At 59.3% G+C, this 216,792-nt stretch carries 211 protein-coding genes, 11 tRNA genes and 6 pseudogenes (1 of these 228 running past the window's edge); 145 read left to right on the top strand and 83 right to left on the bottom strand.

Annotation, left to right across the window (positions count from 1 at the left end; translation table 11 throughout):
* A protein-coding gene (locus ASC74_RS23230; protein WP_046047754.1) for a nucleobase:cation symporter-2 family protein crosses the window boundary here: on the top strand, positions 1–205 show its 3' portion. 1,313 nt of this gene lie to the left of the window's left edge; 205 of the gene's 1,518 nt are visible here — the last part of the coding sequence; its start codon lies off the left edge, out of view; the stop codon is at positions 203–205.
* A 1,001-nt stretch (positions 206–1,206) separates the two neighbouring features.
* On the opposite strand, the gene ASC74_RS23240 is transcribed toward ASC74_RS23230, so the two are convergent.
* A tRNA-Asn gene (locus ASC74_RS23240) sits at positions 1,207–1,282 on the bottom strand.
* Between the two features lie 227 nt (positions 1,283–1,509).
* Between ASC74_RS23240 and ASC74_RS23245 the strand changes: the two genes are divergently transcribed.
* Positions 1,510–1,740: a hypothetical protein gene (locus ASC74_RS23245; RefSeq protein WP_010456061.1), complete on the top strand. Its 231-nt coding sequence runs from the start codon at positions 1,510–1,512 to the stop codon at positions 1,738–1,740.
* On the opposite strand, the gene ASC74_RS23250 is transcribed toward ASC74_RS23245, so the two are convergent.
* Positions 1,737–1,937 carry a hypothetical protein gene (locus tag ASC74_RS23250; RefSeq protein WP_046047750.1) on the bottom strand — a complete coding sequence of 67 codons (201 nt, stop codon included), beginning with the start codon at positions 1,935–1,937 and terminating at the stop codon, positions 1,737–1,739. The genes ASC74_RS23245 and ASC74_RS23250 overlap by 4 nt on opposite strands.
* A gap of 252 nt (positions 1,938–2,189) precedes the next feature.
* Positions 2,190–3,386, bottom strand: a complete 1,197-nt coding sequence (locus ASC74_RS23255) for an amino acid aminotransferase (RefSeq protein ID WP_056744380.1) — start codon at positions 3,384–3,386, stop codon at positions 2,190–2,192.
* Positions 3,387–3,737: 351 nt separating this feature from the next.
* Between ASC74_RS23255 and uvrB the strand changes: the two genes are divergently transcribed.
* Positions 3,738–5,753, top strand: a complete 2,016-nt coding sequence (gene uvrB / locus ASC74_RS23260; protein ID WP_056744382.1) for an excinuclease ABC subunit UvrB — start codon at positions 3,738–3,740, stop codon at positions 5,751–5,753.
* 104 nt (positions 5,754–5,857) lie between these two features.
* On the opposite strand, the gene ASC74_RS23265 is transcribed toward uvrB, so the two are convergent.
* Both ASC74_RS23265 and ASC74_RS23270 read right to left on the bottom strand, forming a co-directional pair.
* Positions 5,858–7,408 carry an MDR family MFS transporter gene (locus ASC74_RS23265; RefSeq protein WP_033061865.1) on the bottom strand — a complete coding sequence of 517 codons (1,551 nt, stop codon included), beginning with the start codon at positions 7,406–7,408 and terminating at the stop codon, positions 5,858–5,860.
* Positions 7,398–8,447: an HlyD family secretion protein gene (locus ASC74_RS23270; protein WP_056744383.1), complete on the bottom strand. Its 1,050-nt coding sequence runs from the start codon at positions 8,445–8,447 to the stop codon at positions 7,398–7,400. The genes ASC74_RS23265 and ASC74_RS23270 overlap by 11 nt, the downstream gene beginning before the upstream one ends.
* 219 nt (positions 8,448–8,666) lie before the next feature.
* On the opposite strand from ASC74_RS23270, the gene gltX reads away from it, so the two are divergent.
* From gltX to ASC74_RS23315, 9 genes are all read left to right on the top strand, one after another.
* Positions 8,667–10,148: a glutamate--tRNA ligase gene (gene gltX / locus ASC74_RS23275; RefSeq protein ID WP_046047745.1), complete on the top strand. Its 1,482-nt coding sequence runs from the start codon at positions 8,667–8,669 to the stop codon at positions 10,146–10,148.
* 284 nt (positions 10,149–10,432) lie between these two features.
* Positions 10,433–10,508 (top strand) — tRNA-Ala (locus ASC74_RS23280).
* A 79-nt stretch (positions 10,509–10,587) separates the two neighbouring features.
* A tRNA-Glu gene (locus ASC74_RS23285) sits at positions 10,588–10,663 on the top strand.
* A 53-nt stretch (positions 10,664–10,716) separates the two neighbouring features.
* Positions 10,717–10,792: transfer RNA gene (locus ASC74_RS23290), tRNA-Ala, on the top strand.
* Positions 10,793–10,872: 80 nt separating this feature from the next.
* Positions 10,873–10,948, top strand: a tRNA-Glu gene (locus tag ASC74_RS23295).
* 183 nt (positions 10,949–11,131) lie between these two features.
* Positions 11,132–11,671 (top strand): TetR/AcrR family transcriptional regulator, encoded by a 540-nt coding sequence (locus ASC74_RS23300; RefSeq protein WP_008151286.1) that lies wholly within the window; start codon positions 11,132–11,134, stop codon positions 11,669–11,671.
* Between the two features lie 31 nt (positions 11,672–11,702).
* Positions 11,703–12,536 carry an alpha/beta fold hydrolase gene (locus tag ASC74_RS23305; RefSeq protein ID WP_056744386.1) on the top strand — a complete coding sequence of 278 codons (834 nt, stop codon included), beginning with the start codon at positions 11,703–11,705 and terminating at the stop codon, positions 12,534–12,536.
* Between the two features lie 48 nt (positions 12,537–12,584).
* A complete protein-coding gene (locus ASC74_RS23310) occupies positions 12,585–13,034 on the top strand; it encodes an acyl-CoA thioesterase (protein ID WP_056744388.1) in 450 nt (149 codons plus the stop codon).
* A 166-nt stretch (positions 13,035–13,200) separates the two neighbouring features.
* A complete protein-coding gene (locus ASC74_RS23315; protein WP_046054225.1) occupies positions 13,201–14,160 on the top strand; it encodes a tRNA dihydrouridine synthase in 960 nt (319 codons plus the stop codon).
* A 307-nt stretch (positions 14,161–14,467) separates the two neighbouring features.
* Here ASC74_RS23315 and ASC74_RS23320 read toward each other — a convergent pair whose 3' ends face one another.
* Positions 14,468–17,746 (bottom strand): EAL domain-containing protein, encoded by a 3,279-nt coding sequence (locus ASC74_RS23320; RefSeq protein WP_056744390.1) that lies wholly within the window; start codon positions 17,744–17,746, stop codon positions 14,468–14,470.
* 65 nt (positions 17,747–17,811) lie between these two features.
* Positions 17,812–18,702, bottom strand: coding sequence for a LysR family transcriptional regulator (locus ASC74_RS23325; RefSeq protein WP_008151271.1), 891 nt, complete (start codon positions 18,700–18,702; stop codon positions 17,812–17,814).
* Between the two features lie 146 nt (positions 18,703–18,848).
* Here ASC74_RS23325 and leuC point away from each other — a divergent pair, with 146 nt between their 5' ends.
* From leuC to ASC74_RS23500, 35 genes are all read left to right on the top strand, one after another.
* Positions 18,849–20,267, top strand: a complete 1,419-nt coding sequence (gene leuC, locus ASC74_RS23330) for a 3-isopropylmalate dehydratase large subunit (RefSeq protein WP_008151269.1) — start codon at positions 18,849–18,851, stop codon at positions 20,265–20,267.
* A 10-nt stretch (positions 20,268–20,277) separates the two neighbouring features.
* Complete coding sequence (gene leuD / locus ASC74_RS23335) at positions 20,278–20,922, top strand: 3-isopropylmalate dehydratase small subunit (RefSeq protein ID WP_056744392.1); 645 nt, start codon at positions 20,278–20,280, stop codon at positions 20,920–20,922.
* A 153-nt stretch (positions 20,923–21,075) separates the two neighbouring features.
* The gene (locus tag ASC74_RS23340) at positions 21,076–21,843 is read left to right on the top strand and encodes a class I SAM-dependent methyltransferase (RefSeq protein WP_056744395.1); all 768 of its coding nucleotides are present in this window, start codon (positions 21,076–21,078) and stop codon (positions 21,841–21,843) included.
* A 72-nt stretch (positions 21,844–21,915) separates the two neighbouring features.
* Positions 21,916–22,998 (top strand): 3-isopropylmalate dehydrogenase, encoded by a 1,083-nt coding sequence (leuB, locus tag ASC74_RS23345; RefSeq protein WP_056744397.1) that lies wholly within the window; start codon positions 21,916–21,918, stop codon positions 22,996–22,998.
* Positions 22,999–23,067: 69 nt separating this feature from the next.
* A complete protein-coding gene (asd, locus tag ASC74_RS23350; protein WP_033061853.1) occupies positions 23,068–24,180 on the top strand; it encodes an aspartate-semialdehyde dehydrogenase in 1,113 nt (370 codons plus the stop codon).
* 227 nt (positions 24,181–24,407) lie between these two features.
* A complete protein-coding gene (locus ASC74_RS23355) occupies positions 24,408–25,418 on the top strand; it encodes an aspartate-semialdehyde dehydrogenase (protein ID WP_056744399.1) in 1,011 nt (336 codons plus the stop codon).
* 207 nt (positions 25,419–25,625) lie between these two features.
* The gene (locus tag ASC74_RS23360; protein ID WP_056744401.1) at positions 25,626–28,469 is read left to right on the top strand and encodes a FimV/HubP family polar landmark protein; all 2,844 of its coding nucleotides are present in this window, start codon (positions 25,626–25,628) and stop codon (positions 28,467–28,469) included.
* A gap of 314 nt (positions 28,470–28,783) precedes the next feature.
* A complete protein-coding gene (gene truA, locus ASC74_RS23365; RefSeq protein ID WP_046047735.1) occupies positions 28,784–29,608 on the top strand; it encodes a tRNA pseudouridine(38-40) synthase TruA in 825 nt (274 codons plus the stop codon).
* A gap of 63 nt (positions 29,609–29,671) precedes the next feature.
* The gene (locus ASC74_RS23370; RefSeq protein ID WP_056744403.1) at positions 29,672–30,292 is read left to right on the top strand and encodes a phosphoribosylanthranilate isomerase; all 621 of its coding nucleotides are present in this window, start codon (positions 29,672–29,674) and stop codon (positions 30,290–30,292) included.
* Between the two features lie 182 nt (positions 30,293–30,474).
* Entirely contained in the window at positions 30,475–31,395 is a 921-nt protein-coding gene (accD, locus tag ASC74_RS23375; protein WP_056744405.1) for an acetyl-CoA carboxylase, carboxyltransferase subunit beta, read from the top strand.
* Positions 31,392–32,699, top strand: coding sequence for a bifunctional tetrahydrofolate synthase/dihydrofolate synthase (gene folC / locus ASC74_RS23380; protein ID WP_056744407.1), 1,308 nt, complete (start codon positions 31,392–31,394; stop codon positions 32,697–32,699). The genes accD and folC overlap by 4 nt, the downstream gene beginning before the upstream one ends.
* A complete protein-coding gene (locus ASC74_RS23385; RefSeq protein ID WP_056744409.1) occupies positions 32,683–33,342 on the top strand; it encodes an SPOR domain-containing protein in 660 nt (219 codons plus the stop codon). Before folC ends, ASC74_RS23385 begins: the two co-directional genes overlap by 17 nt.
* Before the next feature lie 98 nt (positions 33,343–33,440).
* Positions 33,441–34,001, top strand: coding sequence for a CvpA family protein (locus tag ASC74_RS23390; protein ID WP_046047730.1), 561 nt, complete (start codon positions 33,441–33,443; stop codon positions 33,999–34,001).
* Positions 34,002–34,042: 41 nt separating this feature from the next.
* On the top strand, positions 34,043–35,548 hold the full coding sequence (gene purF / locus ASC74_RS23395) for an amidophosphoribosyltransferase (RefSeq protein WP_010456022.1): 1,506 nt from the start codon (positions 34,043–34,045) through the stop codon (positions 35,546–35,548).
* Positions 35,549–35,612: 64 nt separating this feature from the next.
* The gene (locus ASC74_RS23400; RefSeq protein WP_056744410.1) at positions 35,613–36,824 is read left to right on the top strand and encodes an O-succinylhomoserine sulfhydrylase; all 1,212 of its coding nucleotides are present in this window, start codon (positions 35,613–35,615) and stop codon (positions 36,822–36,824) included.
* The gene (locus ASC74_RS23405) at positions 36,821–37,597 is read left to right on the top strand and encodes an SDR family oxidoreductase (protein WP_056744412.1); all 777 of its coding nucleotides are present in this window, start codon (positions 36,821–36,823) and stop codon (positions 37,595–37,597) included. Before ASC74_RS23400 ends, ASC74_RS23405 begins: the two co-directional genes overlap by 4 nt.
* Before the next feature lie 159 nt (positions 37,598–37,756).
* Positions 37,757–37,832, top strand: a tRNA-Val gene (locus ASC74_RS23410).
* 55 nt (positions 37,833–37,887) lie between these two features.
* A tRNA-Asp gene (locus tag ASC74_RS23415) sits at positions 37,888–37,964 on the top strand.
* Between the two features lie 93 nt (positions 37,965–38,057).
* Positions 38,058–38,134: transfer RNA gene (locus ASC74_RS23420), tRNA-Asp, on the top strand.
* A 394-nt stretch (positions 38,135–38,528) separates the two neighbouring features.
* A complete protein-coding gene (locus ASC74_RS23425) occupies positions 38,529–39,038 on the top strand; it encodes a sigma-70 family RNA polymerase sigma factor (RefSeq protein ID WP_056744414.1) in 510 nt (169 codons plus the stop codon).
* On the top strand, positions 39,035–39,985 hold the full coding sequence (locus ASC74_RS23430) for a FecR domain-containing protein (protein ID WP_056744416.1): 951 nt from the start codon (positions 39,035–39,037) through the stop codon (positions 39,983–39,985). The genes ASC74_RS23425 and ASC74_RS23430 overlap by 4 nt, the downstream gene beginning before the upstream one ends.
* A 67-nt stretch (positions 39,986–40,052) precedes the next feature.
* Positions 40,053–42,476, top strand: a complete 2,424-nt coding sequence (locus ASC74_RS23435) for a TonB-dependent receptor (protein WP_056744418.1) — start codon at positions 40,053–40,055, stop codon at positions 42,474–42,476.
* A gap of 354 nt (positions 42,477–42,830) precedes the next feature.
* Positions 42,831–44,207 (top strand): diaminobutyrate--2-oxoglutarate transaminase, encoded by a 1,377-nt coding sequence (locus ASC74_RS23440; RefSeq protein ID WP_056744688.1) that lies wholly within the window; start codon positions 42,831–42,833, stop codon positions 44,205–44,207.
* Between the two features lie 212 nt (positions 44,208–44,419).
* The gene (locus tag ASC74_RS23445; RefSeq protein ID WP_056744420.1) at positions 44,420–46,204 is read left to right on the top strand and encodes an IucA/IucC family protein; all 1,785 of its coding nucleotides are present in this window, start codon (positions 44,420–44,422) and stop codon (positions 46,202–46,204) included.
* Entirely contained in the window at positions 46,197–47,408 is a 1,212-nt protein-coding gene (locus ASC74_RS23450; protein ID WP_056744422.1) for a type III PLP-dependent enzyme, read from the top strand. Before ASC74_RS23445 ends, ASC74_RS23450 begins: the two co-directional genes overlap by 8 nt.
* A complete protein-coding gene (locus ASC74_RS23455; RefSeq protein WP_056744690.1) occupies positions 47,405–48,832 on the top strand; it encodes a DHA2 family efflux MFS transporter permease subunit in 1,428 nt (475 codons plus the stop codon). The genes ASC74_RS23450 and ASC74_RS23455 overlap by 4 nt, the downstream gene beginning before the upstream one ends.
* Before the next feature lie 19 nt (positions 48,833–48,851).
* On the top strand, positions 48,852–50,723 hold the full coding sequence (locus ASC74_RS23460) for an IucA/IucC family protein (RefSeq protein WP_056744424.1): 1,872 nt from the start codon (positions 48,852–48,854) through the stop codon (positions 50,721–50,723).
* The gene (locus ASC74_RS23465) at positions 50,717–51,490 is read left to right on the top strand and encodes an HpcH/HpaI aldolase family protein (RefSeq protein WP_056744426.1); all 774 of its coding nucleotides are present in this window, start codon (positions 50,717–50,719) and stop codon (positions 51,488–51,490) included. Before ASC74_RS23460 ends, ASC74_RS23465 begins: the two co-directional genes overlap by 7 nt.
* 4 nt (positions 51,491–51,494) lie before the next feature.
* Positions 51,495–53,342 (top strand): IucA/IucC family protein, encoded by a 1,848-nt coding sequence (locus ASC74_RS23470; RefSeq protein WP_056744428.1) that lies wholly within the window; start codon positions 51,495–51,497, stop codon positions 53,340–53,342.
* Positions 53,332–54,255, top strand: coding sequence for an ABC transporter substrate-binding protein (locus ASC74_RS23475; protein WP_056744430.1), 924 nt, complete (start codon positions 53,332–53,334; stop codon positions 54,253–54,255). Before ASC74_RS23470 ends, ASC74_RS23475 begins: the two co-directional genes overlap by 11 nt.
* Positions 54,252–55,241 (top strand): FecCD family ABC transporter permease, encoded by a 990-nt coding sequence (locus ASC74_RS23480; RefSeq protein ID WP_056744432.1) that lies wholly within the window; start codon positions 54,252–54,254, stop codon positions 55,239–55,241. Before ASC74_RS23475 ends, ASC74_RS23480 begins: the two co-directional genes overlap by 4 nt.
* Entirely contained in the window at positions 55,234–56,265 is a 1,032-nt protein-coding gene (locus ASC74_RS23485) for a FecCD family ABC transporter permease (protein ID WP_056744434.1), read from the top strand. The genes ASC74_RS23480 and ASC74_RS23485 overlap by 8 nt, the downstream gene beginning before the upstream one ends.
* A 12-nt stretch (positions 56,266–56,277) precedes the next feature.
* Positions 56,278–57,069: an ABC transporter ATP-binding protein gene (locus ASC74_RS23490; RefSeq protein ID WP_056744436.1), complete on the top strand. Its 792-nt coding sequence runs from the start codon at positions 56,278–56,280 to the stop codon at positions 57,067–57,069.
* Positions 57,066–57,848, top strand: a complete 783-nt coding sequence (locus ASC74_RS23495) for an IucA/IucC family C-terminal-domain containing protein (RefSeq protein ID WP_056744438.1) — start codon at positions 57,066–57,068, stop codon at positions 57,846–57,848. The genes ASC74_RS23490 and ASC74_RS23495 overlap by 4 nt, the downstream gene beginning before the upstream one ends.
* On the top strand, positions 57,845–58,471 hold the full coding sequence (locus ASC74_RS23500; RefSeq protein ID WP_056744440.1) for an RraA family protein: 627 nt from the start codon (positions 57,845–57,847) through the stop codon (positions 58,469–58,471). The genes ASC74_RS23495 and ASC74_RS23500 overlap by 4 nt, the downstream gene beginning before the upstream one ends.
* Before the next feature lie 60 nt (positions 58,472–58,531).
* On the opposite strand, the gene ASC74_RS23505 is transcribed toward ASC74_RS23500, so the two are convergent.
* On the bottom strand, positions 58,532–59,815 hold the full coding sequence (locus tag ASC74_RS23505) for an NAD(P)/FAD-dependent oxidoreductase (RefSeq protein ID WP_056744442.1): 1,284 nt from the start codon (positions 59,813–59,815) through the stop codon (positions 58,532–58,534).
* Positions 59,816–59,998: 183 nt separating this feature from the next.
* Here ASC74_RS23505 and ASC74_RS23510 point away from each other — a divergent pair.
* Positions 59,999–60,075: transfer RNA gene (locus tag ASC74_RS23510), tRNA-Val, on the top strand.
* Positions 60,076–60,173: 98 nt separating this feature from the next.
* Here the strand turns inward: ASC74_RS23510 and ASC74_RS31885 are convergent.
* Both ASC74_RS31885 and ASC74_RS31935 read right to left on the bottom strand, forming a co-directional pair.
* Entirely contained in the window at positions 60,174–60,458 is a 285-nt protein-coding gene (locus ASC74_RS31885; protein ID WP_201784099.1) for a tyrosine-type recombinase/integrase, read from the bottom strand.
* A pseudogene (locus ASC74_RS31935) lies at positions 60,435–60,864 on the bottom strand (DNA cytosine methyltransferase); the annotation flags it as partial. The gene ASC74_RS31885 and the pseudogene ASC74_RS31935, both read right to left, overlap by 24 nt.
* A gap of 84 nt (positions 60,865–60,948) precedes the next feature.
* On the opposite strand from ASC74_RS31935, the gene ASC74_RS23520 reads away from it, so the two are divergent.
* On the top strand, positions 60,949–61,203 hold the full coding sequence (locus ASC74_RS23520; protein WP_056744446.1) for a hypothetical protein: 255 nt from the start codon (positions 60,949–60,951) through the stop codon (positions 61,201–61,203).
* A gap of 32 nt (positions 61,204–61,235) precedes the next feature.
* On the opposite strand, the gene ASC74_RS23525 is transcribed toward ASC74_RS23520, so the two are convergent.
* On the bottom strand, positions 61,236–61,529 hold the full coding sequence (locus ASC74_RS23525) for a hypothetical protein (RefSeq protein ID WP_236713329.1): 294 nt from the start codon (positions 61,527–61,529) through the stop codon (positions 61,236–61,238).
* Between the two features lie 467 nt (positions 61,530–61,996).
* Entirely contained in the window at positions 61,997–62,212 is a 216-nt protein-coding gene (locus tag ASC74_RS23530; protein WP_056744449.1) for a hypothetical protein, read from the bottom strand.
* A gap of 30 nt (positions 62,213–62,242) precedes the next feature.
* Here ASC74_RS23530 and ASC74_RS32750 point away from each other — a divergent pair, with 30 nt between their 5' ends.
* Together ASC74_RS32750 and ASC74_RS23540 are read left to right on the top strand one after the other, a co-directional pair.
* Positions 62,243–62,497 carry a hypothetical protein gene (locus tag ASC74_RS32750; RefSeq protein ID WP_082555878.1) on the top strand — a complete coding sequence of 85 codons (255 nt, stop codon included), beginning with the start codon at positions 62,243–62,245 and terminating at the stop codon, positions 62,495–62,497.
* A 118-nt stretch (positions 62,498–62,615) separates the two neighbouring features.
* Positions 62,616–62,810: a hypothetical protein gene (locus ASC74_RS23540; protein WP_056744453.1), complete on the top strand. Its 195-nt coding sequence runs from the start codon at positions 62,616–62,618 to the stop codon at positions 62,808–62,810.
* A 66-nt stretch (positions 62,811–62,876) separates the two neighbouring features.
* Here ASC74_RS23540 and ASC74_RS23545 read toward each other — a convergent pair whose 3' ends face one another.
* From ASC74_RS23545 to ASC74_RS23555, 3 genes are all read right to left on the bottom strand, one after another.
* Positions 62,877–63,629: a carbonic anhydrase gene (locus tag ASC74_RS23545; protein WP_056744455.1), complete on the bottom strand. Its 753-nt coding sequence runs from the start codon at positions 63,627–63,629 to the stop codon at positions 62,877–62,879.
* A 227-nt stretch (positions 63,630–63,856) separates the two neighbouring features.
* Positions 63,857–64,219, bottom strand: coding sequence for an alpha/beta fold hydrolase (locus ASC74_RS23550; protein ID WP_156400842.1), 363 nt, complete (start codon positions 64,217–64,219; stop codon positions 63,857–63,859).
* A 215-nt stretch (positions 64,220–64,434) separates the two neighbouring features.
* Entirely contained in the window at positions 64,435–64,647 is a 213-nt protein-coding gene (locus ASC74_RS23555; protein ID WP_056744692.1) for a hypothetical protein, read from the bottom strand.
* A 216-nt stretch (positions 64,648–64,863) separates the two neighbouring features.
* On the opposite strand from ASC74_RS23555, the gene ASC74_RS23560 reads away from it, so the two are divergent.
* Complete coding sequence (locus tag ASC74_RS23560; protein WP_046047717.1) at positions 64,864–65,319, top strand: DUF2214 family protein; 456 nt, start codon at positions 64,864–64,866, stop codon at positions 65,317–65,319.
* A gap of 180 nt (positions 65,320–65,499) precedes the next feature.
* Here the strand turns inward: ASC74_RS23560 and csrA are convergent, their stop codons facing one another.
* On the bottom strand, positions 65,500–65,694 hold the full coding sequence (gene csrA, locus ASC74_RS23565) for a carbon storage regulator CsrA (protein WP_007938114.1): 195 nt from the start codon (positions 65,692–65,694) through the stop codon (positions 65,500–65,502).
* Positions 65,695–65,944: 250 nt separating this feature from the next.
* Here csrA and ASC74_RS23570 point away from each other — a divergent pair, with 250 nt between their 5' ends.
* Positions 65,945–66,310: an SPOR domain-containing protein gene (locus tag ASC74_RS23570; RefSeq protein WP_056744459.1), complete on the top strand. Its 366-nt coding sequence runs from the start codon at positions 65,945–65,947 to the stop codon at positions 66,308–66,310.
* A gap of 101 nt (positions 66,311–66,411) precedes the next feature.
* Positions 66,412–67,323 carry a siderophore-interacting protein gene (locus ASC74_RS23575; protein ID WP_056744461.1) on the top strand — a complete coding sequence of 304 codons (912 nt, stop codon included), beginning with the start codon at positions 66,412–66,414 and terminating at the stop codon, positions 67,321–67,323.
* 55 nt (positions 67,324–67,378) lie between these two features.
* Here ASC74_RS23575 and ASC74_RS23580 read toward each other — a convergent pair whose 3' ends face one another.
* From ASC74_RS23580 to ASC74_RS23590, 3 genes are all read right to left on the bottom strand, one after another.
* On the bottom strand, positions 67,379–68,068 hold the full coding sequence (locus ASC74_RS23580; protein WP_056744463.1) for an endonuclease: 690 nt from the start codon (positions 68,066–68,068) through the stop codon (positions 67,379–67,381).
* Positions 68,069–68,072: 4 nt separating this feature from the next.
* On the bottom strand, positions 68,073–68,363 hold the full coding sequence (locus ASC74_RS23585; RefSeq protein WP_056744465.1) for a DUF1654 domain-containing protein: 291 nt from the start codon (positions 68,361–68,363) through the stop codon (positions 68,073–68,075).
* Between the two features lie 170 nt (positions 68,364–68,533).
* The gene (locus ASC74_RS23590; RefSeq protein ID WP_056744467.1) at positions 68,534–69,622 is read right to left on the bottom strand and encodes an asparaginase; all 1,089 of its coding nucleotides are present in this window, start codon (positions 69,620–69,622) and stop codon (positions 68,534–68,536) included.
* 349 nt (positions 69,623–69,971) lie between these two features.
* On the opposite strand from ASC74_RS23590, the gene ASC74_RS23595 reads away from it, so the two are divergent.
* The 8 genes from ASC74_RS23595 to ASC74_RS23630 all read left to right on the top strand — a co-directional run bounded on the left by ASC74_RS23595 (position 69,972) and on the right by ASC74_RS23630 (position 77,636).
* Positions 69,972–70,433 carry a hypothetical protein gene (locus tag ASC74_RS23595; RefSeq protein WP_056744469.1) on the top strand — a complete coding sequence of 154 codons (462 nt, stop codon included), beginning with the start codon at positions 69,972–69,974 and terminating at the stop codon, positions 70,431–70,433.
* Positions 70,434–70,626: 193 nt separating this feature from the next.
* Complete coding sequence (locus ASC74_RS23600) at positions 70,627–71,580, top strand: sugar ABC transporter substrate-binding protein (RefSeq protein ID WP_056744472.1); 954 nt, start codon at positions 70,627–70,629, stop codon at positions 71,578–71,580.
* A gap of 56 nt (positions 71,581–71,636) precedes the next feature.
* Positions 71,637–73,190 carry a sugar ABC transporter ATP-binding protein gene (locus ASC74_RS23605; protein ID WP_056744474.1) on the top strand — a complete coding sequence of 518 codons (1,554 nt, stop codon included), beginning with the start codon at positions 71,637–71,639 and terminating at the stop codon, positions 73,188–73,190.
* On the top strand, positions 73,187–74,164 hold the full coding sequence (locus ASC74_RS23610; RefSeq protein WP_056744476.1) for an ABC transporter permease: 978 nt from the start codon (positions 73,187–73,189) through the stop codon (positions 74,162–74,164). Before ASC74_RS23605 ends, ASC74_RS23610 begins: the two co-directional genes overlap by 4 nt.
* Positions 74,165–74,167: 3 nt before the next feature.
* Positions 74,168–75,187: a LacI family DNA-binding transcriptional regulator gene (locus ASC74_RS23615; RefSeq protein WP_056744478.1), complete on the top strand. Its 1,020-nt coding sequence runs from the start codon at positions 74,168–74,170 to the stop codon at positions 75,185–75,187.
* A gap of 58 nt (positions 75,188–75,245) precedes the next feature.
* Complete coding sequence (rbsK, locus tag ASC74_RS23620) at positions 75,246–76,163, top strand: ribokinase (protein WP_056744480.1); 918 nt, start codon at positions 75,246–75,248, stop codon at positions 76,161–76,163.
* Positions 76,160–76,564 (top strand): D-ribose pyranase, encoded by a 405-nt coding sequence (gene rbsD / locus ASC74_RS23625; RefSeq protein ID WP_056744482.1) that lies wholly within the window; start codon positions 76,160–76,162, stop codon positions 76,562–76,564. The genes rbsK and rbsD overlap by 4 nt, the downstream gene beginning before the upstream one ends.
* A 43-nt stretch (positions 76,565–76,607) precedes the next feature.
* Positions 76,608–77,636 carry a nucleoside hydrolase gene (locus tag ASC74_RS23630; RefSeq protein WP_056744485.1) on the top strand — a complete coding sequence of 343 codons (1,029 nt, stop codon included), beginning with the start codon at positions 76,608–76,610 and terminating at the stop codon, positions 77,634–77,636.
* A 32-nt stretch (positions 77,637–77,668) separates the two neighbouring features.
* Here ASC74_RS23630 and ASC74_RS23635 read toward each other — a convergent pair whose 3' ends face one another.
* Entirely contained in the window at positions 77,669–77,881 is a 213-nt protein-coding gene (locus ASC74_RS23635) for a hypothetical protein (protein ID WP_033061806.1), read from the bottom strand.
* Positions 77,882–78,013: 132 nt separating this feature from the next.
* Here ASC74_RS23635 and ASC74_RS23640 point away from each other — a divergent pair, with 132 nt between their 5' ends.
* A complete protein-coding gene (locus ASC74_RS23640; RefSeq protein WP_056744487.1) occupies positions 78,014–78,319 on the top strand; it encodes a hypothetical protein in 306 nt (101 codons plus the stop codon).
* A gap of 166 nt (positions 78,320–78,485) precedes the next feature.
* The gene (locus ASC74_RS23645; RefSeq protein WP_033061805.1) at positions 78,486–78,806 is read left to right on the top strand and encodes an I78 family peptidase inhibitor; all 321 of its coding nucleotides are present in this window, start codon (positions 78,486–78,488) and stop codon (positions 78,804–78,806) included.
* A 72-nt stretch (positions 78,807–78,878) separates the two neighbouring features.
* Here the strand turns inward: ASC74_RS23645 and ASC74_RS23650 are convergent, their stop codons facing one another.
* Positions 78,879–79,091, bottom strand: a complete 213-nt coding sequence (locus ASC74_RS23650) for a cold-shock protein (RefSeq protein WP_007905882.1) — start codon at positions 79,089–79,091, stop codon at positions 78,879–78,881.
* Between the two features lie 292 nt (positions 79,092–79,383).
* Positions 79,384–79,686, bottom strand: a complete 303-nt coding sequence (locus ASC74_RS23655; RefSeq protein WP_056744489.1) for a hypothetical protein — start codon at positions 79,684–79,686, stop codon at positions 79,384–79,386.
* A 374-nt stretch (positions 79,687–80,060) separates the two neighbouring features.
* Here ASC74_RS23655 and thrS point away from each other — a divergent pair, with 374 nt between their 5' ends.
* From thrS to ASC74_RS23700, 9 genes are all read left to right on the top strand, one after another.
* Positions 80,061–81,983, top strand: coding sequence for a threonine--tRNA ligase (gene thrS, locus ASC74_RS23660; protein ID WP_008145656.1), 1,923 nt, complete (start codon positions 80,061–80,063; stop codon positions 81,981–81,983).
* A complete protein-coding gene (infC, locus tag ASC74_RS23665) occupies positions 81,983–82,534 on the top strand; it encodes a translation initiation factor IF-3 (RefSeq protein WP_169857083.1) in 552 nt (183 codons plus the stop codon). The genes thrS and infC overlap by 1 nt, the downstream gene beginning before the upstream one ends.
* 60 nt (positions 82,535–82,594) lie before the next feature.
* Positions 82,595–82,789, top strand: a complete 195-nt coding sequence (rpmI, locus tag ASC74_RS23670; RefSeq protein WP_008145659.1) for a 50S ribosomal protein L35 — start codon at positions 82,595–82,597, stop codon at positions 82,787–82,789.
* 27 nt (positions 82,790–82,816) lie between these two features.
* Entirely contained in the window at positions 82,817–83,173 is a 357-nt protein-coding gene (gene rplT / locus ASC74_RS23675; protein ID WP_007905879.1) for a 50S ribosomal protein L20, read from the top strand.
* A gap of 109 nt (positions 83,174–83,282) precedes the next feature.
* The gene (pheS, locus tag ASC74_RS23680) at positions 83,283–84,299 is read left to right on the top strand and encodes a phenylalanine--tRNA ligase subunit alpha (RefSeq protein WP_054596661.1); all 1,017 of its coding nucleotides are present in this window, start codon (positions 83,283–83,285) and stop codon (positions 84,297–84,299) included.
* A gap of 26 nt (positions 84,300–84,325) precedes the next feature.
* The gene (gene pheT, locus ASC74_RS23685; protein ID WP_056744491.1) at positions 84,326–86,707 is read left to right on the top strand and encodes a phenylalanine--tRNA ligase subunit beta; all 2,382 of its coding nucleotides are present in this window, start codon (positions 84,326–84,328) and stop codon (positions 86,705–86,707) included.
* A 3-nt stretch (positions 86,708–86,710) separates the two neighbouring features.
* On the top strand, positions 86,711–87,013 hold the full coding sequence (gene ihfA, locus ASC74_RS23690; protein ID WP_002553164.1) for an integration host factor subunit alpha: 303 nt from the start codon (positions 86,711–86,713) through the stop codon (positions 87,011–87,013).
* The gene (locus tag ASC74_RS23695; protein WP_003179985.1) at positions 86,994–87,350 is read left to right on the top strand and encodes a MerR family transcriptional regulator; all 357 of its coding nucleotides are present in this window, start codon (positions 86,994–86,996) and stop codon (positions 87,348–87,350) included. The genes ihfA and ASC74_RS23695 overlap by 20 nt, the downstream gene beginning before the upstream one ends.
* 89 nt (positions 87,351–87,439) lie before the next feature.
* Positions 87,440–87,516 (top strand) — tRNA-Pro (locus tag ASC74_RS23700).
* A gap of 568 nt (positions 87,517–88,084) precedes the next feature.
* Here the strand turns inward: ASC74_RS23700 and ASC74_RS31685 are convergent.
* Entirely contained in the window at positions 88,085–88,351 is a 267-nt protein-coding gene (locus ASC74_RS31685; RefSeq protein ID WP_076030514.1) for a hypothetical protein, read from the bottom strand.
* Positions 88,352–88,872: 521 nt separating this feature from the next.
* Between ASC74_RS31685 and ASC74_RS23705 the strand changes: the two genes are divergently transcribed.
* The gene (locus ASC74_RS23705) at positions 88,873–89,103 is read left to right on the top strand and encodes a hypothetical protein (protein ID WP_045060682.1); all 231 of its coding nucleotides are present in this window, start codon (positions 88,873–88,875) and stop codon (positions 89,101–89,103) included.
* A gap of 540 nt (positions 89,104–89,643) precedes the next feature.
* Here the strand turns inward: ASC74_RS23705 and ASC74_RS23710 are convergent.
* The 3 genes from ASC74_RS23710 to ASC74_RS23720 all read right to left on the bottom strand — a co-directional run bounded on the left by ASC74_RS23710 (position 89,644) and on the right by ASC74_RS23720 (position 93,265).
* A complete protein-coding gene (locus tag ASC74_RS23710) occupies positions 89,644–90,657 on the bottom strand; it encodes an isocitrate dehydrogenase (RefSeq protein ID WP_046047633.1) in 1,014 nt (337 codons plus the stop codon).
* Between the two features lie 343 nt (positions 90,658–91,000).
* Positions 91,001–91,762 (bottom strand): YoaK family protein, encoded by a 762-nt coding sequence (locus ASC74_RS23715; protein ID WP_056744493.1) that lies wholly within the window; start codon positions 91,760–91,762, stop codon positions 91,001–91,003.
* A gap of 258 nt (positions 91,763–92,020) precedes the next feature.
* Positions 92,021–93,265 carry a malic enzyme-like NAD(P)-binding protein gene (locus ASC74_RS23720; RefSeq protein WP_056744495.1) on the bottom strand — a complete coding sequence of 415 codons (1,245 nt, stop codon included), beginning with the start codon at positions 93,263–93,265 and terminating at the stop codon, positions 92,021–92,023.
* A 199-nt stretch (positions 93,266–93,464) separates the two neighbouring features.
* Between ASC74_RS23720 and ASC74_RS23725 the strand changes: the two genes are divergently transcribed.
* Positions 93,465–93,779, top strand: a complete 315-nt coding sequence (locus tag ASC74_RS23725; RefSeq protein WP_056744497.1) for a hypothetical protein — start codon at positions 93,465–93,467, stop codon at positions 93,777–93,779.
* A 210-nt stretch (positions 93,780–93,989) separates the two neighbouring features.
* Here the strand turns inward: ASC74_RS23725 and ASC74_RS23730 are convergent, their stop codons facing one another.
* Positions 93,990–94,220, bottom strand: a complete 231-nt coding sequence (locus tag ASC74_RS23730) for a hypothetical protein (protein ID WP_046047630.1) — start codon at positions 94,218–94,220, stop codon at positions 93,990–93,992.
* A 140-nt stretch (positions 94,221–94,360) separates the two neighbouring features.
* Here ASC74_RS23730 and ASC74_RS23735 point away from each other — a divergent pair, with 140 nt between their 5' ends.
* Entirely contained in the window at positions 94,361–96,016 is a 1,656-nt protein-coding gene (locus ASC74_RS23735) for a SulP family inorganic anion transporter (RefSeq protein WP_056744499.1), read from the top strand.
* A gap of 69 nt (positions 96,017–96,085) precedes the next feature.
* On the opposite strand, the gene ASC74_RS31350 is transcribed toward ASC74_RS23735, so the two are convergent.
* The gene (locus ASC74_RS31350; protein ID WP_082555879.1) at positions 96,086–96,271 is read right to left on the bottom strand and encodes a ribbon-helix-helix protein, CopG family; all 186 of its coding nucleotides are present in this window, start codon (positions 96,269–96,271) and stop codon (positions 96,086–96,088) included.
* 668 nt (positions 96,272–96,939) lie between these two features.
* On the opposite strand from ASC74_RS31350, the gene ASC74_RS23740 reads away from it, so the two are divergent.
* Positions 96,940–97,572, top strand: a complete 633-nt coding sequence (locus tag ASC74_RS23740) for a trimeric intracellular cation channel family protein (protein WP_046047628.1) — start codon at positions 96,940–96,942, stop codon at positions 97,570–97,572.
* Positions 97,573–97,864: 292 nt separating this feature from the next.
* On the opposite strand, the gene ASC74_RS23745 is transcribed toward ASC74_RS23740, so the two are convergent.
* Both ASC74_RS23745 and ASC74_RS23750 read right to left on the bottom strand, forming a co-directional pair.
* Positions 97,865–98,419, bottom strand: a complete 555-nt coding sequence (locus ASC74_RS23745; RefSeq protein ID WP_056744502.1) for a Crp/Fnr family transcriptional regulator — start codon at positions 98,417–98,419, stop codon at positions 97,865–97,867.
* 297 nt (positions 98,420–98,716) lie between these two features.
* The gene (locus ASC74_RS23750) at positions 98,717–99,079 is read right to left on the bottom strand and encodes a winged helix-turn-helix transcriptional regulator (RefSeq protein WP_056744504.1); all 363 of its coding nucleotides are present in this window, start codon (positions 99,077–99,079) and stop codon (positions 98,717–98,719) included.
* Between the two features lie 112 nt (positions 99,080–99,191).
* Here ASC74_RS23750 and ASC74_RS23755 point away from each other — a divergent pair, with 112 nt between their 5' ends.
* Positions 99,192–99,926, top strand: a complete 735-nt coding sequence (locus tag ASC74_RS23755; RefSeq protein ID WP_056744506.1) for an SDR family NAD(P)-dependent oxidoreductase — start codon at positions 99,192–99,194, stop codon at positions 99,924–99,926.
* A 73-nt stretch (positions 99,927–99,999) separates the two neighbouring features.
* A complete protein-coding gene (locus ASC74_RS23760; RefSeq protein WP_056744508.1) occupies positions 100,000–100,599 on the top strand; it encodes an NADPH-dependent F420 reductase in 600 nt (199 codons plus the stop codon).
* A 95-nt stretch (positions 100,600–100,694) separates the two neighbouring features.
* On the opposite strand, the gene ASC74_RS23765 is transcribed toward ASC74_RS23760, so the two are convergent.
* A complete protein-coding gene (locus ASC74_RS23765) occupies positions 100,695–101,147 on the bottom strand; it encodes a winged helix-turn-helix transcriptional regulator (protein WP_056744510.1) in 453 nt (150 codons plus the stop codon).
* A gap of 160 nt (positions 101,148–101,307) precedes the next feature.
* Here ASC74_RS23765 and ASC74_RS23770 point away from each other — a divergent pair, with 160 nt between their 5' ends.
* The 5 genes from ASC74_RS23770 to ASC74_RS31940 all read left to right on the top strand — a co-directional run bounded on the left by ASC74_RS23770 (position 101,308) and on the right by ASC74_RS31940 (position 105,032).
* A complete protein-coding gene (locus ASC74_RS23770) occupies positions 101,308–101,994 on the top strand; it encodes an NADPH-dependent F420 reductase (protein ID WP_056744512.1) in 687 nt (228 codons plus the stop codon).
* 1 nt (position 101,995) lies between these two features.
* On the top strand, positions 101,996–102,964 hold the full coding sequence (locus ASC74_RS23775; RefSeq protein ID WP_056744515.1) for an SDR family oxidoreductase: 969 nt from the start codon (positions 101,996–101,998) through the stop codon (positions 102,962–102,964).
* Between the two features lie 84 nt (positions 102,965–103,048).
* Positions 103,049–103,990: an SDR family oxidoreductase gene (locus ASC74_RS23780; protein ID WP_056744517.1), complete on the top strand. Its 942-nt coding sequence runs from the start codon at positions 103,049–103,051 to the stop codon at positions 103,988–103,990.
* A 113-nt stretch (positions 103,991–104,103) separates the two neighbouring features.
* Positions 104,104–104,724: an NADPH-dependent F420 reductase gene (locus ASC74_RS23785; protein ID WP_056744519.1), complete on the top strand. Its 621-nt coding sequence runs from the start codon at positions 104,104–104,106 to the stop codon at positions 104,722–104,724.
* Between the two features lie 89 nt (positions 104,725–104,813).
* The gene (locus tag ASC74_RS31940) at positions 104,814–105,032 is read left to right on the top strand and encodes a nuclear transport factor 2 family protein (RefSeq protein ID WP_056744521.1); all 219 of its coding nucleotides are present in this window, start codon (positions 104,814–104,816) and stop codon (positions 105,030–105,032) included.
* A gap of 226 nt (positions 105,033–105,258) precedes the next feature.
* On the opposite strand, the pseudogene ASC74_RS31365 reads toward ASC74_RS31940, so the two are convergent.
* A pseudogene (locus ASC74_RS31365) lies at positions 105,259–105,423 on the bottom strand (tyrosine-type recombinase/integrase); the annotation flags it as partial.
* A 276-nt stretch (positions 105,424–105,699) separates the two neighbouring features.
* Between ASC74_RS31365 and ASC74_RS23795 the strand changes: the two are divergent.
* The 3 genes and pseudogenes from ASC74_RS23795 (at position 105,700) to ASC74_RS23800 (ending at position 106,467) form a co-directional block, all read left to right on the top strand.
* A tRNA-Gln gene (locus tag ASC74_RS23795) sits at positions 105,700–105,774 on the top strand.
* Positions 105,775–105,810: 36 nt separating this feature from the next.
* Positions 105,811–105,960: pseudogene (locus ASC74_RS32265) on the top strand (LysR family transcriptional regulator); the annotation flags it as partial.
* Between the two features lie 291 nt (positions 105,961–106,251).
* Positions 106,252–106,467 carry a hypothetical protein gene (locus ASC74_RS23800; protein ID WP_056744523.1) on the top strand — a complete coding sequence of 72 codons (216 nt, stop codon included), beginning with the start codon at positions 106,252–106,254 and terminating at the stop codon, positions 106,465–106,467.
* 214 nt (positions 106,468–106,681) lie between these two features.
* Here the strand turns inward: ASC74_RS23800 and ASC74_RS23805 are convergent, their stop codons facing one another.
* Positions 106,682–106,966, bottom strand: a complete 285-nt coding sequence (locus ASC74_RS23805) for a hypothetical protein (protein WP_056744525.1) — start codon at positions 106,964–106,966, stop codon at positions 106,682–106,684.
* 191 nt (positions 106,967–107,157) lie between these two features.
* Positions 107,158–107,670 (bottom strand): AAA family ATPase, encoded by a 513-nt coding sequence (locus ASC74_RS23810; RefSeq protein WP_056744527.1) that lies wholly within the window; start codon positions 107,668–107,670, stop codon positions 107,158–107,160.
* 120 nt (positions 107,671–107,790) lie between these two features.
* On the opposite strand from ASC74_RS23810, the pseudogene ASC74_RS31690 reads away from it, so the two are divergent.
* A pseudogene (locus ASC74_RS31690) lies at positions 107,791–107,949 on the top strand (aldehyde dehydrogenase family protein); the annotation flags it as partial.
* Between the two features lie 562 nt (positions 107,950–108,511).
* On the opposite strand, the gene ASC74_RS23820 reads toward ASC74_RS31690, so the two are convergent.
* Together ASC74_RS23820 and ASC74_RS32270 are read right to left on the bottom strand one after the other, a co-directional pair.
* Entirely contained in the window at positions 108,512–109,861 is a 1,350-nt protein-coding gene (locus ASC74_RS23820; RefSeq protein ID WP_442965801.1) for an aldehyde dehydrogenase family protein, read from the bottom strand.
* Between the two features lie 33 nt (positions 109,862–109,894).
* Positions 109,895–110,131 (bottom strand): annotated as a pseudogene (locus ASC74_RS32270) (aldehyde dehydrogenase family protein); the annotation flags it as partial.
* A gap of 300 nt (positions 110,132–110,431) precedes the next feature.
* Between ASC74_RS32270 and ASC74_RS23825 the strand changes: the two are divergent.
* The 4 genes from ASC74_RS23825 to ASC74_RS23840 all read left to right on the top strand — a co-directional run bounded on the left by ASC74_RS23825 (position 110,432) and on the right by ASC74_RS23840 (position 114,707).
* Complete coding sequence (locus ASC74_RS23825; RefSeq protein ID WP_056744534.1) at positions 110,432–112,351, top strand: sigma-54-dependent Fis family transcriptional regulator; 1,920 nt, start codon at positions 110,432–110,434, stop codon at positions 112,349–112,351.
* A 100-nt stretch (positions 112,352–112,451) separates the two neighbouring features.
* A complete protein-coding gene (gene mpl / locus ASC74_RS23830; protein WP_056744536.1) occupies positions 112,452–113,801 on the top strand; it encodes a UDP-N-acetylmuramate:L-alanyl-gamma-D-glutamyl-meso-diaminopimelate ligase in 1,350 nt (449 codons plus the stop codon).
* On the top strand, positions 113,798–114,430 hold the full coding sequence (ubiX, locus tag ASC74_RS23835; protein ID WP_056744539.1) for a flavin prenyltransferase UbiX: 633 nt from the start codon (positions 113,798–113,800) through the stop codon (positions 114,428–114,430). Before mpl ends, ubiX begins: the two co-directional genes overlap by 4 nt.
* Complete coding sequence (locus ASC74_RS23840; RefSeq protein WP_056744541.1) at positions 114,423–114,707, top strand: YceK/YidQ family lipoprotein; 285 nt, start codon at positions 114,423–114,425, stop codon at positions 114,705–114,707. Before ubiX ends, ASC74_RS23840 begins: the two co-directional genes overlap by 8 nt.
* 142 nt (positions 114,708–114,849) lie before the next feature.
* On the opposite strand, the gene ASC74_RS23845 is transcribed toward ASC74_RS23840, so the two are convergent.
* The 3 genes from ASC74_RS23845 to ASC74_RS23855 all read right to left on the bottom strand — a co-directional run bounded on the left by ASC74_RS23845 (position 114,850) and on the right by ASC74_RS23855 (position 117,805).
* Positions 114,850–115,491, bottom strand: coding sequence for an oxidoreductase (locus ASC74_RS23845; RefSeq protein WP_056744543.1), 642 nt, complete (start codon positions 115,489–115,491; stop codon positions 114,850–114,852).
* A gap of 27 nt (positions 115,492–115,518) precedes the next feature.
* Entirely contained in the window at positions 115,519–117,237 is a 1,719-nt protein-coding gene (locus ASC74_RS23850; RefSeq protein ID WP_056744545.1) for a C13 family peptidase, read from the bottom strand.
* Positions 117,238–117,349: 112 nt separating this feature from the next.
* Positions 117,350–117,805: a MaoC family dehydratase gene (locus ASC74_RS23855; RefSeq protein WP_008152797.1), complete on the bottom strand. Its 456-nt coding sequence runs from the start codon at positions 117,803–117,805 to the stop codon at positions 117,350–117,352.
* Positions 117,806–118,001: 196 nt separating this feature from the next.
* On the opposite strand from ASC74_RS23855, the gene ASC74_RS23860 reads away from it, so the two are divergent.
* Genes ASC74_RS23860 through ASC74_RS23870 form a run of 3 tightly spaced genes read left to right on the top strand, consistent with a single transcriptional unit; the run spans position 118,002 to position 119,678 of the window.
* Entirely contained in the window at positions 118,002–118,364 is a 363-nt protein-coding gene (locus tag ASC74_RS23860) for a CidA/LrgA family protein (protein ID WP_046048699.1), read from the top strand.
* Entirely contained in the window at positions 118,361–119,077 is a 717-nt protein-coding gene (locus tag ASC74_RS23865) for an LrgB family protein (protein WP_056744547.1), read from the top strand. The genes ASC74_RS23860 and ASC74_RS23865 overlap by 4 nt, the downstream gene beginning before the upstream one ends.
* Positions 119,078–119,087: 10 nt before the next feature.
* Complete coding sequence (locus ASC74_RS23870; RefSeq protein ID WP_056744550.1) at positions 119,088–119,678, top strand: LON peptidase substrate-binding domain-containing protein; 591 nt, start codon at positions 119,088–119,090, stop codon at positions 119,676–119,678.
* On the opposite strand, the gene ASC74_RS23875 is transcribed toward ASC74_RS23870, so the two are convergent.
* Both ASC74_RS23875 and ASC74_RS23880 read right to left on the bottom strand, forming a co-directional pair.
* Positions 119,679–120,995, bottom strand: a complete 1,317-nt coding sequence (locus ASC74_RS23875; RefSeq protein WP_056744552.1) for a bifunctional DedA family/phosphatase PAP2 family protein — start codon at positions 120,993–120,995, stop codon at positions 119,679–119,681.
* Between the two features lie 101 nt (positions 120,996–121,096).
* Positions 121,097–121,795, bottom strand: a complete 699-nt coding sequence (locus tag ASC74_RS23880) for a DNA-3-methyladenine glycosylase (RefSeq protein WP_056744554.1) — start codon at positions 121,793–121,795, stop codon at positions 121,097–121,099.
* A 189-nt stretch (positions 121,796–121,984) separates the two neighbouring features.
* On the opposite strand from ASC74_RS23880, the gene ASC74_RS23885 reads away from it, so the two are divergent.
* The 13 genes from ASC74_RS23885 to ASC74_RS23945 all read left to right on the top strand — a co-directional run bounded on the left by ASC74_RS23885 (position 121,985) and on the right by ASC74_RS23945 (position 134,563).
* Positions 121,985–123,256 carry a glutamate-5-semialdehyde dehydrogenase gene (locus ASC74_RS23885; RefSeq protein WP_056744556.1) on the top strand — a complete coding sequence of 424 codons (1,272 nt, stop codon included), beginning with the start codon at positions 121,985–121,987 and terminating at the stop codon, positions 123,254–123,256.
* A 1-nt stretch (position 123,257) separates the two neighbouring features.
* Positions 123,258–123,947 (top strand): nicotinate-nucleotide adenylyltransferase, encoded by a 690-nt coding sequence (gene nadD / locus ASC74_RS23890; RefSeq protein ID WP_269084630.1) that lies wholly within the window; start codon positions 123,258–123,260, stop codon positions 123,945–123,947.
* A 72-nt stretch (positions 123,948–124,019) separates the two neighbouring features.
* On the top strand, positions 124,020–124,514 hold the full coding sequence (gene rsfS / locus ASC74_RS23895) for a ribosome silencing factor (RefSeq protein WP_033054148.1): 495 nt from the start codon (positions 124,020–124,022) through the stop codon (positions 124,512–124,514).
* Positions 124,515–124,523: 9 nt separating this feature from the next.
* On the top strand, positions 124,524–124,991 hold the full coding sequence (gene rlmH, locus ASC74_RS23900) for a 23S rRNA (pseudouridine(1915)-N(3))-methyltransferase RlmH (RefSeq protein ID WP_007937439.1): 468 nt from the start codon (positions 124,524–124,526) through the stop codon (positions 124,989–124,991).
* Between the two features lie 10 nt (positions 124,992–125,001).
* Positions 125,002–126,897, top strand: a complete 1,896-nt coding sequence (mrdA, locus tag ASC74_RS23905; protein ID WP_056744560.1) for a penicillin-binding protein 2 — start codon at positions 125,002–125,004, stop codon at positions 126,895–126,897.
* Between the two features lie 31 nt (positions 126,898–126,928).
* Entirely contained in the window at positions 126,929–128,032 is a 1,104-nt protein-coding gene (rodA, locus tag ASC74_RS23910) for a rod shape-determining protein RodA (RefSeq protein WP_046048707.1), read from the top strand.
* A 17-nt stretch (positions 128,033–128,049) separates the two neighbouring features.
* Positions 128,050–129,060 carry a lytic murein transglycosylase B gene (gene mltB / locus ASC74_RS23915; protein ID WP_056744562.1) on the top strand — a complete coding sequence of 337 codons (1,011 nt, stop codon included), beginning with the start codon at positions 128,050–128,052 and terminating at the stop codon, positions 129,058–129,060.
* Positions 129,060–130,070, top strand: coding sequence for a septal ring lytic transglycosylase RlpA family protein (locus ASC74_RS23920; RefSeq protein WP_056744564.1), 1,011 nt, complete (start codon positions 129,060–129,062; stop codon positions 130,068–130,070). The genes mltB and ASC74_RS23920 overlap by 1 nt, the downstream gene beginning before the upstream one ends.
* A gap of 183 nt (positions 130,071–130,253) precedes the next feature.
* Complete coding sequence (locus tag ASC74_RS23925; protein ID WP_033054153.1) at positions 130,254–131,411, top strand: D-alanyl-D-alanine carboxypeptidase family protein; 1,158 nt, start codon at positions 130,254–130,256, stop codon at positions 131,409–131,411.
* 80 nt (positions 131,412–131,491) lie between these two features.
* Positions 131,492–131,767 carry a DUF493 domain-containing protein gene (locus tag ASC74_RS23930; RefSeq protein ID WP_008152827.1) on the top strand — a complete coding sequence of 92 codons (276 nt, stop codon included), beginning with the start codon at positions 131,492–131,494 and terminating at the stop codon, positions 131,765–131,767.
* Complete coding sequence (gene lipB, locus ASC74_RS23935; RefSeq protein WP_056744566.1) at positions 131,767–132,414, top strand: lipoyl(octanoyl) transferase LipB; 648 nt, start codon at positions 131,767–131,769, stop codon at positions 132,412–132,414. Before ASC74_RS23930 ends, lipB begins: the two co-directional genes overlap by 1 nt.
* Before the next feature lies 1 nt (position 132,415).
* Entirely contained in the window at positions 132,416–133,438 is a 1,023-nt protein-coding gene (gene lipA / locus ASC74_RS23940; protein WP_008152832.1) for a lipoyl synthase, read from the top strand.
* Positions 133,439–133,612: 174 nt separating this feature from the next.
* The gene (locus tag ASC74_RS23945) at positions 133,613–134,563 is read left to right on the top strand and encodes a S66 peptidase family protein (protein WP_056744568.1); all 951 of its coding nucleotides are present in this window, start codon (positions 133,613–133,615) and stop codon (positions 134,561–134,563) included.
* Positions 134,564–134,698: 135 nt separating this feature from the next.
* Here the strand turns inward: ASC74_RS23945 and ASC74_RS23950 are convergent, their stop codons facing one another.
* The 5 genes from ASC74_RS23950 to leuS all read right to left on the bottom strand — a co-directional run bounded on the left by ASC74_RS23950 (position 134,699) and on the right by leuS (position 140,709).
* Entirely contained in the window at positions 134,699–136,021 is a 1,323-nt protein-coding gene (locus tag ASC74_RS23950; protein WP_056744570.1) for a lytic murein transglycosylase, read from the bottom strand.
* Positions 136,022–136,083: 62 nt separating this feature from the next.
* The gene (gene arfA, locus ASC74_RS23955) at positions 136,084–136,248 is read right to left on the bottom strand and encodes an alternative ribosome rescue factor ArfA (protein WP_056744572.1); all 165 of its coding nucleotides are present in this window, start codon (positions 136,246–136,248) and stop codon (positions 136,084–136,086) included.
* A gap of 83 nt (positions 136,249–136,331) precedes the next feature.
* Complete coding sequence (gene holA / locus ASC74_RS23960; protein WP_056744574.1) at positions 136,332–137,369, bottom strand: DNA polymerase III subunit delta; 1,038 nt, start codon at positions 137,367–137,369, stop codon at positions 136,332–136,334.
* A 39-nt stretch (positions 137,370–137,408) separates the two neighbouring features.
* On the bottom strand, positions 137,409–138,014 hold the full coding sequence (locus tag ASC74_RS23965; protein WP_056744576.1) for an LPS-assembly lipoprotein LptE: 606 nt from the start codon (positions 138,012–138,014) through the stop codon (positions 137,409–137,411).
* Between the two features lie 88 nt (positions 138,015–138,102).
* Positions 138,103–140,709, bottom strand: coding sequence for a leucine--tRNA ligase (gene leuS, locus ASC74_RS23970; protein ID WP_056744578.1), 2,607 nt, complete (start codon positions 140,707–140,709; stop codon positions 138,103–138,105).
* Between the two features lie 279 nt (positions 140,710–140,988).
* On the opposite strand from leuS, the gene ASC74_RS23975 reads away from it, so the two are divergent.
* Both ASC74_RS23975 and ASC74_RS23980 read left to right on the top strand, forming a co-directional pair.
* Positions 140,989–141,309, top strand: a complete 321-nt coding sequence (locus ASC74_RS23975; RefSeq protein ID WP_056744580.1) for a hypothetical protein — start codon at positions 140,989–140,991, stop codon at positions 141,307–141,309.
* A gap of 108 nt (positions 141,310–141,417) precedes the next feature.
* Positions 141,418–142,179 carry a YdcF family protein gene (locus ASC74_RS23980; protein WP_056744582.1) on the top strand — a complete coding sequence of 254 codons (762 nt, stop codon included), beginning with the start codon at positions 141,418–141,420 and terminating at the stop codon, positions 142,177–142,179.
* 113 nt (positions 142,180–142,292) lie between these two features.
* Here ASC74_RS23980 and lnt read toward each other — a convergent pair whose 3' ends face one another.
* The 5 genes from lnt to miaB form a co-directional block, all read right to left on the bottom strand.
* Positions 142,293–143,816, bottom strand: coding sequence for an apolipoprotein N-acyltransferase (gene lnt, locus ASC74_RS23985; RefSeq protein WP_056744584.1), 1,524 nt, complete (start codon positions 143,814–143,816; stop codon positions 142,293–142,295).
* Between the two features lie 8 nt (positions 143,817–143,824).
* Positions 143,825–144,664 (bottom strand): HlyC/CorC family transporter, encoded by an 840-nt coding sequence (locus ASC74_RS23990; RefSeq protein ID WP_008152854.1) that lies wholly within the window; start codon positions 144,662–144,664, stop codon positions 143,825–143,827.
* Between the two features lie 5 nt (positions 144,665–144,669).
* The gene (ybeY, locus tag ASC74_RS23995; protein WP_056744586.1) at positions 144,670–145,164 is read right to left on the bottom strand and encodes an rRNA maturation RNase YbeY; all 495 of its coding nucleotides are present in this window, start codon (positions 145,162–145,164) and stop codon (positions 144,670–144,672) included.
* Positions 145,157–146,173: a PhoH family protein gene (locus ASC74_RS24000; protein ID WP_046048820.1), complete on the bottom strand. Its 1,017-nt coding sequence runs from the start codon at positions 146,171–146,173 to the stop codon at positions 145,157–145,159. The genes ybeY and ASC74_RS24000 overlap by 8 nt, the downstream gene beginning before the upstream one ends.
* Positions 146,174–146,379: 206 nt before the next feature.
* Entirely contained in the window at positions 146,380–147,708 is a 1,329-nt protein-coding gene (miaB, locus tag ASC74_RS24005) for a tRNA (N6-isopentenyl adenosine(37)-C2)-methylthiotransferase MiaB (protein ID WP_046048821.1), read from the bottom strand.
* 134 nt (positions 147,709–147,842) lie between these two features.
* On the opposite strand from miaB, the gene ASC74_RS24010 reads away from it, so the two are divergent.
* Positions 147,843–148,172, top strand: coding sequence for a DUF1820 family protein (locus tag ASC74_RS24010; protein ID WP_007894425.1), 330 nt, complete (start codon positions 147,843–147,845; stop codon positions 148,170–148,172).
* A 127-nt stretch (positions 148,173–148,299) separates the two neighbouring features.
* Here ASC74_RS24010 and ASC74_RS24015 read toward each other — a convergent pair whose 3' ends face one another.
* The 4 genes from ASC74_RS24015 to ASC74_RS24030 form a co-directional block, all read right to left on the bottom strand.
* Positions 148,300–148,854, bottom strand: coding sequence for a tetratricopeptide repeat protein (locus ASC74_RS24015; RefSeq protein ID WP_056744588.1), 555 nt, complete (start codon positions 148,852–148,854; stop codon positions 148,300–148,302).
* Between the two features lie 224 nt (positions 148,855–149,078).
* Positions 149,079–150,362, bottom strand: coding sequence for a glutamate-1-semialdehyde 2,1-aminomutase (gene hemL, locus ASC74_RS24020; RefSeq protein ID WP_056744590.1), 1,284 nt, complete (start codon positions 150,360–150,362; stop codon positions 149,079–149,081).
* Between the two features lie 32 nt (positions 150,363–150,394).
* The gene (gene thiE / locus ASC74_RS24025) at positions 150,395–151,018 is read right to left on the bottom strand and encodes a thiamine phosphate synthase (protein ID WP_056744592.1); all 624 of its coding nucleotides are present in this window, start codon (positions 151,016–151,018) and stop codon (positions 150,395–150,397) included.
* Positions 151,019–151,050: 32 nt separating this feature from the next.
* On the bottom strand, positions 151,051–151,848 hold the full coding sequence (locus ASC74_RS24030; protein ID WP_008152868.1) for a hydroxymethylpyrimidine/phosphomethylpyrimidine kinase: 798 nt from the start codon (positions 151,846–151,848) through the stop codon (positions 151,051–151,053).
* 303 nt (positions 151,849–152,151) lie between these two features.
* Between ASC74_RS24030 and ASC74_RS24035 the strand changes: the two genes are divergently transcribed.
* The 4 genes from ASC74_RS24035 to ASC74_RS24050 all read left to right on the top strand — a co-directional run bounded on the left by ASC74_RS24035 (position 152,152) and on the right by ASC74_RS24050 (position 158,646).
* A complete protein-coding gene (locus tag ASC74_RS24035; RefSeq protein ID WP_056744594.1) occupies positions 152,152–154,536 on the top strand; it encodes a hybrid sensor histidine kinase/response regulator in 2,385 nt (794 codons plus the stop codon).
* Positions 154,537–154,610: 74 nt separating this feature from the next.
* Entirely contained in the window at positions 154,611–156,257 is a 1,647-nt protein-coding gene (locus tag ASC74_RS24040) for an acyl-CoA dehydrogenase family protein (protein ID WP_056744596.1), read from the top strand.
* Between the two features lie 176 nt (positions 156,258–156,433).
* On the top strand, positions 156,434–157,933 hold the full coding sequence (gene amn / locus ASC74_RS24045; protein ID WP_177338874.1) for an AMP nucleosidase: 1,500 nt from the start codon (positions 156,434–156,436) through the stop codon (positions 157,931–157,933).
* A gap of 71 nt (positions 157,934–158,004) precedes the next feature.
* Positions 158,005–158,646 carry a pseudouridine synthase gene (locus ASC74_RS24050; protein ID WP_046048724.1) on the top strand — a complete coding sequence of 214 codons (642 nt, stop codon included), beginning with the start codon at positions 158,005–158,007 and terminating at the stop codon, positions 158,644–158,646.
* On the opposite strand, the gene ASC74_RS24055 is transcribed toward ASC74_RS24050, so the two are convergent.
* Together ASC74_RS24055 and ASC74_RS24060 are read right to left on the bottom strand one after the other, a co-directional pair.
* Complete coding sequence (locus ASC74_RS24055) at positions 158,641–158,850, bottom strand: DUF2788 domain-containing protein (protein WP_007894445.1); 210 nt, start codon at positions 158,848–158,850, stop codon at positions 158,641–158,643. The two genes, ASC74_RS24050 and ASC74_RS24055, sit on opposite strands and share 6 nt — an antisense overlap.
* Positions 158,851–159,088: 238 nt before the next feature.
* Entirely contained in the window at positions 159,089–159,568 is a 480-nt protein-coding gene (locus ASC74_RS24060) for an Lrp/AsnC family transcriptional regulator (RefSeq protein WP_007937367.1), read from the bottom strand.
* 436 nt (positions 159,569–160,004) lie between these two features.
* On the opposite strand from ASC74_RS24060, the gene ASC74_RS24065 reads away from it, so the two are divergent.
* Complete coding sequence (locus ASC74_RS24065) at positions 160,005–161,063, top strand: DUF6515 family protein (protein WP_056744598.1); 1,059 nt, start codon at positions 160,005–160,007, stop codon at positions 161,061–161,063.
* Here the strand turns inward: ASC74_RS24065 and ASC74_RS24070 are convergent.
* Both ASC74_RS24070 and ASC74_RS24075 read right to left on the bottom strand, forming a co-directional pair.
* Positions 161,048–161,953 (bottom strand): cation diffusion facilitator family transporter, encoded by a 906-nt coding sequence (locus ASC74_RS24070; protein WP_056744600.1) that lies wholly within the window; start codon positions 161,951–161,953, stop codon positions 161,048–161,050. The two genes, ASC74_RS24065 and ASC74_RS24070, sit on opposite strands and share 16 nt — an antisense overlap.
* A gap of 29 nt (positions 161,954–161,982) precedes the next feature.
* Entirely contained in the window at positions 161,983–162,402 is a 420-nt protein-coding gene (locus ASC74_RS24075; protein WP_046056587.1) for a hypothetical protein, read from the bottom strand.
* A gap of 110 nt (positions 162,403–162,512) precedes the next feature.
* Here ASC74_RS24075 and hrpB point away from each other — a divergent pair, with 110 nt between their 5' ends.
* Entirely contained in the window at positions 162,513–165,032 is a 2,520-nt protein-coding gene (hrpB, locus tag ASC74_RS24080; protein ID WP_056744602.1) for an ATP-dependent helicase HrpB, read from the top strand.
* Between the two features lie 20 nt (positions 165,033–165,052).
* Here hrpB and ASC74_RS24085 read toward each other — a convergent pair whose 3' ends face one another.
* Positions 165,053–165,967 carry a LysR substrate-binding domain-containing protein gene (locus ASC74_RS24085; RefSeq protein ID WP_046048823.1) on the bottom strand — a complete coding sequence of 305 codons (915 nt, stop codon included), beginning with the start codon at positions 165,965–165,967 and terminating at the stop codon, positions 165,053–165,055.
* A gap of 225 nt (positions 165,968–166,192) precedes the next feature.
* On the opposite strand from ASC74_RS24085, the gene ASC74_RS24090 reads away from it, so the two are divergent.
* From ASC74_RS24090 to ASC74_RS24115, 5 genes are all read left to right on the top strand, one after another.
* Positions 166,193–167,686, top strand: coding sequence for an aldehyde dehydrogenase (locus ASC74_RS24090; protein ID WP_056744694.1), 1,494 nt, complete (start codon positions 166,193–166,195; stop codon positions 167,684–167,686).
* A 31-nt stretch (positions 167,687–167,717) separates the two neighbouring features.
* Positions 167,718–169,088 carry an aspartate aminotransferase family protein gene (locus ASC74_RS24095; RefSeq protein WP_056744604.1) on the top strand — a complete coding sequence of 457 codons (1,371 nt, stop codon included), beginning with the start codon at positions 167,718–167,720 and terminating at the stop codon, positions 169,086–169,088.
* 380 nt (positions 169,089–169,468) lie between these two features.
* A complete protein-coding gene (locus tag ASC74_RS24105) occupies positions 169,469–170,455 on the top strand; it encodes an ABC transporter substrate-binding protein (protein WP_056744608.1) in 987 nt (328 codons plus the stop codon).
* 9 nt (positions 170,456–170,464) lie between these two features.
* Entirely contained in the window at positions 170,465–171,268 is an 804-nt protein-coding gene (locus tag ASC74_RS24110) for an ABC transporter permease (RefSeq protein WP_008149230.1), read from the top strand.
* A complete protein-coding gene (locus ASC74_RS24115) occupies positions 171,256–172,092 on the top strand; it encodes an ABC transporter ATP-binding protein (protein ID WP_056744610.1) in 837 nt (278 codons plus the stop codon). Before ASC74_RS24110 ends, ASC74_RS24115 begins: the two co-directional genes overlap by 13 nt.
* Positions 172,093–172,235: 143 nt before the next feature.
* Here ASC74_RS24115 and ASC74_RS24120 read toward each other — a convergent pair whose 3' ends face one another.
* A complete protein-coding gene (locus ASC74_RS24120) occupies positions 172,236–173,309 on the bottom strand; it encodes an endonuclease/exonuclease/phosphatase family protein (RefSeq protein ID WP_056744612.1) in 1,074 nt (357 codons plus the stop codon).
* Between the two features lie 75 nt (positions 173,310–173,384).
* Positions 173,385–174,059, bottom strand: coding sequence for a YciC family protein (locus ASC74_RS24125; RefSeq protein ID WP_056744697.1), 675 nt, complete (start codon positions 174,057–174,059; stop codon positions 173,385–173,387).
* Between the two features lie 178 nt (positions 174,060–174,237).
* On the opposite strand from ASC74_RS24125, the gene ASC74_RS24130 reads away from it, so the two are divergent.
* The 3 genes from ASC74_RS24130 to ASC74_RS24140 all read left to right on the top strand — a co-directional run bounded on the left by ASC74_RS24130 (position 174,238) and on the right by ASC74_RS24140 (position 176,244).
* Positions 174,238–174,993, top strand: a complete 756-nt coding sequence (locus ASC74_RS24130; RefSeq protein ID WP_056744614.1) for a DUF2076 domain-containing protein — start codon at positions 174,238–174,240, stop codon at positions 174,991–174,993.
* 137 nt (positions 174,994–175,130) lie between these two features.
* Positions 175,131–175,610, top strand: a complete 480-nt coding sequence (locus tag ASC74_RS24135; protein ID WP_046048735.1) for a LabA-like NYN domain-containing protein — start codon at positions 175,131–175,133, stop codon at positions 175,608–175,610.
* Positions 175,611–175,632: 22 nt separating this feature from the next.
* Complete coding sequence (locus ASC74_RS24140; RefSeq protein WP_046048736.1) at positions 175,633–176,244, top strand: 3'-5' exonuclease; 612 nt, start codon at positions 175,633–175,635, stop codon at positions 176,242–176,244.
* 152 nt (positions 176,245–176,396) lie between these two features.
* Here ASC74_RS24140 and ASC74_RS24145 read toward each other — a convergent pair whose 3' ends face one another.
* The gene (locus ASC74_RS24145) at positions 176,397–176,849 is read right to left on the bottom strand and encodes an Lrp/AsnC family transcriptional regulator (RefSeq protein WP_046048737.1); all 453 of its coding nucleotides are present in this window, start codon (positions 176,847–176,849) and stop codon (positions 176,397–176,399) included.
* A 163-nt stretch (positions 176,850–177,012) separates the two neighbouring features.
* Between ASC74_RS24145 and yedA the strand changes: the two genes are divergently transcribed.
* Both yedA and ASC74_RS24155 read left to right on the top strand, forming a co-directional pair.
* Positions 177,013–177,939, top strand: a complete 927-nt coding sequence (gene yedA, locus ASC74_RS24150) for a drug/metabolite exporter YedA (RefSeq protein ID WP_056744616.1) — start codon at positions 177,013–177,015, stop codon at positions 177,937–177,939.
* Between the two features lie 52 nt (positions 177,940–177,991).
* Entirely contained in the window at positions 177,992–179,326 is a 1,335-nt protein-coding gene (locus ASC74_RS24155) for a DEAD/DEAH box helicase (protein WP_056744618.1), read from the top strand.
* Between the two features lie 124 nt (positions 179,327–179,450).
* On the opposite strand, the gene ASC74_RS24160 is transcribed toward ASC74_RS24155, so the two are convergent.
* Both ASC74_RS24160 and ASC74_RS24165 read right to left on the bottom strand, forming a co-directional pair.
* Positions 179,451–180,692 carry a TIGR03862 family flavoprotein gene (locus tag ASC74_RS24160; protein WP_177338875.1) on the bottom strand — a complete coding sequence of 414 codons (1,242 nt, stop codon included), beginning with the start codon at positions 180,690–180,692 and terminating at the stop codon, positions 179,451–179,453.
* Between the two features lie 281 nt (positions 180,693–180,973).
* Positions 180,974–181,894, bottom strand: a complete 921-nt coding sequence (locus tag ASC74_RS24165) for a histone deacetylase family protein (protein WP_056744622.1) — start codon at positions 181,892–181,894, stop codon at positions 180,974–180,976.
* Positions 181,895–181,979: 85 nt separating this feature from the next.
* On the opposite strand from ASC74_RS24165, the gene ASC74_RS24170 reads away from it, so the two are divergent.
* The 3 genes from ASC74_RS24170 (at position 181,980) to ASC74_RS24180 (ending at position 184,112) form a co-directional block, all read left to right on the top strand.
* Positions 181,980–182,549, top strand: a complete 570-nt coding sequence (locus tag ASC74_RS24170) for a GNAT family N-acetyltransferase (protein WP_056744699.1) — start codon at positions 181,980–181,982, stop codon at positions 182,547–182,549.
* Positions 182,550–182,652: 103 nt separating this feature from the next.
* Positions 182,653–183,522, top strand: coding sequence for an acyl-CoA thioesterase II (gene tesB / locus ASC74_RS24175; RefSeq protein ID WP_008149206.1), 870 nt, complete (start codon positions 182,653–182,655; stop codon positions 183,520–183,522).
* Positions 183,519–184,112 carry an HAD family hydrolase gene (locus ASC74_RS24180; protein ID WP_033054223.1) on the top strand — a complete coding sequence of 198 codons (594 nt, stop codon included), beginning with the start codon at positions 183,519–183,521 and terminating at the stop codon, positions 184,110–184,112. Before tesB ends, ASC74_RS24180 begins: the two co-directional genes overlap by 4 nt.
* Before the next feature lie 115 nt (positions 184,113–184,227).
* Here the strand turns inward: ASC74_RS24180 and ASC74_RS24185 are convergent, their stop codons facing one another.
* The 4 genes from ASC74_RS24185 to ASC74_RS24200 all read right to left on the bottom strand — a co-directional run bounded on the left by ASC74_RS24185 (position 184,228) and on the right by ASC74_RS24200 (position 188,862).
* A complete protein-coding gene (locus ASC74_RS24185) occupies positions 184,228–185,187 on the bottom strand; it encodes an alpha/beta fold hydrolase (protein WP_056744624.1) in 960 nt (319 codons plus the stop codon).
* Positions 185,188–186,081 (bottom strand): KPN_02809 family neutral zinc metallopeptidase, encoded by an 894-nt coding sequence (gene ypfJ / locus ASC74_RS24190; protein ID WP_056744626.1) that lies wholly within the window; start codon positions 186,079–186,081, stop codon positions 185,188–185,190.
* A gap of 215 nt (positions 186,082–186,296) precedes the next feature.
* Positions 186,297–187,130, bottom strand: a complete 834-nt coding sequence (locus ASC74_RS24195) for an aldo/keto reductase (protein ID WP_056744628.1) — start codon at positions 187,128–187,130, stop codon at positions 186,297–186,299.
* The gene (locus ASC74_RS24200) at positions 187,114–188,862 is read right to left on the bottom strand and encodes an FAD-dependent oxidoreductase (protein ID WP_056744630.1); all 1,749 of its coding nucleotides are present in this window, start codon (positions 188,860–188,862) and stop codon (positions 187,114–187,116) included. The genes ASC74_RS24195 and ASC74_RS24200 overlap by 17 nt, the downstream gene beginning before the upstream one ends.
* A gap of 178 nt (positions 188,863–189,040) precedes the next feature.
* Here ASC74_RS24200 and ASC74_RS24205 point away from each other — a divergent pair, with 178 nt between their 5' ends.
* The 4 genes from ASC74_RS24205 (at position 189,041) to ASC74_RS24220 (ending at position 192,776) form a co-directional block, all read left to right on the top strand.
* Positions 189,041–189,817 (top strand): IclR family transcriptional regulator, encoded by a 777-nt coding sequence (locus ASC74_RS24205; RefSeq protein ID WP_046048747.1) that lies wholly within the window; start codon positions 189,041–189,043, stop codon positions 189,815–189,817.
* Positions 189,818–189,974: 157 nt separating this feature from the next.
* A complete protein-coding gene (locus tag ASC74_RS24210) occupies positions 189,975–191,030 on the top strand; it encodes a Gfo/Idh/MocA family protein (protein WP_056744632.1) in 1,056 nt (351 codons plus the stop codon).
* A gap of 2 nt (positions 191,031–191,032) precedes the next feature.
* Complete coding sequence (locus ASC74_RS24215; protein WP_056744634.1) at positions 191,033–191,854, top strand: sugar phosphate isomerase/epimerase family protein; 822 nt, start codon at positions 191,033–191,035, stop codon at positions 191,852–191,854.
* A gap of 43 nt (positions 191,855–191,897) precedes the next feature.
* Positions 191,898–192,776, top strand: a complete 879-nt coding sequence (locus ASC74_RS24220) for a DMT family transporter (protein ID WP_056744635.1) — start codon at positions 191,898–191,900, stop codon at positions 192,774–192,776.
* 45 nt (positions 192,777–192,821) lie between these two features.
* On the opposite strand, the gene ASC74_RS24225 is transcribed toward ASC74_RS24220, so the two are convergent.
* Positions 192,822–194,123 (bottom strand): MFS transporter, encoded by a 1,302-nt coding sequence (locus ASC74_RS24225; protein WP_236713333.1) that lies wholly within the window; start codon positions 194,121–194,123, stop codon positions 192,822–192,824.
* Between the two features lie 430 nt (positions 194,124–194,553).
* Here ASC74_RS24225 and quiC point away from each other — a divergent pair, with 430 nt between their 5' ends.
* Positions 194,554–196,455, top strand: a complete 1,902-nt coding sequence (gene quiC, locus ASC74_RS24230; RefSeq protein ID WP_056744638.1) for a 3-dehydroshikimate dehydratase QuiC — start codon at positions 194,554–194,556, stop codon at positions 196,453–196,455.
* 102 nt (positions 196,456–196,557) lie between these two features.
* Entirely contained in the window at positions 196,558–197,235 is a 678-nt protein-coding gene (locus tag ASC74_RS24235) for a TetR/AcrR family transcriptional regulator (protein ID WP_056744640.1), read from the top strand.
* Between the two features lie 36 nt (positions 197,236–197,271).
* On the opposite strand, the gene ASC74_RS24240 is transcribed toward ASC74_RS24235, so the two are convergent.
* The 3 genes from ASC74_RS24240 to ASC74_RS24250 all read right to left on the bottom strand — a co-directional run bounded on the left by ASC74_RS24240 (position 197,272) and on the right by ASC74_RS24250 (position 199,625).
* Entirely contained in the window at positions 197,272–198,126 is an 855-nt protein-coding gene (locus ASC74_RS24240) for a shikimate dehydrogenase (protein WP_056744701.1), read from the bottom strand.
* 5 nt (positions 198,127–198,131) lie between these two features.
* A complete protein-coding gene (gene aroQ / locus ASC74_RS24245; RefSeq protein ID WP_008084592.1) occupies positions 198,132–198,572 on the bottom strand; it encodes a type II 3-dehydroquinate dehydratase in 441 nt (146 codons plus the stop codon).
* A gap of 141 nt (positions 198,573–198,713) precedes the next feature.
* Positions 198,714–199,625, bottom strand: a complete 912-nt coding sequence (locus ASC74_RS24250; protein ID WP_056744642.1) for a LysR family transcriptional regulator — start codon at positions 199,623–199,625, stop codon at positions 198,714–198,716.
* Between the two features lie 276 nt (positions 199,626–199,901).
* Between ASC74_RS24250 and ASC74_RS24255 the strand changes: the two genes are divergently transcribed.
* Positions 199,902–200,330 (top strand): hypothetical protein, encoded by a 429-nt coding sequence (locus tag ASC74_RS24255; RefSeq protein ID WP_056744643.1) that lies wholly within the window; start codon positions 199,902–199,904, stop codon positions 200,328–200,330.
* The gene (locus ASC74_RS24260; RefSeq protein WP_056744646.1) at positions 200,327–200,773 is read left to right on the top strand and encodes a DUF2442 domain-containing protein; all 447 of its coding nucleotides are present in this window, start codon (positions 200,327–200,329) and stop codon (positions 200,771–200,773) included. The genes ASC74_RS24255 and ASC74_RS24260 overlap by 4 nt, the downstream gene beginning before the upstream one ends.
* A gap of 54 nt (positions 200,774–200,827) precedes the next feature.
* On the opposite strand, the gene trmA is transcribed toward ASC74_RS24260, so the two are convergent.
* Both trmA and ASC74_RS24270 read right to left on the bottom strand, forming a co-directional pair.
* Complete coding sequence (trmA, locus tag ASC74_RS24265) at positions 200,828–201,907, bottom strand: tRNA (uridine(54)-C5)-methyltransferase TrmA (RefSeq protein ID WP_056744647.1); 1,080 nt, start codon at positions 201,905–201,907, stop codon at positions 200,828–200,830.
* Entirely contained in the window at positions 201,904–203,199 is a 1,296-nt protein-coding gene (locus ASC74_RS24270; protein ID WP_056744649.1) for an NCS2 family permease, read from the bottom strand. Before ASC74_RS24270 ends, trmA begins: the two co-directional genes overlap by 4 nt.
* Before the next feature lie 214 nt (positions 203,200–203,413).
* Between ASC74_RS24270 and ASC74_RS24275 the strand changes: the two genes are divergently transcribed.
* Both ASC74_RS24275 and ASC74_RS24280 read left to right on the top strand, forming a co-directional pair.
* Complete coding sequence (locus ASC74_RS24275) at positions 203,414–203,869, top strand: DUF4879 domain-containing protein (RefSeq protein WP_056744650.1); 456 nt, start codon at positions 203,414–203,416, stop codon at positions 203,867–203,869.
* 66 nt (positions 203,870–203,935) lie between these two features.
* The gene (locus tag ASC74_RS24280) at positions 203,936–204,487 is read left to right on the top strand and encodes a DJ-1 family glyoxalase III (protein ID WP_056744652.1); all 552 of its coding nucleotides are present in this window, start codon (positions 203,936–203,938) and stop codon (positions 204,485–204,487) included.
* Between the two features lie 6 nt (positions 204,488–204,493).
* Here the strand turns inward: ASC74_RS24280 and ASC74_RS24285 are convergent, their stop codons facing one another.
* From ASC74_RS24285 to ASC74_RS24290, 3 genes are all read right to left on the bottom strand, one after another.
* Positions 204,494–204,781, bottom strand: a complete 288-nt coding sequence (locus ASC74_RS24285; protein WP_056744654.1) for a HigA family addiction module antitoxin — start codon at positions 204,779–204,781, stop codon at positions 204,494–204,496.
* A 13-nt stretch (positions 204,782–204,794) separates the two neighbouring features.
* Positions 204,795–205,073: a type II toxin-antitoxin system RelE/ParE family toxin gene (locus ASC74_RS31380; RefSeq protein WP_082555882.1), complete on the bottom strand. Its 279-nt coding sequence runs from the start codon at positions 205,071–205,073 to the stop codon at positions 204,795–204,797.
* An 84-nt stretch (positions 205,074–205,157) separates the two neighbouring features.
* Positions 205,158–206,396 carry an MFS transporter gene (locus ASC74_RS24290; protein WP_056744656.1) on the bottom strand — a complete coding sequence of 413 codons (1,239 nt, stop codon included), beginning with the start codon at positions 206,394–206,396 and terminating at the stop codon, positions 205,158–205,160.
* Between the two features lie 360 nt (positions 206,397–206,756).
* Here ASC74_RS24290 and ASC74_RS24295 point away from each other — a divergent pair, with 360 nt between their 5' ends.
* Genes ASC74_RS24295 through ASC74_RS31385 form a run of 3 tightly spaced genes read left to right on the top strand, consistent with a single transcriptional unit; the run spans position 206,757 to position 209,435 of the window.
* Complete coding sequence (locus ASC74_RS24295) at positions 206,757–208,196, top strand: cytochrome ubiquinol oxidase subunit I (RefSeq protein WP_056744658.1); 1,440 nt, start codon at positions 206,757–206,759, stop codon at positions 208,194–208,196.
* Positions 208,197–208,199: 3 nt separating this feature from the next.
* Entirely contained in the window at positions 208,200–209,207 is a 1,008-nt protein-coding gene (cydB, locus tag ASC74_RS24300) for a cytochrome d ubiquinol oxidase subunit II (protein WP_056744661.1), read from the top strand.
* 57 nt (positions 209,208–209,264) lie between these two features.
* A complete protein-coding gene (locus tag ASC74_RS31385) occupies positions 209,265–209,435 on the top strand; it encodes a DUF2474 domain-containing protein (protein WP_082555883.1) in 171 nt (56 codons plus the stop codon).
* An 83-nt stretch (positions 209,436–209,518) separates the two neighbouring features.
* Here ASC74_RS31385 and ASC74_RS24305 read toward each other — a convergent pair whose 3' ends face one another.
* Both ASC74_RS24305 and ASC74_RS24310 read right to left on the bottom strand, forming a co-directional pair.
* Entirely contained in the window at positions 209,519–210,643 is a 1,125-nt protein-coding gene (locus ASC74_RS24305) for a methyltransferase (RefSeq protein ID WP_056744663.1), read from the bottom strand.
* A gap of 175 nt (positions 210,644–210,818) precedes the next feature.
* Positions 210,819–211,550, bottom strand: a complete 732-nt coding sequence (locus ASC74_RS24310) for an autoinducer binding domain-containing protein (RefSeq protein ID WP_056744666.1) — start codon at positions 211,548–211,550, stop codon at positions 210,819–210,821.
* Positions 211,551–211,896: 346 nt separating this feature from the next.
* Between ASC74_RS24310 and ASC74_RS24315 the strand changes: the two genes are divergently transcribed.
* On the top strand, positions 211,897–212,673 hold the full coding sequence (locus ASC74_RS24315) for a ferredoxin--NADP reductase (RefSeq protein ID WP_056744667.1): 777 nt from the start codon (positions 211,897–211,899) through the stop codon (positions 212,671–212,673).
* 45 nt (positions 212,674–212,718) lie between these two features.
* Here ASC74_RS24315 and mscL read toward each other — a convergent pair whose 3' ends face one another.
* A complete protein-coding gene (mscL, locus tag ASC74_RS24320) occupies positions 212,719–213,132 on the bottom strand; it encodes a large-conductance mechanosensitive channel protein MscL (protein ID WP_046048765.1) in 414 nt (137 codons plus the stop codon).
* A 631-nt stretch (positions 213,133–213,763) separates the two neighbouring features.
* Here mscL and radA point away from each other — a divergent pair.
* A complete protein-coding gene (radA, locus tag ASC74_RS24325; RefSeq protein ID WP_008149143.1) occupies positions 213,764–215,131 on the top strand; it encodes a DNA repair protein RadA in 1,368 nt (455 codons plus the stop codon).
* Between the two features lie 454 nt (positions 215,132–215,585).
* Here the strand turns inward: radA and ASC74_RS24330 are convergent.
* Positions 215,586–216,472 (bottom strand): IS110 family transposase (locus tag ASC74_RS24330; protein ID WP_156400846.1); only part of this gene is annotated, 887 nt, incomplete at its 5' end.
* 1 nt (position 216,473) lies between these two features.
* A pseudogene (locus ASC74_RS32755) lies at positions 216,474–216,713 on the bottom strand (IS110 family transposase); the annotation flags it as partial.
* Positions 216,714–216,792 lie beyond the last annotated feature (79 nt).

Consider the following 216,792-nt stretch of genomic DNA (forward strand, 5'->3'; position numbering starts at 1 on the left):
CGGTAACTCCGATCAGCAGTCGGTGTTCGCGGCCGGTACTGAACGCGTTCTGCGTTATCAGGATCTGGCAGCGTTGCGCGAAGGGGATTATTTCAGCGAAGGCAAACTGCGTGACTGCGACGGGAATGAGATTCCGGTGGTGGAGGTGGCTCATGCATCAGACGAGCACCACCCCATCCATGCGAAAAGCAGTGAGCATGTCTGACTGCACTCAAGGTTGGATCGAGAGGCAGGTTGACACTCGCTCCAGTCATGATTGAAAATCGGACTCGAGGTCTGCAATTGCGCATCCTTGGGCTTGGCCTCCAGTATTGGCCCCCCATCTTGTTGGCAGCAGAGAAGCTGGCTCCCTCTGAAGTAGTGACGACTGGCATGCCGGTCGGATTCTGAACCCAAGGTCATTCGTGGTCTGGAGCTAAAGAATCGCTGCGACTACTCCTCGAAATATTCAAAAGGCGTCCTTTAGGGCGCCTTTTTTATTGCCTGGAATCTGGTTTGACAATGGTGCCGACCAAGGTGCCTTCAGCGCGTCTCTTGGGATACCAGGTCACGACGTAGTAACCGAAACCACGACGCTCGTTCCTCGGCTCGAGAATGAGTGAGCCAGTGGGGTTTTTGAGTACGGCGACTCTGTGGGCTCCTCGCATTTCCTTGAATTCGCAGTAGATGGGAGCTCCAGGTACGACCATTTTGGCTATGTGAGTCGCGACATCGTCGATGGTGTGACAGCCATACTTTGCCAAGTCAACTTTGTGGGCTTCCCAAACATGCCGGACGCCAAACCCTTTGTTGATTCCTTTGTGTATCCCGACCCTCAGGAAAATCTCGCCTCCCCGTAAATCGAACTTGGGCATGTCGGGGAGAGTGCCAAAGCTCAACGATCCTGAAGGGTGAGGGACAAGGGTGTTCTCCTTGAGTTTGAGTAACTCTGACACGCGAACAATCCAAGGCTATCGGTAGGCGAAAGGCGCTATTCATAACGTACAAAGTTGCTGATTCACAGACTGCATCTGGCCATCACCGAAGTCGTTGCTGGCGCTCTGGGCCAAGGTTTACGGGGGTAAAAGGAAAGTAGAAATCTCGGCTACAGAAAGTTAGGAGATTTTCTACTTTCAAAGGCGGGATGATTTGAAGGGTTGCGTGTTTATGGCGGCCACAAAAAAGCCCCTGAACCTTTCGATTCAGGGGCTTTTCGGTATTGCTGTCTGGCTCCACGACCTGGACTCGAACCAGGGACCCAGTGATTAACAGTCACTTGCTCTACCAACTGAGCTATCGCGGAATGGCGTGTATGTTACTGATTCAAAAAGAGAAGTCAAGCACCTGTTAGCAATTTGGCGGGTTCATGGGGACGGACGGTGGTTTATCGACCGCGGGCGGTTACCAGAATCGCCTTAGAGGTCTACCATGGCTGCCCGGAAGTGGTTACACGCGCTGCCGGCCATTCGCCGAAAAGGTACGCGCCATGAATCACCCAACCACCATACCTCGCCACAACGGGGTGTTCGCATGAGCATCGCTCAGATCAGCCTGCCCAAAGGCGTCGGCCCGCACGCCGAAAAACTGTTCGATGCAATCACTCAGGCCAGCACCGCTGACGATTTGAACCGTGCCGGTGGCAAGGCGGAAGGTTTTGTATTGGGCCTGGAAAGCGCCAAGGCCATCAAAAGCCAGGTCGCCGAATCGCTCTACGTCGCCTATGACGACGCTGCCAGCCAGCGCGCAACCGAACTGGCCTAACCGCCGAAGGTGACGGTGGCGAGCATCAGTTTGGCGTACAACATCGTTGCGGCCAGCTGCACCAGCCACAAGGCTAAACCACCGAGAAACACACCGGCAGCGACTTGCATCACCAGGTTACTGCTGCGTTTGGCCGGGGTGCGAGGCACGAAGTGGTCCAGCTCATCGCGGTCGGCGCGTAGGTCATCGTTTTTCATGTGGGTTCTCGTAAGAATTCGGGGTGTACTCAAAACCTGTGGGAGCGAGCCTGCTCGCGAATGCGGTACAACATTCAACAATGATGTTGGCTGACACGACGCCTTTCGCGAGCAGGTCGGATCGCCGCACCGTCGCTCCCACATTTGAACTGTGTGCAGTCTAGAGCCCTCGGTCGTTGCTTTGAGAATTATCTTTGACAAACAAAAAACGGGAAGCCATTTGGCTTCCCGTTTTTCATATCACCGGACGACTCAGATCACTGCAACGATGGCCTTGGTCACAACGTCGATGTTGCTCTGGTTCAACGCGGCCACGCAGATGCGGCCGGTGTCCAGGGCATAGATACCAAACTCGCTGCGCAGGCGGGTCACTTGCTCAACCGTCAGGCCGGAGTAGGAGAACATGCCGCGCTGACGACCGACGAAGCTGAAGTCACGCTGTGGAGCTTGCTTCGCCAGCTGCTCAACCATCTGAATGCGCATGCCGCGAATCCGCAGACGCATTTCAGCCAGTTCTTCTTCCCACTGAGCGCGCAGTTCCGGGCTGTTCAGTACAGCGGCGACGATGCTTGCACCGTGGGTCGGCGGGTTGGAGTAGTTGGTGCGGATCACGCGTTTGACTTGCGACAGCACGCGCGCGCTTTCGTCTTTCGATTCGCTGACGATCGACAGGGCGCCCACGCGCTCGCCGTACAACGAAAAGGATTTGGAGAACGAGCTGGAGACGAAGAAGGTCAGGCCCGATTCAGCGAACAGGCGTACAGCCGCGGCGTCTTCGTCGATGCCATCGCCAAAGCCCTGGTAGGCCATGTCGAGGAACGGTACGTGACCTTTGGCTTTCACCACGTCCAGGACGTTGTTCCAGTCCGCCGGGCTCAGGTCCACGCCGGTCGGGTTATGGCAGCAAGCGTGCAGGACAACGATGGAGCCGGACGGCAGGGCGTTCAAGTCTTCCAGCAAGCCAGCACGGTTCACGTCGTGGGTCGCGGCGTCGTAGTAGCGATAGTTCTGCACCGGGAAACCGGCTGTTTCGAACAGTGCGCGGTGGTTTTCCCAGCTCGGGTCGCTGATCGCCACGACAGCGTTCGGCAGCAGTTGCTTGAGGAAGTCGGCACCGATTTTCAGCGCGCCAGTACCGCCAACGGCTTGGGTGGTGATGACGCGGCCAGCAGCGATCAGCGGCGAGTCATTGCCAAACAGCAGTTTCTGTACGGCCTGGTCGTAGGCAGCAATGCCGTCGATAGGCAAGTAGCCACGGGAAGCGTGTTGAGCGACGCGAATCGTCTCGGCTTCGACAACGGCGCGCAGGAGTGGAATTCGCCCCTCCTCGTTGCAGTAAACACCGACCCCCAGGTTGACCTTGTTGGTACGGGTGTCGGCGTTGAATGCTTCGTTGAGGCCCAGGATTGGATCACGTGGTGCCATTTCGACAGCGGAGAACAGGCTCATTTTGCGGCGGCTCTGAATGGAAAGTGGAGGGACGTGTCGCGCTCCAGCCGAATGCACTAGAGCGGTGCACAAACGGGGAGCTAGTATAGAGGCCATCTGCGATTGATGGCGACAGACGATTCGGCTTTTACGGTAAGTTTTTCCGATTATTTCTCGACCGTTAGTCGATTGACATCGTCAAAGGTTTTACCCGATGTAGGACGTTTGCCTTGAAAGCGCGGGCAATCGGCTCCACATTGAGCACAATCCAGTTTTTTCCTCGGGCGACATCGGTCGTTTGCGGTCTTTCCCGTTGCTGCCCGGTTCGCCCGGACAGGCGCGACTCCTGCTTCGAAAACCGAGAGGTATTTCATGTCTGAATTCCAGCTAGTCACCCGCTTCGAGCCCGCCGGCGATCAGCCGGAAGCCATCCGCCTGATGGTCGAGGGCATCGAAGCCGGGCTGGCGCACCAGACGTTGCTCGGTGTGACCGGCTCGGGCAAGACCTTCAGCATCGCCAATGTGATCGCCCAGGTTCAACGTCCAACCCTGGTGCTGGCGCCGAACAAGACCCTGGCCGCGCAGTTGTACGGTGAGTTCAAGGCGTTCTTCCCGAACAACGCCGTCGAATACTTCGTTTCGTACTACGACTACTACCAGCCCGAAGCCTACGTGCCGTCATCGGATACGTTCATCGAGAAAGACGCCTCGATCAACGATCACATCGAGCAGATGCGATTGTCGGCGACCAAGGCGCTGCTGGAGCGCAAAGACGCGATCATCGTCACCACGGTGTCGTGCATCTACGGTCTGGGCAGTCCGGAAACCTATTTGAAGATGGTTCTGCATGTGGATCGCGGCGACAAGCTCGATCAGCGTGCGTTGCTGCGTCGCTTGGCAGACCTGCAATACTCCCGCAACGACATGGAGTTTGCCCGGGCGACCTTCCGGGTCCGCGGCGATGTAATTGATATCCACCCGGCGGAATCCGATTTTGAAGCTATCCGCATCGAGCTGTTCGATGACGAAGTCGAGAGCCTGTCCGCTTTCGATCCGCTGACCGGCGAAGTGATCCGCAAGCTGCCGCGGTTCACGTTCTATCCGAAAAGCCACTACGTGACCCCGCGAGAAACCCTGCTGGGTGCCGTCGAAGGGATCAAAGTCGAGTTGCAGGAGCGCCTGGACTACCTGCGCACCAACAATAAACTCGTTGAGGCTCAGCGCCTGGAGCAGCGCACCCGTTTCGACCTGGAGATGATCCTCGAGCTGGGTTACTGCAATGGCATCGAAAACTACTCGCGCTACCTGTCGGGCCGTGAATCCGGCCAGGCGCCGCCAACTTTGTTTGACTACCTGCCGGCTGACGCCTTGCTGGTGATCGACGAATCCCACGTCAGCGTGCCGCAGGTCGGCGCCATGTATAAGGGCGACCGTTCGCGTAAAGAGACGCTGGTGGAATACGGTTTCCGTCTGCCGTCAGCCCTGGATAACCGGCCGATGCGCTTCGACGAGTTCGAAAACATCAGCCCGCAGACGATTTTCGTCTCGGCCACGCCGGGCAATTACGAGGCAGAACACGCCGGTCGCGTGGTCGAGCAACTGGTCCGTCCAACAGGCCTGGTGGACCCGCAAATCGAAATCCGCCCGGCGTTGACCCAGGTCGACGATTTGCTTTCGGAGATAGGCAAGCGCGTGGCGCTGGAAGAGCGGGTGCTGGTTACCACGCTGACCAAGCGCATGTCCGAAGACTTGACCGATTACCTGGCGGACCACGGCGTACGGGTGCGTTATCTGCACTCGGACATCGACACCGTGGAGCGGGTCGAAATCATCCGCGATTTGCGTCTGGGTACCTTCGATGTGCTGGTGGGGATCAACCTGCTGCGTGAAGGCCTGGACATGCCGGAAGTCTCGCTGGTGGCGATCCTCGATGCAGACAAGGAAGGCTTCCTGCGTTCCGAACGCTCGCTGATCCAGACCATCGGCCGGGCGGCGCGAAATCTCAATGGTCGGGCGATTCTCTACGCGGACCGCATCACCGGCTCCATGGAGCGGGCGATCGGCGAGACCGAGCGTCGTCGCGACAAGCAGATCGCCTTTAACCTGGCCAATGGCATCACGCCCAAGGGCGTGTTCAAGGACGTTGCGGACATCATGGAAGGCGCCACCGTGCCGGGTTCGCGCAGCAAGAAGCGCAAAGGCATGGCCAAGGCCGCCGAGGAGAACGCCAAGTACGAAGCGGAATTGCGCTCGCCGGGCGAGATCGCCAAGCGTATCAAGGCGCTGGAAGAGAAAATGTACCAACTCGCCCGCGACCTGGAGTTCGAAGCAGCGGCGCAGATGCGCGACGAGATTGGCAAGTTGCGTGAGCGGTTGATCACTGTCTGATTTGCAGCGCCTGAACTGGCCTCTTCGCGAGCAAGCCCGCTCCCACAAGGTTCACCGTGATCCCTGTGGAAGCGAGCCTGCTCGCGATGGGGGCGCCGCGGTCTTTAATGTGCCTCGCCAGCCTTCAATCCCGCAGGCAATGCCTTGGTCAGCAACACCGCCAGCATGCTGATCCCCAGCGCAATCCCGACAAAGTGAAACGCATCGTTGTAAGCCATGATCGACGCCTGCTGATGTGCAATTTCACTGAGCTTGCCCAACGCTGCCGTCTCACTGCCAAACCGATCCGTCAGCGAGGCCATGCGCTCGGCCACCTGCGGGTTGGTCGGCACAATCGCTTCACGTAAATAATCAAAGTAAGTCTTGGTTCGCGCATCCAGCAACGTGGCGAGGAGGGCGATGCCAATCGCGCCGCCGAGGTTGCGCAGGATGTTGAACAGGCTCGATGCCGACCCCGCGTCCTGCGGCAGAATGTACGCCGTGGCGATCAGCGAGATGGTCACCATGATCAGCGGCTGGCCCAGCGCGCGGATGATCTGGATTTGATTGAACTGCGGCCCGGCGAAGTCCGGGTTCAACACCCCCGATGAAAAACTCGCCAAACCAAACAGCCCGAAACCCAACGTGCACAGCCATTTCGGCGAGACGTATTTCATCAGCTTCGGCACCAGCGGAATCAGAAACAGCTGCGGCACGCCCATCCACATGATCACTTCGCCGATCTGCAAGGCGTTGTAGTTCTGGATCTGCGCCAGGTACAGCGGCAACAGGTAGATCGAGCCGTACAATCCGACACCCATCCCGACACTGGAAATACTCGATAAACCAAAGTTTCGATTGCGCAGGATGCCGAGGTTGATCAGCGGATTGGGCTTGGACGTCTGCACGATCACAAAGGTGATCAGGCTGACGAGCGCAATGCTGCCCAGGGTGACGATCAGGCTCGATTCCAGCCAGTCCTTGCGATGGCCTTCTTCCAAAAACACCTGCAAACAACCGAGGCCGACGCCCAGCGTGAGAATGCCCAGGTAGTCGGTGCTTTTCAGCAGTTCCCAGTGAGCTTCTTTCTTCTCCAGGCCGTACATCAGGCCGGCGATCATGATCAGCCCCGGCGGAATGTTGATGTAGAAGATGTATTCCCAGCCCCAATTCTCGGTCAACCAACCGCCGAGGGTCGGGCCGATGGAGGGCGCGAACGTTGCGGTCATGGCAAACATCGCCATGCCTTTGGCACGGTGGTGTTCGGGGAGTTTGATCAGGGTGAGGGTAAATGCCAGCGGGATCAGCGCGCCGCCGGTGAAGCCCTGCAAGGCACGGAAGACGATCATGCTTTCCAGGCTCCACGCCATGGAGCAGAGCAGGGACGCGGCAAGAAACCCGAGGGACACCCACACCGCCAGCCGCCGCGCCGAGAGCAACTGCACCAGCCACGCCGTCAGCGGAATCATGATGATTTCTGCCACCAGGTACGAGGTGGAAATCCACGAGCCTTCTTCCAAGGTGGCTGACAGCGCGCCTTGAATATCCTTGAGCGACGAGTTGGTGATCTGGATGTCGAGCACCGCCATGAAGGCGCCGAGCATCACGCTCATGACCGCGATCCAGTCCCGCCGGGTCGGCTCGCCGACCGGGCGGATCAGTTGATCACCGGCCATCGTCAGGGGCGTCTTTAATGTTCACTTTGGCGGTGACCGACATGCCCGGACGAATCTTGCCTTGCAGCGGGTTGTTCGCGGCGAAGGTCAGTTTTACCGGAATCCGTTGTACGACTTTGGTGAAGTTGCCGGTGGCATTGTCCGGCGGCAACAGGCTGAACTGTGCGCCCGAGGCGGCGAACAGGCTGTCGACCCGCGCTTCGATGGGCATGTCGCTGTAGGCATCGAATGTCAGTTCGGCTTTTTGGCCGGGCTGCATGCGGCCGATCTGGGTTTCCTTGAAGTTGGCCTGAATCCAGATGTCCTGATCCGGGACGATCGACATCAGGTAAGCACCTGCCTGCACATACTGGCCTTCGCGGGCGGCGCGCTGGCCGATCAGGCCGCTGATGGGCGCGTGGATTTCGCTGCGGGTCAGGTTCAGTTCGGCCTGGGCCAGATCGGTTTTGGCGTTGGCGATCATGGCGTCGAGGCGTTTGATCTCGGCGGCCAGGGAGTTGATTTGTTGGCGCTGACTTTGGGCGTCCGCCTGGGCCTTGGTCACTTGCGAGCGGGCGATGTGGTTGTCGGCGGAGAGGGTGGTCACCCGTTCTTCTGAGACATAGCCGGGTTTGCGCAGGGTTTGCGCGCGAGACAAGTCGATCTGCGAACGACCGAGGCTGGCCTGGCTGGACGCGACTTGCGCGTCGCTGGCGGCAATCAGGCTGGCTTGCTGGGTGAGTTTGCTCTGGGCTTGCAGGCGTTCTGCCTGGCGGGTCGCGAGGGTAGCGTTGGCGCGGTCGACGGCGAGGTGGAAGTCATCGCCTTCGAGCTTGATCAGCAACTGGCCTTTCTCGACGTGCTGGTTGTCCTGTACCAGCACCTGTTCGATGCGCGCGCCCAATTGACTCGACACACGGGTGATCTCGCCCTGGACGTAAGCGTTGTCGGTGCTTTCATAGAATCGCCCCTTGAAGAACCACTGGGCAAAAAAGCCCCCGGCAACCAGCAGGACGATCAATAGGAAAATAAACAGGCGACGCTTGAGTTGGGCAGGCATGGGCAGACTGTAGTCGAGAAATTGTAAGGGAAGTTATCAGCGGTCAAATCTGGCATACAGCGAATGATGGGTAAATGCCATCGGCTGATAATCGGCCATTCACCAAGGCTAGAGCGCGTTGTAGACGCAACCTTGGCTTAAATGCCCTGCTCACTGGAGCCGGGCGGGCAACGCCTGTTACCATTCGCCCTTTGTTTTATCTTCATTTCGAGACTTGCCATGACCACCGTCCGCACTCGCATCGCGCCATCGCCTACCGGGGACCCCCACGTAGGTACCGCTTACATCGCTTTGTTCAACTACTGCTTTGCCAAGCAGCACGGCGGTGAGTTCATCCTGCGGATCGAAGACACCGACCAATTGCGTTCGACCCGCGAGTCCGAACAACAGATTTTCGACGCCCTGCGCTGGTTGGGTATCGACTGGAGCGAAGGCCCGGACGTTGGCGGCCCGCACGGTCCTTACCGTCAGAGCGAGCGTGGCGACATCTATCAGAAGTACTGCCAGCAGTTGGTCGAGATGGGCCACGCTTTCCCGTGCTTCTGCACCGCCGAAGAGCTGGACCAGATGCGCGCCGAGCAAATGGCCCGTGGCGAAACCCCGCGTTATGACGGCCGTGCGCTGTTGCTGTCCAAGGAAGAAGTCGATCGTCGTCTGGCCGCCGGCGAGCCGCACGTGATCCGCATGAAAGTGCCGAGCGAAGGCGTTTGCGTGGTGCCGGACATGCTGCGTGGCGACGTCGAGATCCCGTGGGATCGCATGGACATGCAAGTGCTGATGAAGACCGACGGTCTGCCGACGTACTTCCTGGCCAACGTCGTCGATGACCACCTGATGGGCATCACCCACGTTCTGCGCGGCGAAGAGTGGCTGCCATCGGCGCCGAAACTGATTCTGCTGTACGAGTACTTCGGCTGGGAACAACCCGAGCTGTGCTACATGCCGCTGCTGCGTAACCCTGACAAGAGCAAGCTGTCCAAACGCAAGAACCCGACCTCGGTGACGTTCTACGAGCGCATGGGCTTCATGCCGGAAGCGATGCTCAACTACCTCGGTCGCATGGGCTGGTCGATGCCGGACGAGCGCGAGAAGTTCTCGCTGCAGGAAATGGTCGATAACTTCGACCTGAGCCGCGTCTCCCTCGGCGGGCCGATTTTTGACGTCGAGAAGCTGTCGTGGCTCAACGGCCAATGGCTGCGTGACCTGCCGGTGGAAGAGTTCGCTTCGCGCCTGCAAACATGGGCGCTGAACCCGGAATACATGATGAAGATAGCGCCGCACGTGCAGGGTCGGGTTGAAACCTTCAGCCAGGTCGCACCGCTGGCCGGTTTCTTCTTCGCCGGTGGCGTGAACCCGGACGCCAAGCTGTTTGAGTCCAAAAAACTGTCGGGCGATCAGGTGCGTCAGTTGATGCAGTTAATCCTGTGGAAGCTGGAAAGCCTGCGTCAGTGGGAGAAGGACAGCATCACCGCAACGATTCAAGCGGTGGTCGAATCCCTGGAACTGAAGCTGCGTGACGCCATGCCGCTGATGTTTGCCGCGATCACTGGCCAGGCCAGTTCGGTGTCGGTGCTCGATGCGATGGAAATCCTTGGCCCGGACCTGACCCGTTTCCGTCTGCGCCAGGCGATCGACCTGCTGGGCGGCGTGTCGAAGAAGGAAAACAAGGAGTGGGAAAAACTGTTGGGCAACATCGCCTGATCCACTCCGTTCCCGTGTAGCAGCTGCCGAAGGCTGCGTTGGGCTGCGCAGCGGCCCTTTGTGGCCGCTACACATTCTGTCTGAAAGGGCAGGGTGGCCGAATCGCGAGTGCTGCGCACTCGAACGCAGCCTGCGGCAGCTGCTACAGGGACGGATCTGGCCTCGGATTTACGGGGTTCGGCGGTAAGTGATTGTTATGTCGGCAAAAAACTTTGAAATATTTTAAAAATAAGTTTGACAGCCTTCCGATGCGCCATTAAGATTCGCCCCGTCCTCAGCGATGAGGGGCTATAGCTCAGCTGGGAGAGCGCTTGCATGGCATGCAAGAGGTCGACGGTTCGATCCCGTCTAGCTCCACCAATTTACACTTCAAGGTCTGGCCACACCGGCTTTGAAGCGATCACCACTCAGCGGTGATCTGTTGTATAGAAGGGTTTGCGTCCCCTTCGTCTAGTGGCCTAGGACACCGCCCTTTCACGGCGGTAACAGGGGTTCGAGTCCCCTAGGGGACGCCAGTTTTACAGAAGCGATGTTGCAAGATGTCGCTCCGCCGCGAGGCGAAAAATCCGGGGCTTTAGCTCAGCTGGGAGAGCGCCTGCATGGCATGCAGGAGGTCAGCGGTTCGATCCCGCTAAGCTCCACCAATTTTACAGTTCAAGGTCTGGCCACACCGGCCTTGAATCGATCAGCTCTCAGCACTGATCAGTTGTATAGAAGGTTTTGCGTCCCCTTCGTCTAGTGGCCTAGGACACCGCCCTTTCACGGCGGTAACAGGGGTTCGAGTCCCCTAGGGGACGCCACGATTACCCGCTCTGCGGGATTTTATAAGGGTCATTCAATTATTGAATGGCCCTTTTGTTTGTCTGGCGTTTGGCCAAATCCCCTAATTCTTTCAAACTGTTCTTCAGACCAGCGGTCACATCCACGACTTGCGTAAAATTATTATGAGAATAATATTCTAGTCGTAATATTCGGAGGCAACGATGAACGATAAAAAAGCTCAAACCCGCGAACGCATCCTCAAGGCTGCCAGCGCAGCGCTGATTCAGCGCGGCCCGGCCGAACCGAGCGTGGGCGAAGTGATGGGCGCGGCCGGCCTGACCGTCGGCGGCTTCTACGCGCACTTCGAAAGCAAGGACGCGATGATGCTGGAAGCGTTCAAGCAGCTGCTCGGTCATCGCCGTGGCTTGATCGCCGACATGGATGCCGAATTGACCGGCGAAGAGCGTCGCGCGTTGGTTGCTGCGTTTTATCTGTCACGCAAACACCGTGATTCCTCTGATTCGGCGTGCCCGATTCCGGCTTCGGTCGGTGAGCTGGGTCGCCTGCCGGACGCGTTTCGCGTGGCGTTGAATGAACATGTGGAAATGATGGTCGCGCAGTTGGCGGCCAGCCCGGAAGACACCGACAAAGCCTTGGCCGACATGGCCTTGATGGTCGGTGGTTTGGCTTTGGCTCGCGCGTTGGGGCCAGGAGAATTGTCCGATCGATTGCTGCGCGCCGCCAAGTCTGCGGTGCTTTGACCTAAAAGCATTAGCCTGAGGAGTGAGAGCGATGAGCACGTTGAAGTGGGTTCGTAGCGTTAATGGCACCTTGGGCTGGTTCGCACCGAAACTGGTCGCGAGCAAAATGCGACTGGCATTCATGACGCCGCGGGAACTGCCGCCGCGTGATTGGGAATTGCCGCTGCTGGCGAAGTCCGAGCGAATCACCCTGCGCTTCGGCCTCTCGGCGCTGCGTTGGGGGCAAGGCCCCGCGGTGTTGCTGATGCACGGTTGGGAAGGCCGGCCGACGCAGTTTGCCAGCCTCATCACCGCGTTGGTCGATGCCGGTTACACCGTGGTTGCGCTGGACGGTCCGGCCCACGGTCGTTCGCCGGGCAACGAAGCGAACGTCGTGCTGTTTGCCCGGGCCATGCTTGAAGCCGCTGCCGAGTTGCCGCCGCTGCAAGCCGTCATCGGCCACTCCATGGGCGGCGCCAGTGCCATGCTCGCCGTTCAGTTGGGCTTGCGTACCGAAACCCTGGTCACTATCGCTGCCCCGGCGCGGATTCTCGGCGTGTTGCGCGGTTTCGCACGCTATGTGCGGCTGCCACCGAAAGCCCGCTCGGCGTTCATTCGTCAGGTCGAAAGAGACGTCGGCATGCGCGCTGCGGCGCTGGATGTCGCGCACTATCAACTCGACATGCCCGGCCTGATCGTTCACGCCGAAGATGACTGCTACGTTCCGGTCAAGGAATCGCAGCTGATCAACGAGGCCTGGTTCGACAGCCGTTTACTGCGCCTGGAAACGGGTGGTCATCAACGGGTGCTGGCTGACCCTCGGGTGATCGAAGGCGTTCTCTCGTTGCTGGCCGGTCGCAGTCTGCAATCGCGCCAATCGGCCTGAGCATCCGTTACACTGCCCCGGTGAAAATTTTCTGACCGGGAGTGGGGCATGGGCTGGGATCGGGCAACGCCATTTATCATTGATCTGGAAGTCGGCGCAGAGGATATCGATGGGTTGGGGCACGCGAACAACGCGGTGTACGTGACCTGGCTCGAACGCTGTGCCTGGCGCCACTCCCAGCGGCTTGGCCTGGATCTGGTCGAGTATCGTCGGCTGGATCGGGCGATGGCGGTGGTGCGGCACGAGATCGATTACCTGGCAGCCGCCTATGAAGGCGATGAGTTGCAATTGGCGACCTGGATCGTCGATTGGGACCAGCGTCTGAAAATGACCCGACACTTCCAGTTGAAGCGCCCCAGCGACAACACCACGTTGCTGCGGGCCCAAACCACCTTCGTTTGCATCGAACTGTCGACCGGCAAGCCCAAGCGCATGCCAGCGGAGTTCATCGAGGGCTATGGCCCGGCGTTGCAGATGTTGGATACGACCAAAATCTAAATGTGGGAGCGGGCTTGCTCGCGAAGGCGGCGGCACATCCAACATTGATGTGACTGACACACCGCTTTCGCGAGCAAGCCCGCTCCCACAGTTGATCTGCGATGTTCTGCAGATTTTCCGCACAATCCAGTAAACTGCCGCACGTTTTTCGTTGAGTGTGTTTTTCATGCAAATTGCTTTGGCGCCCATGGAGGGGTTGGTCGACAACATCCTGCGGGACGTGCTGACCCGTGTGGGCGGTATCGATTGGTGCGTGACCGAGTTCATTCGGATCAACGATCAACTGCTTACGCCTGCCTATTACCACAAGTTCGGCCCGGAGCTGCTGACCGGCGCCCGTACCGCATCCGGCGTGCCGCTGCGGGTGCAGCTGCTCGGTTCCGATCCGGTATGCCTGGCGGAAAACGCCGCGTTGGCCTGCGAACTGGGTTCCGAGGTCATCGACCTGAACTTCGGCTGCCCGGCCAAGACTGTGAACAAGTCCCGTGGCGGCGCCGTCCTGCTTAAAGAACCTGAACTGCTGAACCAGATCGTCGAACATGTCCGTCGCGCCGTTCCGGCGCACATTCCGGTGACTGCCAAGATGCGCCTCGGTTTCGACAGCCCCGACGGTGCGCTGGTGTGTGCCACGGCCCTGGCCGAAGGTGGCGCGGCGCATATCGTGGTTCACGCGCGGACCAAAACTGACGGCTACAAGCCGCCAGCCCACTGGGAGTGGATCCCCCGGGTGCAGGATGTGGTCAAGGTGCCGGTGTTCGCCAATGGCGACATCTGGAGCGTCGAAGACTGGCGTCGTTGCCGCGAAATCAGCGGTGTCGAGGACATCATGCTCGGTCGCGGCCTGGTGTCGCGCCCGGACCTGGCACGGCAAATCGCAATGGCGCGGGCCGGTGAGGACGTCGTCGAGATGACCTGGGCCGAGCTGCTGCCATTGATTCAGGACTTCTGGCTGCAAGCCAAGGCGCAAATGACACCACGCCAATCGCCGGGTCGCTTGAAGCAGTGGCTGGCGATGCTGACCCGCAATTATCCCGAAGCGGTCGAGCTGTTCACCGTGCTGCGTCGCGAGACAGAGCTGGATCAGGTCTCGCGTTTACTGGGTCTTCAGGTGTCTGAAGCAGCCTGAAAAAAATCTGTAAATAATCTCTTGAAAAGCGAAGCCGCCCTGAGCAACGGTTTGTTGAGCATCGACCTGTTGCGGGTGAAACAGGTGTAAACCTATTTCAGGACTAGACACCGTCATCTCGAACTTAACGCGCGTTCCGTAGCAGCTGCCGAGCAGCGCGAGGCTGCGTCCGGCTGCGAAGCAGTCGTGGGTTCAGACGACGCGGTGTTTCAGTTAAAACTCGCTTGCAGGTTTTACGACTGCTTCGCAGCCGGACGCAGCCTCGCGCTGCTCGGCAGCTGCTACAAGAGTTTCATGCGCTTCGGCGTTATTTGAGGAGCTTTTGGAAGTCCTCCACCGGCAGCGGCGGACTGTGCAAATACCCCTGATAGAAATGGCAGCCCAGCCCCTGCAAGAATTCCAGCTGCTCCGGAGTCTCTACCCCTTCGGCAATCACTTTCAATTCCAGGCTGCGGGCCATGGCAACGATGGCGCGGATGATCTCGGCGTCGTTGGGGTCGGTGGTGGCGTCGCGGATGAACGATTGGTCGATTTTCAGGGTGTCGACCGGCAGACGCTTGAGGTAGGTCAGCGAGGAATAACCGGTGCCGAAGTCGTCCATGGCAAAACTCATGCCGAGTTTTTTCAGGCTACGCATTTTGTTGATGGTGTCTTCCAGGTTCTGGATCACGATGCCTTCGGTGATTTCCAGTTTCAGCAGCGAGCAGGGCAGGCCGTGGCTGGCGAGGCTGTGTTCGATGCGTTCGACAAAGTCATTCTGACGAAATTGCCGCGGGCTGATGTTCACGCACAGGCTGAAGTCCAGCGGATCGATCAGGCCCTTGGCAATCAGTTGTTTGAAGGCGCTGCAGGCTTCGTCGACGATCCAGGTACCCACTTCCAGAATCAGTCCGCTGTCCTCCAGTACCTTGATGAACTCGGTGGGCGATTGCGCGCCGAGGTCCGGATGGTTCCAGCGCACCAGCGCCTCGGCACCGACGATGCGGTCGTTCCGGGCGTCCACCTGAGGCTGGTAGTGCACGCGGAACTCACCCCGGGAAAGGGCCAGGCGCAGGTCGGTTTCCATGCGCAAGCGTTCGCTTGCCGCCTTCTGCATGGTGTTGTGGTACATCTGCGCGGTGTTGCGGCCCGAATCCTTGGCCCGGTAGAGGGCGATGTCGGCGCGTTTGAGCAGGTCGATCGGGGTCGAGCCGTGATCGGGAATCAGCGCGATGCCGATGCTCGGGGTTACTTGCAGGCGTTGTCCGTCGAGGAACATCGGCTCCGACAGCAGTTCACGCAAGGTGTCCGCCAGTTGCAGGACTTGCTCGCTGACGTCGTTGCGCGAGCCTTCGAGCCCGCTGAGCAGCACCACGAATTCGTCACCGCCCAAACGCGCGACGGTGTCTTCCATGCGCACGCTGGCTTCGAGGCGCGCGGTGATGATTTTCAGCACGGTATCGCCCACCGGATGACCGAGCGAATCATTGATGTGCTTGAAGTGATCAAGGTCGAGAAACATCAGGGCGCCGCGCAGGTTGTGGCGCTTGAGCAGGGCAATCTGCTGACTCAGGCGATCCATCAGCAGGGCGCGGTTGGGCAGGTTGGTCAGCGGGTCGTGGTAGGCCAGGTGACGGATCTGCGCTTCGGCGTTTTTCAGCAGGCTGACGTCCCGCGCGGTCAGCAGCAGGCAGGCGGTTTCGTTGAGGGTGATCGGTTCTACCGAGACTTCGACGGTCAGCAACTCGCCGCGTTTATTGCGCCCGAGCATTTCCTGGTGGTGCACCCGACCCTTGATCTGGAGTTCGGCGAGCAGCGCCGAACGTTGTTTTTCCTCGGCCCAGATGCCGACCTGATACACCGTGCGACCGACCACTTCTTCGGCGCGGTAGCCGGTCAGGCGGCAGAAGCCATCGTTAACCTCCAGATAACGCCCGGTGTCGCGCTCGGTGATGGTGATCGCATCGGGGCTTGAGTGGAACGCCTTGGCGAACTTCTCTTCGCTGGCCTTGAGCGCGGCTTCCGAGCGTTGTTGCTGAGTGATATCGCGCAGGGTGGTGACGATGCATGGCTGCTCGCCGACGCTGATCTGGCGGCTGGAAATCACGCAGGTCAGGGCTTGCCCGTCTTTGTGCTGAACGAGGATCGCCACGTTGTTCAGACCCTGTTCACGGATGACCTGCTCGATGCGTCGCAGGCTTTGCGCCGATGCGTCCCATAGACCGATTTCGTCGGCGCTGCGGCCAATCACGTCGACGGCGCTCCAGCCGAAGGTCTGGGTGAAGCTGGAGTTGATCTCGATAAATTGGCCGGTGTCCTGACGGGTCACGCAAATCGGGTCCGGACTGACCTGGAACAGGGTGGCGAACTTCTCTTCGGACGCTACCAGCAGTTGCTCCCGCTCTACCTGATCGGTGATGTCGAGCAGGGTACCGGCCATGCGCAGCGGGACACCGTTTTCATCGCGATAGAGTCGGGCGCGGCTTTCCAGGAAGCGCGAGCTACCGTCCGGCAGTTGCACGCGGTAGGTCAGTTGATAATTGCCGGCAGGGCCTTCTCGCAGGCTGCGATAGGCGTCGCGCATGGTGTCGCGCTCTTCGCCGGGCACGCCTTCGAAAAAATCGTCGAAGGATTCATGGAAAGGTATGGGGTCCAGCCCATGCAACTGGGCGGCGCGTGCCGAGCCGTACAGCATGCCACTGGGAATGTGCCAGTCCCAGGTGCCGAGTTGCGCTGAATCCAGCGCCAGGTCGAGGCGCTCCTGGCTGTCTTTCAGGGCATGTTCGGCGGCTTTGCGTTCGGTGGTGTCAAGGAACGTACTCAGCAGATAAGGCTGACCTTCGAGCTCGACTTTTTGCGCGCTGAGGATGCCGTCGTGGATCTGGCCGTTGCTGGCACGAAATTGCACCTCCATGCTGACCAGTTCGCCCTTGGCCTTGGTGGCTGTGACGAGTTGCGCCCGTTGCTCCGGATGCACCCAGAGGCCCAGTTCCAGAGTAGTGCGACCAATAGCGTTCTGTACCGGCCAGCCAAACAGGCTTTCGAAATACTGGTTGGCTTCGCTGATCAGGCCGTCTTCCTGGCGAGTCAGCAGCACCATGTTCGGACACAGGTGGAACAGCGTGGCGAAGCGCTTTTCCGAGCTGCTCAACGCCTGTTCGCGCTGGCGCTGGTGGGTGATTTCACGGATGACGCCAATCATGCGTGGTCGGCCGTGTTTGTCCGGCAGCAGGCTGCCGTTGATCTCCAGCCAGTGCAGGCTGCCGTCGGGCCAGCGGATGCGGTGATGCATCGCCTGTTCCAGCGGGGCGCCGGCGATCACCGCGTCGAAGGCGCGAATGGTTTTCGCCCGATCCTCTGGCGGCAGCAAGTCGAGGTATTCCAGATCCTCCGGCAGCGGTTGCCGGGGATCGAAGCCGAACAGCGCCTGGGTACCCCGCGACCAACTGATCTGCCCACGCTCGATGTCCCAATACCAGGCGCCCAAACGTGCACCGTTGAGGGCGGCCAGTAATTGTGGGGCGCTTTCCCAGCTCTGCTCGGACCGTTTTGGGTCAAGCGCCTGTATACGCGGCATCGTCGGAATACGGTCAACAGATTTCGGCATTGGCAAGCCTTGGCTGAGTGGGGTGTCAGGTTCAGTGACTCGAGGCTCTATAGACGTAGCACAGCTTAGCCGAGAGTCCCTGGCAGATCGATTTGTGCATCCAGCAAGGCCATGAAGGCTCGCGCCGCATTCGACAGCGTCCTTTCTGTGTGCAGGATATAGCCTAGCTGGCGAGTGAGTTGTATGCCTGGTAAAGGTATTCGCGCAACCTGATCATCAAGCATAGTGCGCGGCAACACGCTCCAGGCCAGGCCGATCGAGACCATCATCTTGATGGTTTCCAGATAATTCGTGCTCATGGCGATGTTCGGCGTCAGGCCTTGAGCTTCGAACAGACGCCGGACGATGTGGTGAGTAAAGGTGTTGCCACCGGGGAAAACCGCCGGGTGCAGGGCAATGTCCGCCAGGCTGACCGGGCCGTGACTGATCAGTGAGTGCTCCGGCGCGACCACGAAGTCCAGCGGGTCGTCCCACACCGGCGTGGCCTTGACCAGTGCGTGGGGCTCCGGCGCCAGGGTAATGACCGCCAGTTCGGCGCGGCCATGGAGGATTTCTTCGTAGGCCACTTCCGAATCGAGGAACTGAATATCCAGCGCCACTTGCGGGTAACGTCGGGTGAACTCCCTTAATAAGGGGGGTAAGCGGTGCAGGCCGATGTGGTGACTGGTGGCCAGGGTCAGGCGACCGGTCACTTCGCCGGTCAGATTGGTCAGGGCGCGGCGGGTGTCGTCCAGCACATTCAGAATCTGATAGGCCCGCGGCAGCAAGGCGCGTCCGGCCTCGGTCAGGCTGACTTCACGGCCCAGTCGATCGAACAGGCGCACCTTCAATTGCTGCTCCAGTCCGGCAATGCGCTTGCTGATGGCCGGTTGCGTCAGGTGCAGCCGTTCGCCTGCGCCGGAGAAGCTCCCGGTCTCGGCAATCGCGATAAATGCATTGAGGTTGGCGAGGTCCATTGCGGTATTCCAGTTGGTTATCCAAAGCATGAAAAATATGAATTTGAGTTATTTAATGTAACCCCCTAGGATCGACCTCACAAGCCAAGGGGTTATTGAATCTCTCAAGATCCAGGGCATAGAAACACGCTGATGAGGACCGTCTGATGGCCGGCAAAACGCTTTACGACAAGCTTTGGGATTCCCATGAAGTGAAACGGCGCGACGATGGGTCGTCGCTGATCTATATCGACCGCCACATCATCCATGAAGTGACTTCGCCCCAAGCTTTCGAAGGCCTGCGACTGGCCGGGCGCAAGCCTTGGCGCGTCGACTCGATCATCGCCACCCCGGACCACAACGTACCGACCACTCCGGATCGCAAGGGCGGCATCGAAGCGATTACCGACCAGGTCTCGCGTTTGCAGGTTCAGACCCTCGATGACTACTGCGACGAATATGGCATCACCGAATTCAAAATGAATGACGTGCGTCAGGGCATCGTTCACGTGATCGGTCCGGAGCAGGGTGCCACCTTGCCGGGCATGACCGTGGTCTGCGGCGATTCGCACACTTCGACTCACGGCGCGTTTGGCGCATTGGCCCACGGCATCGGGACTTCCGAGGTCGAGCACGTGTTCGCCACGCAGTGCCTGGTGGCGAAGAAAATGAAAAACATGCTGGTGTCGGTCGAGGGCAAGTTGCCGTTCGGCGTGACCGCCAAGGACATCGTGCTCGCCGTCATCGGCAAGATCGGCACCGCCGGCGGTAACGGCCATGCCATCGAGTTCGCCGGCAGCGCCATTCGCGACTTGTCCGTCGAAGGCCGCATGACCATCTGCAACATGTCCATCGAAGCCGGCGCCCGTGTTGGCCTGGTGGCTGCTGACGAAAAAACCGTGGCTTACGTCAAGGGTCGTCCATTTGCTCCGAAAGGCGCGGAATGGGACATGGCGGTCGAAGCCTGGAAAGACCTGGTGTCCGACGCCGATGCGGTGTTCGACACCGTCGTCGAGCTCGACGCCACTCAGATCAAGCCGCAAGTCAGCTGGGGCACTTCGCCCGAGATGGTCCTGGCGGTTGATCAGAACGTGCCGGACCCGGCGAAGGAAATGGACCTGGTCAAACGCGGTTCCATCGAACGCGCCTTGAAATACATGGGTTTGAGCGCCAATCAGGCGATCACCGACATTCAACTGGACCGCGTCTTCATTGGTTCCTGCACCAACTCGCGGATCGAAGACTTGCGCGCTGCGGCGGTGATCGCCAAGGGCCGTAAAGTCGCTTCGACCATCAAGCAAGCCATCGTGGTGCCGGGCTCGGGCCTGGTGAAGGCGCAAGCCGAGGCCGAAGGCCTGGACAAGATTTTCCTCGAGGCCGGTTTCGAGTGGCGTGAACCGGGTTGCTCGATGTGCCTGGCGATGAACCCGGACCGTTTGGAGTCGGGCGAGCATTGCGCCTCGACCTCCAACCGCAACTTCGAAGGGCGTCAGGGCGCCGGTGGCCGTACGCACCTGGTCAGCCCGGCCATGGCCGCGGCGGCTGCCGTCCACGGTCGTTTCATCGACGTTCGCGAACTGATCTGAGGAACCGCACATGAGAGCTTTTACCCAACACACCGGTTTGGTCGCGCCATTGGACCGTGCCAACGTCGACACCGACCAGATCATTCCGAAGCAGTTCTTGAAGTCGATCAAGCGCACCGGTTTTGGTCCGAACCTGTTCGACGAATGGCGTTACCTGGACGTGGGCTACGCCTACCAGGACAACTCCAAGCGTCCGCTGAACAAGGACTTCGTGCTCAACGCCGAGCGTTATCAAGGCGCCAGCGTGCTGCTGGCCCGCGAGAACTTCGGTTGCGGCTCCAGCCGTGAACACGCGCCGTGGGCGCTGGAAGAGTACGGTTTTCGCAGCATCATCGCACCGAGCTACGCCGACATCTTCTACAACAACAGCTTCAAGAACGGCTTGCTGCCGATCATCTTGACCGACGCTGAAGTGGATGAATTGTTCCAGCAGGTCGAGGCGAATCCTGGCTATGAGTTGACGGTTGATCTGCAAGCCCAGACCGTGACCCGGCCTGACGGCAAGGTCTACAACTTTGAACTTGACGAGTTTCGCAAGCATTGCCTGGTCAACGGTCTGGACGACATCGGCCTGACCTTGCAGGACCATGAGGCGATCGCGGCGTTTGAAGCCAAACACCGTGCTAGCCAGCCGTGGTTGTTTCGCGACGTTTGATTGATCCGGCATTTCGGTAGGCAGGGCCGGCCTCTTCGCGAGCAAGCCCGCTCCCACAGGGTCTGTGAACAACGCAAATCCAATGTGGGAGCGAGCCTGCTCGCGAAGGCGGCAGCCCAGACACCACAAGACTCACCCCAAAAAGGAAGTCCCATGACCAGCAACGCCCAGCACAGCCAAGTCGTACAAAAGCAATTCGGTGAACAAGCCTCAGCCTATCTGAGCAGCGCCGTACACGCTCAGGGCACCGAATTTGCGTTGCTACAGGCTGAACTGGCAGGGCAGGGCGATGCCCGTGTGCTGGACCTGGGCTGCGGCGCCGGTCACGTGAGTTTTCACGTGGCCTCACTGGTGAAAGAAGTGGTGGCCTACGACCTGTCGCAGCAGATGCTCGACGTGGTGGCCGGTGCCGCCGTCGATCGCGGTCTGACCAACGTGTCTACCGTGCTGGGCGCCGCCGAGCGCCTGCCGTTTGCCGACGGTGAGTTCGATTTCGTCTTCAGCCGTTATTCGGCGCACCATTGGAGCGATCTTGGCCTGGCCCTGCGAGAGGTTCGCCGGGTGCTGAAGCCGGGCGGCGTGGCGGCGTTCATCGACGTGTTGTCACCGGGCAGTTCGTTGTTCGACACTTACCTGCAAAGCGTCGAAGTGCTGCGCGACACCAGCCATGTGCGCGATTATTCCGCCGGCGAGTGGTTGCGTCAGGTCAGCGAAGCGGGGTTGCATACCCGTAGCACCACCCGTCAACGGCTGCGACTGGAGTACACCTCCTGGGTCGAGCGCATGCGCACGCCAGAGGTGATGCGCGCGGCAATCCTCGAGTTGCAGCAATCGATGGGCAATGAAGTACGCGAATATTTTGAGATTGAGGCTGATGGTTCGTTCAGTACCGACGTGCTGGTGCTGATGGCTGAACGATAAGCGCTGAGCGATAGAATTTTTCCCGGCTAGCCCGTGACCCACGGGCGCACCGACTGATGACATGAGGAAAGCATGAGCAAGCAGATTCTGATTCTCCCAGGCGACGGTATTGGCCCGGAAATCATGGCCGAAGCGGTCAAGGTGCTGGAACTGGCCAACACCAAGTACAGCCTGGGCTTCGAGCTGAGCCATGACGTGATCGGTGGCGCTGCCATCGACAAACACGGCGTGCCGCTGGCTGACGAAACCCTGGACCGTGCACGCGCGGCCGACGCTGTACTGCTCGGCGCCGTGGGCGGCCCGAAATGGGACACCATCGAGCGTGACATTCGCCCTGAGCGCGGCCTGCTGAAAATCCGTGCGCAACTGGGCCTGTTCGGCAACCTGCGTCCGGCGATCCTGTACCCGCAATTGGCCGAGGCTTCGAGCCTGAAGCCTGAAATCGTTGCTGGCCTGGACATCCTGATCGTCCGTGAACTGACCGGCGGTATCTACTTCGGCGCACCACGCGGTACCCGCACCCTGGAAAACGGCGAGCGTCAGGCTTACGACACCCTGCCGTACAGCGAAAGCGAAATCCGCCGTATCGCCCGTGTCGGTTTCGACATGGCCATGGTGCGCGGCAAGAAGCTGTGTTCGGTGGACAAGGCCAACGTACTGGCCTCCAGCCAACTGTGGCGTGAAATCGTCGAACAAGTGGCCAAGGATTACCCTGAAGTCGAACTGAGCCACATGTACGTCGACAACGCCGCCATGCAGCTGGTGCGTGCACCGAAGCAATTCGACGTGATCGTCACCGACAACCTGTTCGGCGACATTCTTTCCGACCAAGCGTCGATGCTCACCGGTTCCATCGGCATGCTGCCGTCGGCGTCGTTGGATACCAACAACAAAGGCATGTACGAGCCGTGCCACGGTTCGGCGCCGGACATCGCTGGCAAAGGCATTGCCAACCCGTTGGCGACCATTTTGTCGGTGTCGATGATGCTGCGTTACAGCTTCAATCTGCAGGATGCGGCCGATGCGATCGAGAAGGCCGTCAGTCTGGTATTGGACCAAGGCCTGCGCACTGGCGACATCTGGTCGGCCGGTTGCACTAAAGTCGGTACGCAGGAAATGGGCGACGCAGTAGTCGCCGCGCTGCGGAATCTGTAATCTCTCGGGCCCGCTGCAACTTTCACTCTTGAAAGCAGCGGCCCACTTTTTAAAGAAGGTGTAGTTGCGATGAAACGTGTAGGTCTGATCGGTTGGCGCGGTATGGTCGGTTCCGTGCTCATGCAGCGGATGCTGGAAGAGCAGGATTTCGATCTTATTGAGCCGGTGTTTTTCACCACTTCCAATGTCGGTGGCCAAGGCCCGTCCGTGGGCAAGGACATTGCTCCGCTCAAGGACGCTTACAGCATTGATGAGCTGAAAACCCTCGACGTGATTCTGACCTGCCAGGGTGGCGACTACACCAGCGAAGTTTTCCCGAAACTGCGCGAAGCCGGCTGGCAGGGTTACTGGATCGACGCTGCTTCCAGTCTGCGCATGCAGGATGACGCGGTGATCGTGCTGGACCCGGTGAACCGCAAGGTCATCGACCAGCAGCTCGACGCGGGCACCAAGAACTACATCGGCGGCAACTGCACCGTCAGCCTGATGCTGATGGGCCTGGGCGGTCTTTTTGAGGCCGGTCTGGTCGAGTGGATGAGCGCCATGACTTATCAGGCGGCCTCCGGTGCCGGTGCGCAGAACATGCGCGAACTGATCAAGCAAATGGGCGCGACCCACGCCGCTGTCGCCGATCAACTGGCCGACCCGGCCAGCGCGATCCTCGACATCGATCGCCGTGTGGCCGAAGCCATGCGCAGCGACGCTTACCCGACCGAAAACTTTGGCGTACCGCTGGCCGGCAGCCTGATCCCGTGGATCGACAAGGAACTGCCGAACGGTCAGAGCCGCGAAGAGTGGAAAGCCCAGGCCGAGACCAACAAGATCCTCGGTCGCTTCAAGAGCCCGATCCCGGTCGATGGCATCTGCGTGCGTATCGGTGCCATGCGCTGCCACAGCCAGGCGCTGACCATCAAACTGAACAAAGATGTGCCGATCGCCGACATCGAAGGGCTGATCAGCCAGCACAACCCTTGGGTCAAACTGGTGCCGAACAGCCGCGAAGCCAGCATTCAGGAACTGAGCCCGACGAAAGTCACCGGCACCCTGAACGTACCGGTTGGCCGTCTGCGCAAGCTGAACATGGGCACGCAGTACGTCGGCGCGTTCACCGTCGGCGACCAACTGCTGTGGGGCGCGGCTGAACCGCTGCGTCGCATGCTGCGGATCCTGCTTGAGCGTTGATCGATTGAAGCAATGAACGAACCCGTGCCTTGAAAGAGGTGCGGGTTTTTTCTTTTGGTATGTTCGTCGCCTGCAAAAAGATCGCAGCCTTCGGCAGCTCCTACATTGGTCGCGTGCAAACCCGATTTTGTAGGAGCTGCCGAAGGCTGCGATCTTTTGCTCTAAATTGCCGAACTGCCAACCACCCGGTAAAGTGCCGCTCCCCCCGTTTCGCCAGAGGTAGAACCATGAGCCAGTCCTTTGATATTGCCGTGATCGGCGCCACCGGTACTGTCGGCGAAACGCTCGTGCAGATTCTCGAAGAACGCGACTTCCCTGTCGGCAATCTGCACCTGCTCGCCAGCAGCGAATCGGCCGGGCATTCGGTGCCGTTTCGCGGCAAGAACGTGCGGGTGCGGGAGGTCGATGAGTTCGACTTCAGTAAAGTCCAGCTGGTGTTCTTCGCGGCCGGCCCGGCGGTAACCCTGAGTTTCGCTTCGCGTGCCACGGCCGCCGGTTGCTCGCTGATCGACTTGTCCGGCGCCTTGTCGGCTGATCAGGCGCCACACGTCGTGCCTGAAGCCAACGCGCAGGTGCTGGTCGGTTTGAAAAAGCCGTTCCAGGTCAGCAGTCCAAGCCCTTCGGCCACCACACTGGCGGTAGTGCTCGCGCCGTTGCTCGGTTTGCTCGACCTGCAACGCATCAATTTGACCGCCAGTCTGGCCGTGTCTGCCCAGGGCCGCGAAGCCGTCACCGAGCTGGCACGGCAAACGGCCGAGCTGCTCAATGTGCGTCCGCTGGAGCCGACCTTCTTCGATCGGCAGATGGCCTTCAACCTGCTGGCGCAAGTGGGCAAGCCTGATGAGCAGGGTCACACGCTGCTGGAAAAACGCCTGGTACGCGAGCTGCGTCAGGTCATGGCGCTGCCTTTATTAAAGATTTCCGTCACTTGCATTCAAGCCCCGGTGTTTTTTGGCGATAGCTTTAACGTGACCTTGCAGTCATCGAGCGACATCGACCTGGCAAAAGTCAACGCCGCCCTGGAAGACGCGCCCGGAATAGAACTGGTGGAAGCCGGCGATTACCCGACACCGGTAGGCGATGCGGTAGGGCAGGACCTGGTCTACGTTGGTCGGGTTCGCAGCGGGATCGACGACCTGTCGGAACTTAATTTGTGGCTGACGTCAGATAACGTACGCAAAGGTGCCGCGCTCAATGCTGTGCAGGTGGCTGAATTGTTGATAAAAGACCTGCTGTAAAAGATACTTGGCAACAATTTGTCGAATGAATCCAGCCGGGCGCTATGCTTGGCCGGACTGCTGAAGGCGGGCTCCCTCCGGGGCTTTGCGTGGCATGAATGAAATGATCGCGCGCGACGACTCTTCGCCGCCGCGCGCAATGCCTTACGGCAGCGACTATCAACACCTTCTCGCTGGCCGAGGAATGTTCAAACAAAGGATGAGGCTATGGTTCAAGTTCGCAAACTGGTGTTAGCAATAGCGGCCGCCTCGGCGCTGTCCTCCGGTATGGCGCATGCCCTCGGGCTTGGGGAATTGACCCTGAAGTCGACGCTGAACCAGCCCTTGGTGGCGGAAATCGAGTTGCTCGACGTCAAGGACCTCACCGCTGCCGAATTGGTGCCGAGCCTGGCTTCGCCCGAAGATTTCGCCAAGGCCGGTGTCGACCGCCAGGCGTTTCTCAATGACCTGACCTTTACTCCGGTGCTCAACGCTAGCGGTAAAAGCATCCTGCGTGTGACATCCAGCAAACCACTCTCCGAACCGATGGTGAAATTCCTGGTCCAGGTGATGTGGCCCAACGGTCGCCTGCTGCGCGATTACAGCGTGCTGCTCGATCCGTCCAAATTCTCGCCGCAAACCGCTGATGCGGCTGCGCAGCCTGCACCGACGCAAACCGTCACCGCACCGGTGACCGGTGGCACCAAACCAACCCAATACACCACCGCGCCGCGCGATACCCTGTGGGAAATCGCTGAGAAGGCGCGCAATGGTGGCTCGGTCCAGCAAACCATGCTGGCCATCCAGGCGTTGAACCCGGATGCCTTTATCGACGGCAACATCAACCGATTGAAAGCCGGTCAGGTGCTGCGTCTGCCGGATCAGGCGCAGAGCACCAGCCTGCCGCAACCGAAAGCCATTGCTGTAGTCTCCGCGCAGAACACCGCGTGGCGTCAGGGTCGTCGTTACGTGGCGAAGCCCGGGGCCGGACAGCAGCAGCTCGATGCCACCAAGCGCGCTCGCGGCGAAGGCCCTTCGTCGCAAACGGCGACAGACAAGCTGAGCCTGGTTTCTGCCGAGTCCGGCAAGGCCGGTGGCAAAGGCGCTGCGGGTGACGCCAAGAACTTGAGCAACAAGCTGGCCGTGACCAAGGAAAGCCTCGACACGAGCCGTCGTGACAACGCTGAACTGAAAAGCCGCGTGACCGATCTGCAAAGTCAGATGGACAAGCTGCAACGCCTGATCGAGCTGAAGAACAATCAACTGGCCAAGTTGCAGGCTGAAGGCGCGGCGGATGCGCCGGCACCCGGTGCGACCGCTCCGGCCATGTCAGCCGAACTGGCGGCTAACCCGGCGGCAACAACGCCTGCGGACGCGGCTCCGGCTGCACCTGAGGCTGCTGCGCCCGAGGCCACTCCAGCTCCGGCCGAGAAGCCAGTTGAGCCGACGCCGGCAGCATCCGACGATCAGCAATTCAGAGAACTGCTGACCAATCCTTGGCTACTGGGTCTGGCAGGTGGCGGGGCAGTAGTGGCGCTGTTCCTGCTGTTGTTGCTGGCGCGTCGCCGCAAAGCCCAGCAAGAAGCCGAGAAGCATTTGCGCATGGCCCGTGACTTGGCCGAGGAGCAGGCGTTCTCCGCTGAACTCGACCTGCCAAAAGGCATCTTCGATGACCTGGAAGTGCCGCCGCCAAGCGTGAAGCTCGCTACCGCGCCAACCCCAACGCCACCGCCTGCACCAGCCCCGGCGCCGGTAATTGCTCCGGTTGTGGTAACGCCGCCGATCGCCGCGCCACTGGTATCGCCTGCTGGCGAGCGCGACGACGACGTACTGAGCAAGGCTCAGTCGCACATCGCTGCCGGTCGTCTGAATCAGGCGGCTGCCTTGCTGGAAGACGGGATCAAGCAAGAGCCGCAACGCAGTGACCTGCGCCTCAAGCTGATGGAAGTCTACGGTCAGCAAGGCGACCGCGATGCATTCGTTGCCCAGGAGCGCCAATTGGTGGCCAACGGTGACAACTTTGCTCAGGTCGAAAAACTCAAGAGCCGCTTCCCAACCATGGTCATTGCCGCAGCCGGTGGTATCGCAGCCGCTGCGATCGCTGCCGAACTGGATGCGCAATACGTCAAGGACCTGCTGCTGGACGAGCCTGAAGCGCCGGCACCGGCAGTGCCCGATGACTTCGAAAGTGCCTTCGATTTGAGCCTGGATGATCTGGAATCTGCCACTCCGGCAGTGGTTGCACCAGAACCAGAAGCAGAGGCAGCGCCCGATGACTTCGACAGTGCCTTTGATTTGAGCCTGGATGATCTGGAAGCTGCCTCTCCGGCGGTGGTTGCACCAGAACCAGAAGCAGAGGCAAAGTCCGATGACCTCGACAGTGCTTTCGATTTAAGCCTGGATGATCTGGAAGCTGCCTCTCCGGCAGTGGTTACACCAGAACCAGTACCAGAAGCAGAGCCAGTGTCTGCGGCTGAGCTGGACGAGTTCCCGCTGGACGACGATCTGAGCTTCGAATCGGTGTTGCAGCAGCAGACCGACATCAGGGAAAACCTCGATGACCTGTCGGACTTCGACCTGGATATGGATCTTGGTGGGGATGTCTCGCCAGCGACCCTGGCCGAAGACGATTTCCTGTTGAGTCTGGATGAAGGCGTCAAGGACCTGGATTTACCTACCGCTGAAGCGCCGGCTGTTCCCGAGGTGGCGCTGGACGATCTGGAGCTGCCAGCCGATTTCGACCTGTCGCTGGCTGACGAAATGGACGCGCCAGACGCTCCGGACGCGTTTGCAGCCGAACTGGATGACGTCAACGCCGAACTGGATCGTCTGTCCCAGAGTCTTGGCGAGCCGAGCTTCACGGCGGAAGACGCCATGGCCTCCGCAGCTGACGAGCCGGAATTCGATTTCCTATCCGGCACTGACGAAGTCGCGACCAAACTCGATCTGGCCCAGGCCTACATCGACATGGGCGACGCCGACGGCGCCCGGGACATCCTCAATGAGGTGGTGACCGAGGGTGATGCAGGTCAGAAGAGCGAAGCCAAGGAAATGCTTTCGCGTCTGGCTTGATTGATCGGTAAGGCGTAAACAAAACGGCAGCCATTGAGGCTGCCGTTTTTGTTTCAGCCGGTAGCGCGTTGGTGTCTGTCGGGCCGTCTTCGCGAGCAGGCTCGCTCCCACATTGAGTCTCTGGTATTCACAAAACCCCTGTGGGAGCGAGCCTGCTCGCGAAGAGGTCGGCACATTCAACATAATTCCCGACCCCGCAGGCCCCAAAAAACACACAGCTCTGGCGTCCCTGCCTGACAGCCTTATAATGCCCGCCTTTGCGTACATCAGCAGGCTGTCACTCCTTGGCAAATATAGATAATCCGGCCGCCGAAATGGTGGCCGACGGCTTTTTCCGGATCGCGTTGGGCGTTGAATACAAAGGCTCACGCTATCGCGGCTGGCAGCGCCAGGCCTCCGGCGTACTCACCGTGCAGGAAACCCTCGAAAAGGCCTTGTCCAAAGTCGCCGACTCACCGGTGTCGCTGCTCTGCGCCGGGCGTACGGATGCGGGCGTGCATGCGTGCGGTCAGGTGGTGCATTTCGATACTCAGGTCGAGCGTTCGATGAAAGCCTGGGTCATGGGCGCCAATATCAATTTGCCTCACGACGTCAGTGTCAGCTGGGCCAAGGTCATGCCGGCGCATTTTCATGCGCGGTTCAAGGCGATTGCCCGGCGCTATCGCTACGTGATCTACAACGATCAGATCCGCCCGGCGCACCTGAACGAAGAAATTACCTGGAACCACCGTCCGCTGGACGTCGAGCGCATGGCCGAGGCGGCGCAGTACCTGGTCGGCACTCACGACTTCAGCGCTTTCCGTGCTGGTCAGTGTCAGGCCAAGTCGCCGATCAAGGAACTGCATCACCTGCGCGTCACGCGCCACGGCAAGATGATCGTGCTGGACATCCGCGCCAGCGCTTTCCTGCACCACATGGTGCGCAACATTGCTGGCGTGCTGATGACCATCGGTGCCGGCGAGCGCCCGGTGGAGTGGATGAAAGAGGTGCTTGAGAGCCGAATTCGCCGTTCCGGCGGGGTGACGGCGCATCCGTACGGCCTGTACCTGGTGCAGGTCGAGTACCGCGACGAGTTCGAATTGCCCGAGCGTTACATCGGGCCGCACTTCCTGACCGGTTTCTCGGAACTTGACGGCTGACGCCCTCGAACGCTTTTGTTACCATCCGGGACTTTCTCGGATTTACCTTGGGGTTCTATCGACATGTCGGCCGTTCGCAGCAAGATTTGTGGGATTACCCGCATAGAAGATGCGTTGGCGGCGGTTGAGGCCGGGGCTGATGCGATCGGATTTGTGTTCTACGCCAAAAGCCCACGGGCCGTGACGTTTCAGCAGGCGCGCTCGATCATCAAGGCGTTGCCGCCGTTCGTGACCACCGTAGGGTTGTTCGTCAACGCCAGCCGCTGCGAGTTGGGAGAAATCCTCGACGCCGTGCCGCTGGACCTGTTGCAGTTCCATGGCGACGAAACCGCAGCCGAGTGCGAAGAATGGAATCGTCCGTACATCAAGGCGCTGCGGGTCAAGGCCGGTGACGATATCGCGGCTGCGTGCGATGCGTTTCCAAGTGCCAGCGGTATCCTGCTCGACGCCTACGTTGAAGGTGTACCCGGTGGAACCGGTGAAGCGTTTGACTGGTCTCTGATACCGCAAGGCTTGAGCAAACCGATCATCCTGGCGGGTGGCTTGACGCCGGACAACGTCGCCGAGGCGATTACAAGGGTTCGGCCTTATGCCGTGGACGTCAGCGGTGGGGTGGAGGCGAGCAAGGGCATCAAGGATCACGCAAAGATTCAGGCATTCATTAAAGCGGTACGCAGTAGCTGATGTGACGGCTGGCACACTGCCGCCGTCCACAGGCATGGCTGAGGGTTTTTGGGGTGTACGCAGGTCACGTTTAGCTGATCCGGCAACCCATCGATCATCGCCACACACATGAATTTAGCTCAAGGGCATACGCGGGGCTGCGAACCAGAGCGTTCGGGCCGCCGGTACTGGAGAAAGAAAGCATGAGCAACTGGTTAGTAGACAAACTGATCCCTTCGATCATGCGTTCCGAGGTCAAGAAGAGCTCGGTGCCTGAAGGTCTGTGGCACAAATGCCCGTCTTGCGAGGCTGTGCTGTATCGTCCGGAGCTGGAAAAGACCCTGGACGTTTGCCCCAAGTGCAACCACCACATGCGTATCGGCGCACGCGCCCGCATCGATATCTTCCTCGACGCTGAAGGCCGTGCCGAACTGGGCGCGGACCTTGAGCCGGTTGACCGTCTGAAGTTCCGCGACGGCAAGAAGTACAAGGATCGCCTGACCGCTGCCCAGAAGCAGACCGGCGAAAAAGACGCACTGATCTCCATGAGCGGCACGTTGCTGGGCATGCCGGTTGTGGTGTCGGCGTTCGAATTCTCCTTCATGGGTGGTTCGATGGGCGCCATCGTTGGTGAGCGTTTTGTTCGCGCTGCCAACTACGCGCTGGAAAACCGTTGCCCGATGATCTGCTTCGCTGCTTCCGGTGGTGCGCGGATGCAGGAAGCCCTGATCTCCCTGATGCAAATGGCCAAGACCTCTGCGGTGCTGGCGCGTCTGCGTGAAGAAGGCATTCCGTTCATCTCCGTCTTGACCGACCCGGTCTACGGTGGTGTTTCCGCCAGTCTGGCGATGCTTGGCGACGTGATCGTCGGTGAGCCGAAAGCCCTGATCGGCTTCGCTGGCCCGCGCGTCATTGAACAAACCGTGCGTGAAAAACTGCCGGAAGGCTTCCAGCGCAGCGAATTCCTGCTGGAACACGGTGCGATCGACATGATCATTCACCGTCAGGAACTGCGTCCGCGTCTGGGCAATCTGCTGGCACAAATGATGGGCCTGCCGACGCCGAAATTCGTCGCCGCGCCAATCGAGCCAATCGTGGTTCCACCGGTGCCCGCCAACATATGATCGAACGTACCCTTGGCGAGTGGCTCGCCTACCTTGAGCAGTTGCACCCTTCGGCCATCGACATGGGCCTGGAGCGCTCGCAACAGGTAGCGTCCCGCATGGGACTGGGCAAGCCGGCGCCTCGGGTGATCACGGTCACCGGCACCAACGGCAAAGGTTCTACCTGCGCATTCGTGGCTTCGTTGCTGCGGGCGCAGGGCCTGAGCGTCGGTGTCTACAATTCTCCGCACCTGCTGCGTTACAACGAGCGGGTGCAGGTCAATGGCGTCGAAGCCACTGACGCCGAGCTGTGCGAAGCCTTTGCAGCGGTCGAGGCGGGCCGTGGCGACACATCCCTGACGTACTTCGAAATGGGCACCCTGGCAGCGTTCTGGCTGTTTCAACACGCCAGTCTCGATGCAGTGGTGCTGGAAGTCGGGCTGGGCGGGCGTCTGGACACGGTCAACGTGGTCGATGCCGATATGGCGCTGGTCACCAGCATCGGTGTCGATCACGCGGATTATCTGGGTGATACCCGTGAATCCGTAGCGTTCGAAAAGGCCGGCATCTTCCGCCAGGGCGCGCCTGCGCTGTGTGGCGACCTGAATCCTCCACAACCTCTGCTGGATAAAGCGCGCGAGCTCAATTGCCCGTTTTTCCTGCGTGGGCGCGATTTCGACCTCGGCATCACCGATCACAACTGGCAATGGCGCGGTCTTGACGCTCAAGGGCGTGTGGTCGAGCTGCACGATCTGCCGTTGCTCGATCTGCCGATGGAAAACGCCGCGCTGGCGTTGCAGGCTTACCTGTTGCTCGGGCTGCCTTGGGTGGATGCACACATTGTTGCTGCGCTGAAAGCCACTCGGGTGGTCGGTCGCCTCGATCGCCGCCAGTTCGACTGGCAGGGCAAGCGCCTGAATCTGTTGCTGGACGTGGGGCATAACCCGCATGCGGCCGAGTATCTGGCTCGCCGCCTGGCCAGCCGACCGCCGGTTGGCAAGCGTCTGGCGGTGTTCGGACTGTTGGCGGACAAGGATCTGGATGGTGTTGTCGGTGAATTGAATGCTAGTGTCCAGCAATGGGCTGTCGCGCCGCTGGATTCACCGCGAGCGCGTCCGGTTGCCGATTTGCACGCAGCATTGCAGAACCTTGGCGCCTCGGTAACATCCTATGACAGCGTGGCCGCCGCCCTGGATGGGCAGTGCGCGCTGGCGACGAGCGATGACGAGATTCTGTTGTTCGGATCATTTTATTGTGTCGCCGAGGCCCTCGAATGGCTGGCCCGGCGCTCCACGGAGGAAGCGGCAAATGGCATTGCTGGATAAGGCATACAAACAGCGCATGGTTGGCGCCCTGGTTCTGGTGGCGCTGGCGGTGATTTTCCTGCCGATGCTGTTTTCCCGTCAGGATGAACAGCGTCAAGTGACGGTTGAAGCCCCGGCTGCGCCGCAAGCGCCTGCGGTGCCGCAAGTTCAGGTTGAACCGGTGGCAGTACCTGAGCCGCAAGCCCTGCCTCAGGAACCTGTGCCGAGTGATGATGAAATCGCTCAGCAAGAAGCACCGTCGACAGCGATTGCCCCGAGTGTGCCGGTGGCGCCTGCGCCTGCCGCCAAACCGGTCGCACCAGCTCCGGCGCCGGTCAACAAACCAACGGTTGCACCTAGCCAGCCCATCACGGCTGCGCCGGGCAAGCCGGACACGACTCAAAGCCGCGTCGATGCCAATGGCCTGTCGGTCAGTTGGTCGGTGCAACTGGCCAGCCTGTCGAGCCGTGCAAGTGCAGAAAGCCTGCAGAAATCCCTGCGCAGCCAAGGCTACAACGCCTACATTCGTACTGCCGACGGCAAGAATCGGGTGTTTGTCGGACCGCTGATCGAGCGTGCAGAAGCCGATCGTCTGCGTGACTTGTTGGGTCGCCAGCAGAACCTCAAGGGTTTTGTGGTGCGTTTCCAGCCTGAGCGTGGTTAAAACTATCGCCCCGATTTGAAATGCACTGACAATCGCAGCTTACCGATAGCCATGCGCTCTGCTAAAATGCGCCGCCTTATCCGTCTGTAGGCTGCACTGTGCCATTTACCTGGGTTGACTGGGCGATCGTTGCAATCGTCGCCATCTCCGCATTGATCAGTCTGAGCCGCGGCTTCGTCAAAGAAGCACTGTCGCTGGTGACCTGGATCATCGCAGGAGTCGTCGCCTGGATGTTCGGTGGTTCATTGTCCGAGTACCTCGCCGGATACATCCAGACGCCGTCGGCCCGTGTGATCACGGGCTGTGCCATCATGTTTGTCGCCACGTTAATCGTAGGCGCAATGATCAATTATCTTATCGGCGAATTGGTTCGCGTCACCGGGCTGTCCGGGACCGATCGATTCCTCGGCATGGCCTTCGGCGCCGCGCGTGGCGTGTTGCTGGTGGTCGTGGCGGTCGGGCTGTTGAGCCTGGGGCCGGTACAGCAGGACGGGTGGTGGCAAGAGTCACAGCTCGTGCCAAAATTTCTATTGGTTGCAGACTGGTCCAAAAACCTGATTCTCGGGTGGAGCAGTCAGTGGCTTGCCAGCGGTATCAGCGTACCCGCTGATATACCGTTCAAGGAGCACCTCTTGCCGATGGCCAAAATGCCTCAGTGAGTTGTGTTCAGTTCAGATCCATTAAGTAGGGGTTGCGTCGCATGTGTGGCATCGTCGGTATCGTCGGTAAGTCGAACGTCAATCAGGCGCTGTATGACGCGCTAACCGTCCTCCAGCACCGCGGCCAGGACGCTGCCGGTATCGTGACCAGCCATGATGGCCGGTTATTCCTGCGCAAGGACAATGGCCTGGTACGTGACGTGTTTCATCAGCGTCACATGCAGCGCCTGGTCGGCCACATGGGTATTGGCCATGTGCGTTACCCGACCGCGGGCAGTTCGACTTCGGCCGAAGCCCAACCGTTTTACGTCAACTCGCCTTACGGCATCACCCTGGCGCACAACGGTAACCTGACCAACGTTGAACAGTTGGCCAAGGAGATTTACGAATCTGACCTGCGCCACGTCAACACCAACTCCGATTCGGAAGTGCTGCTTAACGTGTTCGCTCACGAACTGGCCCAGCGCGGCAAGTTGCAGCCAACCGAAGAAGACGTGTTCGCGGCCGTTACTGACGTGCACAACCGTTGCGTCGGTGGTTACGCGGTCGTGGCGATGGTGACCGGTTACGGCATCGTCGGTTTCCGCGACCCACACGGCATCCGTCCGATCGTCTTCGGTCAGCGTCACACCGACGAAGGCGTCGAGTACATGATCGCCTCCGAAAGCGTTTCCCTGGACGTGCTCGGTTTCACCCTGATTCGCGATTTGGCACCGGGCGAAGCGGTCTACATCACTGAAGACGGCAAGCTGCACACCCGTCAGTGTGCGACCAACCCGTCCCTGACCCCGTGCATCTTCGAACACGTCTACCTGGCGCGTCCGGACTCGATCATCGATGGCGTGTCGGTTTATAAGGCACGCCTGCGCATGGGCGAGAAACTCGCCGAGAAGATCCTGCGCGAGCGTCCAGAGCACGACATCGACGTGGTCATCCCGATTCCGGACACCAGCCGCACCGCGGCCCTGGAATTGGCGAACCACTTGGGCGTCAAGTTCCGCGAAGGTTTTGTGAAGAACCGCTACATCGGCCGGACCTTCATCATGCCGGGCCAGGCTGCACGGAAAAAATCCGTACGCCAGAAGCTCAACGCCATCGAGCTGGAGTTCCGCGGCAAAAACGTGATGCTGGTGGACGACTCCATCGTTCGCGGCACCACCTGTAAGCAGATCATTCAGATGGCCCGCGAAGCCGGCGCCAAAAACGTCTACTTCTGCTCCGCGGCACCGGCCGTTCGCTACCCGAACGTCTACGGTATCGACATGCCGAGCGCTCACGAGTTGATCGCGCACAATCGTTCGACCCAGGACGTGGCTGATCTGATCGGCGCTGACTGGTTGATCTATCAGGACTTGCCTGACTTGATCGAAGCGGTCGGTGGCGGCAAGATCAAGATCGAGAAGTTCGATTGCGCGGTGTTCGACGGCCAGTACGTCACCGGCGACGTCGACGAGGCTTACCTGAACAAGATCGAGCAGGCACGTAACGATGCCTCCAAGGTCAAGACGCAAGCAGTCAGTGCGATCATTGATCTGTATAACAACTGAGTAACTACCGGCCCTGAGGGGCCGGTTTTGTATCTACTAAAAGAGCAAGGCAAGGAGTGACAGCATGAGTCAGGATTGGGATGCCGGTCGGCTGGACAGCGACCTCGAAGGCGTAGCGTTCGACACCCTGGCCGTACGCGCCGGTCAGCACCGAACGCCGGAAGGCGAACACGGTGATCCGATGTTCTTCACTTCCAGCTACGTATTCCGTACCGCTGCCGATGCGGCGGCACGCTTTGCCGGTGAAGTGCCGGGCAACGTTTACTCGCGCTACACCAACCCGACCGTGCGCGCGTTCGAAGAGCGCATTGCCGCGCTGGAAAGCGCCGAACAAGCCGTGGCCACGGCCACCGGCATGGCCGCGATCATGGCGGTGGTGATGAGCCTGTGCAGCGCCGGCGATCACGTGCTGGTATCGCGCAGCGTATTCGGTTCGACCATCAGTCTGTTCGAGAAGTACTTCAAGCGCTTCGGCATTGAAGTCGATTACGTTCCTCTGGCGGACTTGTCCGGTTGGGATGCGGCGATCAAGGCCAACACCAAACTGCTCTTCGTCGAATCGCCATCTAATCCTCTGGCCGAGCTGGTGGACATCGCCGAGTTGTCGAAAATCGCTCACGCCAAAGGCGCGATGCTGGTGGTCGACAACTGCTTCTGCACCCCGGCGTTGCAGCAGCCGCTGAAGATGGGCGCGGACATCGTCGTGCACTCGGCGACCAAGTTCATCGACGGCCAGGGCCGTTGCATGGGCGGTGTTGTGGCCGGTCGCAGCGAACAGATGAAAGAAGTCGTCGGTTTCCTGCGGACTGCCGGGCCGACCCTGAGCCCGTTCAATGCCTGGATCTTCCTCAAAGGCCTGGAAACCCTGAGCCTGCGCATGAAGGCGCACTGTGCCAATGCCCAGCAACTGGCCGAATGGCTGGAGCAGCAGGAAGGCATCGAGAAAGTCCATTACGCCGGTCTCAAAAGCCATCCGCAGCACGCGTTGGCCCTGCGTCAGCAGAAAGGCTTTGGTGCGGTCGTGAGTTTCGAGGTCAAGGGCGGCAAAGAGGGCGCCTGGCGCTTTATCGATGCGACCCGTCTGATTTCCATCACCGCCAACCTCGGTGACAGCAAGACCACCATTACGCACCCAAGCACCACCTCTCACGGCCGTCTGGCGCCGCAAGAGCGTGAGGCCGCGGGCATTCGTGACAGCCTGATCCGCATCGCGGTCGGTCTGGAAGACGTGGCCGACCTGCAAGCCGATCTGGCGCGCGGGTTGGCTGCCTTGTGATCGAGTTGTCCACGCCGACCACTGGCACCAATGGCCGCGTCGCACTGGTCACGGGTGCTGCGCGGGGCATTGGTCTGGGGATCTCGGCCTGGCTGATCAGTGAAGGCTGGCAGGTGGTGCTGACTGATCTTGATCGGGTGCGCGGTTCGAAAGTGGCGAAGGTGCTCGGCGACAACGCCTGGTTCATCGCCATGGACGTCTCGAACGAAGGGCAGGTGGCGTTGGGCGTCGCCGAGGTGCTGGGGCAGTTCGGGCGTCTGGATGCGCTGGTGTGCAACGCGGCGGTTGCCGATCCGCACAACATCACCCTTGAAAGCCTTGATCTGGCGTACTGGAATCGGGTGCTGGCGGTGAATCTCAGTGGGCCGATGCTGTTGGCCAAGCACTGTGCGCCGTACCTGCGCGCTCACAGCGGAGCAATCGTCAACCTGGCCTCGACCCGCGCCGGGCAGTCAGAACCCGACACCGAGGCTTATGCGGCGAGCAAGGGCGGCCTGTTGGCCCTGACTCATGCCTTGGCGATCAGCCTCGGGCCGGAAATCCGCGTCAATGCGGTCAGCCCGGGCTGGATCGATGCGCGGGATCCCTCCGCACGTCGTGCCGAACCGCTGACCGATGCCGACCATGCCCAGCATCCGGCGGGCAGGGTAGGGACGGTCGAGGACGTGGCGGCGATGGTCGCCTGGCTGTTGTCGAAGAACGCCGGTTTTGTCACGGGCCAGGAGTTCGTGGTCGATGGCGGCATGACCAAGAAGATGATTTACAGCGAGTAATTCGAGCAGGGGCCGCGACAGCGGCGGCTTGAGGTTGCAGACGGCCGTTGGCAACGCTGCGGGAAATGACATGATTTTGTCTTTTTCAGAAAAACTTCAAGCGGGGTATTGACTTAGCATCGGTACCTGCGTAAATTTCGCGGCCTCGGAGATGCAAACGGGTGATTAGCTCAGCTGGGAGAGCGTCTGCCTTACAAGCAGAATGTCGGCGGTTCGATCCCGTCATCACCCACCACTTCCGAGAGTCTTGCGAAAGCAAGATGGAAGCTTTTAAAAGCCTCCACCGACGCGCAGCGGTAGTTCAGTCGGTTAGAATACCGGCCTGTCACGCCGGGGGTCGCGGGTTCGAGTCCCGTCCGCTGCGCCATATTTTCCGAGTCAGAGTTTATTCTGGTTCGAGATTGAAAGCCTCGAAGCTTTCAGTCAGACGAGTTACTTGGACGCAAGTCCAAAGCGATACGCAGCGGTAGTTCAGTCGGTTAGAATACCGGCCTGTCACGCCGGGGGTCGCGGGTTCGAGTCCCGTCCGCTGCGCCATATCTGCCTCAAGGCCCGCTGAACGCCTTGGAGCTACGAAGAAAGCCGCTGGTAAAGCCAGTGTCTACTTCGAGTCGATAGCAAAGACCCTGGTCGAAAGACCGGGGTTTTTTGTGTCTGCGATTTGGCTTTTCTCTTCTGCTCCCCGCAACCATGGGTATTCGCATCTGCCAGCCAAATGCGGCCGTGTGTCGAATTGTTACTCCTATCGACGATTTCCCTCAATAACGCTCAGCCCTGATCAGCCGGTGGCTGCGTGGCAAAAACACCTGTCTTTCATTCGCGTATTCAAATTTTTCCTGGGGGCAAAACGTATAAAGCGCTTGGTTTGAAGTATCAACACTAATTAGAATGAGTCGCATTTAAAATATTTCTTCGCGCAGGGTTCCTTAAGATGAGTGATGCAGCGATGCCGGCGGCGCAAACCTTCCACGACCTGTACCGCGACCATCGTGGCTGGCTCGAAAGCTGGTTGAGGCGGCGGATGAGCAATGGCCATGATGCGGCGGACTTGAGCCAGGATACGTTCGTGCGTTTACTCGCCAGCTCCCAGCACATCGCTGACCTGCAAGAACCCCGCGCCTATCTGGCGACAGTCGGCAAGCGACTGCTCACCAACTTCTATAAGCGCCGCAGCCTGGAGCAGGCCTACCTCAGTGCGCTGGCGCTGCTGCCTGAAGACTGCCTGCCGTCGCCCGAGCAACGGTGGTTGCTCCTGGAAACCCTGCAAGCCTTGGACGAATTGCTCGACGGATTGCCGACCGCGGTGCGACGGGCGTTTCTCTGGAGCCAGTTGGAGGGTTTGGGTTATCACGAGATTGCTGAGCGCCTGCAAGTCTCGGAGCGGACGATCAAGCGCTACATGGCGCAAGCCTACGAACATTGCCTGTTGGTGGAATTGTGATCGGTTCGACACCTTCGGCCGAAGCCCGGCAAGTCGTGCGGGCTGCCGCTCAATGGCTGGCACTCATGGAATCAGGCGCCGCCAATGAGCGCGATCGAGCCAATCTGCAGCACTGGCGTGACAGCCATCCCAGTCATGAACAGGCCTGGCAGAAAGCCCAACTCTTGCGCCAACGCTTTTCCGACCTGCCGTCGGCACTGGCCATGGCCAGCCTGGATCGGCCGCAGACGAGTCGGCGCACGGTACTCAAACGCGCCGTCGGGGCGGTGGCGTTGGTGCCCACCGCCTGGCTGATCAGCCGGCAGCTACCGCTGGACGTCTGGCGCGCTGATCTGCGAACCGCGACCGGGGAGGGCAAAAAAGTCCAGTTGGCCGATGGCAGCTCGCTGCAATTGAACACCGCAAGTGCCGTCGATATCGACCTGAAGAACCGCCGGCTGAGACTCGTGGAAGGCGAAATAGCGCTGAATGTGCCCGGCACCTCGCCGCTGACGATCCAGACGCACTTCGGGCAAGTGGTCGTCAGTCAGGGCGAAGTGTGCGTTCGTCAGGGGCAGACGGGGTGCAAGGTGTCAGTGCTTAAAGGCGCGGTGCAGTTGCAGCCTTTGCGTGGGCCGGTCTTTTCATTGCGCGCAGGCCAGCAAGTCAGCCTTCAGGCGATGGGTGCCGGACGCGTCGAACCTTTCGATGTGCTTGCCCCAGGCTGGCGCGACGGCGTGTTGATGGCACAGAACCAGCCCCTGGGCGATTTTCTGCGTGAACTCAGCACCTATCGCCCGGGACTGTTGCGCTGGGAACCGGAACTCGAATCCCTGCGCGTCACCGGCAGTTTCCGTCTGGAAGACACCGATCGCATCCTGACGTTGCTGGCGGCCAGCTTGCCGCTGGAGGTGCATAGGCGAACCCGCTACTGGGTCACGTTGCTGCCGCGCAAAAATAGTGTTTGAGGTATGTCCCCTTTTTTCGCGTCGCTTGTCATTCAAGGCAAGTGAAACGAAATCAGAGAGATTCTCAATGCCCGTTGTGATGCCCTGCAGTACGCGTCTGGGTTCTTCCAGGCTGCGCCCGTTGTTGCATTTGAGTCTGTTGTTGAGCCTGAGTGCCTGTCCGTTGTTCATCACTGCCGGTTGGGCCGAAGACGCGCCTCGACGCAGTTACCAGGTGCCGGCAGGAAGCCTCAGCGCAGCGCTGACCCGTTTCGCCGGGCTGGCCGGGGTCAACCTGTCAGTGGACCCGGCACTGGTGGGCAGTCGCACCAGCCCTGGACTTTCCGGCGAATACGCGGTCGAGGAGGGCTTTGCCCGACTGTTGCAGGGTTCCGGTCTGCAACTGCAGCCGGTGGGCGAAGAGGCGTACATCCTGACCCCGGTGCCAGAAGGCAGCAGCCTGCAACTGGGCGCCACCTCGATTGTCGGTGCCACTGACTCGGAGCACGGCGATCCGTATGTCGGCGGCCAGGTCGCGCGTCGCGGGTCGCAAGGCTTGCTGGGCTCGAAAGACTTTATGGAAACGCCGTTCAGCATGACCACCTACACCAGTGAGGTGGTCAAAAATCAGCAGGCGCGTACCTTGGGCGACCTGATCGCCAACGATCCTTCGGTTCGCGCCACCAACCCGGCGGGTGGGCGCTATGAGCAGTTCACCATTCGAGGGTTGAGCCTGTTCAACAGTGATGTTTCTTACAACGGCCTCTACGGCGTCCTGCCGACCTACACGATCGACATGGAGATGGCCGACCGCGTCGACGTCCTCAAAGGCCCTAGTCAGCTCATCAACGGCATCTCGCCGCGGGGCAGCGTGGGTGGCGGGATCAACGTGGTACCCAAGCGCGCGACCGACAAGCCCATCACTTCATTCACCGGTAGTTACGCTTCCGACAGCCAGGTCGGCGGTGCCGTGGATGTCGGCCGGCGCTTTGGTGAAGACAACAAGTTCGGTCTTCGTTTCAACGGCGTAAAACAGTCCGGCGACACCGAATGGGATCACCAGAATGTCGACCGCGAGATGGCCGTGCTGGGCCTGGATTTCCGCGGTGAACGCCTGCGACTCTCGACGGACATCGGGCGCACCGAACGTGATACCGACGCTCCGCAGGAGCGCGTACAGGTTGGCCCTAACGCGCAGGTTCCGCATGCCAGCGATGTGCGACGCAACTATGCGCAGCCCTGGAGCAAGGCGAGTACCAACGACACGTTCGGCACGGTGAACGCTGAATACGATGTCAACGATTCCGTCATGTTGTACGGCGGTGTGGGCGCGCGTAAAAGTAACCATGACTTCCTTCGACATGCTGTTTCGGTCACCAACGACGCCGGTAATTTCAGCGTTCAACCGCGTGACTTCACTCGTGACGAAAATGTCCGGACGGCCACAGCGGGTGTGCGCAACTGGTTCCATACCGGCCCGGTAAGCCATGAAGTCAACCTGGCCGCCAGCTATTACTACATGGACTTTGAAAACGGCGGCGCCCGGTATGCCTCGGCCAACAGCAACATCTATAACCCTGTGGTAACACCAACGCCGGTCAGGCCCACGCGACAGGATTCGGAGGTCTATACCGAGAACCGTTCCACCGGTGTGGCGTTGTCCGACACCCTGGGTTTCTTCGATGACCGGCTGCTGCTGACCCTCGGCGCCCGCTGGCAGCGCGTGAAGGTTGACGACTGGACCGATAACGTCAGAGGCGACACCGGCTACGACGAGGAAAAGGTCTCGCCATCGGGCGGCATCCTGTTCAAGGCCACCGATAAGCTGTCGCTGTATGCCAACTACATGGAAGGCCTGAGCCAGGGCAAGATCGCACCGTCGACTTCGGTGAACGAGGACGAGATCTTCCCGCCGTTCATCAGCCGCCAGGTCGAGGTCGGTGCCAAGTATGACGCCGGTGCGTTCGCCGTCACCGCCGCCGTGTTCCGGATCAAGCAGCCGGCTTACGAGACCAATGCCACGACGCGCGTCTTCGGCCCGAACGGCAAGCGTGAGAACACCGGTGTGGAACTGAGTGTGTTCGGTGAACCGCTCGATGGTTTCCGTCTGCTCGGCGGTGTCATGTACATCGACAGCGAGTTGAAGGACACCACCAATGGCACCTTCGACGGCAACCGGGCGCCGGCCACGCCGAAATACAACGTCAACCTGGGCGCCGAGTGGGACGTGCCGACTGTACAGGGCCTGACCCTGACCAGCCGCGGCATTTACTCCAGTTCGCAGTACCTGGACCAGTCCAACAACAAGGAAATCGACTCCTGGGAGCGTTTCGACGTGGGCGCACGCTACGCGTTCAAGGTCGACGAAACGAACGTCACTGTGCGTGCCAATGTCGAGAACGTGGCGGACAAGCGCTACTGGAGTTCGGCCGGGGCCTCGGATGACAGCGAGCCTGGCTTGACGCTGTCGACCCCACGCACTTACCTCCTTTCGGCGACCGTCGACTTCTGATTCACCCGTGTCATGCGCCCCAAGGACCGGGGCGCCATCGTTGGACCATGACCTGATTCATATAGAGGAAGGACATATGCACACCATCAGTTAATGAATATTCAAGACACTTGCGTATAAGTCGCTATCTGTCGGTAGCCTATATCTAAGTTGTCAGTTGCATTAAAGATCATGGCTAGATCATGGCACTTCCGGAATATATACCAGGTTTATTAACTTGGTTTTTTGCGTGTCTGATTGTTTTTAAAGTAGTTCAAATCGCTCTATGTAAATTTCGAAATAGGTTGTAAGAATTAGTTGCAACAACTTGGTAATGAGAATAAGTTGCATATCGAATTTAACGAGGGTGAAGCGATGTTGAATGATGGCGTATTGCACTCTAATCCTTTGCAAAAAACCAATGCCGACTATTTGGCTCGACAAAGCAAGTTCGAATCTAATGTACGCAGTTATCCACGCAAGTTGCCGCTGGCCATCGCCAAGGCGCACGGGCTCTGGGTGACCGATGTCGAGGGCACTACTTACCTCGACTGTCTGGCTGGCGCCGGTACTTTGGCCCTGGGGCACAATCATCCGGCCGTCATGGCCAGCCTCGACAGCTTCCTCGCCTCAGGCCTGCCGATGCACACCCTGGACCTGACCACCGCGGTCAAGGACGCTTTCAGCGAAACCTTGCTCAGCCTGTTGCCGAACCAGGGCCGTGATTACTGCCTGCAATTTTGCGGGCCGTCCGGGGCGGATGCAGTGGAGGCCGCGCTGAAACTGGCCAAGACCTACACCGGGCGCAACAACATCATCAGTTTCTCAGGGGCCTACCATGGCATGACCCACGGCGCCCTGGCCCTGACCGGCAACACCGCGCCGAAAAATGCCATCGCCAGCCTGATGCCCGGGGTGCAGTTCATGCCGTACCCTCACGAATACCGTTGCCCGCTGGGCATTGGCGGCGAGGCGGGGGTCGAGGCCTTGACCCACTATTTCACCCAGTTCATCGAAGACGTCGAAAGCGGTGTGTCACTGCCGGCGGCGGTGATCCTTGAAGCGGTGCAGGGTGAGGGCGGGGTCAACTGTGCCCCGGCGAGCTGGCTGCGGGCGATCCGCGAGGTGACGCGCAAGCACGGCATCCTGCTGATTCTCGACGAAGTGCAGACCGGTTTCGGTCGCACCGGCAAGATGTTTGCCTTCGAACACGCCGACATCGAGCCGGACCTGATCGTCATGTCCAAAGCGGTCGGTGGCGGTTTGCCCATGGCGGTGCTGGGCATCCGTCGTGAATTCGACGCCTGGGAGCCAGGCAATCACGCCGGGACTTTCCGCGGCAACCAGATGGCCATGGCCGCCGGGCTGGCTACGCTGCAGGTACTGCAACAGCAAAACCTCGCCGCCCAGGCCGAGCGTCGTGGCCAGTGGCTCAAGGACCGACTGGTCGAGTTGCAGGCGCATTATCCGGCCCTTGGCCAGGTGCGCGGTCGCGGTCTGATGCTGGGCATCGAGGTCGTCGACGAACGCGAACCGGCGGATCGCCACGGTCATTTCCCGATGGACCCGGCGCTGGCCGTGGCCATCCAGCAACAGTGCTTCAAACAAGGCCTGTTGCTGGAACGCGGCGGGCGTAAGGGCAATGTCATCCGCTTGTTGCCACCCTTGATTATCGACGATGAACAATGCCAGCAAGTCATCCAGCGTTTTGATAACGCGATGGCTGCCGCTTTATTGCAGTTGCGCCCTTGAATGAATCAATCGAAGTTGCGTTAGCAGTCCGCTGAATTGCAGTTTGATGACGGTACTGCAAGTAACTTTGATGGTCGACTGATTGTTTAAAAAGGTTCAGTGAAGTGATGTCGTTACGTGGGGTTTCGTCGGCCGTTAAACAGGTCGATCAGCAACTAATTTTTTCGCCATATAACGTGTCCAGTGGCCTCGCGGGCTACTGTGGAGCACCCATGAATCATCCAGATCGCAGTGTTTTATCGAATATGGTCAGTGAGTTGGCGACGACGCGTGCGTTGCTTAATTGTTTGATCAAAGAGTTCGCCTTGCCGGAAAACTGCCTCAGTTACAGTTGGCCGACGCAGATGCAAGGTATCGCCCCAGGCAGTTACCTCGAGGGTCTGGAATGGAAGGGCATTCCCCTGACCATCAGCCTGCCCAACCAGCAGCAATTCTTTGTGATGGTGGACCGCCGTGATGGTCTGGGCAGTCACCGTTACCTGTCGGACGTTTATGCCCGGCGTGGCGAGGGCGACTGGTCGTGCCTGAGGTTTGCCGAGTTCGTCGAACAGTTGCTCGCGGCGTGCGAACACATGACCCGCGCCAGCAACGACGAGTTGCTGGATCAGGTGTTGCAAAGCCAGTTGCTGACCGCGGCCATCGTCGGCCACAACATGGACGGCCAGCACCCGGCACCGCTCAGCGGTTACCTCGCCAGCGAGCAGGGCTTGTGGTTCGGTCATCCGAATCACCCGGCACCCAAGGCGCGCCTGTGGCCAGCTCATCTGGCCCAGGAAACCTATGCCCCGGAATTCCAGGCCCGCACGCCATTGCACTTGTTCGAGGTGCCGCTGGAAGGATTGAACGTCGGGGCTAACGGACTGAGCAAAGCCCAAGTGCTGGCCGGTTTTGCCGATCAAGCGCAGGCGCGGCCAGGGCACGCGGTTATTTGCATGCACCCGGTTCAGGCGCAGCTGTTCATGCAGGATGGTCGGGTTCAGCGTTTGTTGAAATCCGCGGCCATCGTCGACCTTGGCGCCACAGGGCTGATGGCCAACCCCACGGCGTCCATCCGAACCTGGTACATCGAGGGCCATGAGTTCTTCATCAAGGGCTCGCTGAATGTGCGCATCACCAACTGCGTCAGGAAAAACGCCTGGTACGAGCTGGAAAGCGCACTGATGATCGACCGAGTCTTTCGTAACCTCCAACTGACCCGGCCCGAAACCCTTGGCGGGCTCTCGGTGGTGGCTGAGCCGGGCAATCTGAGCTGGGCGCCGCAACAGGCCAGCGAAGCCGATAACCACTGGTTCCGCGAACAGACCGGGGCGATCCTGCGGGAGAACTTCTGCCTCGACACCGGCACCGACTGCAGCATCATGGCCGGTACGTTGTTCGCTCGCGGCCTGCATTTACCGCCGTTGGTGCATGAGTTCCTGAGCCGGTTCAACGGCAATGACATCGACGATCAAACGCTGTTGAGCTGGTTCGACGACTATCAGGCGCTGCTGCTGCGGCCGGTGCTGGCGCTGTTCTTCAATCACGGCATCGTGATGGAGCCGCACTTGCAGAACAGCGTGCTGGTGCATGACAACGGTCGCCCACAACGCTTGCTCTTGCGGGATTTCGAAGGGGTCAAACTGACCGACGAACTGGGTGCTTCCCGGATCGATGCAGACGCTCATCCACGGGTGCGTGAGTCGCTGCTCTATTCCCGCCAGCAAGGCTGGAATCGCATCGTCTATTGCCTGTTCGTCAACAACTTGTCCGAGGCGGTACTGGCCCTGAGTTGGGAGCGTCCGCACCTGGCGCCGCTGATGTGGCAACGGGTGGAGCAACAGTTGATCAGCATCCGCGCCGAATTGACCCGCGCTGCGCCGGAGCTGGACGCACTGATCGCCGGTCAACCGATTGCCTGCAAAACCAACCTGAAAGTCCGTCTGGCAGCCAAGGCAGATCGCCAGGCCAGCTATGTCAGTCTGGTGTCCCCGTGGGGCAAGGAGGCCAAGCATGGGTAAGCTGCCCGCAGCGGTTTTGGCCGCGATCGACGACGCCCGCACACAACACGAAGATCCGCTGGCGCTGTTCATCTACGACCTGGACGCGCTGAAACAGCACGTGACGCAGGTGATGGCGGCCCTCCCCGAAGGCGTAGAGCTTTACTACGCGATCAAGGCCAACAGTGAACCGCAGATCCTCTCCACCGTCGCGCCGTTGGTGCACGGGTTCGAGATTTCCTCCGGCGGCGAGATCGATCGTCTCCAGGCCTGCCCGACGCGCAAGCCATTCATCTTCTCCGGCCCAGGAAAACTGGATTCTGACCTGCGTTCGGCGCTGCAACATCAGGTCGAAGCGATTCACATCGAAAGCCTGAATGAAATCGTCCGCCTGCAACGGCTGGCACTGGAAGCGGGGCACGTGCAAGACGTGCTGCTGCGGATCAACCCCGAACTGCCGTCGCCGCTCTCCAGCAAACTGGCGATGGCCGGCACGGCCACACCGTTCGGGATCGATGAGTCGGAACTGGCTCAGGCGGTGAGTTGGGTCGATAACGCCAGCCACCTGCGGCTCAAGGGCTTCCATGTGCATGCGATGTCCCATCAATCGCAGGTGGAGCGCCATGAACAATTGCTCGACCTCTACCTGCAGCGCTGGCCGCAATGGAAAGCGTTGTCGGCCGATCCCGCCGCGATCACCCACCTCAATGTGGGCGGTGGCATCGGCGTTAATTACCTCGGGCCGCAGCAATTCGATTGGCAGCGCTTGTGTACGCATTTGGGCCAGTCCCTCGCGGCGTGTGCCGATGCGCCCATCGTGCGCTTTGAACCCGGTCGTTTCATCAGCGCTTTCTGCGGCTATTACGCCATTGAAGTGCTGGACAAGAAAACCAGTCACGGCAAGCAATTCCTGGTCTGTCGTGGCGGCACCCATCAGTTCCGTTTGCCGGTTGCCCAGGGACATGATCACCCGATCATTCATCTGCCCCGGCATCGCGTAACGTCAACGGCGCCACAGCAGGACTGGACCGTCGTGGGGCAGCTCTGCACGCCCAAGGATGTGCTGAGCCGCGATTACCCGCTCACGGACGTGGTGATCGGCGACATGCTGGTGCTGCCGCTGGCGGGTGCCTATGGCTACAACATCTCCCATGCCGACTTCCTCTGCCATCCGCGACCGCCGCAGGTGTTTGTGCAACAGGCCGGAGTCAACCTGTGGGACTGACGTTTGCCGTTCCGCGCTGGTTGGTGGTGGTCAATGTGTTGTTGGGCACGCTGACGGTCAGCCTGAACAACAGCTCGCTGAATCCGGCGTTGCCGGCGTTCATGGAGGCCTTCGATATCGGCCCGCTGTTGGCCACCTGGATTGTGGCCGCGTTCATGGTGAGCATGGGCATGACCATGCCACTCACCAGTTTTCTCAGCCAGCGGATGGGGCGCAAATCTCTGTATTTGTGGGGCGTGGCGTTGTTTGTCTGCGGTTCACTGTTGGGTGCGCTGGCCAACTCCATCGCGCTGGTGATTACCGCGCGCGTGGTGCAAGGCATCGCCAGCGGACTGATGATTCCGCTGTCGCTGGCGATCATCTTTTCGGTGTACGCCAAGGGCGAGCGGGGCAGGGTCACCGGCCTGTGGGGCGCGGCGGTCATGCTGGCGCCGGCATTGGGGCCCTTGTGTGGCAGCCTGATGCTGGAGTGGTTCAGTTGGCGCTCGCTGTTCCTGATGAATGTACCGATTGGTCTGCTGGCGCTGATTCTTGGCGTCGGCGTGCTGCCGGCTTCCGAACCATCGGAACGCAAACCTTTCGACCTGGCAGGTTACCTGCTGATCGCGACAGGCATCGGCTTGCTGATGATCGCTGTTGGCCGTCTGCGCCACGCCGAGGCCCTCACTGATCCCCTCAACCTTGGCATGCTGCTGGCGGCCATTCTCTGCCTGGTGGCGTTCGTGCGACTGGAACTGAACCGGACTTCGCCGCTGCTCAACCTGCGCATCTTTGCCCTGCGCGGTTATCGCTTGAGCGTGATCATCGCGGTGGTGCAGTCGGTCGGCATGTTCGAGTGTCTGGTGCTGCTGCCGCTGCTGGTGCAAGTGGTGATGGGCTACAGCGCTATCTGGACCGGCCTGTCGCTGCTGTGCACGGCGCTGTTCGCCAGCCTGTTTGGTCATCTCGGCGGCCAGTGGCTGGACCGGCACGGCCCGCGTGGCGTGGTGCTCTGGGGGCTGCTGCTGACCGGGGGCGCCACGCTGGGATTGGGCGTGCTGGGGGCTGGCGCTTCAATCGGTGTGGTGTATTTCCTGATGATGGTCCGCGGCGCCGGACTGGGTCTGTCCTATATCCCCATCACCACCGCCGGGCTCGATGCGCTGCCTGAACCGATGGTCACTCAAGGCGCGGCGATGAACAACATTTCCCGTCGTCTCGTCTCGTCACTGGCCATCGTGATTGCCTCCCTGTGGCTGGAATTTCGCCTGACTGCCGAGACCGGGGGCGGGGTGGTTTCGATGGCCAGCTCGGGGGCGATCAGCGAGGTCTTCATGGCCACCGGCATCCTCATCCTGCTGGCATTGCCCTGTGCCTGGCGTTTTCCCGTTCACGCATCCGACGAGCCGGCCGAGGCACTGCCCTCAGCCCTCGAACACCGTTAATTCTTTCACGGACAAGGTTATGACTATGGCGACTTCTTCACAGGCAACACATCAGGCTGCGGACTCTGCGCCAGGCGTCTGGCTGGCGACGGCCGATCCCCGCCACTATCAGCAAGTGGAACAGCGCGTGGTGGGCCAGCTGCTGCAAACGCTGCTGTATGAAAACGTCCTGCCGTATCGCCATTCGCCCCTCGATGGCGGCCAGTACCGTTTTGTCGTCAGCGGCATCGATGCGCAGCAACAACCGGTGGAGTACCACTGCTCCGGATTGCTCAGCGAAAGCTTCGAGCTGATCCGCCTCGACTATGCCAGTCTCGAACGCGTAAATGCGTTGGGCGCACGCAGCCGGCCGCACCTTCATCAAGCATTGGCGGAGCTGCTCAGCGAACTTCAGGACAGCCCGCACCTGCCACGCTTCACCCATGAGCTTGAACAAACGATGCTCAAGGATCTGCAATCGCGCAGCCAGGGCTATCAAGCGGCCAAGCCAAGCCATCAACTGGATGTCGATGCGCTGGAACAGCACTTCATGGACGCCCACAGCTATCACCCTTGCTACAAATCGCGCATCGGTTTCTCGCTCAAGGACAACGCCAGCTACGGGCCGGAATTTGCCGCGCCCATCGCGATTGTCTGGCTGGCCGTGGCCAAATCCTGCGGGGCGATGAACATCTCGCGGCACCTGGATTACGACGGATTTATCCAGCAGGAATTCGGACTTCAGCGCTGGCAGCAGCTGGCTGAAAGCCTCACCGACCAAGGCAAGGCGATGGGCGATTACTGGCTGATGCCGGTGCACCCGTGGCAGTGGGAAAACATCATCGTTCCTGTGTTCTATCCAGAACTGGTCAGCGGTGAGGTGATCTATCTGGGCACAACGGATGACCGTTATCAGGCGCAACAGTCGATCCGCACCCTGGCCAACGTCACTGAGAAAAAGCGGCCTTACGTCAAGCTCGCACTGAGTATGACCAACACCTCCAGCACCCGAATTCTGGCCCGGCATACGGTGATGAACGGCCCGATCATCACCGACTGGTTGCAGCAGTTGATCGGCAGTGACAGCACCGCCCGCGACCTTGGCTTTGTGATTCTCGGCGAAGTGGTCGGCGTCAGCTTTGACTACGATCACCTGCCCGCCACGCGGATGTCCCAGGCCTACGGCACGATGGGCACGCTGTGGCGCGAGAGCATTCACCAGTACCTGCAAGACGACGAGCAAGCGGTGCCGTTCAATGGTTTGAGCTCCGTGGACAATCGTTACGGCAGCGGTGAACAGAAGCCGTTTATCGATGCCTGGATCAAGCAATACGGCCTGCACGCCTGGACCCGTCAACTGCTGCAGGTGGCGGTGTCGCCGATCATTCACATGCTCTACGCCGAAGGCATCGGCATGGAATCCCATGGGCAGAACATCGTCCTGATCGTGAAGCAGGGCTGGCCGCAACGTATCGCCCTGAAAGACTTCCACGACGGCGTGCGCTATTCACCGCAACACCTCGGGCGCCCTGATCTGTGCCCGACCCTGGTGCCGCTGCCCGCCAGCCACGCCAAGCTCAACCGCAACTCGTTCATCCTCACCGACGATCTGGATGCGGTCCGGGATTTTTCCTGTGACTCGTTCTTTTTCATCGCCCTGGCCGAGATGGCGATCTTCCTGCATCAGCACTATCAACTGGAAGAAGCCTTGTTCTGGCAGATGACTGCCGAGGTCATCACTGCTTACCAGGCCGAGCATCCGCAACACCGTCCGCGTTACGCAGCGTTTGATGTTTTCGCACCGTTCTATGAAGTGGAAGAACTGACCAAGCGCCGCCTGCTGGGCGACGGCGAACGTCGTTTCAAATCGGTGCCGAATCCGCTGCACGCGTTCCGGCCGCAATCATGCTGAGGACCAATCTGCTCAAACAGAAACTCACCACGGGTGAGCCGGTCTACGGCCTGATCAGCTCGATTCCGTCGCCTGCGGCCATCGAACTGATTGCCGAGGCGGGTTTCGATTTCGTGATCATCGATATGGAACACGTGCTGATCAATCCCGAGACCGTGGAGAACATGATCCGCACCGCCGAGAGTTACGCGCTGACCCCGCTGGTGCGGGTGGCGGACCTCAACCCGAAAACCCTGCTGCGTCTGCTCGATGGCGGCGCCCAGGGCATTGTCTTGCCGATGATCGAAGGCCCCGAGCCCTTGGCCGAAAGCATTCGTGCCTGCAAATACCACCCGCAGGGCACCCGCAGCCTGAATGCCGGGCGCCCCGGTGCGTTTGGTAAACACAGCCTGGCGGAGTACGTCGCGCTGGCCAACGAACAAATCATGGTCGTGGCGATGATCGAAAGTGCCGAAGGTGTGCGACGCGCGGCAGAAATTGCCGCCGTGCCCGGCCTCGACATGATCCTCGAAGGGGCCGCCGACTTGTCGCAATCGATGGGCATGCCCTGGCAGATCGACCGGCCCGAAGTGCAGCAAGCGCTGCTCGCCAGTTGGCAGGCAGTCAGCGCCGCGGGCGTGCCGTATTGCGCGATTCCACGTCAGCCGGGCGACCACGAACGGTGGTTGAGCCGGGGCGTAAAAAGTTTTGTTTTGGGTGACGAGCGTGGCATCGCTTTTCGTGCCCTCCAGGCCAAATTGGCCGCCACTTCAGCAGAAGGAAAATAATCGGATGAACTTCACCACAATGGCCGCCGACAAGGTGATGCAGGATCTGGTCGATTGTTTGCTGGCCGAACATTTTTTCGGGACCGAGCCGCTGAACTTGGTGGCGCCCTCGTCATCGGCCGATCAGCCGTTTACCGGGTTGAGCGCCGAACAACGGATCTGGGAATGGCCCAGCGATCCCCAAGGTTGCATCGTCATTGCCCTGCGTCCCGGCATTACCCAGCAATGGGAAAAAGTACCGGGCACGCCGGTATGGGCGCGACAGAATGACCAGTTGACCGCGCTGTCCCCCGAGGCCTTCACGACCCAGGTGTTGGCAGGGATGACCGATCGCTACCCGGACAATGAAAAAGGCTTCGCCCTGTTTCTGGATGTGCTGCGCACCAGCGTCCGCCAGACCGAGTTGTCCCTCGCCCATCGGGTCGACAGCGAACGTTTGCTGGAAAAGAGCAACGCGGACTTCTTCCTGACGATGGAGCAGTGGGCTTCGCTGCGTGATCGTCCCTACCATCCGCTGGCCAAAGCCAAACAGGGTTTGGACGACGCGGAATATCAGCAGTATCAGGCTGAGTTCGCCCGTCCGGTGGCGCTCAATTGGGTCGCGGTCGACCGCACATTGCTGCAATGCGGCGACGGCGTGACGGACCTGGCGCAGAGTTATCCCGCTCAATACCTGTTGCCGCCGCTGCTGCAGGCCAGCTTGCAACAAGAGCTGCAGCAGCGGGGCATTGCCCAGAGCCACATTGCGCTGCCGGTGCACCCGTGGCAGTTCGAACACGTGCTGGAGGCGCAACTCGGCGACGCGTTCGCCAAGGGTGATTGCCATCGACTGGACTTCACCGACGGTGATTTCTTCGCCACCTCGTCGTTGCGCTCGATGACCCCGTGCTTCAACAGCGCCGATTACCTCAAGTTGCCGATGGCGATCTATTCGCTGGGCGCTTCGCGTTATCTGCCCGCAGTAAAAATGATCAACGGCGGCTTGAGCGAGGCGTTGCTGCGCCAGGCACTGAGCAAGGATGAAACACTGCAACAGTCCCTGCATCTGTGCGACGAAACCAAATGGTGGGCGTTCATGCCGCCAGACGCGACGCTGTTCGACGAAGCGCCGCGTCACCTGTCGGCCATGGTTCGCGGCTATCCGCCGGCGCTGCTGGAAGATCCAGACTGCCGACTGGTGCCCATGGCCGCCCTCGGCACGCCGTTGCCGGGCAGCAATCAGCACTTCTTCGATGACTGGATGGGCTACCGCCAACTGCCGATCAATGCCGCGTCGGTGATGACGCTGTTCCGCGAGTTGTGCCACAGCTTTTTCGATATCAACCTGCGGATGTTCCGCATCGGCATGCTGGGGGAAATTCACGGGCAGAACGCGGTGCTGGTGTGGAAGGCCGGTTATGCCCAGGGCCTGCTGTTGCGCGATCACGATTCGTTGCGCATCTACGTGCCGTGGCTGGAACGCAACGGCCTGGCTGATCCGGCTTACCGGTTGAAGAAGGGGCACGCCAACACGCTGTACCACGATCGCCCTGAAGACTTGCTGTTCTGGTTGCAGACCCTGGGTATTCAGGTGAACTTCCGCGCCATCATCGATACGCTGGCTGAGGTCTACGCATTGCCGGCGACCGGTTTGTGGACGGCGATGGGCGAGGTGCTCAACGAGTTGATCGACACCATCGAGTTTGACGCCGAGGCGCGGATCATGATCAAGCACCAGTTGTTCGAAGCGCCGCACTGGCCGCAGAAATTGTTGCTCACCCCGATGATCGAACGCGCGGGCGGCCCTGGCAGCATGCCGTTTGGTAAAGGGCAGGTGGTCAATCCGTTTCACAGGCTCGATCGTGAAGCCTGAGCCGCGATGTCATCCCTCCAGGCGCACGCTGTTGCGCCTGTCCCTGGGGGCGCTCGCCCTCAGGTTTTCTGCGCCGGCATGGGCCGAGACCGGCACCGCGCCGTTGCGGGTGGTCACCCTGTTTCAGGGCGCCACCGACTGCGCCGTGGTGTTGGGCGTTACCCCGTGTGGCGTGGTTGATTCCTGGAGCGAAAAACCGACCTATCGCTATTTGCGCACGGCACTGGGTGCTGTGCCTCATGTCGGGCTGGAGACCCAGCCCAGCCTTGAAGACATCGCGCTGCTCAAACCGGACTTGATCGTTGCCTCGCGCTTTCGCCACGAACGTATTGCACCGTTACTCAAGCAGATCGCCCCGGTGCTGATGCTGGAGGAAGTGTTTGAATTCAAAAAGACTCTGATGCTGATGGGCGCTGCATTACACCAGCAACAGAGGGCCGACGAGATTCTGAACCGATGGCAGCAACGCGTGGCGCAGCTGTGTCAGCAATTGCGGCAGACATTTGCCGGACGCTGGCCTCCCACGGTGTCGATTCTGGACATCCGCGAAGACCACATCCGCAGTTACCTGCCGGCGAGTTTCCCGGGTTCCGTGCTCAGCGAACTGGGGTTCAACTGGAGTGACAGCAGCCGGGAGGCGAGCGGGGTATCGATCAAACTCACCAGCAAGGAAAGCCTTGCTGTGGTGAATGCCGACATCTTTTTTGTGTTCCTGCGCGCGCAGAACGGGGCGGTGCAGCGCAACTACGAGAGCCTGGTGCAACACCCGCTGTGGAAGCAGATGCGTGCCCCGCAGCAAGGACAGGTGTGGCAGGTCGATGGCGTCGCGTGGAGTCTGTCGGGCGGGATGTTGGGGGCCAACCTGATGCTCGACGACGTGGCCCGCGTGGCCGCCGCGCAGGTGGCCTCATGAGCCCGGGAGTAAAGCTGTGCAGCGCGGGTGTCGTGTTGCTGCTGTGCTGCGTGTTGAGCCTGGCGGTCGGAGCCACCTGGATTCCACTGCCACAGATTGCCGCGGCGTTTGTCGATCCCGACCCGTTGAGCATCAATCATGTGCTGGTGACCACCACGCGCCTGTCTCGCACCTTGATGGCGATTTCCGTAGGCGCCAGCCTGGCGGTCGCGGGCGCCCTGATGCAGGCACTGACGCGCAATCCGCTGGCGTCACCCGGGTTGTTCGGAATCAATGCCGGTGCGACCTTTTTTATCATTCTGTTTTCCTCGATCTTTTCGCTGTCATCCCCGGATGCCTGGCTATGGTCGGCGTTCATTGGCGCTGCTGTGGCGGGTTGTCTGGTATGGCTGATCGGCAATATGGGGCAAGGCAGTCTCAGTCCGCTGCGTATCGTGTTGGCGGGAGCGGCGATCGCCGCGTTGTTCTCCGCCTTCAGCCAGGCGCTGCTGGTGGTGAATCAGGATGGCCTGGACACGGTGCTGTTCTGGATGGCCGGTTCACTGACCGAACGCAGTCTGTCGACCGCTGCGCCGTTGTTGCTGTGCGGTGTACTCGGGGTGTCGGGGGCGCTGTTGCTGGCCGGGCAGCTCAATGTGCTGAACGCCGGGGAAGAAATTGCTACGGGGCTGGGGCAGCGAACCGGCCTGATCCGGCTGCTGATGAGCGTGCTGGTGATCTGTCTCGCAGGCAGCGCGGTGGCGTTGGCTGGCAGCATTGGTTTTATCGGTCTTCTGGTGCCGCACATGGTGCGCAAGGGGTTGTCCATCGACCATCGCTGGTTGCTGCCCGGTTGTGCGCTGCTCGGTGCGACTCTCCTGCTGTTGGCGGATACGCTGTCGCGGGTTTTGATCCTGCCTCAGGAGGTGCCGGTGGGGGTGATGACGGCGCTGTTCGGCGCGCCGTTTTTCATTATGTTGGCCCGGCGTGGAGGTCGTTATGGATAAGGTGGTGACCTGGCGCCGAGGCGGGTATTCCCGGCAGGTGAACCTTTCCACGTGGTGGCGGTTGGCGGCGGCACTGGTGCTGACGGTGCTGGTGATGCTCGGCTCGTTGTCGCTGGGCAAAGTCATCCTTTCGCCCCTCGAGGTGATGCGAATTCTGTTTTCCAGCCAGGACCCCAGCCTGACGTTGATCGTCGAACAACTGCGTTTTCCACGCATTGTGCTGGCGGCACTGGTGGGGGCTGCGTTGTCGGTGTCCGGGCTGATCCTGCAAAGCATCATCCGCAACCCGCTGGCATCGCCCGACCTGCTGGGTATCACCAGCGGTGCCAGCGCCGCCGCCGTGCTTTACCTGTCGTTCCTATCCGCGACGCTGGGGCAACAATTTTTGCCCCTGGCCGCGATGCTCGGTGCGGCTCTGGCAACATTGGCCATTTACCTGCTGGCCTGGAAGCAGGGGACCTCACCGCTGCGACTAGTGCTGATCGGCGTGGGCGTCTCGGCGATGTTGACGGCCGCGACCACCTTCATTCTGGTTTTCAGCCCGCTGACCACCACGCTGTCGGCCTATGTTTGGCTGACCGGCAGCGTGTACGGCGCCAGTTGGCCCGAACCGCTGGCGCTTGCGAGCTGGTTGTTGGGCATTTGTCCGCTGCTGGTGCTGCTGGCCCGTCAGGTGATGGTGCAACAGTTGGATGACAACCTGGCCCAGGGCATCGGCGTGCGCGTGCAATGGCTGCGGGCCGGTTTGTTGCTGATGAGTGTGGCGTTGGCCGGTGCGGCCATTGCCTGGGGTGGGGCGATAGCGTTTGTCGGGCTGATCGCGCCGCATATTGCCAAACGCCTGGTGGCCCCTGGTTTCACTGGGCAGGCCGTGATGGCAGCGCTGATTGGCGCAAATCTGGTGATGCTGGCGGACCTGGTCGGGCGCACGTTGTTCTTGCCCCTGGATTTGCCGGCCGGGATCTTTGTCGCGGTGCTGGGCACACCCTTTTTTCTCTATTTATTGATTAAACAGCGTCATTAAGGAATTCAACGTATGACGTCGATTGCAAGTCGCGGCCTGACCCTGAGTTATCAGCGCCAGGTGATTATTGACGCGCTGGACATGCAACTGCCCAAGGGCAAGATCTCGGTGCTGATTGGCAGTAACGGCTGCGGTAAAAGTACCTTGCTCAAATCTTTTGCCCGACTGCTGAAACCACAGCAAGGTTCGGTGATTCTCAACGGTGTGGATATCCAGCAAAAATCCACGGCGGCGGTGGCGCGTGAGTTGGCCATCCTGCCCCAGACACCGACGGCGCCGGAGGGCATCACCGTTCGCCAGCTCGTAGCCCTGGGCCGATACCCTTATCAGAGCTGGATGCAGCAGTGGTCGGCCGAGGATGAAACCATGGTCAATCGCGCGCTGACGCAGACCAGTTTGCAGGCGCTGGCGGATCGGCCGGTGGATGCCTTGTCCGGTGGGCAGCGTCAGCGTGCGTGGATCGCCATGACCCTGGCCCAGGACACCGGCATTGTGCTGCTGGACGAGCCGACGACCTTCCTCGATCTGGCTCACCAGATTGAAGTGCTGGACCTGCTGCGCGACCTCAACCGGCTCGAGAACAAAACCATCATCATGGTGCTTCACGACCTCAACCTGGCCTGCCGTTATGCGGATCATATGGTTGCGGTGCATGACCGTACGGCATTTGCCCAAGGCCGGCCTGAGGACGTCTTGACTCAGGCGCTGGTCAAAACCGTGTTCGATCTCAACTGCAGGATTATTCCTGACCCGTTCTTTGGTACGCCGATGTGCATCCCGTTTGGTCGGGAATTGCCGCAATGAATCTGGCTCACCACTTCACCGCGCAAGAATGGAACGTGCTGGGCGGTGGGTTGCGGTTGAAGGACAGCGCCGAGCGTGATCCATTACGCTCGCTGATGGCGCGTGACCTGTTGCAGGAAGAGGTGTGCGAGCGTTTGCTGGACGCATTGAGCCCGGTCATTGGCTCACCGTCACGGGCGATCACCGCCTCGCTGCTGGGCAAACGCCTGTCATTCCTGGCCACCGGGGCCTGTTTGTACGCCATGTCGGTGTACGACAAAGGGCTGCTGCTGTCGCTGGACAACACGGTGATCGAATACGGCCACGATGAAGGGCTGTGGACGTCTTCGATGCCGCTGGTTCCTTCCCTGCCGCTGACGTACGAGGCAGGTGAGCGCGAGACCTGGCGGGAAGCCGTGGTGCAGGCACTGTTTGCAGGACTGTTGAAGCCGCTGTGGCAAACCTTCAACCGTGTGAGTGGCGTTTCACGGCGCATCTTGTGGGAAAACACCGCCGTGCGCGTGTATTCGTTGTATGAAAAACGCATGGCGAAAATCGACGAGCCGTCAGTGCGCGAGCGCTATGAAGCGGACTTCAGGTGGTTGCTGACCCAGGCAGAACCTGCGCTGTTCGGCCTCGATTACAACCCGCTGAGCCATTTCCGCCGACCGCCGACACTGCTCGACGAGGGCCAGCGCAGCATTCACTTTCGGCGAACCTGTTGCTTCTACTACCTGGCTACCGATCCCGCTGAATATTGTTCGACCTGCCCACTGCTACGCCCGGGGAAATGCCGATGAGTTATCAGATCAACCCTCGCCAGCAACTCGTCACCCCGGAGTTGCTCCACGCCTACCGGTCGATCCCTTCGTCAACCATCGGCCATTTTTCCGATCGGGGTTTCCTGCGGGGGATCAAGCCGCTGTTCAACAATATCCGCATGGTCGGCACTGTCGTCACCGTCAAAGTCTTCCCGCCGGATGGCAGCATTTTGCGTGAAGCGCTATTGCTGAGTGAGCCGGGCGACGTGCTGGTGATCGAATGTGTGGGCGACGAGGAGTGTGGTTGCTGGGGCGAACTGCGCACCCTGGCCGGGCTGATCAAAGGGTTGGCCGGGGTGGTGGTGTCGGGTGCGGTCACGGATGTCAGCGCATTGCGTCACCATGGGTTGCCGATCTTTTGTCGGGACGTCAGTGCGTACACGACTCGTGGCATTGGCGCCCATGGGGAAGTCAATCAGTCGATCAGTGTGGGCGAGGTTCAGGTGCAGCCGGGGAGCCTGGCCATTGGTGATGATGACGGTGTCTTCATCCTCGATGCCCTGCGTGCGGCCGAGCTGCTTCCCGAACTCTTGGCCAAAGAGGAAATGGACCAGCAGCGCCGGGCTGAATTCTTGCAGAGGCTCAATCAGCGAAGGGGCTGACTTCCTGAGCTGAAATGAAAAGGGGCAACTGTGCAGTTGCCCCTTTTTTGCGTCTATCGGTCAGAAGCCGAATTTGTCGCGCAATCCGTAATACCAGGCGCCCAACGCAGCGAACGGTGTACGCAGCAGTTGTCCACCGGGGAACGGGTAGTGAGGCAAGTCGGCAAACGCGTCGAAACGTTCAGCCTGGCCACGCAACGCTTCGGCCAACACCTTGCCCGCCAGGTGCGTGTACGTCACGCCATGGCCGCTGCAACCCTGGGAATAATAGATGTTGTCGCCCAGGCGTCCGACCTGAGGGAGTCGCGACAAGGTCAGCAGGAAATTGCCGGTCCAGGCGTAATCGATCTTCACGTCCTTGAGCTGCGGGAAGGCCTTGAGCATCTTCGGCCGAATAATCGCCTCGATGTTCGCCGGATCCCGCGCGCCATACACCACGCCGCCGCCGAAGACCAGGCGCTTGTCGCCGGTCAAACGGTAGTAGTCGAGCAGGTAGTTGCAGTCCTCGACGCAGTAATCCTGCGGCAACAGGCTCTTGGCCAATGCTTCGCCCAAGGGTTCAGTGGTGATTACCTGAGTCCCGCAGGGCATCGATTTGGCGGCCAGTTCCGGCACCAGATTACCGAGATACGCATTGCCCGCAACGATGATGAACTTGGCCCTGACCTTGCCCTGAGGCGTATGCACCACCGGATTCGCGCCGCGCTCGATGCGCACCGCTGGCGATTGCTCATAAATGGTGCCGTCCAGCGACTCGACAGCTGCCGCTTCGCCCAACACCAGGTTCAGCGGATGAATGTGCCCGCCGCTCATGTCGAGCATGCCGCCGATGTACTGATCGCAAGCGACCACTTCACGGATGCGGCGCTGATCCATCAGTTCAAGCTGCGTGTGACCGAAACGTTCCCACAGACGCTTCTGGGATTCGAGATGGCCCATCTGCTTGGCGGTAATGGCGGCGAATACGCCACCGTCCTTCAAGTCGCACTGGATATTATATTTGGCAACCCGCTCACGAATGATCCGCCCACCTTCGAACGCCATCTGCCCCAGCAACTGAGCCTGCTTGGGACCGACACTGCGCTCGATCACATCGATGTCGCGGCTATAACTGTTGACGATCTGGCCACCGTTACGCCCCGACGCACCAAAACCTACCTTCGCCGCTTCAAGCACCGTGACCCGGAAACCGTTTTCCAGCAGAAACAGGGCAGAGGACAGACCGGTGTAACCAGCACCGATTACACAGACATCAGTCTCTACGTCATCCTGCAAGGCCGGGCGCGGCGGAACCGCATTGGCCGATGCGGCGTAATAGGATTCCGGGTAGGGGGTGTTCGCCATCCTGCAGCCTCTGTTTAATATATTTTACGAGTGCATCGATCCTACCCGAGTTAAAAATCGACCGCCAGCCACCGCAAAATCTTCTTTGCAGCGGCAAAATTAAATATTTTGCATATTCATAGGGTTAGCTCGAAAAAAGGTGTTGACACCCCTCCGGAATTCCGTAGAATGCCGCCTCACAGCAGGCACGTAGCTCAGTTGGTTAGAGCACCACCTTGACATGGTGGGGGTCGTTGGTTCGAGTCCAATCGCGCCTACCAAACAAAATCCGCTCTGCTGGGCGGTCTAGAAGGGCTCACCGAAAGGTGGGCCCTTTTTTGTTGCCTGCGATTTGCAAAACTTTTGCAAAACTCCCACCTCAGAACGCCAATTCGGCGCCCACCTCCAGGTACTCGATCTTCTTTTCGTCGTGCCCCTCCTGATAGTGCTTCGTCATCTTCTCGTCCGCATGCCCCATCAAAGCCTGGATGTATTCCTGTGGGAATTTCTGCTGCTCATACAGCCATGCCCCTAAAGCGCGGATCTCGTGAAAAGTGGGTCGCTCGCCGGCCGGCACATTGTCGTAGGCGTGCGCGGCATCCCTGGCTTTGCTGAACTCCTTGGTCAGATAGTCCGGGGTCTGTTTGACGTTTTCCAGGCTGATGACTCTGGGCTTCTTCTTGCCTGCCCACTTCAGGCCGATCCACGACAGGTTACGAATCTCGCGCTTGCGCGGTTGGCCACCGGCTGCCTGGCTGTGGTGCGTGTGGTCCGGCGACATGTGGAACCAGCCAACGGCCTTGCCGCCGCATTCGGTGTCCGGATCACCATCGAATACGTCCGTGGTGTAATGCACGGCGCCCGGGTGATTGACGGTGTGCATGCTGATCGCCTGAGGGCTGTGATTCTTGGCTACGTTCACAGCCCGACCCAAGCCCATTTCCAAGCCGGTACCGGCTCCGCCACCACCACAGAAGAAGTCGACAACGATCTCATCGTCCTGAGTGCTGAAGCCGAGTCTGTATTGAGTTTTGAAATCGAAGGGGGTGTTTCTTCTGTTGTACGGACATAGAGGATCCTCGCCGGCTGGCGTGATTCGTTGAAGTGAGGTATTTGTGTTCAGCCCGGCATGGAGCCGGATCAAGGAGATCGAAATGGTGTTAGTGGATAGGCCGTACCCAGTTGTCTATGAGCATCGAGGCGTTAAAGCGAAGATTGATTTCGAATGGGATAGCGACAGTGATTCTGTGCCAACAGGACTTAGAATCGCTGTTGAGATCAAAGAAAGGCAGGTTGAAGCAATCCGTGAAAATGCCAAGTACAACAGCTTCAATGAGGCGTTAGCCCGCGGTAAAGCATTGGCGAGGCTAGACATCGATTTGACTCTTGGGCCTGATCTTTCGGCTTGAAAACAGTACTCAGCGCAATAGGTGAGGATGGGTCAGGCGGTGATGCGTTCGCCGATCACCTTGTTGGTGAAGATGACGGAATGCTCGGTGGTCAATTCGAATTGGCCGCCGCATGTATCGCAGTCCATGCTCTTGTCGCCGTAGTCCTCCGACTCAAGGTGCATGACAGTGGCGCAGTTCGGGTATTTGCATTCGTCCTGGCCGCGATAGTCCCATTCGTCGTAGTCGCTCTCGGCGACCTTTGCCAGCGCCTCGGCTTTGGTCTTCGCATCTTCTGCGTATTGGCAGGGCTTGCAGGTAAAGCCGTCCGGGTGACCCCATGGCATTTCCGTCAGTTTTCAACGGTGAGTGCTGCACAGGCGACAAACGTTGTGTTTATCGCAAACCGAGTAGCTGTATTTCTCACTGCTTTCGTTGCACTTTGCGCACCCTGACACCCAATGTCCCGTCCTGAATAAGGTTTACACCTTCATGTAAACCATTCGAGGGAGTGGGCAGCTTTGCAGCTGGAATGGCTGACAACAAAAAGCCCGCGCATGGCGGGCTCTCTGTATGGGGTCAAATCCTTTTGTCTGCTCAATCTGCGCTGCGTTCTGTGAGTGTTTCGTGAAAAGCATGTCGATGGAACGAAAAAACCCGGCACTTGGCCGGGCTCTCTGTAGATGGGGCCAAATCCTTTTGGCTGGCTGCATTGTGCAGGGTGGTTGTGACGAAGGCGTGACAGGGCAGATACGAAAAGCCCGACTCTGGGCCGAACTCGATGATGGATGCCTGTATTGATACCGCCAAGGCATTACGCCTCACAAGCAGTTGGATCTTCATAGACTTCGCACCACGCAGCCATCATTAGCGGCTTGCACTGCGCGTCAAACTTCCCCCTCAGCTCGGCAGTGCTAGCCGGGGTCATCGACCCTGGCATCTCCTCGCCTATGTCCACCATTTTTTGCGCTACGGCGTTCTGGACTTCGCTGTATCTGACCAGTGAATCATTGAGCGGCTTGACGGTCATATCGCTGACCTTTGCATTCAGGACGTTCAAATGAAGCGTGCAGTAATAATGTTCATGGCCATTTCAGGCTCTCTTCTGCTGGGAGGCTGTGGGCCTCACTGGGACGACGGAGAAAGGTACGGTCGAGATCGTGATCGAGGTCATGATTACCGTCGTGGATACGACCGCGGGTATGACGATGATCGAGGGTATGACCGCCGATATGATCGTCGCGACAATGATCAGGGGTATGATCGCAATCACGGTCGTGATCGTGATCGTGATCGTGATGATAGAGACGACTGAAGGCGCTGGTCATCGGGCCGGTTAATGATCACCCGGTTTGCCGATTAGCTTCAGCGGCACGGGTTGCCAGTGATTCAGGCGTAAGATAGCGGTGCTACCTCATCAAAAGGAGCCGCATATGATCGCCGACCAAGTGAACAAGCAGGTATCTGAGGACAGAACTGTTTGGGATCAATACTTCTGTGCTGCGTTGATTGCGGAAAGCAATCTGACGGCACCGGTTGTCGGAGGGGCTACTCATGAAGACAGGCAGAACCTGTTGATTGAAAGGGCCAAAGCTCTCGCCGACAAGATGATGGAAAACAGAAAATAACCAGAGCCCAGCCATCGCGCTGGGCTCTTCACATCTGGATCTCGGCATTGATGCAGCGCTAATGAATCAGGCAATCAAGTCTACTTTGCCGCTAGCAAGGCGATAGACGCCTCCCACTATCTTCAACGTGCCCTTGCTGAGCGCATCAGTCAGCAGTGGTGAGGCATTTTTAAGGCGGTTAACCGAGTCTTTGACATTCTGCGCTGTAGCGTTGTCGATAAGGCTTCCGGGTTGCTTGAGCACTTTCTCGATGGAAGGTTTAAGTGCGTCAGTCAATTTTGGGATGTGACCAGGGAAAACAGTGTGATCTTTTACTGCCTTTATACCTGCACTGATCGCGCCGCAGCTCTCATGCCCCAGTACGAGGATCAGTGGTGCGCCGAGCACCGCGACAGAGTATTCAAGGCTTGCCAAACCCTCATCGGTAACGAAATTGCCCGCGACGCGTATGGCGAAAAGATCGCCTCGTGCAGTGTCAAAAGCATACTCAGGGGCAATACGGGAGTCAGAGCAACCGAGTACCGACACAAACGGGTTCTGGCCGGAGACCAGGGCTTCCCGCTCTGACTTGAAGTCGTGTGTCTTGGAGTTGCCGGAAACATACCGTTCATTTCCCTCCATAAGCCTTTGAAGTGCCATGTCAGGAGTGATGGAGTTTTGTGGTTTTGGCGGAGCAGCGGTTTTCTCGGCAGCCTGAACGAATGTGTCGGGCAGTGCACCGGCAAGTAGCAGAGCGCCTGCTCCTAGTCCGGCAACCTGAAGAAATCTACGACGACCACTTGCCTTTTGAATAGGGTTTGAATCACATGATTTACACATGATCTTGTGTACTCGGGTCGGTTGATGGGAATGACTTGCTGTTGGGGGGCAAGTGCTTCCAGGGACCTTCGGCACTTGTGGTTGGAGTCTAGACGGGATGTAACATTATGTTGCTCAGGGCTTGCTGCCAGGCAATGTAGGTGCGTGGGTTCGGTTGCTTTTAGTACCGAGAGCCTCAAATGCCTTCAAGCGTTTTCAAAAACTCCCGGATGTGTCCGGCCGCCTCTTCAGGCGCAACCTGAAGCAGGCAGTGCGCCGAGCAAAAAACTCAAGTGACTGAATATGGGTCTTGGATTGCGTGCGAATGTGCTGCATAGCACGAGTCCCACTTGCCGGGGGAGTTGCCTGGCGCTCAGAGAAATAGCAATCGGTCCCGAGAAGGATTCACCCAGCAGTACGAATGGGCGGTCGGTCGGCAGCGACTCTCGGACCAGCGACTCCAGCGCTGTGTAGCTCAGCGGAATATTGGGGGGATAGGTGATGATTAGCGTATCGAATTCGCGCTCCATGATGGATGCAAAGGCTGCGAACAATTCACCTGTCCCGTCCATTCCAGGTAGTAGAACCAGTGTGGGAGTTGATCGATTCATGTGTTCCGTCATTGCCTGCGAATCGTTGGCGTCGACCAGCGTTATGACCAGTGATATCGCCGGCCTGATGGAAGGCCCACAGCGCAAGACGGCACTGTAACGAGGGGATTGCCCCTCGTTACAAATATTGCATGAAGAGCATGAATCACTACTGGCGTGGTTTCATCTCAACAACGCCGGACTTGCGTGGTAGGTCCAACCCACTAAAACCAATCTTACCTGGCGTTCAACTTCTTCAGTTCTTCATAAGTCGCCGACTGTACAAACCAGAAGCCGGAGATGATGCACCACGTCAGGGTGCCGATAATGAAAACGCCTGCCCCGGACCAGAAGCCCTGAACGAAGATCATGACCACTGCGGCGATCCAGATAACGGCCAGTGCGACGTACAGAACTACGTTGTTTACACCAATTACGAACTCTTTCACGTCTATTCCCTTTTGAATGTTTATCCTCTGGCTCCTTACGCAAGGGCCAGTGGGCGGCATGATAGGGAGATAGCTGGCTGTTCGCCAGTCATGTCGCCCTGAGCAGGCAGGCTTCGAAAAAATCGCCCTCAGCCTGTGGGTGCCTGGCGGGCAAATTTCCAGGTTTTGGACTACTACTGACAAGCCCATTTCCTTCTCCCTGTCAGGAGCATCCCTATGCTGTTTCACTGGTTTCTTGCGGCGATCCACCTCTTGGCAGTTGCCTTGGGCCTCTGGGCGGTGCTCACCCGAGGGACGGCGTTAAGCCGCCTGGTCGCCGGTACGGCGCAGGTTCGCAGCGTGCTGATTGCCGATAACGTATGGGGTATCTGTGCGGGTATTTTGCTGATCACAGGTTTGATGCGGGCCTTCGGTGGGTACGAAAAAGGCACCGACTATTACCTTCATCAGCCGTTGTTCCATCTGAAGATGACGCTGTTCGTGATCATTCTGCTGCTTGAAGTGGCACCCATGATCACCTTGATCAAGTGGCGGATCGCCTTGGGCAGGGGCGCTTCGATTGACCAGGGCCGAGCCAGGCTGTTTGCACGCATCAGCCATATCGAAGCGCTGTTGTTGATGTTGATGGTGATTGCAGCCACCGGCATGGCGCGCGGTGTGACCTTCGGCTAATAACGGCGTGATTCGTCGGGGTTAAAGCGAATAATCTGACAGCCACGGCGTGGCCGAAGCCGGTAGCATCGGCTTCACGTAATGGGGGGAGGAGGCGAGTGCTCAGCAAAATGCCGAGCATGAATCTTTAGCCAGCCATTGCGCTGTAACGAACGGGCTGGCTACTGACTGCAGCAGGATTCAGGGAGTCTGCGGTTTGTCTGGAGCGGTGAGGCCAGCCTGAATGCGCTGATAGATTTCTTCGCGATGAACCGCAACGTCTTTCGGGGCATTGATGCCAATTCTGACTTGCTGGCCGCTAACGCCCAGAATGGTGATCGTAATGTCATCACCAATATTTATGCTTTCACCGACTTTGCGGGTGAGTATCAGCATGGTCTTCTCCTTGATTGCTTTGTAGGGCACCTGATTCGGACAGTGCAGAGGTCGGTGGTATGTATAGATTAGTGCGAAGTCTCGCGGTTTGGGTGCCTCTTTCTGACGCGCAGATGCTGCATTAATTCCCAAGGCGTAACTATACAGAGGCCGCAACCATCATTCTCGTTGTTTTGAGCCCATTTTGCGGCACTCGGGAAGTATTCATGGATGCTAAAATCGCCGCTTTAAGCATTCTGAGGGAAGCGTTGTGCGCAAAATGGTCTTGGTAATCGCGGTACTGGCGCTGGCGGGATGCGGTGAGGGCAAGAGTGTTGAGGCGCAAAAGCCGCAATCGGCAGCTGCGGCTGCACCTTCGGTGGCATCCGCACCACAATGGGATCTCGAAGTTCGAGGCGAAACACCTCAGGCGGTCAGCGATTTGAGCGGCTGGCTGATTGAGCACAGTTTCGTTTCCAATATCGTCAAGGAAAATGGAAAAACCCGGATTTTGCTCGGGCCATTCAGTTCGAAAGCCGAGGCCGAGGCCAAACAGACAGAAGTGCGCGCGGCGCTCACCCGGGCGAAGAAACAGAACATCGAATTGCTGGTTGTCGACCATCCCGTGACCCGATAACAGTCTATTCCAGGGGGATTTCGACGGAACGCCTTAAAGGGGATCCACATTGACTCGTTTCCAGACGTAGTCACTGTCGATTCCCAGTAGGAGTTCCCCCCATGGCCTCCGCCACCCCTTACAAAATATTCGACGCAGTCCTGCGGCGCAAAAAGGCGCTGAGTCCTCATTTGATGCGCGTCACTCTGGCCGGTCCGATGGTTACCGAAATGGCGACCTGGGCCCCCGACCAGCGCGTGAAGCTGTTCTTTCCGGCTGTGGACGGTTCGCCTGCCAGGCTCGCTCATGGCGATGGATGGTACGCACGTTACCGCTCGATGCCGGTTGCCCAGCGCCCGGCGATGCGTACTTACACCATCCGGCATTTGCGTGCCGAGCAGGGCGAAGTGGATATCGACTTCGTGTTGCACGGCGAAACCGGCCCTGCATCCCGTTGGGCAATTCATGCAGCGGCGGGTGAACCGATCCAGATCGTCGCACCTGATCGCCAGTTTTCGGCACAAGACGCGGGCGGTTTCGAATGGAAGCCGCCTCAACAGCTCAAGCACCTGTTACTGGTCGCCGACGCCACGGCCTTGCCCGCGGCGCTCGGCATTCTGGATGAGCTGGCAGTGCTTGCCGTGCCACCGATAACCCAGGTGTTTTTTGAAGTAGACAGCGTGGACGATGCGTTGCCGGTTCCTGACTGGCCCGGGCTTTCGGTGGAATGGCTGATTCGAGATCACGCCACCGCGACTGGCGCGGGTTCGCTGATGGTCGACGCGGTCTGTCGGGCCATTCTGCCGTCATCCGCTTCGAAAGCATTCGAAACAGTGGAACTGGCAGAAGTCGATGTCGACGAAGACATGCTCTGGGAAACGTCCGACTCTGCCCGTGATGGCTTCTACGGCTGGATCGCCGGGGAGACGGTTGCCGTGATGAGTCTGCGCAAATACTTGATCAAGGAATGCGGCATTGCCAAGGAATCACTCAATCTGATGGGCTATTGGCGCTACAACAAAGTGGACGGTTAGAAACGACAAAGGCCTCGGGTATCAAACCCGAGGCCTTTGTGTTTTCAGCGAGCGCTTAGCCGCAGGTTTTCATGTCGACCGGGCCGACAAACTCGTTGCCGCGGCCCATGACGCACGCCACGCTTTGGTTGCGCTGTCGTTCCCAGGCCTCTACCGGATAGGTTTTGTTCCAGGCTTCGTAGAGCTGTCGATCCTGTTTCGACAGGCGCAGACCGTACTGCTTGCTCATGTAGAAATACGTTCGGGCGATCATGCCGCGTATGGACGGGCGGGGCATGACCTTCTTCGCCTTGAAATCGACCTGGGTCAGGCACGAGCCATATTGGCCCGACTGCACCGGCAACCAGCCGAAGCTGAAGTTGCTGCGATCGCCATTCACTTCGCCAATGCTCGGCACCAGGTTGTGCAGGTCGGCTTCGGCCTTCTGGTAGGTCGGATCGTAACGCGTGCAGTTCTTGCGCCCACCTTCTTGCCAGCACTGACGCTGATGGCCGATCTGCCAGGCCGGAACAATGTGCTCCCACTCGATGCGGGAAGCGCGCTTGGCGTTTTTACGCGGTACATAACCGCAGGCTGCGAGGTTGACCTTGTTGCCGGTGTATTTGCACCCGCAATAGAACTCTGTGGATTGCGGTGCGTAGAGCTTCCAGGCAACTTTCTTGGCTTCGTTGAAAGTGCGTGGGGCGCCAGCCTGGGCGCCTAGGGTGATGAGCAAAAACAGCAAAGCAAACCAGCGGACACTCATTGGCTCAATCTTCCTTCGGCACAACCCAAAAAATCTGCACGCCGCCATCGTCGCGATAGGCGAGGGTGACGTTGTCGTTCTCGTCGATTTCTTCGAGCAATTGTTCCCACTCATCCGCGGGTTCGTCCGGTAGACGGAAGATCAAGGCTGCTTTGGCTTTTTGAGCGGTAGGGGAATTGATGATTTTTTGAACGCGCATACCCATGCGTGCATAGGAGTCAGGAGAGGCAGAGGTGGTGGCCACGGAATTATCCTTATTAAGCTGTACGTGCATACAGTATTTAACTGTAAGCATTTTCGCAACTGCTTAAAATTCAAGAAAATCCTCTGACAGCAATTTTTTCCGTTTGGTGTAGGACGAATGGAAGATTTTTATCGAAATATCGGAAGGGAGTGTGAGCCACTCGCCTGGGTAGGCGAGTGGTGAAAGCAGTGCCCGACCGGAACCGGTCAGGCGAGGGCGAATCAGTATTCCCAGAACATCCGTTGCAGCTCTTTGCTGTCGTTGGTCTTGGTCAGTGCGACCATGGCCAGGATGCGGGCCTTTTGCGGGTTCAAGTCATGCGCCACAACCCAGTCGTACTTGTCGTCTGGCTGTTCGGCGTTACGCAGTACGAAACCGCCGGCGTTGACGTGGGACGAGCGAATGATTTGCACGCCGTCCTTGCGCAGGGCTTGCAGCGACGGGACTACACGGGCCGAGACAGAGCCATTGCCGGTACCGGCGTGAATGATGGCTTTGGCGCCAGACTGAGCCAACGCTTTGTAAGCGGTATCGCTGACATTGCCGTAGGAATAGGCGATTTCGACGTCAGGCAGGCTCTTGATGGTTTTGATGTCGAATTCCGAGTCCATGGTGTGACGCTTGGCCGGCAGACGGAACCAGTAAGATTTACCTTCGACCACCATGCCGAGTGGACCCCAGGCACTTTTAAACGCCTCGGTCTTGATGTTGATCATTTTGCTGACGTCGCGACCCGACTGGATTTCATCGTTCATGGTCACCAGTACGCCTTTGCCGCGTGCCTCTTTGCTGCTGGCCACGGCCACTGCGTTGTACAGGTTCAGCATGCCATCGGCCGACATGGCGGTGCCTGGGCGCATGGAGCCGACAACGATGATTGGCTTGTCGGTTTTTTCCACCAGGTTCAGGAAGTAGGCAGTTTCTTCCAGGGTGTCGGTGCCGTGGGTGATAACGATGCCGTCGACGTCTTTGCTGTCGGCCAGTTCAGCCACGCGACGACCCAGTTGCAGCAGGTTGTCGTTGGTGATGCTTTCGGACGCGATCTGCATGACCTGTTCGCCACGAACGTTTGCCAGCTGGCTGAGTTCCGGAACCCCGGCGATCAATTGTTCGATGCCGACTTTTGCCGCTTGATAGGTAGCGCTGTTAGCGGCGCTGGCGCCTGCACCGGCAATGGTGCCGCCGGTGGCCAGGATCACCACGTTCGCCAGTTTCTGTTGGGTTTCGACTTCTTTTGCCTGAAGGGCAGTAGGCAGGAGCAGCAAGAGGGCTAAAGCGCCCGGAACAAAGGTCTTGAAAGCAGATGTCATTATTTTTCTCTCTAGTAGTGAGACGGTGCTGATGCAGGTTCATCTAGATGCGCCCCAAGCGGATCTGAACGCTTGGGGTGAATGAGATGAGCAGGATCTGTACCAGTCGTACTTTGAATCAGAAAAATTTTTAACTTGATGATTCGTATCAGTATTTATTTTATTGGCCAGAATGGTTACACAGTCTGTTGTCCGGGTTTCCGAACGCGTTGAGCGTTTGTGTTCGGCTCTCCGAAAAGTACTACGACCTCTGTAGAAAAAATCGCCTTGCGAGATTGCGAATCACTGCTAAAGAAACCCGCGCTTCGGTCGATGTTCCTTTAAAGGATCTTTCTACTCAGGAGTTCACATGTCGTTATCCATTGGTATTCCATACGCCGCAGGCGTCACCATCGGCGGCAAGTCCGCCGCTACGATTCAAGCGTTGAGCGATCAGACGGCCGATGCCGCGGATCAAGCGTTGGGTACGAAGGAAAGCGACAGCAAGCAAGTCAGAACCGGCGCTGTCGGCTTGGAAAAAAGTGCGCAGGCGTCGACTGAAACGGATGGCGCCGACAACGCTTCGGTGGCGGAAAAGATTTTGCTCAAGCGCCTGAAAGAACTGCAAGAGCAACTGCGTCAGCAACAGCAACAATTGGCAGCGGCCCAATCGGCGTCTTACCCGACGCCTGAAGCCAAGACCACCGTAGTGATGGCGATTCAGGGGCAAATGGCCGATACCACTGCTGCAATAATGGAAACGGCCAACAGCCTTTACAAGGAAATGGCCAAGCGATCGGGTGACGGATCGGTGGTTAACACGACGGCCTGACGTAAATACCCGGTGTTTGCCGGTTACCCCGCAAAACGTCTTTCCCGGCCGTTGACAAATCACGGCAGGGTTCGCATAGTTCGGTCTCCGCAAACGTTTGCGCGGTGCTCCCGGTGGTTTCCATCAGCGAGCGCAATGAAGCCTACGCCAGCGCAAGCGTTGCTCACAATAATCATAAGATCGGAGTGAACCCATGAAGCTGCCATTCGCTGGACGTCTTCTCGCTGTCGCTATGCTGGCTGCCGCATCCGTCGCGTTGCCCGTCTCTTCGGCCTTCGCCGAGACTGAAAAACCCAAAGTCGCGCTGGTCATGAAATCCTTGGCCAATGAATTCTTCCTGACCATGGAAGACGGTGCCAAGGCCTATCAGAAAGACCACTCCGGCGATTTCGAGCTGATCTCCAACGGCATCAAAGACGAAACCGACACGGCTGGCCAGACACGCATCGTCGAGCAAATGATTCTGGCCAAGGTCAATGCGCTGGTCATCGCGCCGGCTGATTCCAAAGCCATGGTTCCAGTTATCAAGAAAGCCATCGATGCCGGTATCACCGTGATCAACATCGACAACCAGCTGGACCCGGCTGTGGTCAAAAGCAAAAACATCACCGTACCGTTCGTAGGCCCGGATAACCGCAAAGGCGCGCGTCTGGTGGGCGAGTACCTGGCCAAGCAACTGAAGGCCGGAGACGAAGTCGGTATCATCGAAGGCGTTTCAACCACCACCAACGCGCAGCAGAGAACCGCAGGCTTCAAGGATGCAATGGAAGCGGCGCAGATCAAGGTCGTCTCTTTGCAGTCCGGTGACTGGGAAATCGACAAAGGCAACAAGGTTGCTGCCTCGATCCTCAGCGAATACCCGCAAGTCAAAGCCCTGTTGGCCGGCAACGACAGCATGGCCGTCGGTGCAGTATCCGCCGTACGTGCAGCGGGCAAGGCCGGCAAGGTGCAGGTGGTCGGTTACGACAACATCAACGCCATCAAGCCAATGCTCAAGGATGGCCGCGTTCTGGCCACGGCTGACCAGTTTGCAGCCAGGCAAGCGGTGTTTGGCATCGAGACTGCGCTGAAGATCATCAAGGGTGAGAAAGTCGACGGCGGCGCCAATGGCGTGATCGAAACTCCGGTAGAGCTGGTCACCAAGTAGTCCTTCTGGCGACACAACGGTGCTCGCCCGTCGGGGCGAGCGCATGGAGAGTTTTTATGTCAGTTTCCGCCCCGAACGCTGTCCTCTCGGTCAGCGGTATCGGTAAGACCTACGCCCAACCGGTCCTGACCGGCATCGACCTGACGCTGATGCGCGGTGAAGTGCTGGCGCTGACCGGCGAAAACGGCGCGGGAAAAAGCACGCTGTCGAAGATCATCGGCGGGCTGGTCACGCCGACCACAGGCCGCATGCAATTCCAGGGGCAGGATTACCGCCCCGCAAGCCGCACCCAGGCCGAAGACCTCGGCATCCGCATGGTGATGCAAGAACTCAATCTGTTGCCGACCCTGTCGGTGGCGGAAAACCTGTTTCTCGATAACCTGCCCAGCAAGGGCGGCTGGATCAGTCGCAGGCAATTGCGCAAGGCTGCGATCGAAGCCATGGCCCAGGTTGGCCTCGACGCGATTGACCCGGACACGCTGGTGGGCGAATTGGGCATCGGCCACCAGCAAATGGTGGAGATCGCCCGCAACCTGATCGGCGATTGCCACGTGCTGATCCTCGACGAACCGACCGCGATGTTGACGAACCGTGAAGTCGAGATGCTGTTCGAGCAGATCACTCGTCTGCAAGCTCGCGGCGTGTCGATCATCTATATCTCGCACCGTCTCGAAGAGCTGGCGCGGGTCGCCCAGCGTATTGCGGTACTGCGCGATGGCAACCTGGTTTGCGTCGAGCCGATGGCCAATTACAACAGCGAGCAACTGGTGACGCTGATGGTCGGTCGTGAACTCGGCGAACATATCGACATGGGCCCGCGCAAGATCGGCGCTCCAGCCTTGACGGTCAAAGGGCTGACCCGTTCCGACAAGGTTCGCGATGTGTCCTTCGAGGTGCGTGCCGGAGAGATCTACGGAATTTCCGGCTTGATCGGGGCAGGGCGCACCGAGTTGCTGCGCTTGATCTTCGGTGCTGATACAGCGCACAGCGGCACGGTCGCGCTCGGTTCGCCAGCACAGGTTGTCAGTATCCGGTCACCGGCTGACGCGGTCGGTCATGGCATCGCCCTGATCACCGAAGACCGCAAGGGCGAAGGCCTGCTGCTGACTCAATCGATCAGCGCGAATATTGCCTTGGGCAATATGCCGGTAATTTCCAGCGGCGGCTTCGTCAACAACGGTGACGAGATGGCCCTGGCCCAGCGTCAGATCGACGCCATGCGCATCCGCAGCTCCAGCCCGACGCAACTGGTGTCGGAACTGTCCGGCGGTAACCAGCAGAAAGTCGTGATCGGCCGGTGGCTTGAGCGCGATTGCTCGGTGATGTTGTTCGACGAGCCAACGCGTGGCATCGACGTCGGCGCCAAGTTTGACATCTATGCCTTGCTCGGTGAGCTGACCCGTCAAGGCAAAGCGCTCGTGGTGGTGTCCAGCGATTTGCGTGAACTGATGTTGATCTGCGACCGCATCGGCGTGCTCTCGGCGGGACGTCTGATCGACACCTTTGAGCGTGACAGCTGGACCCAGGATGATTTGCTTGCCGCCGCGTTCGCCGGCTACCAAAAACGTGATGCGTTGCTCAATGAAGCAGCGCCTAGGGATCTCGCATGAATACTGCAGTGACTGTCGGCAAACGTAGTGGCAACTTCTACGGCCTCGGTACCTATCTGGGGCTGGCCGGTGCCTTGCTGGCAATGGTCGCGCTGTTCTCGGTTCTGAGCAGCCATTTCCTGTCCTATGACACCTTCAGCACCTTGGCCAACCAGATTCCGGACTTGATGGTGCTGGCGGTCGGCATGACATTCGTGTTGATCATCGGCGGCATCGACCTGTCGGTAGGCTCGGTGCTCGCGCTCGCGGCGTCAACGGTCAGCGTGGCCATTCTCGGTTGGGGCTGGAGCGTGTTGCCTGCGGCGCTGCTCGGAATGGCGGCGGCAGCACTGGCCGGCACCATCACCGGTTCGATCACGGTGGCCTGGCGGATTCCGTCGTTCATCGTGTCCCTCGGCGTGCTGGAAATGGCCCGCGGTGTGGCCTATCAAATGACTGGGTCGCGCACCGCCTACATCGGTGATGCCTTTGCCTGGTTATCCAACCCGATCGCCTTCGGCATCTCGCCGTCGTTCATCATTGCCTTGTTGATCATCTTCATTGCCCAGGCCGTGCTGACGCGTACCGTGTTCGGTCGTTACCTGATCGGCATCGGCACCAACGAAGAGGCGGTGCGTCTGGCGGGGATCAATCCGAAGCCCTACAAGATCCTGGTATTCAGTCTGATGGGGCTGTTGGCCGGTATCGCTGCGCTGTTTCAGATTTCTCGCCTGGAAGCGGCGGATCCGAATGCCGGCTCCGGGTTGGAGTTGCAAGTGATCGCCGCGGTCGTGATCGGCGGCACCAGCCTGATGGGTGGCCGCGGGTCGGTCATCAGTACGTTCTTCGGGGTTCTGATCATTTCCGTATTGGCGGCCGGTCTCGCGCAGATCGGTGCGACTGAACCCACCAAACGCATCATCACCGGCGCAGTGATCGTGGTGGCGGTGGTGCTTGATACTTATCGCAGTCAGCGCGCAAGCCGGCGGACCTGAGTCATGGCAACAATCAAGGATGTGGCAGCGCTTGCGGGGATTTCCTACACCACGGTTTCCCATGTCGTAAACAAGACCCGGCCGGTGAGCGAAGAGGTGCGGGTCAAGGTTGAGGCAGCAATCAAAACTCTCGACTACGTGCCCAGTGCCGTGGCCCGGTCTCTCAAAGCCAAAACCACGGCGACCATTGGGTTGCTGGTGCCCAATAGCCTCAACCCGTACTTCGCCGAACTGGCGCGCGGCATCGAGGATTACTGCGAGCGTAATGGCTACTGCGTGATTCTCTGTAACTCCGATGACAACCCGGACAAGCAGCGCAGCTACCTGCGCGTACTGCTGGAAAAGCGCATCGACGGGCTGATCGTTGCTTCGGCTGGCGGTGACGAGGGGCTGGCGGAGGGCCTGGCAGGTGTGCGTACGCCGATGGTGATCGTCGACCGTGGACTGGAAGGTGTGAATGCCGACCTGGTGCGAATCGATCACGAATACGGCGCTTATCTGGCGACCCGCCACCTTCTGGAATTGGGGCACCGGGACATCGCCACTATTGGCGGCCCGGCGAGTACCAGCGTGGCGCAGATGCGTCTGGCCGGTTATTGCCGTGCCCTGAAAGAGGCGGGTGTCGAAGTATCCAGCGAGCGCATGCTGGAAAGCGACTTCACCAGCACCGGTGGTTACAACGCCGCCGCGATCCTGTTGGAAAAGAACCCGCCGAGCGCGATCTTCGCCGGTAACGACATGATTGGCATCGGTGTGCTGCGAGCGGCGGCCGAGCGCAACATTCGTGTACCGACAGAGCTGTCGGTGATCGGCTTCGACGATATTCAGATGAGCCGCTATGTGTACCCGGCGCTGACCACCGTGGGGCAGTCGATCCTGCAACTCGGCGAGATGGCGGCCGAAGTGCTTTTAAGAAGAATCGCTACACCGGATATGGCCACCGATCAACGGATCGTGACGCCCAGTATTGTCCTGCGGGAGTCGACTGCGCCGCTGGCCGGCGTGTTCGCCCAGTTCCGTTGAAAATAGAAACCCGCTGAATCGAAAGCACCGCTGAAACAGAATTGATGAGTAGTGACGTATGCCAGCAAAAGTAGTGGTTATAGGCAGCCTGAACATGGACCTGGTCACCCGGGCGCCACGGTTGCCCCGTGGCGGTGAAACGCTGATCGGCGAGTCGTTTGCCACGGTTTCCGGTGGCAAGGGCGCGAATCAGGCAGTCGCCGCGGCGAGGCTGGGGGCGCAGGTGTCGATGGTCGGTTGCGTGGGCAGTGATGCCTACGGCGAAGAACTGCGCGGGGCGCTGTTGGCCGAGCAGATCGATTGCCAGGCGGTCAGCACCGTCGACGACTCCAGCGGCGTAGCGTTGATCGTGGTCGATGACAACAGCCAGAACGCAATCGTGATCGTTGCCGGTGCCAATGGTGCGCTGACGCCAGCGGTGATAGACCGCTTCGATGCAGTATTACAGGCCGCAGACGTGATCATCTGTCAGCTGGAGGTGCCGGATGCCACTGTCGGTCATGCGCTCAAGCGCGGCCGTGAGTTGGGTAAGACCGTGATCCTCAATCCGGCGCCGGCCAGCCGCCCACTGCCGGCGGACTGGTACGCGTCCATCGATTATCTGATTCCCAACGAAAGCGAGGCCTCGGCGCTGAGTGGTTTGCCAGTGGATTCTCTGGCCTCTGCCGAAACCGCTGCGACCCGGTTGATCGCCATGGGTGCCGGCAAGGTCATCATCACCCTTGGTGCTCAAGGTTCGCTGTTCGCGAACGGCAAAGGCTTCGAGCATTTCCCTGCGACGAAGGTGAAGGCTGTCGATACCACGGCGGCTGGCGACACCTTTGTCGGTGGTTTCGCCGCCGCACTGGCGGCCGGCAAAAGCGAAGCTGACGCGATCCGTTTCGGCCAGATTGCCGCTGCGCTGTCGGTGACCCGTGCTGGCGCGCAACCCTCGATTCCCACCTTGTTCGACGTACAGGCCTTTAAAGCACCATGAAAAAGACACCTTTGCTCAACGTCGCGCTGTCGCGGCTGATCGCTTCCCTGGGTCATGGCGACATCGTGGTGATCGGCGATGCAGGTTTGCCGGTGCCACCTGGCGTTGAACTGATCGACCTGGCACTGACCCACGGTATCCCGGATTTCGTCAGCACGTTGAAGGTTGTGCTCAGCGAAATGCAGGTCGAGAGCCATATATTGGCCCAGGAAATCCTGGATAAAAAACCTTCGGCGTTGGCGACGCTCGATGAGCTGAATGCCAAAGGTGCGCTGGGTCATCGTGAGCTGCTCAGTCATGACCAATTCAAAGTCCTCAGCCGACAGGCACGGGCGATTGTTCGTACGGGTGAATGTCAGCCGTACTGCAACATCGTGCTGGTGGCAGGGGTTACGTTCTAACTCGCTGTTGTCTTTCTGCTGTCCCCTGCACAAGGAGTGCGCTATGCACCGCTATGCTCAGAAATTGCACCACCTGCTCCGGAGTCTGCTGCTTTTGTCCTTGATTACCGCAACAAGCGCCCAGGCGGCGGAAAAGATCGACTTGATCATCGACACCGATCCGGGTGCCGACGACGTGGTTGCCTTGCTGTTTGCCCTGGCATCGCCGCAAGAGCTGAACATTCGTGCGCTGACCACCGTCGCCGGCAATGTGCGTCTGGACAAGACGTCGCGTAATGCGCGGCTGGCCCGCGAGTGGGCAGGGCGCGAAGAGGTGCCGGTCTACGCGGGCGCTCCGAAGCCGCTGATGCGCACGCCGATCTATGCCGAGGACATCCATGGCAAGGAAGGCCTGTCGGGCGTCACCGTACACGAGCCGAAAAAAGGCCTGGCCCAGGGCAATGCGGTCAATTACCTGGTTGATACGTTGAAAGCCGCCAAGCCCCACAGCATCACCATCGCCATGCTCGGTCCACAGACCAACCTGGCCTTGGCGCTGATCCAGGAACCTGAGATCGTTCAGGGCATCAAGGAGGTGGTGATCATGGGCGGGGCGCACTTCAATGGCGGCAACATCACCCCGGTGGCCGAGTTCAACCTGTTCGCCGATCCGCAGGCTGCGGAAGTGGTGCTGAAAAGTGGCGTGAAGCTGACCTATCTGCCGCTGGACGTGACCCACAAGATCCTCACCAGCGAAGCGCGCCTGAAGCAAATCGCAGCGATCAACAACAATGCCAGCAAGCTGGTGGGCGATATTCTCAATGAATACGTCAAAGGCGACATGGAGCACTACGGCATTCCGGGTGGCCCGGTGCATGACGCGACGGTCATCGCCTACCTGCTCAAGCCTGAGTTGTTCACCGGTCGTTCAGTCAACGTAGTCGTTGATAGCCGCGAAGGCCCGACCTTCGGCCAAACCATCGTCGACTGGTATGACGGCCTGAAAGCGCCGAAGAACGCTTTCTGGGTAGAAAGCGGCGACGCCCAGGGCTTCTTTGACCTGCTGACCGAGCGTCTGGCTCGTCTGAAGTAAGCCATAGACCCGCAGGTGCCGCCCTGCGGGTTTCACTCCCTTTCGTTATATTCAGCGCCCTTGTAGTCGGCCGGGTATTTCTCGAATACTTGCGCGATGAAGGATTGCGCCGCTTCAGTCCCCAGCTCCTTGACCAATAGATCGATACCAATGATTGCCAACTCTTCCGGGCTGCCCGGGCTGTAAGAGCTGTGGCCCTGTGGCCACTTGGCTTTGATGTCGGCGTCGATGCTTACGGTGGTCATGATGGCGCTCGTGAAGTCGGGAAAGTCTGAGTGTCGAGTTAACCATTTTGCGCGGCTTTTGGCACTCCGACTTAGGCATGAGGGGAGGGCTATGCGACACTTGGTCTTTGACGAATTTTCAAGGACTGTGCTGTGCAGATCGATTTGAACACTCCTGACGGCTTGACCCTTGAGGCGGTGCGTCAGTTGCTGGCCTCGGCCAGCGACGATGAGCACACTCAATTGCGAGTCACCAAGGGCGGCATCGCCTACATTTCGTCAGGCATTGTGGGCGGCACTGATATCAGCGGGCTGTTGTTTCGTCTGGAGACGTGGGCCAAGGGTTCCGGTTATGTCGGAATGGTCGCGGCCAGTGACGAGGTCTGGGTCATGCAGATTTTCAATGCGCTGAAAGAGAACTGGCCGAATCCGCCGTTCGACTACATTGACGTCTATTGAACGCTGTTCATATTCAGTCACGATTGAGTGGTAAACGGCAGGGCGATGCTCAGGCAAACTCGCCGCGTGTCCGAATAGAGGGCAGGGTGCTAGTGCTCCTTGTGAAACCAAACGCCAGATTGGCGGTCGCACGATCTCAGCTTAACTATTGAAAAAAGGAGGCTTCATGCCTTGGAAGCTCGCGTCATTGGGTACTTTGTTGGCCGTTGCCATGCTGGCCGGTTGCAGCACTACCTCCACCGAGTCGACAACAGATCCTGTCACGACGACTGACACGGGTCACAGCCGTTGTGAGGCAAAGGCTGCGGAATTCACCATTGGCAAAAAGGCTTCGCCTGAACTGCTGGAGCAGGCGCGTACTCGCGCAGGCGCGCAGAATGCACGTTTCCTCTTGCCCACCGACATGGTGACCCTGGAGTACCGCTCCGATCGCCTGAACCTGAATACCGATGCCAATCGGGTCGTCACCCGCGTCAACTGCGGCTGATCGCTTCAGGCTTTTGTTTCACCCATAAAAAACCCCGTCACGTGGACGGGGTTTTTTTAGTGCGGCTGAAAATTACTCAGCGCGGACTTGTGCAGCTTGCATACCCTTTTGGCCTTTCTCAGCCACGAAGGAAACGGTCTGGCCTTCTTTCAGGCTTTTGAAACCGTCGCTTTCGATAGCTTTGAAGTGTACGAACAGGTCGTCACCGCCACCTTGAGGAGTGATGAAGCCGAAGCCTTTTTCATCGTTGAACCATTTAACGGTGCCGGTTTGGCGATTAGACATGGTGTATCTCCAAGAAACATATATTTTCAGTAGTGCTGTGCTGCTCAGGCCAACTGGGCACACCGGGGTATCATAGTCGAAATGTTCGCTTTGGGAGCCCCCCGGACGTGCTGTTTGCCCTGCAGTCGCGTTCTGTTTGCTGCTTTGTTTGGCTGCAAGCCCCGTTTTAAAAGGCTTTCAGCCAAAAGTAAAGACAATAAAAAAACCTGTAAAACCTGAATAAATTGTACGAAAAAGCGGTTTTCAGAGGCTTTTTACTGTCATTGCAGGCGCAAAAAGCGCTCTGTCGGGCTTATTTTTTGGCCTTGTCAGCGGCTTTGCACGCGCCAATTTGCGTCAGTGCCTTTTGCTTCAGGGCGTCACTGGCGGTGTTGTCCATCAGGGACTGGATGTCTTTGGCCGGGTACGATTTGATGGCGTCGGCGCCGCAAGCGCAGTGAGCCTTTGCTGCTGCAGCACCGATCTGCGGAGTGGCCGCTTCTGTGCACTGAGCCATGTATTTCTCGCGTTCGCCCTTCGGCCAATCGGCATGGGCGGCCAGTGGCAGCAGCAAAACGATGGGGGCGACGACTGCGAATAAACGTTTCAGATGCATGCTGGGATGCTCCTTGTGGGTCAATGTCTTGTTATCTGAGGGGTAAAGCAGGGTTCTAGTTCAGCACTCTGGCATAAAATTGCTCGATTTGCCCCAAGACAAAGCCTCGGTGCATCGACGACCGTTCATCTGTGCTAGCATGCCTGGCTCGGGCGTTTGCAGGCTCCGGATGACCTTCAGTCCCGGTAGCGGCAAATGTGCGAATAACCCTGATTTGAATCCCAGTCACTCTGGTTCGGTTTTCCGGTTGGCCGCAAGGCTCCTGCCGCTGTAAGGCAGGCGTTCGTCATTGAATGGCCTGGATCGGATCTTGTACTGGCTCATCCCAACCCACGTGACCTTTGGTAGGGGTCACCACTAGGAGAGGAGGCGCCATGCCAACTATTACTCTTCCCGACGGCAGTCAACGTTCATTCGATCACCCGGTATCCGTAGCCGAGGTCGCCGCATCCATTGGTGCAGGTCTGGCCAAAGCCACCGTGGCCGGCAAGGTCGATGGCAAGCTGGTCGACGCCAGCGACATCATCGGCAGCGACGCTACGCTGCAAATCATTACGCCAAAGGATGAAGAGGGGCTGGAGATCATTCGCCACTCTTGCGCCCACCTGGTTGGCCATGCGGTCAAGCAGCTGTACCCGACGGCCAAGATGGTCATCGGTCCGGTCATCGACGAAGGCTTCTATTACGATATCGCCTTTGAGCGTCCCTTCACTCCGGACGACCTGGCCGCCATCGAACAGCGCATGCAGCAGCTGATCGAAAAAGATTACGACGTGATCAAGAAAGTCACTCCGCGCGCCGAAGTGATCGAAGTGTTCAAGGCCCGCGGCGAAGACTACAAACTGCGCCTGGTCGAAGACATGCCGAACGAGCAGGCCATGGGCCTGTACTATCACGAAGAATACGTCGACATGTGCCGCGGTCCGCACGTGCCGAACACGCGCTTCCTGAAATCCTTCAAACTGACCAAGTTGTCCGGCGCCTACTGGCGTGGCGATGCCAAGAACGAGCAATTGCAGCGCGTTTACGGCACGGCGTGGGCAGACAAGAAGCAGCTTGCGGCTTACATCCAGCGCATCGAAGAAGCTGAGAAGCGCGATCACCGCAAGATCGGCAAGCGTCTGGGCCTGTTCCACACCCAGGAAGAGTCGCCGGGCATGGTGTTCTGGCACCCGAACGGCTGGACTCTGTACCAGGTGCTCGAGCAATACATGCGCAAGGTTCAGCGCGACAACGGTTACCTGGAGATCAAAACTCCGCAGGTCGTTGATCGCAGCCTGTGGGAGAAGTCCGGGCACTGGGCCAACTACGCCGATAACATGTTCACCACGCAGTCGGAAAACCGCGACTACGCCATCAAGCCGATGAACTGCCCTTGCCACGTGCAAGTGTTCAACCAGGGCCTGAAAAGCTACCGTGAGTTGCCGATGCGTCTGGCCGAATTCGGTGCGTGCCATCGTAATGAGCCATCGGGTGCGCTGCACGGCATCATGCGTGTGCGTGCGTTCACTCAGGACGACGCCCACATCTTCTGCACTGAAGAGCAGATGCAGGCCGAATCCGCTGCGTTCATCAAACTGACCATGGACGTTTATGCCGACTTCGGCTTCAAAGACGTCGAGATGAAGTTGTCCACTCGTCCGGAAAAACGCGTCGGTTCCGACGAGCTGTGGGATCGCGCCGAAGCGGCCCTGGCTGCAGCCCTTGATAGCGCTGGCCTGCCGTATGATCTGCAACCGGGCGAGGGTGCGTTCTACGGTCCGAAGATCGAGTTCTCGCTGAAAGATTGCCTTGGCCGCGTCTGGCAGTGTGGTACCCTTCAGCTCGATTTTAACCTGCCTGTCCGTCTGGGAGCCGAATACGTCTCTGAAGACAACAGTCGCAAGCACCCGGTTATGTTGCACCGGGCGATTCTTGGCTCCTTCGAACGTTTCGTCGGAATCCTGATCGAGCACTACGAGGGTGCATTCCCCGCGTGGCTGGCTCCGACCCAGGCAGTGATCATGAATATCACTGATAAACAGGCTGATTTCGCCGCTGAGGTTGAAAAAACTCTCAACGAAAGCGGATTTCGTGCCAAGTCTGACTTGAGAAATGAAAAGATCGGCTTTAAAATCCGCGAGCATACTTTGCTCAAGGTTCCTTATCTCTTGGTTATCGGAGATCGGGAAGTCGAGATGCAGACTGTCGCTGTGCGTACTCGTGAAGGTGCTGACCTGGGCTCGATGCCCGTCGCCCAGTTCGCCGAGTTCCTCGCTCAAGCGGTTTCCCGGCGTGGTCGCCCAGATTCGGAGTAATTACTATTAAGCGTGAAATGAGACAAGATAAACGAGCTGCACCGAAGGCCCCGATCAACGAGAATATCTCGGCACGCGAGGTTCGGTTAATTGGGGCTGAAGGTGAACAGCTTGGGATTGTGTCAATTGAAGACGCGCTTCTTAAGGCTGAAGAGGCCAAACTGGATCTGGTGGAGATTTCCGCCGATGCAGTACCCCCTGTTTGCAAACTGATGGACTACGGCAAATCGATCTTCGAAAAGAAGAAGCAGATTGCCGCGGCCAAGAAAAACCAGAAGCAGATTCAGGTTAAAGAAATCAAGTTTCGTCCAGGGACGGAGGAAGGGGATTACCAGGTAAAACTGCGCAACCTGGTACGTTTCCTGAGTGATGGGGACAGGGCCAAGGTATCCTTGCGATTCCGCGGCCGTGAGATGGCCCACCAGGAGCTGGGGATGGAACTCCTCAAGCGAGTTGAAGGTGACTTGCTCGAGTACGGTTCGGTCGAACAGCATCCTAAGATGGAAGGACGCCAACTGATCATGGTCATCGCCCCGAAAAAGAAGAAGTAATCAATAGGGCACGGCAGGCCTTCTGATTATGTTTATCAACTGAATGCGGAGTATCCGAACATGCCAAAAATGAAAACTAAAAGTGGTGCTGCTAAGCGGTTTCTGAAAACTGCTAACGGTATCAAGCACAAGCACGCTTTCAAGAGCCACATCCTGACTAAAATGTCGACCAAGCGTAAGCGTCAACTGCGCGGTAGCAGCTTGCTGGCACCGTGTGACGTGGCAAAAGTCGAGCGCATGCTGCGCCTTCGTTAATTTAGTCAAGAATAGAGGAAGTAACTCATGGCTCGTGTAAAGCGTGGCGTCATTGCCCGTAAACGTCACAAAAAAATTCTGAAACTTGCTAAAGGCTACTACGGCGCTCGCTCGCGCGTATTCCGTGTTGCCAAGCAAGCGGTAATCAAGGCAGGCCAATACGCCTACCGTGACCGTCGTCAGAAAAAACGTCAGTTCCGCGCTCTGTGGATCGCTCGTATCAACGCTGGTGCACGTATCAACGGTCTGTCCTACAGCCGTTTCATCGCCGGCCTGAAAAAAGCGTCCATCGAGATCGACCGTAAGGTTCTGGCTGATCTGGCAGTGAACGAAAAAGCGGCGTTTGCTGCGATTGTCGAGAAAGCTAAAGCCACCTTGGCTTAAGTACCCCCGACAGTCACCCGGCCTCACCTCTGTGGGGCCAGGTGTTAAACGTCATAAATAGGGGAAGAGCCTTCAAGCTCTTCCCCTATTTTGTATCTGGAGTCTGTACATGGAAAACCTGGATGCGCTCGTCTCTCAAGCACTAGAGGCTGTGCAAAGCGCTGAAGATATCAATGCCCTGGAGCAAATCCGGGTTCACTACCTTGGCAAAAAGGGTGAATTGACTCAGGTGATGAAGACCCTGGGGAATTTGCCGGCAGAAGAGCGTCCGCAAGTCGGCGCCTTGATCAACGTTGCCAAGGAGCGTGTCACAGAGGTTCTCAATGCGCGCAAGGCACTGTTTGAAGAGGCCGACCTGGCCGCCAAACTGTCCGCCGAGTCCATTGACGTGACCCTGCCTGGCCGTGGCCAGACCTCGGGTGGTCTGCATCCGGTTACTCGCACTCTGGAACGCATCGAGCAGTTCTTCACCCACATCGGCTACGGCATTGCCGAAGGCCCTGAGGTCGAAGACGACTATCACAACTTCGAAGCGCTCAACATCCCAGGCCATCACCCGGCCCGGTCGATGCATGACACCTTCTATTTCAATGCCAACATGTTGCTGCGCACCCATACCTCGCCGGTACAGGTCCGCACCATGGAATCGAAAAAACCGCCGATCCGCATCGTCTGCCCAGGCCGTGTGTACCGTAGCGACTCCGATATTACCCACTCCCCGATGTTCCACCAGGTCGAAGGCCTGCTGGTCGACCGCGATATCAACTTCGCCGACCTGAAAGGGACCATCGAAGAGTTCCTGCGCGTGTTCTTCGAAAAAGAACTGGCCGTGCGTTTCCGCCCTTCGTATTTCCCGTTCACCGAGCCATCCGCCGAAGTCGACATGGAATGCGTGATGTGCAGCGGTAAAGGCTGCCGTGTCTGCAAGCAGACTGGCTGGCTGGAAGTCATGGGCTGCGGCATGGTTCACCCGAACGTGTTGCGTATGTCCGGGATCGACCCGGAAGAGTTCTCGGGCTTTGCCTTCGGCATGGGTGTTGAGCGTCTGGCCATGCTGCGTTACGGCGTAAACGACTTGCGTCTGTTCTTCGACAACGACTTGCGGTTCCTCGCGCAATTTCGCTAGTCGTAACGAATTCTTAGGAGAGCAGGATGAAATTCAGTGAACAATGGCTGCGTGGCTGGGTAAGCCCGCAGGTAAGTCGTGACGAGCTGGTTGCTCGTCTGTCGATGGCCGGTCTTGAGGTCGATAGCGTTACGCTGGCCGCCGGCGAATTCACCGGTGTGGTGGTGGGCGAGGTGCTGAGCACCGAGCAGCACCCGGACGCCGACAAGTTGCGCGTTTGCCAGGTCAGCAATGGTTCGGAGACCTTCCAGGTCGTTTGCGGTGCACCCAACGTGCGCCCGGGCCTGAAGATCCCGTTCGCCATGATCGGTGCCGAACTGCCGGGCGACTTCAAAATCAAGAAAGCCAAGCTGCGTGGCGTTGAGTCCAACGGCATGCTGTGCTCGCAAGCCGAGCTGCAAGTCGGCGAAGGTAACGATGGCCTGATGGAATTGCCGGCCGATGCGCCGGTCGGTCAGGACATTCGTGAGTACCTGAGCCTGGATGACGCCAGCATCGAGGTCGACCTGACCCCGAACCGCGGCGACTGCCTGTCCCTGGCCGGTCTGGCCCGTGAAGTCGGCGCGTTGTACGCTGCTGAAGTCACCCGTCCGGTGGTTGCTGTCGTGCCAGCCGTGCACGACGAAGTGCGTTCGATCGAAGTGCTGGCGCCAGCCGCTTGCCCGCGTTACCTGGGGCGTGTGATCCGTAACGTTGACCTGTCCAAGCCGACGCCACTGTGGATGGTTGAGCGCTTGCGTCGTGGCGACGTGCGCAGCATCGACGCTGCCGTCGACATCACCAACTACGTGATGCTGGAGCTGGGTCAACCGCTGCATGCCTTCGATCTCGCCGAAATCAATGGCGGCATCCGCGTGCGCATGGCTGAAGAAGGCGAGAAGCTGGTACTGCTCGACGGTCAGGAAGTCAGCCTGCGTAGCGATACGCTGGTGATTGCCGACCACACCCGCGCCCTGGCCATTGCCGGCGTTATGGGTGGCGAGCACAGCGGTGTCAACACCGCGACCACTCGCGACGTGTTCCTGGAAAGCGCGTTTTTCGATCAGATTGCTGTCGCTGGCAAGGCCCGTTCCTATGGCCTGCACACCGACGCCTCGCACCGCTACGAGCGTGGCGTGGACTGGCAGCTGGCCCGTGAAGCCATGGAGCGCGCCACTGGCCTGCTGCTGGAAATCACTGGCGGCGAAGCTGGCCCGATCATCGAAACCGTCAGCGAGCAGCACCTGCCATCGATTGCGCCAGTTACTCTGCGTGCGCAACGCATCACTCAGATGCTGGGTATGGAAATGGAGTCGGCCGAAGTCGAGCGTCTGCTCAGCGGCTTGGGTCTGAAGATTTCTGCCGATGGGGCAGGGCAGTGGCGCGTTGAAGTACCAAGCCATCGCTTCGACATCAGCCTGGAAGTCGATCTGATCGAAGAGCTGGCTCGTCTGTATGGTTACAACCGTCTGCCGGTTCGCTACCCGCAAGCTCGCCTGGCGCCGCAGGCCAAGGCTGAGGCGCGGAGCGATCTGCCTGAGCTGCGCCGTCTGCTGGTAGCTCGTGGTTATCAGGAAGCGATCACCTACAGCTTCATCGATCCGAAACAGTTTGAGCTGTTTAATCCGGGTGTCGAGCCGCTGCTGCTGGCCAACCCGATCTCGAACGACATGGCGGCCATGCGCTCGTCCTTGTGGCCAGGCCTGGTCAAGGCGCTTCAGCACAACCTGAACCGTCAACAGGATCGCGTGCGTCTGTTCGAAAGCGGCCTGCGTTTCGTCGGTCAGCTGGAAGGCCTGAAGCAAGAGCCGATGCTGGCGGGTGTTGTTTGCGGTAGCCGTCTGCCGGAAGGCTGGGCACAAGGTCGCGATGTGGTGGACTTCTTCGACGTCAAAGCCGACGTAGAAGCGGTGCTGGGCTTTGCCGGTGCACTGGATTCGTTCACTTTCGTACCGGGCAAACACCCTGCGTTGCACCCGGGTCAAACCGCGCGCATCGAACGTGAAGGTCGCTTGGTCGGTTTCGTCGGTGCTATTCACCCTGAGTTGTCGAAAACTCTCGGTCTCGACCGTCCAGTCTTCGTATTCGAGCTGGTTTTGGCCGAAGTAGCGTTGGGCAAAATGCCTAAATTCCAGGAGTTATCGCGCTTTCCTGAAGTGCGTCGTGATCTGGCACTGATTGCAGCCACGGACGTTGCGGCCAGTGCCGTACTGGACGTAATCCGTGAAAATGCAGGCGAATGGCTGACAGACCTCAGGCTATTTGACGTGTATCAGGGTAAAGGCATTGATCCTGATAGAAAAAGCCTTGCAGTCGGCTTGACCTGGCAGCATCCATCGCGCACTCTTAATGACGATGAGGTGAATACCACGACGCAAAACATCCTCACCTCGCTCGAACAAAGGTTGAACGCCACGTTAAGGAAGTGACGTATGGGGGCTCTGACGAAAGCTGAGATGGCGGAACGTCTGTATGAAGAGCTGGGCCTGAATAAACGGGAAGCCAAGGAATTGGTCGAACTGTTTTTTGAAGAAATCAGGCACGCTCTTGAAGACAACGAACAAGTCAAATTGTCCGGTTTCGGCAATTTCGACCTTCGGGACAAACGCCAGCGGCCTGGCCGCAATCCGAAAACGGGTGAAGAAATCCCGATCACGGCTCGCCGTGTGGTCACCTTTCGTCCAGGGCAGAAGTTGAAGGCCCGAGTTGAGGCTTATGCTGGAACCAAGTCATAACGACGAGCTACCCGTCATCCCAGGCAAACGCTACTTCACCATTGGTGAAGTTAGCGAGCTGTGTGCAGTAAAACCACACGTGCTGCGTTACTGGGAGCAGGAGTTTCCTCAACTCAACCCCGTCAAACGCCGCGGAAACCGCCGGTATTATCAGCGACAAGACGTGCTGATGATCCGGCAGATCCGCGCGCTTCTTTACGATCAGGGGTTCACCATCGGCGGCGCACGGCTGCGTTTGTCCGGCGATGAAGCCAAAGATGACACCACTCAATACAAGCAAATGATTCGGCAGATGATCGCTGAGTTGGAAGATGTACTGGTTGTGCTCAAGAAATAAATTCCTGCTTTTAAATACTTCCAGTTTTCAAAAGCTTGCGATATATTCTTGAGCGTTCTTCGAGAAGAGGAACGGGTTTCACGCCTAGTCGGGGCGTAGCGCAGTCCGGTAGCGCACTAGCATGGGGTGCTAGGGGTCGAGTGTTCGAATCACTCCGTCCCGACCATATAATTCAAAGGGTTGCGAGATTTTATCTCGCGACCCTTTTTTATTTTTGGACGTTTTTACCCCCACAAAACGACTGGCTCTAGGTAGAAACTTCACGATATCCATACAGCTTTACACCCCCGCATCTGATGGCTTTCTCGGCCCCAGTGCGCTGGCCGAGGCGATGGCGGCGGCTGAGCAATGGATCGACAGTCAGCTCCATTAGAGCGAAACCGATCGTCATTCCCAAACCACATGATGATGCTCGTATCAGCCCTGCAGGTTTCCGGTTATTCATGGGGGAAGCTGCCAGGCGCCAAAGCTGGCGTGGGAGATATGGGCAGCTTTTCTTTATGCACAGAAACTGACCCGATGCCGCTCCTCGACGGCCGGCCGGAGGGCAGCTTCTTCCCGCTTCGCGCAGATTATGAGCGCTCCATGGGAGTTCCATTGTTGGTGATCAATGGCCGTGGGCTTGATTGGAGAGAATATTTAAAGTACTCCCCTGCAAGTAATCGGCGTTAAGCGTCTTGAAGCAGTTAATACCCTACGCTAATAGTTATTTTTAGCATTATGTAGGAGACCCTCTATTCAGTTTTTAGTGTTGATACAAATGTAGCCAGCAAAGGATCTTTTTCAGCATTTTGCTTGTGCCTGCCGATGAAAATCCACTCGTCCTCTGTCCAAAGAATTCGTGTTGTTTTAGGTGCTTTGCAGTCAAAAACAACCTGATAGATTTTTGTTTCTCGCTGCTGGACGACGACGCATTGCTCAAGGCAAACCAACAATCGCTGCCCGGGCTCTAGTGTCGGCACATTGAGCGGGACACACATATTAATTTCTGTTTTTCGCATGATGACTTTCGTCCTTAAAATTCAGAAACCGTACGCGGTAAATCAAAAGCAAAGGCGATCCGTTGCGGTGAGGGACTCGTCTCATGTCTTTGAACATGACGTCCTATGTGCACTTCAAGGTGCAATCATTACGGTGAAGTAGTCACTTTGAACCCGTACAGGCAATTACCTCCAGGGTGTGGAGCTGATAGCTCATTGCTGATCGTGAGAGCTTTTTGGGTTCGGTTTTGTTCTCGATCTGGCCGTCAGAGCTTTATCACTTGACGCTTACCCGCAAGGTTGTGGGCTTTCAAAGACAAAACATTGGGTGGGAGCGCTCAGGCCGGCGTACCTCATAGAGTTCAGTGGTTCTGTTCATGACTAGCCTCCGAGGGTTCATATGTGCATAATATTATCATGCAGTGATAATAGAAAGGCAATCTGCTCGACCTTGCCTCAGGCAGGAGCGACGTTTTTTGCTCAACTGCCGGGAGGCAAAATCACGCATGAGAACAGAAAGATGTGAGCGCTTGGAGAGCTGCATGAAACGTGAGGACGTAAAAATCAAACACGCTGAAGGCATTCAGTTTGACACCCATTTAATTGCCAATCCGGCCAACACCCAGGAGTGGATCGCCTTCTTTAAAAAGGAAGCAGGAAGAAGCTTTTTCCTGGTCAATGACAATGAAGAAATTGAACCCTTCCGACACCTTGATGATTTGATTCATGAGCTGCGTGAAATCGGTATCAAGGTGGCTGAAATTCATTTTTGAATTCTTTTTTCTTGGAGTGTCGTCATGTCTGTCAGGGTCGAACATCTGTCTAGTCAGAGTGAAGATCTATGGTCCGTGTGTGTAGGTGCCCGGCGAATTCAGTTCCGCAATGAGCAGGGTGCAAAGGACTATGCGGCAAAGCTGAAAGAGCGTATAGAAGCTCCACATATATACCCGTATGCAGTGCCGGCAACCGGCGACAGAAACTGCAGTAAGTAATTAAATGTGTTGCCCTTGTTTTATTATAAAGATTGAAACATAACAAAAAATAACAAGATTCCCTGCTTGAGGGTGATGCAAGACTCGACGAGTTATAAGTCCCCATCAGAGGAACACCAGGAGATTTTTTAATCGGTTGGCCTGTCTTCCTGTTGCGAAGGGGCGCCAGTGATTCCTGGGCGTTTTTGCCTGGGGTCGGTGCTGATGGGTAAAGATCTACCCCTCTTGGGCATTTTGATTTCTCTTCAATCAAAGAGGGGCGGTAGGCGTGGCGCAGGATATAAAAACGCCAGCTCTGACTGAGCTGGCGATTACGTTTATCTAGTCACGCAAGTAGGCCACCAAGGCGTCAGCGAAGGACTCAGTCGTTCCGGTTCCCCCCATATCCGGTGTCACCTGATCGCAGGCGGTTTTCAAAACAACGCGGATAGCGGTACGAATGCGTGTCCCCTTGTCCACCATGCCCAGATAATCAAGCATGTCCGCGGCAGCCAACAACAATGCACAAGGGTTCGCGATGTTCTTGCCAGCGATGTCCGGTGCCGAGCCGTGGACCGCTTCGAAGATGGCCGCATCGGCGCCGATGTTAGACCCGGGCGCCAAGCCCAATCCACCCACCAGGCCTGCGCACAAGTCTGAAAGGATGTCACCAAACAAGTTGGTGGTGACAATGACATCGAATTGATGGGGATTCATTACCAGCTGCATGCAGGCGTTATCGACGATCATTTCGTGGAATTCGATTTCCGGATAATCCGCAGCGACCTCACGCGCAACCTCAAGAAACAAACCGGAGCAAGACTTTATGATGTTGGCCTTGTGCACCGCGGTAACTTTCTTGCGGCCTTTGCTACGAGCCAGCTCGAACGCGTATCGCACGATGCGTTCGGAGGCTGTGCGTGTTACGCGAATACTCGCCAAAGCGACTTCGCCGTCTTCTGAAATACTCTGTCCTTCGGGTAAGTAAGCCCCCTCGGTATTTTCGCGCACTGTGATGATGTCGATATCTTCGAAGCGCGAACGGGTCCCCGGGAAACTGATCGCTGGTCGGACATTGGCGTAGAGGTCGAAATGGCGGCGAAGGTGAACGTTGATCGATGAGAACCCACGGCCAATCGGTGTCGTCAAAGGGCCTTTAAGTGCGATGCCATGTTTGGCGATCGTATCGATAGAGGCGGGTGGCATCAGCTGTCCATGTTGCTGCAACGCCTCCAGGCCGGCCTCAACGAAGTCGTAGCGAAGATTGCAGTCAAGGGCGTCGAGTACGCGTAGCGTCGCTTGCATGATCTCGGGGCCGATGCCGTCGCCCTTGATGATTGCGATTGTTCTGCTCATGGTCTCTTCCTTAACAGAGCTTTGTCAGCCTGCTGTATTGATTGGGTCATTGAGACTAGTGTCACGAGTCTGCTGATAGGCATTGACTGTCGGACGGCTTTCACCGCGCCAGTGTGCTGTGTTTCATCCTCCGCGCCGTGACTGCGCAGGTCATCGCAGATCAAATGACGGGCGTCCTGAGACGGGTGTCAGATCTCGCGCCGCACAGAACTACTCGAGGATGCTGCTGCTACGGGGCGAGCTACCGGATCAAGCGTACTGTCACTGCTCCATCGAATATGCGCATAACATTAACATACAATGTTAATGTTTGCGGTAGGCGCGCTCAGCAAAAGTCATTGGCTCACTTTCGCATGACGCGGCGGACCAAAAGCCTGGCGTCATCAAAGGCAGGCACGATTGCCAGCGTCACCAGAACCATCGCGAGCGGTACCGTTGAGATGTAACCAATGTGCTTGAACCCAAATGCCCCCATCACGCCGCCGAAGAAAAAATTCAGCGCCAGCAGTATCAGTATTTTGAGCCGGGTCCGATTGGCGAGAACTTTTGGGTGTGTTGATGTGCTGGCGGCATTCCAGTAAAAGAGTTTTCCCAACTCAATTCCGATGTCCGTGATGATGCCGGTGATGTGTGTCGTTCGGATTTCGGCTTTTGAAATTTTGGTGATCACCGCGTTTTGTAGCCCCATGATGAAGCACAGGAGCATCACGGTGACTGACACGAACAAACCATCCACGGTGGATAGTTGGGCGCCCAGAAAGCCAAAGCAGATAAGCAGAAAGGCCTCGACCAAAAGTGGCACTGCAAACTCACTGTGCATCCGTCTGCGTCGGGAGTAATTGACCATGACCGCAGAGCACGCAGCCCCAACCAGAAAAGACAACAATGCGCCGGCGCCACTAAGTACCAGGCCGTAGGCTCCCAGCACACTGTTGTCTGCCATCGAAGAGACGATGCCCGTCATGTGTGAGGTGTACTGATGCACTGCCAGGAAACCGCCAGCGTTGATTGCTCCCGCGACGAAGGCCAAGGCAAAGCCAAGATGTCGGTTTGCGGCGGTGGTACGCCTTCGCCCGGTGAGACTCCTGACATATTTGATCGGCATTTATTCACCCTTGTCTCAAGGGTATGAGGCGCAAAAAAGCCAACCGATTATGTATGTCTGATATCACCAGGTCCTCGCAATTTAGACGGGGCTGCTCGTTGAGTGTTGAAGCCGTTGGCTGTTGTTTCTACTGGTCGGTGAACAGGATCGCCTGCTGGAGCAGCAGACGGTGCAACGACTGGATAGTCCCAAGTGCGGCAGCTGCCAACCGTGCAATAGGTTGTGCAGCTGCGGCACTTCTGCATGATTGACGTCAGCTTACAGCGGGTAGTGCGCCGGGTAATGCAGCTTCGCAACGCCGGTGTCGATAGCGGCCTTGGCCACTGCACCGGCTATTGCTCCGAGCAGGCGAGCATCGAGCGCTTTGGGGAGGATGTAATCGCGGCCAAACTCAAGTTTATCGACGTTGAATGCTTGCAGCACTTGCACCGGTGTCGGCTCTTTGGCCAATTGGCGCAGTGCTTCCACCGCCGCAATTTTCATCGCTTCGTTGATCCGGGTTGCGCGAACATCCAGCGTCCCGCGGAAAATGAACGGAAAGCCCAGAACGTTATTGACCTGGTTAGGGTAATCAGAGCGACCGGTCGCCATGATCAGGTCATCACGTGTGGCCATGGCCAGCTCGTAGCTGATTTCAGGGTCCGGGTTCGAGCAGGCAAACACGATCGGGTTAGGTGCCATCGCTGCCAATGCTTCTGCCGGGAGGAGATTGGCTCCAGACAGGCCGACAAACACGTCAGCACCGGTCATGGCTTCCATCAGCGTACGAGGGCCACCGTCGTTAACGAACTGTGCTTTGTATTGATTGAGGCCTTCCCGAGCGGAGTGGATAACACCGACACGATCGACCATGTATAGGTTGCTTTTTTGAGCGCCGAGACTAAGCAGCAGGCGCATGCAAGCAGTGGCAGCTGCACCGGCGCCGAGGCAGACAATTCTCGCATTACCCAGGGTTTTGCCCTGAATCTCAAGTGCATTGAGCATGCCGGCGGCAGTGACGATGGCCGTACCGTGTTGGTCGTCATGGAAGACTGGGATGCTGCACTGTTCGATCAGTGCTTCTTCGATTTCAAAACACTCAGGCGCTTTGATGTCTTCCAGGTTGATGCCACCAAAGGTGTCGGCAATGCGCACGACGGTCTCAATAAAGGCCTGGGAGCTCTCGGCATTGACTTCGATATCGATCGAATCGATTCCGGCGAAACGCTTGAACAGCAATGCTTTGCCTTCCATGACCGGCTTGCTGGCCAAGGGGCCTAGATTGCCGAGGCCCAGAATGGCTGTACCGTTGGTGATCACGGCCACCAGATTGCCTTTACCGGTGAAGCGGTAAACATTCTCTGGATTCTTCGCAATTTCGCGTACAGGCTCCGCTACGCCTGGGCTGTAGGCCAGTGCGAGTTGGGCGGCTGTGTCGGCAGGCTTGGTCAGCGCGATGCTGATTTTTCCTGGGGTTGGGAATTCGTGGTAATCCAGTGCAGCCTTCTTGAAGTCGGTAGTCATGCATCACCTAATTAGATGTTGATTACAATCACATGCTAACACTATTATAATGATAGGCAACGAGGTCCTGACCCACAGACCAGGATCAAATTGCCAGTTGCGCGCTGCTGATGAAGGGGTTTATCAGCCAGCGGACCCACTCTATTGGCCCTAAGACTTCAGGGCGGGCCTGTATCTGTTGGTCAATAGAGATCCTCCTATGCTTGAACCCGTATTAGGCCACCTCGTGTGGCCATTTTTTTGCGCGCTCGAATGTCCCCAGCGTCAAGACGCTGAGGTGATGGACGTGGCTCAAATGAACGCGGTGATCAAAATAGCGGGGGGCGAAAGGGGAGCAGGCCATGACAAAGGCGCTGAGAGAGGTTTAGCCGGCCATCAACTAACAGGCAACAGTTCAGGTGTTGTGCTGAGCTGTCTTTCGATGCGGTCCATCTTCAAGGTGTTTGGTGTTCTGTTCCTGTTAGCCAAACGTCGAGCCTGTCCAATGGAAGGAAATGACCTGGGTCTGCGTTGATCAGTGGTCTTGACTGTGAGAGGCGTGGTGGGTTCGCGGGAAGGCATGGGGTGCGTCGATTCTTTCTTTGAGTGTGGCGGCATAGTCCTTTGCTCCCTGCTCAGTCCGAAATTGGCAGCGGCTACCGAAACAAACAGACCAAAGCGCTTCGCTCTGACCGGACAGATACTCGACTTTTACTGACAGGGTCAAACTCTCTAAGTGGAACAATCAGAAATGAACTTCGGCGGACTTGATACCCAGCTCTCGAAGCTCGCGGATCAGTTCATCGAGGTGTCCAAATGACTCAATCTCCTCATTGTCATTGACCAGGAAATAGCTTCTCCCGGCTTCCTTTTTGAAAAGAATGATCCACTCGTGCGTATTGGCCGGGTTGGCTATCACGTGCGTGTCGAAGTGCATGCCTTCACCGTGTTTGGTTTTGACGTCTTCGCGTTTCATTCGGGGTCTCCGGGCATATGTTTCTGCGCTCTCGACACTGTATCTACAGGGTCGCTGGTGTCGTACGAGGCTAGGCCAATTGCTTTACTATTATCACTACGTGTGAATAGTATGCACATGCCACCAGCGCGAGGCTAGTCATGATTGCCATACGAGAAGCTTGGAAAGCGGGCTTGTTAGGGCGCAAGCACTGGCTTCGAAATATCGTCTCGGGGGTCATCGTCGGTGTCGTGGCGTTACCCTTGGCCATGGCGTTTGCCATCGCCTCGGGCGTCAAGCCGGAGCAAGGAATCTACACGGCAATTGTTGGTGGCTTATTGGTTTCGCTTTTCGGCGGGAGTCGACTACAGATTGCCGGCCCTACTGGGGCGTTCATCGTCATTTTGGCCAGCGTGACAGCCAAGTACGGCGTTGATGGCTTGCAGATCGCGACAATGATGGCGGGTGCAATATTGTTACTGCTTGGCATCACCAAGCTTGGCGCACTTATCAAGTTCATTCCCGATCCCGTGATCGTTGGGTTCACCGCCGGCATCGGTGTGATCATTTGGGTCGGGCAGTGGAAAGACTTTTTGGGCTTGCCGAACATCAGTGGCGACCATTTTCATGAGCGGCTTTGGCACCTCATCCAGGCTCTGCCCGGACTCCATGTGCCCACGACCCTATTAGCCCTTTTGAGCCTGCTGTTGGTGATACTCGCGCCTAAAGTACCAGGCGTAAGGCGTGTTCCTGGTCCTCTGATTGCCATGGTCGTTGTGACGGCGTTGCATTCCTGTTTTAAGTTCGATGGCGTGGCAACGATCGGAAGTGCATTCGGGGGGATTCCTCAAGGACTGCCCAAAATTGGCCCTCCTGAAATAACGCTGCCGCAGATCATTGAATTGATTGGTCCTGCGTTCGCGATCGCGATGCTGGGGGCGATCGAGTCGCTGTTGTCTGCTGTTGTCGCCGACGGGATGGCCGGCACCAAACATGACTCCAATCAGGAGTTAATCGGACAAGGCATTGCCAACCTGGTCACTCCTCTGTTTGGTGGTTTTGCTGCGACAGGCGCGATCGCTCGAACAGCGACCAACATCCGCAACGGTGGCAACAGCCCCATTGCGGGTTTTGCGCACGCCGTCACGTTGATTTTATTGATCTTCTTCCTGGCACCTCTGGCTTCGGATATCCCGCTGTGCGCGTTGGCTGCGATCTTATTCGTGGTCGCTTACAACATGAGCGAACTGAAGCACTTCACCCGCATGGTCAAACGAGCCCCAAAAGCGGATGTTGCGATCCTTTTAATCACTTTCAGCCTGACCGTTTTCAGCGATCTGGCGATTGCAGTGAATATCGGGGTCATTCTCGCCATGCTGCAGTTTATGCGTCGGATGGCTGCATCTGTAGAGGTGCAGTTAATGGTCGAAAAAGAGCTGGAGGCAGAGTTGCGCTTGAATGGGCATGTACATCTTCCACCCGGTGTTTTGGTTTACACCATTGAGGGGCCTCTCTTCTTTGGCGCAGCAGAAACCTTTGAGCGCGTTTTGGCTCAGACGCACACCGATCCCGGGACGTTGATTATTCGTCTGAAACGGGTGCCGTTCATGGATATCACGGGCTTACAAACGCTGCTCGAAGTTATTGAGCAGTTGCGTAAACGCAGCATCGTCGTGAAGTTGTGTGAAGCCAACGAAAAAGTCCTTGGCAAGCTCGATAAGGCAGGGGTTCTTCAGGCACTCGGCTCACAGCATTATCATGCTGACTTCAGTGGTGCACTGGGCAGCTACGCCGAGATCGACAAGCCCCAGGGCTAGAGATGAGGTGCAAGAGAGTACAAGGAGCGATGAGCAGGCATTCGTCGTGCCCGCTCATGCGCAGATGAATCACTTACCATTGGCCCCAGTTTTGCTTTTGGTGGCGTAGGACACGCCATGCGTCTCCAGATAGTCCCGAATAAGCTGACGAACGACCTGAGAGGGCGTCAGATCCTGAGATGCGCACAGTTCTTCAAGTGCTTTTTTCTTGACGGGATCAATGAGCACAGTTAGTCGTGCAGTCTTATTTTCCATGGAATTGCCAGTACCTTAAAACGGTCGATGTTAATCAAATTGTAATGGTCGGGGATTTATTTGTCACCGATTAGGTTCGTTACAGTTAACTGGATTGACCGTGATCAGAAAATGGCGACGGTACGTCTACCAGAAACGGGTAAAAGAAGGGATAGATGGCCTCGCCCGAATCAATTGCCGCTCTAGCCACTGCTCCAGCTACCCCCGAATGCAGGCGCCCATCCAGCGGCTTGGGAATAATGTAATCCCTCCCCAGCACCGCTGCAGGCGAGTACTGCGTGGGTCCATACGAGATGAGTGCGCACCCACGTTCAGCATCAGCCTCACACACTCGGTCGCCGCACGCTCGTTGCGGCTGATTACCTGTAAAGCGGTAAACGTCGTCCGGATTTTTGGCTATCGCCAAGCAGGGCTGCGCGACCCCTGGGCTGTACGCCATTGCCAGGTCACCTACCGTTTCGACCCGCACCCTTGATTCGACAGTGGTTTTTCCAAGTGGATAACCCTGGTGACGATACGCGGCTGTGTTTTTTGCCCTGTATTCATTGCACGCCTCAATTGTACTTTTATTATCATATTATGATAATGTAATTAGACCTTGATGTGTGTCTTTGAGGGCGCTTCATTTCAAGAAATTCTCCCATTTGCAGTACAGGCTGGTTCCGTAGATGAAGGCTTACCACGCTGGTTGGGTGATTTATTACTGTGAGTTGTCAGGCGTTGCAGCCTTCGCAGTGACAGGCACCCTGATGGCAGGGCGAAAATCGTTGGACTGGTTCGGTGTAATCACCATCAGTTTAGTCACCGCTTTAGGCGGCGGTGCCTTGCGTGACGTACTGATGGCACATTATCCGATCGAGTGGGTTTCCAATGAGAATGGCTTTTTGGTAGGGGTTAGTGCTTCGCTAGGAACCATGATTTGGGCGAGGACCTTGAAAACCTTCAACGAGAGGGTGTTGTTGGTAGCCGATGCATTTGGATTGGCTGTATTTACGGTCAGAGGAACAGATATGGCTCTTCAGCAAAACCTCCCTCCCAGCATCGCAGTGATCATGGGTGTAGCTACCGCAGTCGCTGGGGGTGTGATGCGTGATGTGTTGTGTAACGAAATACCGTTGGTGTTTAAGCGTGAGGTTTATGCATCCATCAGTATTTTGGGTGCCGTCGCCTACATCACGCTGTTGGATTTGCAGATTTCTCTTGAAGTGGCGTCTGCAATCGCCATTGCGTTCGTTTTTGTCAGCCGTATTGCCGCCATTCGTTGGAAATGGATGCTACCCAGGTTCCATGTAGTCGATTGATCTTGTTGCCTGGCCGACAAAGCTACGCTCTATAAGAAAACATGAGTGATGCTTAGTCATCTCTGCCCCCCCATCCTTGAGGCTGCACCTGCAGCCTTTTTTTTTCCTTCGCCATTAGATGATTACGCGTCAAGGGAAGGGCTGAAAAGCTGCCGGCACGTTTACTCGACATTATCTGGTAGGCCCCAGATCACCGCCTTCGAATTCGAGTGCGCACGCCGTCATATACAAGCGCCACGTGCGGTAGGTGGCCTTGCTGACGAACCCCAGCAGCTGATCTTGATTCGCCAAATTACGGGTGTTGGTGTGCTGGCAGGTATGGCAGCAACCGTTCAGTTTCATTTTTCACGACGGCATAGCACTCGCAGCTCAGTTGCTCGAGTTGCACTCGGTCTATGACTTTGAAGTGACCGCGGCTGTACTCGATTACCCCCTGTCTTTGTAGTTTGCCGGCGGCCTCGTTCACACTTTCGCGGCGCACACCAAGCATGTCGCCATGCCGATTGAACTCATCCTTCAGCCGACGCCGGGGTAGCCGGTATGCATGCCCAGCACTTTGAACAATCGCACTACTCGGTGTGCTTTCACCGCCCATAAACACGGCGACGCCGATCATGCCTTCGTTACCCACTACCGATATCTCTGCCGTGGCCCCGCTCCCCATCACGCAAAGCAATGAGACGATGGCATCAGTTGGGAAGTACACGTGGCGCAAGGTGTCACCTGACTCGTACAACACATTACCTAGCGGCAATGTGACGAGTTCAAGATGGCGCAGGAGACGGCTCTGAACTTGCGCCGGCAATGCGGCAAGCAAATGATTCTGTTTTGGATTGGGGGCTTTCAAGAAGTATGAAAAAGGAGATGGGGTGCTAGGGGTCGAGTGTTCGAATCATTCCGTCCCGACCATATAATTCAAAAGGGCCGCGAGATTTATCTCGCGGCCCTTTTTATTTGCCTGCATTTTTATCCCTCACAAGACAGCCGGCTTTGAATGGGCTTTCGGATGTGGAATTACTAAGGTGCGCTGGGTTTTTTTAGCTATTGCGCCCGTTGTTGGCTTGGCGGCTCAGGTGTTCGCTCGGCGAAAATACGGTGCGCGCCTGCGCAAAATCGTCCCGCTCAGCGGTTCGTCTGCATCCCGCTAGGCCAAAGCGTCGCGCTTGGCGAAGATGCTTGCCATTTGCGCCGCGTTCTCGGTTCCCCAGGTGCACAGCGGGATGATCGCATCAGCCAGACTACGACCGAGCGGGGTCAGCGTGTAGTCCACACGCGGGGGCACTTCCTTGTAGTCGGTCCGTGCAAGCACTTGATCGGCTTCCAGATCCTTCAACTGCTGGATCAGCACCTTGTCGCTGACGCCAGGGATCAAACGCTTGAGCTCGCCATAGCGTTTCGGACCGTCGCGCAGGAAAAACAAGACCAGCGGTTTCCACTTGCCCGAGATGATGCGCAGCGTGGCGTTGAGCCCGCAGCCGGTGTCGCAGATTTCAGATGTCGTCGTCATTTTTTTATACTTACCAAAAGGTGCATACTTGTCCTTAGGTTATCAGCGCTGCATCCTCGTCTCAAGCAAGCAATTTCCTGCTTGGGTACAACTCCAACGAAGGATGCACGTCATGACCAGACTGAATGGAAAGACCGCCGTGATCACCGGCGGTGCTACCGGTATCGGCCTCGCCGCAGCGAAGCGCTTCATCGAGGAAGGCGCCTTCGTCTTCATCTTCGGCCGCCGCCAGGAAGCGCTCGACGCCGCCGTGGCCGAGCTCGGGCCCAATGCCCGTGCGGTGAAGGGCTCGGTCTCCGATCAGGCTGACCTCGACCGACTCTACGCGGCGGTGAAGGTCGAGCGCGGAACCCTCGACATCGTCTTCGCCAATGCCGGGGCGGGAAGCCCACTTGCACTCGGCAAGATCACCGCCGAGCACATTGACGAAACCTTCGAGACCAACGTGAAGGGCTTGATCTTCACGGTCCAGAAGGCGCTGCCTCTGATGGGGCAGGGCGGTTCGATCATCCTGACCGGATCGAGCGCCGGCACCACGGGCGCCCCGGCATTCAGCGTCTACAGCGCAAGCAAGGCGGCAGTGCGCAACCTCGCGCGGACTTGGGCGCAGGACCTGAAGGGCACCGGTATCCGGGTCAACGTGTTGTCGCCCGGGCCGACGGCGACCGAACTCGCGAAGGCAGCGCTAGGCGAGGAAGGCATGAAGGTCTTCGCCTCGATGAATCCGCTCCAGCGCATGGCCGATCCGGCGGAGATCGGAGCGGCAGCCGCGTTTCTCGCGTCGCAGGACAGCAGCTTCATGACCGCCAGTGAGGTCGCCGTCGACGGCGGTCTGGCGCAAATCTGATTCGCTACGCCTGAGCGGTCGCTCCATTCCATCTTCGGAGCCCGCAAGGCGTGGCAAACCAAAGGAGATTTTTATGAGCTACGCAATTATCGGCTTCGGCAAACTCGGCCAGGCGCTTGCCAAGGCGTTTGCCCGCAAAGGCATTGAAGTATCCGTTGCAACCACGCGCGACCCGGAAAGTTTTGCCGCCGATGCGGCCGCGATCGGACCCTCGATCATCCCCCAAAAACTGGTGGAAGCGCTCACGGCGGACATCATCTTTTTGGCTGTCCGTTTTGAGTCGCACCGGGAAGTCGCGAAGGCGCTGCCAACCTGGAAGGGCAAGACCCTCATCGATGTGACCAATGCCTACGGCGTGCCCCCTGAGGAACTGGGAGGACAGCCTTCCTCCAGGGTCGTCGCGCAGGCCTTCACGGGTGCAAGACTGGTCAAGGGCTTCAACCATTTGGTTGCTGCCGTTCTAGACCAGGACCCGGCCGTACAGGGTGGCAGGAGAGTCGTGTTCCTGGCGAGCGATGACGACGCCGCTGCAGCGGAGATTGGTACGCTGGCGGAAAATCTCGGTTTCTCGCCGATCAAACTGGGCGGGCTTTCGGAAGGTGGACTGCTTGTGCAGGCGCGCGGAAATCGCTGGGGTCAGCTGATCTTTAAGGACTTGGTCAAGTTCGACTGATGGATCAGTGATCGCAAATTTTGATGCGAGGCTGCCTCGTGGAAAAGGGCGGCTTCAGGTCCTCGCTGATAGGCAGGCGGCGTTTGCCGCCTTGTTCATCCCCCGCTCTCAGGAAAGATGCACCCGCCATTGCGGACCAGCGCCTTTACTTCCTCGCTCACCTGCATCGGGTTTTGACTTAATCGAGCCACAAACTCCTCACGGCGCCGCACGTACGACTTCGAATCATGCTTCGCGCTCCAGAGCACAATGTTGATCACAATGGGAATGAGGTCCAGACCCTTCTCGGTCAACGTGTAAAAGTCCTTGCGCCTGTCGTCGGGGCTTGGCGCCTTCGAGAGAACGCCTTGCTTCTCAAGAAAGGCAAGTCGCGAAGCAAGCACATTGGTCGCGATTCCCTCTTCCGATTTCAGGAAATCGCCATACGTCTTCTTTCCCACAAAAACGATGTCGCGAATGATCAAGAGCGACCAGCGGTCGCCGAAAATCTCCACGCCGTAGTTCACCGCGCAATGGGACCGAAAGTCTTCTTTAAGAGTTGTCTTCATGGCTGGATCTTAGCATCGCTTGCATGTCGCAAGTAAAACTCGGTAGATCGCTTGCTTTTTGCAAGTGAAGCGCCCAGCATGGATCTCACGTTGGATGAGTTCGCCGGATCGCACCAGCAGCCTTGGAATGATCTACCCCATACCTGCAAGGAAACCGCGCATGAGCACTATCAGCATTATCGGCTCAGGTGACATGGCCGCAGCGATCGGCGGCCTTGCTGCCAAAGCCGGACACACCGTCGAGGTGATGAGTCGTGACGCCGCCAAGGCGCGGGCGCTGGCCGAGCAGATCGGAGCCGACGCCACGACAGGAGCGTTCGGCGCCGCGCCGGCTGGGGATATTGTCATCCTGGCGGTTCCCTACGCCGCCGTTCTCGACGTGGTGAAGCAATACGGGGAAGCACTGGCCGGCAAGCTTCTTGTCGACATCACCAACCCCGTCGCCCCCGACTTCACAAGCTTTGTGACCCCTGAGGACAGTTTCGGCGCACAGGAGATCGCCAACGCCGCCCCTACCGACGCGGAAGTCGTCAAGGCGTTCAACACCCACTTTTCCCACGTCCTGGCCGCCGGTCCTGTCGAGCGTCACCCGCTGGACGTGTTCATCGCCGGGGACGGCGCGCAAGCGAAGGTACGCGTCTCGGCGTTCATCAAAAGCCTTGGACTGCGCCCGATGGACACTGGGCCGCTGCTTATGGCTCGAACGCTGGAGCACGTCTGCCTGTTGTCGCTGGGCCTCATGATCCACTCGGTCAAAAGCACCCATTTCGCGATCGGCGTCAGCCTTCCCGGCTTAGCGCACGCGCACCAGCACGTCTCGTATCACTCTGCTCAGAAGGGCCAATAACATGCTCGTTTTCGTCACTGGCGGCACCGGCCACGTCGGTTCGTACGTCATCCCCGACCTCATCGCAGCCGGCCACGAGGTCGTCGCTCTGGCAAGGTCAGACGCGTCCGCGTCAGCGGCGTCCGCGCTCGGCGCCAAGGTGCGTCGTGGAGATCTTGCCGACCTCGAAGGGCTCAAGGCGGCGGCGGTCGAGTCCGACGGCGTCATCCACCTCGGATACAGGGCCGAACTGCTTCCGTCCGGCGGGATCGCCGCCTTAGTCGAATCGGAACTCGCGACCGTCCTCGCGTTCGGCGAGGCGCTGGCGGGCACGGATAAGCCACTGGTCGTTGCAGGCAGTATCGGCACGCCCATGAACGTGGGCAGGGCGGCGCCTATCGGCGCACCGGTCAGTCTGGGCCGCCCGGCGACCGAGGATGATCCCGCTCTACCTGGCGGCCCGATCAATTCAGGCACTCTGTTGGCACGCAATATCGTGGAAACCGCTGTCGTGGGCCTCGCCGAGCGAGGTGTTAGATCGTCGGTCGTGCGGATTCCCACTCTCTTACACAGTTCGACCGGTCGCCTGCAGCTGATCATGCTCGCGAAAACAAAGGGTTTCGCCGGCTATCCGGGAGACGGCAAGAACCGGTGGCCCGCCGTGCACGTCCGCGATCTTGCCTCTCTGTTCCGCCTGGCGCTCGAGAAGGGGGCCGCAGGCAAAACCTGGCACGGGATCGGCGACGAGGGAATCCCGTTCCGCGAGATCGCCGAAGCTATAGCCACTCGCCTCGCAATACCCGCCGTGAGTATCCCCGCGGACGAACTGATGCTGCCGGGCTACTTTGGGTTCCTGGCGGCAGTGGCCACGCTAGACCTCCCCGCGTCGAACGCCATCACCCGCCAGGCGCTTGGCTGGGACCCCGTTGAGCCCGGTCTGATCGAGGACCTGGACAACGGCCATTACTTTCCACCGACTGACTTGGGCTGACGGCGGGGCGCTGGATCGCAAATGCGTCCGGCACAGTCCCCTGGCACCTTTTTCCGCACCCCATCACCCACGAGGAGCACGCATATGCACGTTTTTGTTACTGGCGGCACCGGCCATTCTGGTCCGTACATCATCTCCGATCTTATCGCCGCCGGCCATGAGGTCACTGCCCTGGCTCGGTCCGACACGGCCGCGGCGCAGGCTGCTGCGCTCGGCGCCAAGGTACGTCGCGGCAATCTCGAGGATCTCGACGGGCTAAAGGAAGCGGCCGCAGCGTCGGACGGCGTCATTCACCTCGCGCATCGGCAGGACCTGATTCCAACCGGCGGGATCAACGCCGTTGCGGCCGCGGAGCTTGAGATCATGCTCGCCTATGGCGAAGCATTGGCCGGAAGCGCAAAGCCGTTGGTTGTGTCTGGAAGCGTCGGCTCGCCCGGGTGGGAGGGCCTGGGCCGGCCGGCCACCGAGGAGGATCCGCCCCTTCCTGGCGGCGATCCGTACAAGAATACCCTGCGGGTTCGGAACATCGTGGAAACCACGGTGATCGGTCTCGTCGAAAAGGGCATACGGTCTTCTATCGTGCGGATCCCTGAGATCATGCACAGCTCCACCGATAACGCCGGCTTCCTTCCGCTGTTGATCGGGCTGGCCAAGGAAAAAGGTGTCGTCGGCTACCCCGGAGACGGTGCCAACCGTTGGGGGGCCGTGCATGCCCGTGACCTCGCCACCGTGTTTCGCCTGGCGCTGGAAAAAGGCGCAGCGGGCAGAAGCTGGCATGCAATCGCCGAGGTGGCTATCCCATACCGTCAGATCGCCGAAGCTATTGCCAGTCGGTTGAATCTGCCGGCCGTTTCTATTCCCGCGGACGTGCTGATGCTGCCTGGCTACTTCGGGTTCCTTGCGAATCTGGTCACACTGGACACCCCGACATCGAACGCCATCACGCGCCGGGTTCTTGGCTGGGAACCGACCCAGCCCGGACTCTTTGCCGATCTTGATAGCGGTCACTACTTCCCGGCCGACTGATGAGGTGACGGCACACCGCCGGGTCGCACTGCGCCCGGCGGGTGGCCAAGCCGCGACGGCGTAACCCGTCCAGAAAAGCTGGAAAATACCTGATTTCAGAACGGAGACTGCACATGAGCACTATCAGCATCATCGGTTCGGGAGGCATGGCCGCAGCTGTCGGCGGCCGTATCGCCAAGGCCGGACACACCGTCGAGGTGGTCAGCCGCGATCCCGCCAAGGCCCAGGCGCTTGCCGACAAGCTCGCATCCGGAGCGATCACGGGAACTTACGGTGCCACTCCGGCGGGCGAGATCGTCATTCTCGCCGTACCGTACACCAATGCGGTGGCGGTACTGGCCGATTTTGGGAAAGCGCTCGACGGTAAAGTGATCATCGATATCACCAACCCGGTCGCTCCCGATCTCTCGGGCCTCGTTACCCCCCACGGCAGCTCCGGCGCCCAGGAGATCGCCAAGGTCGCCCCGGCCAGCGCGCATGTCGTCAAGGCGTTTAATACCCTCTTCGGCCACGTACTTGCCCAGGATAAACGCCTCGATGCGTTCATCGCGGCGGACGATGCGGACGCCAAGGTGCGCGTCTCGGCCTTCCTCGAGAGTCTCGGGCTGCGTCCGTTGGATGTCGGCGGCCTGCAGATGGCCCAGACGCTCGAGTGGCTCGGTCTAATGATGATCGGCCTGGCTAAAAACGGCGCCGGCACCTGGGACATCGCCATGAATGTCGATATCGGCTGAATCACCGACACCACGTCCTCACCAGCAGGCCCACAACGTGCCCGATGAGATCGGACACGTTCCTAGGCAAAGGAAATGGATAGATTTCGATGGGCACACAAGAGAATGTCCAGACTGTGAAGAATTTTTTTGCAGCCATGGGCCGCGGCGATAAGCCAGGTCTGCTGGCGTTGTCTGCCGAAGATATCGAGTGGATCGCCCCCGTGCGGCGCAGGTCATGCGGTCAGCGACTCGAGTTCTTTGATGGTGATTTTGGCCATAAGATGAGTTCCCCCTACTTTTCCCTCCACAAAAACGTCGGCTCTTGATGGACGTTACTGGACTCTCGTAGAGCAGAATACCGCTGGAGCTCAAGTAAATACTCGTTTGGAAAAATCCAGAGTGAAATTTTCGAAGCTTTCAAGAAGTATGCAAAAGGAGATGGGGTGCTAGGGGGCGAGTGTTCGAATCACTCCGTCACGACCATATTTTTCAGTAACTTAGCCGAACGCTAGCCAGTTCGGCTTTTTTACGCGTAAGGACTTATGCGGGGGATTATCCCGTTTTCCTCCTGAGAATGGTCAGTGCCTGTCCGCGGGAATCCGTGGTCGACGCTTTGTTTGCCGCTTCGATCAGTTGCCCAAGCTCTGCGGTAGAATAATGGCCCGTGATGCTGCCGTTCTTGTGTTCAAGCAATGCTTTGCGATCTTCCTCGGTCACGCATGGGGCCGGAACTGTCACCGGCCACCTACGTGGTACTGCTGGAAAACCCAAAAGCCCCTGAGAGGATTGGATCTAACCTGGATCAACAGTAAGTGACTGTTTTGAGCCGAATTTTTTGTTTTTGATCTTCCCAGGCGAAGCGAAAGTTGATAAATTCCCGCGCATCTTGCAGAGGCCCTTACAGGGCATATAGCGTAAGGACGCAGCATCTCGATGTTGCTCGCAAGCTGCAAAATCAGAAAGAGAGTGCTGGGCACTCGTAGCAACAGATACAGGGGCGTCGCCAAGCGGTAAGGCAGCAGGTTTTGATCCTGCCATGCGTTGGTTCGAATCCAGCCGCCCCTGCCATTTTCCTTATACTCATTCAGGTATAACTCTGCCGACATGCTCGAAAGCATGCCCGGATGCACCACGGTCAACGTCTGGCCGTTGTCGGAACCCTTCCGTTATTTTCTCACCTGGTTGGTATGGCGCAGAGGTTCTGTGTCGCAGAGCCTGACCGTGAATCGCCCACTCTCGAGCGACCGCGCCATCATTCGTCTCGCGAGCGTTTGCGAACGGGACCCTATCGACTTTGCCATTTCGGGTGAAACGCCAGTCGTTCGCAGTCCCCGTGGCAGAGTTGAGGACAATGCAGTCGAAACGGCGATTCAATGATGATAAATTTCGAGTCGTCAGCAAGATGTATGGGCGAGAAGGGCCTATTCCTGGGCTCGGACGACGGCAACAGCTTGACCGAGCCTCAGAGCAGCACGTGTTCCGATGGGCGATGTATTCGCGCTAACAATTGAAAGACAGAGCTATGCCCTGCAGAAGGGTTACTGAATGCCGAAGAAAAAGCCGGAAAGTAAAGTAGCAGCGACGGCTACTGCTAATGAAATTGAGCACGCCATCCAAGCCTTGAACAGAATGGCTGAACGCCTTTGGGGAGATGGTCGAGAGATCGAGGCGAAAGCACTCCTTGACGCCTTGGATGCTTTAAACAGGGCACTGGACCGGATCAGGATTGGCGAAAGCCGCAGGGTTGTGACTCTTCATTGAAGACTGCCATGGACTCATTTTAAGGCCAAACTTGTTCAGAGCTATCAAGAGGCGGGACTCCTTCCGACATAACTGGCTTAACGCGTCATGGTGGGCCGTTTCAAGCCTGACCGATATCTGACCGTCATGACGGGGATGCGGCCTCTTTAAGCTTCGTGAGTCGGTCGTGGTGGCTGGTGGTTACGACCATTGGGCCGTCAGCGCTGATGCCGCATCAGCTCGCCGAACACCGCCCAACTCCCTTCCGACGGTTGGACTTTTCCTCGAGTTGGATGGCGAAATCCATGGCCTCGCGGTAGTTGAAACGGTAGGCCCAGGTCTTGCCAGTGTATCGCTCGACGACCTGGAAGATGCCGAGCTTCATGGTCACCACCTGGAAGCGAACACCGCGGCGCGACTTCAGTCGATTAGTGCGCCGGAAGAAATCGATGCGTGCTGCGTTGGAGTGGACGAGCAGGGCGCCGAGCTCATCGATGCGCTGCAGAAAGGATGGATGCATGTCTGATCCTCGAAGTGGGGAGCATGTATTCGTATGCACTCGTACCGCTAGCTGCTTGTCTATGGATGCAGAGGTAGTTCTGACGGATAAAGGTAGTCGTAAAAAAGCCACATCGAAACTTGACTCGTCTTTGTGCGACACACGGACTTCTTCGCGACCCCGAGGGTTTTCTCTCGCAACCCTTGCTGGGCCTAGGGCAAACTATCGAGAAATGCGGAAATCTGCCGGCTACCGCGCAAGTGCAGCGTAGAAATGTGCGGGCCTATGGCCAGGCGCACCGCCTCGATACCTGGGCGATAGCCACGATCGAAACTCCACACGAAGTTCAGAAAGGTCAGGAACGCCCGGTCGAGCTTCTCTGTACAGCCTGCGGCAAGGTCAGGGCGAGGGCGGTTCATTACACTGCGCATGATCACCCGGGTGAAACAGGTGAGCCGCGGCGTATCGAGCCAGATGATCAGGTCGGTACGGGGCAGGCGAAGGTCGAAGGTTCGCCGCGCATAGTTGCCTTCACAAATCCAGGCATCCGGTGCGATCGCTTCGCCGACCCGTGCGCGGAACTGCTCAGCGTCGGGTTCGACCCAGCCGGGCTCCCAGAACAGCGTGTCCAGGTGCACCACGGGCAGACTCAGGCGCTTGCCGAGGGCGCGGGCGAATGTAGATTTGCCGCTACCGGCATTGCCCAGAATTACAATCCGTTGCATGAGGACTTCCTGTCGCAAAAAAAGCCGCCGATTGTGCAGGTTTTGGATGGACAGTTAAAGGCTTTTGGATGGGGCGACCGCACCATTCCAGAAGGCGTAAACCTTATTCAGGACGAGACAGTTGCTGCAAATAAGCCTTCGGCCGTGGAAGCACCTTGGGGCGGCTACAAGCAGAGCGGTATTGGCCGCGAGCTGGGTGAATGGGGCTACAACAACTACCTCGAAACCAAGCAGATCACCCGATACAACGGTGGGGCCTGGGGCTGGTATTTGAATTGAAGCACCGGCTATTTCAGATACCAGCCCCATGGCTGGTCGCTGACGTATTCGGTCAGACTCTGGCTTTTGATCTTGATCTGCCTGCCCCTTTCCTGGAGTGAGGGCAGGCAAAGCCCGTGCCAGAGGGGAAGGGCGATGTTTTAGATGTGTTGGTGAGGACGCCTTCGCGAGCAGGCTCGCTCCCACAGGGAAACGCGGTGTAAATGTGGGAGCGAGCCTGCTCGCGATGACTATTGAATGGGCGACGCAGAAACATCTGCATCGCCCACGCTTTTTTAGAAGAAGCCCAACGGATTGATGTCGTAGCTCACCAGCAGGTTTTTGGTCTGCTGATAGTGATCGAGCATCATTTTGTGGGTTTCACGACCGCCAACGCCATGCCGCAACCGGAAAAAGCNGATAACCTGAGTCCAGGGTTATCCACACCGTTCAATAAAGGGCGCCTGTGATGAACAGAGACCATTCAGATCTACCGGGCGCAAGACCGGTTATCCAGCCTGATGACGCTTCGGTCGTCGGCTTGCTAGGGCGACGCAGAAACATCTGCATCGCCCACGCTTTTTTAGAAGAAGCCCAACGGATTGATGTCGTAGCTCACCAGCAGGTTTTTGGTCTGCTGATAGTGATCGAGCATCATTTTGTGGGTTTCACGACCGACACCGGATTTTTTGTAACCGCCGAACGCGGCGTGCGCCGGGTACAGGTGGTAGCAGTTGGTCCACACACGACCGGCCTTGATSGCGCGGCCCATGCGATAGGCGCGGTTGATGTCGCGGGTCCACAGACCGGCACCCAGGCCGAACTCGGTGTCGTTGGCGATGGCCAGGGCTTCGGCTTCGTCCTTGAAGGTGGTGATGCTCACCACCGGGCCAAAGATTTCTTCCTGGAACACGCGCATTTTGTTGGTGCCCTTGAGCAGGGTCGGCTGGATGTAATACCCGGTCGCCAGGTTGCCCTCGAGTTTTTCAATCTTGCCGCCGGTCAGCAGCTCGGCGCCTTCGCCCTTGGCGATTTCCAGGTAYGAAAGGATTTTGTCGAATTGCTGCTCGGACGCCTGGGCGCCGACCATGGTGTCGGTGTCCAGCGGGTCRCCACGTTTGATCGACAGCACTTTCTTCATCACGACTTTCATGAAGTCGTCGTAGATCGACTCTTGCACCAAGGCGCGGGAAGGGCAGGTGCAGACTTCGCCCTGGTTGAAGAACGCCAGCACCAGGCCTTCGGCGGCTTTTTCGATGAAGGTTTCTTCGGCTTGCATGATGTCGGCGAAGAAGATGTTCGGCGACTTGCCTCCCAGCTCCACGGTGGACGGAATGATGTTTTCGGCGGCGCATTTCATGATGTGCGAGCCGACCGGGGTCGAACCAGTGAAGGCGATCTTGGCGATGCGCTTGCTGGTGGCCAGGGCTTCGCCGGCTTCTTTGCCGAAGCCTTGCACGACGTTCAGCACGCCCGGCGGCAACAGGTCGCCGATCAGCTCCATCAGCACGGTAATGCCCAGCGGGGTTTGTTCGGCGGGCTTGAGCACCACGCAGTTACCAGCCGCCAGGGCCGGGGCGAGTTTCCAGGCGGCCATCAGGATCGGGAAGTTCCACGGGATGATCTGSCCGACCACGCCCAGYGGTTCATGGATGTGATAGGCCACGGTGTTGCCGTCGATCTCGGCGGCGCTGCCTTCCTGAGCGCGGATGCAACCGGCGAARTAGCGGAAATGGTCCGCCGCYAGCGGGATGTCGGCGTTGAGGGTTTCACGCACGGCTTTRCCGTTGTCCCAGGATTCGGTGATCGCCAGGACTTCGAGGTTCTGTTCGATGCGGTCGGCGATTTTCAGCAGCACCAGCGAGCGAGCCTGGGCGGACGTGGCGCCCCAGGCATCAGCCGCCGCGTGGGCAGCGTCCAGGGCCTTTTCGATGTCTTCGGCCGTGGAACGCGGGAATTCGGCAANAGCCTGGGCGGACGTGGCGCCCCAGGCATCAGCCGCCGCGTGGGCAGCGTCCAGGGCCTTTTCGATGTCTTCGGCCGTGGAACGCGGGAATTCGGCAAKYGGTTGGCCATTCACTGGCGAGGTATTGGTGAAGTACTGACCTTTAACAGGCGCGACGAACTCGCCGCCGATGTAGTTACCGTATTTGCTCTTGAACGAAACGATAGCGCCTTCAGTACCGGGGTGAGCGTAACGCATGGTGATTTCTCCTTGGCTTTTGTGCTTATAAGGGAGAGCGCATGTGCGCTTGCTATAAGCGTAGAGCAAGGGTCGGGCCACCGCCTTGCAGGTCAGGCAAATCAAGGCTTTACGCGATTTTTGTCGGACCGACGGACTCTGTCTGTGACGGTTTCGGTACAGCCCTGATGACACTTTGTACCGCTTCTGGCACAACGTGTGACGGGTCGGTCTCGCCAGCATTGCAATGCGCCGATGGCAGGAGGATGCTGGGCGTCACCTCAAGCACGGGTCGCCGAGCCCCGGGGAGAACAATAAGAAATGCACGACAACCATTTGAGTCGCCATGCCCAGCAGGTCCTGACCGTCACTCAGGGGAAATCCCACTTGCACGGCCCTGGCAGCGATCCGTCGATTGCCCGTTCCTGGCTGCGCTGTCTTGAGGACTATCACCTCGACCCGGCCCTGACCATGGCGCCGACGGTGCTGGAACATGGCCGCGTCCTGGAAAGCCGCGAGCGCTTGCAGCAAGTGCTGCACATCGCCGGCAGTGAAATGACCAGTCTTCATCAGCAGCTCTCCGGCGCTGGCCACGCGGTCCTGCTGACCGACGCCCGCGGCGTGATCCTCAATTGCGTCACCGCGCCTGCCGAACGGAAGATTTTCGAACGCGCCGGTCTCTGGCTCGGGGCTGACTGGAGCGAAGCCTGCGAGGGCACCAACGGCATTGGCACCTGTCTGGTAGAGCGTCAGTCCCTGACCATCCACCAGGACGAGCACTTTCGCGGCCGTCACACCGGCCTGACCTGCTCGGCAAGTCCGGTGTTCGACCCGCATGGCGAACTGCTGGCGGTGCTCGACGTGTCCTCGGCGCGTCACGAGGTCTCGCGTCAAAGCCAATTCCACACCATGGCGCTGGTCAATCTTTCGGCGAAGATGATCGAGAGCTGCTATTTCCTGCGCTATTTCGACAATCAGTGGTTGCTGCGTTTTCACCTTCAGGCCGAATCCGTCGGGTTGTTCAGCGAAGGGTTGCTGGCGTTTGACGGGGAAGGGCGGATCAGCGCGGTCAACCAAAGTGCGCTGAACCTGTTGGGGCATATTCGCGGTGGGCTGCTGGGTAAGCCGGTGGAGGCGTTTTTCGATTGCTCGCTGGATGACTTGCTTGGCCGCGCAAGTGTCAACGCCAGCGCCAGTTGGCCATTGCGTACCCGAGACGGGCGGAGTCTGTTTGCGTTGTTGCGCGGGCAGCCACGCAGTATTCCTGTGCCGGTGGTGCAAAGTACGGTGATCGCCGAACCTTCGCGCTTATCGGGCATTTGTCTGGGCGACACGGGGTTGCAGGAAGATTTCCGCAAATCCTTGCGCGTGTTCGAACGGGACGTTCCGCTACTGATCAACGGCGAAACCGGATCCGGCAAAGAAGCGTTTGCCAAAGCCGTCCACCAGGCCAGCCAGCGAGCAGAAAAAGCCTTCGTCGCCCTCAACTGCGCCGCCATCCCCGAAAGCCTGATCGAGAGCGAACTGTTTGGCTATCGCGGCGGCAGCTTTACCGGTGCGCGTAAGGAAGGCATGCGCGGCAAGTTGCAGCAGGCCGATGGTGGGACTCTGTTCCTCGATGAAATCGGCGACATGCCCCTGGCTTTGCAGACCCGGCTATTAAGGGTGCTGGAAGATCGTCAGGTGGTGCCGATCGGTGGCGAGCCGGAGTCGGTCAATGTGCGGATCATCAGCGCCACCCACCGCAATCTGCTGGAGCGGGTGCAGGACGGCAGCTTCCGAGAGGATTTGTATTACCGGCTCAACGGGCTGGAAGTTGCACTGCCGGCGCTGCGTGATCGCAGTGATAAGTCTCAGTTGCTCGACTTTTTGTTGGCCGAAGAGGCGGGCGGGGAAACCGTATTGATCGACGGTCCGGCACGCCAGGCGTTGCTGGCTTTTGCCTGGCCGGGGAACGTGCGGCAGTTGCGCAATGTGCTGCGCACGTTAGCCGCGCTGTGTGACGGTGGGCGGATCGGACTGGAGGATTTGCCAGTGATGATTCGTCAGGCCCGGCCGGTTCCTGTTGTTGCCGTTGAAGAGCCGTCGGACTATCCGTTGGATGACGCTGAGCGGCTGGCGTTGCTGAATGCGCTGGAACAGACGCGCTGGCATATGACTCACACGGCTGAACAACTTGGCGTCAGCCGTAACACCCTCTATCGAAAACTGCGCAAACACGGCATAGCCCGCTCTGCGTAATTGATCGTACCCACGCAGAGCGTGGGAACGATCATTAAAGACAGAGTGCGAATTTTCCCACCCTAAGCTAACCTGCGGCCATGTTTTACGAGGTCGACTAATGCACATTCACATTCTTGGTATCTGCGGCACTTTCATGGGTTCGATGGCGGTTCTGGCCAAAGAGCTGGGCCATCACGTGACGGGCTCCGATGCCAACGTCTATCCGCCGATGAGTACTCAGCTTGAGGCTCAGGGCATTGAGTTGACCCAAGGCTATGACCCGGCGCAGCTCGATCCGGCTCCGGATCTGGTGGTGATCGGCAATGCCATGTCCCGCGGCAACCCGGCTGTCGAATACGTGCTGAATAAAGGCCTGCCCTACGTCTCCGGCCCGCAATGGCTGTCAGATCACGTGCTGCAAGGTCGCTGGGTGCTGGCTGTCGCCGGTACTCATGGTAAAACCACCACCAGCAGCATGCTCGCCTGGGTGCTGGAACACGCGGGCATGAGCCCGGGTTTCCTGATCGGCGGCGTGCCGCAAAACTTCTCGGTGTCCGCTCGTCTGGGTGACACCCCATTCTTCGTGATCGAAGCCGATGAGTACGACAGCGCGTTCTTCGACAAGCGTTCCAAGTTCGTTCACTACCGCCCGCGCACGGCGATCCTGAACAACCTGGAATACGATCACGCTGACATTTTCCCCGATCTGCCCGCCATCGAGCGGCAATTCCACCATTTGGTGCGGACCATTCCGAGCGAAGGCCTGGTGATTCATCCGACCACGGAGCCGGCGTTGCAGCGTGTGATCGAGATGGGTTGCTGGACCCCGGTGCAAACCACCGGCGCCGGCGGACAGTGGCAGGTCAAACTGCTCAGCGAAGACGGTTCGAAATTCGAAGTGATGTTCGAAGGTGTCGCTCAAGGTGTGGTCGAGTGGGACATGACCGGCCAACACAACGTGGCCAACGCGCTGGCCACGTTGGCTGCGGCGCGCCACGTCGGTGTTGTGCCGTCCATGGGCATCGCTGCGCTGAGCGCATTCAAAAGCGTCAAGCGCCGGATGGAGAAAGTCGCGGAGGTCCGTGGCATTACCATCTATGACGACTTCGCTCACCATCCGACAGCTATTGCGACGACCCTCGACGGTCTGCGCAAGCGCATCGGCGATGCACCATTGATCGCGATCATCGAGCCACGCTCCAACTCAATGAAGCTCGGTGCTCACCGCGACGGCTTGCCGGAAAGCGTGGTCGATGCCGATCAGGTGATCTGGTACGCGCCGGCCAACCTCGGTTGGGATCTGGGGGCTACTGCTGCGTTGTGCACAGTGCCGTCGATCGTCAGCGATTCGCTGGAAGGCATCATCGAGCGCGTGAAGAGCCAGGCCCAGCCCGGCACTCACGTGGTGATCATGAGCAACGGCGGCTTCGGCGGCTTGCATGGGAAACTCGCCGAGGCGCTGAAATGAACAACGGCCCGGAACGCATCACGCTGGCGATGACCGGCGCTTCGGGCGCCCAGTACGGTTTGCGCCTGCTTGACTGTCTGGTACGTGAAGACCGCGAGGTGCACTTCTTGATCTCCAAGGCTGCGCAACTGGTGATGGCCACTGAGACTGACGTTACGTTGCCGCCGAAAACCCAGATGATGCAGGCCTTCCTCACCGAATACACCGGCGCTGCCGCCGGGCAGATTCGGGTGTATGGCAAGGAAGACTGGATGTCGCCAGTAGCCTCGGGCTCTGGCGCGCCGGCAGCGATGGTGGTGGTGCCGTGTTCCACCGGGACTTTGTCGGCTATTGCGACGGGGGCCTGCAACAACCTGATCGAACGTGCCGCGGATGTGACGTTGAAGGAGCGCCGTCAGCTGATTCTGGTGCCGCGTGAGGCGCCGTATTCGAGCATCCATTTGGAGAACATGCTCAAGTTGTCGAACATGGGCGTGACGATTTTGCCGGCGTCACCAGGCTTTTATCATCAGCCGCAAACCATCGACGACTTGATCGATTTTGTCGTGGCGCGAATTCTCAATCTGCTGAACATTCCCCAGGACATGCTGCCGCGTTGGGGCGAACACCACCTGACCAGCGATGAATAAGCTGCTGACGATTGTGCTGGCGCTGCAATTGGCCGGCTGCGCCACGGCGCGAACGCTTGATGCCGCCAAGCCAGGGGCGCCAGTGGTGTATTCGGGGACGCGTCTGGATTTGTATGCCATGAATGGCGGTTGCTGCGCCATGGACCGCTTCGGCGCCGAAGCCCCGAGCTATCCCGGCGTCGACCTGCCGGCCAGTGCGTTGCTCGACACGCTGCTGTTGCCGCTGTCGGTGCTTACGGTGATCGGGGTCAGTTTTCAGGCAACGGGCGGATTGTAGCGTTCGGCTCTGAGTGGGTGGTGCACCCTTCGCGAGCAAGCCCGCTCCCACATTACATCTTCAGCAGACACAAATTATGTGAACACCGCCGATCAAATGTGGGAGCGGGCTTGCTCGCGAAGGCGTCATTTCAGCCACAGCATTATTTACCTAACTTGCGCAACTCATCCGACTCAACAATCCGCACCCCATCCTGCTCTTCGAGCGCCAGTCGCCACATGGCGCGGGCCAGTTGGCAGGCTTCGATGCCGCGGTATTTGCCCGGGATCAAGCGGGACAAGGGCCCGACGAATTGCTCAGCCATACGCGGTTCCATACGCTCGCCCAGCAGCAACGAAGGTCGGCAAATGGTCAGTTGCGGCCAGTCCTGTGCGCGCAATGCATATTCCATCTCGCCTTTGACCCGGTTGTAGAAAATAGGGGACCTGCGATCAGCCCCCAGTGCACTGATCACGATCAGGTGCCGTGCGCCCATCTCCCGTGCACGTTTGGCGAACGCCACCACCATGTCCAGGTCCACCGCGCGAAACGCCTGTTCCGAGCCGGCTTTCTTGATGGTGGTGCCCAGGCAGCAGTAGGCGATGTCGACGCGACCATTCAATTGCGGCAGAAACACCGCAGGGTCGCCGACCGGGTTTTCCAGATGGGGGTGCTCGGCCAGTGGCCGGCGTGAGGGCGCCAATACTCGTGAGATCGTTGGCTCATTGAGCAGACGGTCAAGAAGATGTTCACCGGTCAACCCGGTAGCTCCGGCAAGCAGTACGTGCTGAGGCGTCAAGTACATAGTGTTTCCCCCTTGATACTATTCAGCTTAGTTGCTCTTTGCATCCGTGCTGCTGATAGAGACACTTTGAAGTGCCTTTCGTGCTTGCTGCTTGCGTAACAGCTGCCAGTGAGAGAGAACGGTTTTCGGCGCCCAGATCTGCGGCTCAGAGGCTTCGAAGCTGTCCGCCAGTTCACGTTCGGCGACGGTGGCCTTGGCCAGTTTGAAGGCTTGCTCCAGGTCGTCGGTCTGGTTCAGTGCCTGGGCGAACAGCGCATCGCCGAAGTAGGTGAAGTTGGCTTCTTCCGAGCAGCCGAAGGACACGCGGTCAGCGCGCGAGGCGGTCATGATCAGGGTGCGTTCATCCTTGAGAGCGGGAATGAAGCCACCGGAGTAACAGGACGAAATCACGATGATCTTGTCGCGGTTTTTCAGCGGAGAGAGCACCGCGGCAAGTTCGTCGGCCGGCAGATCGGACAGTTCCATGCGCGGCTGGTCGAGCACCAGTTCGTGTTCGCTGGTGCCGTGGCTGGTCATGTAAATGAAGATCAAATCTTCCGGGCCACTGCGTTCGGCCAGGGTGGCGGCAGCACGGCGCAGGTTCTCCCGGGTGGCCATCGGCCGGTCGACGAGGTGGTCGCGATGGTTCACCAGGCGGATCTGGCCAAACGCACCAAAGCGACTGTTGAGCATGTTGCTGACGTAATCGGATTCGCGCAGGAACACGCTTTGCTTGCCGTCACCGCCCAAGGTCAAGGTGTACAACTCGACCGCAGGGGTCGAAGCCGGCACGTTGGATAGCGCATCGTCGAGCAAACGGCCCTGGGCCAGCAAACCGAGTTCCAGGCTGTCGGGCAGCAGCTTGCCATCGGCATCGCGAACACGCTGGCCATTGATCCACGTACCGCTTTGCACCGTGCCGTCAGTCAGCACCAGGGTGCCGCGCCCAGAGTAACTGTCACCGTCGAACTGGCCGATGTAGAAGCTGCCGTCGGACAGGTTCAATCGACCTTGGCCGGTGAAGCGCCAGTCGCTGAACTGGCCGATGTAATGGCTGCCGTCGGCGCCGATCAACTCGCCCTTGCCGTTCAGCGACCCTTCCTTGAACAGACCGAGCCAGACATCACCGTCGGCGTTCTCGTAGCGGCCCTTGCCGTGCAGTTGGTTGTTCTTGAAGCCGCCGACATAGATATCGCCATCGGCGCTGTTGAAAGTCCCGTTGCCTTCGAGCTGACCGTCAACAAAATGCCCGGTGAACTGATTGCCGCTGGCGTCGCCCCGTTGGCCTTCGCCGTTGGGTTTGCCGTGGGCGAACTGGCCCTGATACGAGCTGCCGTCTTCGAGTTCGAGACGACCGAGCCCTGAATATTGATCGGCCTTGAATTCACCGCGGTAGGTCATACCGTTTTCTTTGAGGGTGCCTTCGCCGTCCCGTCGACCGGCTTTGAAGCCGCCGGTGAAGCTGCTGCCGCTGGTGGTCAGTGTGCCCTTGCCGTCGAACAGCCCTAGATTGAATCCGCCGCGATAGACTTCGCCGTTGCTGCCGTGCCATTCGCCCTGGCCATGCCATTGGCCCTTGTCGAAATCGCCGGCGTACCAGCTGCCGTTCGGGTAATCGATACGGCCCTGGCCTTGCAGCAATCCGTTGACCAGTTCACCGCGATAGCGTCCGCCGTCCGGCAAGCGGGCATCGGGGGGCAATAGCGATTCGCCGTCGCCGCAAGCGGTGAGCAATAGGGTCAGAGCGAGGAGTGCAAGTGGGCGCATAGCGGGATCCGGGCAATTAGGCGACCGAGTATGCCGCAGCTGTTTGACCTTATATAGCCAGGAAACAGGAGAGGGCGCGAAACAGCGTGAGCTGCTTCGCATCCGGGATGGGTTACACGAAGCAGAGCGACAGTGGCTCGGCGATGTAAGCCGGTTTGTCCGAGCCTTCGATCTCAAGCGTGGCGGTGGCCTTGAGCAGCCATTGGCCGGGTTTCTTCTCGGTGACTTCGTTCATGTCGACCTTGAGTCGTACCCTGGAATTGACCTTCACTGGCTGGATGAAACGCACGGTATCCAGACCGTAGTTGACCACCATCTTCGCCCCTTCAGGGAGGATCAGGATGTCTTCCATCAGTTTGGGGATCAGCGACAGCGACAGGAAACCGTGTGCAATGGTGCTGCCAAATGGCGTTTGCGCGGCTTTGACCGGGTCGACGTGGATGAACTGATAATCCCCTGTGGCTTCGGCGAACAGGTTGATGCGCTCCTGATCGATGGTGAGCCATTCGGAACGTCCGAGTTCCTTGCCGACATAATCTTTGAGCTCTGCAACTGGAACATAGGGCATTGAGACTCTCCTTGGGTTCATCGGTTTTATAGTTTTTGAGGTGGGGGGATTTGACCTCCCGGATTACCACTTTAGATCAACATGGCAAATGGCTCCGGTCAACTGAACATGATTTTGGCGAATGCCGGTCTATAGCATTGGCGTGCTTATAATGCTCCGCCCGCTTGTGCGGGATGATATTGGCGGGAGATGACGGATGTTGTTACGTGGCCTGACCTGGCTGGTGCTGTTCCAATTGCTGGGCACAGCCATCAACCACTTGTTTTTACCGGTGCTGCCGGGGCCGATTGTCGGCCTGCTGTTGCTGCTGGTGTTCCTGATCAGCCGTGGCCAGGTCGGCGAACCGCTGAGCCTCGCGGCCAGCAGTCTGCTGCGTTACCTGCCGTTGCTGCTGGTGCCGCCCGCCGTGGGTGTGATGGTTTACGCCAAAGACATTGCTGCGGATTTCTGGGCCATCGTCGGCGCGCTGGTGTTGTCGCTGTTGCTGTCCCTGGCCTTCGCTGGCGTGCTGATGCAGCGCATGGTCAAGCGTCACGCTCATCGTGAGGACGGCCAATGATCTTCGACTGGCACGGCGCCTGGACGTCGGTGATTCATCATCCGTTGTTCGGTATCGGTATTACGCTGGGGGCATATCAGTTGGTGCTGGCGGCGTTCGAGAAAACCCGCTGGATCTTTCTGCAACCGGTACTGGTCTCGATGCTGCTGGTGATCGGCGTATTGGTGGGTTGCGGCCTGACCTATGCCGAGTACCGCAAGAGCACCGAGATCCTCAGTATCCTGCTCGGGCCTGCGACCGTTGCGCTGGCTGTGCCGCTGTACCTCAATCTGCGACGCATTCGGCAGTTGTTCTGGCCGATATTTACTACGCTGGTGATAGGTGGCGTCGTCGCCACCGGCATGGGCGTATTGCTGGGCTGGTCGTTTGGTGCCGAACACATGATCCTGATGACCATGGCGCCGAAGTCGGTGACGTCGCCGATTGCCATGCTGGTGGCAGAGCAGATCGGTGGTGTTGCGGCGCTGGCGGCAGTGTTCGTGTTGATTACCGGGGTGATCGGGGCGATATTCGGGCCGAGTCTTTTGACCCGGCTGGGTGTGCACAGTCCTGAGGCGCGCGGTATGGCACTGGGCATGACGGCGCACGCGGTAGGCACTGCGGTGGCCATGCAGGAAAATGAAGAATGCGGCGCCTTCGCGGCGCTGGCAATGAGTCTGATGGGCGTGGCCACGGCAGTTTTCCTGCCGTTGGCGGTGTCGATGGTGGTGTAAGGAAATGTCTATGAGCTTGCCGCTTTTTCCGCTGAACACGGTGTTGTTTCCTGGCTGCATCCTCGATTTGCAGATCTTCGAGGCGCGCTACCTGGACATGATCAGTCGCTGCATGAAACAGGGCGGCGGCTTCGGCGTGGTGTGCATCCTCGACGGCGAAGAAGTCGGCATCGCCCCGGCGGGCTACGCGCTGGTCGGATGTGAGGCGCTGATCACTGATTTCAAACAGCAGGACAATGGCTTGCTGGGCATTCGGGTGCAGGGCGGACGGCGTTTCCACGTGTTGCGCACCGAGATTCAGCGCGATCAGCTGACCGTCGCCGACGTCGAGTGGCTGGAAGACGAGCCTGAGCAACCGCTGCAGGACGAGGACGCCGACCTGGTTGCGCTGCTCAAAGCCTTGGCCGAACACCCGATGGTCGAAGCATTGAACATGGGCACCGAAGCGACCGGGCAGCAGTCATTGGCCAATCAGTTGGCGTATCTGTTGCCGTTTGCCGAAGTGGACAAGATCGACCTGCTGCAACTCGATGATCCGCAGCAGCGACTGGATGCGATTCAGGCGCTGCTGGATGAGTTGCAGGGTGAGTTGTTTGCCTGATCAGTAGGCATACCGCAACATCGCATGCGGCAAATGCCGCAGCGCGAAGAACCCGAACAGCGCAACCATCGCCGGCAACACCAGCCACCAGACCTTCGGTGGCAAGGCGTTAAGCGGCGCCGGGCGTTGACTCAGCCACAAACTCGCGGCACACACGCACGCTGCCAGCATCGCGCCGGCCAGCACATCCGTTGGCCAGTGCGCGCCCAGGTACACCCGCGACAGGGCAATCGCCAGCGCTGGCAAGCAACCTAACAGCAGCCAGGTCAGGCGCATGCGCGGTGGTTGTCCGCGGCCGGCCAGCACGGCCAGCGTCAGAAACAGCGCAAAAGAGCCCGAGGCGTGGCCGCTGGGCATGCTGTAGCTGGTCAGGGGATCGCTCAACACTTCCGGGCGTACACGGGCGAAAAAGTGTTTGGTCGCGGTGTTGCCCAGCGCGGTGCACAGCAGGGTGCTACCGGCGAAAATCGCCTGGCGCCATTGTCGGGTGAGCAACAGCAAACCCGTCAGCAGGGCGCTGAACAACAGCATGTTGCGAAACTCGCCGATCAGCGTGAACGTCACCGCCACTTCATCGAGCATCGGGCTGCGGTGTTCCTGCACCAGGGTCATCAGGCCCTGATCGAGGGCGGTCAGGTGCGGATAGCCGATAAACAGTCCCGCCAGAATCAGAAAGCTCATTCCGGTAATCAGCATCGTCGCTTTGCGATGACGGCGCATGCTGCTGGTGATGCTCAGGCCCACCATGAGGGCGATGCTGCCGGCGACGATGCCAGCCTCAGGCCAGAACCCTTCCGGCAAAGGCAGGCGAATCGCCGCCCCTGTGGCCCAGCCGGGCAGCAGATAGGCAACGCTCCAACCGGCGGCAGCCAGCAGGCTGACGGCGGCGAAGCGCGGGAAGGGCATGTCGAACATCCCCGCGACCATCGGCAACATCGGTCGCAACGGACCGATGAAACGCCCGACCAACAGGCTGGCGATGCCGTAGCGCTGGAAATACGCCTCGGCCCCGGCGATCCATTCCGGATGATGGCGCAACCCTGGCAGGCGCCGGATGTTCTGATGGAAATGTCGTCCGAGGAAGTACGAAATGATGTCGCCCAGCACGCCGCCGAGGAACCCCAGCAATAGCGTTTCGCCAAGCGACAGCGCGCCGCTGCCGGCCAGAACCGCCACGGCAAACAGTAGCACCGTGCCGGGCACGATCAGCCCGGCAATCGCCAGGCATTCCACACAGGCCACTATGAACACCGCCGCGGCAAGCCATTGCGGGTTGACCGTCAACCAACCGGTCACGCTATCGAGCCATGGGCCCATAAAAACAACTCCATCAACTATTCAATTGGCCCCAAGGGGCGAACGCAATCTTCAAAACACTGCCGGCCACAGGTCGCTCCCACAGGGGGGATTTTCATTGATCAGGTCAGCAAAAAATAATCGCGACCTTCGACCTGCCCCCGCCGCAGCGGGTTGCGCGTGCAATACGGCGCGTAAGCCGCATCGACGAAACGGTACATCAAATGCTCATCGCGCCCGTGCGGAATGCCCAGGCGCGTGGTTTGTATGATGTGAACAGGCGCCGGGCCGACATCTTCCACCAGCAGCACTTCATGGTCGAAGCGCTTGGCGTCCCAGACCGGCACCTTCAGGCCCAGCGCCTTGCAGAGCAAAGTCTGTCCAGCGCAAAGCTTTTGCGAGGGGCGAGGGCGACCTTGGGCGTCGGGATTGTTTAACAGCATCTGCGCGAGGCTCGCCGGCCCGCTCAAGTCATCGATCCACGGATAGGCGGATTTGATCAGCACAGCATTGCCCGGACCCTGGGCGCTGAAGTTCAGGGAATCGCCGCCGCGGGCGTAGTACATATAGATGTGGCCGCCATCCAGAAACAAAGCCTTACGTTTTTCTGTGTAGCCAAGGGAGGCGTGGCTGCCTTTTTCTTCGCAGTAATAGGCTTCAGTCTCGATAATTCGGGCGCTGAGCCACAGGTCGCCGACCCGGTGACGAATGACTTTACCGAGTAAATCCCGGGCCAGCGTTTGGGCATCTCTGTCGAAAAATGCATCCGCGAGCCCCTTGGGCAGGCTCGTCGCGGACGTGCGAACAGTCAGGTTAGTCATGATGAACGGCGTTTATCAGGGCTGATTGAGTCGCGATGATAACAATTTGCGGCTTAATCACGGCTGAACGTCGGCAAATTGCCCTCCATTTCGACCATCCGCCCGTCACCGCTGTTAGTCCCGGGACGCGACAGCTATAATCTGCCGCTTTACTCTTTACCAAGACCTTAGCAAAGACCACTCCAGACCATGACTGAGTCCGTTCTTGACTACATGACCCGCCTGGGTCGCGCTGCCCGCGAAGCTTCTCGCGTCATCGGCCGTGCCAGCACCGCGCAGAAAAACCGCGCCTTGCAGGCTGCTGCCAATGCGTTGGACGCTGCTCGCGCCGAGCTGACGGCTGCCAATGAACTGGATTTGGCCGCTGGCCGTGCCAATGGTCTTGAGCCTGCATTGCTTGAGCGTCTGGCGCTGACCCCGGAACGCATCGACGGCATGATCGTCGGTTTGCGTCAGGTAGCGGCTCTGCCGGACCCGGTCGGCGCGATCCGCGACATGAGCTTTCGGCCGTCGGGCATTCAGGTCGGCAAGATGCGCGTGCCGTTGGGCGTGATCGGGATCATCTACGAATCCCGGCCGAACGTGACCATCGATGCCGCCAGCCTGTGCCTGAAGTCCGGCAACGCGACCATCCTGCGTGGCGGCTCCGAGGCGATTCATTCCAACCGTGCCATTGCCGCCTGCATCCAGCGCGGCCTGGCCGAAGCCGATTTGCCTGCCGCCGTGGTGCAAGTGGTCGAAACCACTGACCGTGCCGCCGTTGGCGCACTGATCACCATGCCTGAATACGTCGACGTCATCGTGCCCCGTGGTGGCCGTGGCCTGATCGAGCGCGTTAGCCGTGACGCCCGCGTGCCGGTTATCAAGCATCTGGACGGCATCTGTCACGTTTACGTCAGTGCCCACGCTGATCTGCCGAAAGCCCAGCGCATTGCGTTCAATGCCAAGACTTACCGTTATGGCATCTGCGGCGCCATGGAAACCCTGCTGGTGGACCAATCGGTCGCCAAGGATTTCCTGCCATCGATGGCTGCACAGTTCCGCGAAAAAGGCGTCGAGCTGCGCGGCTGCGAGCGCACCCGGGCGATCATCGAGGCTGTTGCCGCGAGCGAAGAAGACTGGAACACCGAGTACCTGGCGCCGATTCTTTCGATCCGTCTGGTCGACGGGCTGGACCAGGCCATCGAACACATTAACAAGTACGGCTCCCATCACACCGATTCGATCGTCAGCGAAAACCTTGCCGACACCCGGCGTTTCGTCGCGGAAGTCGATTCATCGTCGGTGATGATCAACACCCCGACGTGCTTCGCCGATGGCTTCGAATACGGATTGGGTGCCGAGATTGGCATTTCTACTGATAAGCTGCACGCCCGCGGCCCGGTGGGCCTCGAAGGTCTGACCTGCGAGAAGTACATCGTGGTCGGTGATGGCCAGTTGCGCGGCCAGGCGTCGGACTGACTTGGGCGACCTCGATCTGTCAGCCCCGGTAACCGCCAGCGAGCCTGCGCCTCGACGCATTGGCATGCTGGGCGGGACCTTCGACCCGGTGCACATCGGCCATTTGCGCAGTGCGCTGGAAGTCGCCGGATCGCTGGCGCTCGATGAGCTGCGTCTGACACCCAGTGCCAGACCGCCTCATCGCGGTACGCCGCAGGTATCGGCGAAAGACCGTCTGGCGATGGTCGAGTGCGCGGTGGCCGGTGTGGCGCCGCTGGTGGTGGACGCCCGCGAATTGCAGCGGGACAAACCGTCCTACACCATTGACACCCTGGAACTGATGCGCGCCGAACTGGCCACTGAAGACCAGGTTTTTCTACTTTTGGGCTGGGACGCATTTTGCGGCCTGCCCACTTGGCACCGCTGGGAAGAGTTGCTCCAGCATTGCCACATCCTGGTGCTGCAACGCCCGGATGCCGACAGCGAACCGCCGGATGCCTTGCGCAATCTGTTGGCGGCACGCTCGGTGAGCGACCCGCTGGCCCTCAAAGGGCCGAGCGGACAGATTGCATTCGTCTGGCAGACACCGCTCGCGGTATCCGCCACCCAGATCCGTCAACTGCTGGCCAGCGGTAAGTCGGTACGTTTCCTGGTGCCCGACGCGGTCCTGGCCTACATCGATGCGCACGGACTCTACCGTGCGTCGAACTGAAAAAGGGCGCGCTTCAAAACACGTGAACGCGTGTACCGAAGCGCCCGAACATACGAGCAAAACGAGTTTTATATGACGAACAAAGACGTAACTAAAGTAAAGCGCAAAGGCACGTTCAAGAGCGCCCCGCTGCCAGTAGAAGTTCCAACCGGCCCTGAGCTACGCGGCGAAGAGCTGGTCAAGGTTGCCGTAGCGGCCCTGGAAGACGTGAAAGGCCAGGACATTCAGGTAATCGACGTTCGTGAAAAGCAGAGCATCACTGACTTCATGATCATCGCTACCGGTACCTCCAACCGCCAGATCGGCGCGATGCTGGATAAGGTCCGCGAGGCGGTCAAGGCCCTGGGCGTCAAGCCGCTGGGTGAAGAAGGCAAGGGCGACAGCGACTGGGTCCTGCTGGATATGGATGATGTCATCGTGCACATGATGACCGCGTCGGCTCGTCAGTTTTACGACCTGGAGCGTCTGTGGTCCGGTGCAGAACAGAGCCGTGCTCTGAACGCGGCTCACCACAGCCCGGAAAACACCCATGAGCACTTCGTCAAGCTCAACAAAGACCAGCAATAAGGGACCGCTGTGCGACTGCGACTGATCGCCGTCGGTTCACGCATGCCCAAGTGGGTGGAAGAAGGCTGGCATGAATATGCCAAGCGTCTTCCGTCCGAGCTGGCGCTGGAACTGGTGGAAATACCGCTCAACACCCGTGGCAAGAACGCCGACGTGGCGCGCTTCATCCGTCAGGAAGGCGAAGCCATGCTGGCCAAGGTCGGGCCGAACGAGCGCGTTGTGACCCTCGAAGTCCACGGCAAGCCCTGGAGCACCGAGCAGCTGGCGGTCGAGCTCGATCGCTGGCGGCTGGACTCGCGCACGGTGAATTTCATGGTCGGCGGCCCCGAAGGGCTGGCGCCGGAAGTCTGTGCCCGGGCCGATCAGCGCTGGTCGCTCTCGCCGTTGACGTTGCCGCACCCGCTGGTGCGAATCCTGATCGGCGAACAGCTGTATCGTGCCTGGACAGTCCTGTCCGGCCACCCTTACCACAAGTAGTTCTGCCCTCATGCCCCAGCCGATCCGCATCAAGGACCACGAAAAAGACGCCCGTCTGGTGCGTGGCCGCGTCGTGTTCGGGGCAATTGCGGTCGTGACGCTGATCGGTGTGCTGATCGCGCGGCTGTATTTCCTTCAGGTGATCCAGTACGAGTACCACTCGACCCTGTCGGAAAACAACCGCGTCCATGTGCAGCCGATTCCGCCGACTCGGGGCTTGATCTTCGATCGCAATGGCGTGGTGGTGGCGGATAACCGGCCCAGCTTCAGCCTGAGCATGACCCGTGAGCGCTCCGGCGAATGGCAGCAAGTGCTCGACGTGATCGTCGAAGTGCTGGAGCTGACGCCCGAGGATCGGGTGATCTTCGAGAAACGGATGCGTCAGGGGCGTAGGCCGTTCGAGCCGGTGCCGATCCTGTTCGAGCTGACCGAAGAACAGATCGCCCGCATCGCGGTGAACCAGTTCCGTCTGCCAGGCGTGGAAGTGGTCGCGCAGCTGGTTCGTCACTATCCGCAGGGCGCGCACTTTGCGCACTCGGTGGGTTACATGGGACGGATCAACGAGAAAGAGCTCAAGTCTCTGGATCCGGTGAGTTACAGCGGCACCCATCAAATTGGCAAAACCGGCATCGAGCGCTTCTACGAGCCCGAATTGCACGGTCAGGTCGGTTACGAAGAAGTCGAGACCAACGCCCGTGGCCGCGTGCTGCGGGTACTCAAACGTACCGAACCGATTTCCGGCAAGGACATCGTCCTGAGCCTGGACATCAAATTGCAGGAAGCCGCCGAAGCTGCACTCGGCGGTCGCCGTGGCGCAGTGGTGGCGCTGGACCCGAAAACCGGCGAAGTCCTGGCGATGGTCAGTCAGCCGAGTTTTGACCCGAACCTGTTCGTCACCGGCATCAGTTTCAAGGCCTATTCCGAGCTGCGCGATTCCATTGATCGGCCGCTGTTCAACCGCGTGCTGCGCGGCCTGTACCCGCCGGGCTCGACCATCAAACCGGCCGTGGCAATTGCCGGCCTGGATTCTGGCGTTGTGAACGCGTCGAGTCGGGTGTATGACCCCGGCTATTACCAGTTGCCCAACTACGATCACAAATACCGTAACTGGAACCGTACCGGTGACGGCTACGTCGATCTGGACACGGCGATCATGCGGTCCAACGACACCTACTTCTACGACCTGGCCCACAAACTGGGAATCGATCGGTTGTCGGCGTACTTGAGCAAGTTCGGCATCGGCCAGAAGGTTTCGCTGGACATGTTCGAAGAGTCGCCGGGGCTGATGCCTACACGTGAGTGGAAGCGTGCAACCCGGCGTCAGGCCTGGTTTCCGGGTGAAACGCTGATTCTGGGGATCGGTCAGGGCTACATGCAATCAACGCCCTTGCAACTGGCCCAGGCCACGGCGCTGGTCGCGAACAAGGGTGTCTGGAACCGTCCGCACCTGGCCAAGACCGTCGAAGGCGAGCGGCCGAAGGATGACAACCCGATGCCGGACATCATCCTGCGTGACCCGTCCGACTGGACCAAGGTCAACCACGGCATGCAACAGGTGATGCACGGCGCCCGCGGTACGGCACGCAAAGCGGCGATCGGCGCGCAATACCGCATCGCCGGCAAAAGTGGTACGGCCCAGGTGGTCGCGATCAAGCAGGGCGAGAAGTACGACCGCTCCAAGGTTCAGGAGCGCCATCGCGACCACGCCTTGTTCGTCGGCTTCGCACCGGCCGACAACCCGCAAATCGTGGTGTCGGTGATGGTCGAGAACGGCGAGTCCGGTTCCGGCGTCGCCGCGCCCGTGGTGCGTCAAATCATGGACGCCTGGCTTCTGGACCAGGACGGTCGGTTGAAGGCCGAATACGCCAGCCCTATCAGTGCGGAGGCTACGGCCCGTGAAGAGTAATTTCGATCGCATCCTCTCCAGTGAGGATGTGATGCGTCGCCGCGCGACGCTGTTGCAACGCATGCACATTGACGGCCCGTTGCTGATCCTACTGCTGACCCTCGCCGCCGGCAGCCTGTTCGTGCTGTATTCGGCCAGCGGCAAAAGCTGGGATCTGCTGGCCAAGCAAGCCACTTCGTTCGGCATCGGCCTGGTGTCGATGATCGTCATCGCCCAATTCGAACCGCGCTTCATGGCCCGTTGGGTGCCAGTCGGTTACGTGGTCGGCGTGCTGTTGCTGGTCGTCGTGGACGTCATGGGCCACAACGCCATGGGCGCCACGCGCTGGATCAACATTCCCGGGGTGATCCGCTTCCAGCCCTCGGAATTCATGAAGATTCTGATGCCGGCGACTATCGCCTGGTATCTGTCCAAGCGCACCTTGCCGCCGCAGCTCAAGCATGTGGGCGTCAGTCTGTTTCTGATTGGGTTGCCGTTTATCCTGATCGTGCGTCAGCCCGACCTCGGCACTTCGCTGCTGATTCTCGCCGGTGGCGCGTTCGTTCTGTTCATGGGCGGCCTGCGCTGGCGCTGGATTCTCAGCGTGATTGCCGCGGCTGTGCCGGTGGCGGTCGGCATGTGGTACTTCATCATGCACGACTACCAGAAGCAGCGAATCCTGACCTTCCTCGATCCCGAGAGCGATCCGCTGGGCACTGGCTGGAACATCATTCAATCGAAAGCCGCCATCGGTTCCGGCGGTGTGTTCGGCAAGGGCTGGTTGCTCGGTACCCAGTCGCACCTGGACTTCCTGCCGGAAAGCCACACCGACTTCATTATTGCGGTCATGGGCGAAGAATTCGGCCTGGTGGGTATTTGCGCACTGCTGCTGATTTACCTGCTGTTGATCGGTCGCGGACTGGTGATTACCGCCCAGGCCCAGACATTGTTCGGCAAATTGCTCGCGGGCAGCCTGACCATGACGTTTTTTGTTTACGTTTTCGTCAACATCGGTATGGTCAGTGGCCTGTTGCCGGTTGTGGGGGTGCCGTTGCCGTTCATTAGCTACGGAGGAACTTCGCTGGTGACGCTGCTGTCAGCGTTTGGGGTTTTGATGTCGATCCATACCCATCGCAAGTGGATCGCTCAGGTTTGAATAAGGTGAAGATTTCAATGCAAGTAATGCGTGGCTGGGCGACTCGATATGCGCCATGGGTCGGCCTGGTAAGCATCCTTGGCACAGCGCAGGAAGCGTTGGCCGGCGATTACGAAGGCTCACCGCAGGTGGCTGAATTCGTCGGTGAAATGACCCGCGACTACGGTTTTGCCGGTGAACAGCTGATGGGCGTGTTCCGCGAAGCCGAGCGCAAGCAGTCGATTCTGGACGCGATCTCGAAACCGGCCGAGCGGGTCAAGCAGTGGAACGAATATCGCCCGATGTTCATCACCGACGCGCGCATCGCCCGTGGTGTGGACTTCTGGCGTCAGCACGAGGGGGTACTGGCCCGTGCCGAGCAGGAATACGGCGTGCCGGCGCAGGTTATTGTTTCGATCATCGGCGTTGAGACCTTTTTTGGCCGCAATACCGGCAATTTTCGGGTAATCGACGCCTTGTCGACCCTGGGTTTCGACTATCCTCCCCGTGCCGAATTTTTCCGCAAGGAATTGCGTGAGTTCCTGTTGCTGGCCCGGGAAGAGCAGGTCGATCCGCTGACCCTCAAAGGCTCTTACGCCGGGGCGATGGGTTTGCCGCAGTTCATGCCGAGCAGTTTCCGCGCCTATGCGGTGGATTTTGACGGTGACGGCCACATTAATATCTGGACCGATCCGGACGATGCCATTGGCAGCGTCGCCAGTTATTTCAAGCGTCACGGCTGGGTGGCCGGTGAACCGGTGGTCAGCCGCGCCGATGTGCGTGGCGATCAGGTGGACGAAGGTTTGACCACGGGCATCGAACCGACTAAAACCGTCGGGGAGTTGCGGGCGCTGGGGTGGTCAAGTCATGATGCGCTGCGCGATGATATGCCGGTCACGGCTTTCCGCCTGGAAGGTGACAATGGCCCCGAATACTGGATGGGCCTGACGAATTTTTACGCAATCACGCGTTATAACCGCAGCGTGATGTACGCCATGGCCGTACATCAACTGTCTGAACAGCTGGTCCAAGCACGGGGCGTCAAGTAATGCGGGCATTGCCTATGAATAAACCCCTGAAGCTGATGGCATTCGCCGCGTTGGCGGTGCTGGTCGCCAGTTGCTCGACCAGCCGTTCGCCGACCCAGAAGTCTTCCACCGCCGTGCGCGCAGCGCCAGGCCTGGACATCAACCGCGCGCACAAAGATGGCGCGCCGTGGTGGGACGTCGATGTATCGCGCATCCCGGATGCCACGCCGACCCTGCACACAGGTCCTTATAAAGCCAACCCATACACCGTGCTGGGCAAGACGTATTTCCCGTTGCAGGAATCCAAGACCTACGTGGCCTCGGGTACTGCGTCCTGGTATGGCACCAAGTTTCACGGTCAGAACACCGCCAATGGCGAGGTTTACGACCTGTACGGCATGAGTGCTGCTCACAAGACCTTGCCGCTGCCAAGTTACGTTCGGGTGACCAACCTGGACAACAACAAGAGCGTAGTCCTGCGAGTCAACGACCGCGGGCCGTTCTACTCGGACCGAATCATCGACTTGTCCTACGCCGCCGCCAAAAAACTCGGCTATGCCGAAATCGGCACGGCGCGGGTCAAGGTTGAAGGCATCGACCCGCAAACGTGGTGGGCTGCCAAAGGCCGTCCGGCGCCTTTGATGCTCAACGAGCCTCAAGTAGCGCAAAATGCCGCGCCGACGATTACCGCTTCGGCGGGGACGGTAGAGCAGTGGACGCCACCGCCGCAGCAACACGCTTCGGACACTGTGCCTGTGCCGATCGATGCAAAAAAAAACGCTTCTGTACCAGCCTCTGGCCAGTATCTGCAGGTGGGCGCGTTCGCCAACCCGGACGCTGCAGAACTCCTGAGATCGAAGCTCAGCGGGATGGTGAGCGCTCCGGTGTTCATCAGTTCAATCGTGCGCAATCAACAGACGCTGCATCGGGTGCGCCTGGGGCCGATCGGCTCGCCGGGTGAAATCCAGCAAGTGCAGAACAGTGTGCGCCTGGCCAATCTCGGTTCGCCGAGCCTGGTCACTGCCGAGTAATACGTAGTACTTGATTGACGGTTCGCTTGCGGTTTGGGGGGCGGACCTGGTTGTTGGCTCGTTAAAGAACAAAAGCCCGGCAAGGGTTCTGAGTGAACGACTGAACACGCGATGGCCCGTTAGAAGGCTGTCTGATTAGTTTTGCCCCTTAGGGCAGTTTCCATTAGCGATTTCGAGAGACGGATGAACATCACCACCTTTGCCAAACGCCTGTGTCTGCTAGTCCCGCTGCTCCTCTCGCCTGCCGCTTTCGCGGTCGAGATGATGCCGTCGCCACCGCAACTGGCCGCCAAAGCCTATGTACTCATGGACGCCAGCAGCGGCAACGTGCTGGTGGAGAACAACGGTGACCAGCGTCTGCCGCCGGCCAGCCTGACCAAGCTGATGACCGCGTACATCGCGACCCTGGAAATCCGTCGTGGCCAGATCGGCGAAAACGACCCGGTGACCGTCAGCGAAAACGCCTGGCGTACCGGCGGTTCGCGGATGTTCATCAAGGTCGGCTCGCAAGTCACTGTCAGCGACCTGCTGCACGGCATCATCATTCAGTCGGGTAACGACGCCAGCGTTGCGCTCTCCGAGCACATCGCCGGCAGCGAAGATGCCTTCGCTGACATGATGAACAAAACCGTGGCCGATCTGGGCATGACCAACAGCCACTTCATGAACCCGACCGGCCTGCCGAACCCTGAGCACTACTCGTCGGCTCACGACATGGCGGTGCTGGCTCGCGCGATCATCCACGAAGACCCGGCTCACTACGCGATCTACTCGCAGAAAGAGTTCTTCTGGAACGGCATCAAGCAACCTAACCGTAACCTGCTGCTGTGGCGCGACAAGACGGTCGACGGCCTGAAAACCGGCCACACCGACGAAGCCGGCTACTGCATGGTGTCTTCGGCAGTACGTGATGGCATGCGCCTGATCGCTGTGGTGTTCGGTACCAACAGTGAAGTGGCTCGCGCCTCTGAAACCCAGAAGCTGCTGACTTACGGTTTCCGTTTCTTCGAAACCCAGACGTTCTATCAGAAAGGCGCCGAGCTGGCTCAGGCTCCTGTCTGGAAAGGCACCACCAATCAAGTCAAGGCCGGCCTGGCAGAAGACCTGACCATGACCCTGCCAAAAGGCCAGCTGAAAAAGCTCGCCGCCAGCATGACCATGAACCCGCAACTGGTTGCGCCGATCGCCAAAGGCGACGTAATCGGTAAAGTCGAAGTGAAGCTGGACGACAAAGTCGTGCATAGCGCTGATCTGATCGCTCTGGACGCGGTCGACGAGGGTGGTATCTTCCGCCGCATGTGGGATAGCATCCGTCTATTCTTCTACGGCTTGTTCAACTGAATTAGTGTGGACCTGCATGGCCCTGTTCCAATCCGGAGTGGGGCCATGTCCGTTGCCACGGCTTACGAGGCCGTTACGCCATGACAGACACCGAAGTAAAGGCGCCAAAAATCGAATTCCCCTGCGCGGATTACCCTATCAAGGTGATCGGCGACACCGGCGTGGGTTTCAAGGACAAGATCATCGCAATCCTTGAGAAACACGCGACCGTTGACCACAAGACCCTGGCCGAGCGCCAGAGTACCAACGGCAAGTACACGACCATCCAGCTGCACATCATCGCCACCGGTCAAGAACAGCTGTACGACATCAACAGCGAGTTGCGGGCTACCGGTTTCGTGCACATGGTGCTGTGATGTCTGCCGCGGTGGGCTTTCGCGAGCTCGGCCAGATGGCTTACGAGCCGGTCTGGCATGCCATGCAACGCTTCACCAACGAACGCGGCAGCGATGCCGCGGACGAGATCTGGCTGGTCGAGCACCCACCGGTGTTCACCCAGGGGCAGGCCGGCAAGGCTGAGCACTTATTGCTCCCGGGGGATATTCCGGTGGTAAAGGTTGATCGCGGTGGTCAGGTGACTTATCACGGTCCCGGCCAATTGGTGGCCTACCTGTTGCTCGATGTGCGCAAGCTGGGTTTCGGCGTGCGTGACCTGGTCAGCCGCATGGAACAATGCCTGATCGAGTTGCTGGCCAGCTACGGCGTGACCGCCGTGGCCAAGCCTGATGCACCGGGTGTCTACGTCAATGGGGCGAAAATCGCTTCTCTGGGTCTGCGGATCCGCCACGGTTGCTCCTTTCATGGCCTGGCCCTGAATGTGGACATGAACCTGGAACCGTTTCGACGGATTAATCCCTGCGGCTACGCCGGGCTGGCGATGACCCAGCTGAGCGATCACGCAGGATCGATTGAATTTGCCGAGGTAAGTGCCCGGCTGCGCGCGCAGCTCGTCAAACACCTCGACTATGCTGAGCAGACGACCCTAACGGGCGGAATCGACTGATATGACTACTGATGCAGTGCAAACCATGATCCCGACGCTGGATGTCACCGAGCGTCCGGCCCCGCGTGCCAAGGTTGAAGCCGGCGTCAAGCTGCGCGGCGCCGAGAAGGTTGCACGTATCCCGGTGAAGATCATTCCGACCACCGAACTTCCGAAGAAGCCTGACTGGATTCGCGTGCGTATCCCGGTTTCCCCGGAAGTCGACCGCATCAAGGCCCTGCTGCGCAAACACAAGCTGCACAGCGTTTGCGAAGAAGCATCCTGCCCGAACCTGGGCGAATGCTTCTCCGGCGGCACCGCGACCTTCATGATCATGGGTGACATCTGCACCCGTCGCTGCCCGTTCTGCGACGTCGGCCACGGTCGTCCGAAGCCACTGGACACCAACGAGCCGGAAAGCCTGGCCATCGCCATCGCCGACCTGAAACTCAAGTACGTAGTGATCACCTCGGTTGACCGCGACGACCTGCGTGACGGCGGTGCACAGCACTTTGCCGACTGCATCCGCGAGATCCGCAAGCTGTCGCCGAACGTGCAGCTCGAAACCCTGGTCCCGGATTACCGTGGCCGTATGGACGTAGCGCTGGAAATCACCGCTGCCGAGCCACCGGATGTGTTCAACCACAACCTGGAAACCGTGCCGCGCCTGTACAAGGCTGCGCGTCCGGGTTCGGATTACCAATGGTCGCTGACCCTGCTGCAACGCTTCAAGCAGATGATGCCGCACATTCCGACCAAATCCGGCCTGATGCTCGGTCTGGGCGAGACCGACGAAGAAGTGATCGAAGTCATGAAGCGCATGCGCGAACATGACATCGACATGCTGACCCTGGGCCAGTACCTGCAACCGTCCCGCAGCCACTTGCCGGTCCAGCGTTTCGTGCACCCGGACGTGTTCGCCTGGTTCGCCGAGGAAGGTTACAAGATGGGCTTCAAGAACGTCGCTTCCGGCCCGCTGGTACGTTCCTCGTACCACGCTGACGAGCAGGCGAAACTGGTTAAAGCCGAGCTGATGTCGTCCTGATCGGCTGCAAGACATGAAAACGCCCGCAAGGCCTTGCGCCTTGCGGGCGTTTTTTTGCCTTGCCCACGGCAATCAGCGCTTTTTCCTGCAACTTGCGGGGCAACGAACCCTCTTCTGTTTGTCCCCGTTCCTGACTACTGTGTGCTTGACGCTTTCACGCAGGGAGATTCATGGATGACCGTTCGACCGACTCACACCCTTTGTCCACATGCACCCGTTCCAGCCTTGCCGTCGCAAGGGCTGATCGGCGTTATTGCGCCCGCCGGTCCCGCAGCGCTGGACACCGATAAGGCCATCGCCTGGATGCGCGCTCGCGGATACTCACTGAGGGTTTTCCCCGGCGTGTATGAGAAAGACGATTACCTGGCCGGCAGCGACGATGTGCGACTCAATGACCTGCACGCAGCGTTTGCCGACAGTGAGGTCGACGCCATCATTTGCATGCGTGGGGGTTACGGTACGCCGCGGTTGCTCGATCGCATCGACTTCGAATTGCTGCGCAACAATGCCAAGCCGTTCATCGGCTACAGCGACATCACCGCGCTGCACTTGGCGATCAGCCGTTATGCGGGCTTCGTGACCTTTCATGGCCCGATGCTCAACGCCGACCTGCTGGGTGACAAGCAGAAACCTACCGAGTCGTCCTTTTTCAACATGCTCAGAGGGCAGGTGAAGGTGGGCAGCGTGCTGGCGCACCCGGCCGCCTACCCGTTGACCACAATCGAGCCTGGTATCGCTCACGGGCGTTTGCTGGGGGGCAATCTGTCGCTGATCGCTGCGACCATGGGTACGCCGTATGAGTTGGATGCCGAGGGCGTCATCCTGTTCATCGAGGACATTAACGAGCCGCTGTATCGCATCGACCGGCTGCTGACTCATCTGCGTCTGGCCGGCACGCTGCACAAGCTGCGCGGGGTTCTGGTGGGGGATGTGGCGGGGGTTGATACGGTTGCGTTGGAGCGCTTGCTCAAGCAGATCTTCGAGCCATTGCGGATACCGGTGTTGTCCGGTTGGCGCAGCGGGCATTGCGATCCGAACCTGACGTTGCCGATGGGGGCTTTGGTCAGGCTCGATGCGGGGAACAAGGAATTGGTGTTGGAGCAGGATGTGGTTGTCAGGCGCTAGAGTGTTGTCGCCTGTTAGTCAGTCATCGTCGGAACGCCGCCCGGAGCAAGCTCGCTCCCACATGGATTTCGGTCGAACACAGATCCAATGTGGGAGCGAGCTTGCTCGCGATGGCGGCATCCGCCATACGGCTGACTATCGGTTACGCAGGCCTTCCAGCAACTTGTGCGTCGGATACCCATCCGCCGGCCAGCCAAACGACTGCTGGGCGCTGCGGATCGCCTTGCGGGTGTTGGCGCCGATAATGCCGTCGGCGTTGCCCGCGTCATAATTCTGCGCGCTCAACAGACTTTGCAATTCGATCCGCTCGGTGCGGCTCAGCGGCAAATCATCTTTCGGCCATGTGCCGTTGATCAGGCCGGCGCCGTTGAAGCGCTCGGACAACAGGCTAACGGCCAAGGCGTAGGACGACGAGTTGTTGTACTTGAGGATCGCGCGGAAGTTGTCGAGGACCAGGAACGCCGGGCCACGGTAACCGGCCGGCAGCAGCAGGGCGGCTGACAGGTGTTCGGAGCCTGGCGGGACCTGGCCGCCATTGGGCAGGGTGACGCCCAGTTGCAGCCATTCGGCGACGCTCTTGCGAATCGTGCCATCGGCCAGGACGTAGTTGAAACTGCCCGGTAGCTGCACTTCAAAGCCCCACGGCTGGCCTTTCTGCCAGCCCGAGCTTTGCAGGTAGTGCGCCGTCGAGGCCAGCGCGTCGGCCGGGCTGCCCCAGATGTCGCGGCGGCCGTCGCCATCGAAGTCCACGGCGTGGGTGTTGTAAGTGGTCGGGATGAACTGGGTCTGGCCCATGGCACCCGCCCAGGAGCCGAGCATTTTCTCAGGCTCGATATCACCCTGTTGCAGGATCTGCAGGGCGGCGATCAGTTGCGCGTGGGCAAAACCGGGACGTCGGCCTTCATAGGCCAGGGTCGCCAGGGAGTTAATCACCGACTTGTTGCCCTGGAACTGCCCGAAGTTACTTTCCATGCCCCACACCGAGACCAGTGCCTGACGATCGACGCCGTAGCGCTGCTCGATGCTTTGCAGGATGTCGGCGTACTGGTTGACCAGTGCCTGACCATTGCGTACCCGTAGCGGCGAAAGGGCGCCGTCGAGGTATTCCCACACCGGGCGGGAGAATTCCGGCTGACTGCGGTCGGCGCGGATAACGCTGGTATCGAGGCTGACATTGGCGAAGGCGCGGTCGAACAGATCTGCGCGGATACCGGCGGCCAGAGCGTCCTTGCGGAAACCTGCCTGCCATTCGGCGAAGGTCTGGGTGGGCTGGATGTCGAGGTTATCACCGGTCGGAACCACGGGCGGAATGACCGCGGGGGCTGTCGCGACGGGGAGGGTTTGAAGCGGCTTGGCGTCGGCTGCGGTCGGTTTTTCCGCGCAGGCGACTAGCAAAACGAGGCTGGAGGCAGCTATCAGTTGGCGCAGGGGCCAACGACGGGAAATACAAAGGGGCATGCACGGGTCCAGGGAGTACGAATCAGGTGCAGACCTTAACATGTTGAGCGAGCGCTTGCCTTTCAGGCCGCCAGAAAGTAAGAAGCCTCCCAGCTATTAGACTGGAAGGCTTCGCGGCGGTAGCTGCCTTTGCCCTTGCCGGCGGGTTCCTGACGGCTGCGGAACAGTGGCTGGGCGATGATGGATTTGGCCTTGTTCGGGCCATGCTTCGATGGCTTTTTGCTCATGATCAGATCTCTCGATTGAGTGGGTTTTGCGGGGGAAATAATCTGCCGAAGTTGGGGGGCTGTCTAGAGGGGAAATTCAGATCTTATTCAGCGGGCAATGTCAGTCGCTGGCCAGCCATCAACAACGTCAACCGACTGAGGCTCATCCACGGCGAACCGGCCGCCTGGCCTTTGATCTGCGCGTCGATGCGCTGAGCTTCCAGCAACAACTGCGCCCAGCGTTGCGCCGAGTAGCGTTGCAAGGCTTTGCTCATCAATGGTTTGCGTTTGTCCCAGACCGGCGGTCGGGCAGAGCTGAAGGCTTTGTCCAGTGGCACGCCCTGGCTGTACTGCAGAGACAGGTTGGCCAGCAGGCGCAGCTCCCGGGCCAGCGCCCAGAGAATCACGGGTGGTTCGACGCCTTCACCGCGCAGCCCTTCGAGCATGCGCAGGGCATGAGCCGCTTCGCCGTTGAGAATCGCATCGGTCAGTCCAAAGACATCGAAGCGCGCACTGTCGGCCACGGCCGCTTGCACGGTTTCAACGGTGATCTGACCACCTTCGGCCATCAGCTTGAGCTTTTCGATTTCCTGGGCTGCCGCCAACAGGTTGCCCTCGACCCGTGCGGCGATCAGTTCGACGGCGTCCTGGCTGGCGGAGAGCCCGGCCTGGGACAACCGTTGACGGATCCAGCTCGGCAACTGGTTGGCCTCTATTGGCCAGATTTGCACGAACTGGGTCTGCTGACCTTCGACCAGTGCCTTGCCCCACTTGGTTTTCTGCGCACTGCCATCAAGTTTCGGCAGGCTGATCAGCAACACCGTGTCTTCGGCGGGTCGTGAACAGTACTCGATAAACGCGGCAGCGCCTTTGTCGCCGGGTTTGCCGGACGGCAGACGCAGTTCCAGCAGGCGCTTTTCGGCGAATAGCGACATGCTCGCGCCGGCTTGCAGCAACGTTCCCCAGTCGAAACTGGCGTCGGCGGCGAAGACCTGGCGCTCGTCGAATCCCTGTTGGCGGGCGGCGGCACGAATGGCGTCGGCGGCTTCCTGACACAGCAGTGGGTCATCGCCACTGATGATGTAGACCGGCGCGAGGGCACCTTGCAGGTGTTTGGCGAGTTGGGCGGGGGCGAGTTTCATAGGAGAGGTCGAACGGGGCGCCTGAGCGCCCCGTAAGTCTTACTGCTGCGGCAGTTCGATTGGCGACTGGCGCGGGGTTTGCGCTTCAGCCTTCTGCGCCGCTTCCAGTGCATCGGCTTCAGCCTTGGCTCTGGCTTCGGCGGTCTGTTGCAGCTGATCCAGCTGGGTCGGCGTGATCTGTTGCAGGCGCAGCATCATCCGTTGAACCAGTTCACGACGGGTTTCCTTGCGGGCGTCGTTGCCTTCCTGGTCGGAACCCACCAGGTTGTTGCCGTCGTGCATGAAGACCTTCTGCACTTCGAGCTTGTCGCTCAGCAGCGACAGGTCGCGCCCACCACGGATATCGTAGTTCAGCACCGTCGTCACCTGATACTCGCCAGTGCGACCGGCACCTGCGTAGCTGAGGATGCGCTGGTTTTCCTGCTCATCGGTCAGCACCAGCTTGTAAGGTGCACCGCTGTAGACCTTGACGCCGCTGCTTTCCAGCACCTGACGCAGTTGCGTCACGGTTTCGCCGTAGGCGTTACGGGCACTCAGGTCGAGTTCCTTGATCGCCAGTTCGGTGGTGCCGGTGCCGCGCAGCTGGAAACCGCAGGCGCTCAACAGGACCGCAAGGCCCATCACCAGCAAATTGCGTTTGATCATCTTGTTGCTCCCCTTGAAACCATGTGGGCCGATCTAGCGGCCCGAAAGGTTTTACTCGGCGCCAGGCATGACCTGGCGCCTGATCCAATTAGCTGGCGACGATATTGACCAGTTTCCCGGGCACTACGATCACTTTACGAATGGTCAGACCGTCGACAAAGCGCAGCACGTTTTCGTTGGCCCGTGCGGCGGCTTCGACTTCTTCGCGGCTGGCGCTGGCGGGCATTTCGATGTGGCCGCGCAGCTTGCCGTTGACCTGGATGACCAGTTGCAGGCTGTCTTGCACTAACGCACTTTCGTCCAGCACCGGCCAAGTGGCGTCGATCACCGGATCGGCGTGACCCAGGCGATGCCACAGCTCGTGGCTGATGTGCGGAGTGATTGGTGCCAGCAGCAGGACCACGGTTTCCAGACCTTCGTGAATCAGTGCGCGATCCTGCCCAGTGCCTTGCGGGGCTTTTTCCAGCACGTTCATCAGCGTCATCACCTGAGCGATGGCGGTGTTGAATTTGTGGTTCTGGCCGACGTCGTGGCTGGCCTGCTTGATGGCCTGGTGGATCGAACGGCGAATGACTTTCTGTTCGTCATTCAGGCTGGCGACGTTCAGTTTGCCCGGCAGGCCCTGAGTAACGTGCGCTTGAGCCAGGCGCCAGACGCGCTTGAGGAAGCGGTGCGAACCCTCTACCCCGGAGTCGGACCATTCCGCGCTCATGTCGGGTGGCGAGGCGAACATCATGAACAGGCGGCAGGTGTCTGCGCCGAACTGGTCAATCATCGACTGTGGGTCAACGCCGTTGTTCTTCGACTTGGCCATCTTCTCGGTGCCACCGATTTCCACCGGCAGGCCGTCTGCGATCAGCTTGGCGCTAATGACTTTGGCTTTGCTGTCGCGTTCGAGTTCGACGTCCGCCGGGTTGAACCACGTGTAGGCACCGTTGGCTTCGCGACGATAGTAGGTCTCGGCGATCACCATGCCTTGGGTCAGCAGGTTCTTGAACGGCTCGTTGGAGCTCACCAGGCCTTCATCGCGCATCAGCTTGTGGAAGAAGCGCGCGTAGAGCAGGTGAAGAATCGCGTGTTCGATACCGCCGATGTACTGATCAACCGGCAACCAATGGTCGGCCGCCGATTTTTCCACCAGACCGCCTTCATAGTGCGGCGAGGCGTAACGGGCGTAGTACCACGAGGACTCGACAAAGGTGTCCATGGTGTCGGTTTCACGCTTGGCCGGTGCGCCACATTTCGGGCAGCTGCACTCATAGAACTCGGGCATGCGTGCCAGCGGCGAACCCGCGCCATCCGGTACGACGTCTTCCGGCAATATGACTGGCAATTGATCTTCCGGGACCGGCACATCACCGCAGCTGTTGCAGTGGATGATCGGGATCGGGCAGCCCCAGTAGCGCTGGCGGCTGATGCCCCAGTCGCGCAGGCGGAACTGGGTGCGCGAGGCGCCGAGGTTCTTCTTGATCAGCGCGACTTCGATGGCGTCGAAAGCGCCCGCGAAGTCGAGGCCATCGAACTCGCCGGAATTGATCAGCGTGCCGTATTCGTTGTAAGCGTCCTGCCACGGAGTCGGCGTTTCGTCGCCAGCGCTGGTGCGCACGACAGGTTTGACCGACAGGTTGTATTTGGTGGCGAACTCGAAATCACGTTCGTCGTGCGCTGGAACGGCCATTACCGCGCCATCGCCATAGTGCATCAGCACATAGTTGGCGACCCACACCGGGAGTTTCTCACCGGTCAGCGGATGCTCGACGAACAGCGAAGTGCGCAGGCCTTTTTTCTCTTGGGTGGCGACGTCGGCTTCGGCGACGCTGCCGCCCTTGCATTCAGCGATGAACGCTTGCAGCTCAGGGTTGTTCTGCGCGGCCAGGGTCGCCAGAGGGTGTTCGGCGGCTACGGCAACGTAGGTCGCGCCCATCAGGGTGTCCGGACGGGTAGTGAACACTTTCAGAACACCGGCTTCACCGATGGAAGCGACGTCGTAAGGGAACTGCACTTCCATGCCGCGGGATTTGCCGATCCAGTTGCGCTGCATGGTCTTGACCTGTTCAGGCCAGCCAGTCAGTTCGTCGAGGCTCTCCAGCAGCTCATCCGCGTAAGCGGTGATCTTGAAGTAGTACATCGGAATTTCGCGCTTTTCGATCAGCGCGCCGGAACGCCAGCCGCGACCGTCGATCACCTGTTCGTTGGCCAGAACGGTCTGATCGACCGGGTCCCAGTTCACGGTGCCGCTTTTTTTGTAAATCACGCCTTTTTCGAACAGGCGAGTGAACAGCCATTGTTCCCAGCGGTAGTAATCAGGCTTGCAGGTGGTGACTTCGCGGGACCAGTCCACCGCGAGGCCCAGGCTGCGCAGCTGGGTTTTCATGTAGGCGATGTTTTCGTAGGTCCACTTGGCGGGCGCTACGTTGTTCTTCATCGCGGCGTTTTCCGCCGGCATGCCGAAGGCGTCCCAACCCATGGGTTGCAGGACGTTCTTGCCTTGCATGCGCTGGTAGCGGGAGATCACGTCGCCGATGGTGTAGTTGCGCACGTGCCCCATGTGTAGCTTGCCGCTGGGGTAAGGGAACATCGACAGGCAGTAGAACGTCTCCTTGCCTGGCTGTTCACTGACTTCAAAGGACTTTTGCTCGTCCCAGAACGACTGGGCGGCGGCTTCGATTTCACGGGGCTGATATTGTTCGTGCATGGCTACTTTTGAACTGAATAGGGGTGGCCTAATCCTCTTCAATGCAACGCTGGACGGTGATCACGCCAAATCGGCGTTTCGGTGCCCAGACGAGCTGGAAGTGGAGTTACAGGAAGCGCCGTAGCATACATGACCGCACTCTACCGAGGGAAACCCTGATTGCTGCTGCGGGTCGCCCAAAAACCGCTGCGAGGGCCGTTGGTCGCAGCATTCAGCCGGTTTGTTCATGGAAGCTAAGCTCTAAATGGGGAGTGAGTCTTATCTTCAATGAGGTGATGGATGGTTGAGTCACGGCAAAAAGTTACAAAACCGGAGCTGTACGAAAGATTGATCGATCGTCTGGGAATGGCCCTGGACGCGGCAAAAACCGCTAACCGGTTACGCGATGAGCGTCCGCTGGAACTGGAGTTGCGTGGCTTGAGCCCCGCAGAGTTTGCACTGGTCAAGGCGTATCTCGATCGCAGTGAACGTGAGACACACGGATGCTTGTCAGAAGCAGTGAAGCAACTCGACGCACCACGTTCGGCCAAGATCATCTGGCTCAAGGACAAGGTTCCCGGCAGGGACGCAGTAAAGGTCCGGTCTTTGCAATTCAAGTAAGGACACTGGAAGTAATGTCTGATGTATTTGTGAAGCATAGCCCTTTCGTATTTGTTGTCGCATTGCGTCAACCCACTTAGGCTTCGGGCATCTTTTTGGAGATGCTCGATGCCTTTTCGATATTTCGTTAAACAACTCCTGTTGCCGCCCGGCATTCTTTTGCTGCTGTTGGTGCTTGCCTGGTGGTTGCGTCGCTCAAGACCGCGCCTTGCCGGGTTGTGCTTTGCGTTGGGCGTGGGTGGCTTCTGGCTGATGAGCTTGCCGGTGGTGGTGCAGTGGGGTGCCAAGGCGCTGGAACGTGAAGCGCCGCTGGCTCGCGATGAATGGGCGACATTGGCTCAGCACGCTGACGCGATTGTAGTGCTGGGCGCGGGGCGTGAACGTGGCGATCTGGCCTGGGGCGATGACCAGCCGACGGGTGTGGCGCTGCAGCGCGAGCGTTATACGGCGCGGCTGGCCAAGGCGTCGGGCTTGCCGGTCCTGACCAGTGGCGGCCTGCATTACGGCACGCCGCCGACTGAAGCCAGGTTGATGGCCGACTCGTTGCAAGATGATTTCGGCGTGACGGTGCGTTGGCAGGAGGGGCGCAGTCGCACGACCTGGGAGAACGCGCAGTTCAGCGCGGAAGTGTTGTTGCCGGAAGGGATCAAGCGCGTGGTCGTCGTGACTCAGGCCTGGCACATGCCGCGAGCGGTCTGGAGTTTCAAAAAGGCAGGATTTGAAGTGGTGCCAGCGCCAGTGGGGTTTTTAGGCGTGGACAACGCCCGGCCACTGGGCGGCTGGATGCCGGAATTCAAGTCGATCTGGCAGAGCGGGCAGTTGTTGAATGAGGCGGTGGGGCAGGTGGGGTATTCACTGTTTTACCGCTGAAGATCAAAAGATCGCAGCCTCGTTTCACTCGACAGCTCCTACAAAGTACGCAATCCCCTGTAGGAGCTGTCGAGTGAAGCGAGGCTGCGATCTTTTTGCAGGCGCCGCGATACCTAAACGGTCTTGGCCATCCGACTTGCGATCAGCGCCCAACCAAACAACAACACGCAAACAATGATCAGCGGCCACGAACGCCATTGCAGATAGGGCGTCAGGTTGTGCATTGGCACCACTTCACCGTACAAAATACCGCGTTCGAACTGCGGGATCTGCACGGTGATCTGGCCGAACGGGTTGATCAAACCGGTCACGCCGTTGTTGGTGGCGCGGATCATCCAGCGACCGGCTTCCAGTGCGCGCATCTGCGCCATTTGCAAGTGTTGCAGCGGGCCGATGGACGTGCCGAACCAGGTGTCATTACTGATGGTCAGCAGCAGATCGCTATGCGCTGCAAGGCTGGCGGCGAATTCCGGGTAAACCACTTCGTAGCAGATGAACGGCGCAATCTGATAACCCTTGGCCTGCAGCATCGGCTGATCGACGGGACCGCGGGCAAAGTCCGACATCGGCAGGTCGAAGAAGGCGATCAGCCCGCGCAGCATGTCCTGTAACGGAACATATTCGCCAAACGGCACCAGCTTCTGTTTGAGGTAAGTGCCATCGCCTTCACCCACGACGGTGATGCCGTTGTAGAAATGCTTCTGGTGATGGACTTCCTCGCGAATCGGCACGCCGGTAATCAGCGCGGACTTACGCTCTGCCGCGAAGCTTCCCATCATGTTCAGGTAGCCCTCGGCGGACTCCTTGAGTACCGGGATGGCCGTTTCCGGCCAGATCAGCAAGTCGACCGGTTTCGAGCTGAAACTCATGTCGCGGTACAGCGCCAACTGCGCGTTGAGCTGCGCCGGGTCCCACTTCATGCTTTGTTCGATGTTGCCCTGAATCGCCGCGACACTTAGCGGAGCACCCGACGGGGTTGTCCAGGCGTGTTCCTTGAGCGCCATGCCGGCCACCCAAGGGCCGACCAGCAGCAACACACCCGCGGCGATGAAGCCTTTGCGGCCGGTACGCACCAGACGCAAAGCGTTATAGATCAGCGCTGCCGTCAGGGCCAGGGTGAAGGAAATCAGCCACATCCCGCCGAGTGGCGCGAGCCCGGCCAACGGGCCGTCGAGCTGGCTGTAGCCGGAATAAAGCCAGGGAAAACCGGTCAGGAACCAGCCGCGAAAGGCTTCCTGACCGACCCACAACGCCGCAAACGCCAAGGCATCGGCCAGCGGCGCTTCGTTACGGCGCAGCCAGCGCGCCCAGATCCAGGCGGGCAGGGCGAAGAACCAGGCTATCGCCGCCGTGAAGATCAGCATCAGGAAACCGGCCAATAGCACCGAAGCGCCGCCGAAGTGGTGAATGCTGTAGTAGATCCAACTGGTGCCAGCGCCAAACAGGCCGAAACCGAAACACCAGCCACGGCCCAGGGCCTGACGGGGGCTCAGTTCACGCAAGCCGGCATAGAAGAAACCGACCGCCAGCAACGCCAACGGCCAGATATCGAACGGCGCCAGGGCCAGGGTGGTGAGTGCACCGGCCGCCACGGCCAGCAGGTTACCGGGCCAGCCGGGGCGGGTTACGCGGAGCATGTCAATCCTTAACGGGCAATGGGCGTCAGGCGAAGCAAATGAATCCGACGGCTGTCGGCGTTCAGGATGCGGAAGCGATAAGGGCCGATTTCAGTGATTTCGTTGCGTTTTGGCAGGTGCCCGAACGCGCTCATCACCAGACCACCGACAGTGTCGAATTCGTCATCGGAGAATTGGCTGTCGAAGAACTCGTTGAAGTTCTCGATCGGCGTCAGGGCCTTGATCAGGAAGTCACCGCTGGGCAGCGGCTTGATGTAGCTGTCTTCTTCGACGTCATGCTCGTCTTCGATGTCGCCGACGATTTGTTCCAGCACGTCTTCGATGGTCACCAGACCCGCCACACCGCCGTATTCGTCAATGACGATGGCCATGTGGTTGTGGTTGGCGCGGAACTCGCGCAGCAGCACATTCAGACGCTTGGACTCGGGCACGAAAGTGGCCGGGCGCAGCAGGTCCTTGATGTTGAAGCTGTCGCCGTTCTCCTTGAGGATCAGCGGCAGCAAGTCCTTGGCCAGCAACACGCCCATCACGTCATCGTGGCTTTCGCCGATCACCGGGTAGCGGGAGTGGGCCGAGTCGACCACGGCAGGCAGGAACTCGCGGGGTGTCTGGGTCGCCTTGATGCTGATCATCTGCGAGCGCGGGACCATGATGTCCCGTACTTGCAGGTCAGCAACCTGGATGGCGCCTTCGACGATGGCCAGCGCTTCGCTGTCCAGCAACTTGTTTTGGTGTGCATCGCGCAGCAGCTCCAGCAGCTCCTGGCGGTTCTTCGGCTCGTGGGCAAAAGCCTGGGTGAGCTTACCCAGCCATGACTTTTGCCCGTTGCTCGATCGATCTTCGCTCATAGCGATTACTCTGAATCCTTTGTTGTAACGATAGGGGATGTGTCTGTTTCGTCGTCCGCATACGGGTCGGGATAGCCCAACTCTGCAAGCAACGTTCGTTCCAGTGCTTCCATTTCTTCCGCTTCATCGTCATCTATATGGTCGTAACCCAACAGATGCAAGCAGCCGTGAATGACCAGATGAGCCCAATGGGCCTTGAGTGCCTTGCCTTGTTCGGCGGCTTCGCGCTCGACCACTGCCACGCAGATCACCAGATCGCCCAGTAACGGGATATCCAGGAATTCGTCGGGAACGTCTGCGGGGAACGATAGAACGTTAGTGGCGTAATCCTTTTGCCGCCAAGTGTGATTGAGTTCACGACCTTCGGCTTCGTCGACCAGGCGAATGGTCATCTCGGAATCAGCGGTGCGCTGGCGCAGGGCCAGTTCGCACCATTGGCGGAACTCGGCTTCGCTTGGGGCCGGCGCGTCGGTAGCCAGTTGCAGATCAAGCTCAAGCATCGTGGCGGTTGTCCTTGGACGAGAACTTCGCCGGTTCGTCGGCCACGCGATTCTCGAAGCGCTCGTAAGCTTCGACGATGCGCTGCACCAGCGGATGGCGCACGACGTCTTTGGGCATGAAATGGGTGAAGCTGATTCCCGGTACATCCTTGAGCACTTCGATCACATGGTGCAGCCCGGACTTGGTGCCTTTCGGCAGGTCGACCTGGGTGATGTCACCGGTGATGACCGCCGTGGAGCCAAAGCCGATCCGGGTCAGGAACATCTTCATCTGCTCGACGGTGGTGTTCTGGCTTTCGTCGAGGATGATGAAACTGTTGTTCAAGGTGCGACCGCGCATGTAGGCCAGCGGTGCAACTTCGATCACCTGACGCTCGATCAGCTTGGCGACGTGTTCGAAGCCGAGCATTTCGTAGAGTGCGTCGTAGAGCGGGCGCAGGTACGGGTCGATCTTCTGCGACAGGTCGCCAGGCAGGAAGCCGAGCTTTTCGCCCGCTTCAACCGCAGGACGCACCAGCAGGATGCGGCGAATCTGTTCGCGTTCCAGCGCGTCGACCGCGCAGGCAACGGCCAGATAGGTCTTGCCGGTACCGGCCGGGCCGATGCCGAAGTTGATGTCGTTTCCGAGGATTTCCTTCACATAGCGCAACTGATTCAAGCCGCGAGGGCGAATCATGCCTTTTTTGGTGCGCAGGGCGACGGAGGGTTCGGAGGGGGAGACGTTGTCCAGCTCTTCGACGGCCGATTCCTGCAGGAACAGGTGAACCATGTCCGGCGACAGCTCGGTACCCTTGGTTTCCCGGTACAGGCGGCGCAGGAGGCTTTCCGCGGAGGTGGTGTGTTTGGGCTCGCCGATCAGTTCGAACTGGTTTCCGCGGTTGCGGATCTCGATGGTCAGGCGCTGTTCAATCAAGCGCAGATGCTCGTCGAATTGCCCGCACAGATTGGCGAAGCGGCGAGCTTCAAAAGGCTCGAGGATAAAACGATGTGGTTCTATGGGTGCGTTCAAGGTCGTATTTAGCCGCCCTGGGGCAATTAAGATGAAATCAAGGATAACGCCAGTGGCCTGGGTGCGAAAGGTCTTATACAGACCAATGTTGAACACCTTTCCCTGTGGGAGCGAGCTTGCTCGCGATGACGGTCTGACATTCAACATTTAAGTTGTCTGAGCTGGCGTCATCGCGAGCAGGCTCGCTCCCACAGGAATATGCGGTGTTACGAGATCAGCGAGCCCCGCAGTGAGTGCGGCTGAGCAGCATCAATGTGCACATCGGCGAACTGACCAATCAACGTGGGATTGTCGCAGCGGAAGTTGACGATGCGGTTATTCTCGGTCCGACCCTGCAGCTCGCCGGGGTCCTTTTTGGAATAATCGGTTACCAAAATCCGTTGGATCGACCCGACCATTTGTCGGCTGATCTCGAAGCCTTGCTGGTTCAGGCGATGTTGCAGGGCGTTCAGGCGTTCTTTTTTCAGCGCTTCCGGCGTTTCGTCGGCCAGATCGGCAGCCGGAGTACCCGGGCGCTGGCTATAGACGAACGAGTAGGAGAAGTCGAAACCGACGTCTTCGATCAGCTTCATGGTCTGTTCGAAGTCTTTCTCGGTCTCGCCCGGGAAGCCAACGATGAAGTCCGAGCTGATGCAAATCCCCGGCACGGCAGCGCGTAGCTTGCGCAGTTTGGATTTGTATTCCAGCGCGGTGTGGTTGCGCTTCATCGCCGAAAGGATTCGGTCCGAACCCGATTGCACCGGCAAGTGCAGGTGTTTGACCAGTTCCGGCACGTCGGCGTGGGCCTGGATCAGGCTGTCGGAGAACTCCAGCGGGTGCGAGGTGGTGTAACGGATGCGGTCGATGCCATCGACGGCGGCGACGACGCGGATCAGTTCGGCCAGGTCAGCCAAACGACCATCATGAGTGGTCCCGCGATAGCCATTGACGTTCTGCCCCAGCAGAGTCACTTCGCGCACGCCGTTTTCAGCCAGGTGGATGATCTCGGCGATCACGTCATCGAAGGGGCGGCTGACTTCTTCACCGCGGGTGTAAGGCACCACGCAGAAGGTGCAGTACTTGCTGCAGCCTTCCATGACCGACACGTAGGCGCTTGGGCCATCGACGCGTGGCTCGGGCAAGTGGTCGAACTTTTCGATTTCCGGAAACGAGACGTCGACTTGCGGCAGTTTGGTAGCGCGCGCAGCGTCGATCATTTCCGGCAGGCGGTGCAGGGTCTGCGGGCCGAAGACCACGTCCACGTACGGTGCGCGATCGCGGATGGCCGCGCCTTCCTGGCTGGCCACGCAGCCGCCAACGGCGATCACCATGTCCGGGTTGGCCAGTTTCAGTTCGCGCCAGCGGCCGAGCTGGGAATACACCCGGTCCTGGGCGCGTTCGCGGATCGAGCAGGTATTGAGCAGGATCACGTCGGCATCTTCAGCGCGAGCGGTGACTTCCAGGGCCTGATGTTCGCCCAGCAGATCGACCATGCGCGAGCTGTCGTACTCGTTCATCTGGCAACCGTGGGTTTCGATGTAAAGCTTCTTGGCCATGGAAAGAGTCATCACGTGATTCAAAGAACCGCGCATTATAGGGAACATGACCCAAGGTTCCTACCGCTGTGCGTCCGGTGGCTATGCTATAGTTCGCGCCCTCATTTTTATCCCCGATGTGTTGCTCGCCCACCATGACCAAACGTGAAGCTCCAATCTACAAGGTGATTTTCCTCAATCAGGGCCAGGTGTACGAAATGTATGCCAAGCAGATCTATCAAAGTGATCTGTGGGGCTTCCTGGAAGTGGAAGAGTTCGTCTTTGGCGAGCGCACGCAAGTGGTCGTCGATCCGAGCGAAGAGAAGCTCAAGGCTCAGTTCGAAGGCGTTGTGCGCAGCTTTGTGCCGATGCATTCGATCGTGCGGATCGACGAGGTCGAGCGCCTCGGTACGCCGAAAATCAGCGAAGCCCGCGGCGCGGTCGGCAATGTCATGCCGTTTCCGATGCCGATGCCTGAGAAGTAAGCCTTAACTTAAGACCGCGTCGCCCCCTTCGCGAGCAAGCCCGCTCCCACAGTTGATTTGTGTAAGACGCAGATCAAATGTGGGAGCGGGCTTGCTCGCGAAGGGGTCAGAAAGATCGAAGCAGAATTCAAGGCAGTGGCGAAAACGGCGTACGTCCATCGGCGCTCTGCAATTCCATCAGATACTTGCGGAAAATTTGCCCCAGCACCTGGGTAGCCACTTCAAGTTCTTCGCGGGGCATTTTCTCGGCGACTTCGTCGGCGGTGTCCAACGCTTCTTCAGCGCCATTGACCGCAGCCATTTTCAGCACGATATACGCCTGGACGTTATTGGCCGGTACGCCTTCGCCGTGGAAGAACATGGTGCCGAGTTTGAATTGCGCCTGAGCATGGCCTTGCAGCGAGGCCTTTTCGAAGTAGCCCAGGGCTTTTTTGAGGTCGCGCGGCGTATTTTTGCCGTCGTAGTAGAACTCACCCAACTCGTATTGCGCTTGCGCATCCCCTTCATCCGACGCTTTCTGGCAGGCGGCGAGAGCCTGCGCCAGGTCTTGCGGCTGAGTATTGAGGGTGCAACGACCCATCGCTGGGATTAACAACGAGTTGCCGCCTGCTTGTGCGAGCGCGAGCAGGGGCTGAAGGAGCAACAGGCAGCCCAATGCAAGGGCGCGGCCGGTGCGGTTCATGGGAATCGACTTACCTCTGAAGGGCGCGCGGACCCGTCGAGGGATCCAATAAGCGCGCATTATGAAATAAGCAGGGCCAACCTTACAAAGTCTTTACTCGTTTTTCTGCTGCGCGGGGAATATATCGCCCACTTTGCTGGGGATTTTGAGCAGAAGCGTAGGAATAAGGGCGGGAATACGGGTGAAAGCTGACGCTGGCAACCGCCAACGTCAGCGACACAGCGTTATTTCAATGCAGCAAATGCACGTTCGGCGGCATCCAGTGTCAGTTTCAGCTCGGTTTCGCCGTGGGCGATCGAGGTGAAGCCGGCTTCGAAGGCGCTCGGCGCCAGGTACACGCCGCCTTCGAGCATCAGGTGGAAGAAGCGCCCGAACAGGGCGGCGTCGCTGGCCATTACGTCATCGAAGGTCACGATGTCGTCGGCGCCGCTGAAGTACAGACCGAACATGCCGCCGGCCTGTGTGGTCACGAACGGAATGCCCGCCGCATCGGCGCGTTGTTGCAGGCCATCGAGCAAGCGACTGGTGTAGGCCGTCAACTCTGCGTGGAAGCCCCGGCGGCTGATCAGGCGCAGGGTCGTCAGGCCGGCAGCCATGGCCAACGGGTTACCCGACAAGGTGCCCGCCTGATAGACCGGGCCCAATGGTGCGATGTGCGACATGATTTCGCGCTTGCCGCCGAAGCAGCCAACCGGCATGCCGCCACCGATGATTTTGCCGAAGGTGGTCAGGTCTGGCGTCACGCCATAGTGAGCTTGTGCGCCGCCGAGGGCGACACGGAATCCGGTCATCACTTCGTCGAAAATCAGTACCACGCCATGCTTGTCACACAGGGTGCGCAGGCCTTCGAGGAAACCTGGCGCCGGCGGTACGCAGTTCATGTTGCCAGCCACGGGCTCGACGATGATGCATGCCACGTCCTGGCCGACTTCGGCGAGCATGGTTTCGACGGCGTCGATGTCGTTGAACGGCAGGGTCAGGGTGTGTTTGGCGAAGGCCGCCGGCACACCGGCCGAGCTCGGCACGCCTTGAGTCAGGGCGCCGGAGCCGGCCTTGACCAGCAGGCTGTCGGAGTGACCGTGGTAGCAGCCTTCGAACTTGATGATGCTGTCGCGGCCGGTGAAACCACGGGCCAGACGGATCGCACTCATGGTCGCTTCGGTGCCGGAGCTGACCATGCGCACCATTTCCATCGACGGTACGATCGAGCAGACCAGATCAGCCATCTGGGTTTCCATCTCGGTCGGCGCGCCGTAGGACAATCCGTGCTCAAGCTGTTTGCGCACGGCGTCCAGCACGTCGGGGTGGCTGTGGCCGAGAATCATCGGCCCCCAGGAACCGACGTAATCCACATAACGCTTGTTGTCTTCGTCGGTGACGTAAGCGCCTTCGGCGTGCTTGAAGAACAGCGGCGTGCCGCCAACGCTTTTGAACGCGCGAACAGGCGAGTTCACGCCACCGGGAATGTGTTTCTGGGCATTGGCAAACAGCGTTTCGGAACGAGACATGATCGGGCTCTCAAATCAGATTTTTAAGCTACTTAAATAGAAAGCAGGGCGTTAAATGCGCGGGCGCGGCGTGTCACTTCAGCCGTGCTCTCGGCGCCAAACAGACCATGGACCACCGCCAGCAGATCGACCCCGTGGGCCACCAGTGGCGCGGCGTTCTCCAGGGTGATGCCGCCAATCGCGCAGATCGGCAGGTGCAGTTTGCTGCGGGCCTGGTCGAGCAATTCGAGGCTGCAAGTCGGTGCGCCGGGTTTGGTGTTGGAGTTGAAGAAACGACCGAAGGCGACGTAGCTGGCGCCTTCCTTCGCTGCTTGCTCGGCGAGTTCGAGTTGCGCGTGGCAGGTCGAGCCGATGATTGCCTGGCGACCGAGCAGTGCCCGAACCGGCATCAATGGGCCGTCGGTCTGTCCCAGGTGCACGCCGACGTTCAGGCGCGCAGCCAGTTCGGCATCGTCGTTGATGATCAACTGGGTCTTGTAGCGTTCACACAGATCGCGCAAGGCTTCGGCCTCGCGCAGACGGCGGGCCTCGTCGCTGCTCTTGTCGCGGTATTGCAGCAGGGTGACGCCGCCTTCCAGCGCCGCCTCCACGTACGAAAGAAATTTACCTGCCAGCAGTTGGCTATCGGTAATGGCGTACAGGCCACGTAGCTTCATCGGGCAATCCTTTTTGCTTTACGCATGGACAGTTACGAACAGAAATCCAGCGGCAGGCGGCGTGGCACGAACTGGCCTTTGCCCAACTGCTCCGCATCACGCAGGGTGCGCCACGTGTAGTTAAGCGCGGTCTGCACGGCACTGGCGAGATTTTCGCCGAGAGCCAGACGACCGGCCAGCGCACTGGCCAGCGTGCAACCGGAGCCGTGATAACTGCCGGGCAAGCGCTGGCAGGTGAAGGTTTCGCGGTGACCGTCGCGGCTGTACAGGCGATTGTGGATTTCGTGTTCATCGCCATGGCCGCCGGTGATCAGCAGGTGTTTGACGAATGGCAGGAGTTTTTCGGCGCACTCGTCCGCGGTGCCTTCGGGCAGTTCGGCGAGGATGCGGGCTTCGGGAAGGTTAGGGGTGGCGATGATCGACAGGGGCAGCAGGCGCTCGCGCATGGCGTAGCCGACTTCGTCCTTGCCCAGGCGTCCGCCGCCACCGGCACGCAGCACCGGGTCGCAGACCACCGGCAAATGCGGGTGCGCCGACAACAGTTCGACCACGGTGTCGACCATTTCCAGGGAACCGAGCATGCCCAGTTTTACCGCCGCGACCGTCGAGTCGTTGAGCACGGCATTGGCCTGGGCCAACACCCACTCACGGTCGAGGACGCGGAAGTCAGTGACGTTGACCGTGTCTTGCACGGTCAGGGCGGTGACGGCCGGGGCCGCATGACAACCCTGAGCGAGCAGGGCTTCGATATCTGCCTGCAAGCCGGCGCCACCACTTGGGTCGTGGCCGGAGAGACAGAGGACAACGGGGCGAGAGCTGTAGATATTCATGGTGCGCGAGCTTACCACCAAACATCTTTTTTCGGGTGCCGACCCATTGGCCTTGTGACGAGAAAATGCGTGCGCCTTCGGGCCATTGTCACAATCTGACCGGCGAAACAGCTCTAGCCCAATGCATTGAGCTGGAACGCCCGTGCTAGAGCCTTTGTAGGAAAAATTTCAATGGTGTTCAATGGCCACCAACGGCTATGCTAGAGTGGATCCAAACCAATAACAGGTAATACCGGTTTTACGTCTACTCAAAAGGAATGAGGGGCTTCCTGAGATAACCGGACAGGCCACGCTGGGGCTTAAATGCGCTATTTGCTGATGTTGCTGTTGTGCTTGCCCCTCATGGCGAGTGCAGTCGAATTCGACGAATTCACTCAAAGCCTTCCCTTGGGCCGAACCTTGCAAGTGTTCGAAGACGCGGGCGGTCAGGCGACCATCGCCGATGTCCGTGCACAAGCCGCGGCCGGAAACTTCAAAACCCACGACAAAGCCACCCTCAACGCCGGTTACTCGCGTTCAGTGTTCTGGCTGAAAATCGACCTGCATTACCGCCCGACCAACCCTGCGGCTCAACGCACCTGGTTGCTGGAACTGGCCTATCCGCCCCTTGATCACCTTGATCTCTATTTGCCCGATACGGCCGGTGGCTATCAACTGGCACGTCAGACTGGCGATGCCTTGCCATTCGACAGTCGCGAGATCCGCCAGAACAACTACCTGTTCGATCTGAACTTCACACCTGATCAAGCGCAAACCCTGTACCTGCGCCTGCAGAGTGAAGGGTCGATCCAGGCGCCGGTCACCCTGTGGTCGAGCACTGCCTACCTGGAAGAGCAACCGATCCGACTGTATGTGCTGGGGCTGATCTACGGCGTGTTGCTGGGGATGCTGGTGTACAACCTGTTCATCTATCTCAGCGTGCGCGATACCAGCTACCTCTATTACATCTTCTATATCGCCTCGTTCGGCTTGTATCAGCTGTCAGTGAATGGCGCGGCGGTAGAGTATTTCTGGCCGAACAATCCCTGGTGGGCGAACGCAGCGACGCCGTTTTTCATCGGTTGCGCAGGCCTGTTCGGCAGCCAGTTCGCGCGCGGCTTCTTGCAGACGGCGACCCACAGTCGTTGGCTCGACCGCTTACTGTTGGCGTTGATTGCGTTTAGCGCGGTGGTGGTCGGGTTGTCGTTGATGACCAGTTACGCCCTGGCCCTGCGCCTGGCGACGGCGCTGGCACTGATCTTCACCGTCGTGATTTTTGCCGCAGGGATTTTCGCCTGGCTGCGTGGCCTGCGAGTGGCGCGCTATTTCATCATTGCCTGGTCGGCGTTTTTACTCGGCGGCATCGTCAACACTCTGATGGTGCTGGGTTACCTGCCCAACGTGTTCCTGACCATGTATTCCAGCCAGATCGGCTCGGCGATAGAGGTGGCGCTGCTGTCCCTGGCGCTGGCCGATCGCATTAACGCCATGCGCGAGCAACAGGCACAGACCCTGTTCGATGCCGGTCAAACGCTTGAAGTGCTGAACCAGCAACTGGCTCGCAGTAACAAGCTCAAGGACGAATTCCTCGCCACCCTGACCCACGAACTGCGCACGCCCATGAACGGTGTGATTGGCTCGCTGGAGCTGATGCAGACCGTCGAAATGGACCCGGAGCTGGAGCAATATCAGCAAACGGCCGCCGGTTCCGCGCGAGACATGATGCGCATGGTCAACGGCATCCTCACCCTGACCGAGTTGCAGGCCGGCAAGCTCAAGACCTATCCGGCCGTTTTCAGTTTGCGCGGCGTGGTCGAGGCTTTGCGCCTGCAGTTCGAGGGCAACGCGTTGAGCAAGTCGCTGGACTTCAAGGTCGAGGTCACGCCGGGGCTGCCGGATCGCTTGCACGGCGACAGCGACAAGTTGGCGCAATGCCTGGAATGCCTGCTGGATAACGCGATCAAGTTCACGCGGATCGGCGGACTAGCGCTGCGGGTGACGGGCAAGCCCGTGGCGCCCGACCGACTGGCGCTGTCCTTTGCGGTGATCGACACCGGCATCGGCTTTACCGATTTGGGGGAGGCGACACTGTATCAGCGGTTCTTCCAGCTCGATGGCTCGATGACCCGTGAATACGGCGGTCTGGGCGTTGGCCTGGCAATCTGTCGGCAACTGGTCGAATTGCTCGGTGGAAAACTGACCCACCGCTCCGAACCTGGTCGTGGCAGCCGCTTCCAGCTCGACGTCGAGTTCGAGCTGCCCGTGGTGGAGCGGCCGTCAGTGCCCTTGATGACCCGGGAATTTCCTCGCCTGCGACTGCCTCAGGACTGCACCGTCCTGCTGGTTGATGACAACAGCATCAATCAGCTGGTGATGCGCGGCATGTTGCTCAAGCTGGGCTTCCGGGTGCGCACCGCCGACAACGGGGCTGCCGCGATCGATCACTTGCAGCGCGAAACCTTCGATGCGGTATTGCTCGATTGCCAGCTTCCATCTTTGGGTGGCGCGTCCCTCTGTTGCCAGATCCGCGCGTTGCCGGGCTGCGCCGAACTGCCGGTATTCGTGATTGCCGTGAGCATTGATCGGGAACGCTGCCCGACCGGTGCCTTGATCGATTACCTGAGCAAACCGGTGAAATTCGAGGACCTGCAAGCAGCGCTGTATCGCCGGGTGCTGTGTCCAAGGCAAGGCGAAAGCGCCGACAGTTAGGCAGATATGACACTTTGTTCAGCTGGGGGGCGGTGCTTAACTGAAGTCCCTTGGCTGACCAAAGGAGCCCCGTCATGAACCTGCATCAGTTCGCCGAAACCCACGAAGTCACCAATCAGCCACCGTCGCTGGACGGCGCCAACCTGTATCGCATCGACCTGCCGTTGCAGGAGTGGTCGCGGCGTTTCGGGGCCGGGTGGGCCGAGTCGCGGATCGACGCTTACGGCGCACTGGCCGGCGGGCCGCTGATGGAAGCCGGGTTCCTTGCCAATCAGAACAAGCCGGTTTTCAGCAGCCATGACCGTTACGGCCATCGCATCGACCTGGTGGAATTTCACCCGGCCTATCACGAGTTGATGCGCACCGCGGTCGAGCACGGTTTGACTTCGTTGCCCTGGGCGCATCCGCAGTCCGGCGCTCATGTCGCCCGCGCCTCCATGACCTACCTGCACAGCCAGGCCGAAGCCGGTAGTGGTTGCCCGCTGACCATGACCTTCGCCAGCGTCCCGGCGATGCGCCTGCAAACGGATCTGGCGGAGCAATGGCTGCCGAAAATCCTCTCTACCGAATACGACCCGCGCAACGTCGGCATGGCCCACAAGGCCGGGGTCACCATCGGCATGGCGATGACCGAGAAACAGGGCGGCACCGACGTGCGGGCCAACACCACCAAGGCTTTTCCGGTCGGCGCCAGTGGTCCGGGCCAGGCGTATGAACTGGTGGGCCACAAGTGGTTCTGTTCGGCCCCGATGTGCGATGCCTTCCTCACCCTGGCCCAGACTGACAAGGGTTTGACCTGCTTCCTGCTGCCGCGCCATCGCCCGGACGACACGCGCAATCAGTTCTACATACAGCGCCTGAAGAACAAACTCGGCAATTGCTCCAACGCTTCCAGCGAAGTGGAGTTTCGTGGTGCGCTGGCATGGATGGTCGGCGAGGAGGGGCGCGGCGTTCCGACCATCATTGAAATGGTCGCCATGACCCGCTTCGATTGCATGGTTGGTTCGAGCTCGCTGATGCGCCAGGCCCTGACCCAGGCCAGCCACCACTGCGCTCACCGCAAGGTCGGCGGCAAGTTGCTCAGCGAACAACCCTTGATGCAAAACGTACTGGCCGACCTGGCCCTGGAAAGCGAAGCCGCCCTGGCCTTGAGCCTGCGCATGGGCCGGGCGCTGGATCATCTTGATGATGAGCAAGAAGCCAAGTTCGCTCGGCTGGTCACGGCGGTGGGCAAGTACTGGATCTGCAAACGCGCGCCCGGAATGATCAACGAAGCCGCCGAATGCATGGGCGGCGCCGGTTATGTCGAAGACAGCATCCTGCCGCGGTTGTACCGTGAGGCGCCGGTCAATTCGACGTGGGAAGGTTCCGGCAACGTGCAATGCCTCGACGTGCTGCGAGCGTTGTCGAAGGAGCCCGGTGTGCTCGACGTACTGTTCAGCGAATTGGGTGATGGCCATGGCGACAAGCGCCTGGCCGCACACATCACTCAATTGCGGACAGCGTTCAAGGACACCAGCGACATTCAATACCGCGCCCGCCAGCTCACCGAAGACATCGCCTTGGGCCTTCAGGCCAAGCTGTTGCTGGAGGCGGGCAACGGCGCCGTCAGTGATGCCTTCATCGCCAGCCGCCTGGGTTCGGCCGGCCGGGTGTATGGCGCGTTGCCACGTGGGCTGGATGTGGAAGCGATTGTCGCCCGGTCGACCCCGCTTGTGTGAACAACACCGGATCCCTGTGGGAGCGGGCTTGCTCGCGAAAGCGGTCTGTCAGTCACATCAATTTTGAATGTACCGCCGCATTCGCGAGCAAGCCCGCTCCCACATTGGATTGATGGTGTGCATAGCATCTGTGAATCAACACTCCACTGTTCCCGTCAGACGACGATGCAGGCAAGATGAAGGCCTGCAAGTCAGAACACAGGATGCTGATCGTGACCGAAGCTTTTATTGTCGTTCAAACCGCCGAGCAAGCCGTGGACCGGCTTGCGCTCTTGCACAATCGTGCAACCACCGCGCTGAACCAGGCGCTCAAGCGTTACCTCAAGGATCGAGTCGAACCGGACGCCGAACAGCGTGCGATGTTTCGTTATCCCGAACTGCGTCTGACCTACCTTTGCCAGGGCGAAGTCCCACAGACCACTCGGGCCTACGCCAAGGTTCAGTTGCCGGGGACTTACAGCGTCACCGTCACTCATCCCGCCGCCTTCCGTAAATACCTGCTGGAACAGCTGGTGCCGTTGATGCATGACTTCACCGTGACGGTGGAAGTCGGCATCAGTCAGCAAAACATTCCTTATCCATACGTGGTTGAGCAGGGCGAAGAACTGGCCGGCTCCGGCGTCACCGCTGCCACGCTGGCGCGAGTGTTCCCGAGTACGGATTTGTCTGCCGCGACCGATGGCATCGCCGACGGTTTGTACGATTGGGAAAATACCGACCCGCTGCCGCTGGCCTTGTTCGACGCCGCGCGGGTGGATTTCTCCCTGCGCCGTCTGGTGCATTACACCGGCAGCGACTGGCGTCATGTGCAGCCATGGATTCTGCTGACCAACTATCACCGTTACGTCGACCAGTTCATCGTTCATGGCCTGGAACAGTTGCGCAGCGATCCGCGTTTCGTGCGCATGGTCTTGCCGGGCAACGTGATCATCGAAAAGAGCATGGACCACGGCGAAGCCTCGGCGATTGCCGCCGGTGTGGTTTGGCACCGCTATCAGATGCCGGCCTATCACCTGATCGCCAGCGACGGCCATGGCGTGACCTTGGTGAACATCGGCGTCGGCCCGTCCAACGCCAAGAACATCACCGATCACCTGGCGGTGCTGCGTCCGCATTGCTGGCTGATGATCGGTCACTGTGGCGGCTTGCGTCAGTCGCAGACCATTGGCGATTACGTGCTGGCGCACGCTTACATGCGCCGCGACGGGATTCTCGATCGGGTCGTGCCACCGAATATTCCGATTCCGGCCCTGGCCGAAGTGCAGATGGCGTTGCAACAAGCAGCGGCCAATATCACCGGTGAGAAGGGTGACGAACTGAAAAAACGCCTGCGCACCGGCACCGTACTGACCTACGACGACCGTAACTGGGAATTGCGTTGGGCTCAGGAACGTCCGCTGATCAACCTGTCTCGCGCCGTGGCGGTGGACATGGAAAGCGGCACCATCGCGGCGCAAGGTTATCGCTTGCGGGTTCCGTACGGCACGTTGCTCTGTGTTTCGGACAAACCGTTGCACAGCGAAATCAAACTGCCGGGTTCGGCCAACGCCTTCTATGAGCGCGCGGTCAGCCAGCACTTGAAGATCGGGATCGAGGCGGTGGATCTGTTGCGCACCGAACTCAACTCGCTGCACTCGCGCAAACTGCGCAGCTTCGACGAGCCGCCGTTCCGCTGATTGTTCTCATGGTCATTTAGCGGTCAGGGCACTAGCATTAGCAGCCCTGACCGTTAGATGTTCCTTTTCCCATGTCTCGTCCTCAACGTCCCGTTTCCCGCCGCCCTGGCGTGAAGCCTGTGCCATCGTCCTCAGCCCCGCGCCGTGTCGCCAAAGCGCCGCCGGCCGAGCCGAAGCTGATTCTGTTCAACAAGCCTTTTGATGTGCTGACGCAATTCAGCGACGGCGAAGGGCGGGCGACGCTCAAGGATTACATCGAGATTCCCGGGATTTACCCGGCAGGACGGCTGGACCGCGACAGCGAAGGTTTGCTGCTGCTGACCAACGACGGCCAGCTTCAGGCGCGGATCGCCGACCCGAAACACAAACTGGCGAAGACCTATTGGGTGCAGGTGGAAGGCGAGCCGAGCGCCGAGCAATTGCAGCGATTGCGTGATGGCGTCGAACTGAATGACGGCATGACGCTACCGGCTGAAGCGCGGCAGCTTGAAGAACCTGAACTGTGGCCACGCAACCCGCCGGTGCGCTTTCGCAAAAGTGTGCCGACCAGTTGGCTGGAGCTGGTGATTCGCGAAGGGCGTAACCGTCAGGTACGGCGCATGACCGCAGCGGTCGGCTTACCGACGTTGCGTCTGGTGCGGGTCAAAATCGGTGACTGGTCGATCGAAGGGCTCGATCAGGGCCAGTGGAAGGAAGTGCCGGCGCGTTTATAACGTGCCGGATTCGATCAGGCCGATGACCACACTTTTGATCACGAACGCGGCCACGCCCAGGCCGAGTACGAAGAACAGGATGAACGAGCCAAAGCGTCCGGCCTTGGACTTCTTCGCCAGATCCCAGACGATGAAACCCATGAAAATGATCAGAATGCTGACCAGTCCGGTCATCATCCACTCTTCGAGTACTGCAGGATCCATCGAACATCTCCAGCGCGGGCGGGGCTAAAAGGCGCTGGAGTATACGTCATGGGTGATTGGCGAAGTATTGACCTGCGGCAGCGTGTCGCAGCTATTCGTCGCCCGGCCCTACCCTTGTAGGCGCTGTGTAGGAGCTGTCGAGTGAAACGAGGCTGCGATCTTTTGATGTTGTTTTTAAAGAGCAAGATCAAAAGATCGCAGCCTCGTTTCACTCGACAGCTCCTACCAGAAGCGGGTCTCAGCTGCGCAAGTGAGTGAGGGGCAGTTCAGTGCTGTTGAGCACCTGATTCAACACAAAACTCGACCGCACACTCGTCACCCCTTCAATCCGGGTGAGGTGTCCCAGCAGCAATTTCTGATAATGATCCATGTCCGGCACGACGACCTTGAGCTGGTAGTCCGCATCCATCCCGGTCACCAAACTGCATTCCAGCACCTGCGGCAACGTACGAATCGCCGCTTCGAAGTTCTCGAACCGCTCCGGTGTATGCCGGTCCATGCCGATCAATACGTAAGCCGTCAGGCTCAGGCCGAGCATCTTGCGGTCCAGCAGGGCCACCTGGCGGGAGATGTAGCCATCATCTTCCAGCTGCTTGACCCGCCGCGAGCATGGCGAGGGGGACAGGCCGATGCGTTCGGCCAGCTCCTGGTTGGAGATGCGCGCGTCACGCTGCAATTCCGCCAAAATGCTCAGGTCGTATCGGTCGAGTTTGCTCATCAATCAGGCCTTTGTCATAACTATTGCGGTAGATTATCTATCCAGGGTTAAAAATTGCGCAAGTGATGTTTATTTAAGCAATCTTCGCAATCCTCTGCCGGCGCCGCGAGCCTATTCTTATCACCAGAATCACTGCTCGGACAAACAGTCCAGTGCGGCTCGCCCAATCAGGCCAGCTGCGGTCGCCACCCCCACCGGGGATGAGTCGGCCCCCGAGCTACACACTGTCCAGAAGACGGCGTGAGGTGAGCCGACGTCATAAGCGTCGAGCACGGACGAAGTTCTCTAAAGGGAGGCCGACGGGTCTCCCTTTTCTTTTGCCCGGAATTTGACGACGGCGCTCAATAAATAAGTTTCGCGACTGATAACCTGTTGCAGAACCGGCCCGTGCTTTCTCAGTCTTACGTACAGGCCCTAACCCGCAGTGAGGAAAAGCATGAAGTCGCGCATCTGGCGTTTGGCCGGTGTTGGTTTGCTGTGTATCAGTGTCACTGCGCAATCGCTGGCCGATGAGCCGCAAAACCGTGGCCCCGATGGCGGGCAACACGGGTCGGATGGCCACCAGGGAAACAATCAGGGCCATGGCGGAAATAATCAGCCGCGCCCGCAGAACAATCCGCAGCAGAATAACCAGCCGCGTGCGCAGAATAACGAAATCATTCGTGGCGACAACAGTCGTCAGTTCGAGCACAACGGCCAGAATCAGAACAACGGCCAGTGGCAGAACCAGCCCCGGCCACAGCACGATTACAACAATCCGGTTCGCTCGCCGCCGCCACCTCCGCAGTTACCAGCCAATGACCTGCCGATTCAGGGCCGGCCCGACACCGTGCGCCAGACCCAGCAGCCGCAGCGTGGTTACTATCAGGACGTGCCGCGGCGCAACGATAACAACCAGCATTGGCAGAACAACGGCCCGCGTCCCGATGACCATCGCTGGGCCGGTCGCCCGGATGGGCACGGCAATGGCTGGGGTCCCGGCCCGCAGTACCGTCCCGGCCATGTGATCGATCGCTTCCCGGACCGTGATTACCGTGTGCCGTACCGTGGTCAGGATTACTTCTACTCCGGTGGCTACTGGTACCGCCCACAAGGCCCGCGTTATGTGGTGGTACAGCCGCCACGGGGGATTCGCGTCAGCTACTTGCCCGATTACGCGCGTGAAGTGTGGATCGGCGGTGCGCTGTTGTTCCTGGCGGCCGGCTCTTATTACGCCTATCAGGAAAGCACTCAGGATTACGTCGTGGTCGAGCCGCCCGTGCAACCGCAGCCGCAACCGGTCAGCAATGGTTATGACGTGGTGGCGTATCCGGCCAACGGTCAGTCGCCAGAGCAGGTCAATCAGGACGGTTACGAGTGCTATCAATACGCGGTGCAGCAGAGTGGCTTCGATCCGCGAACGGCCACCTACCAGCCGGATCCGTCGGTGGTACAAGCCTACCGACAGGCCCAGGGCAACTGCTTGAGCAGTCGCGGTTATCAGGTTTCTTTCTGAGCCTTGCCTGCCAGTATCACTTCCTGCGGGTCGGCGTGCACCAGCACTTCGGCTCGCGGATAAGCCGCGTGAATCGCATCGGCGGCTTGGTCGCTGATGCCGTGAGCGACTGACAGGGTCAAATCCCCCGGCAATTCCAGGTGCAACTGCACGAACCACTGGTTGCCGGAAACCCGCGTGCGCAGGTCGTGCGCCCCCAATACTCCCGGTACGCTGCAGGCCAGTTCGAGCATGTGCTGGCTGACGTCCGACGGCAGTTCTTCATCCATCAGCACCGTAAAGCTTTCCCGGGCGATATGAATCGCGCTCCAGAGTATGTAGACGGCAATCCCCAAACCGAACCAAGGGTCGACCTGATGCCAGCCAAACCCGGCGAGCACCAGCGCCACCAGAATGCTGCCGTTGAGCAGCAGGTCCGAACGGTAATGCAAGGAATCAGCGCGCACCGCGTTGGAGCCGGTCGCCTTGACGACCCGATGTTGCAACATCAGCAGGGCCAGGGTCAGCACCAGGGAAAACACAATCACCCCGATGCTGATCCATGGCGCCCCCACCGGTTCCGGGTGTTTCAGTCGATCGATCGCCTGCAAGGCAATCAGCACCGCACTGCCGCCAATGAACAACGCCTGAGCCATGCCCGCCAGCGACTCGGCTTTGCCATGGCCGTAACGGTGATCATCGTCGGCCGGGCGCAAGGCGTAATGCACCGCGAGCAGGTTGAGCAGCGAGGTGACGCCGTCGAGGGCCGAGTCGGTCAACCCGGCGAGCATGCTCACCGAACCGCTCAACCACCAGGCGATGGCTTTGGCGACGATCAGCGTGCACGCCACCGCCACCGAGGCACGGGTCGCCAGCCGCAGCAGGCGGGCATGTTCGGAGCTTGCGATCATAGGTGCTGTCGTTCCTTCTTATGCACGGATTACGCGGCGGGTTGCAGGCCGAACATGGCCAGTTGCTGGGCGCTGCCCTTGTGCTGGATCAGGCGCGGGTCATCCAGCGGGAAGCTGCGGCCCAGTTCGGTTTCGAGAATAGTCTGCAACTTGTGGTTATCGACCTTGCCGTCGGCGCCGATGGCTTCCTTGAGTTTTTCCGGGGCCACCTGGGCGGTCTTGCCGGGCTCGAAGTAAATCGCGCCGGTGGCGAAGTCCACGGCAAACGCGATCAGGCCGGGAATGATGTAGAACAGCAAGCCCACGGCATCCAGCGCGGCGATGGCCGGGTCAATCTTGCCGTCAATCTGACCACGACGGTCAGGGTAGAAAATCGATCCGCAAGCGGTCACCTGGGTCAGCAACGTCGCGACCAATACACCGCCAATCAAACGAAAGGGAACACGCATATGAAATCTCCTGAGTCATCTGGAAAACGAAGCGTCGTCGATATGAATTAGGACAGCAACGAGCGACAAGCAGTTCGCCGTTATACTCGGCCCTCTGTTTGGGAGCCAGCATGATTTCTTTGCCGATTGATGAAGTTTTACCCGCCCTGCGTGAAGCCTTGGCTACACGCCACGAAGCCGTGCTCGAAGCACCGCCCGGCGCCGGTAAAACCACCCGCGTGCCGTTGGCCTTGCTCAACGAGCCCTGGTTGGCCGGGCAGACCATTCTCATGCTCGAACCGCGCCGTTTGGCTGCGCGGGCAGCAGCGGAGCGCTTGGCCAGTGAGCTGGGCGAGAAGGTCGGCGAAACCGTCGGCTATCGCATTCGTCTCGACAGCAAAGTCGGCCCCAAAACCCGTATCGAAGTGGTCACCGAAGGCATTCTCACCCGACGCTTGCAGGACGACCCGGCGCTCGAAGGCGTTGGTCTGCTGATCTTCGACGAATTCCACGAGCGCAGTCTCGATGCCGATCTGGCGCTGGCCTTGAGCCTGAATGGCCGCGAGCTGTTTCGTGACGATCAACCGCTGAAAATCCTGTTGATGTCGGCAACGCTGGAAGGCGAACGCCTGGCCGGGTTGCTCGATGACGCGCCGATACTGCGCAGCGAAGGCCGCATGTACCCGGTGGCGATGCGCTGGGGCCGACCGTTCCAGCCCGGTGAATTCATCGAGCCGCGCTTGGTGCAAACCATCCTCGAAGCCTTGAACGATGAAACCGGCAGCGTGCTGGTGTTCCTGCCGGGGCAGGCGGAAATCCGTCGGGTGCATCAGCAACTCGCCGATGCACTGGGCGATAGCACACAGGTTCTGCTTTGCCCGTTGCACGGTGAACTGGATCTGGCGGCGCAACGCGCGGCGATCGATCCGGCCCCCGCCGGCAAACGCAAAGTGGTGCTGGCGACCAACATTGCCGAGACCAGTCTGACCATCGACGGCGTGCGCGTGGTGATCGATGCCGGGTTGGCGCGGGTGCCGCGTTTCGATCCCGGCAGCGGCATGGCCCGCCTCGATACTCAGCGTATTTCCAAAGCCAGCGCCACTCAGCGCGCGGGCCGGGCAGGGCGGTTGGAGCCGGGCGTGTGTTATCGCTTGTGGTCGCAGGATCAGCACGAGCAACTGGCGGCCTACGCCAGCGCGGAAATTCTCTCGGCGGATCTTGCCGGGCTCGCTTTGCAACTCGGTCGTTGGGGCGTGACACCGGGGCAATTGGTGTGGCTCGACGTGCCGCCCGCGGCCGCTTATGCACAGGCTCAGGACTTGCTTGATCGCCTGGGCGCATTGGACGGCGAAGCGCTGACCCGTCACGGCCAGGCGATGGCCGAACTGCCAGCGCATCCGCGTATCGCGCATTTGCTGTTGCGCGGTCAGGCGCTCGGCTTGGCCGACATGGCCTGTGATGTCGCGGCCTTGCTCGGCGAGCGAGATATTTTGCGTGGCGCCAGGGCGGATCTGCACAGCCGATTGGTGTTGTTGTCCGGCGAAGAACGCGCTGCACGCGGCGCTCAGGGTGGCGTGCAACGAGCCCGGCAACTGGCGCGGCAGTATCGCGGATATCTGCGGGGCAAGGCGTCGGAACCGGTCAGCGATCCGGATCATCCGCGCTGGCTCGGCGCGCTGTTGGCATTGGCCTATCCAGACCGCGTTGCCCAGCAGCGTCGTGCCGGTGGCGCGGAGTATCGTTTGGCCAATGGCCGTGCGGCGTTGTTCGCCGAAGCCGACAGTTTGATGAAGCAACCGTGGCTGGTGATCGCCGATCTCGGCAGTCGTCAGGGCCAGCGTGAGGAACGGATTTATCTGGCGGCGGATTTCGATCCGGCGCTGTTCGATTCAGTGCTGGCCGAACAGGTGCGCTGCGTCGATCAACTGGATTGGGATGAGCGCGAAGGCGTGTTGCGCGCCGAGCGTCAGCGTAAGGTCGGTGAATTGATCCTCAGCCGCGAGCCGTTGACCGGACTCGATGAGACCGCCCGCAGTCAGGCGCTGGTGAACTTGGTACGCCGCAAAGGTCTGGAGCTGTTGCCCTGGACGCCAGAGTTGCGTCAGTGGCAAGCGCGAGTGGCGTTGCTGCGACAGCTGGACCTCAGCAGTAAAGATCAGAGTGAATGGCCGGATGTCAGCGACGCCGCCCTGCTCAAAAGCCTTGAACATTGGCTGATGCCGTACCTGGGCAAAGTTTCGCGGCTCAGTCACTTCGCCAATCTGGACCTGTCGAGCATCGTCCATAACCTGTTGCCGTGGCCGCTGCCGCAACGGCTCGATGAGCTGGCGCCGCATCATTTGAGCGTGCCGTCCGGTTCGTCGATTCGTCTGGATTACAGCGAACAGCCGCCGATTCTGGCGGTGCGGTTGCAGGAGTTGTTCGGCCTGGCCGAAACCCCGCGGATTGCCGGTGGCCGGCAGGTGGTCAAACTGCATTTGCTGTCCCCGGCGAGACGGCCGGTGCAGGTGACCCAGGACCTGGCGAACTTCTGGCGCAGCACGTATGCCGAGGTGAAGAAGGATTTAAAGGGTCGGTACCCGAAGCACTACTGGCCGGATGATCCGCTGGTGGCCGAGGCGACGGCGCGGATCAAGCCGCGTAAAAGCTGAAGATCTTTTGACGTTGATGTTCAAGAGGCGGCCTTCGCGGTGAGCTGCTCCCGGCAATAATCGGCAAACAACTGCGCCGGTTTGGTCAACTGCCCGCGCTTCAACCACGCCGCCACCAGCCCTGAGCCGGTGATGTCTTCGACGATGTCCACGCACACCACTTTCTGGCCGTCATAGGTGCATTCCGAGTGCGGCCGAGTGACCAGAATCGAAAAACCGAACCCTTGCCCGACCATGCCTCGGACCATCTCGATCGACGGTGAGCTGAAGGCAATGTTCGGCGTCAGTCCCAACTCTTCGAACAGGCTGACGAAGTAGGTCCGGCTCGGTTGCACGTCCAGCAAAATCATCGGCTCCAGGCACAGATCACGCAGCGACACTTGTTTCAGCTGAGCAAAGCGATGATCCGCCGGCAGCAACGCGTAAGGTCGCTGCGCCGGCATCAAGGGTTCGGTCTGGATAGTGGCGTCGAGGTCGTGTTCATACAGGATCGCCAAATCGAAGGTGCCCGAGGTCAGGCCTTGCACCAGCTCTTGCTGTTCGCCGTCGCGGATGCGGATTTTCACCCCCGGATACAGCGCCGAGAACCCGGCAATCAACTGCGGCAGGTACAGCGGCGCGACCGTTTCGAAGCAACCGATGTCGATTTGCCCGGCCACCACGTCGTTGTCGGCGAGGGCGTTCTGTTCGAACTCCTTGGCCATGCGCAGCAGTTCCTGGGCCTTGCGGTAGAAGCGTGCGCCGCTGGGGGTCAAGGACACGCCCTGGGCGTGATGACGGATCAGCAGTTGCACGCCGAAGCTGTCTTCCAGGCCTTTGATCGCCGTGGAAATCGCCGGTTGGGCGATGTACAGCTTGCGCGACGCCTCGGCGACGCTGCCGCATTCGACGGTGGTGATGAAGTACTTCAATTGACGCAGGTTGTAGGCAGCCACGGCAAACCTCGGGGTGGATGATTTCGACATCCAGGCAATTTTCGCGCCGACTGCATCCGTTCTGACGACGGTGTTGTTATGCCTGAACAATAACCACATACCGCGCCAGCGGGGAGATTAGCTGCCCAGTTTTTTCATGGTCTGCGAACACATTTTTACTATTTTTCCTGGACACAGGCCTGGGCCACCATCCAATCCACAAGAAAGCCCATGGAGCATCTGAACGTGTTCGAGCTTACATTCTGGCAAAACAAAGCCGCTGCGCTGCAGTTTCCCGATCAAGCCGTGATCGACGGCAAACCCTGTGCCGCGCAGTCGGGGCAGACCTTTGCCGCGATCAACCCTGCCACCGGCCAGTACCTGGCGAACGTGGCCGCGTGCGGCGAAGAAGACGTGGACGCTGCGGTACGCAATGCGCGGCAAGTGTTCGAGGCCGGCACCTGGTCGGCGCGTTCGCCGAATGAGCGCAAACAAGTGCTGTTGCGCCTGGCCGATCTGATCATGACCCATCGCGAAGAACTGGCGCTGCTCGATTCGCTGAACATGGGCAAACCGGTGATGGACGCCTACAACATCGACGTCCCGGGCGCCGCCGGGGTGTTTCGCTGGTACGCCGAAAGCCTCGACAAACTCTACGACCAGATCGCCCCGAGCGCGCAGAACGTGCTGGCGACCATCACCCGCGAAGCGTTGGGCGTGGTCGCTGCCGTGGTGCCCTGGAATTTCCCGCTGGACATGGCCGCCTGGAAACTCGCACCCGCGTTGGCGGCGGGTAATTCGGTGATCCTCAAACCCGCCGAGCAGTCACCGTTTTCCGCCCTGCGTCTGGCCGAGCTGGCGCTGGAAGCCGGCCTGCCAGCCGGCGTGCTGAACGTGTTGCCGGGGCTCGGTGAGCAGACCGGCAAAGCCCTCGGTTTGCACCCGGACGTCGATTGCCTGGTGTTCACCGGCTCCACCGAAGTCGGCAAATATTTCATGCAGTATTCCGCGCAATCGAACCTGAAACAGGTGTGGCTGGAGTGCGGTGGCAAGAGCGCCAATCTGGTGTTTGCTGATTGTCAGGACCTGGATCTCGCCGCAGAGAAAGCCGCGTTCGGGATCTTCTTCAATCAGGGTGAAGTCTGTTCGGCCAACTCGCGGTTGCTGGTGCAGCGTTCGATTCATGACGAGTTCGTCGAGCGCCTCAAAGCGCACGCCGAATGCTGGCAGCCGGGTGATCCACTGGACCCGTCGAGCCGCGCCGGGGCGATTGTCGACAGCCGTCAGACCGCACGCATCATGAAGTTCATCCAGCAGGCCGAACGCCAAGGCGCAACAAAGCTCTGTGGCGGTCGACAGTCGATTTTCAACGGTTCCGACAACTTCATCCAGCCGACGATTTTCACCGGCGTGAGCCCTGACATGCCGCTGTTTCGCGATGAAGTGTTCGGCCCGGTGCTGGCGGTCACGGCGTTCGATGACGAGGCACACGCCTTGCAACTTGCCAACGACAGCGTCTACGGTTTGGCCGCGTCGCTGTGGACCGATGACCTCAACCGCGCCCACCGCGTGGCGCGGCAATTGCGGGCGGGCACGGTGTCGGTCAACAGTGTCGACGCGCTGGACGTGACCGTGCCTTTCGGCGGCGGAAAGCAATCCGGTTTCGGCCGCGACCTGTCACTGCATTCATTCGATAAATACACCCAGTTGAAGACCACCTGGTTTCAGCTGCGCTCATAACAGCCGCTAATAACAAAACGGAGAACTGGCGATGACCACACCACGTGAAACCCGCGACTACCAGGCCGCCGACGCTGCGCACCACATCCACGCATTCGTCGATCAAAAAGCGCTCAACGATGAAGGGCCTCGGGTGATGGTCCGTGGCGAGCGCCTGCATCTGTGGGACAACGATGGTCGGCGTTACCTCGACGGCATGTCCGGGCTGTGGTGCACCAACCTCGGTTACGGCCGCAAGGATCTGGCCGCCGCCGCGACCCGTCAACTGGAGCAGTTGCCGTACTACAACATGTTTTTCCACACCACTCACCCGCAGGTGATCGAGCTGTCGGAGCTGCTGTTCAGCCTGTTGCCGGGGCACTACAGCCACGCGATCTACACCAACTCCGGTTCCGAGGCCAATGAGGTGCTGATCCGCACCGTGCGCCGTTACTGGACGATCCTCGGCAAGCCCGAGAAGAAAATCATGATCGGTCGCTGGAACGGTTACCACGGTTCGACCCTGGCGGCGACGGCGCTCGGTGGCATGAAGTTCATGCACGAAATGGGCGGCATGATTCCCGACATCGAACACATCGATGAGCCGTACTTTTTCGCCCACGAGGGCAACCTGACCCCGGCTGAATTTGGCCTGCGGGCGGCGCAGCAGCTGGAAGCGAAGATTCTCGAACTGGGTGCGGACAAGGTCGCCGGGTTCATCGCCGAACCGTTCCAGGGCGCCGGTGGGATGATCTTTCCACCCGAAAGTTACTGGCCGGAAATTCAGCGGATCTGCCGCCAGTACGATGTGCTGTTGTGCGCTGACGAAGTGATCGGCGGCTTCGGTCGTACCGGCGAATGGTTCGCCCACGAGCACTTCGGTTTCGAGCCGGACACGCTGTCGATCGCCAAGGGTTTGACCTCGGGTTACATCCCCATGGGCGGTTTGATTCTGTCGAAGAAAATGGCTCAGGTACTGGTGGAGCAGGGCGGGGTGTTTGCCCACGGCTTGACCTACTCCGGGCACCCGGTGGCAGCGGCGGTGGCCATCGCCAACCTCACGGCGTTGCGCGATGAAGGGGTGGTGACGCGGGTCAAGGATGACATCGGGCCGTACCTGCAACAGTGCTTGCGCGAGGTGTTCGGCAAGCACCCGTTGGTGGGCGATATTCAGGGTGTCGGCATGGTGGCGGCGCTTCAATTGGCTGAAGACAAAACCAGTCGCAAGCGCTTTGCCAACGAGAACGACATTGCCTGGCGTTGCCGCACGATTGGCTTTGAAGAGGGGGTGATTATTCGCTCGACGCTGGGGCGGATGATCATGGCGCCGGCGTTGATTGCCAGTCGTGAAGAGGTTGATGAACTGGTTGGCAAAACTCTGAAAGCCGTTGATCGTACGGCACAGGAATACGGTCGGCTTTAATCTAGTAGCGCTCTTTCAGGCCTCTTCGCGAGCAAGCCCGCTCCCACATTGGATTTGTGATCGACACAGATCCCCTGTGGGAGCGGGCTTGCTCGCGAATGCGATAGCCAATTCACCACACCGCTCAGCTTTTGCACCCACCTCGGGCATCCCCGCCCACAGCGCCCTTTCGCAGCGCACGCTACCCAGTTTTTTCATCACTCCCATCGACATATTTCCTAATTTTCCTAATCCCCGCCTTGGGCCAACATCGACCTCGCCAGTCAGCCAAACGCTGCTCGCCGAAAGGTCCATCAGAGACCTCAGGTGGCAGCACTTCTCCAAGGCCGCTGGCCGTACTGCCCATGACAAAACTAAATCAACAGCTTTGGGAGTGCTCCATGATCAAGTCCTTGCTTACCCGCTTCGCACATCCACTGGCGGTCACCGCCATCGCCGCGACGGTCGCCACCAGCGCCCAGGCCGGCACCCTCTCTATCGGCCACACCACGTGGGTCGGTTACGGCACGCTCTACCTGGCTCAGGACCTGGGCTATTTCAAGGAAAACGGGTTGACCGTCGAATTGCCCGTCGTCGAAGAGGCCTCGATGTACATGGCTGCGCAAGCCTCGGGCGAGTTGTCGGGCTCCGCGTCGACCATCGACGAAGTGCTCAAGTACCGCCCGCAATTCTGCTTCAAGGCTGTAGCTGCACTGGACGACAGCCATGGTGGCGACGGTGTTTTGGTCGGCAAGGACGTCAAGAGTCTGCAGGAGCTGAAAGGCAAAGCCGTGGCGGTGAACGAAGGGTCGACTTCGCAGTTCTGGCTGTCTTACCTGCTGAAAAAACACGGCATGAAAATGAGCGACATCACCGTGCAGAACATGACAGCTGACGACGCCGCCACCGCGTTCATCGCCGGTCGCGTACCCGCCGCGGTGACGTGGGAACCGCACCTGTCGATGGTTCGCAGCAAGCAACAAGGCAAGGTGCTGATTGACAGCAGCAGTACGCCGGGAGTGATTGTCGACGTGGTCGCGCTCAACTGCACGGTCATCGACAAGCAGCCGGAAGACGTCAAGGCGTTGGTGGCCGGTCTGTACAAGGCGGTCCAGTACACCAAGGACCATCCGCAAGAAGCCTACAAAATCATGGCCAAAGGCGTCGGCGGTTACCTGGCCGATCCGAAGGAATTGGCCGCAGCTGCGCAAGGCGTGCGCTTCTACGATCAGGCCATGAGTGAAAAACTCCTCGGCTCGCCGGGCAAACCGGGCGACAGCGAACCGCTGATCAAACTGGCCAACGAGACCGCCAGCGAATTGCAGGGCAAACCCTACAGCGTCAGCAATGACGACCTGATCGACAACCGCTTCGTCAGCCCGCTCTAGGAGGTTTGCATGTTCAAGCGCAATTCATGGCTGAGCCGCTGCATCACGCCCAAGACCGGTTTGCCGGTGTCGGTGATCTGGAGCGCGAGCGGTCTGGCCTGGGTGTTATTGGTCGGCCTGTGGGCCGGGTTGTCTTACGGCGGCGTGGTGCCGGGCATGTTCCTGCCGACACCGGGCGCGGTGGTCGAGGCCGCCGTGCGCCTGAGCCGCGACGGCACGCTCGGTCTGCATGTGTGGGCCAGCCTCGAAGTGGTGATGGTCGGTTTCATCGTATCGTCGCTGGTGGCGGTGCCGCTGGGGTTGCTGATGGGCAGCTTTCGCATCGTTCAGGCGTTCCTTGAACCGATGGTGAACTTCATCCGTTACCTGCCGGTAACTTCGTTCGTGCCGCTGTTCATTCTGTGGATCGGCATCGGTCTGGAACAGCGGGTTTCGGTGATCATCTTCGGCGTGTTCTTCCAGCAACTGGTGATGATCGCGGACGTGTCCAAAGGCATCTCCAAGGACCTGATCAACGCGTCTTACACCCTTGGCTCGAACCGCCGCGATGCGGTGCTGCATGTGATCGCCCCGGCGTCGTTGCCGGGTGTGCTCGACACCTTGCGTGTGACCATGGGCTGGGCCTGGACTTACCTGGTGGTCGCCGAACTGGTTGCGGCCTCCAGCGGTCTGGGTTACTTGAGCCTTAAAGCCATGCGCGGCTTTCAAGTGGATGTGATTTTCCTGGCTATCGCGATCATCGGTCTGTTGGGCCTGGTCACCGATCAACTGTTCCGTTTTCTCCGTCTGAGGATCGCCGCATGGGCTCAGTAAGCGCCGTCAACCCTCGTTTCGTCACGCCACAGGCCACCCCGGTGCACGCCGCACCACGGCTGCAAGTGGACAAGGTCAGCCTTCGCTATCAAAAGCCCGACGGTGGCGTGTTTACCGCGCTGGATCAGGTGTCGTTCGAAGTGCCGGATCAACAATTCGCCGTGCTGGTGGGGCCTTCGGGCTGCGGCAAGTCGAGTTTGCTGTACCTCACCGCCGGATTGAATGAGCCCACGGAAGGCGAGATCTACGTCGGTGGCCAGCAAGTTCAGGGACCGGGCGCGGATCGCGGCATGGTGTTTCAGAGCTACACACTGTTCCCCTGGCTGACGGTGCGGCAGAACGTCGAGTTCGGCCTCAAGCGTCGCGGTATGGCAGCCGCTCAGCGCAAGGAGATCGTCGATTACTACGTCAATGAAGTCGGCCTGACCGGGTTTGCCGACAACTACGCCAAGCAGTTGTCCGGCGGCATGATGCAGCGCGTGGCGATTGCTCGGGCGCTGGCCAATGATCCGCAAATCCTGCTGATGGACGAGCCCTTCGGTGCACTCGACAGTCAGACGCGTCTGCAAATGCAGCAACTGTTGTTGCGGGTCTGGGGCAACAGCAAGAAGACCGTGTTGTTCGTGACCCACGATATCGACGAGGCGATTCTGCTGGGCGACCGGGTCTACGTGATGGGCGCGCGGCCGGGTCGGATCAAGCAGATTCTGGACGTGCCGATCGAACGCCCACGGACCCTGGACATGGTCATGGAGCGCTCGTTCATCGACATGAAGCGCAAGATCTTCGGGCTATTGCACGATGAGCTGGAAGAGGAGCATTGATACGGAAGCCAGTTATGCGCAATCCCTGTGGGAGCGGGCTTGCTCGCGAAGGCGATTTATCATTCAACATTGATGTCGGCTGACCCACCGCTTTCGCGAGCAAGTCGAATCGTCGCACCGCCGCTCCCACAGGTTTTGCGTCGTTAGTTGGCGGGTAGGAGGAAACGGGCGATCACCGGCAAGTGATCGGAGATCCGCAAGGTGTCGTCCTGCCTCACCGCAGCCTCGACCCGTTTGATCCGCGGACTGTAGAACAGGTAGTCGACAGTCCGGTCCGGGCCGTTCAAGCCCGGATCATTCGGGTAATGGGTCAGCCACCGCGCCCGGTCGATGCCGCTGGCTTCGTTGTTGGTCGGGATCATCGGGTATTTGTCCCACAGCACATGCAGCGCGCTGTCTGCGGAGTAGGGCGTACGTTGCGCGTCGGGCAGGCGTCGATACTGCCCCAGTGGCAACAGGTTGAAGTCCCCACCGATCAACCACGGCGTGCCGCGGCTTTCGAGTTTGTCGAGGACTTTGACCGTGGCCGTCACCTGGGATTGCAGTGTTTCGTCGGGCGGGATAACGCGGTCCAGATGGGTGTTGAGCACCGCTATCTGACCGCCGCCGCTCAACGGCAGATACGTGACCAACAAGGCATTTTTCGGTTTGAACTGGCGGGTGATGAAATTGGCTGGTGCGACTGGTAATTGCAGGCGTTCGGCATGTTCGATCTGGTAGCGGCTGAGGGTGGCCAGTTGCCGGCCGACGCTGCCGAAGATGTGCGGCTCGGGCACGAAGTCGGCTTTCCAGTCGAAGGCGTGAGTGCTGCACGGATACAGGTCCGCGACCCGCTCCTGAAGCAGTTTGAACTGGTTTTGGTAATCGCTGGCCTTGGCGCCGTCATCGAGCTCTTGCAACAGCACGACGTCCGGTTGTTCGTCGCGGATCACCCGCGCCACTTCATCGAGGCTGAAGGCCATGTCTTCGGGCGTGGGTTTTTCGTCATTGCCGGCCGCCAGGTCATTCCAGAACACGTAGCGTTTTCCCGCCAGGTACTGGATGTTCCAGGTCATCACCTTCAGCGCCTGACCGGGCACCAGCGTCGGTGCCTGGGCGTTGCAACTGACCGGCAAGGCTTCCTTGGCTTCGGGGCGCCAGGTCAGGTTGTAGATCAGGGCAATCAGGCCGGCCACGGTCAACAGGCCCAGCAGGGTGTAGCGCAGTAGACGGGTCATGGCTCGGCTTATAGCGTTACAAAAGTTGACCCCGAGCATAACCGACAGACGGGCTTAAGCCCACGGGTGGAACGGTCAGAGCGGGCCGTCAATTTTCTCGGGCACATCATCGATCAGCATGAACAGGCGGAACAGCACCACGCTGACGAACAGTTGCAGGAAGCTGTGGGCGCTGTCGATCAGCAGCGAAATCACCGGGTTCTGCGGTTCCGGGTAAACCGCCAGGGTCGCGCCCTTGAGTACCCACAACGGGCCCATCACACAGAGAATGCACACCAGAATGCGCAGGAAGTTGCCGCGGCTCAGGCGCAGGCTTTCCTTCATCGCCGCCAGCGGTGCGAAGCCGCGCAGCACCAGCAAGTACTCGCCAAACGCCAGGGTCACCATCAGCCAGATGCCCGGCAGGAAATACAGCGACAGGCCGATCAGGATCAGCAAGGTATTGAGCGCAGTGAGCACGGCGAAGCGCGGCCACAGGTAGGCGGCCCTCGCCAGCAGGTCGCGATTGCGCGGTGACTCGCCACGGCTGCGGGCATCGAGAAACAGAATCAGCGCGGCGGTGTACAGCGGGTAGACCAGCAGGCCGACAATCACGCTGATACCGGGAAAGCTGTCCGGCTCGGTGGAGTGATCGACCACTTGCTGCAGCAGCGCCTCGAAGATCACCAGCGGCAGGCACAGCCGCACGATCTGGCCCAGATTGCGCTTGAAGAAGTACAGAGAGTCACGCAGCACATCGAACGAATTCATCAGTCGGTATCGCAGGTTGAAAGCAGTGGCCCACTTTAACCGATGAAGCGCTTTGGGGCGCAAACGTAAACGTTCGGTAAAGACCATTGAAACATCCTGTATCAGCCTCCATTACGGATGAGCACCTTATCCACAGTGGATAAGGGCGACGATATTCCCGGCAATCTACGAGGTCGCCATGAACAGCGAAGAACAAACCCTGATCGATGGACTGTTTTCCCGGCTGCAACAGGCCGAAACGGACTCAGCCCCGCGCGACGCCCAGGCCGAGGCGCGGATCAAGGAACACCTGACTCGCCAGCCTACGGCAGGCTATTTCATGACCCAGGCGATTCTGGTGCAAGAGGCCGCCATCAAAAGCCTCGACGAACAGAACAAACAACTCGCCCAGCAAGTCCAGCAATTGCAGGCCGAACTGCAATCGGCCAAGGCTCAGCCGGCGGCTGCGGCGCCGAGCAGCGGTGGCTTCTTGTCGAGCATCTTCGGTGGCGGTTCTCGTGATCCGCAGCCAGCGCCCACCCAAAGCCCACCCGCATCGAGTGGTGGCGGCTGGCGTGAACCGGCACGGCCGTCGTTCAACTCGCAGCCGCCTCAGCAAAACTTCGGTGCAGCGCCGCCTCAGCAGAATTACGCCCCGCAACAGCCTGCCGGCAGCGGTTTCCTCGGTGGTGCGCTAAAAACCGCCGCTGGTGTGGCCGGTGGCGTGATGCTGGCGCAAGGCATCAGCAGCCTGTTCCATCACAATCAGCAGCCGGAAGTGGTTGAAGTGATCAAGGAAGAACCGGCTCAGGTCAACGATCAGAGCGGTGACAAGGGCTGGGGCGATGATCAGCGTGTGGCTGACAACTCCAGTGATCAGGGCAGTTTTACCGACGCCGACTACAGCGATGACAGCTCATCGTTCTTCGGCGGCGACGACGATTCCTTCGTCTGATACGCCATTCGTCCGGAGCGCTGCGGCGCTTCGGGCCGATTATTCGCGGAACAATCCTTCAGGCTGGCATACTGGGCAACTTTTCGGGCCTGGTGCCTGATCCTGCCCGCGCTCCGGCGCGCCAACGAGGATGACCGGTGAAAAAAATCGCAGTGTTCGCCGATGTCCAGAACCTCTATTACACCGTGCGTCAGGCCTATGGTTGCCATTTCAACTATGCCGCGCTGTGGGCTGATATCAGCAAGCAGGGCGATATCGTCGAGGCCTATGCCTACGCCATCGATCGCGGCGACAGCAAACAGCAGCAATTCCAGCAGATCCTGCGCAACCTCGGCTTCGTCGTGAAGCTCAAGCCCTACATCCAGCGCAGCGATGGCTCGGCCAAGGGCGACTGGGACGTGGGCATCACCCTCGACATCATGGACGCCGCCGATCATGTCGACGAAGTGGTGCTGGCCTCCGGTGACGGTGATTTCGACATGTTGCTGGAGCGCATCATCACCAAGCACGGGGTGCAAGCCGTGGCCTACGGCGTGCCGGGCCTGACGGCCAACTCGCTGATCCGCGCCGCCAGCCGCTACGTGCCGATCGAAGGCGCGTTGCTGCTCAAGAATTGATTTTTACGGAGTTGAAACAGGTTTGGAACGCATAGCAGTCATCGACTTTGAAACCACCGGGATCTCCCCGAGCAGCAGCTGCCGGGCCACGGAAATTGCCGTGGTGATCCTTGAACAGGGACGCATCGTCGAGCGTTACCAAAGCCTGATGAATGCCGGCGTGCGCGTCCCGGCCTTCATCGAACAACTCACCGGCATCAGCAATGCGATGCTGCGCACCGCGCCATCGGCCGAGCAGGTGATGAACGAAGTCAACGAATTCGTCGGCATCACACCGTTGCTGGCTCACAACGCCGCGTTCGACCAGAAGTTCTGGGACTTTGAGCTGGGGCGGATCAAACGCACACGCTTGCAGAACTTTGCCTGCTCGCTGCTACTCGCCCGCCGTTTGATGCCCGCCGCGCCGAACCACAAACTCGGCACGCTGACCACGTTCGCCAACCTGCCCCACACCGGTAAAGCTCACCGGGCCATGGCCGATGCCGAGATGGCGGCCAACCTGACGGCGCATTTGGCGCAGGAGTTGCGGCAGAAGCACGGGTTGCGCGAGTTGTCCCATGATCTGCTGGTCAGCTTGCAGAAAGTGCCGGCGGCGAAGATCAATGAGCATCTGAAGCGCCATCGCGGGTTCTGATTGAAAACACCGCAAATCCTCTGAATGACACACCACAAATCCCCCTGTGGGAGCGGGCTTGCTCGCGAAAGCGGTTTGTCTGTCACATTGATGTTGGATGTGCCGGCGCCTTCGCGAGCAAGCCCGCTCCCACATTTAGATCTCCTGCGGCATTAGATTGGTTTTCCTTCCAACTGCCCCAACGGCACACGCTTTTCGATGGCGCTCGACAGCACAATCGACGTCTTGCTGAACCCGAACTTGGCGATCCGGTTGATCAACTCCTCCAGCTCCGGCATCGAACCCACGGCCGCTTGCATGATCACGCAGGGATCGCCCGTCACCCGGTGGCACTCGGTCAGTTGTGGGATTTTGATCAGGTCGTCGTAGGCCTTCTGGTTGCCGTGCTGATTCAGGCGCAGTTCGATCACGCACTGGATCGGCAAGCCAAGCTTGGCCATGTCGACTTTGGCCTGGTAACCGGTAATCACCCCGCAGGCTTCCAGTTTGGCCACGCGCTCGGCCACGGCCGGGGCGGACAGGTTGACCTTGCGCGCCAGGTCGGCGTAGGACGCACGACCGTTTTCCAACAGGGCGCTGAGGAGCATGCGGTCGTATTTATCCATCGTCGGACTCCTGAAAAATGACTGACTTTCGAAAACACGGTTTATAGAGATGATCTCCGTGTTTTGAAAAGTGTACCGGCGCTATAAACAGGTTTTGTAACTTATTTTACGCCGCTGGCCTTTCTAGAATAGCTGTTCACTTGTCTTGCCTACGAGCTGCCCCATGCCTGGCTTACGTCGTTTTCCCTTACCGTTGATCGCTGCCTTTTTCGCGTTGTACGTGATTTGGGGCTCGACTTACCTGGTGATTCGCATCGGCGTGGAGTACTGGCCGCCGTTGCTGCTCGCCGGTATCCGCTTCGTGATCGCCGGGACGTTGATGTATGCGTTCCTGCGTTGGCGCGGGGCGCCGGCACCGACCTGGGCGCAGTGGAAAGCCGCCGGGATCATCGGAATTTTGCTGCTGGCGTGCGGTAACGGCGGGGTGAGCGTGGCCGAACACATGGGCGTCGCCTCGGGTGTGGCTGCGTTGGCGGTGGCGACGGTGCCGCTGTTTACCTTGCTCTGCGGATATTTCTGGGGCGCGCGTAATACCCGTCTCGAATGGGCCGGGATTGTGCTCGGGCTGATCGGCATCGCCATGCTCAACCTCGGTTCCAACCTGCAATCGAGCCCGTTGGGTGCCGCGTTGCTGATATTCGCCGCAGCTTCCTGGGCATTCGGTTCGGTGTGGAGCAAACACTTGCCGCTGCCCCAGGGCGCGATGGCTAGCGCTGTGGAAATGCTGGTCGGCGGCGTGGCGCTGCTGATCGGCAGTGCTCTGAGCGGAGAGCATCTGGAAGCCATGCCGCCGATCGAAGGTTGGGCGGCCCTGGCCTATCTGACCTTCTTTGGTTCGATCATCGCCTTCAACGCTTATATGTATCTGTTGAAAAACGTGCGTCCGGCGGCGGCCACCAGTTATGCCTACGTCAACCCGGCCGTGGCGGTGTTGCTGGGGATCGTGTTTGTCGGCGAGACCATCGGTATCGAAGAAGCGTTGGCCATGGCGGTGATCATCAGCGCCGTGGTGCTGATCGGATTGCCGCAGTGGCGTCGAACTCCCGTTCAACCTGCCGTAGCGGTGCCGACAGAATCCCGTGTGAATTAGGGTAAACTGCGCGCCATTGCACACCCGCGCTGATTTTTCCTACGGTAATCCCATGACTTTCGCCACCCTTGGCCTGATCGAACCCTTGCTGCGCTCTCTCGAGACGCTCGGCTACCAGACCCCGACGCCGGTTCAGGCGCAAGCTATTCCGGCGGTGCTGGCCGGTCGCGACCTGATGGCCGCCGCCCAGACGGGGACGGGCAAGACCGCCGGCTTCGCGCTGCCGCTCCTGCAATTGCTGGCCATGGAAGGGCCGAAAGTGGCGTCTAACTCGGTGCGCGCACTGATCCTGGTGCCGACCCGCGAATTGGCCGAACAGGTTCACGAAGCTGTGCGTCAGTACGCAGAGAACCTGCCGTTGAGCACTTACGCGGTGTACGGCGGCGTCAGCATCAACCCGCAAATGATGAAGCTGCGCAAGGGTGTTGACGTGCTGGTGGCGACGCCGGGTCGTTTGCTCGACCTGTATCGCCAGAAGGCCCTCAAGTTCAATCAGCTGCAAACCCTGATCCTGGATGAAGCCGATCGCATGCTTGATCTGGGTTTCTCCGAGGAACTGGGGAATATCTACCGCGTTCTGCCCAAGCAACGCCAGACGCTGTTGTTCTCCGCGACGTTTTCCGACGCGATCCGCTTGTTGGCCGGACAAATGCTCAACGACCCGCTGAGCATCGAAGTCAGCCCGCGCAACGTGGCGGCCAGCACCGTCAAGCAATGGGTGGTGACGGTCGACAAAAAGCGCAAGCCGGAGCTGTTCATCCACTTGCTGCGCAAGGGCAAGTGGAAGCAGGTGCTGGTGTTCGCCAAGACCCGCAACGGCGTGGACGCGCTGGTGGAAAAACTCCAGGGGCTGGGCATCAATGCCGACGGCATCCACGGCGACAAACCTCAGGCAACCCGCCAGCGCGCACTGGACCGTTTCAAGGCCAGTGAAGTGCAGATTCTTGTGGCCACCGACGTCGCGGCCCGTGGTCTGGATATCGAAGATTTGCCATTGGTGGTCAACTTCGACCTGCCGATCGTCGCGGAGGACTACATCCACCGGATCGGTCGTACCGGTCGCGCGGGTGCAACCGGGCAGGCTATTTCGCTGGTCTGCGCTGATGAAGTGAATCTGCTGTCGGCCATCGAGACGTTGACCCGTCAGACATTGCCTCGCCAGATGGAGCATGACTTCGAGCCTGAGCACCGGGTGCCGGATACCGATGCCAGCGGTCAGGTGGTCAAGAAGCCGAAAAAACCGAAGAAGCCGAAGACCTCCGGTGGCGGTAAACGCAACTTGGGTAAATGGGTCGAGAGTGGGGATGCTTCGGCGCCGGAGCCTTCGATCAAGCCTGTGCGGAAGGTGCCGGTGTTTAATACTGGACCGCGTAAGAAGAAGCCTTAAATAGCTGCGGCGTCTGACAGGACGCCTTCGCGAGCAAGCCCGCTCCCACATTAACCGCATTCTTTCTGAAAGAACTCGGTCGAATGTGGGAGCGGGCTTGCTCGCGAAGGGCGCGCCTCGGTCTTCAGCCCTTGTGTTTCAACCACTCCACCATCCCCAACCCTGCCGCTCGCCCACTGGCGAAACACGCGGTCAGCAGATAGCCGCCGGTCGGCGCTTCCCAATCCAGGATTTCTCCCGCGCAGAACACGCCAGGCAGTTGCTTGAGCATCAAACGCTCATCCATCGACTCGAACATCACGCCACCGGCGCTGCTGATGGCCTCGTCCAGTGGGCGGGTTTTCACCAGTGTCAGTGGCAGCGCTTTGATCGCTTTGGCCAGCAGCGCCGGATCAGCGAAGCATTCGGCTGGAGTGAGTTCGCGCAGCAACGCCGCTTTCACACCATCGATCCCGAGCTGACTGTGCAGGTGTTTAGCCATGGAGCGTGAACCACGCGGTTTGCTCAGCGCAGCCTGAACCTTATCCACAGGCTTGCCCGGTAACAGGTCGAGGTGAATGGTTGCCGAGCCGTGCTGATTGATAGCTTCGCGGATCGGCGCCGACAAGGCGTAGATCAAACTGCCTTCAATCCCGGTTGCCGTGATCACACACTCCCCGAGCCGCGGCACGTCGTCATTGAGGCCAATGGCGATGTTTTTCAGCGGTGCGCCGGCGAATTTGCTGACCATCAACTCGCTCCAGGCCTGCACCTCGAAGCCGCAATTACTCGGTTGCAGCGGCGCGAGTCCTACGCCGCGTTGTTCCAGTGGCAGCATCCAGGCGCCGTCCGAGCCGAGGCGCGACCAGCTGCCGCCACCAAGGGCCAGCAAGGTTGCGTCAGGCTTGACGGTTTTTTCACCCTCGGGGCTGTCGATGCGCAATTCACCGCTGTCATCCCAGCCGAGCCAGCGGTGACGGGTGTGGATAACGACGCCACTGTCTCGCAGACGTTTGAGCCATGCACGCAACAGAGGGGCGGCTTTCATGTCTGTAGGAAAGACTCTGCCGGAACTGCCGACAAAGGTTTCGATGCCCAGTTCATGAATCCATTGGCACAGCGCATCAGCGCCAAATGACCGCAATAGCGGCGCAATCTGCGGCGCGCGTTCGGCGTAGCGTGAGAGAAATGCCGGGTAGGCTTCGGAATGGGTGATGTTCATGCCACCCACACCGGCCAGCAAGAATTTTCGCCCCACCGAAGGCATGCCGTCGTACAGGTCGACCTTGATCCCGGCCTGACTCAGCACTTCGGCCGCCATCAAACCGGCGGGGCCGCCGCCGATAATGGCAACGTGAGAAGAGGCGGAGGGCGAGGGCTGGGTCATGGCGAGAGCTGCGGCGTGGCGGAATAAGCCGCGCATTCTACCAGCACAGATCTATGTGGGAGCGGGCTTGCTCGCGAAAGCGGTGTATCAGTCGACATCAATGTTGAATGTTAAATCGCTTTCGCGAGCAAGCCCGCTCCCACATTGGAACTGTGTCGTTTCAAATGGCTGGTTAAAAAACAACCACCACTTTGCAGGCTATATGCAGCGTGGCCTGTAGGACCTTTCACTCAGGTTATCCACAGGCAGTTCCACAGGCATTGTGGGTAAAGACCCACACCTCAATGACAACCTGATGACTGCCAGACCCGTTGCGCGCTGTGATGCAGGATCCCATGACGGCGCGCCAACGCCTTGCGGTCCTTGCTGTAGCCGCCGCCGATCACCCCGACCACGGGAATATCCCGCCCCAGGCAATGACGCATAACACTTTCATCGCGAGCGGCGACACCTTCGTCTGTCAGCTTCAGGTAGCCGAGCGCGTCATCTTTATGCACATCGACGCCGGCGTCGTACAACACCAGGTCAGGTTGGTAGAGCGGCAGCAAATAATTGAGCGCATCGTCCACCACCTTCAGGTAGTCAGCATCGCCCATGCCCTTGGGCAGTGGAATGTCCCAGTCACTTTCGGCTTTGCGTGCAGGAAAGTTCTTCTCGCAGTGCAGGGAAACGGTCACCGCTTCCGGGGTGTTGTGCAGAATCCGTGCGGTCCCGTCGCCCTGATGCACATCGCAGTCGAAGATCAGCACCCGATTCACACGGCCGCTTTCCAGCAAGAAATGGCTGATCACCGCCAGGTCATTGAAGATGCAGAACCCGGCAGGATGGTCGTAATGCGCGTGATGGGTGCCGCCGGCCAAGTGACAGGCCAAACCATGTTCCAGCGCCTGTTCGGCCGCCAGCAGCGAGCCGCCAACCGCACGTACTGTGCGCCGGGCCAGGGCTTCGCTCCACGGCAGGCCGAGGCGTCGCTGGTCTTCGCGGGACAACTCACCGCCCATGTAGCGTTCGATATACGCAGGGTCATGTGCGAGCGCGAGAATCTCTGGCGGGCAGAGCTCGGGGCGCAGCAGGTCGGCGTCGCGAGTCAGTCCGCTGTCCACCAGGTGATCGCGCAGCAGGCGAAATTTGTCCATGGGGAAGCGGTGATCCGCCGGGAACTCGGGACTGTAGTCTTCGTGGTAGATCAGGGGCAGGGGCATGGCTGATTTATACAGGACGGTCGGTAGGAATGAGTGAAGGATCCTACCAGCGATGTAGACTTGCGGCATGGGAACGGGGGGCATGATGGAACCGATACTGGAACTCGAGAGCGCGCGACTGCTGTTGCGACAGTGGAGCGATGAAGATTTGCCGGAGTTTGCGGCGATGTGCGCCGATCCACAGGTGATGCGATATTTCCCGGCGCCCTTGAGTCGTCTGGAAAGTGCTTCGCTGATCGGACGGATTCGTGGCCATTTCGCCGAGCATGGCTTCGGTCTCTGGGCGCTGGAACGCAAGGACACCGGGGCATTTATCGGTTTTACCGGGCTCCTGGTGGTCGGCTTCGAAGCGCGTTTTACCCCGGCCACCGAAATCGGCTGGCGCCTGGCCCGCGAGCACTGGGGCCTTGGCTACGCCAGTGAAGCGGCGTGGACCGCTCTGCGTTGCGGGTTTGACCGGTTGGCGCTGAAAGAGGTCGTGTCCTTCACCACCGAAACCAACACGCCGTCGCAGAAAGTCATGCAGGCAATCGGCATGCACCATGATTCAGTCGATGATTTCGACCACCCGATGCTCGCGGCCGATCATCCCCTGCGTCACCATGCGCTGTACCGCATCACCCGTGAACAATGGCTGCAAACCTTGCATGGATAAGCCGGCGCGGACGTTTACAATGGCTCCCATGGGCCCTGGCCAGAAATTGAATCGACCGTCGCAGCCAAGACTGCGCGGCATGCGTTGTGTGAGGAGAGTCTGAATGAGCCAAGTGTTGGATGATCTGGTTGACCTGCTGACCCTGGAACCGATTGAAGAAAACCTGTTCCGTGGCCGCAGCCAGGACCTGGGTTTTCGTCAGCTGTTCGGTGGTCAGGTGATCGGTCAGTCCCTGTCGGCGGCCAGTCAGACGGTCGAAGAAGCGCGCCATGTGCATTCGATGCACGGCTATTTCCTGCGTCCCGGCGATTCCGCGTTGCCGGTGGTTTATCAGGTTGATCGGGTGCGCGACGGTGGCAGTTTCAGCACCCGTCGAGTGACGGCGATCCAGAAGGGCAACCCGATTTTCACCTGCAGTGCGTCGTTCCAGTACGACGAAGAAGGCTTCCAGCATCAGGCCGAAATGCCGGTTGTGGTCGGCCCGGAGAACCTGCCGTCGGAGCTGGAACTCACTCAGCAGCGCGCGCACCTGATCCCCGAGCACATGCGCGAAAAATTTCTGTGCCCGAAACCGATCGAGTTCCGACCGATCACCGAGAAAGATCCCTACAACCCGCAGCCGTCCGATCCGATCAAGTACGTCTGGTTTCGCGCCGACGGTGCCTTGGCCGATTCTCCGGCACTGCATAAATACTTGCTGGCCTACGCCTCGGATTTCGGTCTGTTGACCACGTCGATGCAGCCCCATGGCAAATCGGTCTGGCAGAAAGACATGCAGGTCGCCAGCCTCGATCACGCGCTGTGGTTCCATCAGGATCTGCGTGCCGATGATTGGTTGCTGTACGCGATGGACAGCCCATGGGCCGGCAATTCCCGTGGTTTCTCCCGTGGCAGCGTGTTCAACCGCGCCGGGCAACTGGTGGCGTCGGTCACTCAGGAAGGTTTGATTCGTCACCGCAAGGATTGGGCATGAGCCTGGCCGAGGTGCGGCACTGGGTGTTCGACATGGACGGCACCCTGACGGTGGCCGTGCATGACTTCGCGGCGATCCGCGTGGCGTTGGCGATTCCTGCCGAAGACGACATCCTGACCCACCTCGCCGCGCTGCCGGCCGATGAAGCCGCCGCCAAACATGCGTGGTTGCTGGAACACGAACGGGACCTGGCGCTCGGTTCGAAAGCGGCACCGGGTGCGGTAGAACTGGTGCGCGAGCTGGCCGGGCGCGGTTATCGCCTGGGCATTCTTACGCGCAATGCTCGCGAACTGGCGCATGTCACGCTGGAGGCGATCGGCCTGGCCGACTGCTTTGCGGTGGAGGATGTGCTGGGCCGTGATGAAGCACCGCCAAAACCGCATCCCGGTGGTTTGTTGAAGTTGGCCCAGGCCTGGAATGTCCCGGCCAGTGAGATGGTGATGGTCGGTGATTACCGTTTTGATCTGGATTGCGGTCGGGCGGCAGGGGCGCGGACGGTGTTGGTGAACCTGCCGGATAATCCCTGGCCGGAATTGACGGATTGGCATGCCGCCGATTGTGTGGTGTTGCGGGAAATGTTGTCGGCTTGAGGGGTTGGTTGTCTGGTTAATCGCTTTCGCGAGCAAGCCCGCTCCCACATTGGAATACGGTCAAATGTGGGAGCGGGCTTGCTCGCGAAGGCGTTTGATCAGGCACCACAAAAACTCACTGACCGAACAACGCCTTCTGCCCCTGCGGCGAGTTAAACATCCCATCCCCGTCATGCCCGACCCCGGGTACTTCAATCAGCTGCTGATTCAAACCTTGAGGATGCAGCCGTTTCAGAGAAGCAAAATAATTGCGCCCGCGAGCCAATCGATTGGCTCCCTGAGCTTGGGCCTCACAGCTTTTATCGAGCGCCGGCTGCTTCGGGTCGCTGTCCTGCTGCCCAAGCAGATAAACGACATCGCGTTTGACGTAGTTTTCCTCCAGCTGCTTGGCTGTTTGCCCTCCTGCGTAGGCGGGTAAATCCGCCAGTCCATATTTCCAGCGATTGAAATTCGGGCAAGCGGCATGTTTGAACGCCACTGGCCGTCGTTCATCGAAGTATGCATAAGACGACGGGTTGGCAATGACGTAACGCACCTGTATGTCGGCCGCCTTGAGCGCTGGCTGATCGTGGCCCAGCAACGCGTATCGCTGCACCACCTGAGCGCCACCGGAGTGACCGGCGATGACAATTTGCTTCACGTCTGGAAACTGCTTCCGATCGCCGATTCGGGCGATGATTTCGTCGAGCGCCGCGTAGGAGCTCAGGGAAAACGGAGCGGTGGATAAACCGCCCGCCATCCAGTCATTGCCCTGCCAGCGCAATACGCTGTCAGCCACGGGATTGGCCGCGACGTCGGTGTCATTGAGAAATTGCGGGGCGAGCACCAAGGTGCTCGCGCTTTGGCCGGCCTGTTCGGCCGCGTGCACGGCGCTCTGGCGATAGGTGTCGGCATTGCGCAATCGACCATGGATGATGATCAGCACGCGTTCGATTTTCTTCGGCGCCGGGCCGATGCCCACCGCGATTTCACCTGCAGTCAGCAGCAGGCGTCCGGGGCTGACTTCCTTGACCGCATGCTCGGCAGCCTGGGCGTTTGCGCAGGTGATCAGTAGAGCTAACAGCCACTTATTCATTTATAGGTTTTTCGCTGCAAAGGTATCGCACTGGCCGACCTGGCCTTGCGCGAATCCGGTTTTGAACCAGCGCACCCTTTGCGCCGACGTACCATGAGTAAATGAATCCGGGACCACGCGCCCCTGACCTTGTTGCTGCAAACGGTCATCGCCGATGGCATTGGCGGCGTTCAAGGCTTCTTCGATGTCACCGGGTTCCAGCCAGTTCAGCCGTTTCTGCGCATTGTTGGCCCAGACTCCGGCGAGGCAATCGGCCTGCAGTTCCTGGCGTACCAGCAAACCACCGTCGCCTTCCATCTGACGGCCCTGTTGGCGGGCGGTCTGAATCTTTGCCGAAACACCGAGCAAGGTCTGCACATGGTGTCCGACTTCGTGAGCGATCACGTAGGCCTGAGCGAAGTCGCCAGCGGCGGAAAAACGTTGGGACATTTCCTGGAAGAAACTCATGTCCAGGTAGACCTTCTGGTCTGCCGGGCAATAGAACGGGCCGGTCGCCGATGTCGCCAGACCACAGGCCGAATTGATGCGGTTGCTGAACAGCACCAGGGTCGGTTCCTTATATTGACGACCGGCCTGCTGGAAAATCTGACCCCAAGTGTCTTCGGTATCGCCGAGGATCGAGCGCACGAACTCGGCTCCTTCATCATTGGCCGGCGGCGCCTTGCGGGTTTGAGTCGGGGCCGGTGCTGATTGCTCGCTCATCTGCCCGGTCAGTTGCCCGAGGATTTGCATCGGGTCCTGGCCGGTCATCCAGCCGATCCCGACGATCAAGATAATCGCCGTCAGGCTCAGGCCCTTGCCGCCACCAAAGCGCATCCCGCCACCGCCACCGCCGACATCATCGCCACGGGCATCGACCACGTTGTCGCTGCGTCGGCCTTTTTTCCATAGCATGTGGGAACCCTCTGATTGTCCGTGGGATGAGTGTTGCTGCTGAGTGGGAGCGGCGCCAGTCCGGTCGTCCATCTTTTGTTGCGCACAGCAGCCTTCCCGGCAACCTGTGGTGGGTGGCCGGGAGTCTTCCAGACTCGTATTGAACACAGACAACCCATCTAATTCCTTCAGGCGACGGGTTTTTATCGAGCAGGCGACCGCCCGCTTCGAGGGAATTACCGGTCGAACGCATCCCACACCGGCGCAAAGTCCGGGTTGACCTGGCGTTCGCGTTTGGACAAACCGGCGATCAACGCACGGTCTTCGTCATCCAGATTCACCTCGAGTGCTGCCAGGTTGGCCAGTTGATTGGCCTGGCTGCTGGCTTTAGGAATGGCGGCCACGTTCGGTTGATCAAGCAGCCACTTGAGTGCGACCTGTGTTGGCAGGACTCCGTGTTTGGCGGCGATCTGCTGAATGTGCGCGATGTCCGAGACCTTGTTGCGGGCCAGTGGCGTGTAGGCCGTCAGCGCCAGGTCATGTTGACGGGCGTAGTCCAGCAGAGCGTTTTGTCCGAGCAGTACGTGGTATTCGACCTGGATGGCCGACAGCGGCGTCCCCAGTTCCTCGACGACTTTGCGCAACAACGGCAGTGGAAAATTCGCCACACCGATGTTGCGCGCCAGTCCCTGTTCCTTGAACGACACCAGGGTCTCGATCATGCGCGACAGGTCCCAATCGGTGGTCGGCCAATGGATCATGAACAGGTCAACGTAATCGCTGCGCAAGGCCTTGAGGCTGCGGTCCATGGAATGGCGCATGGCATCGGGTTGAAGCTGGTCCCACCAGACTTTGGTGGTGACGTGGATGTGATCGCGAGGGGTAGGACTGTTCACCAGCGCTTGGCCGACGGCGTCTTCATTGTTGTAGGCCGCGGCGGTGTCGATGTGCCGATAACCCAATGCCAAGGCCTGTTCCACGGCGCGTGTGCATTCTTCGCCGAGCATCGGCCAGGTGCCGAGGCCGAGTTTGGGCATGTTCAAACCCTGTGCGTTAACGATGCGCTGCATAGTCGATCTCCTGTTCGTAAGCGTTAATGCCTGCGATATGTCGCGCGGCGATGTAGCCGAAGGTCAGCGCCGGGCCCAGATTGATGCCGCCAGCGGGGTAGTGGCCGCCCATGATGCTGGCCATGTCACCGCCTGCTGCGTACAGCCCGGTGATGGCCTCGCCCGATTCGCCAAGAACCTGGGCATGTTGATTGACCTTGAGGCCGGCGAAGGTGCCGAAGCAGCCGGGCTGGACCTTCACGGCATAGAACGGACCTTGTTCGATCGGGGCGACGCAAGGGTTGGGTTGCTGCAACGCATCACCCTGTTTGCGGTTGTAAGGCGTCGAACCGCGACCGAACAGCGGGTCTTCACCATGGCGCGCGTGCCGGTTGTATTCGGACACAGTGCTGCGCAGACCGTTCGGGTCGATGCCGCAGGCCTCGGCCAATTCCTCGATCGTGTTGCCGGTTTTCAGATAGCCGCTGCGGATAAAGGATGACAGCGGCAGCGGAAATGGCCGAGAGATACCCAGGCCATAACGCCGCTGAAAGCCATGTGTGCAGACCAGCCATGAGGCGACTGCTTCACCCTTCGGCGCGGCGGCGACCATGGCCGTCACATAGTCGTAGTAGCCGTTGGCTTCGTTGACGAAGCGCTGGCCGTTGCTCAACACGCCGATGATCCCTGGTTTGCCACGCTCGATGATGTGCGGGAAGTGGCCGAGGCTGCCGTCCTTGTGTGGCACTTGCGAAACCGGCGCCCAGGCGACCGGCGACGCCAGATCGGTGTTGACTCGGGCGCCAACGCTTTCGCCCAATCGCAGGCCATCGCCGCAGACGCCGAGGGGTGGCAGTGCCAGGTGCTCATGCCCGGTTGGCGTACGGGGAAACAATGCCTTGCGCCGCTCGATGTCATTGGCAAAACCGCCGGCCGCCAGCACCACGGCCTTGCGCGCATGGATGCGGACCTTGCCTTTGGTGGTGCTGACCACCGCGCCTCGGACCTGATCGTTTTCGCACAGCAGCTCGGTAACGGGCGCCGACTCCCAGAGCAATACGCCGAGGTCTTCGGCGGATTTTGCCAACCGAGCCACCAGCGCGACGCCGTTGACCAGTTGCATCGCCCGACCATGAACAGCGAGGTCGAGCAGGTGCCGCGAAAAGCGCCGGGTCACGTGCCAGGCCGCCGACAGCGAGCGCGTCAGGTTGAGAAATGCCGAGAGGTCCGCGCCTGCCATGATTGGCATGCCCATGAACGACGTTTCCCGCATAGTCTTGCGAAGACGCCTAAGCAGCTTGCCAACTTTTCGCCCGTCATAAGGCGCCGCGATGACCGAACGTCCTCCCGTGCCGGCGCCCGGTGTATCGCCATGGATATCGGCAATGGCGTTGCCGTCGGCAAACTGCAGCGAGGTGTGCTGCTCAAAGAACGCCACCATCCGCGGCCCGGCTTCGAGGAAAGCATCGATCATGGCCGGCTCGTAACGTTCGCCCAATTCGTGTTTGAGGTAAGTGCGCGGTTGCTCGACGTCTTCGACGATCACGGCACGCCGGGCCAAGGGGTTGCACGGCACCCAGGCCCAGCCACCGGACCACGCCGTGGCGCCGCCGAACACCGGGTCCTTTTCGACCACGATGACTTTCAAGCCGTGCCACGCCGCGGTGACTGCAGTGGATAGTCCCGCCGCACCGGAGCCGACGATCAGCACGTCGCAATCGATATCCGGGAGGTTATTTGATTCGGCAGGCATCGTCTGAAAGCTCCAGTGGCTTGTATTTTTTAGAATTTGATTCCAGAAAATATAGGAGCGTAATCGCGCTCGGCAATCTTTCACCGGGTAAAGCGGGCGGTTATCGGACAGTGGGTTCCAGATTTCGCATTCGGTCGGTTGTCTTCTAGAATCGGACAAATTTTGTGTGGAACCTCCCATGGCCGGCAGTCAGATCGAACGTGTTTTCAGCGTGCTTGAAAGCCTCACCAGTGACCCTCGTGGCCTGCCGATGCAGACGCTGGCGGAGCAACTGGATATTCCCAAAAGCGCGACCCACCGGTTGCTCGCCGAGCTGATTCGGCTGGGTTATGTGCGACAGAATCCGGAGAACCTGCGGTATCACCTGTCGACCAAACTGGTGGCCATGGGTTTCCGTTACCTGTCGGGCAGCGGCGCCGATATTGTGCAGCCGGTGCTTGATCGCCTCGCCCAGGAAACCGGCGAGCTGGTGCGGCTTGGGGTGATTGAAGGTGAGCGGCAGATCTGGATCGCCAAATCCCAGGGCGCCCGTTCCGGCCTGCGCTACGACCCGGACATGGGCCGCGATGCGCCGTTGTTTTACACCGCGTCGGGGCATGCGTGGCTGGCGTGTATGAGCGATGCCGAGGCGCTGTCCCTGGTCGAACGGCAGGGTGGCGAGCGGCCGAAGGACCTCGGGCCGAATGCACCGCGTTCCAACATCGAATTGCTGGAACGCCTGCGTATGGCGCGGGAGCAGGGTTATGCCTGGGTGGAGGAGAGTTCGGCGGTGGGCACTTCGGCGATTGCTGCGGTGGTGCGACATCCGAGTGATGGTCGAGTCATCGGTGTGCTGAGCATCGCCGGGCCCAGCGCGCGGATGCCGGGCGCGCGACTGCATGAGTTGGCGCCGCTGTTGTTGACGTTTACCGAGGAGCTGTCGGCAGCCAGTCTGGCGTCTGAGCTGTTCAGTTAATTCAGGCGTCACACACTCCCACATTTGATTTGTGTTTAGCCATACGAAGCTGTGCGCTGTTCGAACACTTTCAGTCCATACGCGTGTAAGAATCTGGAACCAGGTTCTAAATTATTGGAATTCGCTCTTCCAACAATAATCACAAGAGGACCGCACGATGAGTTCACCCCTGCGTATTGCCCTGATCGGGGCTGGCAACATGGGCCAGCAGCACTACCAGCATCTGAAGTCGCTGACGGAAGCGACCTTGTGCGCAGTGGCCGATCCGGGTCCGCAAGCCGCGGGCCTCGCGGCGGAATGGGGCGTAGCGTATTTCGTTGATCACCGTCAGATGTTGGAGCAGGTGAAGCCAGACGCGGTGATCGTCGCCAACCCGAATACGCTGCACGTCAGCACCGCCCTCGATTGCCTCGCTGTCGGTGTGCCGGTCCTGCTGGAAAAACCAGTGGGCGTGCACAGGGATGAAGTCCGCGAGCTGGTCGCCGCTTCCAAAGCCACGGGCGTTCCGGTGCTGGTCGGTCATCATCGCCGGCACAATCCGCTGATTGTCCGCGCCCATGAACTGGTGCAGAGCGGCGCGTTGGGTCGGCTGACGACGGTGACCGCGCTCTGGCAGTTGCGCAAACCCGACAGCTATTTCGAGACGCCCTGGCGCCGTGAACCCGGCGCGGGAATGTTGCTGACCAACCTGATTCACGATCTCGATTTGCTTCGGCATTTGTGTGGCGAAGTGCGGCAGGTTCAGGCGATCACCAGCAATGCGGTGCGCGGGTTTGCCAACGAAGATTGCGCGGCGGTGTTGCTGCAATTCGACAGCGGCGCGCTGGGTAGCCTGACCGGTTCGGATGCGGTCGCGGCGCCCTGGAGCTGGGAGCTGGATTCCGGGGAAAACCCGGTGTACCCACGTCAGGCCGATCAGCCGTGTTATCTGCTGGCCGGGACCGGTGGTGCGTTGAGCATTCCGCAACTCAAGCGTTGGCACTACGCCGACACCGATGGGGGGTGGCACCAACCGTTGCTGCCGGTGCAGGAAAACTTCAGCGCCGATGAAGCGCTGCGTTTGCAGTTGCAGCATTTCGTGCGCGTGGCGCGTCGGGAAGTCGAGCCGCTGGTGAGCGTCGCCGATGCCGCCCGCACGTTGGCGCTGATTGAAGCGATACGCGAGGCTGCCGAAACCGGCCGTGCCTGCGCACCGACCTTGATCGAGGGTTGAACATGAACAGGAACGATCGGATCTTTTCCCTGGCCAGCCTGACAGTGCTGGAATTGTCACCACCGGAGATGGTCGAAGTGGCAGCACAGGCTGGTTACAGTCATGTCGGATTACGGTTGGAGCCTGCGACGCCTGAAGAACACCACTTTGCGCTGGTCGCCGATGTCGGGTTACGGCGCAGGACATTGGCGCGACTGCGCGATACCGGCATTCGTGTGTTGGATGTCGAAATCCTGCGCCTTAAACCGGAAACCGTCGTCGCCGATTTCGAGAAAATTCTGGCGGTCGGTGCCGAATTCGGTGCCAGTGAATTGCTGGTGGCCGGTAACGATGCTGACGAACAGCGGCTCACCGATAACTTCGCTCGGCTGTGTGATCTGGCGGCACCTTACGGGCTTCATCCGCATTTGGAATTCATGCCGTGGACCAATGCACGCAATCTCGAACAGGCGGTGCGCATCGTTGAAAACGCGGGGCGTGAAAACGGTGCGGTGTTAGTGGATGCCTTTCACTTCGACCGTTCGGCTTCGCGGCTGGAAGATCTGGCCAGAGTTGCCCCGTCACGGTTACGGTATGTCCAGCTGTGCGACGTTGCCGGGCCACGGCCGAAGGACATGGCGGAAATTCTGCGCCAGGCCCGTAACGAGCGGCGTTTTCCGGGCGATGGCGATTGTGATCTGGCGGGGTTGTTGCAGTGTTTACCGGCCGATATTCCGTTGAGCCTGGAGATCCCCACCGTGAAGTTGCTTGAGCAAGGCGTGAGCGGGTTGCAGCGGGCGCGGATGGCGTTGAGTAAAACCCATGAGTTGTTAGCGCGGCTGTAAGGGATGCTTTTAAATAGTTGCTGCAAAACACAAGGGATACCGAATGACTGTCAGCACTCCGCTCTCCGGCGTAAACCAACCCTTCAAAGGGATTCTGCTGATCGTCGTTGCGACCTTCCTGTTTTCCAGTCACGACGCCTTGTCGAAATACCTCTCGGGCTTTTACCCCATCGTCATGGTGGTCTGGGCCCGGTATGTGGTTCACACCTTACTGATGGCCGGGATTTTTCTGCCGCAATCCGGGCTGGGTGTCCTACGAACCAAACGGCCGTTACTTCAGCTATTGCGGGCGTTGTGCCTGTTGGGCACCAGTCTTTTTTTCACCACCGGCTTACAGTACATCCCCTTGGCTGAAGCCACTGCGGTCAACTTTCTCGCGCCGGTTCTGGTGACTGCGCTGTCGGTGCCACTGCTTCGCGAGCACGTCACGCGTGGCCAGTGGATTGCAGTGATTTGTGGATTCATCGGCGTGTTGATCATCGTCCATCCCGGCGGAGAACTCTTTACCCCGGCGGTGTTGCTGCCGCTCTGCTCGGCGCTGTTTTTCTGCTTCTATCAGTTGCTCACCCGCAAGCTCAGCAACATCGACAGCCCGACCACCAGCAACTTCTTCGCCGGGCTGTGCAACACCTTGGTGATGAGCGCGCTGGTGCCATTCTTCTGGCAAGTACCCAGCCTGGGCCATGGGTTCATGATGGTGGCGCTGGGCGCCTGCGGGATGACGGCTCACTTGTTTCTGACGCAAGCCTTCCGCCATGCCGCCCCGGCGTTGTTGGCGCCGTTCGGTTATTGCCAAATTGTCTTTGCCGGTTTGCTGGGCTGGTTGCTGTTTTCTCACACACCGACCCTGACCACGGTGGTCGGGATCGCGGTGATTTGTTGCAGCGGGTTGGCAGCAGCCTGGCAGCAGAGTCGTCGGTGAGAGCAGCAGGGCAGGCCTGGAATCAGGCCTGCCGGGGGAAGGGTTTTACGGGGTGACGGTCGGAATCTTGCGCGGTGCCATGAAGTACATCCAGATCAGCGCGATGAAGTACATCGCCGGAATCATGGTGAACAGCACGGTGTAGTTGTTGTTGGTGATCGTCAGAATGTGGCCGACCAACTGGGTCATGAACATCCCGCCGATGGCCGCGCACATGCCACCGAAGCCGAACACCGTACTCATCATGTGTTTAGGCGTGTAGTCCATCACCAGGCTCCAGATGTTCGCAGTCCAGGCCTGGTGTGCACCGATGGCCAGGGAGATGGCGAACACCGCTACCCACAGACTGCTCGAACCCGCCGCCATGATCACGCCGACGATGCAGCAGGCGAACAGGAACATGGACATCAGCCGCGCCTTGATCGGGTTGACGCCGCGGCCGATCAGGAACGAGGACAGGATCCCGCCGCCGACGCTGCCGAAATCGGCAGTGAGGTAGATGATGATCAGCGGGATGCCCATTTGGGTCACGTTGATCCCCAGGTTGTATTGCTGATTGAGGAACGGTGGCAGCCAGTAGAGGTAGAACCAGAACACCGGCGCGGTGATCGCGTAAGCCAGGGCGAAGGCCCAGGTGCCACGCATGCGCAGGATTTTCGAGAACGGTACGCGGGATTGTTCCGGCTCTACTTCCTTCTGGATGTAATCCAGTTCCGATTGTTTAACGCTCGGGTGATCTTCCGGGTTGAAGTACTTCAAGCCCCAGAACAGCAACCAGATCCCGCCCAGTGACGACATGCACAGGAACGCGGCCTGCCAGCCCCAGACATGCAGGATCAGCGGCAACAACATGGGGGTGAACATCGCACCGACGTTGGTCCCGGCGTTGAAGATGCCGGTGGCCACGGCGCGTTCGCCGGCCGGGAACCACAACCGGGTGGTCTTCACGCACGCCGGGTAGTTGGCGGCTTCCGTCAGACCCAGAATGAATCGGCAGACCATGAAGCCGACGGCCGACGTGGCCAGGCCATGGGCGCCGGTCGCCAGGCTCCAGAGCAGCACGGCGAAGAAGAACACGCGCTTGACGCCGACCCGATCGATCAACCGGCCTTGCAGCACGAAACCGATGGCGTAGCCGACCTGGAACCAGAAGTTGATGTTGGCGTAGTCCATCGCCGTCCAGCTCATTTCCTTGGCGAGAATTGGCTGCATCACGCCCAGTGCGGCGCGGTCGATGTAGTTCAGGGTGGTGGCGAAGAACACCAGCGCCAGCATGCCCCAACGGGTTTTGCCGACCGCCATCGCGCCGCGGATCTTGTCGCCGATGCCACCAGTGGCAGGAGTCATGGAGGAACGCTCCACGGGAGAGCTTTGAGAAGGAGTCATGTAGGCCACCGATTATTTTTATGTGGTGTTCTGGGTCTTTGGTAACCGGGTCCTGTTGTTTACGGCCGGACCCAATGTGGTGCTGATGTTGCGCAGTGGACGAAAAATCGTCAATTCGCCAAGGGCCATTGTGTTCGATAATCGCACGCAAAACTAACCGGGTAGTACACTTTGAATTGCTGTGGGGAATCTTGCGGCCAATAATTCACTTCAACAAAAACGCGGTCCCTGTAGGAGCTGCCGAAGGCTGCGATCTTTTGATCTTGATCTTCCGTCGGACCTATCACCGAGAGATCACGATCAAAAGATCGCAGGCTTCGCCAGCTCCTACGTAAAAGCGAAAGCGTGCGATGTCGATAACAAGACTGTCTCCACCACCGGGAGTCGAAATATGCAGCGTTCCATTGCCACCGTGTCCTTGAGCGGTACCCTGCCGGAAAAACTTGAAGCCATCGCCGCCGCCGGTTTCGACGGGGTGGAGATTTTCGAGAATGACCTTCTCTACTACGACGGCAGTCCGCGGGAAATCAAACAGATGTGCGCCGATCTCGGGATCGCGATCACGCTGTTTCAGCCCTTTCGGGATTTCGAGGGCTGCCGCCGCGACCGCCTGCCGCGCAACCTGGAGCGGGCCGAGCGCAAGTTCGACCTGATGCAGGAACTGGGCACGGACCTGGTGCTGGTGTGCAGCAACGCCTCGGCCGACGCCATCGGTGACGAACAGATTCTGATCGACGACTTGCGCCTGCTGGCCGAGCACGCCGGTGCTCGTGGTTTGCGGATCGGCTACGAAGCGCTGGCCTGGGGCCGCCACGTGAACACTTATCAACAGGTGTGGAACATCGTCCGTCAGGCCGATCACCCAAACCTCGGCGTATTGCTGGACAGCTTTCACACGCTGTCGCTCAAGGGGGATCCGAGCGCGATTGCCGAGATTCCCGGCGACAAGATTTTCTTCGTACAAATGGCCGACGCGCCGATCCTGGCCATGGACGTGCTGGAGTGGAGCCGGCATTTCCGCTGTTTCCCGGGCCAGGGCGAATTCGATCTGCCGGGTTTCCTCACGCCGATCATCAAGAGCGGTTATACCGGGCCGTTGTCGCTGGAGATCTTCAATGACGGCTTCCGCGCCGCGCCGCCACGGGCCAATGCCGCCGACGGTTTGCGCTCGTTGCTGTACCTGGAAGAGAAAACCCGCGAACGTCTGGCGCAGGAAGCCACGCCACCGGCCACTGTCGACATTCTGTTCGAGACGCCCCAGGCCAGCGAGTACAACGGCATCGAGTTTCTTGAATTCGCCGTGGACGAAAGCCTTGGCGCCAAGCTGTCCCATTGGCTGGAACGGCTGGGTTTCGTCAAGGCCGGCCAGCATCGCTCCAAGAGCGTGAGCCTGCTGCGTCAGGGTGATATCAACCTGATCCTCAACTCCGAGCCTTACTCGTTCGCCCACAGTTTTTTCGAAGCTCACGGCCCCTCGCTGTGCGCCACTGCCGTGCGGGTCAAGGACAGCGCCAGTGCGCTGGCCCGGGCCGTGGCCTATAAAGGTCAGCCGTATCGCGGGCTGGTTGGCCCCAATGAACTGGAACTCGCCGCGGTGCGCGCGCCGGATGGCAGTCTGATTTATCTGGTGGACCAGGACGCCGATGTCTACGGCACCGACTTCAATCTGCAACCCGCCGCCATGGCCAGTGGCGGCCTCAAGCGCATCGACCACATGGCCATGGCGCTGCCGGCCGACAGCCTCGACAGTTGGGTGCTGTTCTATAAAAGCCTGCTGGATTTCGAAGCCGACGATGAAGTAGTGCTGCCTGACCCGTACGGTCTGGTAAAGAGTCGGGCGCTGCGCAGCCGGGACAGTTCGATCCGCTTGCCGCTGAACATTTCCGAGAACCGCAACACCGCGATCTCACACGCGCTGTCGAGTTATCGCGGCTCCGGCGTGCATCACATCGCCTTCGATTGCGACGACATCTTTGCCGAAGTCAGCCGGGCCAAGGAGGCGGGCGTACCGCTGCTGGATATCCCGCTCAATTACTACGATGACCTCGCCGCGCGGTTCGATTTCGACGACGAGTTCCTCAGCGAACTGGCCTATTACAACGTGCTCTACGACCGCGATGCCCTGGGTGGCGAGCTGTTCCATGTGTATACCGAGCCGTTTGAAGGACGCTTCTTCTTCGAGATCATCCAACGCAAGAACGGTTACGCAGGTTACGGCGCCGCCAACGTTGCGGTGCGACTGGCGGCGATGGCCAAGTCTCGAAGTGGTGCCGTACGTCAGGCAAAGTTGTAGGAAAATCGTAAACACGGGTACAAACCGCCGCCGCACGGCTTCCTTCACTGTGCGGCGCGGCCCATAATCGCCAACCTGTGCAGTGATGGCCGTGAGCCCGCAATGACGATAACTTCAGAACTCTCCGCAGCGCCCGACGAGCCGATTGTCGAGCCGCGCAAGAGTCGCAAGAACAACCCGGAAAAGACCCGCGAGAACATCCTTCAAGAGGCGATTGTCGAGTTCGTCCAGCAGGGACTTTCCGGCGCTCGCGTCGATGCGATTGCCGAGCGCATCCACACCTCAAAACGCATGATCTATTACTACTTCGGCAGTAAGGAACAGCTCTACATCGAGGTGCTGGAGAAACTCTACGGCGATATCCGCAGCACCGAAAACCGTCTGCACCTGACCGAACTGGCTCCGGTCGAGGCTATTCGGCGGCTGGTGGAATTCACTTTCGACCACCATGATCGCAACGTCGACTTTGTGCGGATTGTCAGCATCGAGAACATTCACAACGCTGAATACGTGAAGCGCTCCGATGCGATCAAGGCGATGAACAACACCATCCTCGATTCACTGGGCGAGATTTTGCGTCGCGGTGCTGAGGAAGGCGTGTTCCGCGCGGGGCTCGAGCCGTTGGATGTGCATCTGCTGATCAGCTCGTTCTGCTTCTATCGTGTGTCGAACCGCCATACCTTCGGTGAGATTTTTCAGGTCGACTTGCCGGACGAAAGCATCAAGCAGCGTCATCGCGAGATGATTTGCGAGTCGGTTTTGCGCTATCTGCAGGCCTGATGTGGGGTGAGGGGATTGCCCCCTCGCCACATCCGTTCAGCCATTCATGCTCTGAAAATGTTCCAGCATCCGCTGCGCATCCGGCACTACGCCGCTGAACAATTCAAACGCCTTCACCGCCTGAAACACGGCCATGTTGCCGCCATCCAGCGTGCGGCAACCCAACGCGCGGGCGTTGCGCAGCAGTTCGGTTTCCAGCGGGAAGTAAACAATCTCCGCCACCCACAACTCACCTCGAAGCAGCTCAACCGGCACTGGCATGCCCGGCAGTTTTTTCATGCCCATGGGGGTGGTGTTTACCAGACCGTCAGCCTGGGCCAGGGTGCTCGGCAAGTCATGGCCCGCCACAGCCCGGCCGACGCCGAAATGTTGATTGAGATTGTCCGCCAGGCTCTGGGCACGGCTGATCTCCACGTCGAAAATGTTCAGCAGCTGTACGCCTTCACTCAATAGGGCATGGGCCACTGCCGCGCCAGCGCCACCGGCGCCCATTTGTACGACGCGCTCAAGGGCAACGCCCTTCAAGCCTCGACGAAAACCCTCGGCGAACCCCAGGCAATCGGTGTTGTGGCCGATGCGTTTACCGTCCTTCAGCACGACCGTGTTCACCGCCCCAATGCCTCGGGCCTCTGGTGACAACTCGTCGAGCAGCGGGATGATCGTCTGCTTGCACGGAAAGGTGATGTTCAGGCCGGTGAAGTTCATCCGCTCGGCGGCCATCAACAGCTCGGGCAGGGCACTGCTGTTGAGTTTCAACGGGTCCAGATCAATCAGGCGATAGAGGTAACGCAAGCCCTGGGCATCGCCTTCATGCTCGTGCAATGCCGGGGTGCGAGAAGCCTGGATGCCGGCGCCGATCAGTCCGGCCAGCACAGCGTTGGTCTGAGTCACGGCGTTCACCCCTTCAAACGTTGGCTGAAATGCTCCAGCGCCAGACGATAGCCGTGGCTACCGAAACCGGCCATCACCGCCGTGGCGATGGCCGAAACAAAAGAGTGGTGGCGGAAGGGCTCGCGGGCATGAACGTTGGACAGGTGGACTTCGATCACCGGCAATTCGCTGGCGACCAACGCATCGCGGATCGCGACCGAGGTGTGGGTCCAGGCGGCCGGGTTGATGACGATCCCGGCGCAACGGCCGCGCGCGGCGTGAATCCAGTCGAGCAATTCGCCTTCATGATTGGTCTGGCGAAATTCCACCGCCAGGCCGAACTCTTCGGCGGCACGACCGCACAAGGCTGAGATGTCGGCCAGTGTTTCGTGGCCGTAAGTCGCCGGTTCACGGGTGCCGAGCAGGTTCAGATTCGGGCCGTTGAGCACCAGAACGATAGGGGGCATCGGGGTATCTCCACTTATTGTTTTTGGCATTGGCCGAGGGTTTCAGCCTGTGGGGATAAATTGTACTAGCTGGTTAATTTGGTCAATTGTAGAGGCGGTTCTCAGGGTTAATGTGTGCGGTGATCGGACGGTTTCGGCTTTTCAGCGGGGCAGATGCTCCACCAGAAAATCGATAAACGCCCTCAATCGCAACGGCATATGGCGAGTTTGCGGGTAGAGCAGGGTGAACGGTCGCGAGCGCCCACCATAAGGCTTGAGCACTTCCACCAGCGAGCCATCGGCCAGTTCGTTTTCGACGATGAAGCGATAGGTCTGGAACAGTCCCGCCCCGTGTTTGGCCAGGGTCACGCCGCCCAGTACGTCGTCGGAACAACTGAGATTGCCCTCGGCCAGAATCTCCCGATGCACGCCATTGTCGTTGAACAGCCAGGCAATCCGCCGACCGCTGCTAGGCAATTCGTACTGGATGCACTCGTGCTGTTTAAGATCATCCAGCGTTTGTGGAACGCCCGCGTGCTTCAGGTAGTCAGGACTGGCAATCATCACCAGCGGGGCGTCTTCCAACTGTCGGGCGATCAGGCCGGAATCCGGAATCGCCCGTACGCGAATCGCCATGTCATAGCCTTCACCGACGAAATCGATGTTGCGATTGCTGATGTGCGACTCGACCTTCACCGCCGGAAAGCGAGCTCGAAATGCCGGCAACAGCGGCAGAATCCGGTGATGGGCATAGGTGGTGGGAATGCTGATGCGCAAGGTGCCGGAAGGCTGTTGCTGCTGGCCCATGACCTCGCGCTGGGCCTCGACCAGTTGCGCCAGCGCCTGACGACATTCCTCGTAATACCGCCGACCACTGTCGGTCAGTTTGACGCTGCGGGTGGTGCGGGCAAACAACCGCACGCCCAGGCGTTCCTCCATGCGCGATACCGAGCGGCTCACGGCTGCGGGCGTCACGCCAGCCACCAGCGCGGCGGCGGTAAAGCTGCCAGCCTCGGCAGCCAGACAAAACAGTTCGATGCTGCCCAGCTGAAGATCGTCGAATTGTCGCTGCATGATTGATTACACCGAGGATCAAATGAAGGACTGAATTTCGCCACTGTAAATGAAATTGTCGAGACGGTGGTTTACTTGGCCCGTGCCGATTTCACCATCATTTTTGTGGAGGCGGTGAAAGGATTGCTTACCAATTTGCGCCGTTATCCGCCGGCCTGATAAGAGCCTGAGCACTAGGCTCAATGGCGGATGGCTGATCGAAAGCTCAGCGCCAGTTATCGGATTTTCCAGGGAATGTCGGGTCTTCGGGCTCATTAACCTAACGGATGGGTTAGCATGAGATTATTCAGCTACAAAGGGTTTTCAATGGTGATCATGTTGCGCGACGAGCACTGCCCGCCGCATGCACATGTGGATGCCGGAACCTGGAGTGCGCGCTTCAAATTCAGCTTCTGGCACAACAGTGTCGAGCTGTGGGACGTGGTTCCTCATTCTCGCAGGCCACCTGTGGCGGTGCTGGAAGGGTTGCGTCACGCGCTCGGACAACCCGCACATTTGCGCCGCGCTCGGTGTATCTGGTGGGACAAGCTGCACACGGTCTGCCTCGATCATCAGATATGGGACTGGCAAACCAGCGAAGTCGTGGTGGTAAAAAGGGTCGCCAGTACGACCTGCATGATTGGCTCGGCTTGCTATGAGCCCGAGACGAACAAGACCCTACTGGCGCTGATGGGCGTTCCGGAGGGCGTGGAGATCGAACTATGAAAACGATAACAGCAAAAATGTTGGTGGATCGGCCCGTAACCGAAGCCGTGCTGGATGAAGCCATCCAGCGTGGCCAAGTGCGCCACAAAGGTGGTCTGCGGGCGACTTCGGTGACCTTTGTGGAACCGTGCCTGGCGGTCAATTTCATTGATGGCAGTGGCGTGCTGTTGCCCGTGCAGCACTATCCGGAGTTCGATGATTTCGACGTCGAGGATTTCGCAGACCTGAAAGTCGGCTTCTCCGGGACAGCCCTCTGCCACGAGGGCAAGGATCTGCAGGTCTCCATCGCCGGGATGGTTTCGGCCAGCAAGCCGCTGATGGACATGGCTGCTTCGGTCATCGCCTCACGCAATGGTCGCCAAAGCAGTGCCGCCAAGGCTGAGGCCGCGCGGGCCAATGGCCGTAAGGGCGGGCGTCCGCGCAAGACAGATATCACCCTTTAAGCACGCACAAAAAAGCCGTCGTGATGACGGCTGATTTGTTTCTGCCAACGGCAATCAACGACGGGTCAACAACACCCCGGATTCCATGTGGTGGGTCCACGGGAACTGGTCGAACATTGCGCATCGGGTGATGCGATGGGTGTCGTGCAACTGGGCGATGTTGGCCGCCAGGGTTTCCGGGTTGCAGGAGATGTAGAGGATGTTGTCGAAGCGACGGGTCAGCTCGCAGGTGTCCGGATCCATGCCGGCGCGAGGCGGATCGACGAAGACGCTACCGAACGCGTAGCTCTTCAGATCGATACCGTGCAGACGACGGAACGGACGAACTTCGTTCAGGGCTTCGGTCAGCTCCTCGGCGGACAAGCGCACCAGGGTGACGTTATCCACAGCGTTTTCGCTGAGATTGCTCAACGCGGCATTGACCGACGCTTTGCTGATTTCGGTGGCCAGCACTTTGCGTACGCGCGTCGCGAGCGGCAAGGTGAAGTTGCCGTTGCCGCAATACAGCTCCAGCAAATCGTCGGAGCGATCGCCGAGTGAGTCGTAAGCCCAGTTGAGCATCTTCTGGTTCACGGTGCCGTTGGGCTGGGTGAACGCGCCTTCCGGCTGGCGATAGCTGAAGGTGCGACCGCCGACGTCCATCTGCTCGACCACGTAATCGAGGCCGATCACTTCGCGTTTGCCCTTGGAACGACCGATGATGCTGACGTTCAGGTCGGCGGCCAGTTTCGACGCCGCCGCATGCCAGTGCTCGTCCAGCGGGCGGTGATAGCACAGCGTGATCATCGCATCGCCGGCCAGGGTGGTCAGGAACTCCACCTGAAACAGCTTGTGGCTCAGGGCTGCACTGGCTTGCCATGCCGCTTTCAGCTGCGGCATCAACTCGTTGATGCGCAGGCTGGCGATCGGGAACTCTTCGATCAGGATCGGCGTGCGTTTGTCTTCCTGGGAAAACATCGCGTAGTGACGCTCGCCGGCTTCGCGCCACAAGCGGAATTCGGCGCGCAGGCGGAAGTTTTTCAGCGGCGAGTCGAATACCGCAGGTTCTGGCGCACCGAACGGGGCCAACAGGTCACGCAGGCGCGTGACCTTCTCTTCGAGCTGAACGGCGTAAGCCTGGGAATCAAAAGTCATGCGTTGAACCAACCCAACTTGATCACGAACAGAATCGACAGAATCACCAGTGCCGAGTTCAGCTCACGGCCGCGGCCGGACAGCAACTTGATTGCGGTCCAGGAGATGAAACCGAAGGCGATGCCGTTGGCGATGGAATAAGTGAACGGCATGGCCAGAGCAGTGACCACGACCGGTGCGGCGACGGTGATGTCGTCCCAGTCTATTTCGGCCAGGCCGGATGTCATCAATACTGCGACGAACAGCAGTGCAGGCGCGGTAGCAAAGGGTGGAACGCTGGCCGCCAATGGCGAGAAGAACAGCGCCAACAGGAACAGAATCGCCACGACAACAGCGGTCAGGCCGGTGCGGCCACCGGCACTCACGCCGGCTGCGGACTCGATGTAGCTGGTGGTGGTCGAGGTGCCCAGCAGCGAACCGGCCATGGCCGCGGTACTGTCGGCGATCAGGGCGCGGCCCATTTTCGGCATGTGGCCGTCCTTGCCCATCAGGCCGGCGCGCTTGGCGACGCCGATCAGGGTGCCGGAGTTGTCGAACAGATCCACGAACAGGAAGGCGAAGATCACGCTGACCAGACCGATGTCCAGGGCGCCCTTGATGTCCAGTTGCAGGAAGGTCGGGGCCAGGGACGGTGGCATCGACATGACGCCGCCGAACGGGGAGAAGCCCATCACGATCGAAACGATGGTCACCGTCAGAATGCCGATCAGTACCGCGCCGCGCACTTTAAGCGCTTCGAGCGCCACGATCAGGGCAAAGCCGAGGGTCGCGAGGATTGGGGCCGGTTGTTTCAAATCGCCGAGGCCGACCATGGTGGCCGGGTTGCTCACCACGATGCCCGCGTTATGCAGGGCGATCAGGGCCAGGAACAGTCCGATACCAGCGGCAATCGCCGAGCGTAGCGCCAGTGGGATGCTGTTGATGATCCATTCGCGAATGCGGAAGATCGACAACAGGAAAAACATCACCGCCGAGATGAACACTGCTCCCAGCGCCACTTGCCAGGTGTGGCCCATGTGCAGGACCACGGTGTAAGTGAAGAAGGCATTCAAGCCCATGCCCGGCGCGAGAGCGATCGGGTAGTTGGCGATCAGGCCCATTACCGTGGAGCCGATGGCGGCTGCCAGACACGTGGCGACGAACACCGCGCCCTTGTCCATGCCGGTCTCGCCGAGGATGCTCGGGTTGACGAACAGAATGTAGGCCATGGCCAAAAAGGTCGTGAAGCCCGCCAGAATCTCGGTCCGCACGTTGGTGTTATGTGCCTTGAGTTGAAACAGCCTTTCCAGCATGTCTGCTCCCCGTGGCGCGCCAGGCGCCGTGAATGTATCGACCTCAACAGCAAAGCACAGACCGCTGCAGGCGCCTGGTAATTTTCTGTGGGTCGGAAAAAGCCGCGCATCATACCAGCAGCGTGGGGCTATGGCTGCTTATGGCTGCGATCGTCGTCGATGTTTTGCGGAAAAGCCAAGTGCGCCATACTGCGCGCTGGTTTTGGGGGTACTTATGTATTGCATGAATAAACGTCTGATTGCCGTATTCGGAGTGTCGATCGCCATGTTCCTGGGGGCACACACCGCCTCGGCCGCATCGGCGGCGCCGCTGAGTCAGGTGAAGGTACTCAAGGTCGAGTCGCCGGCCTGCGGCTTTGAAGACATCGCTCAGGGGCAAGAACAAACCCGCTGCAATCACAGCGGACCGAACATCAAGGTCTACGTGCTGGAAGTCGGTTACGGTCGTAGCGCGCATGTCGGGCTGGACGGTTTTGAGGTGAACGGCACCCGGACGCCGGTCTGTGCGTTTGATAACGGTAATCTGACCGATTGCACCGTCGGGAAAAAAACCGTCGGCTATCTGTATGTCTTCGATCTGGCGGGTAAACAGGAAGGCACGTTCACCTTCAGCAACACGTCGATCAACGCGCCCGGCAATACGCTGTCGACGCAGCTTTACATCAAGTAACGGCGGGCTCGAACAAGGGTCAGGAAAGCTGACTACGCTTTAAAGATCATCCAGTGGACTGTGCCCATGACCTTTAGAGCTCTGATTACCCTCGCCGAGGGCATCGATGACCTGCAAGCAGTGACCCTGATCGATGTGCTGCGCCGTGCCAAGGTTGAAGTGGTGGTGGCCAGCATCGAGGGGCGGCGCATGCTCACCTGCGCGCGCGGCACCCGAGTGACGTCCGATGCGATGCTGGTGGACGTGCTGGCACAGCCGTTCGACCTGATCGTCCTGCCCGGCGGTGCCGTGGGGGCGCAACATCTGGCGGCGCATCAACCCCTGCAACAATTGATCAAGGATCAGGTGGCGGCCGGGCGCCTGTTCGCCGGCATCGCCGAGGCCCCGGCGCTGGCGCTGCAAGCCTTTGGCGTACTGCGTCAGCGGCGCATGACCTGCCTGCCATCGGCCAGCCATCAACTGTTGGGGTGCAACTTCGTCGATCAACCGGTGGTGGTCGATGGCAACTGCATCACTGCCCAAGGTTCAGGGGCGGCGCTGCAATTCGCCCTGACGCTGGTGGAACAACTCTGCGGTAAAGCCAGGCGAGCGGCGGTGGCGGGGGAGTTGGTGGTTTAGAGAGTGTCAGGCGTGGACGGCAATGGGTTCGATGACCGGTTGCTCACGCTGCTCCGCTTGCCAAAGATCGTAGTCGGTCTGAACACCTAGCCACATTCTGGCCTTACCAATTCCGGCCCGCTCCAGGCGCACCGCCAAATCAGGACTGATCGGCGCATGGCCATGCAGCACTCGCGATAGATGCGGGCGCGCAAATCGCAGGTGCCGGGCCAGCTCTGTGACGCTGATGCCCAGTTCAGGCAATACATCCATCAAAAGGGCTTCGCCAGGGTGTGGCGGGTTGTGCATGGGCATGTCCTGCCTCCTGTCAGTGGTAGTCCAGATAGTCGACCAGTTCGATGTCTGAACCGATAAAACGAAAAATAACTCGCCAGTTCCCCGAAACGCTCAGTGACCAATATTCGGTCAACTCTCCCTTGAGTGGATGTAATCGCCATCCCGGAAGGTCCAGGTCTCCAGGTAGCGTTGCGCGGTCCATGAACTGAAGCATTCGAGACAGACGCTTCGCATGGTCTGCGCGGATCCCACGAGTCGAACCTGTTTCATAGAAGCCACGAAGGCCTTTGTGCTGAAAGGATTTGATCATGGGTCAAGTGTAAGGCGATACATTACACCTGATGCACTATCTATGTATTGCACCTGCTCGGTAAAAGTGTGATCGGCAACTGCTTCACGCCTTCACTTCTTCCACCGGCACATGCATTTGATCGCGGTTAGCCAGGGTCGGGAACAGTTTGATCCACGCCCCGGTCACCACCAATGTGCCAATACCGCCCATGACCACGGCCGGCACGGTGCCGAACCAGTGGGCGGTCAAGCCGGATTCAAACTCGCCCAACTGGTTCGAAGCGCCGATGAACAGACCGTTCACGGCACTGACCCGGCCGCGCATTTCATCCGGGGTTTCCAGTTGCACGAAGGAGGCGCGGATCACCATGCTGATCATGTCCGCCGCGCCCAACACCACCAACACCGCCAGGGAAAACCAGAACGAGGTCGACAGGCCGAACGCAATGGTCGCGACACCGAATACACCCACTGCGGTGAACATGACCCGTCCGACGTTGCGTTCCACGGCAAATCTCGCCAGGTACAGCGACATCAGCAGCGCACCCACCGCCGGTGCCGAACGCAAAAGGCCCAGACCCCAAGGGCCGGTCAGCAGGATGTCCTTGGCGAACACCGGCAGCAACGCCGTCGCGCCACCGAGCAATACCGCAAACAGATCCAGAGAAATCGCCCCGAGAATGTCCGGACGACTGCGAATGAAGCGGATGCCCGCCAGCAGCGAATCCAGGGTTGCCTTGCCCTTGTTCAGCGGTGTCTGCCGTGCAGGCAGGTTGAGCATCAGCAGGCAGGCGATGATGTAGAGGATCACCGTCGGGCCGTAGACCCAGACGCTGCCGAAGGCGTAAAGCAGCCCACCGAGGGCCGGGGCAACGATAGTCGCCGATTGCTGTGCGGATTGGGCGGCAGCGACGGCGCGGGGGAACAGTGCGCTGGGCACGATGCTCGGCAACAGGGCCTGGGTGGTCGGCATCTCGAAGGAACGGGCGGCACCGAGCAGGAATGCGAGGATGAAGATCATCTCCCGGGTGACATTGTCGGTCGCGCTGCCGATGGCCAGCGACAGGGCGATCAATGCTTGCAGGGACTGACAGATAGCCGCGACCTTGCGCCGGTCATAGCGGTCCGCGACATGCCCGGTGTGCAGCATGAACAGCACTCGCGGGGCAAACTCCACCAGACCGACCAGGCCCAGGTCGAGCACATTGCCGGTCAGTTGGTAGAGGTTCCAGCCAATGGCTACCGTGAGCATCTGGAAACCGCTGGCGGTAAACACCCGAGCCAGCCAAAACGCGATAAATGGGCGGTGATGACGTAACAGCAAGGGCGCTTGGCTGGGCATCTGAGGGCCGGTCTTGAGCGAGGGAGGGTCGAGATTATCACCAAGCTGTAACGAAAAGTTGCAGGGCTGGGAAATTTCGTTAGCTAGACACCGATATGCCTGGCCCGCATCGGTGAGGCAACCTGTCACGCGGCAAAAGACCACACCGTCCATCGTCAAAAATGGGACTACTCTTTTAACGTTGCTTGATCCAGATCAAGACCGCTCGTGGAATTGATCCGGCGGCCAGATGGCCAGACTCCCTACGTTGTGATGTTTGTAAAAAAAGAACGAATTCAAATTCGCCACACTCCATATCCGTGGGGGCAGTGGGTGTAGGCCACAAGCCTTCAGCCGGTATTACCTGACAGAGGAAGACTTATGTTCGGTTTGGAGGCACTTGATCTCGCCCGGATGCAGTTCGCGTTCACCATTTCGTTTCACATTCTATTTCCCGCCATCACCATTGGCCTGGCGAGTTACCTGGCGGTGCTCGAAGGCCTGTGGCTGAAAACCCATAACGACACGTACCGCGATCTGTACCACTTCTGGTCGAAGATCTTTGCCGTCAACTTTGGCATGGGTGTGGTCTCCGGACTCGTCATGGCCTATCAGTTCGGCACCAACTGGAGCCGTTTCTCGGACTTTGCCGGCTCGGTGACCGGGCCGCTGCTGACGTACGAAGTACTCACCGCTTTCTTCCTCGAAGCCGGTTTCCTCGGTGTCATGCTGTTCGGCTGGAACAAGGTCGGGCGCAATCTGCACTTCTTCGCCACGGTCATGGTCGCCATCGGCACACTGATATCGACCTTCTGGATTCTCGCTTCCAACAGCTGGATGCAGACGCCGCAAGGCTACGAAATCGTCAACGGCCAGGTGATTCCGGTGGACTGGCTGGCGGTAATCTTCAACCCGTCGTTCCCGTACCGCCTGATGCACATGGCGACGGCGGCGTTCGTTGCGACGGCCTTCTTCGTCGGCTCCTCGGCGGCCTGGCATTTGCTGCGTGGCAAAGACAACCCGGCGATCCGCACCATGCTCTCGATGGCCATGTGGATGGCCTTGATCGTGGCGCCGATTCAAGCGGTCATCGGTGACTTCCACGGGCTGAATACGCTTGAGCATCAGCCGGCGAAAATCGCCGCGATTGAAGGTCACTGGGAAAACGTCGGTGATGAACCGACTCCGCTAATCCTGTTTGGCTGGCCGGACATGAAAGCCGAGAAGACCAAATTCGCGGTAGAGATTCCGTATCTGGGTAGCCTGATCCTCACGCACTCGTTGGACAAACAGGTCCCGGCACTCAAGGAATTCCCGCCTGAAGACCGGCCGAATTCGACCATCGTGTTCTGGTCGTTCCGGGTCATGGTCGGGCTCGGCTTCCTGATGATCTTCACCGGTTTGTGGAGCCTGTGGCTGCGCAAACGCGACAAGCTGTATACCTCGCGGCCGTTCCTGTACCTGGCGTTGTGGATGGGGCCGTCCGGCCTGATCGCGATCCTCGCCGGTTGGTTCACCACTGAAATCGGCCGTCAGCCGTGGGTGGTCTACGGCCTGATGCGCACGGCAGATGCGTCCTCCAATCACAGCTTCATGCAGATGAGCATCACGTTGATCATGTTCGTCGTGGTCTATTTCGCGCTGTTCGGTGCCGGTCTGGGCTACATGATGCGCTTGGTGCGCAAAGGGCCGAAGATCGACGAAGGCAAGGAAACCAATGAGGGTGGTCCTGGCCGGAAACGCACGCCGGCCCGTCCGATGTCCGCCGCCGATGACAACGGTGATAGCGACCACAGCCCCAGCCTGACCAAGGAGATTTGACTCATGGGTATTGATCTTCCGCTGATCTGGGCCGTGATCATCATCTTCGGCATCATGATGTACGTGGTCATGGACGGCTTCGACCTGGGGATCGGGATTCTCTTCCCGTTCATTCCAGGCAAGACCGATCGTGACGTGATGATGAACACTGTCGCGCCGGTCTGGGACGGTAACGAAACCTGGCTGGTACTGGGTGGCGCCGCGTTGTTCGGGGCCTTCCCGCTGGCCTATTCGGTGGTGCTCTCGGCGTTGTACCTGCCGCTGATTTTTATGCTGATAGGGCTGATCTTCCGCGGCGTGGCCTTCGAGTTCCGCTTCAAGGCCAGGGACGACAAGCGCCATCTCTGGGACAAGGCGTTCATCGGTGGCTCGGTCGCCGCCACCTTTTTCCAGGGCGTGGCGTTGGGTGCGTTCATTGATGGGTTGCCGGTGGTCAATCGCCAATTTGCCGGTGGCTCACTGGACTGGTTGACGCCGTTCACCCTGTTCTGCGGCGTGGCGCTGGTGGTGGCTTATGCGCTGCTCGGTTGCACCTGGCTGATCATGAAGACCGAAGGCAAGTTGCAGGAGCAGATGCATGACCTGGCTCGACCGCTGGCTTTCGTGGTGTTGGCAGTGATCGGTATCGTCAGCATCTGGACCCCGCTGGCCCACGCCGAGATTGCCGCTCGCTGGTTCACCCTGCCGAACCTGTTCTGGTTCCTGCCGGTGCCGATTCTGGTGCTGGTGACCATGTACGGTCTGATCCGAGCGGTGGCTCGCAATGCGCACTACACGCCATTCCTGCTGACGCTGGTGCTGATCTTCCTCGGCTACAGTGGTTTGGGTATCAGCCTGTGGCCGAACATCGTGCCGCCGTCGATCTCGATCTGGGACGCCGCCGCACCGCCGCAAAGCCAGGGCTTCATGCTGGTGGGCACGCTGTTCATCATCCCGTTCATCCTGGGTTACACCTTCTGGAGCTACTACGTGTTCCGCGGCAAGGTCACCCACGAAGATGGCTATCACTAGAACGCGCGACAGTGGCGCAGGGCTGATACCTGCGCCATTTCTTCAGAGGAGATTGCGATGAAGGCGGGTAAACATTCCTTGCAGGAAATCGAAGCAGCAGAGAAAAAGCCGCTCTGGCAGCGACTCGGCTGGCTGGCGATGATCTGGACCGGCAGCGTGGTGGCGCTGTTCATCGTGGCCAGCCTGATGCGCATGTTCATGAATGCCGCGGGCCTGACGACCCACTGATTTTTTGCACCTGATCCCATCCCGTTGCCTTGTGGCACGGATTTACAACCCTCCAATTGCAGGAGGGTTTTTTTTGCCTTGGATTATTTTCGGGCTTTAAGGATCACGAACTTGGGTGTGGCCGCCACTTGCTCGACGCCGCGGAACAACCGCGCGAGCTTGCTGTGATAACCCAGATGACGGTTGCCGACGATGTACAACGCGCCGCCGACGACCAGAGCCTCTCGGGCCTGCTGGAACATGCGCCAGGCCAGGAAGTCACCGACGACTTGTTGTTGGTGAAACGGTGGGTTGCACAACACCACGTCCAGAGACTGAGGTTCCTGACCCGCCAACCCATCACCAGCACGTACAAGCACTTCCCGATCACCCAGCGCCGCGCGCCAGTTTTCGGCTGCCGATTGCACGGCCATGAACGATTCGTCCACGAGCGTGTAGTGGGCGTCGGGGTTTTGCAGGGCGCTGGCGATGGCCAAAACCCCGTTGCCACAACCGAGGTCGGCAACCCGCGCTGAGCCGAGGTTCTTTGGCAGGTGCGGCAAAAACGCTCGCGTGCCGATGTCCAGGCCTTCGCGGCAGAACACATTGGCGTGATTCAGCAATTCGATCTCAGGTGCGTCGAGTCGATAGCGGGTCGGGTAGGGGGACACGACAGGCGCTTTGACTTCAGCGGTCGCGACCAATAGCCGAGCCTTCTTCACCGCCAACGAGGCTTGCACCGGGCCGATGTAGCGTTCCAGCAGATCGCCCGCGGCGCGGGGCAAATGCTTGATCATCGCCGCAGCAATCACCTGGGCCCCCGGCGCCAGTTGACCCTGCAAGCGAATCAGTTGTTCTTCCAGCAAGGCGAGGGTTTTCGGGACCCGGATCAGTACCCGGTCGAAAGGGCCTGAAAAGGCTTCGCTGGCCGGTACGCTTGGCACCGCATCAAACGCCTGGCCATTACGGATCAAATTCTTTTCCAACCCCTGAAAGGCCAGGAACGAGTCGCCGCTGCTGGTCACTTGAACTTTGCCCGCCAGGCTGGCGGCCAATGCGCCAAAGCTGTCGTTGAGCACCAAAACCCGAGTGTCGGCCGAGGGCTGTTGGTCAGCCAGATGGGTGAGCAGGTATTCGTCTGCGGCATCAAACGCCTGCAGCGGTTCATTCTGCTGTTCGGGCTGGCGGATCAGGTCGAGTCGGGCGAAGGGTGTTTCGAGCAAGGGCATGAGGCGGGGCTCTGGGTTATCAACGGGGTCATCAACAGGTATCCCGCGGCCCAAGGGCGTTGTAGCGGGCGAGACCGTCCGAGTGCACTGCGTCGTGAAGGTTCACACGTCAACACTCAAGAAGGACCGCAAATGGTACGTTTTTTTCTTTTGGATTACTTGCAGGTTTTTGTGATCAACGTAGCGCGTTGCTGTGGAGATAGCCGGCCTTGACTGCGGCGATGACTGCCGAGATCTTGTTATTGACCCCCAGTTTCAGAATCGCGGCTTGCACATGAAAATTGACCGTGCGTGCGCTGAGATTGAGGATTCTGGCACTCTCATACGCAGTCTTGCCATCAGCTGCCAGTTTCAATACATCGATCTCGCGGGGAGACAAATGCAGCACCGGTGGCTTCGTCGATTTCCTGGGCAGTGTCTGTGCGATCAACGCATGCAGGTGGCGCCCGATGAATACTGAAAAACCGAGATTTTCATACAGCTCAAACGCAGTGATCGGGCAATGGCTTCTGGCCAGGCTCAGAATGCTGCAAACACCACTGTCCTCGTCATGGACCGATTGTGACCAGCCGTGCTGCAATCCTTGTTTCTCAAGCGCATCCCACAAGCATGGGGTCTTGGAAAAAAGTTCTTCGCTCCAAAGGACAGGCAATCTGGAGTGATTGCAGTGAGCCACTACCGGGTCTATTGCGCTGAAATTTTTTTGTTCATATTCAATGTTCCAGTCGGTAGGGTAGTTGTTGAGTTGGACGGTATTAAAGTGGTCAGTTTTTATTGGGTATGTTGTTGAAAAGGCGAAAAATTTAAAGCCTATATTTTTCGCGAAGCCCAGTGAAATCCGGTAGGCAATATCAATCTCCGTTGTTCGCGATAATTGGTTGAGTTGTGATTCCTTCCACCTCTCCATTGTATCTCTCCAGGTGTGATGTTACTTGGGGGGGTGCCTTTTTGGATCCAATGATCTGGCACGAGCCGAGTGTAGGATGTTTCCTATGTTTGCGTGAGACTTTTTGGCTTTGTTTACGATTTTTAAGCAAGTATCTGGTTCTAACGTTAGGGAGTATTGGCGTAGATAAAGAAATGCCGGGCTTACTATAACCAGACTTGGAATTGTGTGTTAACTGGGTGGTTAATATTAAGTCTTACTATGAAGTTAATGCGAATGAGGCTCTGGCTAAAGCCACTACAAATCACCGGTGTTTAATCACTCCGCTTTGCGGGACACTGTGGCTATCTGTTGAATGGAGCACCCCATGACCGCCAGTGCAGAAAAATTCACTCGCCAGAGCTTGCTCGACGTCCAGTCGCTGACCCCCAGTCTGTTCACCCTGCGGACCACCCGGGATCCGGGTTTTCGCTTTCGTGCAGGGCAATTCGCCCGTCTGGGCGTTACCAAGGCTGACGGCAGCACCGTATGGCGGGCCTATTCCATGGTGTCGTCGCCCTATGACGAGTTCCTCGAATTCTTTTCCATTGTGGTGCCAGGGGGGGAGTTCACCAGTGAGCTGAGTCGGCTGGGAGTCGGCGATACGCTGCTGGTCGAGCGTCAGGCCTTTGGTTACCTGACGCTGGATCGCTTTGTCGACGGCCGTGATCTCTGGCTGTTATCCACAGGCACCGGCCTGGCACCGTTTCTGTCGATCCTGCAGGACTTCGAGGTCTGGGAGAAATTCGAACGAATCATCCTGGTCTACAGTGTGCGCGAAGCCCGGGAACTGGCTTATCAGGACCTCGTCAGCGGGTTGGCCCAGCGCGACTATTTAGCGGAGGTTGCGCACAAGCTGCAGTTCATCACCACCGTCACCCGCGAGCAGCATCCTGGCGCTCTGAGCGGCCGGATCACTGCGCTGATCGAAAATGGCGAGCTGGAGCGGGCGGCAGGCCTGGCGCTGACGGCCGAGCACTCGAGGGTCATGCTCTGCGGCAATCCGCAGATGATCGATGACACGCGCAAACTGCTCAAACAGCGCCACATGCACTTGAGCCTCAGTCGACGGCCGGGGCAAGTGGCGGTGGAAAACTACTGGTAAAAAAGCGGCGCCTCAAGGGCGCCGTTTCTTGTTTGACTAACGCGTTCAGGGCCGATTGTTCTGAGCCTTGAGCAAATCGCGGATCTCTTCCAGCAACTCTTCTTCCTTGGTCGGAACCGGCGGCAGCGTTGGAGCAACGGCCTCTTCGCGTTTCAGGCGGTTGATGGCTTTGACGCCCATGAAGATCGCGAAGGCGACGATGATGAAGTCAATCAGGCTCTGGATGAATTTGCCGTACGCCAGCACTACCGCCGGAATATTGCCGTTGGCTGCTTTGAGCGTGACGGCCAGGTCACTGAAGTCCACCCCCCCGATCAGCAGGCCAATGGGTGGCATCACCACGTCGCCGACAAACGATGAAACGATCTTGCCGAAGGCGGCACCGATGATGATACCGACGGCCATGTCGACCACGTTACCTTTGACCGCGAAGGCCTTGAACTCACTTATCACGCCCATAGGTTATTTCCTTGTTACAGATGAGGTTGGTGAATGCAGTGTAAATCAGCATGATGCATCCTGCTCGAAACAACTGCTTACAGAGCTTGTCAGCTACCGACCTTCTCAGCGGTAAAAAAGTTTGAAATTGCCATCACGCTTGCTCGGGGTGGCAGCTTTGGACTGGGGCCTCCAGTGCACCCGCAGGACATTTTATCCGTCGATCACTCGCCTCTACCGAGCGGAGGGAGGTGCAGGATAAAACTATAGGAAGTAGGGGCAGTCGCATTGGGTTGATGCAAGGCAATGTTCGTTACATGAAGTAGGGTATAAAGACTCACGCCTCAAACAAATTGCCTGTGCTAAGTTTCAGAAGGCCATTATATTGCCATTGGGTTGGCCCAATAGTTAGGTTGTACGTTCGGTTTTTAAATGGCTAAGACTTGTACAGGTTTCGATTTTTGCTTCATTGGGCAACACTAGTATTTGGTTGGGTATGTTGGGGCGGGAAGTTGTACAAGTTTTTATGATTAGTAATGCGATGGTTATATTTCTGGGGCTGAACAAGTTGCTACCGAAGATCCGCTGGGTAACTTCGCCGCGCTGATCCGCACCAGCTGAGCTATCATCGCGGTTTTTGCCGGGAGTTCAGATGGCCAAGGCCAAGCGCATGTACGGCTGCACCGAGTGCGGCTCAACCTTCCCCAAGTGGGCTGGCCAGTGCGGCGAGTGCGGGGCCTGGAACACCCTGACCGAAACCATGGTGGAGAGCGGTGGCGCCGCAGCCCCCAGCGGTCGCACCGGCTGGACCGGTCAACAGGCACAGATCAAGACCCTGGCCGAAGTCAGCGTCGAAGAAATTCCGCGTTTTTCCACAGCGTCCAGCGAGCTCGATCGGGTGCTGGGCGGTGGTCTGGTAGACGGTTCGGTGGTGCTGATCGGCGGTGATCCGGGCATCGGCAAATCGACCATTCTGCTGCAAACCTTGTGCAACCTCGCCAAAGTCATGCCGGCACTGTACGTCACCGGCGAAGAATCCCAGCAGCAAGTGGCCATGCGCGCTCGCCGTCTCGGCTTGCCTCAGGATCAACTGCGGGTGATGACCGAAACCTGCATCGAGACGATCATCGCCACGGCCCGGCAGGAAAAACCCAAGGTGATGGTGATCGACTCGATTCAGACGATCTTCACCGAGCAACTGCAATCGGCACCGGGCGGCGTGTCCCAGGTCAGGGAAAGCGCGGCATTGCTGGTGCGCTATGCGAAGCAGAGCGGCACGGCCATTTTCCTGGTCGGTCACGTGACGAAAGAAGGTGCATTGGCGGGGCCGCGAGTGCTGGAGCACATGGTCGACACGGTTCTGTATTTCGAAGGCGAGTCCGATGGGCGTTTGCGTTTGCTGCGGGCGGTGAAAAACCGTTTCGGCGCCGTCAACGAACTGGGCGTGTTCGGTATGACCGACAAGGGGCTGAAAGAAGTCTCCAACCCCTCGGCGATTTTTCTCACCCGTGCGCAGGAAGAAGTGCCGGGCAGTGTGGTCATGGCGACGTGGGAAGGGACGCGGCCGATGCTGGTGGAAGTCCAGGCGCTGGTGGACGACAGTCACCTGGCCAATCCACGCCGGGTAACGCTGGGGCTGGACCAGAATCGACTGGCGATGTTGTTGGCGGTGCTGCACCGTCACGGCGGCATTCCGACCCACGATCAGGATGTGTTTCTCAACGTGGTTGGCGGGGTGAAGGTGCTGGAAACGGCCTCCGATCTGGCGCTGATGGCGGCGGTCATGTCCAGTTTGCGCAACCGGCCACTGCCCCATGATCTGCTGGTATTCGGCGAAGTCGGGCTTTCCGGCGAAGTGCGCCCGGTGCCGAGCGGCCAGGAACGCTTGAAAGAAGCCGCCAAGCACGGCTTCAAACGCGCCATCGTGCCCAAGGGCAATGCGCCTAAAGAAGCGCCGCCGGGGTTGCAGATTATTGCCGTAACGCGTCTGGAACAGGCGTTGGACGCGCTGTTCGAGTAGCTGCAGGGTGAAATGCATTCCTTGTGGGAGCGGGCTTGCTCGCGAAGTCGGACTGACATTCAGTAATGATGTTGTCTGACACACCGCCTTCGCGAGCAAGCCCGCTCCCACATCTATGGTTACCCCCTTTTCTGCAATACTGTTTTTGATGCGTGTTTGGCTTGCTTTCATCTATCCGGCGCCTTCGCGAGCAAGCCCGCTCCCACATCTATGGTTACCCCCTTTTCTGCAATACTGTTTTTGATGCGTGTTTGGCTTGCTTTCATCTATCCGGCGTCTGAGTGGGGTTGTGGCCCCGCGCCTCGATGAGAATCGATGCCCGACGATCCTAATTATTCGAACGGCCTTTCAGCCGTGTGGGAGCTCAGGGTTGTCGTCAGGCCGGTTGGCCGTTCACGTCATCTGTTATCCAGCATCGCAAAACCAGGTGGGTGGTGCTCGGGTGACAGCAGGGTCAGGCGTTCATCGCGGCTGGCCCTGCATCGAATTCAGTGTGGTGGGCCGCAATCGCCCAGGCGATCCTYGCCAGCTTGTTGGCCAGCGCGCAGACCACATGGTTGGAGTGATGGTGGGCCAGKAGCYGCCGGACCCAGTCYGCTAGCCAGCCTTTCTGTCGGTCCAGTTGCATCAGGTAAACACGGGCACACTGGATGAGCAGGCGTCTCTGGTTTCGATCTCCGCGCTTGCTGATACCCAACAGTACGGTCTTRCCACCAGTGGAATGCTGCTTGGGCACCAGTCCGATCGAGGCCGAATAACCTCGCCCGCATTTGAACTGCTTGCCATCGCCCAATTCGGCCGCCAGGACGCTGGAGGTGATCGGGCCTACGCATGGCATGGTCATCAGGCGAGATGCCAGATCATCTCCAGCGGCCTGGTTTTCTACGTCCTTGTCCAGCTTTTTGACCTGCCCGTCCAGGTAGTTGAAGTGCTCATACAGCATCATCAGGATCTTTTTGATGCGCTCAGAAAATGAGCTCGCCTCAACCAGCGCCGGAACATCTTTGATTGATTTGAAGCTTGGGGGCAGGCTGACGCCAACCTCCAGAAGGGCTGCGTGAATCCGGTTGACGGTCGCCGTGCGGTCTTTGATGAACGAGTCGCGCAACGAGTTGAGCATGGCCAGCGCCTGCTGATCCTGGGTTTTKGGGGGCACAAAGCGCATCGTTGGGCGAGTCGCYGCCTCGCAGATCGCCTCGGCATCAGCGAAGTCGTTCTTGTTGCTTTTCACRTAAGGACGCACGAGATGCGGCGCAATGAGCTTGGGCGCATGCCCCAGCTTTGCGACCTCCTGCGCCATGTAGTGGGCGCCACCACAGGCTTCCATCACGACGGTGCAGGNCACGAGATGCGGCGCAATGAGCTTGGGCGCATGCCCCAGCTTTGCGACCTCCTGCGCCATGTAGTGGGCGCCACCACAGGCTTCCATCACGACGGTGCAGGGTTCGATATTCGCCAGGTGCTGCATGAGCGCCACCCGGTTAAATTTTTTGCGGCAAAGCTCATGGCCACGATCATCCTGCGCATGCAGGTGAAAGGTGTGTTTACCCAGGTCGATGGCGGCAATAGCTACTTTGTTCATGGCAACGGTCTCCGGTGAGCCCCCTGTGAAAGCTTAGTGGGCGATCACAGAGGGCAGCGGGGGTAGCCATTTCATTATT

This window comes from Pseudomonas sp. Root329, from assembly GCF_001424925.1.
GTDB classification, from domain to species: Bacteria; Pseudomonadota; Gammaproteobacteria; order Pseudomonadales; family Pseudomonadaceae; genus Aquipseudomonas; species Aquipseudomonas arabinosi.

What these genes read in the sequence shown, in the direction of transcription:
- ASC74_RS23245 (WP_010456061.1), top strand. Translation starts at nt 1,510, where the DNA reads ATGAGCATCGCTCAGATCAGCCTGCCCAAAGGCGTCGGCCCGCACGCC.
- ASC74_RS23250 (WP_046047750.1), bottom strand. Translation starts at nt 1,937, where the DNA reads ATGAAAAACGATGACCTACGCGCCGACCGCGATGAGCTGGACCACTTC.
- ASC74_RS23255 (WP_056744380.1), bottom strand. Translation starts at nt 3,386, where the DNA reads ATGAGCCTGTTCTCCGCTGTCGAAATGGCACCACGTGATCCAATCCTG.
- uvrB (WP_056744382.1), top strand. Translation starts at nt 3,738, where the DNA reads ATGTCTGAATTCCAGCTAGTCACCCGCTTCGAGCCCGCCGGCGATCAG.
- ASC74_RS23265 (WP_033061865.1), bottom strand. Translation starts at nt 7,408, where the DNA reads ATGGCCGGTGATCAACTGATCCGCCCGGTCGGCGAGCCGACCCGGCGG.
- ASC74_RS23270 (WP_056744383.1), bottom strand. Translation starts at nt 8,447, where the DNA reads ATGCCTGCCCAACTCAAGCGTCGCCTGTTTATTTTCCTATTGATCGTC.
- gltX (WP_046047745.1), top strand. Translation starts at nt 8,667, where the DNA reads ATGACCACCGTCCGCACTCGCATCGCGCCATCGCCTACCGGGGACCCC.
- ASC74_RS23300 (WP_008151286.1), top strand. Translation starts at nt 11,132, where the DNA reads ATGAACGATAAAAAAGCTCAAACCCGCGAACGCATCCTCAAGGCTGCC.
- ASC74_RS23305 (WP_056744386.1), top strand. Translation starts at nt 11,703, where the DNA reads ATGAGCACGTTGAAGTGGGTTCGTAGCGTTAATGGCACCTTGGGCTGG.
- ASC74_RS23310 (WP_056744388.1), top strand. Translation starts at nt 12,585, where the DNA reads ATGGGCTGGGATCGGGCAACGCCATTTATCATTGATCTGGAAGTCGGC.
- ASC74_RS23315 (WP_046054225.1), top strand. Translation starts at nt 13,201, where the DNA reads ATGCAAATTGCTTTGGCGCCCATGGAGGGGTTGGTCGACAACATCCTG.
- ASC74_RS23320 (WP_056744390.1), bottom strand. Translation starts at nt 17,746, where the DNA reads ATGCCGAAATCTGTTGACCGTATTCCGACGATGCCGCGTATACAGGCG.
- ASC74_RS23325 (WP_008151271.1), bottom strand. Translation starts at nt 18,702, where the DNA reads ATGGACCTCGCCAACCTCAATGCATTTATCGCGATTGCCGAGACCGGG.
- leuC (WP_008151269.1), top strand. Translation starts at nt 18,849, where the DNA reads ATGGCCGGCAAAACGCTTTACGACAAGCTTTGGGATTCCCATGAAGTG.
- leuD (WP_056744392.1), top strand. Translation starts at nt 20,278, where the DNA reads ATGAGAGCTTTTACCCAACACACCGGTTTGGTCGCGCCATTGGACCGT.
- ASC74_RS23340 (WP_056744395.1), top strand. Translation starts at nt 21,076, where the DNA reads ATGACCAGCAACGCCCAGCACAGCCAAGTCGTACAAAAGCAATTCGGT.
- leuB (WP_056744397.1), top strand. Translation starts at nt 21,916, where the DNA reads ATGAGCAAGCAGATTCTGATTCTCCCAGGCGACGGTATTGGCCCGGAA.
- asd (WP_033061853.1), top strand. Translation starts at nt 23,068, where the DNA reads ATGAAACGTGTAGGTCTGATCGGTTGGCGCGGTATGGTCGGTTCCGTG.
- ASC74_RS23355 (WP_056744399.1), top strand. Translation starts at nt 24,408, where the DNA reads ATGAGCCAGTCCTTTGATATTGCCGTGATCGGCGCCACCGGTACTGTC.
- ASC74_RS23360 (WP_056744401.1), top strand. Translation starts at nt 25,626, where the DNA reads ATGGTTCAAGTTCGCAAACTGGTGTTAGCAATAGCGGCCGCCTCGGCG.
- truA (WP_046047735.1), top strand. Translation starts at nt 28,784, where the DNA reads ATGGTGGCCGACGGCTTTTTCCGGATCGCGTTGGGCGTTGAATACAAA.
- ASC74_RS23370 (WP_056744403.1), top strand. Translation starts at nt 29,672, where the DNA reads ATGTCGGCCGTTCGCAGCAAGATTTGTGGGATTACCCGCATAGAAGAT.
- accD (WP_056744405.1), top strand. Translation starts at nt 30,475, where the DNA reads ATGAGCAACTGGTTAGTAGACAAACTGATCCCTTCGATCATGCGTTCC.
- folC (WP_056744407.1), top strand. Translation starts at nt 31,392, where the DNA reads ATGATCGAACGTACCCTTGGCGAGTGGCTCGCCTACCTTGAGCAGTTG.
- ASC74_RS23385 (WP_056744409.1), top strand. Translation starts at nt 32,683, where the DNA reads ATGGCATTGCTGGATAAGGCATACAAACAGCGCATGGTTGGCGCCCTG.
- purF (WP_010456022.1), top strand. Translation starts at nt 34,043, where the DNA reads ATGTGTGGCATCGTCGGTATCGTCGGTAAGTCGAACGTCAATCAGGCG.
- ASC74_RS23400 (WP_056744410.1), top strand. Translation starts at nt 35,613, where the DNA reads ATGAGTCAGGATTGGGATGCCGGTCGGCTGGACAGCGACCTCGAAGGC.
- ASC74_RS23425 (WP_056744414.1), top strand. Translation starts at nt 38,529, where the DNA reads ATGAGTGATGCAGCGATGCCGGCGGCGCAAACCTTCCACGACCTGTAC.
- ASC74_RS23435 (WP_056744418.1), top strand. Translation starts at nt 40,053, where the DNA reads ATGCCCGTTGTGATGCCCTGCAGTACGCGTCTGGGTTCTTCCAGGCTG.
- ASC74_RS23440 (WP_056744688.1), top strand. Translation starts at nt 42,831, where the DNA reads ATGTTGAATGATGGCGTATTGCACTCTAATCCTTTGCAAAAAACCAAT.
- ASC74_RS23445 (WP_056744420.1), top strand. Translation starts at nt 44,420, where the DNA reads ATGAATCATCCAGATCGCAGTGTTTTATCGAATATGGTCAGTGAGTTG.
- ASC74_RS23450 (WP_056744422.1), top strand. Translation starts at nt 46,197, where the DNA reads ATGGGTAAGCTGCCCGCAGCGGTTTTGGCCGCGATCGACGACGCCCGC.
- ASC74_RS23460 (WP_056744424.1), top strand. Translation starts at nt 48,852, where the DNA reads ATGACTATGGCGACTTCTTCACAGGCAACACATCAGGCTGCGGACTCT.
- ASC74_RS23465 (WP_056744426.1), top strand. Translation starts at nt 50,717, where the DNA reads ATGCTGAGGACCAATCTGCTCAAACAGAAACTCACCACGGGTGAGCCG.
- ASC74_RS23470 (WP_056744428.1), top strand. Translation starts at nt 51,495, where the DNA reads ATGAACTTCACCACAATGGCCGCCGACAAGGTGATGCAGGATCTGGTC.
- ASC74_RS23480 (WP_056744432.1), top strand. Translation starts at nt 54,252, where the DNA reads ATGAGCCCGGGAGTAAAGCTGTGCAGCGCGGGTGTCGTGTTGCTGCTG.
- ASC74_RS23485 (WP_056744434.1), top strand. Translation starts at nt 55,234, where the DNA reads ATGGATAAGGTGGTGACCTGGCGCCGAGGCGGGTATTCCCGGCAGGTG.
- ASC74_RS23490 (WP_056744436.1), top strand. Translation starts at nt 56,278, where the DNA reads ATGACGTCGATTGCAAGTCGCGGCCTGACCCTGAGTTATCAGCGCCAG.
- ASC74_RS23495 (WP_056744438.1), top strand. Translation starts at nt 57,066, where the DNA reads ATGAATCTGGCTCACCACTTCACCGCGCAAGAATGGAACGTGCTGGGC.
- ASC74_RS23500 (WP_056744440.1), top strand. Translation starts at nt 57,845, where the DNA reads ATGAGTTATCAGATCAACCCTCGCCAGCAACTCGTCACCCCGGAGTTG.
- ASC74_RS23505 (WP_056744442.1), bottom strand. Translation starts at nt 59,815, where the DNA reads ATGGCGAACACCCCCTACCCGGAATCCTATTACGCCGCATCGGCCAAT.
- ASC74_RS23520 (WP_056744446.1), top strand. Translation starts at nt 60,949, where the DNA reads ATGGTGTTAGTGGATAGGCCGTACCCAGTTGTCTATGAGCATCGAGGC.
- ASC74_RS23525 (WP_236713329.1), bottom strand. Translation starts at nt 61,529, where the DNA reads ATGCCATGGGGTCACCCGGACGGCTTTACCTGCAAGCCCTGCCAATAC.
- ASC74_RS23530 (WP_056744449.1), bottom strand. Translation starts at nt 62,212, where the DNA reads ATGACCGTCAAGCCGCTCAATGATTCACTGGTCAGATACAGCGAAGTC.
- ASC74_RS32750 (WP_082555878.1), top strand. Translation starts at nt 62,243, where the DNA reads ATGAAGCGTGCAGTAATAATGTTCATGGCCATTTCAGGCTCTCTTCTG.
- ASC74_RS23540 (WP_056744453.1), top strand. Translation starts at nt 62,616, where the DNA reads ATGATCGCCGACCAAGTGAACAAGCAGGTATCTGAGGACAGAACTGTT.
- ASC74_RS23545 (WP_056744455.1), bottom strand. Translation starts at nt 63,629, where the DNA reads ATGTGTAAATCATGTGATTCAAACCCTATTCAAAAGGCAAGTGGTCGT.
- ASC74_RS23550 (WP_156400842.1), bottom strand. Translation starts at nt 64,219, where the DNA reads ATGAATCGATCAACTCCCACACTGGTTCTACTACCTGGAATGGACGGG.
- ASC74_RS23560 (WP_046047717.1), top strand. Translation starts at nt 64,864, where the DNA reads ATGCTGTTTCACTGGTTTCTTGCGGCGATCCACCTCTTGGCAGTTGCC.
- csrA (WP_007938114.1), bottom strand. Translation starts at nt 65,694, where the DNA reads ATGCTGATACTCACCCGCAAAGTCGGTGAAAGCATAAATATTGGTGAT.
- ASC74_RS23575 (WP_056744461.1), top strand. Translation starts at nt 66,412, where the DNA reads ATGGCCTCCGCCACCCCTTACAAAATATTCGACGCAGTCCTGCGGCGC.
- ASC74_RS23580 (WP_056744463.1), bottom strand. Translation starts at nt 68,068, where the DNA reads ATGAGTGTCCGCTGGTTTGCTTTGCTGTTTTTGCTCATCACCCTAGGC.
- ASC74_RS23585 (WP_056744465.1), bottom strand. Translation starts at nt 68,363, where the DNA reads ATGCTTACAGTTAAATACTGTATGCACGTACAGCTTAATAAGGATAAT.
- ASC74_RS23590 (WP_056744467.1), bottom strand. Translation starts at nt 69,622, where the DNA reads ATGACATCTGCTTTCAAGACCTTTGTTCCGGGCGCTTTAGCCCTCTTG.
- ASC74_RS23595 (WP_056744469.1), top strand. Translation starts at nt 69,972, where the DNA reads ATGTCGTTATCCATTGGTATTCCATACGCCGCAGGCGTCACCATCGGC.
- ASC74_RS23600 (WP_056744472.1), top strand. Translation starts at nt 70,627, where the DNA reads ATGAAGCTGCCATTCGCTGGACGTCTTCTCGCTGTCGCTATGCTGGCT.
- ASC74_RS23605 (WP_056744474.1), top strand. Translation starts at nt 71,637, where the DNA reads ATGTCAGTTTCCGCCCCGAACGCTGTCCTCTCGGTCAGCGGTATCGGT.
- ASC74_RS23610 (WP_056744476.1), top strand. Translation starts at nt 73,187, where the DNA reads ATGAATACTGCAGTGACTGTCGGCAAACGTAGTGGCAACTTCTACGGC.
- ASC74_RS23615 (WP_056744478.1), top strand. Translation starts at nt 74,168, where the DNA reads ATGGCAACAATCAAGGATGTGGCAGCGCTTGCGGGGATTTCCTACACC.
- rbsK (WP_056744480.1), top strand. Translation starts at nt 75,246, where the DNA reads ATGCCAGCAAAAGTAGTGGTTATAGGCAGCCTGAACATGGACCTGGTC.
- rbsD (WP_056744482.1), top strand. Translation starts at nt 76,160, where the DNA reads ATGAAAAAGACACCTTTGCTCAACGTCGCGCTGTCGCGGCTGATCGCT.
- ASC74_RS23630 (WP_056744485.1), top strand. Translation starts at nt 76,608, where the DNA reads ATGCACCGCTATGCTCAGAAATTGCACCACCTGCTCCGGAGTCTGCTG.
- ASC74_RS23635 (WP_033061806.1), bottom strand. Translation starts at nt 77,881, where the DNA reads ATGACCACCGTAAGCATCGACGCCGACATCAAAGCCAAGTGGCCACAG.
- ASC74_RS23645 (WP_033061805.1), top strand. Translation starts at nt 78,486, where the DNA reads ATGCCTTGGAAGCTCGCGTCATTGGGTACTTTGTTGGCCGTTGCCATG.
- ASC74_RS23650 (WP_007905882.1), bottom strand. Translation starts at nt 79,091, where the DNA reads ATGTCTAATCGCCAAACCGGCACCGTTAAATGGTTCAACGATGAAAAA.
- ASC74_RS23655 (WP_056744489.1), bottom strand. Translation starts at nt 79,686, where the DNA reads ATGCATCTGAAACGTTTATTCGCAGTCGTCGCCCCCATCGTTTTGCTG.
- thrS (WP_008145656.1), top strand. Translation starts at nt 80,061, where the DNA reads ATGCCAACTATTACTCTTCCCGACGGCAGTCAACGTTCATTCGATCAC.
- rpmI (WP_008145659.1), top strand. Translation starts at nt 82,595, where the DNA reads ATGCCAAAAATGAAAACTAAAAGTGGTGCTGCTAAGCGGTTTCTGAAA.
- rplT (WP_007905879.1), top strand. Translation starts at nt 82,817, where the DNA reads ATGGCTCGTGTAAAGCGTGGCGTCATTGCCCGTAAACGTCACAAAAAA.
- pheS (WP_054596661.1), top strand. Translation starts at nt 83,283, where the DNA reads ATGGAAAACCTGGATGCGCTCGTCTCTCAAGCACTAGAGGCTGTGCAA.
- pheT (WP_056744491.1), top strand. Translation starts at nt 84,326, where the DNA reads ATGAAATTCAGTGAACAATGGCTGCGTGGCTGGGTAAGCCCGCAGGTA.
- ihfA (WP_002553164.1), top strand. Translation starts at nt 86,711, where the DNA reads ATGGGGGCTCTGACGAAAGCTGAGATGGCGGAACGTCTGTATGAAGAG.
- ASC74_RS23695 (WP_003179985.1), top strand. Translation starts at nt 86,994, where the DNA reads ATGCTGGAACCAAGTCATAACGACGAGCTACCCGTCATCCCAGGCAAA.
- ASC74_RS31685 (WP_076030514.1), bottom strand. Translation starts at nt 88,351, where the DNA reads ATGCGAAAAACAGAAATTAATATGTGTGTCCCGCTCAATGTGCCGACA.
- ASC74_RS23705 (WP_045060682.1), top strand. Translation starts at nt 88,873, where the DNA reads ATGAAACGTGAGGACGTAAAAATCAAACACGCTGAAGGCATTCAGTTT.
- ASC74_RS23710 (WP_046047633.1), bottom strand. Translation starts at nt 90,657, where the DNA reads ATGAGCAGAACAATCGCAATCATCAAGGGCGACGGCATCGGCCCCGAG.
- ASC74_RS23715 (WP_056744493.1), bottom strand. Translation starts at nt 91,762, where the DNA reads ATGCCGATCAAATATGTCAGGAGTCTCACCGGGCGAAGGCGTACCACC.
- ASC74_RS23720 (WP_056744495.1), bottom strand. Translation starts at nt 93,265, where the DNA reads ATGACTACCGACTTCAAGAAGGCTGCACTGGATTACCACGAATTCCCA.
- ASC74_RS23725 (WP_056744497.1), top strand. Translation starts at nt 93,465, where the DNA reads ATGCTTGAACCCGTATTAGGCCACCTCGTGTGGCCATTTTTTTGCGCG.
- ASC74_RS23730 (WP_046047630.1), bottom strand. Translation starts at nt 94,220, where the DNA reads ATGAAACGCGAAGACGTCAAAACCAAACACGGTGAAGGCATGCACTTC.
- ASC74_RS23735 (WP_056744499.1), top strand. Translation starts at nt 94,361, where the DNA reads ATGATTGCCATACGAGAAGCTTGGAAAGCGGGCTTGTTAGGGCGCAAG.
- ASC74_RS31350 (WP_082555879.1), bottom strand. Translation starts at nt 96,271, where the DNA reads ATGGAAAATAAGACTGCACGACTAACTGTGCTCATTGATCCCGTCAAG.
- ASC74_RS23740 (WP_046047628.1), top strand. Translation starts at nt 96,940, where the DNA reads ATGAAGGCTTACCACGCTGGTTGGGTGATTTATTACTGTGAGTTGTCA.
- ASC74_RS23750 (WP_056744504.1), bottom strand. Translation starts at nt 99,079, where the DNA reads ATGACGACGACATCTGAAATCTGCGACACCGGCTGCGGGCTCAACGCC.
- ASC74_RS23755 (WP_056744506.1), top strand. Translation starts at nt 99,192, where the DNA reads ATGACCAGACTGAATGGAAAGACCGCCGTGATCACCGGCGGTGCTACC.
- ASC74_RS23760 (WP_056744508.1), top strand. Translation starts at nt 100,000, where the DNA reads ATGAGCTACGCAATTATCGGCTTCGGCAAACTCGGCCAGGCGCTTGCC.
- ASC74_RS23765 (WP_056744510.1), bottom strand. Translation starts at nt 101,147, where the DNA reads ATGAAGACAACTCTTAAAGAAGACTTTCGGTCCCATTGCGCGGTGAAC.
- ASC74_RS23770 (WP_056744512.1), top strand. Translation starts at nt 101,308, where the DNA reads ATGAGCACTATCAGCATTATCGGCTCAGGTGACATGGCCGCAGCGATC.
- ASC74_RS23775 (WP_056744515.1), top strand. Translation starts at nt 101,996, where the DNA reads ATGCTCGTTTTCGTCACTGGCGGCACCGGCCACGTCGGTTCGTACGTC.
- ASC74_RS23780 (WP_056744517.1), top strand. Translation starts at nt 103,049, where the DNA reads ATGCACGTTTTTGTTACTGGCGGCACCGGCCATTCTGGTCCGTACATC.
- ASC74_RS23785 (WP_056744519.1), top strand. Translation starts at nt 104,104, where the DNA reads ATGAGCACTATCAGCATCATCGGTTCGGGAGGCATGGCCGCAGCTGTC.
- ASC74_RS31940 (WP_056744521.1), top strand. Translation starts at nt 104,814, where the DNA reads ATGGGCACACAAGAGAATGTCCAGACTGTGAAGAATTTTTTTGCAGCC.
- ASC74_RS23800 (WP_056744523.1), top strand. Translation starts at nt 106,252, where the DNA reads ATGCCGAAGAAAAAGCCGGAAAGTAAAGTAGCAGCGACGGCTACTGCT.
- ASC74_RS23805 (WP_056744525.1), bottom strand. Translation starts at nt 106,966, where the DNA reads ATGCATCCATCCTTTCTGCAGCGCATCGATGAGCTCGGCGCCCTGCTC.
- ASC74_RS23810 (WP_056744527.1), bottom strand. Translation starts at nt 107,670, where the DNA reads ATGCAACGGATTGTAATTCTGGGCAATGCCGGTAGCGGCAAATCTACA.
- ASC74_RS23825 (WP_056744534.1), top strand. Translation starts at nt 110,432, where the DNA reads ATGCACGACAACCATTTGAGTCGCCATGCCCAGCAGGTCCTGACCGTC.
- mpl (WP_056744536.1), top strand. Translation starts at nt 112,452, where the DNA reads ATGCACATTCACATTCTTGGTATCTGCGGCACTTTCATGGGTTCGATG.
- ubiX (WP_056744539.1), top strand. Translation starts at nt 113,798, where the DNA reads ATGAACAACGGCCCGGAACGCATCACGCTGGCGATGACCGGCGCTTCG.
- ASC74_RS23840 (WP_056744541.1), top strand. Translation starts at nt 114,423, where the DNA reads ATGAATAAGCTGCTGACGATTGTGCTGGCGCTGCAATTGGCCGGCTGC.
- ASC74_RS23845 (WP_056744543.1), bottom strand. Translation starts at nt 115,491, where the DNA reads ATGTACTTGACGCCTCAGCACGTACTGCTTGCCGGAGCTACCGGGTTG.
- ASC74_RS23850 (WP_056744545.1), bottom strand. Translation starts at nt 117,237, where the DNA reads ATGCGCCCACTTGCACTCCTCGCTCTGACCCTATTGCTCACCGCTTGC.
- ASC74_RS23855 (WP_008152797.1), bottom strand. Translation starts at nt 117,805, where the DNA reads ATGCCCTATGTTCCAGTTGCAGAGCTCAAAGATTATGTCGGCAAGGAA.
- ASC74_RS23860 (WP_046048699.1), top strand. Translation starts at nt 118,002, where the DNA reads ATGTTGTTACGTGGCCTGACCTGGCTGGTGCTGTTCCAATTGCTGGGC.
- ASC74_RS23865 (WP_056744547.1), top strand. Translation starts at nt 118,361, where the DNA reads ATGATCTTCGACTGGCACGGCGCCTGGACGTCGGTGATTCATCATCCG.
- ASC74_RS23870 (WP_056744550.1), top strand. Translation starts at nt 119,088, where the DNA reads ATGAGCTTGCCGCTTTTTCCGCTGAACACGGTGTTGTTTCCTGGCTGC.
- ASC74_RS23875 (WP_056744552.1), bottom strand. Translation starts at nt 120,995, where the DNA reads ATGGGCCCATGGCTCGATAGCGTGACCGGTTGGTTGACGGTCAACCCG.
- ASC74_RS23880 (WP_056744554.1), bottom strand. Translation starts at nt 121,795, where the DNA reads ATGACTAACCTGACTGTTCGCACGTCCGCGACGAGCCTGCCCAAGGGG.
- ASC74_RS23885 (WP_056744556.1), top strand. Translation starts at nt 121,985, where the DNA reads ATGACTGAGTCCGTTCTTGACTACATGACCCGCCTGGGTCGCGCTGCC.
- rsfS (WP_033054148.1), top strand. Translation starts at nt 124,020, where the DNA reads ATGACGAACAAAGACGTAACTAAAGTAAAGCGCAAAGGCACGTTCAAG.
- mrdA (WP_056744560.1), top strand. Translation starts at nt 125,002, where the DNA reads ATGCCCCAGCCGATCCGCATCAAGGACCACGAAAAAGACGCCCGTCTG.
- rodA (WP_046048707.1), top strand. Translation starts at nt 126,929, where the DNA reads ATGCGTCGCCGCGCGACGCTGTTGCAACGCATGCACATTGACGGCCCG.
- mltB (WP_056744562.1), top strand. Translation starts at nt 128,050, where the DNA reads ATGCAAGTAATGCGTGGCTGGGCGACTCGATATGCGCCATGGGTCGGC.
- ASC74_RS23920 (WP_056744564.1), top strand. Translation starts at nt 129,060, where the DNA reads ATGCGGGCATTGCCTATGAATAAACCCCTGAAGCTGATGGCATTCGCC.
- ASC74_RS23925 (WP_033054153.1), top strand. Translation starts at nt 130,254, where the DNA reads ATGAACATCACCACCTTTGCCAAACGCCTGTGTCTGCTAGTCCCGCTG.
- ASC74_RS23930 (WP_008152827.1), top strand. Translation starts at nt 131,492, where the DNA reads ATGACAGACACCGAAGTAAAGGCGCCAAAAATCGAATTCCCCTGCGCG.
- lipB (WP_056744566.1), top strand. Translation starts at nt 131,767, where the DNA reads ATGTCTGCCGCGGTGGGCTTTCGCGAGCTCGGCCAGATGGCTTACGAG.
- lipA (WP_008152832.1), top strand. Translation starts at nt 132,416, where the DNA reads ATGACTACTGATGCAGTGCAAACCATGATCCCGACGCTGGATGTCACC.
- ASC74_RS23945 (WP_056744568.1), top strand. Translation starts at nt 133,613, where the DNA reads ATGACCGTTCGACCGACTCACACCCTTTGTCCACATGCACCCGTTCCA.
- ASC74_RS23950 (WP_056744570.1), bottom strand. Translation starts at nt 136,021, where the DNA reads ATGCCCCTTTGTATTTCCCGTCGTTGGCCCCTGCGCCAACTGATAGCT.
- arfA (WP_056744572.1), bottom strand. Translation starts at nt 136,248, where the DNA reads ATGAGCAAAAAGCCATCGAAGCATGGCCCGAACAAGGCCAAATCCATC.
- holA (WP_056744574.1), bottom strand. Translation starts at nt 137,369, where the DNA reads ATGAAACTCGCCCCCGCCCAACTCGCCAAACACCTGCAAGGTGCCCTC.
- ASC74_RS23965 (WP_056744576.1), bottom strand. Translation starts at nt 138,014, where the DNA reads ATGATCAAACGCAATTTGCTGGTGATGGGCCTTGCGGTCCTGTTGAGC.
- leuS (WP_056744578.1), bottom strand. Translation starts at nt 140,709, where the DNA reads ATGCACGAACAATATCAGCCCCGTGAAATCGAAGCCGCCGCCCAGTCG.
- ASC74_RS23975 (WP_056744580.1), top strand. Translation starts at nt 140,989, where the DNA reads ATGGTTGAGTCACGGCAAAAAGTTACAAAACCGGAGCTGTACGAAAGA.
- ASC74_RS23980 (WP_056744582.1), top strand. Translation starts at nt 141,418, where the DNA reads ATGCCTTTTCGATATTTCGTTAAACAACTCCTGTTGCCGCCCGGCATT.
- lnt (WP_056744584.1), bottom strand. Translation starts at nt 143,816, where the DNA reads ATGCTCCGCGTAACCCGCCCCGGCTGGCCCGGTAACCTGCTGGCCGTG.
- ASC74_RS23990 (WP_008152854.1), bottom strand. Translation starts at nt 144,664, where the DNA reads ATGAGCGAAGATCGATCGAGCAACGGGCAAAAGTCATGGCTGGGTAAG.
- ybeY (WP_056744586.1), bottom strand. Translation starts at nt 145,164, where the DNA reads ATGCTTGAGCTTGATCTGCAACTGGCTACCGACGCGCCGGCCCCAAGC.
- miaB (WP_046048821.1), bottom strand. Translation starts at nt 147,708, where the DNA reads ATGGCCAAGAAGCTTTACATCGAAACCCACGGTTGCCAGATGAACGAG.
- ASC74_RS24010 (WP_007894425.1), top strand. Translation starts at nt 147,843, where the DNA reads ATGACCAAACGTGAAGCTCCAATCTACAAGGTGATTTTCCTCAATCAG.
- ASC74_RS24015 (WP_056744588.1), bottom strand. Translation starts at nt 148,854, where the DNA reads ATGAACCGCACCGGCCGCGCCCTTGCATTGGGCTGCCTGTTGCTCCTT.
- hemL (WP_056744590.1), bottom strand. Translation starts at nt 150,362, where the DNA reads ATGTCTCGTTCCGAAACGCTGTTTGCCAATGCCCAGAAACACATTCCC.
- thiE (WP_056744592.1), bottom strand. Translation starts at nt 151,018, where the DNA reads ATGAAGCTACGTGGCCTGTACGCCATTACCGATAGCCAACTGCTGGCA.
- ASC74_RS24030 (WP_008152868.1), bottom strand. Translation starts at nt 151,848, where the DNA reads ATGAATATCTACAGCTCTCGCCCCGTTGTCCTCTGTCTCTCCGGCCAC.
- ASC74_RS24035 (WP_056744594.1), top strand. Translation starts at nt 152,152, where the DNA reads ATGCGCTATTTGCTGATGTTGCTGTTGTGCTTGCCCCTCATGGCGAGT.
- ASC74_RS24040 (WP_056744596.1), top strand. Translation starts at nt 154,611, where the DNA reads ATGAACCTGCATCAGTTCGCCGAAACCCACGAAGTCACCAATCAGCCA.
- amn (WP_177338874.1), top strand. Translation starts at nt 156,434, where the DNA reads ATGAAGGCCTGCAAGTCAGAACACAGGATGCTGATCGTGACCGAAGCT.
- ASC74_RS24050 (WP_046048724.1), top strand. Translation starts at nt 158,005, where the DNA reads ATGTCTCGTCCTCAACGTCCCGTTTCCCGCCGCCCTGGCGTGAAGCCT.
- ASC74_RS24055 (WP_007894445.1), bottom strand. Translation starts at nt 158,850, where the DNA reads ATGGATCCTGCAGTACTCGAAGAGTGGATGATGACCGGACTGGTCAGC.
- ASC74_RS24060 (WP_007937367.1), bottom strand. Translation starts at nt 159,568, where the DNA reads ATGAGCAAACTCGACCGATACGACCTGAGCATTTTGGCGGAATTGCAG.
- ASC74_RS24065 (WP_056744598.1), top strand. Translation starts at nt 160,005, where the DNA reads ATGAAGTCGCGCATCTGGCGTTTGGCCGGTGTTGGTTTGCTGTGTATC.
- ASC74_RS24070 (WP_056744600.1), bottom strand. Translation starts at nt 161,953, where the DNA reads ATGATCGCAAGCTCCGAACATGCCCGCCTGCTGCGGCTGGCGACCCGT.
- ASC74_RS24075 (WP_046056587.1), bottom strand. Translation starts at nt 162,402, where the DNA reads ATGCGTGTTCCCTTTCGTTTGATTGGCGGTGTATTGGTCGCGACGTTG.
- hrpB (WP_056744602.1), top strand. Translation starts at nt 162,513, where the DNA reads ATGATTTCTTTGCCGATTGATGAAGTTTTACCCGCCCTGCGTGAAGCC.
- ASC74_RS24095 (WP_056744604.1), top strand. Translation starts at nt 167,718, where the DNA reads ATGACCACACCACGTGAAACCCGCGACTACCAGGCCGCCGACGCTGCG.
- ASC74_RS24105 (WP_056744608.1), top strand. Translation starts at nt 169,469, where the DNA reads ATGATCAAGTCCTTGCTTACCCGCTTCGCACATCCACTGGCGGTCACC.
- ASC74_RS24110 (WP_008149230.1), top strand. Translation starts at nt 170,465, where the DNA reads ATGTTCAAGCGCAATTCATGGCTGAGCCGCTGCATCACGCCCAAGACC.
- ASC74_RS24115 (WP_056744610.1), top strand. Translation starts at nt 171,256, where the DNA reads ATGGGCTCAGTAAGCGCCGTCAACCCTCGTTTCGTCACGCCACAGGCC.
- ASC74_RS24120 (WP_056744612.1), bottom strand. Translation starts at nt 173,309, where the DNA reads ATGACCCGTCTACTGCGCTACACCCTGCTGGGCCTGTTGACCGTGGCC.
- ASC74_RS24125 (WP_056744697.1), bottom strand. Translation starts at nt 174,059, where the DNA reads ATGAATTCGTTCGATGTGCTGCGTGACTCTCTGTACTTCTTCAAGCGC.
- ASC74_RS24130 (WP_056744614.1), top strand. Translation starts at nt 174,238, where the DNA reads ATGAACAGCGAAGAACAAACCCTGATCGATGGACTGTTTTCCCGGCTG.
- ASC74_RS24145 (WP_046048737.1), bottom strand. Translation starts at nt 176,849, where the DNA reads ATGGATAAATACGACCGCATGCTCCTCAGCGCCCTGTTGGAAAACGGT.
- yedA (WP_056744616.1), top strand. Translation starts at nt 177,013, where the DNA reads ATGCCTGGCTTACGTCGTTTTCCCTTACCGTTGATCGCTGCCTTTTTC.
- ASC74_RS24155 (WP_056744618.1), top strand. Translation starts at nt 177,992, where the DNA reads ATGACTTTCGCCACCCTTGGCCTGATCGAACCCTTGCTGCGCTCTCTC.
- ASC74_RS24160 (WP_177338875.1), bottom strand. Translation starts at nt 180,692, where the DNA reads ATGACCCAGCCCTCGCCCTCCGCCTCTTCTCACGTTGCCATTATCGGC.
- ASC74_RS24165 (WP_056744622.1), bottom strand. Translation starts at nt 181,894, where the DNA reads ATGCCCCTGCCCCTGATCTACCACGAAGACTACAGTCCCGAGTTCCCG.
- ASC74_RS24170 (WP_056744699.1), top strand. Translation starts at nt 181,980, where the DNA reads ATGGAACCGATACTGGAACTCGAGAGCGCGCGACTGCTGTTGCGACAG.
- tesB (WP_008149206.1), top strand. Translation starts at nt 182,653, where the DNA reads ATGAGCCAAGTGTTGGATGATCTGGTTGACCTGCTGACCCTGGAACCG.
- ASC74_RS24180 (WP_033054223.1), top strand. Translation starts at nt 183,519, where the DNA reads ATGAGCCTGGCCGAGGTGCGGCACTGGGTGTTCGACATGGACGGCACC.
- ASC74_RS24185 (WP_056744624.1), bottom strand. Translation starts at nt 185,187, where the DNA reads ATGAATAAGTGGCTGTTAGCTCTACTGATCACCTGCGCAAACGCCCAG.
- ypfJ (WP_056744626.1), bottom strand. Translation starts at nt 186,081, where the DNA reads ATGCTATGGAAAAAAGGCCGACGCAGCGACAACGTGGTCGATGCCCGT.
- ASC74_RS24195 (WP_056744628.1), bottom strand. Translation starts at nt 187,130, where the DNA reads ATGCAGCGCATCGTTAACGCACAGGGTTTGAACATGCCCAAACTCGGC.
- ASC74_RS24200 (WP_056744630.1), bottom strand. Translation starts at nt 188,862, where the DNA reads ATGCCTGCCGAATCAAATAACCTCCCGGATATCGATTGCGACGTGCTG.
- ASC74_RS24205 (WP_046048747.1), top strand. Translation starts at nt 189,041, where the DNA reads ATGGCCGGCAGTCAGATCGAACGTGTTTTCAGCGTGCTTGAAAGCCTC.
- ASC74_RS24210 (WP_056744632.1), top strand. Translation starts at nt 189,975, where the DNA reads ATGAGTTCACCCCTGCGTATTGCCCTGATCGGGGCTGGCAACATGGGC.
- ASC74_RS24215 (WP_056744634.1), top strand. Translation starts at nt 191,033, where the DNA reads ATGAACAGGAACGATCGGATCTTTTCCCTGGCCAGCCTGACAGTGCTG.
- ASC74_RS24220 (WP_056744635.1), top strand. Translation starts at nt 191,898, where the DNA reads ATGACTGTCAGCACTCCGCTCTCCGGCGTAAACCAACCCTTCAAAGGG.
- ASC74_RS24225 (WP_236713333.1), bottom strand. Translation starts at nt 194,123, where the DNA reads ATGACTCCTGCCACTGGTGGCATCGGCGACAAGATCCGCGGCGCGATG.
- quiC (WP_056744638.1), top strand. Translation starts at nt 194,554, where the DNA reads ATGCAGCGTTCCATTGCCACCGTGTCCTTGAGCGGTACCCTGCCGGAA.
- ASC74_RS24235 (WP_056744640.1), top strand. Translation starts at nt 196,558, where the DNA reads ATGACGATAACTTCAGAACTCTCCGCAGCGCCCGACGAGCCGATTGTC.
- aroQ (WP_008084592.1), bottom strand. Translation starts at nt 198,572, where the DNA reads ATGCCCCCTATCGTTCTGGTGCTCAACGGCCCGAATCTGAACCTGCTC.
- ASC74_RS24250 (WP_056744642.1), bottom strand. Translation starts at nt 199,625, where the DNA reads ATGCAGCGACAATTCGACGATCTTCAGCTGGGCAGCATCGAACTGTTT.
- ASC74_RS24255 (WP_056744643.1), top strand. Translation starts at nt 199,902, where the DNA reads ATGAGATTATTCAGCTACAAAGGGTTTTCAATGGTGATCATGTTGCGC.
- ASC74_RS24260 (WP_056744646.1), top strand. Translation starts at nt 200,327, where the DNA reads ATGAAAACGATAACAGCAAAAATGTTGGTGGATCGGCCCGTAACCGAA.
- trmA (WP_056744647.1), bottom strand. Translation starts at nt 201,907, where the DNA reads ATGACTTTTGATTCCCAGGCTTACGCCGTTCAGCTCGAAGAGAAGGTC.
- ASC74_RS24270 (WP_056744649.1), bottom strand. Translation starts at nt 203,199, where the DNA reads ATGCTGGAAAGGCTGTTTCAACTCAAGGCACATAACACCAACGTGCGG.
- ASC74_RS24275 (WP_056744650.1), top strand. Translation starts at nt 203,414, where the DNA reads ATGTATTGCATGAATAAACGTCTGATTGCCGTATTCGGAGTGTCGATC.
- ASC74_RS24280 (WP_056744652.1), top strand. Translation starts at nt 203,936, where the DNA reads ATGACCTTTAGAGCTCTGATTACCCTCGCCGAGGGCATCGATGACCTG.
- ASC74_RS24285 (WP_056744654.1), bottom strand. Translation starts at nt 204,781, where the DNA reads ATGCCCATGCACAACCCGCCACACCCTGGCGAAGCCCTTTTGATGGAT.
- ASC74_RS31380 (WP_082555882.1), bottom strand. Translation starts at nt 205,073, where the DNA reads ATGATCAAATCCTTTCAGCACAAAGGCCTTCGTGGCTTCTATGAAACA.
- ASC74_RS24290 (WP_056744656.1), bottom strand. Translation starts at nt 206,396, where the DNA reads ATGCCCAGCCAAGCGCCCTTGCTGTTACGTCATCACCGCCCATTTATC.
- ASC74_RS24295 (WP_056744658.1), top strand. Translation starts at nt 206,757, where the DNA reads ATGTTCGGTTTGGAGGCACTTGATCTCGCCCGGATGCAGTTCGCGTTC.
- cydB (WP_056744661.1), top strand. Translation starts at nt 208,200, where the DNA reads ATGGGTATTGATCTTCCGCTGATCTGGGCCGTGATCATCATCTTCGGC.
- ASC74_RS31385 (WP_082555883.1), top strand. Translation starts at nt 209,265, where the DNA reads ATGAAGGCGGGTAAACATTCCTTGCAGGAAATCGAAGCAGCAGAGAAA.
- ASC74_RS24305 (WP_056744663.1), bottom strand. Translation starts at nt 210,643, where the DNA reads ATGCCCTTGCTCGAAACACCCTTCGCCCGACTCGACCTGATCCGCCAG.
- ASC74_RS24310 (WP_056744666.1), bottom strand. Translation starts at nt 211,550, where the DNA reads ATGGAGAGGTGGAAGGAATCACAACTCAACCAATTATCGCGAACAACG.
- ASC74_RS24315 (WP_056744667.1), top strand. Translation starts at nt 211,897, where the DNA reads ATGACCGCCAGTGCAGAAAAATTCACTCGCCAGAGCTTGCTCGACGTC.
- mscL (WP_046048765.1), bottom strand. Translation starts at nt 213,132, where the DNA reads ATGGGCGTGATAAGTGAGTTCAAGGCCTTCGCGGTCAAAGGTAACGTG.
- radA (WP_008149143.1), top strand. Translation starts at nt 213,764, where the DNA reads ATGGCCAAGGCCAAGCGCATGTACGGCTGCACCGAGTGCGGCTCAACC.